This is a genomic window from Mucilaginibacter sp. OK098, assembly GCF_900142915.1.
GTDB lineage: Bacteria > Bacteroidota > Bacteroidia > Sphingobacteriales > Sphingobacteriaceae > Mucilaginibacter.
Genome location: NZ_FRCM01000008.1, coordinates 115343 through 346028 on the forward strand (window position 1 = coordinate 115343; position 230686 = coordinate 346028).

Genomic DNA, 230686 nt, shown 5'->3' on the forward strand with positions numbered 1-230686 from the left:
TACAGCGCCATTCAACGAGAACTTACTGGATAGAATATTAAAAAATTACACCTGGAAACAGGCCGCAGTACAAACATTAAAAGCATATCAATTAGCAGCTATAGCATGAAATTAAGAATAGCAATATTAGGCACCCGGGGAATTCCGAATTATTACGGGGGGTTTGAGCATATCTCGGAGTATGTTTCAGAAGGCCTGGTAAAAAGGGGGCATTCGGTTACAGTTTACAATTCGCATAATCACCCCTATAAAGCGGATAATTGGAACGGGGTGGAGATCAGGCATTGTTATGATCCTGAATACCTGATTGGTACCGCCGGGCAATTTATTTATGACTTAAACTGTTTGCTGGATGCCCGCAAAAGAAAATTTGATGCTATTTTAATAATGGGCTACACCAGCAGCTCGGTTTGGGGTAAGCTGTATCCGGCAAAAAGCACCATTATTACCAATATGGACGGGCTGGAGTGGAAACGTTCAAAGTACTCTCCAAGGGTACAGCAGTTTTTAAAATATGCCGAAAAGCTTGCTGTAAAATACAGCCAGTTCTATGTCTCCGATTCCCTGGTTATTAAATCATACCTGGGCGAAAAATACAACATCAACAGTAAATATATTCCTTATGGGGCTGATCTGTTTTCGGAAGCGGAGCGTGAACAAGTGGACAATGGGGAAGCCCTGAAGGAAGATTACTTTTTGCTGATGGCCCGCATGGAGCCCGAAAACAATATTGAGACCATACTGGAAGGTTTTAATAACAGCAGCTCGCACCGTAAATTCAAAGTTTTGGGCGATACCAGCAACCGGTTTGGCAAGTTCATTACCCATAAATTTAAAAACGATGAGCGCATTGAATTTAAAGGGTCAATTTTTGATACCGGCAAGGTACGCGCATTGCAAAACAACTCGTACCTGTATTTTCATGGGCATAGCGTTGGCGGTACTAACCCATCTTTATTAGAGGCAATGGCCAGTGAAGCTTTGATCGCCGCACATAATAACCCTTTCAATAAATCGGTGCTGCATTCAGATGCCTTTTACTTTTCAAATTCAAAAGAGGTACGGAATATTGTTGAAACGGTTCAAAGAAAAGAAACTGAAAAAACAATGGTTAGCAATAATGTATACAAAATTAAATACCAGTTTAACTGGGAAAAGATAATTGACCAATATGAGCAGTTTATTATAGAATGCCATAATAATTCAAACTATGAGCGAATTGTTTAGGATTGAGGATAGCCTTACTAATAAAATAAGTTATTATCACCTAATGCTGTTAATGGCATCATTGCCGTTTGACATGTTTTATAGTCACCTTATTTTAATAAGCTTTGCCATACATACCCTGATCCATCTCAACAAAAAAACAGTTAAGCCAATCTTCACTTTGCGAACACTGGCTTTACAATCCGTATTTTTTGTAACGCTGATCTGTATTGTTTATACCACAAACACCAACCAGGCTTTTACAGAATTAGGCCGGCGGAGTATCATTTTCCTGATCCCCATATTATTCTGTCTTAATCCGCTCGATATAAAAAAATACAGGCCGCAACTATTACTATCGTTTGCCCTGGTTTGTACCCTAGCTATTATTTACCTGTACGTTGACGCATTTGTTACGATCCGGCATTACCATTTGCCATTTTATGTACTGTTTTCCAAGTTTTTTGCCAATCATAACTTTTCAGAACCGATTAATATGCATGCCACATTTTTTGCTATGCAGGTAGCATTATCGCTGGTTTACCTTTTATCGGTTTTAATAAAGGAGAAGGCGTTTTATAATAGGATTTTTTATTTAACGTGCTGCATGATACTTACTGCGGGGCTTATTCAGCTTAGTTCAAAATCGGTTTGTATTACGCTGCTTCTTATTGTAAATATTGCCATCCCTTATTTTTTATTGCGGGGCGCAAGGCGCCGTAAATTCATTTTGGTTACCGCATCACTATCTGTTTTGTTGATGGCCGGTGTTTCATTGTCAGGCACCTTCAGGGAACGGTACATTACCGAGTTAACAACTGATCTGTCGCCGGCAAAAGTTAATGAAGTTTTAGATTCCCGCCTTACCAGGTGGAATGTTGTTGTTAAGTTGATAGCGAAAAGGCCGTTAACAGGTTATGGAACAGGTTCGGAAATTGGTTTGTTACATGAGAGCTTTTTCAATAACAAATTATATAATTCGTTTTTAAACAATCTTAATTCACATAATCAATATTTGAGCTTTCTTTTAAAATCAGGAATTGTAGGCCTGCTTGTTTATATAGCCACTTTAGTTTTTGGTTTCCGGATCGCCTTTCAACAAAAAGACCTGCTGTTTATGGCGTTTATGGCAGTTATTGCAACGGTTTCACTTTCCGAGAATTTCCTGGATGTTGATAAAGGGATCATTTTCTATGTGTTTTTCTTCCCGTTTTTTATTTTTTCGAATGAACGCACGACTATAAATTATGCACCAATAAAACCGGGATAAATATTTAATAACATTGGCAACCAAACAGTTAATTGCTCCGTCATTATTATAAAGCTACTTTCAATATACAAGTAAATGCAAAATTATTCATACCCGTTAATCAGTAAAAACTTGTCAGTGATTAAAGAAAACATATTAGAGACCCTGGCTTATTTTGACATGTTTGATTATCCTTTATTAAGAGGAGAGATTTATCTTTTTCTTAAAAACAAACAGGAGTATGGAGTTTTTGATGATGCATTGAAATGCCTGCTCGAAGGAGGTATGATTCACCAGTTTGATAGGTTTTATACCTTAAAAAACGATCACCTGCTAGTTGTACGGAGAAACGAAGGGAATAAAAAAGCCGCTGAATTAATTAAAATAGCCGAAAAGGTAGGTAACCTTTTAATCCGTTTTCCCTACGTACGCGGAATAGCTATATCAGGCTCATTATCGAAAAACTTTGCAGATGAAAACTCAGATGTTGATCTTTTTATTATTACTGCCAAAAATAAGCTGTGGATAGCCCGCACCATTATGCATTGCTTTAAAAAATTAACTTTTTTGGTTAATAAAGAGCACTTGTTTTGCATGAACTATTATATTGATGAGCAGCAACTGGAAATAACAGAAAAAAACCTTTACACTGCAATTGAAATAGGCACATTGATACCCTTGCAGGGTGACACCGTGTTTGAACGGTTTTATACTGCAAATGCCTGGACCATGGAATATCTTCCAAATAAAAACATGCGGATAGCTTCGGCAAAGCCTGTTAAGGGTGGATTTTTCAAGAGCTTTTTAGAATGGCTATTTAACAACCGGGCAGGCAATACCATTGATAATATGCTGATGAAAATTACCGGTGGCAGATGGCTAAAAAAAACACAGCAAAAAAAGCTGAACAGTCATGGAATAATTATGGGTATGGATACCGGCAAACATTATGCAAAGCCCGATCCCAGGAATTTTCAAAGCAAGCTATTGGCAAGATATCAGTTTAGGGTTGACAGGATTTTGCGTGCCTATGAAGATAGCCTGGCACATTAAAAAACGGGGTATTGTAGAGACGCGATGCTTCGCGTCTAAAAATATGCATTGCGAACTTGTATTGAGGTAACCTGTCCTACTGCAGACGCGAAGCATCGCGTCTCTACAGGATTATTTCCTTTTTAGCGAGATAATATAATAATCGCCGATGAATTTCCACGGCCAGGAACCTTTTAACTGATCCTCCTTATTTTTCAAAAACCGGTAAACCGAAGGATGCTTTTCTGCGAAGCCTCCGATGTATGATGGCGGTACAATGGTACACAGTCCTTCAATTCCCAACAGACAAAACTGATCTTTTAGCTGATCTATGATAAATGAAGGATTGTAATACCAGCATTTAAAGTAAACACCTTCAATATGGGCTTTGCTCCCATCGCTGCTAAAGAACCTTCTGAATGCTGTACGGAATTTGCCTTTAAATATCAACAGAGTTTCCCACAGGCAAAATTTCGGTAAAATAACAAGAGTTACTATTCCGCCTGGTTTTAGCAGATCATTGAAAGATGTTAGTACTTTATCCAATTCATTTGTACAATTAAGGCCTGCAAAGTTGGAAAAAATCTGATCATAAGGCCCTTTATTTTTTAGCTGACCGAGTTGCGTATAGGAACATATTTCAGTACTTACCTGATCTTCCATACCGGCCAGCGCAACTTTCCTTTTTAGTTCATTTTGCATTCCTACCGATAGATCTGTAGCATGTACCTTGAAGCCTTTTTGTGCAAAAAACAAAGCATCTTCGCCGGTACCGCTGTTTAATTCGAGGATAGAGTTGCCCGGTGATAAAAGTTGTAAAACATGATTGCGAACCCGTTCCCGTTTATATTTAATAATGGTATTGCCAGCGTATAACTCATCGAAGATTACGGATTGTGTGGTAAAAGCCGATTCTGCCTGCTGTTCATTAATATTTGCCTGCATGGTTTCCATTACGCTTCCTCCAGCTTTCTTAGCTTTATCCCTTCAATAAGCGTAGCGGGTGCGTAGTATAAAACAGATGCCGCTTTCCTGATGTTTTTAATATTGACGCTCAGCGGGTTATTGATCAGTTTAACCAGGCTGTTTTTCGCCAGGTGTTTATGATAGTTTTGATGTACGTATTTATGCAGTTGCTTATAATACGATGGCGGAAACGTGTTAGTGAACATCAGGGCCATTTCATCAGAATCTGTCCAGTTTGTTTTTTTCTTCAGATCGGCTTTTACTTTTTCATAAAATGAAGTGCCGGGCAATGGATACGATACCGAAATACCTATTTCAAAAGGCAAAAGCTCATTAATCATATTGATGGTGAGCCGGATATCCTCCTTCAGCTCGCCGGGGTAACCAAACTGAATAAAAAAGGATGGCTTTATACCATGCTCTTTCATCAGGTGGGTAGCTTCGCGGATCTGTTCAACCATAATGCCTTTATCCATGGCATCCAGGATCTTCTGCGAGCCGCTTTCAGCGCCAATCCATACGTTTTCGCAGCCTGAGTCTGCAAGTGCTTTTACCGTACCTTCATCTGCAAGCAGATCAGCCCGTGATTGGATCTTAAACCTGATCTTAATATTTTCCTCATGCAACAGCAATGCTAACGCTTTAACCCAACCGGGTTTTAACCCGAAAATATCATCGCAAAACCAAATGTGATCCATTTGGTAGCGTTCTTTAAGCAGCTTAATCTCAGCAACAACATTTTCCGTGCTGCGGGAATTATAGCGGTTACCATAAATTGGCTTGGCACACCAGTTACATTTAAACGGGCAGCCACGGGTAGTGCTCATGTTAAGCGAGAAATACCCGGCATGTTTCAGCCATGTTTGCCGGTATGTATCTATATTAATCAAATCCCAGGCTGGTAATGGCAGGCTGTCCAAGTCTTTCAAAACCGGGCGTCCCGGAGTTTTAGTAACTTTTCCATCTTTAATGTAGGCCAGTCCTTGTATTGTATCATAATCACTAAGGCCGTTTTCAATATGGTTAGTTAATTCCAATAAAGTATGCTCGGCCTCTCCTATTATTACAAAATCAGCGCCTTCATTTAAATAGCTTTCATAACGGTCGGTTGAGTCGGAGCTTGAAACAATTACCGTGCACCCTTCAGCTTTAGCTATCTTACACATGCTGAAAGCCGCCTCGCGCATGTTAGTAAGACACATTTTGGTGAGGTAATTAAAGCCATCATCATAAATCACAAAAAAATCAGGCTTGCTTTCTGTTAATGCAACTGTAACTTCTACGGGATCACTAACAAACATGGTATCAAAAAGCGAAACCGCGTAATCATTTTCGCGCATCAATGCTGCTGCATATATGGTACCTAATGGCGGATATGGCTGCCCCAAAGCCCATTGCTTAGGGTCAAAGCGTAAAAAGTAAGAATGTGAAAACAAGATACTTTTCATACTATGCAAGTTTTGTAAAAGGCGAAAGATTTAACGAGCATACGCATTTTACGCAGGCTGCATTTTTACTCATGTCCAAATTTCTCCTGAAGTTTATGGCACTTTCACTATTCAGAATATTTTCCAGCGATGAATCCCTGATATTCCCTATCACATCATGAAAAAAGCATGGCCGTACATTGCCGTCTGCTTCAATTACGGTTGATACCCAGGGAGCGTTGCACTTTTTAAACGGAAAGGGATTCAATCCATAAAACGCGGCATAATACTGATAAATGTCCCGGATCTTTTCCTTTGATTCGGCAATAAACCTTGTTTTAAAGTTATCCTCGTTATTGGTTATCCGGGTTATCACCTCCTGCAATTCGGGCAGCTCGCGTTCTGATATTAAGATCTCATCTTGCTTCGGCTCTTCCCAGGCCATTTGCCGGTTAAAGGCATGGCTGCTTACATCCGCAGGCAAAAAGCTCACCTGGTCAATCCCCATCAATTTTGATTCATTAATTATAGCATCCCAGTTCCTGAAATTAAGGCGATGGATCACTGTGCGGGCTGTTATCCTGTAGTTTGGATTGATTGATTTGATGTACTCCACTCCTTCCTTTAGTTTACTGAAAGCGTTGGGAATATTGCGGATAGCATCGTGCAGGGCTTCATCACCATCTAAAGAAACTATCAGGTCATCAACCAATTCTAAGATCTGGCGGGCATTCTTTTTAATGGTAAGCCCGGTTGTAAGCAGGGTGACCTTAATTTTATGCTGTTTCAGTATCTCGCACAACCTAAAGAAATTGACATTAAGCAGCGCCTCCCCTCCGGACATTAACACCTGCTGCGTTCCGAATTTTTTTAAGGCTCCCAGCAAAGCGGTCAGATCTTGCTCTGTTAGCTGTTTCAGGTTTTTGTTATCCTTCCAGATATCGCACATTACACAACGGCAATTGCAAGCGCTGTGCGGCATCAATATAACTATAGGCAATGCAGATATGATACTTGTTTTTAAAGTACGATACCTGTTATATGAACGATATAAGGATTGCCCTACCATATAATTTAGTGTTTTACTACGACCCAATAAAAAGGATCCTTTTTAGTGATCTTATTGATCAGGCGTTTCGGATTAAATAATATTTTATAATTGAACGGCTGCAGGTCATTTATTGAATGATGAAAATAATGAGCTGCCATTTCAGGATAACCTAACATTTCATAATATTCTTCCGTCCGTTTTGCCGCATTTGCAACTTCATTTGGCTTATAAAAATTGGTGTCCATTATATGGATCTCTCCATTTTTATTCAGGCATAAAAACGCACTTTCCAGTATGTTTTTAACAGACGAAAAATATTGAACAGATGCAGCGAACAGGATAATATCAAACTTTTGATCCTTAAACATTTTAGGTTCAAAACCTCCGCAGATAAACTCAAGATTATCCTTTTGAAAAACCCTTTTAGCCTGCATTATTTCCGGCTCATTAATATCAAGCCCGGTTACATTTGAATTTTTAACAGTTAAAAGTTTTGAAGAAAGCCAGCCATTCCCGCAGCCTATTTCTAAAATATTAAGCGGTTTGTTTTTTCCGTTAAGATAATCGATCAGTCTTTGAGCCGACCGCCTCCTGCTCTGCCATTCTTTAAAATGGACGTGATTGGCTTCAATATCAGGTAAAAACATAACCTGCCCGTCTGACAAAACACGTTTCTCTTTATATCTCACATCAATATAAAGATCACCAAAACCTGAACCTTCGGCTTCCTCTTGCTTACTCTCCTTCTTTAATTCAGTTATGTTCACGGTGCTTCAATTAAAATCCCTGAATTTCCGGCTGGCGGTATCTCCAAACTTTTTGCAACAGCTTTATCTCGTACGGATATTTGTAAAGGTTTACCTTATAGCGGAGCCCCGCTACCAGTTGGATCGCCTTTCTCTTGATCAGGTTAAGGCGGATATCGGTAACCGTAGGATACACCCCGTTCAGCACTGTCTCAAAGTTCCTGATCTTGTCTATCATCTCGGGAGTTAGCCATGGTGTAAGCGGGTTTTTCCGAAGGTCAAAACTTTCCCATGCCGGGCTGATCCAGTCTTCCAGCGTTTGCGGGAACCTGAAACCGCTGGCCAATACCTGTTTATACATCTCAGAGCCTTCTGTAGGTACGGGGCTATAGGTATAAATAATGATCTCCGTGCGCGGGTTTACATGCTTAACCTTTTTTATAAAATCAATCTCGAAATCAATCTGGGCCTGCACCTTTTCCTGGGTTGGCGCCGGTGTGCCCAGCACAAACGAGTATTCAGGGATGATATCGAACTTTTTAAGCCGTTCAGCAAATTCAATGATCTGGTTCCCGGTTTGGGTGCCACCTTTATCCATTTGCGCCAGCACCTCATTATTACCGCTTTCCGCGCCAAAGAAGATGATCTTACAGCCTGATTCACGAATAGCAGTTAATGAGGAATCCTTAAACTTACTCATGGTATCTATCCGCGCCATTCCCCACCAGGTCATGTTTTCATCTTTCATCAGCCTTGAAAACTCAACGGCACGTTTTTCTGAAACAAAGAAATTGTTATCATGAAACTCAATAGCATCGGCGCCCCATTTATCTTTTATGTATTTAACATCTTTATAAACAGCCTGTGCCGATTTGCCTTTCCACCGGGCCTCATAAATTGGCACAACCGCACAGAATGAGCAGGTGAACGGGCAGCCTATGCTTGAATGATAGGCAAGTGTTTTTTGGCCCAGGTATGTTTTCCCTAAAAATTTGGTGATAGGATAAAAAGTATTCAGCTTATCGTATGGTAATGGCGGCAACGAGTCCTGGTCTATCAGGTCTTCTTTGGCCGTTTTTGAGATACTGCCATCAGGCGCTTTGTAGATCAGGTTTTTTATAAACTCAAACGGCTGATCATACTCTAAAGCATCAATCAAATTTGGGAAAGCATGATCTCCGGGACCATTAATAATAAAATCAACATAACCAGAATAAAGCACCGAGTTTGGCTGGTTTGACGGAAAATATCCACCCCAGATCATTTTGGTATAGGGAAATTTTTCTTTTATAGCCTTTGCAGCCAAAATTGCCTGCCGTAATTGCGGGCCGGGCATAACCGTAAACCCCAGGTACTTAAATTCACCCGTGTTTAAATACGATTCTATTTTTTTTATGGGATCGGCTTCGCAATTGCCATCAACTATTACCCAATCATATTTTCCATCAACCGATGCGGCAATGTTTAAAATAGAATTTGGGATCCTGTATTTATTTATAGCGCTTTTGGGATTGAACAGTAGTATCTTACTCATGTTATATTCTCACAATATATTTGACAACAGGGCTGATCTCCGTAATACCGGCGGTAGTTATCCCGCCGGTATTTCCTTAACGGAGACGTCAGTTCACACAAAAACCAATTTAACCCCAATTAAACAATTACTCTGTAGTAATTACGCCCTGCTAAAAGCTAAGGTTGCCTGCTTTAATAAATAAAATTGCATAGGGCAACCCTCGTAAATAATTATACGTAATCTTTAGGTATACAACCTTTGGTTTTACATTTAAATTATACCCTGTTTTGATAGCAACATTAAAAAGGTACATTCATAAAAAGATCTTCCCGTCAATTATAAAAGAGCAGGGAGTTGTGGAAGCCTATGACATTTGGGCCGAAAATTACGATGCCCAGCCCGGTAACCTGATGCTTGACCTGGATGAACTGGTTTTTGGTGAATTACTGGGCACCATTGATATACAAAACAAAGAAATTGCCGATATAGGATGCGGTACCGGTCGGCACTGGCCTAAAATTTTAAAGGAAGATGTTGCAGGCTTAACCGGTTTTGATGTTTCGCAGGGAATGCTTCAGAAGTTGAAAGAAAAATTTCAAGGAGCCAATACCCATACCATTACAGATAACGCGTTTTCTGATATCGCTGATCATACTTATGACATCATCCTTTCCACCCTTACCGTTGCCCATATTGAAAATATTGAGGAAGCTTTGCAAGCATGGAGCAGGATCTTAAAAACTTCCGGGGATTTGATCATTACCGATTTTCATCCCAACGCTTTAGCTTCCGGCGGTCAGCGAACTTTCAAACATAATAATGGCCACATTGCTGTGCGCAATTTTGTGCATTCAACCAACGCGATAAGGGAAATACTTTTGAAAAATAATTTTAGGGTGGTTAGTGAAGTTGAAAAGAAAGTTGATGAAAAAGTAAGGCATTATTACCAGGCGCAAAATGCACTGCATGTATACGATAAATTTAAAGGCTTCCCGATAATTTACGGGATCCATTTCAGGAGGGGATAAATGATCCTTGGCAATATAAATATAATTGGCAATAACGAACCTGTAAACATCAGGGTTTGTAATGGAAAGATAGCGGATATTACTCCGGTATCTTCAAAAAACAAAACAGGTCACTTACAGCTAACTTTTGATGATGCCATTACATTTCCGGGACTTATAAACTCTCATGACCATTTGGATTTTAACCTCTTCCCTCAACTTGGCAACAAGAAATATCACAATTATACCGAATGGGGTAAGCATATCCACAAAACCTATAAAGATGAGATAGCCGCCGTTCTGAAAATCCCGGGGCTGTTAAGAGCTGAATGGGGTATATACAAAAACCTGCTTTGCGGTGTTACAACAGTGGTTAATCACGGTGAAAAATCAGGGTTGAAAAACGAGTTGATAACAGTGTTTGAAGAAAGCCAATGTTTGCATTCTGTCCATTTTGAGAAGAACTGGAAAATCAAGCTGAATAATCCCTTAAAGAGAGACCTGCCGGTAAATATTCATGTTGGCGAGGGCGATGACTGGCTGTCATTTAGGGAAATCGATCACCTGATCCAATATAACCTATTAAAAAGGAAGCTTATAGGGGTCCATGGCGTATCCATGTCGGCAATGCAGGCAGAAAAGTTTGAGGCACTGGTTTGGTGCCCTGAATCAAATTATTTTTTGCTGGATAAAACAGCGCCGGTGGATGAGCTTGCTAAGCATACCAAAATATTATTCGGCACAGATTCAACACTAACCGGGAGCTGGGATATTTGGGAGCACCTGAAATTGGCAAGAAAAACCAAATTACTTACCGACGAAGAGTTATATGCAGCCATGAATCAAAATGCGGCAAATACCTGGCAATTAAATACAGGCAGTATTAATGAGGGAAAGGATGCTGACCTTGTAGTTGCAAAACAACCTGCCGGAAAGAAAGGCCTTGATGCCTTTTTTGCACTTACTCCTGCTGATATATTACTGGTAATTCATAAAGGTGAGATTAGGTTGTTTGACCAGGCCATGTTGCCTCAATTACAGCCTATTGAATTGGACAACTACAGTAAAGTTTTTATAACCGGCGCGTGCAAGTATGTAAAAGGAGATCTGCCGGCATTGATAAAAATGATAAAGGCATACCAGCCGGATGTTAATTTCCCCGCAGATATAAATGAGCTTGTACCATTATGACCCTATCTCAAAAAATAAGCTCAAAATTGGCCGGGAAAATCAAATACCTGTTTAGGGATCTATGTCATGGATTAGGGTTTTATAAAAACTTCTACAGATCAGCAAGGGGAAGCAGGATCTTGTTATATCATGGCATTTGCGAGCATGATCATTTAAAATTCAATACCCTTTTCCTTACAAGGAAAACCTTTGAATCGCACCTTAAATTCTATAAAAAACATTTCAATGTACTATCGCTGGATGACTATTATCAACAAAAACTTAGCAATACCAGGTTCAATGTCTGTTTAACATTTGATGACGGTTTTGCTAATAACCATAAATATGTATTGCCACTTTTGGAACAATATGAAATACCTGCTACATTTTTTATTACCGCTATTCAAGTAGCAGGCTATGATATTTTGTGGAATGACTTTTTAAGCATTGCCGGTAAATATGGACCGGCTAAATTCAATTTTAAAGGCGAGGCTTATATAAAAGATCGCTATAACAAATATCTCTCAACTGATAATGGCATAAGTTTAGCCGAAAAATTAAGATTTAGCGGGTTTGATAAAAAAGTGGAGATGATGAAAGCGCTTTACCCTTTAGCACCATTTAAAACTAAAAAACAGGATGAAGATTACTGGCTGCAAATGACAACCCGGCAGATCAGGGAGCTCTCCGCCTCCCCTTTCGTAACTATCGGCGCTCATGGTTATTATCATAATGACCTGGCAAAAATCAACATCCGTGAAACAGCAGAAGAACTGGCCCTTACAAAGCAATATCTAGAAAATATTATTGAGAGGCCTGTAAACAGCTTTGCATTTCCGTATGGGTCATATAACAATGCCGTTATGGAAGCAGCTAAAAAGGCAGGCTATGAAAAGCTGCTTGCAACAGAATTTGTTAGTGCCGAAGATCACGATGATAATGCGATGCGCGAACGCTTAACGGTAAATCCGTTTATATCTGTCAATAATCAAATGTATGCAACTATAACCGGTAGTTATGAATAATAATCATCCAGACGTCCAATACATTGTAGAACGGCTAAATGCTAAAAATTTAACCGATATAGAACGGTTATATGTTGCGGTTTATGGCAAACAGGTGGCTCCCGGCTTTTTTACAAAAAAGTATAACACCGCATTTACAGGCGTTGAATATACAGGCTTCATTGCCTACAATAATCAGCGGCAGCCCATTGCTTTTTATGCGGTTATTCCCTGCTTTATAAAGTACGGTGATCAAATTATCCTTGCTGCACAATCAGCAGATACCATGACACACCCGGATCATCGCATTAAAGGGTTATTTGTTGAACTTTCGCTAACTACTTTTCAGCTATGCCGCGATTTAAATATCCAACTGCTTTTTGGGTTCCCTAATCAAAATTCATTGCCCGGCGCTGTAAATAAATTGAGCTGGCAAATAACAGATACAATGGATTGTTTTATTATCCATACGGGTAACTTTTCATGGAAATGGGTACTGGATAGGTTCTCTGTCCTGAAAATTTTATATGGTCGTTATCAAAAACGCATTTTAAAAAGGTACCTGGCTAAAGAAAACAGAATTGATAATTCAGTATTTAAAGATGACTGCTGTGGCGTATACCGTGATGAGCTTTACTTTAAATATAAAACCTATACCGATACCAAATTCATAAAAATAAATGCTTCAATTTTGTGGGTAAAAATAAGCGACGTACTTTTAATAGGTGATATATCCGTATTACCTGATGATTTTGATGATACGATGTATGAATTAAAAAAGCTTGCCAATAAGCTCGGCATAAAGCAGATTCATTTTCATGCATCGCCCGGTACAACTTTGCATAGTCTATTCGCTATGCGCTTTAATTCAATCCCTTCCTTCCCGGTATTATTTAAAGTTTTGGATTGGGATTTACAGATAGATAAGATTAAATTCACTTCAGCAGATATAGATACCTTTTAATATGGGTTTTATAAACAAACTTTTTTTTGGCAATAAGAAAATAAGCACCTTTAAAATAGCAAGGCTGCACGCAAACGAAATTGAGGAAAAAGTTTATTTAAGAAATGGCATGCACCAGGCGGATATCACCTCGACCAACAGCATGATCTGCCTCGATCCGTTCTGCATGGCAGCGTGGTTAACCACCGGGCAGGCAGCTTTAATCAGCAACCAGCAAGCGCAAATCCATTTTATGAAAGGCAGCCAGTTGAATGCGGCTATCGATGTGTCATTAATTGAAAAGATTGCCACACCCCATGGTGTATTATTTTTATACAAGGTCGGGCGTGTAAAAAACTACCAGCTAAGCACCCTTCACAGGTTAGTGTTGTTCACTTACTTTCTGCGTTCAAAAGCCAATACCTATTACAGTCGCAAGGTTATAAGCGCCATGTATTCCTATCCGCGAAGCATTATCATTGTATCTTATAAAGATGCTGATTACTGCAATATATTCCCAATGGATATTCACGGCTATATAAAGGAAGAAGGAATGTATCTATTAGGTTTAAGAACCACCAATGTTACTCTTGATAAAATTCTTACTGCCAAAAAAGTAGTGGTTTGCAATACCAATGATGTTGATATAAATACGGTTTATGATTTGGGGAAACATTCTAGCAGATCACCCACAACACCTGATCATTTACCATTTAAAACTACGGAAAGTGAGCTTTTCGGATTCCCGGTGCCCGATTTTGTTGGCTCCTATAAAGAAATAGAGATCATCACCAACAAAAAAATGGGCTATCATATGCTGATGGTTGGCAAAGTTTTAAATAAAAAACAGGTAAAAAGTAATCCGTCATCACTTTACCATATTGGTTTTTTACAGTTTCAAAACAGTACTTATAAAAGTATAGATGGGTTATTTTAATTTAAAGTGAAGCATTTATGCTGTATGTATCCATAAGCTATAGTTACTCCCCTGACTTTAACACGCCCGAAAGCTGGTTTAAAAGAACAGCGGGCTACGCTGAGATCTTTGAATGGCTGGCTAAGGAGAATAAGGTAATCAGCGTAAAGCAGATCAATTATGAAGGAGTGGCCTCGCACAATGGCGTTGAATACCAATTTATAAACTTAAACCGGGAAAAAACGCATTTCCCGTTCCGGCTAAACAGGTTTATAAAGGGCTTAAATCCTGATATGGTGATCGTACAAGGATTACATAACCCAATTCAGTTGATCCTCCTCCATTCTATCTTAAATAAAAACACAAAGATCATTGTCCACCATCACGCCGAAAAGCCCCTGCCCGGCATCAAAAAATATGCACAAAAATTAGCCGACCGTTTTGTTGATGCTTATTTGTTCGCCTCGATGGACATGGGATTGGATTGGGTTAAAAAGGGCAACATCTCATCGGCCAAAAAAATTCACGAGGTAATGGAGGTTTCTTCCAATTTCTATCCTGTTGATAAAGCATTGGCAAAGCATAAAACCAACGCATCAGGCAATGCAGTTTTTTTATGGGTAGGCCGGCTAAATGACAATAAAGACCCGCTAAATGTGGTAAGGGCGTTTTTGAAATATGCAAAAAACAATCCTGCCGCACGTTTATACATGATCTATCATACCGATGAATTGCTTGGAGATCTCAACGCCCTGCTTAAAAATTCCCCTGCAGGACATGCAATTATTTTGATCGGAAAGGTACCCCACGATGATTTATTGTATTGGTTTAACAGTGCAGATTTTTTGATCTCAGGCTCACATTATGAGGGCAGTGGCACAGCTGTTTGCGAGGCCATGTCATGCGGTTGTGTGCCTGTTGTAACTGATATCTTCTCATTCAGGATGATCACTGATGATGGTAAATGCGGGCTGTTGTATGAGGCAGGAAATGAAGCTGCTTTATTGAATGTATTGAATCAAATTGGTAAATTAGATTTAGAGGAAAAACGGGAATTATGTTTAAGCTATTTTAGGGAGAAATTGTCATTTTCGGCTATTGCGAAGCAGATTGCTGAGATTGCTGAGGGGTTAAATTAATTAAAACATGTCATTGCGAGCGAAGCGTGGCAACCGCATGCCATGCACAACCGCCAATACAAGTTCTACACCTTTCTGTTCGCTCTGTATAACATGCGATTGCTTCGTACCTCGCAATGACATAGGGGCGAATTAGTTTTATAAAGAATCCGGGAACAATCAATCCACAAACAAGCTAACCATATTCTTGGCAATCTCTTGAATAGTACACATTAAAACCGGCTCATGATCTGTCTTTTTATTTTTAAGGATAGAAAGCAGTTTGGCGTTCATTTCTTCCGCGCTATTTACAACATGATGATGGCGGTAATTTTTATCCATCGGCTTGCAAAACGAAACCACCTGGGCACCAGCATATAAAGCCTCGGATAGTACAGCGCCAAATCCCTCATAGTTTGAGGGGTGTAAAAATATTTTTGACCGCTGCATTAACTTTAATACTTCTTTATGGGGCAGCTCGCCTTTGAATGTAAGGTTATTATCTAAGTTTTTTGACCGCGCTAATGATCTTAACCAATCCAGATCCGGACCCTTACCACAAATAACAGCTTTAATATGCGGGTAAAATTCTTTTAAATAACTTACCGACTCAATAAAAACGTCATACTGTTTTAACGGAATTAATGCCCCTGCACCCAAAATATCAAGATCTCTTCTATGAGTTGCTGTACTAAACTGAGAAGGATCAATTCCCACTGGAATTACCTGGGCTGGCGTTATTCCATAATTTTTCTTTACTTCCCTTACAACAAAATCTGATAACGCAATCAGCTCATCTCCCTTAGGCTTTATCCATTTAAAATACTTGTTATATTTCCTGGCATCCTGGCCCAGCAGCCAGCTATAGTGAGTTAAACCATGTTTTTTTGCAAACCTGCTGCCTACAAATGCACATTCGCCAAACCAAAAGCTTAGTAAGCCTATTATTTGATATTCTTTATGCAGCTTTTTTAGGATCAGCCACGCTTTTTGCCATGTAATAAGGCGAAAGATCCGGCCTTTATCTTTCCCGCCAATAGCAATTACCCTAACACCGTGCCATTCATATTCGGCTGCGAAAAACGGGTATTGAAAAGTTAAAACAACAATATTAAGGCCCGGACAAACCTCTTTTAATGCTTTTACAAAGATCTGCTGGGGAGGCAAGCAAGTGGTATCGGCCTTATCTTTAGGAAAGCCGGGGCTGAGAATCACCAGAGTTTGCCGCTTATGCTTCATCTATCGCTATTATTTTATTACAATAACTCAGGCTGCCTTTATTATGTGTAATGAACAGGATCATTTTACCCTGCCCGGCAAGTACTTGTAATTGTTTAAGGATCTCGTTTTCCGAAACACCGTCCATTTCGCTGAATGGCTCGTCAAGGATCAGCAGGTCAAAATCATGGTATAAGGCCCTTGCCAGCATGATTCGTTGCCGCTGGCCTCCGCTGATATTCTTCCCGTTCTCATTAATGACCTTTTCAAACCCCTCAGGATATTTATCCAATAGCTTATCAACTCCGCTTAAGGCAATCGCTTCCCTTCGCTTGTTGGGGTAATGGTCATATTCAGAAAGTGTAATATTTTTAAGGATAGTATCATTAATAAAAAATGGCTGTTGCTTAACGTAGGAGATTCGGTTACGATAAAGCGCCAGTTCATCAGCATCGCATATTTTTTCATTTATGCTGATGTTGCCGGAATCAGGCGTTAAAAAACCAAGCATCAGGTTAATAATAGTTGTTTTCCCTTTACCTGAATTTCCCGAAATACCAACAAGATCTCCCGGTATTACTTCAAAACTCAGGTCGTTTAAAACCAGATGCTGTTTATATTTAAAGCAGATGTTTTGATAACTTATTGATCTGATGGGTTGAGATGGTTTTTCATCTTTTGCTGGTGATGTTTTGGTGTTATCCGGCAAAAGATCAGTTAAAGTAAACTGGTAAGTTTTTATCTGCCCGGTACAGTTCAATATTTTCACAATACCGGGGATGATCTTATAAGCGGCAGCCATAAAAACGCCAATGGTCAGCATGTTTATAGCAGGTGCATCAGCAGATAATTTATTGATAACCACCAATATTAAAAAACCCAGCACAGCAAAGATCTCTACCAGGCGCGATGGCAGGCTTTGTAAAGTTTGCTGGGTGGCTATATTTTCATTCAGTTGATCCTGGTACCCGGAATAGCGGTCTGTAAAAAAGCCTTCTTTGTGGTAGATATTACTTTCAACATAGCCGGCAAGCGCTTCATGCAAGTGTTGCAGTGTTTTCTCGCTGGTTATTTTTACCTGGCTGCGTACATCTTTTAGTTTTTTACGGATATACCAGCCCAGCAAAACTACCGGCGGCAGCAAAAGCACAAACAGCAATAAAAAGAGCGAAGGATGATAAAACAGGATTGCGCAAATAGTAAAAAAGATCAAAATAATTTGAGATACGATCTGCTGAAAATTGGTAAGGATATAATGACTAAACTCAATCGGTTGCTGGCTAATACGCCTCACCAGCACTGAAGAATCAATTGTTACAAAGCGGCTGTAATCATCCGATAAAAAATTTAACAAATTTCTTTTTGACAGCCTTGATGCTACATTATAAAAAAAATGGTGCTGCGATTTTAGCCCGGTAAAACCAAACCAGTTTTTGATGCTGAAAAGAATAAAAAAGATGCCGATAAGCAATAATGAACCGGGGTTTAATAGTGCCTGTGGCAGGAATAAAATTTTAGCCGGCGCTGCGTTTTTTGTATAAAGGTTTAATACAAACAGCAACATCGCCAAAAAGGCAATATCAAGCATACCAATAACAAGGTCGAAGACAATTAGCTTATATAGCTTTATCTTTTCCCTGCTATTTAAAATAGCTGAAATACCTGATAAAATTTGCTTCAACTGCTTAAGGATGTGCTTTGAGTGATTGGGTTAATTACCTATAATCACAGTACGCGCGGCCAGGCAGATTGGTTGCCTGTACATCCGGAATGTTTATTAGTATAGAAGTTGGAAAAATTGTCATTGCGAGCGAAGCGTGGCAATCGCAAACCATGCATTTACGCTTTGCAGGTAGCACATTGTTATACTGCTCTGTAAAGTTCGCGATTGCTTCGTACCTCGCAATGACAAGGGGATGTATTATAGTATATCTAATTAAAATTCAATAATTTATATTACGCTGCATCTTTTGTTTCCAAAATCCCTTTCCAAAAACCGGCTGCTAAAAGGCCGCCAAGTATTGGAGCAACAATAAACAGCCAAAGCTGGCTAAGCGCTTTACCACCGGCAAACAATGCAGGGCCTAAGCTACGGGCAGGGTTTACAGATGTACCTGTTATAGGAATAACAACAAGGTGGATTAAGGTAAGCGATAAACCTATTGCAAGGCCGGCCATTGCAGGGTTTGCACGTTTTGATGTGGTTCCGTAAATTACAATAAGGAACAGGAACGTAAATACCGTTTCGGCTATGAAAGCTGATTGGGTTGAGTACTTACCAAGGTAAGTTTCGCCCCAGCCGTTTGCACCAAGCGCATATTCACCCATGGAAAAGCCTGGTTTACCTGATAACAATAAATACAAAATCCCGGATGCGCAAACGGCCCCGATACATTGCGAAATTACATAGCCAATACAGTCTTTAAAGCTTAATTTGCCCGCAGCCAGCATTGAAATTGAAATGGCTGGATTAATATGACAACCGGAAATAGGCCCGATTGTATAAGCCATAACAACAACGCTAACCCCAAAAGCCAATGAGATACCCAGTAAACCAATACCTGAAGGGGCAATTCCTTCAGCATTGGCGCCGGCAATAACAGCCGCACCGCATCCAAACAAAACAAGGCAAAATGTACCGACTAATTCGGCTACGTACTTAGTAATTGGTTTAGTTTCCATAATTCATCAAAAGATTTAAGGTTAAATATTCTATTAAATATAGATAACTAATTACCAATTATAAAAATTTGGGGATAAATAAAATATTAAGTGAACAATATGGTAAACTCCGTTTTCTTAGGAGTTACTGTTTTTAATGAGAACTCAAAACCATGATTAACCAGGATCTCCCTTACCAGGGTAAGGCCTATCCCCTGCCCATCTTTTTTTGTACTGAAAAATGGAGAAAAAAGATTTGCAGTTTGCCCGGCGCTGATGCCCGAACCTGTATCAGCTATAACAAGGCTCCTTCTATCCTCCGTTGTAGTAAAAACTATTTCGCCATTAAAATCAATCGCCTCAATAGCATTTTTAACAATGTTAATTAATACCTGCTCCATTTGCTGCTCATCGGCCATAATATTGAAAGGCCCCTCTGTTAGTTGAAATTTAAATTCAATCTCTTTCTCTATGGCTTTAATACCCATTAGCTTAGTAACAGCGTTAACCAACTGGTGCAGATCAACAGGTTGTTTATTTGCAGCAGGAAGCTTTACCAGCTCAGCAAAATTGCGCATAAAGAAATTAAGGTTTTGGTTGCGGTCTACAGCTACCTGCAAAGCGTCTTTAAGCGTATTAAACTGGTGACTTTCCCAAAGCTGGTCGGTTTTCAAAGCAGATTGCATGATGGAGTTAACCGGACCAATCGTATTATTAACCTCATGGGCCATCATCCTGATCACTTTGCCATAAACATTCTTTTCTGCTGCAACAATTTCAGCGGTCAGATCCTCGATCATAATAAAATGCCGGGAAAAACCACGGTCAATAAAATGCGATTTTTGAAGCTTATAGGTATTTATCCCGACAGCTTTAACCATAACCGTTTCGCCCGATCTTAAAAGCTTTATCTGTTCAAATAATGGATGAGCGAGTTTATCAATAGGATAATTGAGCACCTGGTTTGCCGTTGACCCTATAATTTGCAATGCTTTTGGATTGATCTGCTGTACCTTATCGTCAAAGTCTAAAATAACTATCCCGGTCGGCGATGTAAAAATGAGTTTTTCTAAAAAGAAATGCTGTTGTTCCTGCCGGGTACGCTCTGTTCTTAGTTCATCCATCATCTGATTATAAACATCTGTTAACTGATCTATCTCATGCTTGCCGGTTGAGAGGAATTTCACATTAAAATCACGGTCCTTTATTGCATCCACACCCTGCATCAAGGTTTTTAAGGGCTGGATAAGCTGTCTGTATAATTGTATTGCTACAACTATTGAAATAATTACAAATACCTCAGATACAATGAACCAGACTTTGTTGTCATTAAAAATAAAATAAGTAAGCGTAAGCGCTACCAGGTGTATTATAACAACAAATAAAATATACTTAGTCCTCAGCTTCATCGTAAGGGATTTGATATTTATCCAGGCGGCGATACAATGCGCTGCGGGTAAGGCCCAAAGATACAGCTGCTTTTGCAATTTTATTTTTATGATACTCCATTGCCCGTTTTATCATCTCTACCTCTACTTCTTCCAGCGTTAATGTGCCAATACCCGGTAACCGGATATCTCCCTTTTTAACAGGTGAAAGCTCCAGTTGCGAACGAAAATCGTCAATATCCAACTCATCGTTTTTACTCACTAAAATAGTTCGTTCCACTATATTCTTCAACTGCCTTATGTTGCCGGGTAAAGGTAATTGCTGTAACCATTTCATTGCATTGGCGGCTACCGATAGTGATGGACGGCCATAAATTTCCTTTAAATTATCAATAAAGTAATTAACCAGCAATGGAATGTCTTTTGACCTATCGCGCAAAGCGGGCAGATAAATGGTAATTAAGTTTATCCTATATAACAAGTCTTCCCGAAAGGTGGTTCTGCTTACCATTTCGTTCAGGTTCTTATTGGTAGCGCAAACTACCCTCACATCTACAGTTTTGGAGCGGCTGCTGCCCAGCACTTCATAGGTTCTATCCTGTAAAACGCGTAACAGCTTAACCTGGCTGCCGGCGTCAAGGTCGCCTATTTCATCCAAAAATATAGTCCCTTTGTTTGCCATTTCAAACCTGCCGGTACGGTCAAAACGGGCATCGGTAAAGGCGCCGCGCATATGGCCGAACATTTCGCTTTCAAATAACGAGGTGGAGATGCCGCCCAGGTTAACCTTTATAAACGGCTTATTTTTACGTAAGCTATTTTGATGGATAGCCTCGGCGATGAGCTCTTTACCTGTACCACTTTCCCCCATTATCAATATAGACGCATCAGTGCCGGCTACCCTGCCAATGGTTTCTAAAATATTCAGCATTTTAGGATCTTCCCCAATTATGTGCTGAAAGTTATAGGTTTTATCAAGTTCCTTTCGGGTGTGGTGCTCTGTCTTTTTTTCTTTCAGGTCAAGCAGTGTTTTAACCGATTGCAGCAAATGATCATTGCTCCATGGCTTATTGATAAAATCATTTGCGCCCAGCTTCATGCCTTGTACAGCCAGCTCAATACTTGCCCAGCCCGTTATCAATATAATGGGGATGGATGCATTTAACTGCTTTATTTGACCCAAAAGCTGCATCCCCTCCTTACCCGAAGTATCGTTCGAGAAATTAAGATCAAGGATGATCAGTTCCGGCTCGTTCTTCTTTATACTTTTTATAGCCGCAGCCGGCTCAGCACAGTCCGCTGCATCATACCCCTCGTCTTTTAACAACAGGAGCAGTGAAGTTCTTACCGCGATATCATCATCAATTACTAATATCATATTTACATACAAGTATAAGAATAACCGGGATTAAGTGATTAAAGGATTTTGCCGGATGTTTGGGTAGTTCAATATTCTGAACCGGGATTAAACAGATTATGAGATTTTTCAGATTTTGGCTAATGGATACAGCCGATAGTTTTCTTTTACACCTGCAATTCCATTTGATAAAATCCTTTAATCACTTAATCCCGGCTCTTTTTACATCCAACAAAATCCCCTTAATCCCGGTTCAGACTACTCCTCATGCAACGCCACCGCCGGATAAATTGCAGCAGCTTGCTTACCTGGGTATAGTGAACAAACCAGCACCAGCAAATAGATAAATACGATTGATAATGCCATAGCAACCAAATAAACACTTGCCTGCAGATCAAACACATTTAGCAGTGGGAACTGAACTGCAAAAAAAGACCCGACGATTAATGATAATGTTGCCAGGATCATAGATTCGGAAACCAGTTGTGATGATACAGACTGCCCGGTTGCACCTACGGCACGCCTCAGCCCGATCTCGCCCCTCCGTTTATTAATATTATACCACATAACTCCGAACAGCCCCAGCGCCACGTTTATAACCAAAAAGCAGGCAACTATCAGCGTTACAATCATAGGCACCAGGCTAAAAAGATTGGTGCTTTTCCTTTTATTTACCATATGCTCAATCTCCACATTGGAGTTTTTCATATAATTGGCCAGGGTCTTATACAAATGACCCTCAAACGCAGCGTCAGCATTGGGTGTAACCTGGATCATCATCTTACCCAACCCACGATACGAACCTGTATCTGTTCTTATATAAATAGCCTCCTTTGCAGGGAAATAATCGCCTTTTGCTTTAACACCCTGTACTACACCAATTACCTTCATATTGAATTTCTTTTCGTCCTGGCCAACCAGCTTACCTATTGCTTCGTCCTTGCCAAACAATTTCTCCTTCAATTCTTCATTAATTACAACCGACTTGTATTTTGCAGCTGCATCCTCTTTACTAAACCATCGGCCTTCAGATAATTTCAGATTGAAAGCATGCTTGTAATTATCGTCTGCGTTGTAATAGTCAGCATTGGGGTTTAACTTTTTATAATGAACGTCTCCACTCCACCGATTATTCGAAAAGGGAACGTTATCGCTGCAAAAGCTCACTTCTTTTACCTGGGGCATTGTTTTTATGTTTTGCCGTAAGTTTTCGTAAAACATATTAAGCGAGTCGGTATTTTTTGTACTGATGGTATTATTGTAATTAACCATCCAAAGGTTTTGATATTCAAATCCCATAGGCTTTTTATAATTGTCGTAATAAAACACTATCAGTGAAAACACTGCGAATATGATCAGGAACGAGACCAGCATCTCGGACATTAATAAAAAGTTTTGTTTCTTTTTATTCCAGATCAGTTTAAATAAATGCTTGAACATAATATTTTGATTTAAATGATTTGATAATTAATTATTGACCTTTTAAAGCAGTCACCACATTTAGTTTTGACATTCGCCAGGCGGGATAAACTCCCGACAGCAAACCAAAAACCAAACATACCAGCAAACCAATAAACAATACCGTAAAATTGATAGACAGCTCCAGGTTTGGAATAAGGTTTGCACTGTTCAGCACCTGCAAAGCTATGAATGACAGCACCATCCCTATTATTCCGCCCAATAAAGTAAGGATAATATTTTCGACTATAAACTGGTAAACCAATGTTCTTGACGAGGCGCCAAAAGCTTTCCGCACACCTATCTCAGACGAGCGTTCCATAATACGGGTGATATTAATATTCACCAGGTTTAAGGTAGGCAATAACATTAATATGAACGCGAATATGCTGATGGCGGTAATTACAATAAAAGTTCCGGAATGCTTTTCGTCCCCATTATCAACATACGACCTGATATAAGTATCAGCATGGCTAAAAATATGGTCGAACGTCTTTTTGTCTTCCACAGGCAGCCTTTGTATCATTTGCTCATACTCATCATGCATTTTGTCTACATCGTCTTTTGAATTAGCAAGTAGAATACCAAAATAATCACCCTGATATCCTTTATTGCTTTTATATCCCCCATCCTTGGCTACCGTATAGGGAAGATAAATATCACTGTATAACATATAACTGGTAACAGGCACGCTTTTTATTACACCAATAACCCGGTATTTTACATTATCGGCTTCAATGTTCTTGCCTACTACATTCGGAACATCACCGAAATATTCCTTTTTCATATCCTCAGATATAACGGCCACCTTGTCAGCATTTGTTACTTGTTGCTTGTTAAACGCCTTTCCTTCTAAAAAATCATATTCAAGCACATCCCAATATTCAGCATTGGTGTACTTATAATTCACTTCTATTTTCTTATTGTTAACATAAGTATTCGTCCCGCTAAAGCCTGAAGAAATGGCTATTTTAACAGGTGTTTTTAAACTCCCGGCGTAATGTGTTAAAAAATAAAACGACGGCGGCCCTGAAGATGTAGCGTCTTTGCCTACCTGGGAGATCCGTGATACATATAATGAACGGTCGCGTTTTTTATCGGGATAATTATCGCCGACAACCTTATCAATAAATGCGGTTAATACCAGCAATATGGTAAGCGTGAAGCTGATGCCGAACAAGCTGATAAAAGTGAAGAACTTTCTCCTGCGTAATACCGCTATGGCTATTTTAAAATAATTTTTAAACATGGTTTTAATTTTTAAAGCCGATAATTACTGAACCTGCGAGCCATCAAATAAGCGAACCAGGCGATGGGTTTTGTGCGCCATATTTTCATCGTGCGTAACCATCACTATGGTGGTACCATCTTTTTGATTAAGCTGCATCAGGATGTCCATAATTTCGTTGCCCATGGCGCTGTCAAGGTTCCCAGTTGGCTCATCTGCCAAAATAATTTCCGGGCGACCAACTATTGCCCTCGCTATAGCTACACGCTGTTTTTGTCCGCCTGATAATTGGTTTGGGAAATGTTTTACGCGATTGGCAAGTCCGACCTTTTCCAGCGCTTCGGTAGCAAGCCGCTTTCTTTCCTTTGCAGATACAGAAGAACGGTATAGCAGCGGTAATTCCACGTTATCCAGTACCTGCAGATCATTTATCAAATGATAGCTTTGGAAAATAAAGCCCAGCTTCTGGTTGCGGAAATGCGCCAGCTGTTTGTCTGACAGGTGATCTGTTTTTTGATCAGCTATTTTAATAGCCCCTTTTGATGGCAGATCAAGCAGCCCTATAATATTAAGCAGGGTGCTTTTTCCGCAGCCTGACGGCCCCATAATGGATAGGAACTCGCCCTTGGCTATATCCAGGCTAATGCTGTTTAGCGCCAATGTTTCTACTGTATTGGTGCGATATACTTTTTCGATGTTTTGTAGAGATATCATTTGTTTAATTATTGAATTTGTGCTTTTTTATTGTTTGATTGAAGTATAGTTATATTGTTGATTTTTTTATTAGTCGAATGCTTCAAAGATTAGCTTTCGCCTTTTACTCTTCACCTCATTTATAGGTTATTTTTTCGTTTTTTTCAAAATCGTAGAGTGATAAGTAGCGCAATTGGTAATAGGCGCTCCAAAAATCACGGAGTGATTGTACATAATCCCGTTTGGCCTGGTCGTTTTCCTGGAAAGCGATGCTGAGATCGGTTATACTAAGGTCACCCAAAACATACCTTTCCCTTGCTATTTTATATTTTTCTGATGCTATGCTATCCGCTTCAGCTGTGAGGGCCAATTGATCTCTCATCACATTAAATAAAGAAACCTGCGTTACAATTTGTTGCTTAAACGTTTGCTTATCCTGCTCAACCGAATATTCGGTGAATTTTTGGTTTGCTTCTGCTGTTTTTATTTTTGCTTTTGACCGGCCCCAATCCAGCACAGGGATAGAAAATTGCAACTCGATCAATTGCTGATTCTGCGGCGACTTATAAACACCGGGAATATTTTTGGCAGAGTTTGAGGTACCAATATTTGCAGTTAAAGTTGCCGTTAAACCTGTTTGCCCATGAGCTAAGGCAACGTCACGCCTTGCTTCGGCAATACGTCGTATAAACGCTATAGCGTCTGACCGGTTTGAAAACGCTTCGGCCAAAACTTTGTCGGCTGTCACGGTCATCTGGCTTATTGTTTCAGGCACCTGCAATACAATTTTTTGAGCGCTCTCCTGCCCTATGTAACTGCGCAGGTTAAGCGTAGCTATTTCCATATCGCGCTTTGCGGTACCCACAGATTTTTTTGCATTTAGCTGCTCCAGCTGTAATTGCAGGATCTCGTTTTTTGATACTTTACCCAGGTTGAATTTTAAGTTGGCTATCTTCAGGATCTTTTGGGTATTTGTAAGGTTAGCTTCTGCGGTCTCTAAATTTACCTGTGCAAGCAGCAGATCAAAAAAGTAGCCGGTTACTGTTATAGAGATCTGCTCCTGCGCTTCAATATAAGCCTGCCTGCTTTCGTTATATAACAAAGGTTGGATCTTTTTATCCCATTTTAAGCTGTTAAACTGGCCCAGTGGCTGACTAAAGCCTATTGCATACGGAACACCATTATACAAAATGCTATTCCTATCGAAATCATCAAACCGCTGTAATTGGGTTTGGCCATAAATGGTAGCACCGGTTGCTGTAATGCTCTGGCTGAAGTTTAAGGTCAGCGATGAATTATCATAGTGAATTGGCTGGAACAGGATAGTGCCATCCGGCTGTACAACCGGGGTGCTTGTTTTGCTGTAACCGGGCAAATTGCCGTTTAATGATAGCTGAGGCTGATAATTTGACTTAAAGGTACGCCATTGCCAATACTTGGTTTCACGTGTGGTAACGGCCTGCTTTGCCGCAATAGAATTATCTTTCGCCATTGCCACCACGTCCTTTAAAGTTAGCAGGGTTGAATCAACCCCACTGCTGCAAAACGCCTTGAAGCTGATGGTTAAAAGTAATATTGTATATAGAATTCTCATTATTTCTGAACTAAGATTTTTAAGATTCGAGGATGATATAATTTTTTGCGCTTAACTAATCTCTGATTAACTAGCCTCTAATCTCTACCCTCAATTAATAGTGACCTCTTTTGAATTTTTATACTCGCTCATATCCGAATTGATCACCATATCACCCGGTTTTACGCCGTCTTTGATCTCCACAAAATCAAAATTTGTAAGGCCGATGTGCACAGTACGTCTTTCGGCTTTGCCGTTGTTTACTACAAAAATGTCCTGCAATTCAGGCCCTTTGAAAGCAGGGCCGTTTGCTACACGCATAATGTGGTTATGCGTGGCGGTTACCAGGTAAACATCCACCTTCATATTGGGGCGAAGCTGTTTATTATTACGCTCGTCCAGCTGAATATCAAAAGAGATAATGCTATTTTGAATTGATGGGGATACATTAACCACGTGCCCGCGCAGTTGTACTTCATTTATCAAAACAATAACGGGCAGCCCGGCATGCAATTGATCCATTGAATTATCTGAAATACTGCCCTGTACTTTAAAACTTCCCAAATCGGCAATCCGGGCCAGCGATTCGCCTTCCTTTATATTTGCGCCAATATTCCTGTTTACATAGGTTACTACGCCTGCCCGGGTTGCCACAATATTTGCCAGGTTCAGCTTGCGCTGCAAGGCATTTAAATCGCTGCTTAAAATATCGGCTGCAATTTCGGCCTCCTTTATTTCTATCTGCATGGTTTGCTGCTTATTTTTCACCTCGTTTTCAAGTTGCTTCTTTTCCAGTTGGGCAACTTTTAAATTCAACTCGGCTTGCTCAATACCTTCGCGGGTACCGCCACCGGCCTTAAATAAGCGTTTGGCATTTTCAACAGCATCGGCCAGGTTATCAATACGTAATTTTTTGATATCATTGTTCGATTGGATGTCATAGAAACTTTTGCTTAGATCAAGCTTCAGTTTTTTCACTTCATTCTGTTTTGATTCAAGTTGAAATTTCAGCTTCTCGAAATCTGTTTGAGTAGCAGATTTATCGAGCGTGAGGATTGACTGGCCCGCCTTTACCTTGTTACCGGCATCCATAATCACATTCTTTATAGATGCGTTTATCGGGCTGGTCAGGATCTCTTCAAACTCCGGTAAGACCTCGCCGGTGGCATTTAATGTATTTTCAATATTGCCTGTTTCAACTATCGCGGTTGTAATCTCCGATCTTTTTATAGATGATTTTAACGTTGCTCTGATAATCCATATCAAAGCAATAAGCATAGCTATAGCTGCTAATGCAATTGCAATTGTTTTTTTTCTTCTTTGCGAAGTAACTTCCTGTGTAATTTCTGTATCCATTATAGTACCTTGTATAGCATAGTTATTTGCAATAGCCATACCAAAGTTTAAATACTTATAATCAAGTATTTACATAATGTATAATTTCAAAAAGTGATCGATATCGGACAAAAAGTTTGAAAACGGACCGCGAATCGCAGATTTTAAATGATGATTAAACTGATTTAGCTGAGTTTTAAAGCACCATTAAAACCTATTTAGCCGGCAGTTAGGATCAGTGAAATCCGATAATCAGCTTTAATCCGTGATCCCGAAGGAGTCTTTCAATGCCCGCCTGGCTGCGTGATAACCACACATGCCATGCACTCCCCCGCCTGGCGGCGTGGATGATGAGCAGATATAAATTCCTTTTGCAGATGTTTTGTAAGGCGACCATCGCAATACAGGGCGCGTAAATAACTGACCAAGATCTATCACTCCGCCATTGATATCGCCGCCTATATAATTGGGATTATAATGTTCCATTTGGGCCGTATTCATTTTGTGCCTGGCCAGGATGGTATCCTTAAACCCGGGTGCAAAACGCTCTACCTGGTTCTCAATTATGGCCGCCATATCTTTTTTAGATCCATTAGGAACATGGCAATAGGCCCAGGCGGTGTGTTTGCCTTCCGGCGCCCGCGTGGGGTCAAATATACTTGGCTGGGCCAAAAGCACATATGGTTTTTCAGAGTGTTTACCTTGCCAGATCTGCTTTTCGCCATCGGTTATCTCCTCAAATGTATTGCCGATGTGGATTGTACCGGCTTTGTGGCAACCGGCGGCTTTAAACGGAATCTGGGCATCAAGCGCCCAGTCGATCTTAAAAACACCCATTCCATACCTGTAACGTTCCAGCTGCCATTTATATATTGATGAAAAACGATGCCCGGCAATTTTTAGCAATTGGCGTGGTGTTACATCAAACAAAACAGCATGCGCATATGGCAGTTGCTGTAATGAAGTTATCTGAGTGTTTGTTTCTATTTTACCGCCTATCGACAGAAAATATGATGCCAAAGCGTTCGCTATTTGATTTGATCCGCCTTTAGGAATTGGCCAGCCCTTTAAATGGCCGTTAGCCATTAAAACGAGTGCTATTGCCGAAGTTGCTAAATTACTTAAAGGCTGTATAGCGTGTGCTGCCATACCCGCAAATAAACCCCTTGCTTCAGGGGTTTCAAAACGTTTTACCAGATGAGCTGCGGATGTTAAAGCAGGCAATCCAAACCTTGCCATAGCCAGCGGATGTTTTGGATAATGTAACGGGCCTAAAATATCAGGTGCAATTGCAGGCCAGTCTTTTACTACCGGTTTTATTAATTTAACGTAGGCATTCTCGTCTGCTCCTAATAAACCGGCGGTTTCTTCAACAGAGCCTTTTAGGATGGCTGCAGTTCCATTATCAAAGGGATGGGCCGCAGCTACTTCGGGATAAATATATTCAAGGCCATGAGCGCTTAAAGGAAGTGTTTGAAAAAACGGAGATGCTATGGCAAGTGGATGAACAGCCGAGCAGATATCATGCATATAGCCCGACAAGGTAAGCCGCGCCGAACGTAAGCCGCCACCTATGGTTGACTTGCCTTCAATTAATAAAACTGATAATCCTTTTTGCTGCATTAAAATAGCAGCAGCCAAACCATTTGGTCCGGAACCAACTATAACAGCATCATAATCGCGTTTTTCAAGGTGCATTTAAAAGTCAGAGTAAGCAGTTGGGTGCAGGAACAAAATATCAGCCTTAGAAACATTGTTCTGGAACTCCTTTTTGGCCACCAATATTTTCCATTCCGGGTCATTTGAAAAAGTATCCCAATGTTTGTCTCTGTCCGCTTTATTATTAAAGGTGGTCATGTACATTAGGTTTGGCATGTGGCTGCCAGCTAAAACCTCGGCATAAAACACCGCATTAAAGCCAAGCCTCTTAAATAACGCCACTTCGTTGCCGTCGTTAAACATCTTTACCTTGTTAATATTATACTTTTCAGTTGCACTTTCATAACTGCGCAACTCATAAACTCTGTCAGTTTTATTACCTGTGAGCTCCGGAACTGCAGGCGACAGCATCTTAGGGAAAGCACTTAGTAAAATGGTTTCCATCCTGGTATATGGAGCTTCATTATGTGCGGCATCAATGTAATCTTTTCCATCAGTTAAATATTGCTGATCGGTAGCCAGTTGCTTATCGGTCTTTTTTATTTGCTCCCAGTTTTTATAAGGGATCAGAACATAAATACGCTTACCGGAAGTATCAGCCTCTACAGGCTTAAATACACCTACGTTTTTAATGCCTATCCTGTGCAAGGCTGGTAAATAAGCGTTCTGCAAATAATTATCTACCCGATCTGCCTGCGCCTGGGTTTTAATGTGATAAATTTTTAGCTGGTAATAATAGCTTTCTGCTGCACTGGCAGAACTGCTTGTGCAAATACAAGCCAAAAGAGCAAAAACAAATAAATAATGATACAGGAAGGCGTCAGTTGAGCGCATAAAATTTAATTTGGGTGAATTTACCTAATTTTATTATTAGAAAAGGCTCAAATTTAATTAAAGGGATTACAAACCGATAACTGTTAACTGCTAACTATTTACTTAGTATCTGCTTTCCCCATTTTTCCAAAACATCCATAATATCCCCTATTTTCATAGGTTTGCTTAAATAGTCATTCATACCTGCTTTTAGGCAATTTTCCCTGTCTTCGGGCATTGCGTTGGCTGTCATGGCAATAATAACCGGCTGATGTGCCAGGTGATCTCTTATAAAATGTGTAGCTTCCAGTCCGTCCATATCGGGCATCTGAACGTCCATCAACACCATATCGTACTTTTTAACAATTATCGCATTTAATGCTTCATGCCCGTTTGCAACCACATGCGGGTTATAACCCATTTTTGTTAAAATACGCACAGCCAGTTTTTGGTTAATTAAATTATCCTCGGCAATTAAAATTTCCAGGGGATATAATGTGGCAAACTCCTCTGAAAAAGTTGAGACAGCCTGGGGTTTTTTAATTATTTCGCCGGTTGCCTTTAGTTGTTCTGCAATGTGCTTATATAATATGTGGTGCCTTGTAGGTTTTGTTAATATGGCATTAAACAGGTGCGCTTCATTTTTGCTTTGCGCATTACCCATAGAACTTAATAAGATTATAGGTATTTCCGGAAATTTCTTTCTGATTTTTTTTGCCAGCTGCACCCCATCCATATCAGGCATGTTCATGTCGGATATGATGAGATCTATTACTTTTTTTGATGCGAGTACATTCAATGCCTCTGCACCCGATTCAGTTATCACCGGCAAAAATTTCCATTGCTCCAGCTGGCTCTTCAGGATCTCCCTGTTTGTGGCATTATCATCAATAACCAAAATAGCTTTCCCTTCAAGCTCCCTGATATTCAGATACACATAATTACGCTGATCATTAGTACCAGCCTTCGATTTAATAGAAAATGAAAATGTGGTGCCAATCCCAACTTCACTCACAACGTGTATTTCGCCCCCCATCAGGTTAACCAGTTTCTCGCTTATGGCCAAACCCAGGCCTGTGCCGCCATATTTACGCGTTGTACTTGAATCAACCTGTGAAAAAGCTTTGAACAATTTATTTAATTTATCAGCCGGAATGCCTATACCTGTATCGCGGACGCTAAAATGTAATAGCAGTTCATCAGCTTTAATATCATCCATCTTAACACTTACAAACACCTCCCCTTTATTGGTAAATTTCATTGCATTACTCACCAGGTTTATCAGGATCTGCCTGAGCCTTAGCTGATCGGCAATAATTTGTGGTGGTACATTATGATCTATCTGGTAAACCAAATCAATCTGCGACGCTTTTTCGGCGAACAAATCCAATACACTCTCTACACAATCCCGCAGGTCAAAGTCCTGATCTTCCAGCTCCATACTGCCCGATTCGATCTTTGAAAAATCAAGCACATCATTTATAATGGTCAATAATGATTCTCCGCAGGTTTTAATGGTTTCTGCATACTCGTCCTGTTCGGGTGTGAGCGATGTGCTTGACAATAACCCGGCCATGCCAATAACCCCATTCATAGGTGTACGGATCTCGTGGCTCATCATCGCCAGGAAACTACTTTTGGCTTTGTTAGCGTTTTCGGCTTCTTCCCGGGCCTTTTCAGCAGCCTCGCGCGATTCGCGCTCGTCAATTGTCATTTTTGCAAGGCTTTCCGTACGCTCCTGTACTTGCTTTTCGAGAATCTCCTTTTGTTTTTTGATGGATTGAACCCGTAATTTAAACAGGGTATAAATTGCGGCAACAATTAATACCAGTACCAATATTATAAACCACCAGGTTAACCAAAATGGCGGAACAATGGTAATGGTAAGCCCGGAGGTAACCGGCGACCATAGACCTGAACTGTTTTGATATTTTAATTTAAAGGTATAAGTACCGGGCGATAGGTTAGTGTATGAAGCAGTGTTTCTGTTGCCAACATAGTTCCATTCCTTATCAAAACCAGTTAATATGTAGGCATAATTTTTTTTATTTGCCAGGGTAAAATCAAGGGCGGCATATTCCATAGAAATTACCGATTGACTGTACGATAAAGTGATATTTTTTGTATCAGAAATGTCCTGTTTTAAAGGAGATGGGTCATTGCTATTTTTTGCTATAACCAGCGGTTTGTTAAAAACCTGGAATGATGTTATAATGATGGGTGAAAATCCTGCGGGCTTTAAGATCTGTTCAGGAGTAAAGGCGTTAAACCCGTTTATGCCACCAAAATACAATTTGCCTTCTTTACTTTTAAAGGCCGAATGCGATTTAAATTCATCGGCCTGCAAACCGTCCTCAACCGTGTAATTATTAAATTTATTGGTAGCCGGGTCATATTCAGAAAGCCCGTTATTGGTGCCGATCCAGATCTTCCCGTTGTTATCTTCCCGCACAGTATAAATAATATCACTTGGTAAGCCGTCTCTTTTAGTAAAGACTTTAAAATGCCTTGTTTTTGGTTCGAACAAATTAAGCCCCGCCAGCGTACTTAGCCATATGTTCCCTTTATGGTCTTCATAAAGATCTGGTACTGTGTTGTTACTTAAACTGTTGGCATTTTCATCATGCTGGAAGCGGATAAATGTGCCGGTGGCGCGGTCAAGCAAATTTAGCCCCCCATCGAAGGTGCCAATCCACAAGTTGCCTTGCCTATCCTCTAACAATGAATAAACCCGGTCGCTGCTTATGCTTCGCGGATCATTAACATCATATCTAAAGGCTTTAAAAGTATTGCTTTGTTTATCGTATACATCAAGTCCACCATTATAAGTACCTACCCAGGTCTTTTTATCGCGGGTATGGATAAGGGCATAAATATTATTGCCGCTTAAACTTTTGGGATTAGCCGGGTCATTTTTAAAATTTTTGAATACATTGGTTTTAGGATTAAAAACACTTACGCCATCAGCCCATGTGCCAAACCAAAAATCCCCATCGGCATCCTGGTCAACTGTTAATACATAATTACCGCAGATCCCATTTTTACCTAAAGGCTGTTGTTTGTAGTGTTTTACGGTGCCATTTTCCTGGTTAAACATATCCACCCCTCCGCCATCGGTACCTACCCACAGGTTTTTCTTTGCGTCCTCATACAGGTCGAGCACAAAATTATTCGATAAACTATTGGGGGATAAGCTGTGCCTGTAATGCGTAAAGCTTTTTGTACTTCTTTTTAAAAGGTTAATCCCTCCGCTAAACGCGCCTAACCACATATTGTTCAGCCTGTCTCTGCAAATAGTATAAATGCTATTTCCGTCAATACTATTCTTATCAATATCATCGTGTTCAAAATTGGTAAAGCGGTCTTTCCCAATATCAAGGATACTAACTCCTCCATTTTCGGTACCTACCCATAATTTACCGGTTTCGTCCATATTTATAGAATAAACAGCATCGCTTGATAGGCTGTTCAAATCCTTGTTATTATGCTGGTAACGGCGAAATGTTCCCCTTAAAGGATCAAACAGATTAACACCCTGATCATGAGTACCTATCCAGATCCGGTGATCCTTATCTTCAAAAATACAGTTAATGTTATCACTTGATATGGAGTTAGCTGCAACACTATACCTGTACTTAGAGAAAGAATTATTTTTCCGGTTAAACAGGTTTAAGCCACCTGATAATGTTCCAACCCATAAATTATGCCGCGAATCCTCAAATACAGCGCTTACATTATTATCGCTTATGCTGTTTGGATCGGATTCAGAGTGAACAAAATGCCTGAAGGAATTTGTTTTCGGATCAAGGCAATCAAGCCCTCCTTTTTGGGTGGCTATCCATATTTTACCGTACGAATCAAGCGCCAGCTTATTTGTAGCGTTGCTCGAAATGCTGTTAATGTTGTTGTTATTGTGAAGATACCTTACAAAGCGCCCCGTTTTTCGCTCAAACTTATTAAGGCCCGACAGGGTAGCAGCCCAAATGTTTCCGGCATTGTCTTCAATAATATCGGCAATTTGGTTGTTGCTGATCGTATTATCATCCTGGAAGCTGTGATTATATACAATGAATTTATACCCGTCGTACCTGTTTAAACCGTCACGGGTGCCGATCCACATAAAACCCCGGCTATCCTGCATGATACAGATAACATTGATCTGCGATAAACCTTCAGATGTACCTATATGCTCAAACTTAAGGCTCTGATTTTGTGAAAAGCCATTTGCCGTAACAAACAAGAAAAATATTAAAATAAAATATCTTAAAATACCTTTCATAAGCTACTGGTTTTCAAGCAATAACAATTGCGATATAAAAATAAGTAAAACAATGAGATAGAGGTGACTTTACTGTTGGTTTATAATAATTTCCTTATACGTGATTTAGCCGCTATATGTTTAATTATAAGATATAAAAAAACAGGGATGATAAATCAATATAATTTATCATCCCTGTTAATAAAATTTGCGATAAAGGGTATCGCTTCAATAAATTCAGTCCTTATTTAACCCATTGGGTTTCTAAAAGCTTCATAAAGTATCCGCCAACAACGCTGCGTGCCTGGAAACCAACCATCTTTCCATCTTTAGTTTCGTGCCAATCACTAAGCGGAACATGTGAAGGGGTTTCAGTTGCATATTTGTAAACCGGATCAACCAATGCTTTAAAATCCTTTTGATTATCAGCTAATGATGCCGTCCAAAGGATCCAGTCAGATTTTGTGTAAGTTTTGCGACTGTCCAACGGCAAGCCGAACTCATTTTGTTTGGTTAAGTAATAATCAATCTCTTTTTTATAAACCTGTGCGGGGAACAAATGCAAGCCTAATACCTTGTCCCAGATCAAATTATATTTTTGGCTCCAGGTATCTTTCTTCTCAAATACTAACGAATAGTGGTCGCCTGCATCAGCAAGTTTCTGCCACCTGTTTGCCATATCCAGGGCAATTGCTTTGTACTTTTGCGCAACAGCTTTTTGGCCAAGTTTATCGGCAAGGTCTGCATAGGCTCCTAAAGCAACGATTGCCTTTACCGATAAGTTTGCATTGCGTGCCAAATGCCCGGCAAAATCATCAGTACATAATTGATTACCGGGATCAAAACCGTTCTCGCTTAAATAATTTGCCCAAATGCTTAATGTTTTCCAATGCTTTTTGGCAAATGCGGTATTGCCCTGGGCCTTTGCAATAGCAGCGGTGAGAATTATCATGTTTCCTGATTCTTCAACCGGCATATTCTCATCATAAGTTTGCCCGTTTGCCAATGGGTAAGTTCCCAGGTCATGCGCTGCAAAATCATGCTTCCAGTCTTTACCCTCGCAATAAAAGAAGATGCCATTTAACATTCCTTCCAACAAGGTTGGGTTGTAGATGAGGTATAATGGCGCTGACGGATAGGTTACGTCAACCGTATTTATTGATCCATTGCTGAAATTCTCTTTCGATAAAAACAGAACGGTTCCCTGCGGGCTTTTCAGCAGCTGATGTGCTGCAATACTTTGGCGATAGCCTAATACACACAGATCGGCATAGTTTTTACCGCCAGCTTTAAGGGCAGCGCTGTACATGCTTCTATTAAATGCATCACACTTTTGCATTACCGATGTATAATCAGCAGCGGCAGTGGTTAATTCCTTTTCAATAGTTGCCCCGGTTGTTTTCCACCAAGGCTTTAAATTTTGTTTGAAGTATTGAACCGAATACAGGTCATCATACCCAAGTTCAACAAATTTTTCTTTTGCAACAGCACTAATGCTTCCAAAATCAAACACAGTGTTTAAAGCTAACTGGCGCCCTTTTGTTACGGCGCTGCTTGTTGCTGGACCGATAAAGGAATTTACCGCATCACCTTGCGAAGTTATGTATTGAGTTGCACCTACAGCATTTGGAACAGCCACGTACATATAACCCCAGTCGATCCGAAGATCGTCTCCTTTTTTCTGTAAAATGGGTTGCGCAACCGTACCTGCTTTAAGGATAGATAATGATTGCGTAAGATATTTTTGCGTGATTACCGCCTGCGATGGCGTGTTAACTGCAATGGAAGTTGAGGCGCCGAAAAACACCTTTACCTTATGATTTTTGCCATCGTTTGATTTTACTTTATAACTTATGTACGAAACAGGCCTTGAAAAAACATTAAGGTCATTCATTAACAACGGCGAGGTAAACGTAACCTTGAGGTCAATGCCAATGCATTCAAAATTATAGATGGTTTGCGTTGCATTTACCGTAACGTCTTTTTGTTTGGCAAGCAAGATCCCGGTGGCCTTTGCTTTAGGCTCATTAACAAGGCCGGCATCAAGCCATGCGCCCCCGGCTGTATTTGCACAATGAATTGCCAATATGTTTTTACCTTTAACCAGCTTTTCTTTAAACTTCTCCTTTAAAGGGATCATTTTAAAATCACTTGTCCATCCAACTGTATTATATATTTTTTCGCCATTTAAATAAACTTCTACATTGTCATCATGGTAAAGCTTTAAAAACAACCTGTCGATATTCAGGTCTGTAAGTGTAAAAGTTCTCCTTACCCAAATGTCTTTGCTTGTCCACAAGGTTTTAGCCTGCGTTTTATCATCAGTGAACGGGGCTGACCCTGTTTTCCATTTACTGTCATCAAATTTCGCATCCTCCCAATCCTTTGCAGGCTCAGTTTCAGTATACTGGCATTTGTAAGCTACTTCGTCCGAAGCGGGTAAAACTGTTGTATAAGCAGGCACATCTTTTCCAAGAAAACGGTAGATAGTATTATCCACCTTTATCATACCTATTAATGATTGGTCTTTACCCGTCCAGTGTCTTGTCGGATGCGCGTTTAAGCTATCCGTCATTGACCAGATACTGAAATAAGTATTATGCGTAATTAATGGATAAGCCGGGGCCTTTTTTACCTGTGCATTAACTAAATTACAGGCACACGCCAGCAGCAATAATGCTATCGTTAGTTTTTTGTTCATGATGTAGGGATAATATTTACGCCGGCCTCAATAATAACTCATAGCCGATGGTTCACAAATATAAACTATGAACCATCAACTATGAAGTAATTATTATAACTCTCTTACCCAGATGTTGCGGTAGCTTAGGGGCTCGCTTTTGTCGCCATGTGCCTGCAATTTAATAGAAGCAGGGCCATGTTTCTGGTATTCAGGCTTTCCGATGTATAGTGTCGGGCCTTTTAATTCAAAATTATTTTCAACCAGTACACCGTTAAAAAACACGGTTACTCTTGCGGTTGTTTTTACGGTACCGTCTTCATTAAATGTCGGAGCGGTCCAAATTACATCATAGGTTTGCCACTGGCCGGGCATTCTGCCTGGATTAGCCAAAGGAATAGCCTGTTTATAAATACTGCCCGCCATACCGTTAACATAAGTTTTGTTGTTGTATGAATCTAAAACCTGCAGCTCATAACCTGCGTCACCTTTACCTAAAGATGCTAAGAAAATACCGCTATTGCCTCTTGCCTGGCCTGATCCAGTTATGCTTGCAGGAACTTTCCATTCAACATGCAGCTGGTAATTAGTAAATTTTTGTTTGGTTTCAATGTTACCGTATTTTTTATTTACAGTAAGCACATCACCCTTAACATTCCATTTGGCATCTGATTGATCATCAGCCTGTACCCATTTATCAAGGCCTTTACCATCAAACAATATAATGGCATCAGATGGTGCATCCCTGAAAGAGCTTCCGGGTGTTACCACTTTTGGGATTGGTTCCCAAATCTCAGTGTCCTCGGGCTTTGCCTGCTGTGCATTCGCCATAAAAAAGCTTCCGGTTAATACTGCAGTAAATAGAAGTGAATATTTCATTTTATTTTAGTTGATTAAGTTGGATTGAGTTGATTAGGTTGATTAAGTTAGCTGCTGATTAAGTTTGTCATTTTTAAACTTAATCAACCTAATCTAACTTAATCAACCACTTAACTACACGTGTAACGTGTTCTTCACATAAGCCGCGCTTTCAGCAATGCTTACAAAAGGATCAATGTTTATGTAGTTTTCCTGTTCAACAATAAAGTGTTTTAAGCCAGCCAGTTTAGCGTGACTCAATATTGTTTTAAAGTCGATGCTGCCTTTACCTATTTCGGTATTAAGGTCGGTTTGTGTTTTGTCCCTGTCTTTTATATGGCATAAAGCAAACCTGCCCGGGTGCTGTTCAAATAATTTAACAGGATCCTGCCCTGCACGTACCACCCAAAAAATATCCATTTCCATGTGAACCAGCTTTGGATCGGTTTCTTTTAAAATGGTATCGTAAAAAGTAGTGCCGTCAATTGGTTTCCATTCAAAGTTGTGGTTATGATAGCCTAATTGTAAACCGGATTTCTTACATAATTCGGCCGCTTTATTCATTTTTTCTGCGACCGTTTTAAACTGGTCAGCGCTTTTTAAAACTTCACCATTTATTGAAGGAATAATTATGTAGGTCATTCCAGTAATATTGGCCGCTTCAAGATAAGTTTCAAACGCATCTGTTTTATCATGAACCAAATATTCGTTCATATCAAAATGCCCGCTTGGTGTTGTAAGACCGTTTGCTTTTAGCAAGCCGCTGAAAGCTTTGGCATCAAGTCCCCAAAAGCCATTTTGCTTTGAATAGCCAAATGTTTCCACTTCCTTATAACCGGCTGCGGCTACTTTGGCAATCACGCCTTTTACGTCTTTAGGCAGCTGATCGCGTAAGCTGTATAGCTGCAATCCAACAACTTTTGTACCTTTTGCAGATAATAAGTGCGGCGCTATCATCAAGCCTGCGGAAAGCATCCCGGCTTGTGTTAAAAATTTTCTCCTGGTAGTCATAGGTGGTTTTGTTTAGTTATATTTTAGTTCATAGTTGATGGTTCATAGTTCATAGCAGCTGCGGTTATTAGCATTCTTTTTCTTTTTCCACTAATGACAACTGACTAATGCCCAATGACCATCACCTAAACGTCACAAATATGGATAGCCTTCTTCAGTGATGCTATTTTATCCGGGTTTTTAGGAACAAACTCCTGCCCTACATAGCCTTTAAAGCCTGTGGCAACAATTGCTCTCATAACTGCAGGGTAATAAAGCTCCTGGGTGTCGTCAATTTCATGACGGCCGGGAATACCTCCTGTATGAAAATGGGCAATATATTGGTGATGGTCGGTTATATTACGGATGATATCTCCCTCGTCTATCTGCATATGATAAATATCATATAACAGTTTAAAGCTTTCAGAGCTTATTCTTTTTGCCAGTTCAGCGCCCCAGGCAGATTTGTTGCATTGATAGTCTTTATGATCGATCTTGCCGTTAAGCAATTCCATACATAATACAACCTTGTGCTTTTCGGCAAGCGGGAGTAGTTTTTTTAACCCTTCCTCACAATTTTTCCAGCCGGTTTCATCATCCTTGCCCCTGCGGCTGCCGCTAAAGCAGATCAGGTTGGTATACCCGTTTTTAGCTACCAGCGGAATCATATCTGTATATTGTTTTATCAGCCTTTCATGGAACTCAGTATCGCCAAAACCATCAGTCAAATTAATTTCGGCGCCATTGCACATTGGCGAATACATGCCATGTTTTTGAAGTGTGGGCCAATCTTTTGGTCCGCAAAGATCAACGCCGGTTATGCCTATTTCTTTTGATACCACACAAAGCTGATCAAGCGTGAAACCACTATAGCACCATGGCGAAACTGAATGGTTTATATTTCCTTTAAGCTTGTCAGATACTTGTTCCTGCATTTCTTCCTTTTTAAATGATGATAGTATCCCCGTTGCTGTTATAGCAGCGGTTCCGGCAACTATGTTTTTTATTGCCGATCTCCTGTTTTGTGTAAATGTCATATAATTGGTTCAGTTTAAATTTCTGTTTGTGCAGAAGGCTCCTCAATATCCAACCCCGGTTTTGTTTGTATTTGATTTGTATCCCTAAAAAACAAAAGGAATAGTAATAACACACCTGCAGCAATTCCTCCGGGGATTAACCAGATAGTTTGCCAGTTATGTGAAGTTGCAGATGTTTGCCAATGATCAACTATAGGGCCCGACAGGTAGAAACCTATCAGCATGCCAACACCGTAAGTAGCCAATGTAATAAAACCCTGTGCCGCGCTTTTAAAACGGTCGCCGGCCAGGTTATCGGTATAAATCTGACCTGTTACAAAAAAGAAATCGTAACAAACGCCATGGATCACTATCCCTGCAATCAGCATCCAGTAGTTATTTTCAGCGTTACCATAGGCAAAAAACACGTAGCGTAAGGCCCAGGCAAGCATCCCCATAGCCAGCATTTTTTTAACGCCAAGCCTCACAAAAAAGAATGGCATGGCAACCATAAATGCAAATTCAGACACCTGCCCTAATGTTTGGATCCCTGCCGCGCGTTTTACACCTACCTCATTTAAAAACGGATTGGTGAAATTATAATAAAAAGCCAGGGGAATACAAATAGCAACCGAGGCGAGAAAAAATACCAGGTACGATTTATTCTTTAGCAAGCCGATAGAATCAAGGCCTATTATATCGCCAATCGATGTTTTTTGTCCCTTCTTTACCGGGGGAGTATCAGGTAATGTAAAACTCAGTAAACTTAATACTACAGAAGCTATAGCGGCCATTTTAAATGTTAACACTAGCGTTCCGCTTTGCTCCCAGCCTAACCAGCCAATTATTACGCCTGCAACTATCCATCCCAAAGTTCCAAAAACCCTGATCCATGGAAACTCCTTGCTTGGATTTTGCATTTGTTTAAATGATACCGAATTAACCAGTGCAAGGGTTGGCATATAAATCACCATATATGCCAGGATCCCAGGGTAAAAGCCATCAAATGTTGGTACGGTTGTTTCGTACCACAATAAGGCAGCCCCTACCAAATGCAAAACGCCCAAAATTTTCTGAGCCGAAAAGTACTTATCGGCAATAAGCCCAATAATAAACGGAGCAACAATAGCACCTAAAGCCTGTGTTGCATAAGCCCCTGCGTTTTGGGTACCTGTAGCGCTTAAGGTTTTTGTTAAATAAGTACCCATAGTTACAAACCATGCTCCCCAAATAAAAAATTCGAGGAACATCATTGTAGATAGTTTGACTCTGATAGTTGAGGTCATGGTTTATAGCTTAGCAGGTACTTTGTAAATACTTATTTATGAAGCGATAAAATATATTTAACTATTGTTTTAGCGTCACCAACAGAAAGCGCAGCATGCGGAGTCATTGGAATATCGCCCCAATTACCTTTGCCCCCCTTTATCACCTTATCTGCTAAAGTGTTGATGTTATTATCAGTTGGCGGATATTTAGCTGCAATGTCTTTAAAAGCAGGCCCTACCACTTTTGTATCTTCTTTATGGCAGGTATTACAATCAGACGCTGCAATCAGCTTAATAGCAGGTGCGGCCGCGCCTGCGTCACTGGCGCCCGTTTTATTGGCGCTGGTATCAGCATTAGGCTCCTGGGCTTTAGCTGTTTGGTCTGCGGCTTTAGTGCTGTCTGCTCCACCACCTGATTTTGAGCCGCCACTGCAGGCAGATATAACTGCACATATAAATAGTATTGCAAAAACTTTTTTCATTGTTGTTGTTTTGTTTGTTTGATATATGGGGTTTATTAAATTACAATTATAGTATTTTTATTGTTTTTATACTGCTGCTGTTTTTAATGGGGCAGTTTTATTTTTTGATCGCATATAAATTACCAGGCCTGTAAAGGCTACAATTAATACCAGCGGGATAACCAATGTGGTTTGCAAAACTTTAGGGCCGGCCGTTGTATTATCGCCGCCTGCTGCTTTAACAATGTTATCATAATATTTGCCCATCACTATGGTATAAAGTGATACAGCAAACATCCCGGCGCCGCCCATCAGGTTTAAACCAATGGCACCTGTTTTTGGAATATTGGTATTGACAAAACCCAGCATAGTAGGCCAAAAAAAGCATACCCCCATGCCGAATATAATAGCGGCAAAAAATACGGCGTCGCCTGTTAAAGTGCTTAACAGGTAGATCCCCGTAGCGGCAAGTATAGTTGAGATTAATAATAAAACCTGGGGCGAAACCATTTTTAAAACAGGTTTTGCAAATGCCCTGCCCAGCACCATCACCCCTGTATCCAGTGTTAATATTAAAATGGCATTTTGGGTTACGTTTTTCAATAATACATCAATCCATTGCCCGGTAAACAACTCCGTAATGGCTGTTCCAAACATACAGATGAACATAAAAATGAATAATGGGTTCCAAAGCGCCTTGTACATTTCTCCAGTTGATACGCCAGAGGCAACGCGTTCTGTAACAGGAAAATCCAGCTTAGAAAACAGGTAGCCGTAAATTAATGTCGGGAGCAGCATAACGCCTACTTCAATCTTCCAGATCAGCGGGTCTGCTTGTCCTGCGCCCGCAAGCTTGTTGATCAGCAAAACTATGAGCGTACCTATTACTATCCCTCCGGGGAACCATAAGTGAAAATGGTTAAGCTTGGTGGTTTTATTATCGGTATAAAGTGCAGTAACCAATGGATTACACGCAGCTTCTACTGTTCCGTTTGCAAGGCCTATAAGTAAAGTTGAGATGTAAAGTGTCCAAAATCCCTGGGCGAATATGGTGAGTAAGATCCCGGCGAGATGGAAAATAAATGCCATCACCAATAACTTTTTCATGCCTATAGCATCTACTATAAATCCGCCGATCACCACGGCAATTGGAAACCCATAAAAAGCGGTAGCAGTTATAGATGCCAGTTGGGCTTTATCCAGCTGAAAATCAACACCAAGTTTGTTAAGAATACCGGCACGAATGCCAAATGAAAGAGAAGTAACTAACAGCGACAAACAGCTTGCCCTGAACAGTTGCGTACGGTTAATGGATTGCATTTTAATAATTTTAGGTTTAATAGTTTATTAATTGGTTTACCGGGTGAATATATCAATTAAATGCCAAGAGTTTTCCTGTTAAATGCATCGTCAGATCCTGACGCTGCAAAATCATCAAAAGCTTTTTCAGTAACACGTATAATATGGTTCTTAATAAACTCCGCTCCTTCGCGGGCGCCATCTTCCGGATGCTTTAAAGCACATTCCCATTCAAGCACAGCCCAGCCTTTATAGTCATATTGCGTAAGTTTACTAAAAATACCTTTAAAATCAACCTGCCCGTCGCCTAAAGACCGGAAACGGCCTGCACGGTTAATCCAATTCTGATAGCCGCCATAAACGCCCTGCTTCCCTGTTGGGTTAAATTCCGCATCTTTAACATGAAACATTTTTATCCGTTCGTGGTAATTATCAATATATTCCAGGTAATTAAGACACTGCAGTACAAAATGCGACGGATCATATAATAAACAAGCCCGGGCATGGTTATTTACCTTGTCTAAAAACATTTCATAGGTAATGCCATCATGCAAATCTTCACCGGGATGAATTTCATAGCAAAGATCAATACCACAATCCTCGTAAATATTTAAGATGGGTTCCCAGCGTTTGGCCAATTCGGTAAAGGCTGTTTCAACTATGCCGGCTGGTCTTTGCGGCCATGGATATACCATAGGCCAAAGCAATGCGCCGCTAAATGTAACTGATGCATTAAGCCCAAGGTTTTGTGAGGCTTTTGCCGCATATTTTAATTGCTGCACTGCCCACTCCTGCCTTGCCTTAGGATTTTTTCTAAGCTTTTCGGGAGCGAATCCATCAAAAAGATCATCGTAAACCGGGTTCACCGCTACCAACTGTCCTTGCAGGTGGGTTGAAAGCTCGGTAATTTCCAGTCCGTATGACTTGATCTCGCCCTTCAGGTCATCAGCATAAGACTTGCTCTCTGCAGCTTTTTGCAGGTCGATAAAACGTGAATCAAGTGTTGGCATCTGGATACCTTTGTATCCAAGGCTTGCCGCCCATTTACAGATGCCTTCAAGGCTGTTAAATGGCGCCGTATCGCCTATAAATTGTGCTAAAAATATTGCCGGTCCTTTTATTGTAGTCATTGGTAGTTAGTCATTGGTGGAATTGTCATTGGTCATTGTGTCATTGGTCATTGTGTCATTAGTCATTGGTGGGATGTGGGGTGTCATTAGTTCAATGGTTCATTAGTTCATTGGTAAATGACAGATAATATTTAATAAGTGCCACCATTTTCAAATCAATAAATCAACACATCTTCAAATCATTCGCACATCCGCATATCCGAAATCCGCACATCATCCTCAAATAATGTAATCAGTCCACTTCTCGTTGCTGTTGTTTGAGGCTACCACATTTTCAATAAATGCCATGCCCCTTATGCCGTCCTCAATGCCTGGAAAATCCAACCATTCGGGTTTTGGTTCTTCGTTATTTAGCTTTGCCTGTAATGATAATGCAAAGTTGCGATACAGGTTGCCGAATGCCTCAAGGTATCCTTCAGGGTGACCGCCGGGTGTACGCGTGTTATGTACAGCGTAGGTTGATTCCCTGTCGCCATAATTACCACCGGCCCTAATAGTTTGGGCAGGTTTATCAATCCATTTTAAAGTAAGCGTGTTTGGTTCCTGCTGGGCCCATTCAAGGCTGCCATTTTCGCCATAAACACGAATTTTCAATGCATTTTCTTCACCGGCTGCAACTTGCGATGCCGTTAATACACCGGTAGCTTTATCTTCAAAACGCAATAGTATAGCGCCATCATCATCCAACATACGGCCTTCAACCACTACGTTTAATGAAGCATTTAACTGGGTTATTTTCAATCCTGAAATATATTCAGCCAAATGTGCCGCGTGCGTGCCGATATCGCCCATGCAACCGCTTTTTCCCGATTTTTTCGGATCAGTACGCCATGCAGCTTGCGCGTTGCCTTCTCTTTCAGAAAGCTTGCTCAACCAGCCCTGGATATATTCAACATAAATTTTTCGCACTTTACCTAAAGATCCGCCCTTTACTATCTGTTTGGCCTCCTTAACCATTGGGTAGCCCGAATAGGTATGAGTAAGCAATAGCATCAGGCCGGTTTCTTCCAGCTTTTCTCTTAATTGCTTTGCTTCATCTAAAGTAAAGGTTATGGGTTTTTCAATTACCACGTTAAAGCCATTATCAAGCGCCATCATTGCCGGGGCAAAGTGTGCAAAGTTTGGCGTAACAATGGTTACAAAATCCATTCGTTTATCGGCAGGCAGCTTGCTTTCTGCCGTAATCATTTCCTCGTAGTTGGTATAGATCCTGTCTTCGGGTAAAAATAAGATATGCCCGCTTTCAATAGCTGTTTCTTTGTGGATGCTTAAAGCACCGCATACCAGTTCAATTAAGCCGTCCATATTAGCGGCAATCCTGTGAATAGCGCCTATAAATGCGTCTTTACCCCCGCCGATCATCCCCATGCGGAGTTTTCTATGAGCCATGTGTTGTTTTTTGAGTTTATTAAGTTGATTGAGTTAGATTAAGTTGATTAGGTTAGGATAGGCCAATTAAGTTGGATGAGTTGTACGCCATAAAAAAACTAATCAACTCATTCAACCTAATCAACCAATCAACTAACTTATCAGGTTGCCCAGGCTTTATCGCCTTTTTTGTAAGGGACGTTTCCGTCATAGTGTCCCGGTACGGCAATATAGCGTAATGCTTTTGTAGCGCCTATTTCCGAGGTAAAGTAGCCTAGCAAAGTAAGCTCTTTCATCATTCTGAAATAGTGCGGCGCAACTGTCGGGCCTTTAAAGTCCGGATCGTTTCTGTGCTTACTATCTTCCATTTCAGAGTTTGCGTTCTTTTTGGTATATTCTTTCTGTTCTTTATCCAAATCAACCAGCAGATCTGTTTTTTGCTGAGCCGTTAGTGACATGAATTTACTGCTGAATTTCTTCTGACTCGCATCATCCAGCTTTGAAATACCTTCTAAAAACGTTTTTTGATTCTTGGGCCAATAGCAATCCTGTACCATTAGCGCCATAAAATGGCCCACATTGGCAGCTTTTGCACCCGGTGAACTTGTTGTTGTTGGCAAAATGGTATCTGCAACTTCATTTAAGAAAGCAATATTATCTGCAACAAATAAGTCCTCAACTTTTCCGGCGCCTGATTTACATCCCGAAATAAAGAATTCGGCACCTATTACAGCACCGCCCATCAACAGGGCTACTCTTCCTATGGCGTCTCTTCTATTCATTTTAATTATTGAATTAGTGAATGTTTATAATTAGTGAATTAGTGAGTGAATTAGTAATTAATTTGAAAATTAGCTAATTTGAAGATCGTTTGCAATGTTTCATTTTCAAATCTTCAAATCAACTAATTTTCAAATCACTAATTCACCAGTTCAATCCTTTATACTTTAAGATCCCAGCCTTCGCGGTACTGGCGTTTAACGTATTGGTTAACAGCATCAAAATTAGTAACCTTCATGGCATTGTTATCCCAAAGCAGTTTTATCCTTCCGCCCTGAAGCTCATGACCGCGTACAGCAAGGTTCGCCATCAATAAGGCTTCCGTAAGCGGACCAGCCTTATCAAACGATGAGCTTAGCTCCGTTTTGCCATACCCGGCAATACAGCCTTCAACCCATTGTGCATAGTGGCCGTTAGCGCCGCCAGGTACCCGCGCCCATTTTTGAGGGGCTTTTGCATCTTTGGTCAATGCCTTTGGCAATAACGTAGGCGCATCAGAATATGTGCTGGCAAACATCTTTCCTTTTGTACCGATAAACAGGGTGCCATTTCCCGGCTCGCCTCCCCAATCTTCATTTGGCAACAATTCGATAGGTCTTTCTGGCTGAATACCACCGTCCATCCAGTGCAGGGTAACATCACCCTGGGTTTTATCTGTTTTTGGGAAGGTTAATGTGATATGGCTTGATGGCGGGCAGCTTTCAGGGAAATGCCCTTCCTTAAATTCATCAACATAAACACCGCCCACACTAGCCTGCACATCATTGGCGTAGCGAATACCCAATACCCTGAAGGGAGCTTCAACAAGGTGGCAACCCATATCGCCAAGGGCGCCTGTACCGTAATCCCACCAGCCGCGCCAGTTAAATGGCACTAATTTATCAACATAATCCTTTTTAGGCGCAGTTCCAAGCCAAAGGTCCCAATCCAGTTCTTTCGGGATATTTGGTTGTGGTGGCGGCCATGCAATGCCCTGCGGCCAAACAGGGCGGTTTGTCCAGCAATAAACGGTATGCACATCACCTATCAGGCCGGCATCATACCATTCAGACATCAGACGGGTACCATCATTTGATGAGCCCTGGTTGCCCATTTGCGTAACTACCTTATATTTTTTTGCAGCATCTGTTAACATACGGGCTTCCCAAATATCATGGGTTAAGGGCTTTTGCACATAAACGTGCTTGCCTAATGACATTGCATGGTAAGCTATTATTGCGTGGTTATGATCGGGAGTTGAAACAGAAACCGCATCAAAATGCTTTGAATCTTTTTCCAGCAATTCGCGCCAATCCTTATAATATATTGCTTTTGGAAAATCTGACCGTGATTTAGCCGATCTTCTGTCATCCACATCGCACAAAAAAGCAATCTCGGCTTTGCCGCTTTTATAAAAGTTGGCAATATCGCTCTGACCTTTACCGCCGGCGCCTACACTGGCAATCAACAATTTATCACTTGGTGCAGTATAGCCTTTACCGCCCAGCACAAAGCGGGGCACTATCATAAAACTTGCAGCAGCTATAGTACTGGTTTTCAAAAACTCCCTCCTGGTAGGACTTGTTTTTTGTTCAGTCTGTTTTTCTTCAGCCATGGTTTTAGTTTTATTATGTTTTAAATAGGGTTAGATGTTGTTCTTTTTCAATTCTTCAACTGCATGGTTAGCGGCGCGGGCAGTTAATGCCATGTAAGTAAGTGACGGATTTTGACAGGCTGCTGAAGCCATGGCAGCACCATCAGTAACAAACACGTTCTTAGCGTCCCACACCTGGTTCCACTCGTTCAATACCGAAGTTTTAGGATCGCGACCCATGCGGGCGGTTCCCATTTCATGGATGCCCCTGCCTAAAACGCCTTTGCTTGTAAAAGAATGTACATTTTTCACACCTGCAGCTTCCAGCATTTCTTTGGCATCGTTCTCCATATCGATCCGCATTTTGCGTTCATTGTCTTTAACTTCAACGTCAAACGATAAAATGTTCAATCCCCATTTATCCTTCTTAGTTTTATCAAGGGTGATCTTATTTTCATGGTATGGCAATGTTTCGCCGAAACCGCCAATTCCCATGCTCCAGGTACCAGGCTCGGTTAATGCATCTTTAAATGCACCGCCAATATTCATTTCAGCAATATCCCTGCTCCAGTTTTCACGGCCTGCGCCACCCTGGTAACCGAAGCCCCGGATATAATCGCGTTTTTCGCCGTTCAGATTCCTGTAACGCGGAATATAGATACCGTTAGCCCTGCGGCCAAAATAATATTTATCATCATAGCCTTCAACCGTACCTGACGCACCTACACCCAGGTGGTGATCCATTACATTGTGGCCCAATTCGCCGCTGCTGCTGCCCAAACCACCCGGCCAGATATCAGTTGCTGAATTCATCAGGATCCAGGCGCTATTTAAAGCAGATGCATTCACAAAGATGATCTTTGCAAAGTATTCGTAAGTCTGATTTGTTTCCGCATCAAGCACCTCAACTCCTTTTGCTTTTTTGGTATCCTTATCGTACAATATTTTAGTTACGATAGACCATGGGCGAACCGTTAGGTTCTTTGTAGCCATAGCAGCAGGCAAAGTAGCTGATTGGGTGCTGAAGTACGCTCCAAACGGGCAGCCTAACCAGCATTTATTCCGGTATTGGCAATTTGTACGGTTATTATGCGGAAGGGTAATGTTAGCCGTACGGCCTATAACCATAGCACGCTGGTCTTTATAAAAAGCCATTAAACGCTTTGACACATCCTTCTCCACAACGTTCATTTCCATTGGCGGCATAAAATCGCCATCCGGAAGAATAGCCAAATGATCTTTATTACCAGAGATGCCTGCAAATTGTTCAGCATAGCTATACCACGGCGCAATATCTTTATAACGGATAGGCCAGTCGGTGCCGATACCGTCTTTTAAGTTTGCTTCAAAATCAACATCAGCCCAGCGGTATGATTGCCTGCCCCACATTAATGAACGGCCACCAACATGGTACCCTCTGAACCAGTCGAAACGTTTAACTTCGGTATAAGGGCTGTCCTTATCACTCGCCCAGTAATCTAAATTAGTTTCGTTCAAGGGATAATCGCGTTTAAGAACGGGATAATCCTCAATCATTTGTTGCGTACGGCCACCCCTGTGAGGAAATTCCCAGGGATCTTTATTCGCGTTCACGTAATCTTTAATGTGCTCAATGTTCCGGCCACGCTCCAGCATAATGGTTTTTAAGCCCTTTTCGGTCAGCTCTTTGGCAGCCCATCCGCCCGAGATCCCTGAACCAATGACAATGGCGTCATAAGTATTTGCAGACATATATTAATAAATAAAGGTTAAAGAAATTATATAAATCGGTTAATCGTTAAATGTATGAACAAAAAATTGCTGAACAAATTTTCATTGTGTTTTTTTAACACAATAATGGGTTTAAATAATGTATGGGCATTTTTTGAGTCAATTTGTTTAAACTTTTGAGCCATAAACAACCCACTAAATATTCCCTTTTTTAATTTCACCAACAGCATAATCAGCCGCGCGGGCGGTAATAGCCATATAAGTGAGCGATGGGTTTTGGCATGAGGTTGATGTCATGCAGGCGCCATCGGTAACAAAAACATTTTTACAGGCATGAACCTGGTTCCATTTATTAAGGATAGATGTTTTCGGATCATTCCCCATGCGGGCGCCCCCCATTTCATGGATGTCTAATCCTGGTGCCCTATGGTCTGTTGACGGCCGGATATTTTTAAAGCCGGCAGAGGTAAGCATCTCCGTAAGTTGCTCTATAAAATCCTTCTTCATCTTCTCGTCATTATCATCATAATCTACCGAAACATTTAACAACGGCACACCCCAGTCGTCTTTCAGTTTTGCATCAAGACTTACATGATTGGTATCCTTCGGGATGGTTTCTCCCATAAATTGTACGCCAACATACCAGGGGCTAAGGTCACCTTTTACCAGGCCCTCTTTCAGGGTTGCCCCAACACCATCATATTTATGCTGCTGGTACCTGTAGCCGCCAAATGTGCAGGCATAGCCACGAAGAAAATCAGTTTCCTGTTTATAAACATTCCTAAAACGGGGGATATAGCCACTGGTTGGCGAGCGGCCGTCAACCGTCCACTCTTTCAGGCCATCATATTCAGCACCAATATTGGCCGAGTAGTTATGGAACGCAACATATTTACCCAATACACCACTATCATTACCAAAACCATTGGGAAAACGGTTTGATGTGGAGTTTAGCAGCAACAGATTCGTATTTAAGGCCGCGGCATTTACAAAAATTACGCGTGCATAGTATTCAATAGTTTCTTTTGTGTTGGTATCAACAATCCGTACGCCTGTAGCCTTGCCCTTTTTTTCATCGTAGATGATGGATTGCACTACCGAAAATGGCCTCAAGGTCATATTGCCTGACTTTTGTGCCCATGGGATTGTTGAAGCATTACTGCTGAAATAGCCACCGAAGGGACAGCCACGCTGGCAAAGGTCGCGGTTTTGGCACTGGGTTCGCCCCTGGTCAATGTGGATCTGGTTGGGTTTTGATAAATGGGCGCAACGGGCGCTTATTACATACCTGTTTTTATAATTAGCCTTAACATGGTCGCTAAAATATTGCTCCACGTCGTTTAAGGGGAAACCCGGTAAAAATTCGCCATCCGGTAATTCAGGAATTCCATCTTTATTGCCGGCTATGCCAGCAAATTTCTCTACATAGCTATACCATGGCGCTATATCTTTATACCTTATCGGCCAGTCTACCGCATAACCATCCCTGGCCGGGCCTTCAAAATCAAAATCACTCCAGCGCTGGGTTTGCCTTGCCCATAATAACGATTTACCCCCTACTTGGTATCCGCGGATCCAGTCGAACGGTTTTTGCTGTACATATGGATGTTCCTTATCCTTTACAAAAAAGTGAGCCGAATCTTCGCCAAAAGCATAACAACGGCCAACTATTGGGTTGGCTTCCATTACCGCTGCTGGCAACTGACCATGATGCTCAAACTCCCATGGATATTTATTTGTTGTAGGATAATCTTTTATGTGTTTTACATCCCGGCCGCGCTCAAGCACCAAAGTTTTTAAGCCGTTTCCGGTTAATTCCTTAGCAGCCCAGCCCCCGCTTATTCCTGACCCGATGACGATGGCATCAAATGTGCGCTCTTTAACGCTATCAACATTTAAATTGGCCATAGCTATGCAGACTTAAGATTAAGTTTTTTAATCGGGTAATGAACAATGTATCTGCCAGGCACCAGTTCATAAACAATTTGCTTGGTCATGAAGTATTGAGATGTGGTGTAACCAAATATGGTTTGCCTTTTTACGTCCCAATAAAAACCTGTTATAGGATCCGGCTTTACAGGTTTTGCCGCTTTAACCGCATTGGCGCTTTTTTCAATACCTGTAAGGATAATTTCGCGCTGTTTAATATCAAGGTCGCCAAACTGTTTACCGTATTTAGTTTTAACCATGCTGGTAAAAGCTTTTAGCCCGGCAACAAATGCTTGCTGCCTCTTTTTGTCATAACAATCATCAATCATTTTTAAAACAAAAGCAGGCAGGTTTAAATCTTTTGCACCGGGCGTATTTGTTTTTGGGATGATGGTTTCAGCAACATCGGCAATAAGCCTTTGCTGGTCTTCATCAATATTTACATGCTTTAACTGAACATATGAAGTACCGTCATGACTCATGCATGATGGCAGCAATACTGCGCCGCCAATTACCAAAGCCAGATTTTTTATTACGGTACGCCTGTTCATTTATGCTATAATTGGGTGAGCAAAAAAATCATGTATAATTAACATTTATTAATTTAAAATGCAAAATTCATTGGTAAAAATTACCGGTTTTATTATTATTACTATTTATAAAACAAGTTTCTTAATCTCTTATTATATAGACAGGCTTCAAAAGGAGCTGTAAGTTAAAATAATACCACTAAAAACCCCACTTTTTCATGGTTTGTAAGTCAATTTTTACACAATCTACCGGATCTTTCCCCTGGTACGATTCCTGTTCGATAATAAATTGTGAGGTTCCTCCCTTTCTCCTAGCTGCCTTTACAATATCTTTAACCGGCAGTAACCCTTGTCCAAGTATTGTACTTTCATAACCATGCCCCATTTCGCCCTGGTTGGCACTTTTTATTTCATCTTTTACATGCATCAGCTCAAACCTGCCAGGGTATTTATTAATAATTGCAAGGGCATCTCCACCGGGTACGCCATACATATTGCCAATATCCAATTGCTGTAAAACCAGTGATGGATCGGTATTTTTAAGGATAAACTCAAATAAATTACCATCCTCAACCTTTGTGCTAAATTCAAAATCATGATTGTGGTAGCCAAAACTCATTCCGTGCGCTTTACATAACTCACCGCATTTGTTAAACTGTTCCATAAAACGTTTTAACCCATCCAGGTCAGTACGCAGGCTTTCATCCAGCCATGGGCTTATTACATATCTTTGGCCAACCTCTGCAGCATCATCAATGGTATATTTCCATTTATCGGTAAAATCTTTTTTGTCAGTGTCCCAGTCATGTGCAGTCATTACCGTATGGCCGCTTGGCATTTGCATGGAAAGGTCATTTAAGATCTTTTTAAACTCTTTAGCGGTATAGCCATAAAATTTGCGGTTTATATAATTGGCATGCTCAACATGCTTTACTTCGCCTTCGCTCAATTTTTTAAGAGTTCCCATTGGGTCTTTGCCCATTGCATCCCTTACACTATAAAGCTGTACACCAAGCCTGGTTAGTTTTTTAGGTTCGGCCAATAAAGTTTCAGGAAGTAGTGCAGCGCCTGCTACAACAATTGCGCTATTTTTTATAAATGTTCTGCGTGACGGATTCATTTTTTCAGGTTTTAATTAGTTGCGATTGGAAATACAGGAAATAATAAACTGGTATTACTTACAAAGGCTAAGTGCTTGCTGTCAGGCGACCATGATGGGGTATTGATGGTTCCCTGCCCACCGTAAAGATAGGCAATAACTTTTGACGGACCACCACCTACAGGCATTACCCTAAGGTAAACATGCTTATAAAAAGGATGATCGCCGGGAGACACTTCATTTTTCAGGAAGGTAATATACTCTATCCATTTTCCATCAGGCGAAACGTGAGGGAACCAGTTATTATAATCGTCGTTTGTTAGTTGTGTTTGCTCGCTGCCATCAGCCTTCATACGCCAAACCTGCATTAAACCGCTGCGTACAGAGTTAAAGTAAATGTATTTTCCATCAGGCGAGTATTCGGGGCCGTCATCAAGCCCGGGGCTGTTGGTTAACCGTTCTTCGGGGCCACCAGCCGATGGGATACGATAAACGTCATACTCCTTATTCCGTTCTCCGCAAAATACGATGTATTTGCCATCGGGCGACCAGCCGTGCATGTATGACGGACCAATCTCATTCATCCTGCGCGGCTCTCCTCCTTTTGTTGAAACAACCCAACCAATAGAGCTGCCTGTTTTGTCAGCGCTGCTTATGGCCAGCCATTTTCCGTCAAATGACAGCACATGATCATTATTGTTATTTTTTGCCGAACCTGTATTAAATACAGTCGGCATATTTGTTTTCAGGTCGAATTTATAAAGCAATCCTTCGCTGTTATAAAGCAGGTTCCTGCCGTCAGCCATCCAATTGGGCGCCTGCAATGATTTTGGCGACTGGTAAACAATCCGGCTGTTTTGTGTTTCAAGATCAAGTATCTCAATACTGCTTCCTAAATATTGGCGGTAAGGCACCAGGCTGGCCGGTGCGGGTACTACTATTCTTGTATTATTAAATGTAGCCTTTTCGGTAACATTTGTGTTGTGCGAGCAGATGAAGATGCCAACATATACATCATCCCCCAAATCAATATCACTTACTTCTTCCTCAACAAAAAGTTCGCCTTTGTGCGCTACAGACATGATGTATTTATTGCCATGCCTTTCCAGCTGGATAACATCAGCATGTGTAAGCGTTGATTTTTTCTCCTCAGTTTCGCCGCCAACCGTTTTACGAAATTGCAGTGAAGTTAACCCATCGCCATGTACTACCGCATTTACATGTTTTGAATTTGAATCGAGCGATGTACGCACCATCAAGCCAATCTTACGGTGATCTTCAACACCTTTGCCAATAAAAGCGGCATTGGTGCGTAATATAAAATCGCCTTTCATGCGTTTCCAGACAAAATGAAAGCCATCGGCTTTTGCCCAAATATTAGCGCCTGAGCCTGATAAATTGTACACCTGCAGTATTGGATCATAAGTGCCCGTACCTTTATGTTTTACAATCCCAACATCACCCTGCGCTTCAAAAATGCCTAAAGTTGTATTTTGAGCATGTGTTTGCTGGTGAAAAAGAGCAGAAGCAGCTAGGAAAAGAAAAAAATAAAAAATCTTTTTTTTCATTTGAATTTAGGGTTTAACGGTCGGTAATGGGTTTACTAAGTTAAAAATCCATTTGTAAATGATATAATACTTTTTTAACATTAAACCATTTTTAATAAAATCAAACAATATTGTTACAAGCTGCAGCATAAAACAGCAAAAGCCCCTAAAACAGGGGCTTTTGCAATAAAATTAAAGTATTTTTTTGGCTGTATTATTCAACCAGCAGCACACTCTCTTTAGGTACTGCAAATTCGTTTTTATCATCAACAATCACTTTGCAATGATCGGCATAAAATTCCTTCTTCGAATCGCGATAAGAACTAACAGCACCAATAAGACTTAACAATTTAATATAATAAAATGCAAGGTCAACCTGGTACGGTTTAAAGCCTGAACGGGCGCTTTTTGGATACAGGTGGTGGTTGTTATGCCACTCGCCGGCTACAAACCCAGGCCAGATCTGGTTTATTGACATATCGTTGCGATTATAATCTACCCCGTCCCTGCGTTTATCCTCACCCTTGCCATGGCCTTCGTAATTAAATGTACGCACGCCTACAGCCCAAAAACCTGCCGCGCCAAAAACTGCACATGCTAATGCCGGGCCGCCTATTAAATAGAAGGCTGCAAACCAAAAGCTCCAGTTTAATATTATACCTATAATGGTGCGAAGCGGACTAACCAATGTGCCCCACTTTTTATATTGTGTATATGTGTTGGTTGTTACACCGGTATGCTTCATTAAATTAACACACTTGGCATAATTACTTTCGCTCATGTTACGGTTTATCGGCTGATGATTTACATCGGCTAAAAAACAATAAAGAAAGCCACCTTGTGCGTTGTAAGGATCGCCGGGCTGATCAGAAAGCGCATGATGCACGTGGTGCGAAACTGCGTAGATCTCTTCAGGGATTATTTTGAGGGTAAGGTTTTGGGTAAAAAACCGCCAAAAATTGTTGCTGAATTTATAAGCGCCATGGGTACAATAACGGTGGTGCCATATGGTACCGTGTGTACCCATAAATATCATACTGTAAACAAAAGCCACCACGAGCCCTGTTATCGAAAAATATTTAAACAGGAACAGGAATAAAAACGGTGCTAAAAATATGATCATCATCCAGCTAAGAAACGACAGCCAGTTCTTTTTGGATTTAAAAACATTCAGCCTTGAAAAAAATTCTTTTATTATTTGACTGTTGGTAGGTTTTACAAGGTCGCCAAATTTATCCTTCCACCCGTAAGCAGGTGGTTCAAGCACTGTGTTTAAAAAAGCCATTTAAAGGGTTTAATATATAGTTTAATTAGAGTAAGAACACCGAAAAGTAGTTATTATTTCATGAACGCAGGCAATTAAAACACAACCATAACGAATAGTTAATACACAAATCCCCTGGAATTGTCATAATAATGTCTGCAAAAACAGCTCTACGATACTTTAAAGGATGATTTGGAAGATTTAAAAAGTGTTTAAAAGACACGAAAATATCTTCCAAAAAAATAAATTATTTTATGATTATTAAACATAAGCCCGCACCAATGGCAGGTTAAAGTAAAATGTGCTGCCTTTTCCAACCATTGAACTTACCGATAATTTACCGCCGTTAAGCTCAACCAGTTCCTTACATAAAAGCAGGCCTATGCCGGTACCCCTCTCGCCGGAGGTACCGGAAAGTGAAAAATGGGTATTGATAGAAAAGAGTTTTTCAATCTCATCAGCGTCCATTCCTTTGCCGGTATCGGTTACACTAATTATTATTGAGTTATCTTCAAGTTGGGTAGCAAGCGTAATGTTCCCTTTATTACCAGTAAACTTAATGGCATTGCTTACCAGGTTCCTCAAAATAACTTTTATGTGATTTTCATCTGCCAATACAGACTGTCCGGCATAAGCCTTGTTGGTAAAATCAATACTTTTTAATTGCAGATGGTGCATAAAGGTTTGTTCCATCTCAACACCCAGTAAAAATATATCAACGTTTGTTGAGTTTACATTTTTTCCTTTTATCTGGCTCCCGGCCCATTCCGTAAGGTTTGAAAGAGTTAGCTCAGTGCCTTTCATAATAGGGCTTATCTCTTTCATTAATTCGCTCACTTCACCGGCATCAAGGTAGCCATCATTAAACATCTCAATAATGTTGCTCATATTTGCAATAGGCGTGCGCAAATCATGACCAATAACCGCCAGTAATTTATCCTTAAGGTCATTAACCGATTGCAAGTTAGTAGCCTGCATCTCAATCAATTCCTTTTGATTTAAAAGAGCGCTATGCTGGTTTTTTAATTTATTGCTCAGTAATTTCTTTTGTTTATAAAGATAGAAGGTAATAAAAAGCATGGATATTAATACCACCAGGGATGCAGCGAGTATTAAGATCAATTTGGTTTGGGCTTTTATTTTAGCTTTATTTTCCCTGTCGCCAGCCTCCATTAATTTTATATCATTAAGCTTTGAGTTTAGGGCGCTATGATCTTGTATAAGTTTAATGGTTTTTAGTTTAGTTGATGTGCTTATACTATCATCCATAACAGCATATCTTTTTTGATAAGCCAAGGCACTTTTGAAATCATTTTTTAACTCATAGCTATTAACAAGCGCTTTATATCCTTCTACCTCCGCATCAATTATGCCAATGCTATCAGCAAGGGTAATGCCCATTTTAGCGTAGCTAATTGCTGTATCGTATTTATGCAACTCATTGTACAGTAATGCATACTCGGTATATAATTTAGCCCTTAAACGCTTGTTAGATGTTATTTTGCTCATGCTATATGAAATACTATCATATTTAAGTGCAGCAGGGTAATCTTTTTTAAACCTGTAAATACCGCCTAAACGCGCATACAAAACAGCTATATTTCCTTTGTCATTAATCTCCTGGTTTAATTTTAATGAATATTGAGCCGCCTCAACTGCCTTATCATAATTTTTAGTGGCGCAATAAACGTATGATCTTTCACTATACACCTCGGCCAGCAATGCCTTATCTTTCCCTGCCAGGTATAGCGCCTTATCTAAATTAGCTAACGCTTGTTTATAATTGCCCAGATCAGCATAAGTACGACCGAGCGCGTTAAAACAATCGGAAAGATCAAGAGACTTGCCCGCTGGCAAATAGTTGGTTGCAGAGTTAAGGTAAAATAAACTTATTGGATAGTAAGATTGCGACCAATATATAAGCCCGATATTATAAAAACTACGGCCTTTTCCTGTGGCATAATTTGATTCCTGGGAAAGCAAAAGGGCCTTTTCGGCTAATCTGCGTGCTAAATCCGGAGTGTTAAGATAAATATTATAGGCTGTGTTATTTAAATTATCAATGTGCTTGTACAAAGCGGCGGTATCCCTTACGGGAGGATGGTCATGAACAACCCTTTGAGCTACGGATAATTTATATATTAATAACAGGGATAATAATAGTATAAATCGCCTCATTCGCATTTGTACGGTTGAAGCTGTTGAAAAGTTGTAAATATTGGAGGTGCTGTAAAGGTTGTAAGGGTTAGAATTGTAGTAGGTGTTATGTGTAGAGCAATCACAAAATCAACAATTCAAAATTCAATTGGCTGCAACAATTACATGACAATGAGCTTGTAATGCAACATTTATATGACAAGGATATAAATTATTAAACCATAGGCATATCTTCATGGTTGGTAGCTGTTTATAGACATTTCTGATATGAAAAAACCCCTATTTTCGTTTCTTTTTTTATTCCTGCATTACGCCGCAGCTTTTGCCCAGCAATCGCCCAAACCGCCATCACGGGAGGTATTCGGTACTATTGTTGACAGCACGGGCACCGTGCCAGCTGTTAATATTAAGCTTACATCAGCTACTGACAGTGTTACGGTAACCAGTAATCTAAAAGGTGTTTATGATTTCCCGATAGTTATCTCAAAAAACTTTAAAATAACGGTAACCGGAATTGGCTACCAGCCTTTTACCCGCCGTTATGTTATGGATAATGGCACCAAACCTATAAAGCTTGACCCTATTAAGCTAAAAGCGCAAACCAATATGCTTAGTACGGTAACAATAAATGCTGTGATACCGATAGTTATTAAGGAGGATACCATTGAATATAAGGCAAGTGCTTACAAGGTACGGGAAGGATCGCCGGTAGAGGATCTGTTGAAAAAGCTTCCGGGGGTTAGTGTTGATGCCAATGGCAATGTTACCGCGCATGGCAAGCAGGTGTCAAAAGTAAGGGTTGATGGAAAGGATTATTTTACCGGCGATGTACAAACTGCTACCCAGAATTTACCTGCCGATATAGTTGAAACCATCCAGGTTATTGACGACTATGGAGACCAGGCGAATTTAACGGGGATAAAAACCGGGGACCCGGATAAAATTTTAAACATCACCATTCAAAAGGGGAAAAAGAAAGGTCAGTTTGGACAAGGCACCATTGGCGCAGGGAACGAAGGGCGATACCAGGCCAAGCTATCAGCCAATGAATTTAATAACGACCAGCAGATCTCATTGCTTGGCACAGTTAATAATAATAACACCAATGCATTTAACTTAAGCCAGGCAGGTGGCAGCGGCGGAAGATCAGGACGTTCGGGCGGTGGTGGTGGCAGCAGCGGAAGCGGTGTTAGTACAGCTAACGGCATTACAGATAATAAATCATTAGGGCTAAACTACCGCGATGCCTGGGGTAAAAAAATAACCGTTTACGGAAGTTACAGCTTTGCTGATAAAAACACCAATACAACCAGCACATCGCTGCAACAGGATATTTTCCAGTCAGGTTCATTGATAAATAATGATAACACTACCGATCAAAACCACAGCATTAATCATCGTTTTGATTTTAACCTGGAGTATAAGATTGATACTTTAAACTATCTGAAATTCAACCCAAACTTCTCATACGGCACGTCAAATGATAACAATAGCGATATATTCAGTAATATGCGAAACGGGGTAACGGTTAATGGTACGGAGTATTCATTAACCAATTCTTCTGCACCAAGTGGCGGCACTTCCATACTTTACAATCATAAGTTTAAGAAAAAAGGGCGAAATTTTAGTATAAACGCCGGTTATAGCTATACCAAGCACGACCAGGATTTTAATGATAAGTACACAACAGTTCAGGATAGCATTGTAAATCCCTTATACCAGCAAATAAACACCAACAGTAATTCAGATAAATTTAACATTCATCTATCATATCTTGAACCAATAGGCAAAACAACCTATCTTGAAGCTAACTATACCTACAGCTACACAAATACCGATAACAACCGGCACAACTACCGCATTGACCCCAAAACCGGCGTACAAACCTATGTTGACTCGTTAAGTACGCTGTATAATTACCAGTTTATTACCAACCGCTTTGGGTTTAACCTGCGTGGTATAAAGACAAAATATAATTATACGGTGGGCATTTCTGCTCAACCGGCTACCTTAACCGGTGAATCGCAAAATTTCCGTACCTCTACCAATACTTTTAATTTGGTACCTACAGCAAGGTTTGTATATAATTTTCAAAAAAATCATTCATTAACCATTAATTATAGTGGAAACAGCAGCCAGCCAAGCTTTGCGCAGTTGCAGATCCAACCCGACTATTCAAATCCGCAAAATGTGGTTTATGGTAATCCCGATCTGAAACCATCTTTCAGCAACAGTATTAATTTAAGGTATAACCAATTTGACATAGCCAGCGGAAATTCGTTATTCACCAACCTGAGTTTCAATACCATTGAAGATCAAATTGTTGCCAATACTGCGCCGGTAGTTTCAAATACAGCAACCAGTGGCACGGGCGGCACTGTTTCCACAAGTACCAAACAGGAAACCCATTATTTAAACACCAATGGTTATTACTCTATGAACGGTAATTATGCCTTTTCAAAACCATTTGATAATCGCAAATTCACGGCAACTCTTAATGGTGGGGCATCTTACAACAATAACATATCATACATTGAAGATCAGCGTAATCTTGGTAAAAACTGGGTTTTAAACCAGGGCGCAAAGCTGCGGGTTGATATCGACAGCGTAATGGACACTGAAGTAAGCGGCAATTACAGCATCAACAATACCAAATACAGCCTGCCATCTTCTATAAATACAAATGCCAAAACCTGGACAATTGGGCTAGACGGCCGCAACTATTTTTTTTATAACTGGATATTAGGCTATAACCTTACCCAAACCATAAACCAGGGTTTCAGCAGCACGGTAAAGGCTAACCCTACCCTTTTAAGCTCGTATGTTGAATACCAGTTTTTGAAAAAGAACATCGCCTCGTTCCGTTTCCAGGCGTTCGATCTTTTTAACGAAAACACCGGAGTAAGCCGTACAGTAAGCGGCAACCAGATAATTGACGCCCGCACCAACCGGCTTGGACGTTATTTTATGCTAACATTTACCCTGCGTCTGCAAAAATTTGCCGGTGCTCAACCAAAAGGTGGTCGTGGCGGTGGCGGCCGCAGAGGCGGAGATTTTGGCGGTGGTGGTGGCAGACGAGGTAACGGATAGGCTTCTTCATTTTATTTTTTGAATTTGATTGCACATGTTTTATATTGGCTGAAACCAATTAATGTGAAATACTGCTCATTTTTAATTATTAGCCTGTTATACATAAGCAATTGTTTTGCTCAGGATACTGTTGACCGGAAAAACTGGTTAACCAATTCAGTTATTGAACGGTTTAGGGTTCTTAAAACTGATGAAAAAACAAGGGTCGGGGCATATAAGGCATTTTATAAACGCAGAACATTAATAGCCAGGGGCGATTACAATAAAGGTGAAAGAATTGGCATCTGGACCTTTTATGATGATGAAGGAAAATTGAATGAGAAGTTCGATTATGATAAAAACGAATTTCTGTTTGAGGCGCCGATTGATACAGCAACAGAGATCCAGTTTAAGTTTGATGCCAACGTACTACCAACCGACAGGCTTACCAGGCCGCTTAAAATTGGGGGCACTTATTATGGTTTTATCCCTTACATAAATATATTTAAAGTACCATTTGATACCTATGGTGTTAATATGGACTATTTTGATGCCGTTGTTGAATTATTGATAAGCCCCGGTGGAAGGCTGGCAGATTATAAAGTTCATTTATTTTCAAAAGTATACCAGTATACCCAAATTATTAATCTTGCTGTTGGCTTATTTAGCGAAGAAGATAAAAAGTTTGTCCCCGCTACTTTAAACCGGCAACCCGTATTGGCCCGGATATTTATACGATGTTCAGTTAATGATGATGGGAGTTTGGATTTTTATTGATTTATTAGTTCATAGTTGATGGTTCATTGTTCATGGTATGATCATGCCTGAATATCATTGACTTTTAAAAGGAGTATACAACAGCCCTTTCTTTTAATATCCTCGTTTACTACTGAAGCTATCTTTCTATGAACTATCAACTATGAACTATGAACTAAAGGATTCATCACATTTTTCCGGACTTTAATCACATTTATTTCCGGGTGAGCTTTTTGGGTGGTAAGCTTGTACTATGAAACTCAAAAACATAGAAATTGCCCTTGCAACCATTATACTGCTGTTAGCTGTTTATAGTTTACTGGGCTCTGTTAACGGATATTTGGCCGGGCGTTATTCTGACTCAGCTTATGGAAGGGAGCTATTTAAGGCCAAAGGACTACCCTTTAACTTCTTTATCAATTATTTTTTTCCGATCCTGATAAAATATGTTGCTATTTATGCCTCCTTCATCTGGATTGCCTGTTCACTTCCGGATAAATTTATAACACAGCAAAAATGGCAAAAAGCAGTTTTATCAATTATAGCCGGCATAATTGTAATGTGGCTGCTGTTTGTTTTGAGCGATTGTTTAAACAGGCCGTATGATGATTATATTTTACCGGAATCATTATTCCGTGAGTTTGGAGTAGCCGTAGGTATGAGTGGACTGATGCTGTTGTATGAATTTTTTAAACAACTGGCAATATGGTTGTTAAAACTCGATGAGGCTAAAAATTCGTGGAAAAACAATCCACTTATAACAAATGTGATATGGTTTGTTTTAATATGGGGTGTTACACTATTTGGGATTATATTATTGCGGCCATATTGGGGTGTTGGGTTATTTATAGCGCTTATAGCTCCCTGCGCTTTTATAACGTACCTGCTGTGTTTATACTTTTTAATTCCAAAGTATTATCATCAGCCCGAAAAAGGGGCATTTTGGCTGCTTTTGACTCTAATTACATTGGGCATAAACATCCCCTTTAATGGCTTTTATTCAGGAAGAGCAGCTTATAGCGGACTAGACTTCCTAATCCTGTTTCTCTTCATCTGGTTTTTACAGGTTGCCATACTTTTGCCTTTAAGTTTATATCTCTATAAAATAAAAAAAGAGCGCTCAGCCGAACTTACTACCTTAAAAACCGAGCTGGGCACTTCAATTGCGGGTTTACAGTTTCTACGCTCACAAATCAATCCGCATTTTTTGTTTAATGCGCTGAATACGCTTTACGGCACAGCCCTAATGGAAAATGCAGAAAAGACGGGGGAAGGCATTCAAAAGCTTGGCGATATGATGCGCTTTATGCTGCATGAAAACAACCAGGAAAAGATCGCCCTGAGCAGAGAAATCAGTTACCTGCATAATTATATCGATCTGCAAAACCTCCGCATAGCATCCTCACCCAATATCAGCATCGACATGCAGATTGAAGACATAGTTGGATACTATGAGATTGCCCCGATGCTGCTGATCCCTTTTATTGAAAATGCCTATAAGCATGGCATCAGCCTAAAAGCAAAATCATGGATAATTGTAAACCTGTTTAAAAAAGATGATACATTGCACCTGGATGTACATAACAGCATCCATCCGGAGAAAGAAAATGACCCTGAACGCTGTCATTCAGGAACAGGTCTGGAAAATGTAAAACAACGCCTGCAGTTGCTATATCCCCGAAAGCATGAACTGGTTATCAGGCAAAATACCCATGAGTTTTTTATCCATCTATCGCTTACGTTAACATCACAAAAACCACTTTAAACTAAACCCATGAAAAATATTACACTTATGCTTGCCGTTATTTTATTAACGACCTTAAACAGCTTTGCCCAGTTTAAAATAAGCGGAAGGGTTCAAAATCATAAACGGCCCGACTCCCTCGTATTAAACATACCCTTTGTATATGGCTATTACAGCGAGAATGATATAAAGATCCCTATTGATGGGACGGGTAATTTTAATTTCACAGTCCCAGTAAAATCGCAAAAGTTTGCCACCCTGCGTTACAAAAACAAAATGAGCACGCTACTATTAAGTGAAGGTAAATCACTTTCGATACTTATGGACTCAACAGGGATGATCACAAGTTTTGACGGTAACGCCGCCGAAGAAAATAAGATACTTTACCGTGCAGATTTGAATGGCATCCCGTTTTTTTTGCAGGGTGATTATAAAAACAATCCTTATGCACAATTATCGGCTCCTGAATTGCAGGAAAAACTGGTAAAGCCATGGTTTAAAATCAGGGATGAAAACATTGAACGGGTATGGGCGTCAAAATTATCAGTACATGATAAAAAGTTAATTGCAGCCGAAATTACTTACCAGGCTTATGGTGAGCTGAGTTATTTTGCACACGGAGTGATATATACGAACAAGAAATTAGTTAACGAATTTAGCTGGGCTATTTACGATAACTTAAAACCCGATCCGGAGATCTTTCCGGCAGGCCCATGGTATTATTACTATGCCGGGGACTATATTAACTACCTGGATAGTAAAATATTTGCAGATTACGGGCCGGATGATGAACGCAGTAAAGCACCTTTTTTAAATACTTATCATATAAGCCTTGACAGCGCAATGACGCTGGTTAAACAATACGGTAACAGCTATATCCATTGGTTTCTAATTAGGCAATACTTTACAAAAAATGTTGCTGAACAATATCTTGCCCAAAGCATCTGGAAGGAATGTCGGGATAAGGATTTTAGCCGCGTGAAGCCACTTATGCATGATTTCATACTCAATTTCCCTAACAGCCCGAACCTGGATCTTTTGCAGGATAAGGTTAATAAGCTTGAAGTGCTTTACAAACAAAATGAAAGCAATAAGGACATCCATGTTTTTGACGGCTACGATAAGGTAAATTCAATATATGAAGTAGTAAATTCTTTTAAGGGAAAAGTAATATATTTAGATGTTTGGGGAACATGGTGCGGGCCTTGTAAAAAAGAGTTAAGCTATAATCCGCAATTAAAGCAACACTTTAAAGATAAGGACATTGTGTTTGTTTACCTGGATATGGATGAAAACAGCAAGGATGCTGAATGGCGAAAATTTATAAAGATAAATGGCTTAACCGGCATTCATTTAAGGAAAAACAACCCGGAGATCCAACAGTTTTGGGAAGAGTTGCTGCCTGGTAAAAAGGAACGGCTATATCCAAGCTACTTTATTTTCGACAAAACCGGCAAGCTGGTACAGGCCGATACCAAACAACCCAGCGACGGCGCAGTACTTTATACAGAATTAGAAAAATACCTTTAATGATAAAAGCTATTGCTATTGATGATGAACCATTTGCGCTCGAGGTGATCCGTTCGCTGGCTGCCAAGGTGCCTTTTATGCAGGTTGCAGCCTATTTTACCGATGCTTTTGAGGCCATTGATTATTTAGCAAAAGAACCGGTTGACCTGATTTTCCTGGATATTAAGATGCCTGATATATCAGGAATTGAGCTGATGGAAAGCCTTCAGCAAAAACCCCTGGTAATTTTCACCACCGCATATTCCGAACACGCGGTAACCAGCTATGAATTAAATGCTATTGACTATTTATTAAAACCTTTTGCGTTTACACGTTTCCTGAAAGCCTGCAACAAAGCGCATGAGCAGTTATTACTCAAACAGAAAAATACACATGTGGCCGACAGCATTTTTATTAAAGCGGGTTATGAGCAAATAAAAATAGTATTTAATGATCTGCTATACCTGGAAGGAGCAGGCAATTATATGAGTTTTATAATGAGCGATGGGCGCAGGATAATGTCGAGGCTTACCATTGCAGAAGTGGTTTCATTATTACCTGCTGATATTTTTGCAAGGGTACACCGCTCCTACATTGTTAATAAAAATAAAGTGGACAGGATTGAAAGGCACCAGCTGCATATAGAAAAAAATGTGATACCAGTTGGCGGGGCGTTTGATGCGGGCGCATTACTTCGCCCCTAAATTGTACAGGCGCCCCGGCAAACCGGAGCGTCTGTACCTGGTTTTATAAACTCCTTTTTATCCCCATTTCCAATCCACGTAACTCTGCCAGGCCTTTTAACCTGCCAATTGCCGAATATCCCGGGAAGGTGTTATAATTAAAATCATCCAGCAGCTTATGCCCATGATCGGGGCGCATAGGGATGGCTACATCTTCTCTCCCGCTTTCTGAACGCCGTTTTTGTTCCAGGATCACGCTTTTCATAACGGCATACATATCCGAGCTTCCACCTAAATGGTTGGCTTCGTAAAAGCTGCCATCGGCTTCACGCTGTACGTTACGCAGGTGCAGAAAATGGATATGTTTACCTAAGCGGTCAACTATCCCCGGCAGGTCGTTATCTTCCCTTGCACCTAACGAGCCCGTACAAAAAGTGAGGCCATTACTATCAGATGGAGCAGCATTTACAACAAACTCCAGGTCAGCTTCTGTTGATATAACACGCGGCAACCCAAATATCGGGAACGGCGGGTCATCCGGATGGATGCACATTTTTATGCCAAGTTGCTCTGCTTCGGGGATAATTGCCTGCAGAAAATAAGCCAGGTTTTGTTTTAACGTCGTTGCATCAACATCCTTATATTTTTCAAGATGGCCTTTAAATTCATCAATTGTTAAAACTTTATCAGTGCCTGGCAAACCGGCCATAACATTTTTAACCAATGCTTTTTTAGCATCGTTATCAATACTATCCAAATAGTTTTTTGCCGCTTTTTGCTGATCGTCATTAAATTCACCAAATGCAGCTTCACGCTCAAGGATATAAAGATCAAACGCAGCCAGGGCAGGGGCATGAAAGCGTAAAGCCGATGCACCGTTGGGCAGGCGGTAATCAATATCGGTGCGGGTCCAGTCCAGCACCGGCATAAAGTTATAGCAAACGGTTTTAATGTTTGCTTTATACAGGTTTTTAAGCGTGGCTATATATTTTTCAATATATTCATCACGCTGTATGGCGCCTGTTTTTATGCTTTCATGGATGTTTACACTCTCCACAACCGACCAGGTGAGGCCGGCAGCCTGGATAATATTTTTGCGCGTTTCTATCTCGTCTAAACTCCATACTTCACCACTTGGGATTTGGTGAAGTGCATTTACCACTCCAGTTGCGCCTGTTTGACTTATGGTTGTTAGCGTAACGGGATCTGTAGGGCCGTACCAACGAAAGGTTTGTTCTAAATTGCTGAACATTGTTTATAATTATTTGCTATAAAAATAAGATTATCTTTTACTACATAATTAAAAAATGAAGAAGATTTTACTATCTGCGGCCTGTCTTTACAAAAAATCGTGCTAATAAAATTCGCTTACAATATCTAATGCCTTATTCCGGTCTTTTTCTTTTCAAGCGTCATTGGAACGACGTTTGTACGCTTTTTTAAAATACAATGTACCACATGGAAACTATTTATTACATTGACCTGCACATCAAAACTCCTGATGGTTTTGAAACTTATGGCACTTTTTACCTGGGTAGTAACAGGGAAAAGGCAAAGGCTATCTTCAGCCAATTAAAGGGAACCGATGAGGTATCGGAAAAATCAATTTTGCATATGGACTTCACTGAAATGACAAATGGCATTCCGTTACCTATTCAGATTTTGCATTGCACCATCGATGATATCGCTGTTAACAGCCGTATTATCACGAAGGATATCTTTAAGAACCTGGCATTGGAGAACAAATTGAGCCGCTGAAAAATTGACACCGGGACTGAAAAATTTTCATTTGTGGTCTGTCAATTTTTCATTTGTCTACCTGCTATTGCATGGCTATTAAAATTTGGCATATGGCTTGTAAAAACTTAACCGGATAAAGATCCAAGGTTTAATAATTGATTGTTCATTTATTTTTTAGAAACATTTTAAAGGAGAAAAGACCATGACATTGGTTAAATTTAACAACAACAAGAACAACGCATTATTGCCAGGCTTTAGTGACGTTTTTGAATCCATTTTTAATGACACTTTCTTTAATGACCGTATGGTGACCCGTGTGCCCGCAGTCAACATCAGCGAATCGCCGGATCATTTCCATATCGAACTGGCTGCACCCGGCTTGAAAAAGCAGGACTTTAAGATCAGTGTAGATAACAACCAATTGAATATTTCGGTGGAACAGCAAGTGGAGAACAACGACCGCAAGTACAATAAACGCGAATACAGCTACAGCTCTTTCGTTCGTTCGTTCACTCTGCCTGAACTGGCAGACCAGAGCAACATCGAAGCCGCTTATACGGATGGCATTCTGAAGATAGATGTGGCTAAAAAAGAGGAAGCGAAGACCGTGAGCCGCCAGATAGCGTTAAAATAATCAACACTATCTTATATTTATTAGTAAGGGAAGCTGTCGCAAAAGGGACAGCTTCTCTTGTTTTCAGGATAATTTCTCTTAACCCAAGGCCTAAAAGAAAAAGCCAAACAGGATTGCATTTAAGCCTCACACGCAAACCCACTAAAACTAAAAACCGCCTCATATTAGCTATGAGACGGTTTTTTCTATTTTTGAACAGTTCCCAGTTACCAGAACATCGTGTATAAAAACGTAAGAATAACAGCGATTACTATAGCTCCAATTGCAAAGCCTCTGTCTGTTTTAAACATCTTCACATCTACTTCTAAACCGTTTGGACGTAAGCCTTTAGCATTTTCAATCATTGATATGATATACATACCTACGATACATATTATAAAAACAAAGCCCATCCTATCTAAAAAAGGAATTTCAAATACGCCATCGCCATTCAGTTTTGAAAAGCCAAATGGCTGCAAGAAGGAAAGATTAGTCCAGTAGGGCAAAAACTTAAACACTATAGCGAACCCTAAGCCACCAATGGTTGCAAACAATGCAGCGTTTGAAGTTGCCTTTTTCCAGAAGAAACCTAAAATGAACATGGCAAATATACCTGGCGAAACAAAGCCTGTGTACTCCTGTATATACTGGAAGCCCTGTTTTCCTTCACCCATCAGCATATCTCCAATCACAAAAGATAGCAGCACACCTAATACCATTGCAACCACTACAGCTACTTTACCTGTGTTAACCAGGTTCTTCTCCGAGGCTTGTTTATTTATCGCCTTTTTGTATATATCCAATGTAAATATAGTAGCTATACTATTTGCTTTACCTGCTAACGATGCCACAATAGCCGCTGTTAGCGCTGCAAATGAAAGCCCTTTCAGGTAGTTCGGCAGCAAATTAAGAATGGATGGATAAGCTTTGTTAACATCTAAGACGCCTTTTGAACTTAACATTTCCTGGTGAAACATCCCCTTCTGATAAAGCACATAAGCCGCTATCCCCGGCAATACCACGATCACCGGCATAAGCAACTTCAGGAAGGCTGCGAAAAGAATACCTGCCCGGGCTGTTTTAAGATCGGCGCCAAGCGCTCGTTGTGTTATGTATTGATTACAACCCCAATAATTTAAATTGGTGATCCACATACCGCCAATAAGTACCGAAAGGCCCGGCAAATCGAGATAATTTCCATTGTCCTTCTTAAATATCATTTGGAAGTGATCACTGGCATCTGCACGCAGTAACTTAAAACCATTCCACAAACCAGTTGTACCTGATTTTTCGCTTATCAAATGAAGCGCGATATAAGTAGCTGCCAGTCCTCCCAATACAAGGAAAAACACTTGTATAACATCGGTATAGCCAATAACCTTCATGCCTCCCAGTGTGATAACTATTGAAAAAATGGCTAATAACCCGATCACCAATTTAAGGTCTAACCCGGAAATACCTGCTATTGCTACCCCGCCTAAATAAAGGATCGACATAAGGTTCACAACGATGTATAACATTAGCCAGAATATAGCCATGATCATGGCTACAGTGCCGTTATACCGCTGATGAAGAAACTGCGGCATGGTGGCTATTTTGTTTTTAAGGTAAACAGGGATAAAAAAAACAGCTACAATAACCAATGTAGCGGCAGCCATCCACTCATAAGTACTAATAGCCAACCCCATCTTAAAGCCTGAACCGCTCATCCCCACCATCTGCTCGGCCGAGATATTTGAGGCGATCAATGATGCGCCTATCGCCCACCATGTTAACGAACCTTCGGCTAAAAAATAGCCTTTTGAAGTACCATCACTTTTGTTTTTACGCTTGTAGACCCACCAGCCATAAAGGGATACTATTACAAAGTAGACAAGAAATACAGCGTAATCGCCGTAAGAAAGGGTTTTTAGGTTCATTATTTAATTCAATTAGGTTATATGTTGGTTTGACAATTATAAACTATAAATATCTATTTATCAAATTTTCCAGATATTCTTGTCTGCCGCTGCTGGTTTTAGGTTCGCCATTGTCAATTGCATAGGCACGCAAGTCCTCAAGGGAAAGCTTACCATCTTCAAATTCTTTACCTTTCCCGGTATCAAAAGAGGCGTACCTGTCTTTCCTGATCTCCAGGTATTCTGATTTTTGGAGAATATTATCAGCAGTGATCAAAGCCCTTGCAAAAACATCCATGCCACCAATATGCGCATAGAAAAGATCGGCAGGATCGGTTGAGTTACGGCGGATCTTGGCGTCAAAATTTATACCCCCGCCCTGGAAACCGCCTGCTTCCAGTATGATCATCATTATTTCGGTAACCTCGTTAATATCGTTCGGGAACTGGTCGGTATCCCAGCCGTTCTGGCTGTCGCCGCGGTTGGCATCTATCGAACCTAATAAACCAGAATCAGCAGCTACCTGCAATTCATGCTGGAAGGTATGGCCGGCCAATGTGGCGTGGTTAACTTCTAAATTCAGCTTAAAATCATTCAGCAGATCATATTTCTGCAAAAAGCCCAGTACCGTTGCAGCATCATAATCATACTGGTGCTTGGTTGGCTCACACGGTTTTGGCTCGATAAAGAAAGTGCCTTTAAAGCCTTGTTTACGGGCGTAATCTTTAGCGGTATGCAAAAACTTTGCAAAATGCTCCTGCTCGCGCTTCATATCAGTGTTCAGCAAGGTCATGTAGCCCTCTCTCCCACCCCAGAAAACATAATTCTCACCACCAAGGGCTATAGTAGCATCTAATGCAGCTTTTACCTGTGCTGCAGCATGGCTAAGCACATGAAAATCAGGATTGGTGGCAGCGCCATTCATATACCTGCGATTGCTAAACAGGTTTGAAGTTCCCCAAAGCAATTTCACACCGCTTGCTGCTTGTTTTTGTTTGGCATAATCAACCAGTGCCTGTAAACGGCGATCGTTTTCATTCACATCGTTGGTATAATCAACCACGTCAACATCATGAAAGCAATAATAGGTCATCCCCATTTTGGTGATAAATTCAAATGCCGCGTCCATTTTATCTTTTGCCCGTTCAACTGCGTCGGTTTTTTCATTCCATGCGAATACATGCGTAGGCTCGCCAAAAGGATCGGCGCCGTTTCCGACGAATGAGTGCCAGTATGCGCATGCAAAACGTAAATGATCTTTCATCGTTTTACCGGCAACTACCCTGTTTTCATCGTACCAACGGAAAGCCAATGGATTATCTGATTGCAGCCCTTCGTATTTTACCTGGCCTATTCCTTTAAAAAATTCTTTTTCGCCTGTTATAATGCTCATAATTTCACTGATTTTTGTTTGATTTCACTGATTAGATCAGACTTACGAAGTTTTAAAAACTTCGTAAGTCTTCGATGGGTTATTTAGTTTGTTAGTTGTTTCTCCAATAATGCTTTCCATTCCTGGTAAGCGGGTTCAAGTTGTTTTGTTGATGGTTGTACCAATTGTACCGGGTGCATGTGTTCAAATGCCTGTTGGGGCGATGAAAAGATCTGCGCGCCTATGCCTGCGCCCAATGCCGCGCCTACGCTGCCGTCATTCTTATAAAGCTCAACCGGTACGCCGGTTATGTTTACAAAGCTTTCGGTAAATAATTCGCTTAAAAACAGGTTATTTTTACCGGCTCGGATAATAGTTGGATTCATCCCGTTTTCGCGCATTATATCCAATCCGTAACGGAATGAAAAAGCGATACCCTCCTGTACGGCCCTGATCACATGAGCCTGGTTATGAATGTTCAGATCGATATTATGAAAATGAGCGCCAACTATTTTATTGTTCAGCATCCGCTCTGCACCATTACCAAAAGGCAATACACACAAGCCTTCGCTGCCTAAAGGCGCTTCAGTGGCTTTAGCATTCAATTGCAGGTAGCTTTCTGTTGCGCCAAAAGTTTGCTTAAGCCAGCGGTACATGCTACCCACTCCGTTTATACATAGAAGTACACCCAGGCGCTTTTGTTGCTCTGTATAGTTTACATGCGCAAACGTGTTTACCCGCGATTGTTTATCATACCCCAATTGATCAGTTACTCCATATATTACGCCGGAAGTTCCTGCAGTTGCGGCAACTTCACCGGGGTTCAATACATTTAGCGAAAGCGCATTGTTGGGCTGATCGCCTGATTTATAGGTAACCGGGATGCCCGGTTTTAAATTTAGTTTTTGCGCCACTGACGACTGCAGGTTTCCGTGGGATGAAAACACTTCTTTAACCGCTGGAAATAAAGCCTCACTAAAGCCAAAATAATTGACAATATCTTTTGACAGGCTATTGGTTTTGAAATCAAAAAATACCCCTTCGGATAAGGCAGATACAGAGGTAGTGACCTCGCCTGTAAGCTTCATGGCAATAAAATCGCCGGGAAGCATGGCTTTATCTATCTTATTATAAATTTCCGGTTCATTCTTTTTTACCCATGCCAGTTTGGATGCTGTAAAGTTTCCGGGTGAGTTTAACAGGTGCGAAAGGCATTGCTCATGCCCTATAGCATCAAAGGCTTTATCGCCAATTTCAACAGCGCGGCTATCGCACCAGATGATGCTGTTACGCAGAACAGTCTGATCTTTATCAACCAAAACCAAACCATGCATCTGGTAGGCAATGCCTATCGCTGCAATATCTGCAGGGTTATAGGCAGCAGTTTTATTACAAAGCCCGATAGCATGCTGCGTATGCTCCCACCACATATCAGGCGATTGCTCGGCCCAGCCGGGTTGCAATGCTATAATGGGTGATTCCTCATCGGGGTATTGGGCCGATGCCATTACTTTTTGCGATGCGGCATCAACAACAGAAACTTTTACAGAAGACGTACCTATATCAATCCCTAACAATAGCATGATGTATAATGATTAACCCTAAGATTGGATTGTTTATAATTTGTTTAACGCAACGAATTTAAATTTTTTTTTCAATATGCAATCGATTGCAGAAAAATATTTTATCATCTTTACAAATATTTATGAACCGAAAGAAACGTGTTACCATTTATGACATTGCCCAAAAGCTCAATGTTACTGCATCCACAGTTTCAAGAGCCCTTAGCAATAATGGGTATGTAAACGAAACTACGCGGCAGTTAGTATTAAAAATAGCCGCCGAACTTAATTATAAGCGCAATACGCTGGCATCAAATTTAAGGAAGGGTGAAACCAAAACTATTGGTGTGATAGTACCCCGCATTAATCAAAATTTTTTCGCGAATGTTATAGCGGGGATTGAGGATTCCACTTATCAAAAGGATTATAATTTGATCATTTGCCAGTCGGATGAATTGCATGAAAAGGAGATAAAGTGTGTTAATACCTTAATTAACCAGCATGTTGATTGTATTGTGATCTCGGTTTCGGCAGATAGCTATAACTATGATCACTTACAAAATGTGATAGACCAGGGCATCCAACTGATCCAGTTTGACCGTGTAGCCGAAGAATTAGAGACATTAAAGGTTATAAATGATAATGAGCAGGCTTCATTTGAGGCTGTTTGCCATTTAATTGAGCAGGGGTATAAAAAAATAGCATTGCTGGAAGGGCCGCAAAACCTGAACATCTTCCGCCAGCGAAAGAGCGGGTATCTTAAGGCGCTAAGAAAATTCAAGATTAAGGTTAATAATGCCTATGTGGTGGAAAATGCATGGACGAAGGAATTAGGCGCAGCAGCAACAAAAAAACTGCTAAGCCTCCCCGATGCACCGGATGCCATATTTGCTTCAACATCTGATTTTTCGGCCCTGGGGGTATTGGAAGTAGCTAATGACCTGCATATAAAAGTGCCCTCACAGTTAGGCATCTGCGGTTACTCAAACGAAGCTTTTACAGAAATAACGAGTCCGTCAATAACTACTATCGATCAGTTCAGCGTTGATATGGGCAAAGCAATTGCCAATTTATATTTTGATGAGATGGAAAAGGCAGAAGCATCAGTAACGCCTAAAATAATCAGTATTAAACCGAAGCTTATAGTTAGGGGGTCGACGATCAGGAGAGGTTTAGAAGAGAATCAGGAAATCAAGAGCCAGGAATCAAGATAAAAAGAGAAAAGAATCAGGAAAGCAAGAGTCAAGAATCAAGACAAAAAAGAGAATGGGTATTTCTTCATTCCTATTTCTTGACTCTTGATTCCTGACCTCTTGATTCTCTTTCTTATTTAGTGTGCGTGATGACCATCGGCGCCATGCGCGTGGCCATGTGATAATTCTTCGGGGGTTGCCGGGCGTACATTAAGGATGTTTCCTTTAAAGTGAAGTTCCTGCCCTGCCATCGGGTGGTTAAGGTCAACAATAACCGAGTCTTCAGCTATTGAAACAACCATTCCCTGGAAACGGTTACCATTGTTATCCTGTAAAGGAATAACAGTACCAATTTCAGGCACACCGCTTTCTTTAAACATATCCAAAGGTAAATTTGCTACGGCTTCTTCATCGTATTCACCATAAGCATCTTCGGCTGTTAAACGAAAATCATAAGTATCGCCTGTTGAAAGGGCGCTTAAGTTTTCTTCAAATCTTGGCAACATTTGTCCTGCGCCATATAAAAAAGTAAGCGGTTGCTCTTCTGTTGCGCTTTCCTGCAATACTTCAGTTCCATCCTGGTCAACATACAGATCGTAAGTTAATGACACTACGTGTTGTGGGTTAATCTTCATTGTAAATGTGTTTTGGACCGGGATTCAGCAGATTTAACGGATTAAATCAGGATACTTCCGGTTTGACCGGGGTTAACAGATTTAACGGATTAAATTAAGATACTTCCGGTTTATTATGATGTTATTTTATTGATTACTTATTTGACAGGGATTCGGCAGATTTAACGGATTATATCTGATTCTTCCCAGTTTGTTAACTGTGTTTATGTCGTTTATTATTTATTAAAATCTGCCTTACTAATCCTTAAAATCCATTAATCCCGGTTTAGTTAATCCCGGTCAACGCACTCTTTACATCTGTTGCAGGTAGTCCGCAGGTTTTGTCTTTACAAATAAATATTTGTGTAACAGCCCCAAACCTGTTCTGCAGCAAAGGTAAACTTCCTTTTTTACCACCCAACATAATTTTGTTTGGGATGTAATTATTTTCTATTTCCCGGCGTTTGCTCTCAAAATCTTCACCGGTTATTGCAATTTCATAAATGCCGAACACCTCTTCCATTAACAACATAATCCAGTTGGAGTACGAAGAACCATACCTTGCAAGGTGTGGTACAATGTTTCGCAACAATTGCGCCGAAATCTCCTGGTATTGCTCCTTGTCAAATAACAGGCCAAGTTTTTTAAGGTTGCGGGCCATCACAGAGTTTGATGCCGGGATAACCCCATCCATTATTTCAGATTTACGGGCTATCAATTGTTCGTCATCAGCGGCCGTAAAAAAGAAAATGCCTTTTTCTGCATCATAATAATGTTTTATGGCCTGTCCTATTAGCTTTTTGGATAATGTTAGCCATTGTTCATCAAAGGTAACCTCGTATAAAGCAATCAGTCCGTCAATTATATTGGCGTAATCATCAAGAAAAGCAACCTGGTTTTTATCTTCAGCTTTATAGATGCGTGACAACCTGTCAGCATCGTTTATCAGGTTATTTAAAATGAAGCCGGCATTTTTCAGGGCGAGGTCAAGGTATTCAGCTTTATTAAATGCCCGGTAAGCATTGCACAGCCCTTTCAGCATTAAGCCGTTCCATGAGGCCAGGATCTTATTGTCCAATCCCGGCCTTATGCGGTAGCTGCGGGCATTAAATACTTTTTGTTTTGATGATTTTATTTTGTCAAGAAGCTCGTCAACAGATAACCCTAATTTTTTAGCCAGCTCATCATCGCTTTCCTTCCGGAACAATACGTTTGAGCTTTCCTCTTCCCAATTGCCATCTTCGGTTATGTTATAATAAATGCAGAATATTTCGGCATCCTGTTCTAAGATCTCCTCAATTTCGGTTTTTGTAAAAATATAGAATTTGCCTTCCTTGCCATCGCTGTCAGCATCCAGAGCAGAATAAAAGCCATAATCGGGCGACATTAATTCCCTTTGTGAAAACTCAATGATCTCGTTTGTTATCTGCTGATAAAGCGGATCAGGATTCCATACAAATGCCTCTGCATACAAGCTAATTAACTGTGCATTATCATAAAGCATCTTCTCAAAATGCGGCACATGCCACCTGCCATCAACAGAATATCGCGCAAAACCACCGCCAACATGATCATAGATACCACCGAAGGCCATTTTGTGGAGAGTTAGCTTTACAGCCTTAACCACTTCTTCATCCTTCATTAAATGGGCATACCGCATTAAACACTGCCAGTTATTTGGCATCGGAAACTTTGGCGATGAGCCCATGCCACCTTCTGTTTTATCGAAATAGCCCTTCCAGCTTTTGATGATCGGCTCCAGGTCTGCTTTGGTATATTCTTTTTGCTCCTTTACAAAGGGCACTGATTCATATTGCTGGATGCCTTCTGTCAAGCGGGTTGCATAGTCTTCCGCTTCTTCCGGTTTTTGTTTATAAAAATCGGCAAGGTTAAACAGCAAGCTTGTCCATTCGTTTTTACGGAAATAGGTTCCGCCATAAATAGGCCGCTGATCGGGCAGGCAGATGCAATTTAAAGGCCAGCCACCCCTGCCGCTCATTAGTTGGATGGCGCTCATGTAAACCTGGTCAACATCCGGGCGTTCTTCGCGGTCAACCTTTATACAAACAAAATATTGATTCATTACTTCGGCCACGCCTTCATCCTCAAAGCTTTCGTGCTCCATTACATGGCACCAGTGGCAGGCGGAGTAACCAATGCTTACCAGGATCAGCTTGTTTTCGGCTTTGGCTTTTTGTAAAGCTTCTGGTCCCCAGGGGTACCAGTTAACCGGGTTATTGGCATGCTGCAGCAGGTATGGCGAAGTAGAATTTGCAAGATGATTCATAGCTGTTTTATTAGCCTGCTAAATTGCGAATATTAAATGCTCTTAATTTAATATCAATTGGATTTGATAAAAGTTTTACAAAAGGGGAGAAATTAGTAACATATTCTTCGCTCACGCTCAGAATCTTCAACAAACAACACCAACAAAGGTGAAAACTCAATCAACCACTCACTCAATCAACCTAATCAACTTTCTCCCCCTCTGTATCATCCATCTTACAAATTATCAAATTCATAATTTATTTAACTAATTTGGCCCCGAAATTATCAAAATACAAAAATGCGCTTTACAAAACTTACTAATTACCTGGGTGCACTTGGTTTGCTCCTTGTTGCAGGATCAGCATCGGCACAAACCGATTCTATAAAATATAATCACCTGGATGTATTCGGACCTATTACCTGGCCTGTAACCGGCGATGGCACCCGCTCGGCAAGCGGACAGCCCGGCGAACACTACTGGCAAAACCGTGCCGACTACTTAATAAAGGCATCGTTAAACGAAACCCCACAGGATACTACCGTAACCGGCGAAGTAACTATTTCATATACCAACAACAGCCCGGACAATCTCGACCACTTATGGCTGCAGCTTGATCAGAATTTATTTAAACCAGATTCACGCGGTGGCGCTACTACGCCTATCGGCGGCGACAGGTTTGATGTTAAAGGTTTTAGTCGTGGTGGCTATCATATCGAATCGGTATCGATAACTTATAAAGGGCAGACCTATAAAACAACGCCTGTTATTACTGATGCCCGGATGCAGATCAGGCTAAATACGCCTATGGGGCCTAAAGGCGAAAAGATCCAGGTTAAAGTAAACTACAGCTTTTCTATTCCATTTTATGGTGCCGACCGGATGGGCCGCAAAAAATTCAAAGACGGCTACGTTTATGAGATAGCGGAATGGTATCCGCGCATGTGTGTTTATGACGATGTGGAAGGCTGGAACACCCTGCCTTATATGGGATTAGGTGAGTTTTATTGCGAATACGGCGATTTTGATTATTACATAACTGCCCCCGCAAACATGACTGTTGTAGGATCAGGCGATTTGCTGAATGCATCGCAGGTTTTAAGTGACATCCAGCAAAAAAGGCTGGAAGAGATGCGCAAAAGCGATAAAACCGTTATGATAATTAAGCCCGAGGAAGTTGGCCAGGCCGCTACACATCCTTTTAAAGGCTCATTAACCTGGCATTATAAAATGCTGAACACCCGCGATATTGCATGGGCAGCCTCAACCGCTTTTATTTGGGATGGCGCAAAAGTTAACCTGCCGTCGGGTCGCAAATGCATTGCCATGAGCGCTTACCCTGCCGAAAGCGCTGGCGATGATTCATGGGGACGTTCTACCGAATATCTTAAAAACAGCATCGAGATCTATTCAGGCAAATATTTTGAGTATCCATGGACCTCCGCCGTAAACGTATCGGGCGTTGCTTTGGGTATGGAATATCCGGGCGCTATTTTTTGTTTGAGCGATCTGAAAAAAGGCGGACTTTGGGGTGATGTAACGCACGAGATCGGTCACAACTGGTTCCCTATGATAGTTGGTTCAAATGAGCGTAAATATATGTGGATGGATGAAGGCTTTAACACCTTTATAAACCAATACTCTACAGAGAAATTTAATAACGGCGAATATTTTGACAGTAAAGCCAGGCCATCAAACGGCATTGCCCGCTTTATGGCAAGAGCAACAGATCCGTTGATGGCTGCTCCTGAAGCTATGGGGTTGAATGACTACGGTCAGTATTATAATAAAACCTCGTTAGGTTTAGATATATTGCGTAATGTGGTATTAGGTCCTGATCGTTTTGATTATGCCTTTAACGAGTACATTAAGCACTGGGCATTTAAACACCCGCTGCCGTATGATTTTTTCCGCACCATGAATGATGCTTCAGGCGAGGACCTGAACTGGTTCTTCAAGCCGTGGTTCTTTACCACTGATAAGCTTGACCAGGCTATACAATCGGTTACTTATGTAAAAGATAATGCGGCAAACGGCGCTTTAATTACCCTGGTTAACAAAGAAAAAATGGCCATGCCGGTTGATCTGAAGATCACCCAAACCAATGGCAAAACCGAAATCCTGCACCTGCCGGTAAACGTATGGCAACGCGGCGGCGTTTGGAAATTTATTTATCCTTCAACAGTTGCAATTCAATCAATAGAAGTTGATCCTGACAGGCAATTGCCTGATGTTGACAGAAAGAATAATGTTTGGGGAGCAAAGTAATTGATTTCGGAAGTCGGATTTTTTCACTGTTGTTTGTTTTCAGTGGTGTTCAAGAAGGCTTCGCCGTTTCGATTTCGGAATTATTGAGTTGATATTTATTGAAAAGACCCGCTTTGAGAAAGGCGGGTCTTTTTTTGTTTATTGGGACGCAGAACCGCTTTCAATGTAAACATATTATAAACAGCACAATAAGTTTCTGCTTGTAATTTATAATTGAATATTTTTTAATTATCTTCCTCAAACAATTTCGTAGGCATAACGATATCCATGACTAACCCTTACACAATGAAAAACAAATCCTTAAAACCGGCATCGGCATTTACCTGCATTTACAGCCATTTAGAAAATTATTTGCTCCTGTTTAACCAAAGCATAGGGGATTAGTAATTGCCAAAAACCCATCCATATAATCTGATCAATACCCCCAAAAACCATCATTATATGAAAGCTTTTTTAGTAATAGCTACCGCATTTTTAGTATTTACAATAACCTATAAGGCACAATGAAAAACTTCGGGTACCAGCATTATTCTCCTTTCTGCAAATCCTGGTTATAACGTTGGCATAGGAACGGGAGCGCCAAATGTAAAATTGGAAACACAGGCCACTACTGAACAATTGTGCATATCCTATTATGCTAGATAAAAACCACCATTTACCTAATGTGGCCGCCGCTGCCGAAATTAAAAAGAACGGCATTAACCCGGGTGAAATGAATAAGGTGTTGGTGCAAAAGCTGACGCTTTATTTGATAGAGAAGGACAAAAAGGAAAAAGATCAAGCCTCACAACTCAAATTATTAAAAAATCAACTAAATAAACTTAGTCAAAAGTTCAGTTACAAAATAAAACATCTAAATAATGACAAAGCAAAAATTACTATTCTTAATTATTTTCAATTTAGTGAATTTGAAACTTTTTGCGCAAGTACAGCAGCAATCTGATGCAACAAACGTTTTACCTTCACGTCATTTAATCACAGTAGGAAGCCCTTCTCCAACGGCGGCAGGTTTGGGAGTTTATTCTAATTATCCGGTAGCCGATTTTACTGGCACTCCTAAAATTAACATTCCCCTATATGAAATTAATGAAGGGGGGTATAAACTCCCGATATCATTTAGTTATAACGCATCAGGCATTAAGGTTAACGATATAGCCAGCTGGGTAGGGTTAGGATGGAGTTTAAATGCTGGTGGCGTAATTACCCGTAATACTATGGGCGGTGCTGATGATGTTAGTAATGCTTTATTAGGACAAATCCCAAATCCGATCCCAGGTGTAAATTTAGATGCAAATAATGATTTTTACGCTTGGGCCTATTCTGCTGGGCCAGGAGTTAACGGTTTTTTGTATTCTAATTATAAAGGAGGAGTATATGGTAATAATTCAAAGGATAAATCATGGAACACCAATGATAAATCCTGGGCCTTGTCCTATATGCGCTATCAAGGTATAGATACGGAACCTGACGTTTTTCATTTTAATTTTAATGACCATGTTGGAAAATTTGTTTTTGACCAGGGCACAGGCGGTATGTTGAACTTCGCAGGGGCCGGAAATCACAAGGCATTGCTTATTCCTTACCAGGATGTTAAAATAGAATATAGTTTCAGCGGTATAACAAACCCGAGCGTTCCATCGAATGCAGGAAGTTCCTATTGGATAAAATCTTTCACGATCACCGATGAGGATGGTAACAAATATTTTTTCGACCAGCAGGAATACACCTCAACTATCAGTCATTTCTCACCGTTCTTTGATCCGATTACACAGCCGCATGACAGTTATCCGGGCAGTGATTATTTTACCTCATGGTATTTGACAAGGATAACAACAGTATTGGGCAAAACAATTAATTTCACTTATGCTGGTGAGAATTATGTTACCGATTTTCCGATAGGCCTTGAATGCCGCGGCTTCAATATCAGTAATTATGCAACGGAATACACCAACACCATAGGCAGAAATACAGTTTATGGCAAAAGGCTGACAAGTATTGAGGGAGATGATTTTAAAGTTTATTTTGACGCTAACCAATCCCGTCTGGATTTAATAGGGTCAAGCGCTTTAACCGGTATCCGGATCTATTCTAAAGATGCCGCCGGTACCCAAACCATCATTAAACAATTTGCATTAACCTATCATTATTTACAAAGTCTTATAGACCATAATCTCGACTATAATCCAAATGCCCCTACGACCCTAAGCGATCCTGCCGCACACGGCGACCCGAATAAAAGGCTGATGCTGGATCAAATAACCGAATTAGGGTCTGATGGGGTTTTATCAAAAAAACCTTATTTATTCTCTTATAACAATGATATCCCGCTACCCAACCGCTTTTCTGCTCAGGAAGATATATGGGGCAATTTCAATAATAACGGAAGTTATAGTAAAATACCAACCATTTACATATATACTACGGGATTTTCCGGTCGTAAGAGATTTGCTGTTTATAACATCGACAACACCCCGCCAAAGTTTACTATTCCGGGAGCTGACCGTTCTACCAATGCCGCAGCAATAATATCCGGCACGATCAATCAAATTACCTATCCAACGGGCGGAACAACCTCTTTTCAATTTGAACCCAACACTTTTTTTGATGCAGGGGAAAACAGGACAGGAGGTGGGCTCCGACTAAAACAATCTACCACATATGATGGCATAAGCCATGTCAACGATATTATAAAACAATATTCCTATTTGCAAACGGCCAACCCGTCTCTTTCAAGTGGAGCTCTTTTTAATCTTCCGGTTTATGCCTATGCTGAAAACTTCTTCCGTTATTGGCCGGGAACTCCTAACACAGGACCAGGAATAGATTCAGAATTTGATCCAAACAGGATAGATTATTACAACCATAACCTTGTAATAGGAAATGTACCGCAATATTCGATGAGTGGATTTGACGGCGTAAATGTAGGATACTCTGAAATAACTGAAACTGCAAGCGGGAATGGTAAAACGATACGAAAGTATAGCACACCGGGGAGGTATGGAGACACCCAGGATACCGGGAGTGGCTGTGATCCTAATGTGGTTGGTTATTGTGATGGTTTGTTCAGTACACCTTCAGGAGTTATTTCTAAAGTAATCATGAACTGTTATGGTACTTTTAACGTTGACAATACCTATACTCCGGATCTGGACGGTATGGATAATAGTTCTTATACTTTACCACTTGCGCCAAGTTTAAACTATGAATGGAACAGGGGATTGCTAATGTCAGAAGTTCATTACAATCAAAATGGCAATCCGGTAACGGAAGAAAATAACACCTATAATATATATACCCCTCAAAACATTGGACCAGCTTATGTCTATGGCATAAGAAACCGCTTAGTAAGCAATTATCATTTCCAGATATCCTCCTGTAATTACATACAATACGAATGGTTTTATCCGAATTATAATCTATATTCCGAATATCCTACGATAGGCAATATTGCCAAACAATTGTCCGGAAAGACAACAAAAATCTACAACAGCGACAATCCATTGTCCTATGTAATCAAAAACACAACTATCACCTATTCTCCTAATTGTCTTAAACCCAATTTTATTGAAAGTACAAATAGTAAAGGGGAATTAATTGATCGATATATTACATATCCGCTTGATTATAAAAATATTTTTGCAAATGCTGGAAATACAAGTGCCCTGGCCATCTACAATTTACAATCGCAGCATATAGTTAACCCGATTATTGAGGATTATACTACTAAGAAAAATGCAAACGGAACAAATCCTCAGCTCATTGCGGGGTACCTAACCACCTACAAAGCCAATCAACCACTGGCGGATACTATTTTCCGTATTGAGTCTGTAATTCCTATAGCCAACTATTTGCCGGCGGGGATAAGTAATGGTGGAATAACAAAAAATCAAAATTACAAACCCTTTTTATCGTTTGATGCTTATGATCTCCATGGAAACATATTGCAGCAGCATACAATGGGAGGCACTAATCAAGCCTATATTTGGGATTATAATGGCCAGTATCCTATAGCTAAAGTAACCAATGCAGTATCTGCGGATATTGCGTATACCTCGTTCGAGGCTGATGGCAGCGGTGGTTGGAATTTAACAAAGTCGGCAATTTTGGCTGATGCAACTGCTCCGACAGGCACCAAATGTTACGATTTAAGCAGTGCACATATTAACGACAATCATCTAAATTCGGGAAAAACTTATATTATTTCTTATTGGATTAAAAATCAGGTTACAGCACTTGGGTTAACTAATGGCTCGTCTTATCTTACTTCTAACATAGTTGTTAAAGGACAAACGGTAAACGGATGGACTTATTTCAAACACATTATTTCAGGAACAGGTATGGTGCAGTTCGTTGGCAGCTGCCTAATCGATGAATTAAGGCTTTACCCTTCCGATGCTCAAATGGAAACATATACTTATGCTCCCATTACGGGCTTAACCAGTATGACGGATGCCAAGAATCAGACCACTTATTATGAGTATGATAATTTACAGCGTTTGATCAATATAAAAGATAAAGACGGAAACATCATCAAACACACGGATTATCATTACCAGGGCCAGTAAACTTAGTATCAACCACCTATCTTATCAATATGTTTAACATAACTATTAATATAAAAAGCAGGCTGAAGTTTTCGATGGCGGTATTTATGCTGCTTCTTCCGGCTTTGAGCTTAAAGGCACAGTTAGTGGGGCCAACAATGACAGGCACACCTGCAGCAGGTTCTTATTACAATTACAGCAGTATAACGCTGACCGACTTCGGCTTTACGGCCAGCGCGGGAAACAGCCTTCAGCTGTATATAGCCAACCCTGACTGCCAGCTGCTAAGCACGGCAGCGAGTGCCAACCGGAACTATATTCTTACCTCCGTTCCAAGGACGGCAATAACTGATCAGAATAGCCTGGCCGGGCGGGGCACTTGCGACCTAATGCAGACGGTGCAATACATTGATGGCCTGGGCCGCCCCCTGCAAACGATACAGGTAAAAGGCTCCCCATTAGGCAATGATATTGTACAGTCCATTGCATATGACCAATATGGACGTAAAGCACAAAAATACCTGCCCTACGCAGCAACCACAAATGATGGGAGCTTCAAAGCAGATGCATTTACTCCGGGAGCAGGCGTATCAAAATTTTACAACCCAACCGGCAATGGTGTCAGTGGCACACAACAGGTAAACGGCATCGTAGTAAACCCGTTGCCATTTGCACAAACCGGCTTTGAGCCATCTCCATTGAACAGGGTTATTGAACAAGGTGCACCCGGGACGCCGTGGCAAGTAGTTACAGGGGGTACAGGCCATACCGTCAAAATAACATATACCAATAACAATGGAAATTCCTATACGGCCGACCCGGTAAACGGCAGTAAAGCAGCGTTATACAATGTAACTATAAATGCTGCCGATCAGAGCCGTATGTTGGTACCCAACGGCTACTATACCGCAGGAATGCTATATGTAACCATTACTAAAGATGAGAACTGGGTGAGCGGCAGAGCAGGTACCACAGAGGAATATAAGGATGAAGATGGGCGCGCGGTTTTAAAGCGTGTTTATAGCGCTGATTCCGCACAGCCGGTACTAAGCACCTACTACGTATATGACGATTTGGGTAACCTGGCCTTTATACTGCCCCCCGCAGCAAACGGTGACGCAGCAGCAACCATAAGCCAGCCTACACTGGATAATTATTGCTACCAGTACCGCTATGACGGCCGTAACCGGCTGACAGAAAAAAAGATCCCCGGCAAGGGCTGGGAGTTTATGGTGTATAACGCACTCGACCAGATAACCTTTACACAGGATGCTAACCAGCGCAGCCAAAACCCGCAGGTTTGGACTTATATGCAATATGATGCGATGGGCAGAGAGGTCATAACAGGAATTTGGTCATCATTAGGAGCTACAGGAAGTGCTGCCGATCCAAACATTTCCACACCCAGCCGTGTGCTTGAACAATGGCTGGTTAACTGGCAGGCGGGTCAAACAATCCTATGGTTAACCAGGGATAACAGTACAGCAACTGGTTATGCAGCAATCAACCCACAAGGCACCTTATTAACTGTTAACTATTATGATGATTACAACTTCCCTGGTAACCCATATACAAGTTTTACCGGTTCATTAATCCCTCCTACCGGCCTGTTAACCGGCACTAAAACGGCGATATTAAATTCAGACGGCACAATCGGATCAATGTTGTGGGGGGTACATGGTTATGATGGCTTTGGGAGAGAGACATTAACCATAAAACAGCATTACCAGGGTGGGCAGCCAGCGTATAACACCGGCAATTATGACATTACCACTAGCACTTATAATTTTGATAATCAAATTGCCCATACCTCCCGGGCTCATATTGTATCACCTGGCAGCACACCTAAAATTGGTATTGGAACACAATATTATTATGATCACATGGGCAGGCAGACCCAAATATGGAAAGTAGTATGGGACGAATCCCTGACTCAACCAGGCGGTACGTTGATTAGCCAGGCGGATTACAATGAAATAGGACAGTTAAAAACCAAGCACCTTCACAGCGAAAACAGCGGATCAAGCTTTTTGCAGGATGTGCCTTACACTTACAATGAACGCGGCTGGATTAGCGCAGCAGGTGCAAGCAGTAACCTGTTCAGTTTCGGCCTGAGATACAATAGCCCTGATGCAGGTGTAACACCTGAATTTAACGGAAATATTTCCGAGATGTTATATTTAGGAGTACACAGCGGCAGTAAAAGCTTTAATTATACTTATGATCCTTTAAACCGTTTAACGGATGCCGCTTCAACAAGTAACCTGCTAAATGAGCACATTGGTTACAATATGATGGGGAATATCACAGCATTGACCCGAACAGGCGGCAGCCCTGCAGTTTTGGCTTACATCTATTATAATGGCAACCAAAGCAATCAGCTGCAAACCGTAACCAATAACGGGACTGCCTACAAAAGCTATACTTATGATAACAATGGCAATGCCACTTCAGACGGAAATACGGTTAGTAAAACTATCAATTATAATTTACTGAATTTGCCCAGAACAGTAACCAATGGAGCCACACCCCTTGCCTCTTATACCTACGATGCAACAGGCCACAAACTACAGAATACTGGCAGTGACGGAACGTGGGATTATATTGACGGGATAGTGGTTAATAATTTCAGTGGTACTATTACCCAGTTTGTGCAAACCGAAGAAGGTAGAGCGGTGCTCCAGGGCACCACTTATCATTATGAATATAACCTGAAAGATCATCTGGGCAATGTAAGGGCAAGTTTTGATAAAGACCCCACAACCGGGAATGCAAGGGAAATACAGGAAGACGAATATTATTCATTTGGTTTAAGAAAAACAGGTGGCTACGATTTTTCGAATCATAACCGTTTTCTTTATAATGGAAAGGAGGTTCAGACTGATTTAACTAATCAGTACGATTATGGCGCAAGGTTCTATGATCCGGTGGTAGGAAGATGGGCAACAGTTGATCCACATGCAAGTAGTTACGTTTCAATATCTCCGTACAGTTACGTAAGTAGTAATCCAATAACTTCAATTGATCCCGATGGCAGAGACTTAATCGTACTTAATGCTACCTCACATGTATTTGGGGCAGGCCATGCAGCTGTATTAATTGGTAATTCAAAAACTGGATATAAATATTACGCTAAAAATGGTACTACAAAAAATTTCGGAACCCATGGTAAATCTGATGTTAGCCCTGAAAAAGGTGCAAAGGTTTTTAAAACGCTAAAGGATTTTGAAAATAGTCAAGAAAACAAACGTGATGGCCCCTACGATCGAACTTATGAGATTAAAACAGATGAAGCAACGGATAAAAAAATGGAAGCGGCGGCTAAAGAAGCTGTAGAAAGCGATTACAATGTTTTAGATCAGAGCTGTATAGATGTCGCTTCCGATGCACTAAGTGCAGGGAAGTTGGATCCCGGATATGATAAGTCATATAATCCTGAAATGGACATGGACCGAATAACTATGAGTAGAATACCTAATTGGAGATTTGATAGTATAGTTAGAAATAATCCAGGAGGACACCTAAGAGTTTTTGTTGAAGGCGCTCCTAAAAAGGAAAGAAAAGGAACAGTGACAGCAGAACCTCTATCAAAACCTACTTTTTTACCTAATGACCCTCCAAAATAAAATCAATAAAGTTATATGAAACTAAAGAGAGCAAAGCTTATTAGCTTATTAATATTTATGTTATTGTTAAGTGTAACTGGAGGACACTTCTTACCTCCGTTTGGAGTTTTGTTTTCTCCCATTATAATGTCGTTAATGACTTATTTAATTCTATTTACACATAACAGTTTCAAAATACTCGCAAAATCAGTTTTGTCTTACTTATGTATAGGACTTAATGACGTTGGGATCAAACTTTTTGCTGGAGGTGTACATGATTTTGAAGGAATGGGATTTGTACATTTATTACTTTTTATCGGCTTAGCACCATGCCTGGTTATGTTGCTAATGGCTGTTAAAAGTGACGAGCACTCTAACAAGTGGATTAAAGTACTTAGTATTGTTGTATTTATATTATTGATTTACATTCATATTCAATTATTTCAAACATTAGGTATTGTAAAATCCCGCTATATTTAGTTTGCTCCGGTGCTGTCGCAAGTTTGTTGTTTTAAGCCCTCCTACTGCCACAAGGGCTTTTTGAGGCTCCCCTGCCAACAAGCGCAATAGCCTGCAGGACAAATAACCCGCAGGCTATTGCGCCAGGCGCCATGGGAAACAGCGAGTTCACTGATTAAAGGATTAAGGAATGGTAGCATAAAGAATGCAATCATTCTACTGTTAAGTTTGCAAGAGGGAATTGGCTCGATAAAGGTCCTGTATGAGGAACATTTGTTGGTGAAGTATTACAATTAGGCTTCGCAGAGGCTGACTTTGCAAAAGTGAGTGAGATTAGTGAGTTGAGTAGGCTTGAAGAAGCCGCCGCTAAGGGAGTATCGAAGTTTACAGGGTCAATTTTCCGTAAGAATCTAATTAAAGAAACCGGAATAAGCCCAGGCTGCAACCGAACGACTGTGGAAAAGGGCAATTTACAGCTCAATAATATTTTGCATAATGTTTAAGATTTAGCATAATTTTATAAAAATCAATTTAAACCACCATGAAACTTATCGCGTTAATATTAATAGCCCTGGTTGCAATTGAACATATTTATATTTTATGGATAGAGATGTTTGCATGGACAACCAAAGGCCGGAAAACTTTTAAAAGCTTCCCGGCAGAACTATTTGAGCCAACCCGAACGCTTGCCGCTAACCAGGGGCTTTACAATGGCTTTTTGGCGGCAGGCTTAATATGGTCGTTGCTGATTGGTGATCCTGTATGGGCTAAAAATGTGGCGATGTTCTTTTTGGGCTGCGTGATAGTTGCCGGTTTGTATGGAGGATTAACAGCCGGAAAAGCCATCCTGGTTAAACAAATGCTCCCCGCTGCCATAGCTTTGGGTGCGGTGTTGGTTTGGATGTAGATTGATCATCTTGTTTGTATGGGGAGAGATATCCAACCATCCTCCGGCATGGATATGCAGCCGAACGGAGGATGATTGGAAGAATATAAGTATAAAGTTGTTTGTTTGTAGGCCCCCTCCCTCACCGGTAAACAAACAAACAAAACCTTATCCCTTTTTATTGGCTGCTTTTAAAAGCCAGTCTACCTTGCCAAGGGTGATGCCCAGCTTATCAGCAATTTCGCGCAGGGTAAGGCCCTGCAGCCGCAGATTAACCACGTCCTCTATGTGTTCACTTTTTACAGGCGCCTTTAATTTGCGAAGGTGATCAAGCTCATTACCATAGTTTACAAATTCGTATTGCAAAAAATTAAAAGGCTTGCTGATCCGGCACACGCAGATGTTATCATACCCGTAAACCTGCTCAGTATTGCGCTGTTTTATCTGCTTTAAATAACGCAAGCCTTTATCCTGGGTACTCTCGCCAATGGTAAAGGCGCTATCGCAAAAGTTCATCAGCATTTTACTGCCCTGCAGGTCGTTAAGCGTTATTTGCTGGGTTAGGTCGCGCTTTGGGGTATGCGCCAGCACCAGCATCGAAAGATCGTATTTCTTCTTTAAATTCTTTAATTGCTTCATCAGCGGCAGCGCATCCTTGGCCTGCTCGGTTTCGTTGCGCAGGTAGGTAAGGTTATCAACTATAATAACTTTTACTTTGCTTTGCACAATGGCACGTTCAAGGCCGGCAATAAGGTATTCATCAAAGTCTTTAAACCCTTCGGGCACCTCGTTATCCATATTCATCTCGGCCCGGTAAAAATCAGGCTTAAAAATATAATGGTCTTTATAACCGGCAGAATAACGCGCCTCAAACTGCTTATCAGTAAGCTCAAAATCGCAGTATAATACAGGCTGTGGCGCTGCCTCAAGCTCAAAAGGCGGCATACAGTTGCCTGAACTTATACCATTGCCAATTTGTACGGCAAGTATTGATTTGCCCAGGTTACTATCTGCAAAAAGGATACACAGCTCTCCCTGGTACCAAAACTTACCAAAAAGCATTTTGGGAACAGGCCTGCCGCTTGCCAGCCTGAGACAATTATTTATTGATTGCACCTGAATCAGGTCTTTAGGGTCTGATTGTACCGGGTTTAATTGCTCCGGGAAAGGTTCAAGCTGTTCAAAGGTTTTAACGTGGGTTATTTCGCATGCTTGATTGTTTTGTTGTTGATTGTTTTGTTGCATAATTATGTGTGTTTATTATTTTAATTGATGGTGATCTGCTGCTTCACAGATCTTAATACAAGCTACTGCCCCGGAAAATTGAGGGCGCCCGTCATTTGGTAAATACGCCATACACTGCGTTTTTACGGCGACCCGGCAAAATGATATTTTAGAAAACACTCCCCTTTAACCACTTTAACCATAAAGGGCCTGTATCCCCCTTCATCAGGAAGACCTTGTATTATTTTTACACTGTGTTTTGTTTGTTTACCGGGACCAGCCTCTACCTACACACAAACAAGATGTGGTTAAGGTTGCGGCTGTACTGAATCTGCCTGATGTTGTTTGTTTGTTTAGCGGGGATGGGGAGTACCTACAAACAAACAACATACACTGCTCTCAGGAAACTGAACAGTACAAATATACAGATAAATCTTTAATAATAAAGAATATTTTGTAAATAAATTCTAAGCTATACAAAAAGAGCAAACACCCGGAACTATGAAGTATTCCTAACCGCCATAAACAAACAGCATCCAAATTCCGAAATTCATTTCCTCCTTTCGCCTCAAAATCCTAATTTCGCCTTTGCAGAAAAGAGGAACAGAATTTGGATTATTTACAGGGATTAAACCCCGAACAAAGGGCAGCAGTTGAACAGATAAACGGACCGGTAATGATAGTTGCCGGTGCAGGATCGGGCAAAACACGGGTTATTACTTTCCGGGTGGCACACCTGGTCAATAAGGGTGTTGACGCGTTTAACATCCTGGTGCTAACGTTTACCAATAAGGCCGCACGCGAAATGCGCGACCGGATCACCAAAATTGTAGGTCCGGATGCCAAAAATATCTGGATGGGTACCTTTCACTCTGTTTTTGCAAAGCTGCTGCGCATTGAGGCCGAGAAAATTGGCTATCCCAGCAACTTCACCATTTATGATACCGACGACAGCAAGAGCTTGTTAAGGGCCATTATAAAAGAAATGAACCTTGACGATAAGCTGTATAGCGCAAACATTGCGCTTAACCGTATTTCGGCTGCTAAAAATAACCTGGTATCGTGGATGGAATACCAGAAGAACGACCAGATCCAGGCGGATGATATCGCAACCAGGAGGCCTATGTTAGGCCTTATCTATCAAAACTACGCTACCCGCTGCTACCGTGCCGGGGCAATGGATTTTGACGATCTGCTTTACAAAACCAACGAACTGCTTAAACTGCACCCTGAAGTACTGAACAAATACCAGCACAAGTTTAAATACCTGATGGTTGATGAGTACCAGGATACTAACTTTTCGCAGTACCTTATTGTAAAAAAACTGGCCGCGGTTAATGAGAACATTTGCGTGGTTGGTGACGATGCACAAAGTATCTATGCTTTCCGTGGCGCCAATATCCAGAACATCCTGAATTTTGAGAAGGATTACCCGGATCTGAAAATATTTAAGCTGGAGCAAAACTACCGGTCGACCCAAAATATTGTAAATATAGCCAACAGCATTATCGCCAATAATAAGGATCAGCTTAAAAAACGGGTATTCAGCGAAAAAGAAACCGGCGACAAAATTAAAGTGATGCGCGCCTTTAGCGATAACGAAGAAGGCAAGCTGGTTGCTGAGGATATTATGCAGCAACGGAGTACAAAGGGCATGAAATGGCATGACTTTGCCATCCTTTACCGTACCAACGCGCAATCGCGCTCAATGGAAGAGGCGTTGCGTAAGCTGGGCACTCCTTATAAAATATACGGTGGCCTATCTTTTTATCAGCGTAAAGAAATAAAGGATCTGATAGCTTATTTCAGGATCACTTTTAACCCTAACGATGAGGAAGCTATAAAGCGGGTGATCAACTATCCGCGTCGTGGCATTGGCGACACCACCGTCGACCATATTATTGTTAGCGCCGATAAAAACCAGGTCACACCTTTCGAAGTGATCATCAATGCGTCTCAATACCTTGACGGACGAACAGCAGGCAAGGTTAGCATGTTTGCTACCCTGATCCAGAGCTTCCAGGTGATCACTAAGAACCTGTCGGCTTACGAGGCTGCGCTACATATTGCCCAGCATTCGGGTTTGTTGAAGGACCTTTATGAGGATAAATCTGTAGAGGGGCTTAACCGCTATGAAAATATCCAGGAGCTGCTAAACGGGATAAAAGAGTTTTCTGAACGGGAGGATATAGAAGAAAAAGGCCTGGACGTTTTTATGCAGGATATAGCGTTGTTAACCAATGACGATAATGATAAAAATAAGGACGCCGATACGGTTTCGTTAATGACCATCCACTCTTCAAAAGGACTTGAGTTTCCGCACGTGTATGTTGTTGGGTTGGAAGAAAACTTGTTTCCATCGCAAATGTCGCTTAATTCGCGCAGTGATTTGGAGGAGGAACGCCGCTTGTTTTACGTGGCTACCACCCGCGCCGAAACCAAATTAACTATAAGCTACGCAACCAGTCGTTTTAAATTCGGAACGCTGATAAGCTGTGAGCCGAGTCGCTTTCTAGATGAGATTGATGCACAATACCTGGAACTTGATTTTACGGCAAAACCGGTTAGTAGCAATAATCCCTTCTTTGATGATGAACGCAGCGCATGGACCAGCAAAAGCAGCAGTGATACCTTTTCAAAGCCTAAGCCGCCGCCAACAGTAAAAACAACCTCGATATTAGCCAAAGCACACGTGCCTACAGCCGGCTTCGCTCCTTCTGATACCTCGAACCTGCAGGTTGGTATGGAAGTTGAACATGAAAGGTTTGGGTTTGGCAAGGTATTAACCCTGGAAGGGAATAAACCCGATGTGAAAGCAACCATCTTTTTTAAAGAGATAGGCCAAAAACAATTGCTTTTAAAGTTTGCCAAGCTACGAATAGTTAACAATTAAGCAAGTTTTTTCCTATTTCTGTAGAAAACATTCCACACATTTCCCGATAATACATTTATTAATTCTACAGCAAATGCATTTTGCCCATTAATTAACATGGCATAGAGTTTGTCTATACTATTACATCCCTAATGTAATTTAAACTTTTGATTAAACGATTATGACAGACAATCTAAAAAAGAAGACCAACAAATCAGTTGGAAAAAACATCCGCACCATACGCCACCAGCGTGGCTGGAGCCAGGAAGATGTTGCAAACCGTTTAGGGATTTCTATTCCTGCTTTTTCTAAAATTGAAACAGGAGTTACGGATATTAATTTATCACGTTTGGAACAAATTGCAAATATTTACGAAATCAATGTGGTTAACCTGTTAGCATTGGATGCTGAAGATATTGAGCCGCAGGTTTCACATCTGAATATTGCTCAAAAGAAGATCATTGATCGCGAAGCTGAAATTGCAAACCTGCAGCGTAAAGTTATCCTGCTTTATGAAGAATTAAGAAACAGGATCCCTGCGATGGTTTAATTTCCACCCGATTGTTCAATAAATATGACACTATTGTCTAAACATTTGGATATTTGGCACGTATAGATATTTATCTTTTTTAGTAAATCAATTATAATTCCCCTATAATATACTTAAAAACCAATCAGGGCTAATGCGTTGGTTGGTTTTGGAGTAAAAATTGCAACATGGCAGGCGAACAACTTACTAGCTATGCCAAATTATTTATTATCAATTTCAAAGACTGAGGCTTTACAGGATGGAACCATCCACGACCCCAAAAGCAAATTAAAAGTTAAGGTATTTGATCTTTTAAAATCACGGTTCACCCCAAGCTCCGGAGAGAAAATATTTTTTGTAACTGCAGGCGATGAAACGCTGGCATTTGAAACTAAAGGCTACAAAAAGCATCGTGAACTACTAATTCTTCAAATGATAGCATGGTATTGTTTGTACCTGGGGCTAATTGAGGCTCAAATTCATACAAGCTGGCCGTTAGCCATGTAGGTGTGAGGAAGTTGATAGCCGATGGACCATAGTCCATGGTATTTATTGAGCAGAGCGCGCTAACTTACTTTCAACTACAGTCCATGGCCAATGGACTATGGTGTTCATGGGTATTTATTAAGAAAACGCTCCGACCTGCTTTCCACTACAGTCCATGGTCTATCGACTATGGACTATCGACTAAAGACTAGTCTTCACCGGATCGTGTAACATATCGCTCATCTCAATTATTTTATTATCAATTTCACCCACACACTTGTTCATCATTTTGATACACTCGGCCTGATCAACCAGGCCCTCTTTTTCGAGGTTCATTAAGCCCTTAAGCGTAGCTATAGGCCCACGGATTTGGTGTGACAGATAAGAGGAGTATTCGGATAGTTTTTTGTTTTTTACCTGCAGATCCTTTGTTCTTTCATCAATAATTTCTTCCAGGTGATGATTGATCCGGTCGAGGTTATCTTTTTGTCTTGAAACTTCGGCGTTAAGGTTTGTAAGCTGCTCATTAGTTTTTGCTTTACGTTTTACGTTGCTGATTAATAAGCCAACCAATACCATGAGCAAACCTGCAACTATTGCCACCCCCCAAAACTTTACCAGATCATATTTCTGGCGCTCCAATAAAAATTCATTTTCTTTTTGACGCGCCTGCTGCTTAACCTGCTCAAGCTTTACATTTATTTGCGTTTTGGAGTTTTCTTTATATATAACGCTGTCTTTATGATAAATATCTTTCAAAATATAAACAGCGGCTTTATAATTTTTCCTTTTCAGCTCCAGCTGATAGCTGGTAAATATAAAATCTGATTCTATTACATCGTTTTTAATTATCCGGGCACAGGTTAATCCTTCCCGTATTGATCTTTCAGCTTCCTTAAACTTATTTTGAGCGATGTAAATATCGGCAAAGGTAAGATCTATACTTGCAACTGTTATATTTAAATCCAGTTGCTTTGCCTCCCTGTTTGCTTCTAATAGCAGTCGTTCCGCTTTATCATACTGATTGAGGTTATAATACATTACCCCTTTGTTTTGCAAACATTGGATCAGGTTTACGGTATCTTTTAAAGCAGCATAAAGTACATTACTTTTATCATAATAATTTAATGCCTGGGTGAAACTATTTTTCCGATAATAAACGTTACCTATATTTAAATATATTGGGGCGATTAGTTTATTATCAGACAATTTTTTCGCTATTACCAGGGCTTTTTGAAAATACTCTAATGACAGATCGTAATCATTATCCCTGTATAAATTTCCAATGCCATTATATACTTTTCCTTCACTTCGCAGATCTTTGATTTTTTGAAAAAAGTCAAGCGCAACTAAAAAATTATCTATCGATTTTAAAGGCTGATTTAAATAATAATACCCTATCCCCATCACCCTGTACGATTCGCCAATGCCTGGTTTATAATTTAACTTCTGCGCAATCGCCAGTGCTTTTGTGGCGTTCGAAACGGTTTGGTCAGGATTATTCATGCGGTTATCAAAACCCTGTTTATTCAGTTTGATAACCGTATTAGTGTCTTGCGCCATACCCTGCCCGTAACCTTTAATTAAAGTACAAATTGCAAGTAAACAAAACCATATAAGTATGAAGGCTTTTTTCATTAAGACATTATTACGGTTAAAGGTCTGGTAAGGTTATACTAATTTACTATAATTTGATTTATTATCTACGGTATTAATAACTTAATTAATAATTTATTTTGTTTATTGAAAAATATTTATTAAGTTTGAGCCTGATAAATTATTGGAAGACCAATAAGTTAATTTTGACATGTGATTTCTTGATGAACTAAAGTAGGTTTGGTGTATTTTTATGCTTCAACCTTTATCATCGGCATTTCGTTATTCACCGTTAACTTTCTGACAATAAGCAATTTAAATAGTACTATAAAAAAGATAAAGATAATTTACACCTATCTTATTTTTAGTTGAAGTTTTTAAAAAAATAAGGAAATAATGTCCCTTACAGCTTTAGCAGTTAACCTGCAGCTGTTGTTTCACCAGGCACAAAACAGGCTGAAATGAAACTTTAAACGGTATTTAGAAGCACTTATACGCAATACTTTTAAAAAAGATACACAGTAATATTAATTAATTGCAAAACTTAAACTGAATAACTGGTTCAAATATTTTTTATATAAGTAATATCATTTAACACTCAACATGAAAAAAGTACTATTCTGTGCAGTAGTCCTTTTAAGTTCAGCAGCGCTCTCAACCTCTGCTCAAACTTTAAAGGGTAACCCAACTGCAGTAACTTTAGCTGACAAACACACGGTTGGTAGCGGCGATTTGGCTGACAAACATACTGTAGGCAGCGGCGACTTGTATGACAAACATACTGTAGGTAGCGGCGATCTTGCAGACAAACACACTGTAGGCAGTGGCGACTTGTATGACAAACATACTGTAGGTAGCGGCGACCTTGCAGACAAACACACTGTAGGCAGTGGCGACCTTTATGACAAACATACTGTAGGTAGCGGTGACCTTGCAGACAAACACACTGTAGGCAGCGGCGACTTGTATGACAAACATACTGTAGGTAGCGGTGACCTTGCAGATAAACACACTGTAGGTAGCGGCGACCTTGCTGATAATACTGTTGACAGTGCTGATTTAACTGATAAACACACTGTAGGTAGTGGTGACTAAATTTATTACTTGTATGCTCAACTGATTAAAGTTTTCAGTTGAGCATATAAATTTTTTCTAAAAACGAACCTCTCCGGTTCTTTTTTTTTGCCCCCATACGGGGCCTTTATACCATTCTCATTTCTCTGTCTGCATTTCCAGGGCTAACAACTTGATTATTCTTTTCCCGTTTAGCCGGGTTATAATTTTAATTATGCATTATTAAAACCTCGTTAATTCCATGTTTAAAACGTTCTCGTAATTGCCTGTATTTCTCAAAAAACAAACCCTATATTTGCTCCAAATTGATAGTTATGCAGCTTATAAAAGAGTATGTTGAACAGCACAAAGAACGTTTACTGGAAGAATTGTTTGCCCTTCTTCGTTTTCCTTCCGTTAGTGCCGACCCTAAATATAAACCCGAAGTATTAAAAACTGCTGAATTTGTAGCTGATAAATTGCGTGATTCGGGAGCGGATAATGTTGAAATTTGCCAAACTGCCGGATATCCTATTGTATATGGTGAAAAAATAATCGATTCATCAAAACCTACGGTATTGGTATATGGCCACTATGATGTGCAGCCGCCAGATCCGCTGGAACTTTGGAAAACGCCACCATTTGAACCTACCGTTCGCGATGGCAAGATCTATGCCCGCGGTGCTTGTGACGATAAAGGCCAGTTCTATATGCACGTAAAAGCATTTGAATTAATGATGCAAACCAATACCTTACCCTGCAACATCAAATTTATGATTGAAGGCGAAGAGGAAGTAGGCTCATCAAACCTGGGTATATTTGTAAAGCAAAACAAAAACAGGCTAAAGGCTGATGTTGTATTAATTTCAGATACATCCATGATCAGCATGGAGAACCCCTCGCTTGAGACAGGCTTACGTGGCCTATCATACCTTGAAGTTGAAGTAACCGGGCCAAACCGCGATCTGCATTCAGGTGTTTATGGCGGCGCTGTTGCGAATCCCGCAACTATACTGGCCAAAATGATAGCTTCACTGCATGATGAAAACAATCATATCACCATCCCCGGCTTTTATGATAAAGTAATTGAATTGACCAATGCCGAACGAAAGGCATTAAATGATGCGCCATATAACGAGGATGCGTATAAAAAAGACCTGGAAGTTGATGAGCTATGGGGCGAAAAAGGATTCAGCACCCTTGAACGTACCGGCACCCGCCCTACCCTTGAGGTAAACGGCATTTGGGGTGGCTATATTGGCGAAGGCGCTAAAACCGTATTACCGTCAAAGGCATTCGCGAAAATATCAATGAGGCTGGTACCCAACCAGGTATCAGACGAGATCACCCAATTGTTTACAGCTCATTTTGAAAAGATAGCCCCGCATTCAGTAAAAATTAAAGTTACCCCGCATCATGGTGGCGAGCCTGTTGTAACACCAACAGATAGCATAGCTTATAAAGCAGCACAAAAAGCAATAAAGGAATCATTTGGTAAAGATCCTATCCCAACCCGCGGTGGTGGCAGCATCCCTATTGTAGCCCTGTTTGAGGCCGAACTTGGTCTTAAAACCGTATTAATGGGATTTGGTCTTGACAGCGATGCCCTCCACTCCCCTAACGAAAAATACGATATCTTTAATTACTATAAAGGCATTGAAACCATTCCACTGTTTCATAAGTATTTTGCGGAGTTAAGTGGGGAGTAGTCCGAAAGTCGGGAAAGTCCGGAAGTCCGAAAGAAATGAGGGAGACTGCCTAGCTGCTGTCTAAAATACTTTTTTACTTTCGGACTTTACTGACTTTCGGACTTCCGGACTACAAATATTTGCAATTCCACACAAATGCCTTATATTTGCGTTGCTACATTCAGGTAGTGTTCAACTTTAGCCTCTAATTCCTACTCTAACCGGGAAAAATGTCTGTGCTAATTTTAAAAATCTTCGCAAATTAATTAACCGGCTTAAAAACTATGCCTCAAGAATTTGATTATAACTCAACCAGGAATAAGTTAATCCTGTCTGAATATGGCCGCAACGTACAAAATATGGTAAAATATATTGTTGCGCTGCCTACAAAAGAAGAACGTAACCGCTATGCACAGGTTGTGATAGACCTGATGGGGTTTTTAAACCCGCACCTGCGCGATGTTGCCGATTTTAAACATAAACTGTGGGATCACCTGCACATCATCTCTGATTTTCAGATTGATGTAGATTCACCGTATCCCAAACCATCTCCGGAGGCTATCCACCTAAAACCGGAACCATTAAAATATCCTCATCAGCGGATAAAATACAAGCACTATGGTAAAACCATTGAGCTGATGATAGAGAAAGCCAAAAGCATTGAAGATCCCGACCGTAAACGCCATATGACACAGGCGGTTGCTAATTTTATGAAAATGGCCTACGTGCAATGGAACAAAGATTCTGTTACTGACGAAAGTATCTTAAACGACCTTTATAATTTATCAGGCGGCCAGTTAAAACTGGAAGAAAACATTAACCTTAACAGGGTTGAATATCGCGCAAATCCGCATAGCAGCAGCACCAATAATAATAACCGCGGACGTACCAACAACAATCAAAATAACCGCGGACGTACTAATAACAACAATAACCCGCGTAACAACAACAATAATAATCAAAATCGTAACCGTAATAGCGGCGGTCCGAAAAAGTATTAAATTGTTGATGGTTCATAGTTAATGGTTCATAGCAAAAGACTGTGAAACATAGATAATATCTATAGTAATAAATGATTGATCTGCATAAATAACAGAAGTATATATTTGCAGCTGCCATGAACTATGAACCATCAACTATGAACCATTAACAAACTACCTATGAGTAACGCATTTGAAATAATTGGCGGCACACCATTAAAAGGCGAAATAATACCACAGGGTGCAAAGAACGAGGCATTACAAATTCTTTCTGCTGTACTTTTAACAAGTCAAAAAATAACCATCAGTAATATTCCCGATATAAAAGATGTTAACAAGCTGATAGAATTACTGGGGGATATGGGCGTTATTGTTGAACAACTGGCACCCGATACCTATAGTTTTGAAGCAAAAAACATCGATCTGGACTTCTTCCTATCTGATGCTTTTAAAGAAAAAGGCGGTGGCTTGCGTGGCTCGATCATGATTGTAGGCCCGCTTTTGGCACGTTTTGGTAAGGCATCAATTCCCAAACCAGGCGGCGATAAAATTGGCCGCAGGCGTTTGGATACACACTTCCTGGGCTTTGAAAAACTTGGCGCCAGGTTCGATTACGATCCTTCAAACGGATTTTTTAACGTAGATGCCTCCAATTTAAAAGGCACTTATATTTTATTGGATGAAGCATCAGTAACAGGTACGGCCAATATTGTAATGGCTGCAGTGCTTGCAAAAGGTGTTACTACCCTATATAATGCGGCCTGCGAACCTTATTTACAGCAATTATGCAAAATGCTTAACCGCATGGGTGCAAAAATCAGCGGCATAGGTTCTAATCTGCTAACTATTGAAGGTGTTACCGAGCTTGGCGGAACAGAACACCGTTTGCTGCCGGATATGATCGAGATAGGTTCATTTATCGGGCTGGCAGCAATGACAGAGTCTGAGATCACCATCAAGAATGTATGTTATAATGAATTAGGCATGATTCCCGATGTGTTCAGACGCTTGGGCATCAAGCTGGAGCTTAGGGGTGATGATATTTACATCCCTGCTCAAAAACATTATGAAATAGAGACATTTATTGATGGATCTATCATGACCATTGCCGATTCTCCATGGCCGGGCTTTACCCCCGACTTATTAAGTATTTGCCTGGTCGTTGCTATCCAGGCCAAAGGGTCAGTGCTGATCCACCAAAAAATGTTCGAGAGCCGCCTGTTCTTTGTAGATAAGTTACTGGACATGGGCGCACAGATAATTTTATGCGATCCGCACCGTGCAACTGTTATCGGTCTTGATAAACAGGTTCAATTACGCGGCATCTCTATGACTTCTCCTGATATTCGTGCCGGTGTATCCCTGCTTATAGCAGCATTATCGGCTCAAGGCAAATCCACCATTTATAACATTGAGCAAATAGAACGCGGCTATCAGCATATTGATAAGCGCCTGATAGCTTTGGGAGCAAATATTAAGAGGATTTGAGGAAGTCCGAAAGACCGGAAGTCAGTAAAGTCCGAAAGAAAGATTTGCGAAAAAAGTTCTTTCGGACTTCCGGACTTTACCGACTTTCGGACTAAATATCTACCTTTATCACAAAGCCACTTATAAAATATGCCATACCAAAACCGGAGATCAACGTATGCCCCCTTTATACTGATCTTTGTTGCTGTTAAAATTGGGTTAAATTTATTGGCAATAGCACATTTTGGTTTTCACCGGGATGAATTGCTGCACCTTGTTTTAGCCGATCATTTGGATTGGGGCTACAAAGAGGTCCCGCCGTTTATTGCATTGCTGGCAAAAATAAGCGCAGTTGCATTTGGCAATTCGGTTTTTGCAGCCCGTATTTTCCCTACTATCTGCAGCGGGCTCATTATTTGGTTTACCGGTTTAATTACCGTTGAATTTGGCGGACGCAGGTTTGCTATTGCCCTTGCCTGCCTGGCCCTGATATTTTCTCCTGCTTTTGCTGCCAGCGGATACCTTTTTCAGCCTGTGGTTTTTGACCAGCTTTGGTGGGTATTGGCTGTTTGGCTGCTTACCAAATATTGCAATACCCCGGCTGTTAAATATTTGTACCTGCTTGGGGTAGTGGTAGGCCTTGGCTTGCTCACCAAATATACCATGGCATTTTTTACTTTTGCTTTAATTATTGGCCTGGTATTCAGTAAAAATCGCAAGCTGCTGCTAAACAGACATATAATTGGAGCTGCAATGTTAGCCCTGCTTATATTTTTACCTAATTTAATCTGGCAGTTGCAGCATCATTTGCCCGTAATAACCCACATGAAAGCTTTACGGGAGGAGCAGCTGGACTTTATAAAACCATCAGATTTTATTAAGCAGGAACTTTTAGTAAACGGGGTAGCCTTGTTTGTTTGGCTAACAGGTTTTGTATTTCTGCTATTTTCATTCAGGCTCCATAAATTTCAATTCCTGGCTGTTGCGTTTGTTTTAATATTTACTTTTTTGTTGATAATGAACGGCAAAAGCTACTACCTGTTTGGCGCCTACCCCATGTTGTTTGCTGCAGGTGGTTTTGGTTTTGAACGATGGTTAAAAACTTCGGGTTATGCACTGCGCAGTTTGGTAATTGCTCTACTTACCGTTCCAAATTTGTTACTATTTCCGTTGGTACTGCCTGTTTTACCGTTAAACCAAACTTTGGCTATATTTAACTTTGCACACAACAACCTACATTTTTTAAGCTTTGCTACCCGGTGGGAAGACCATAAGCAACACGCTACAACGCAGGATTATGGTGATATGTTCGGCTGGGATGAAATGACTGCCAGTGTAGTTAAAGCCTGGAACAGCCTAACACCTGAGCAACAAAAGCACACTCAGATTTATGCGGATAACTATGGTGAGGCTGGTGCTATCCATCACTTTGGCAAACAATATAATTTACCTGAAGTGATTTCCCTAAACAGTAGCTTTACTTTATGGGCACCTGATAACCTTAACGCCCAGTATATCATTTATGTTGATGATCAGGGCGGCGGAAATATTAAAACGTTTGCTTCACATCTTGAAAGCTATCATAAAGTTGGCGAAGTTAAAAACCCGCTTGCTGTTGAAAAAAGAACTGGCATATTTATCCTGGTACACCCCGGACCTGAATTAAACGAAAGATACAGGAAGGAACTCGCTGAAAAAAGATTGAAATAGGTTGGAATGTGCGGATGTACATATTTGAAAATTGGTTGATTTGAGGATTTGAATAGTTATTTTGTATTTTTGTATATGTTCTTAATTCTGTAAAATTTATGGAGCTTATTTTAAAAACCAATAATGAAAGCAGTATTGCAAAAATCATTGCTTTAGCTAAAAAGTTGAATATTACTATTGAGCAAAGAGGCAAAGTTGTTGAAAGTGAAAAGGAAGAATTAGGTAAACGCATTCTTAATTTCAAAGCAAAGGAAACTTCTTCATTTGGAGATGCGGTAGAATGGCAGCGCAATGAAAGACAGGATCGTAACCTTCCCTTTTCAAAATAGTTATGTTTCTTATAGATAGCAACATCATAATATACTCCTATTCAAATCAATACGAATACTTAAGAAGCTTATTTTTTAAAGAATCGGTTTTTGTTTCTGAGATTACCCGGGTAGAAGTACTTGGATATCATAAATTAACCAATGAAGAAGAAAGCTACTTTCAGGACATATTCAATTTTATTCCTATTATTTCTCCTTCTCCTAAAATTTTCGACACCTCGATAAGTATTAGGAAAGCCTATAACTTAAAATTAGCTGATAGTATTATTGCTGCAACAGCTTTGGTTCATAATCTATCAATATATACGAGGAACATAAGTGACTTTGAAAAGACAGCACCAATAAGTTGTGTTAATCCAATAATTTAAAGTCATTTACCATGCCCATGTGGTATTTAGGTTTAATAAGGTATTTATAAATCTTATCGTAGACGCGATGCTTCGCGTCTTAAATATTCAAATCAATTCCACACATTTATAGCGGTAGACGCAAAGCATTGCGTCTCTACGATCTTTTTGAACAAATAAAAAGGTGTCATGCCAATGCAAAACACCTTTTACCGTTATCCTTTTACCTACTCCTTACCCTGAAATAGCGTTTATAATATCATATTGTGTAATAATCTCTATCTGCCCGTTATCTTCTACCAGTACAGCAATATTATCCTTATTGATCATTGCCGAGATCTTGTCTATCGAAGTATTCAGATCAACGAAGGGGAACGGGCTGGTGGTAATATTTTTTATGGGCTGAGATTTAATAGATGGATTTTCTATCAGCGAGTTTAAGATATCGCTCTCCGTAATCTTGCCTATTACCATTCCTTTTTGAGTTACCGGGATCTGCGAGATGTTGAGCGATTTAATAGTGTTTATAGCCTCCAGTACAGTTTTTTCGCAATCAATGGTAACTATCTGCTGGTTTTCCTTTTTTTGAATGATATCGTGTGCGGTTAGTTTTCCGTCCTTTAAAAATCCGCGGTCGCGCAGCCAGTCATCATTGTACATTTTGCCCAGGTAACGTGTGCCATGGTCTGGGAATATGATCACCACAACATCGCCTTCCTTAAATTTATCCTTCATTTGCAGCACACCGGCAACTGCAGAGCCTGTAGAATTACCTGCAAAAATTCCTTCCTTACGGGCAATTTCACGGGTCATTAAAGCGGCATCTTTATCAGTCACTTTTTCAAAATGATCTATCAGGCTAAAGTCAACGTTTTGCGGTAAAAAGTCCTCACCAATCCCTTCCGTAATATATGGATAGATCTCGTTTTTATCCATAATCCCGGTTTCTTTGTATTTTTTAAATACCGAACCATAAGTATCTATGCCCAACACCTGGATTGCCGGGTTTTTCTCTTTTAAATATTTGGCAATACCTGATATGGTGCCGCCTGTACCCACTCCTGCTACCAGGTGCGTTACCTTACCTTCTGTCTGTTCCCAGATCTCAGGCCCTGTAGATTCATAGTGAGCCTGCGAGTTTGATAAGTTATCGTACTGGTTCGGCTTCCATGAGTTAGGCACCTCGCGCTCCAATCGCGATGAAACAGAATAATAAGAACGTGAATCCTCCGGATCAACATTGGTGGGGCAAACAATTACCTCTGCGCCAAAAGCACGCAGGGCGTCAAATTTCTCTTTTGATTGTTTATCGGTACTGGTAAAAATACATTTATAGCCTTTAATAACAGCCGCAATGGCAAGCCCCATCCCAGTATTGCCTGATGTACCTTCAATAATAGTTCCGCCGGGTTTAAGCAAACCGCTTTTTTCGGCATCTTCAATCATTTTAAGCGCCATCCGGTCCTTAATTGAATTACCGGGATTGGTAGTTTCAATCTTGGCCAAAAACGTTGCCGGGATGTCTTTTGTCACTTTATTTAATCTAACCATCGGCGTATTGCCAACGGTTTCCAATATATTATTGTACCACATAATTTAAAAGTCTACTAATCTGGTATACAAAACCGATTATAGTTCAAAATTAGCTTTCTGTTATGATATATTTCTTAGAAACTATTTAAAAAGAGTAATTAGTTTAACATCCTGTTATTTGTAAGGCAGATCCATTTTCGCTAAAAAAAGTACTTCAGCACTGCTTTTAACCTGAATAATATATTCTTCGGGGATATTAAAAACAGCCTGATGTGCAAGATATTCTCCAAGTTTTTTTCAAATTAATTTGAAAGCTTGTGTAGCTGTTTACAATTTTTTAATAATTCCTTTATCCATGTTTAACACATCAAGATTAGCCTACTTATAATTTACTGGTTGTCAATAGCATACTTCCATATTCATACTTAACATCAAAAGATCATTACCTCAATTTGGGGTTATTCATAACATCAAGTTTATTCTTTGCTAATAGTTATACCGTTGTTTTGACAATTAAATATCAGTTCAATTTAAATACCTCATAATCTATATTTTGATTATGGCGTGTAGATGTGAGTAGTATAATTTTAAAACAGCCTATGTATCATTACTAAATAATAAGTGTTTCTCTAACATTAAATATCAATTCACCTTAACGTATAAACTATGGAAAAAACGTACAACCTGATTTTATGGGCATTTATCAAATTAAAACATAAAGCCTGTTTTTTGCTGTTAATTATGCTGTTTGCAATAAATGCATCAGCACAGCAATCGCGAGTTATCAACGGAGTTATCACTGATGACAAGAATTTGCCGTTACCCGGAGTTGCAGTATCTGCAAAGGCTTCTGGCAAAAGCACATCAAGTGATGTAAATGGAAAATTCTCCATCCAGATCAACGGCAATGACGATGTGATCCGTTTTACCTTTTTAGGATTTGTAACGAAGGAGATGCCTGCCGGTACAAATGATTTTCTGAATGTTAATTTACTGCCCGATGTAAGGCAATTAAAAGATGTAGTGGTAATTGGTTACGGTACATCAAGCCGTAAGGATGTTACAGGCTCCATCACTTCACTAAAGTCCGAAGATTTTAACCTGGGTGTAATAACAACTCCGGCAGAATTACTGCAGGGTAAAGTGGCAGGTTTAAATGTCACAAAAAGCGGTGACCCTAATAAACAGCCGGCTACAATTTTAAGAGGGCCCTCAACCCTGCGTGAAGGCGGTGCACAGGAGCCTTTTTATGTTATTGATGGCGTACCGGGTGCTTCTATTGATCTGCTTGCACCGGATGACATTGAGAGCATTGATGTTTTAAAAGATGCTTCTTCAACCGCTATATATGGTTCAAGGGCTGCGAATGGCGTAATTATAGTTACCACTAAAAGAGCAAAACCCGGACAAACAAGGCTAAACTACAGCGCTTATGTGGCGATGGAAAAAGTATCGAAAAAAATTGATATGCTAAGCGCCGATCAATTACGTAAATACTTAAGTGACAATGGTGTAAAGCCCCTTGCCAAACCTATTGATGATGACGGGTCAAACACTAACTGGCAAAATTTGGTAGAACGGACTGGCTACTCACAAAACCATAATTTATCTTATGGCGGGGCATCTAAAAGCGCAGAGTATGGTGCAAGCGTTAACTATTTTAAAAATAATGGGGTTTTAATAAACACCGGTTTAGAGCGCACCATTTTCAGGGGATATATTAACCAGCGGTTTTTTAATGATAAATTAAAGCTGGGTATCACTTTAACAAACAGCGTTACCAATAGCAACGATATTCCACAAGGGAATAATATGCCTTATGGTATGCCGCAGGGAAATGTATTGTCGGGTATGTTGTTCTATTTACCAACGGTAAGCCCTTTTAACCCTGATGGCAGCTACAAGGAAAACTACACCAGGACAGGAAGCGGGCCATTAAACCCATTATCGCTGGCAAATAATAATAGTATTAAAACCAACGATACTAAAACTTTGATTAATGGCATTGCACAGGTTGATATTTTACCAGGCTTAAGGTTTACACTTACAGGATCAACCCAAAAAGATCAAAATAATATCAACGCCTATGAAAACAGCTTGTCTGGCCTGGCAGTTGGTGCGAATGGAGTAGCCAACCGGAGCGCGTTTTTAAATACCAGCCAGGTATTTGAGTCGTACTTTAATTACGACAAAGATTTTGGCCAGCATACCATTAAGCTATTAGCCGGGTACTCTTATCAGCAGGATAGAACCAATGACGGTTTTGGTTTGCAGACTCAAAATTTTTCAAATGACAATTTAACCTATAATAACTTGTCATTGTCAAATCCATCCTCACTTGCACAAATAATTTTTAATCCTAATGTAATATCAACATTGAGGTTAATATCTTACTATGGCCGTGTTCAATATCAGTTTAGCGATAAGTATTTGTTCCAGGCATCCTTAAGGGATGATGGCTCATCAGCATTTGGTATAAATAAGCGTTATGGATTGTTCCCTGCTGTGTCTGCAGGATGGCGGATCATCAACGAAAAATTCATGGAATCTCTTCCGGTAATCAGTGATCTAAAACTAAGGGCCGGTTACGGGGTATCAGGTAATAGCTTAGGGTTTAACGCATTCTCTGCGTTGTTAATTTATGGAACTCCTCCGGGAAACAGTAAATTCTTATATAATGGCAACATAACCAATGCGCTTGGCCCGGTGAGAAATGATAACCCCAATTTGAAATGGGAAAGCACTGCTACAACCAATATTGGTTTAGACTTTGGTATATTAAAAAACCGGATTACAGGTTCTGTTGATTATTACATCAAAAAAACTTCCGATTTGATCTATGATCAATACCAGGTATCAACCACGCAATATTTTGTGCCTACAATTACCGCAAATGTTGGTAAAATAAAAAACAGCGGTGTTGAATTTGTAATAAACGCGGTGCCGGTAAAAACTTCAGCATTTACCTGGAAAACGTCATTTAATATCTCGCACAATAAAAATGTTGTAGAAACCTTATCTAACACCTTATTTGCAACGCCTTATATCCAAACCGCGCAATTAGGCGGTAAAGGACAATCTGGAAATTACAGCCAGATTGTACAGCCCGGCGATGCTTTGGGAACTTTTTATTTATGGCATTATATGGGTAAAAATGCTTCAGGAGTAAGTACTTATCAAAATGCTGCCGGGCAGGTAATTGCTACCCAGCCTTTAACTACTGATCAAAGAGTAGCTGGGAATGCACAGCCAGACTTTATATATGGCTGGAGCAATAGTTTCTTCTATAAAAACTTCGATCTTAACTTTTTAATCAGAGGTGTTTGGGGCAACAAAATTTTGAATGCAACATTAGCTTCACTTAATAACCCTGCCGATTCCAAAATACAAAACATTCCAAGATTTACCCTTGGCGAATCATTTAATGACATTAATGGCTATTTAATATCTGATCGCTTTTTAGAAAGCGGCTCATATTTACGCCTTGATAATGCAACACTCGGTTATACTATTAAACCAAAAATTCAGGCAATCAAAAGTATCCGCCTGTATTTATCAGCCAATAATGTTTTTGTAATCACCAAATACAAGGGAATTGATCCTGAAGTTAATATCGGCGGTTTAACCCCCGGTATTGATAACCAAAACTATTATCCGCGTACACGTACGTTCATTTTTGGTTTAACCTCATCATTTTAATAAAACTTTAACGCAACAGAGATGAAAAGAATAACAATATATTTAACGGTGATTGCGGCGATAATCACCATAAACTCCTGTAAAAAATTAGATGTACCTGTTGAATCTCAATATGTAAAATCTAACTTCCCGGTAACCCAGGCAGATTATATTGCCTTGTTAGGTACCATGTACTCTAACTTGTCTTCAAATTATGCAGTGCCATACTGGCGCATGCAGGAACTGTCGACTGATGAGGCGATCATCCCGGCAAGGGATGGCAACTATGATGATGGCGGCCAATACAGGCAGCTACATTATCACACCTGGACTTTTGACCATCCTAACGTTATAGGAATATGGCAATGGGGCTTTGGCGGTATCAATAACTGTAACCGCTTAATCAACCTGGTTAAAGCATCCGGATCAAGCACCGCTTTAAAAACATCAGGAATTGCAGAAATTACAGCAATGCGCGACTTGTATTATTTCTTTATGATGGATCTGTATGGTAATGTGCCTATTATCAATACTTTTCCGGTAAATGATCCGCCATCAACTCAATCAAGGGCAAATGTGTTTAAATTTATAGAGACAGATCTATTAAATGTTATCCAGCAACTGCCATCAAAAACAAATAATGCGGCAACTAACACTTTGCAATATGGGCGCCCTACCAAAGAAATGGCATTTGCCCTTTTGGAAAAAATGTACCTGAATGCAGAAGTATATACCGGCACACAACGTTATAATGATGCTGTAGCCATGGCTGATAGCGTTATGAAGAACCAGAATTATAGCCTGGATGCAAAGTACAGGGATATATTTTTACCTAACAACGGGCCACAGATAAAAGAGACTGTATTTGCAATTCCTTATGATCAGCAGATCCCGGGTAACCAGTTTACAAGGTTTGGCTTTTTTTACTATTTAGCGTCATATTATGGCATGAATGTAGGTTTAAGTATAGCCATGAGCACAACACATGAATTTTATAACAGGTTTAATTTACCGGGCGATACGCGTACAAATACCTGGCTGGTTGGGCCGCAGTATGTGCCGGATGGTAATGGCGGCTTTACTTCACAACCTGCTTATTACCCTGGTACTACTACCCAAATAGTTATTACCCCCGACCTGATCCTGGTACCGCCAAAGCCAATGGACGTAGGCAACACCATTGCAAGCCAGTCTGAAGGGATCCGTTCATTGAAATACTATCCTGATCCAACCATTATCCAGGCAACCCGTTTAAATGGCAATGATGTACCTGTGTTCCGTTTAGCCGATGTGATGTTAATGAAAGCCGAGGCTATATTGAGAGGGGCCACAGCCACAACGGTAAATGGACAGCTGCAAACCCCGTTATATTTAGTTAACCAGGTCAGGACACGGGCGGGAGCAGCACCAGCCGCTTCAGTTGATCTGCCATCATTACTTGACGAGCGGGCAAGGGAGCTTTCATGGGAAGGCTGGCGCAGGAATGACCTGATTCGTTTTGGGCAGTTTGAAGTTGATTATCCTTTAGCCAATGATCCGCTTTCAATGAATAAGGATGTAAGCAGAAGGCTTTACCCAATTCCATCAACTGAAATTAAGCTTAATCCTAAATTAACTCAAAACCCGGGCTATTAATTTATTTTTATATGATCAGGTTATTTTTAAGCACACTGGTTATAGTATCCCTGCCGTTTATGGCGGGGATACCTAACGTTGATGATCTGCCTATAAACCACATCCAGGTAATAGGTTCACATAACAGCTATAAGCAATCTATTGATCCTGTTTTATTTAAATTGATCCAGCAAAAGGACTCCGTTGGGTCAAAAAAAATAGATTATAGCCATATCACATTGTCACAGCAATTAGACCTTGGGCTGTTGGATCTGGAAATTGATATTTATGCCGATACCAAAGGCGGTAAATATGCCCATCCGAAAGGCCTTACCTGGGCCCCCGGACAGGAACCTTTTGATAAGGAGGGGGTGATGAATGAACCCGGGTTTAAAGTTTTGCATATCCAGGATATTGATTTCAGAAGCAACTGCTTAACCTTTAAACAATGTTTGCAGGAACTGAAGCAATGGTCTGATAAGCATAAAGATCACGACCTGGTTTTTATTACGATGAATGCGAAAGATGAGCGCATGAAAAAACCGTATTACACTGTTCCGGAAAAATTTACAAGTGCAATTTTTGATCAGTTGGATCAGGCGCTTGTAGAAAACCTGGGCAGGGAAAACCTCATCATTCCGGATGATGTAAGAGGGAAATATAAAACCCTGCAAAGCGCAGTTTTGCACGGTAACTGGCCAAAGGTAAAGCAGGCAAAAGGCAAATTTATATTTGTATTGGATGAGGTGGGGAAAAAAAGAGCGGCTTATATAGCAGGCCATCCATCATTAAAAAAACGGATCCTTTTTACCGATTCAGAACCCGGCACGCCCGAAGCGGCAATACACATTATGAATAACCCTAAAAAGGATCTTTCTAAAATAAAGGCACTGGTTAAAAAAGGGTATATTATCCGTACCCGGGCTGACAGTGATACCGAAGAGGCAAGGGAAAATGACAAATCAACATTTGAAGCGGCAATGGCATCAGATGCGCAGATCATCACTACGGATTACTATCAAAAAAGCACACATTTTAAATCAGACTATGTGGTTAGCTTTGCCGACGGTACCTATTTTCGCCCGAATCCTTTGTTTAAGTAAACGGTAAAAAGCAATAATAAAATGAAAGCCTGTGTTCTTGATTGAGCACAGGCTTTGTAATAACCCAGGATCGTATTAACACGGCAGAAAATTAAAAAATCAAATGCTTAACCGTTAAACCGTTATTTATCAGCTGTTTTAATGATTCAATACCTATGTGCAGGTGTGTTTCAACAAATTGCTCGGTTACAGATGAGTCACTTTCAGCAGTTTTAACCCCCTCCGGGATCATCGGCTGATCAGATACCAGTAATAATGCGCCGGTCGGAATTTTGTTGGCAAAGCCCGTCGTAAATATGGTTGCGGTTTCCATATCAACAGCCATTGCACGTAATTCTTTCAAATATTTTTTAAACTCCTTATCATGCTCCCAAACGCGGCGGTTGGTAGTATAACATGTTCCTGTAAAATAATCACGCCCATAGTCGCGTATGGTGGTTGATATGGCTTTTTGCAGGGCGAATGAAGGAAGGGCGGGCACTTCGGCAGGTAAATAATCATTGGAGGTCCCTTCGCCTCTTATCCCTGCAATAGGTAATATTAGGTCACCCACTTTATTTTTCTTTTTCAAGCCACCGCATTTACCTAAAAATATAACCGCTTTGGGCTTTATGGCAGTAAGCAGGTCCATTATTGTTGCTGCTACTGAACTGCCCATACCAAAGTTTATAATGGTTATTCCATTGGCTGTTACGCTTTGCATAGGTTTATCCATACCTAAAATAGGTGCGTTATCATTCCATAGCGAAAACAGCTGAATATATTTCGAAAAATTGGTGAGAATAATATATTGGCCAAAATCGGCCAATGGGCGACCGGTATAACGTGGCAGCCAGTTAGTAACAATGGCTTCTTTAGTTTTTAAACCTGGAGTTACAGCAGTTTGGATCTCTTTTGCTTTCTTTTCAGTCTGCTGATCTTTTTTAACATCTAATTGTTCGTTCATAATCTTAATATCTACTTTGTTAGTTCCTCTGCAGGGGTCAGGGGCTTTTATACAACAAACCCCGGTATTACCCAGGGCTCATTTGTTTCTTTAAATATAAGAACTGGTTGTATGCTTATTATTAAGCCACTTTTAATTTTTTAAGATCAGCTTTCTCAAATTTTTCGTGTGCATAATCTAATGTTACATTTAAACGTTTGATGTCTTTTTTCGATGGAAACTCAAACATGGCATCTATCATTATTGCTTCACAAATTGAACGCAGACCACGGGCACCAAGTTTAAACTCAACTGCTTTGTCAACAATAAAGTCAAGTACCTCCTCTTCAAATTCAAGTTTTACACCTTCGTATTCAAACAGTTTTTTATACTGTTTAAGTAATGAATTTTTGGGTTCGGTTAAAATATTGTGCAATGCTTCCCGGTCTAACGGATTTAAATAAGTAAGCACCGGTAAACGGCCAATCAGTTCAGGGATCAGGCCAAATGATTTTAAATCCTGCGGGGTAATGTATTTATACAGGTTTTTCAAATCAATTTCATTGTCATCACGTTTCATTTTATAACCAACAGTTTGCGTACGCAACCTGTTAGCTATCTTCCTGTCAATACCATCAAAGGCGCCACCGCAAATAAAAAGGATATTATTGGTGTTAACAGTTATCATTTTCTGGTCGGGGTGCTTACGGCCTCCCTGTGGCGGCACATTAACGTTTGTACCTTCCAGTATCTTCAATAAGGCTTGTTGCACACCCTCGCCTGATACATCACGTGTAATTGAGGCATTATCGCTTTTACGGGCAATTTTATCAACCTCATCAATATAAACAATACCGCGCTCGGCAGTGGCCACATCATAATCGGCAGATTGAAGCAAGCGGGTAAGGATACTTTCTACATCCTCGCCTACATAGCCGGCCTCGGTTAATACAGTAGCATCGCAAATACAAAAAGGAACATTCAGGATCTTGGCAAGTGTTTTTGCAAGTAAGGTTTTACCTGTACCAGTTTCGCCTACCATAATGATGTTTGATTTTTCAATCTCCACATCATCCTTATCAACCCTTTGATTCAAGCGTTTGTAGTGGTTATAAACGGCAACGGCTAAAATCTTCTTTGCGTCGTCCTGGCCAATAACATACTGGTCAAGGTGACTTTTTATTTCAGCAGGCTTCAACATTGCCGGTGTAGTTGGCGATGTTTTTACCTTACGCACTTTAAGCTCTTCAGCCAATATTTCGTTAGCCTGGTTAACGCACTTATCACAGATGTGTGCATCAAGCCCCGCTATCAGCATCAGGGAGTCCTGTTTACCTGCACCACAAAACGAACACCTGATCTCCTTGCTGTTTTTATTCATCTGATTTACTTTTCTTATTCAAATTTAATCAAAAAAGTCCGGAAGTCCGAAAGTCCGGGAAGTCCGAAAGTAAAAATACGCATTTTTCTTGTCTTTCGGACTTTACTGACTTTCGGACTTTCCGACTAAAAAATTATTTTTTAGGATTATTTCCCCTTAAAATTTCATCAACCATACCAAATTCTTTTGCCTCTTCGGCTATCATCCAATGGTCGCGGTCTGATGCATCCCAAACTTTTTCGTAAGGTGCGCCGCTATGATCTGCAATGATCTGGTACAATTCTTTTTTCAGTTTGGTTATCTCGTGATACGTAATTTCTATATCAGATTGTTGCCCCTGTGCACCGCCTGATGGTTGGTGAATCATTACCCTTGCATGTGGCAATGCGGCCCTTTTACCTGCAGCGCCTGCACATAACAGCACAGCTCCCATTGAAGCGGCCATACCTGTACAAATTGTTGCTACATCGTTTGATATAAATTGCATAGTATCATAGATCCCTAAACCGGCATAAACCGAACCACCAGGTGAATTAATATAGATCTGGATATCGCGCTTTGCATCAGCCGATTGAAGGAAAAGCAATTGAGCCTGGATAATGTTTGCAATATTTTCATAAATCGCATCGCCAAGGAAGATGATCCGATCCATCATTAAACGCGAGAATACGTCCATCTGTGCCACGTTAAGCTGGCGTTCCTCAATAATATAAGGCGTCATACCGGTTATCCCGGTTGGCATGCGAGTTGCGTCAACACGCGAAATAAATTTATCTACATAAATACTGTTAATACGGTGGTGCTTAACAGCATATTTCCGGAATTCATTTTTATCAATGTTACTGCTCATGATTTTTTTGTTAAGATGCGGGTTTTAATCGCGATAAATATAGTTGTTACTTAAATACAAATTGTACCAGAAAGTTTGTTAAAAGTAATTTTATTTGGAGAAGTCGGGAAAGTCCGAAAAGACCGGAAGTCCGAAAGTAAAAATCATTAAAAGATTTCCAACTTCGGACTTCCAGGATAGATACTGTATAACGAAACTCGTTAAAACCTTTAATCTTCCAGACCATTCTGTCTTTCCGACTTTCGGACTTTACTGACTTTCGGACTTATTGAGCAAACAGTTTCGCAAATTCAGTATATAAGATTTCTTTCTTATCTAAAGTAGCAACACTCTTTACAAAATCAAATACCTTTAAAGCCTTTACCTCTTCAAAAATTTTGTTTGCATTCTCCCTGTTTTGCAGGTATTGAACGGTGTATTGGCCTAATTGCTCCTCATCAATCCCTTGCGGGCTGTACATTTTGAATTGCTGCTCTAAACGGGCTTTAGCCAAAGCAAAAACCTCATCATAATTTACATCGAGGTTATTTTCTTTGATGATCTTGTTTTCAATCAGCGTCCATTTAAGGTTCTTAGCAAAATCGCCGTAACCACCAGCCAGTTCTTCAGGAGTAAGTTTTTCGTTTGTTGCCGTTAACCAGCGTTTCAAAAACTCGTCAGGCAATTCAAACTGAACCTTGTTTAAACCATATTGATAAATATCATCCTGCAATTTGCGGTCGGCATCCTGCACCATCATGGTTTCAATTTCTTCAGTTATTTTAGCCCTGAACCCCTCTTCAGTAGTTACTGTACCTTCACCAAATAATTTGTCAAAGAACTCCTGGTTCAGATCACTCTCTTCTAAACGGTTAACATTTTTTACAGTTAAGCGAAAGTTTGATTTCAGATCTGCCGCTGTTTCTTCATCAATTTTTAATAAACCTGCAACCTTGGCTGCATCGTTATCAAAAGCTTTTTGAATATCAAGCGTTACCTCATCTCCTTTTTTCAACCCGATCAACGATGCTTTTATGGTTTCATCTTTAACCTGGTCTAAACGTACAGATGCGGTATTGGTAATTCCGTCCTCAAAAACAGAACCATCCGGCGAAAGTTGCACTAAATCTGAATAAAGCACATCTTCATCTGCCGATACGTCAGGATTTGTCATTTTGCCATAGCTGCGGCGGATACTTTTTATCCGCGATGCCAGTGTTTCTTCATCAACCTTAATAATATATTGGGTTAATTTATCCTTTGCTGAAAACTCGATGCTGAATTCAGGGGCCAGGCCAACTTCGTAATTAAATTCAAAGTTATCGGCAAAATCCCAGTTGTATTCTTTTTGATCACCGGCTTTTGGAAGCGGCTGACCTAAAACTTCAAGTTTCTCATCCTCTAAATATTTATTTAAAGTATCAGACAGCATGTTGTTGATCTCATCAACTAAAATACTTTTACCATACATCCTTTTTATATGCGATGCAGGCACCATACCCGGGCGAAATCCTGGTATTTTAGCCTTTTTTGCCTGGTCCTTAATTGCTTTATCAACGCGTGGCTGATAATCTTCGGGATTGATATTGATCTTTACAACTGCATTCAGGTTATCAATCTTTTCCTGTGAAATATTCATTTTTACCGGTATTTAAGCGTAAATTTTAAAAAGCAGGCAAACGGAATATATACTCCGGTAAAAGCTTCTGCTTTTGGAGGGGCAAAAGTATGAAAAAAGTCCGGAAGTCCGAAAAGTGTGTAAGGTGAGGAGAATAAATTTATTTGTGCCGTTAAAATAACTTATAGCCCTGCTAAACACGGCATTAAAAAAAAGCCCGGTGGTAGTAAAGATTTTTTTATCCTCTCCCCCCGGGCTTAATAGTCTGAAAGCTAAGATCAACCTACTTTGGTGATTTTTGATGAGCCTGAGTTATCGTTAACAATTGTAGGGTTACCGCTATAATTAACAACAGACGCGCCTGATGTGTGCAAGGTCATAGTATCGGCTACGCTTACATCGTATTTACCAGCTCCGGAGGTGTGTGTGGTAAAGCTATTTACAGCAAATCCAAGAGCGCTAAGCGTACCGTTTCCGCTGACGCTAATAGTATGTGATGGGGCCGATCCGGTTAAGTTAATAGTGGCCTGGCCGTTAACACTTGTAGTAAGGCCGGTTGCAGTAAGATCAAGCGTAAGGGTTCCGGCGCCTGAAAACTGAAGCGACAGATTTTGTGCGGTAATTGTTCCGCTGGCTGTTATCTGGTCTTTCCCTGCTGCTGAAAGGCCTGATAATGCACCTATGCCAATGCTAATAGATACCGTGCTGGAGCTGCAAATACTTTTTGTAGTAGAAATAACAAGGGTACCGAATTCTACGGTTGTTGTAATGTATTGCAGCAGGTTATCGTCAGCAGTAATTGCTACCAGCATGGAATTATCCTGCGTTAAGATTACAGTGTAATCTCCCTCAAGGTTAACCTGGGTAAAATTACTCATTTGACGTTTGTCGGTTGTCGAGTTTCCTGAACCATCAATACAACCCCACTGACTTTCTGATGTGCCACCGTCGCTTGATGCGCCTGCCGATAATACGGCTAAACAGATACTTTTCATATTTTATGTTTTTTAAGTTTAGTGGCATAAAACTAAAAAAAGCCATCAAAATATGATAGCTTTTAATCAGAATATACGCCAAACTATACCAGCTGGTTTAGTTTTTGTTTTTAAACCGTATTTATTTAATTGAACTGTTTGCCTGAAATTTGATTACTTTATTACTAACAGGCTTAACGGTTTTTAAATAAGCATACATTGCTTTAAGATCAGTTTCGGTAATCCCGCTGTAATCATACCAGGGCATAATGGTTTGATCGTCATCCGGCAATGTCTTGGGCGCTTTTGTCGCATCACTAAAATTTTTAAATCTTTCAACAAAAGCGGGGGTTGTCCAATTGCCTATTCCGGTGTTTTTATCAGGGGTGATATTGGCTGAACGAATAGTATAATTACCTAATCTAAAGTCGCGGCCACCGGCAAATTCCATTCCGGCTACCATCGTGCCCTTGTCATTTTGTGTATGGCAGTCCATACAGGCAGCCGCATTTACAAGGTATGCGCCATATTTAACAGTATCTGCGGGGTTAGGAATAGTGCCTAAGCTTGCTTTCTTAGGAAAAGTATGCATCAAAATATTAAGCGGGAAATTATAGGTTGCCTTTGGATAGCTGGTATTTATAGGTTTTAAGGTGCGCATATAGGCAATAATAGCATATACATCTTCCCGGCTCATTTTTGAGTATGACGGCCACGGCATTAATGGAAATATAGCGGAACCGTCCCTCCGCACCCCAGTGGTAATGGCCCGGAAAAGTTCGCCATCTGTCCAGTCTTTCAAATTATAAGGGGTAATATTGGGCACGTGCACGCTACCCGGAAAATCTACTTTCCCGTCAAAAACCTCCCCTCCTTTTCCAAGGCTACCACCAAGTACCGGTCCTGCAAATCTCGACCAATCACGTTGCGAATGACAATCAGTGCAAAGAGATACGTGATTTGCCAGGTAGTTACCCCGCTCTATCCGTTGCGGGGTTAATTCAACCTTAATATCTTCTGGTGCGCCAACATTTGGAAGGGCTAATGTGATGTATGAAATTGCAATAACAATAACGAGAACAATTGTGACTACTGTATACAGCAGAATCTTTTTAAATTTTTTCATATAAGGATTGGATGATGCGTAAATTTAAAAATAATCCTGTAAAAACAAAGCTGTTAATGCATTACATTAATAATAATCCCAGCCTTAATAAGCAGCATCATTCACCTCGATCATATAACCATCAGGATCTTTTAAATAGATCTGTTTTACTCCATCAGCTCTTACCACAAAAGTGCCGGCACTCCCCTTCTGTCCTTCAAAATAGATATTTTCCTTTTTCAAAAACTGGATGAAATCTGAAAGCGACTGTACACTAAAGGCAATGTGATTATTTTGAGCAATGGTTAGATCCTCTTTTTTCCCTTCAATCAAATGAAGCTGCAGATACCTCCCCATTTTTAGCCACTTAACATGCTGACCCGGGTTGGGGATTTTGGTGGTATCCAGGTGAAACAGCTTCCTGTAAAAAGCAGCGCTTCTATTAACATCAGTTACATATAAAGCTACATGGTTAAATGCAGCATAAGGCTTTTGGGCAAAGCCTGTTCTAATTATAAATAGCAAAGCAAATAATAGTAAAGCTCGTTTCTGCATAGCCAGGGGCGTTTTTAAAGGTGCAATATACTTATTTAACGTAAGTTCGACATAAGCAAACGGTCACCTCCCCCCAAACCCTCCTCCAACCGTGTTGAGGCAAAGCGTAAGTTTGTGTATCCACGCCGCCAAAGCGTTCCATTTTTACACAGAACGGGGTGAAACGCAGTGAAACATGCTGATTATCAATATTTTAAATTCATGTCAAGATATAAGTATCTGATAATCAATAGATACAAAATTGGTGATTTTTAATGAATCGATGTAATTTATTTATAATCAGTGTGTTCCAGTTTTTGAGTTGCCCAAAATCACGTTATTTATGATCTTTAGCTGATTCAGCGAAACAAAAAAGCCATTCCTTTCAGAATGGCCTCCGCTTTGTATTTAAAAATAATCAATTGGCTTTTTGTACTGACGCTCCGTCTGAATTATTGGTATGTACGCTTGACGGATTGCCAAAGTATTTAATAATTGATCCATCACTGGCACGCACATTCAGTGAGTTTAAAATATTTAACTCGCTGTATGAACCATCAGATGCCTTAACAGCGCTGCTGCCGCTTACAAAATCCTTTGCGTAAATTTTGCTACCATCACTTAATTCAATATTGAATGATGAACCCTGCCCTTTTAAATTCAACTCTGAAGCATCACTTGCATGGGTGGTTACCTGTTTAGCGGTAAGATCTAAAGTTATCCTTGAACCGTCTGAAAGTTTTAAATAAAGATCCTGTGCGGTTATTTTACCATCGGCTGTTATTTCGGAAGCGTCTGATGATGCCAGTCCCTCAAGCATCCGAACCGGCACTTTAACTATCATCTCGCCGCTGTTACACATGTTTTTCCGGGTATAAATACGAAGTTTGCCATCGCTTACCGTAGTTTTAATATATTTAAGCAAGTTATCGTCGGCGGTAACATTTATAGTTGTTGAGCTATCCTGCTTTATGATCACCTTAAACGAGTCAGATACCTCCAATCTTTTAAAGTCTCCGACTTTACGGTTTTCGGTGATCTGGTTGCCTGAACCTCTTACACAATGCATCCTGCATGATGTTAAACTGGCAAGGGTAATGCCTGCAACTACTGCTAATATGGTTAAATAGATCTTTTTCATTTTGTTGATGTGTGATTGATTTTTTTGGCCTTTTGCTGTTGGACTACAAATAACTTGTTTAAGTTACACAAAAAGTAAAAAAGCTACCATATGGTGATAGCTTTTAAATATATGCTGTGTATTTATAAGATGAAGATTAAAGATCAGCCAGGTCAAATTCTTTGGCGGCAACTACTTTTAGTGTTTGTTTTTTTGAAGTGTGGGCAGCAACCAGGTCTTTGTGGTTAACGTTTTCTTCGTGGTTGTATTTTAAAGCGTATTCATTTACAGTGCCGCTTAAGTTTGCTTTGGCATCGTCATTAACAGTTACGCTGGCACTGAAGGCATCTAAGTTCAATTTAGCTGAAGCGTTGTTGTGCAGATCAACATCAAATTCAATTTTTGAAATATCACCGAATGATTTTATTTCAGCATTATCAAAGGCAGAGATTGAACGCAGATCATTTGCAGTAACCCAAACCACTAATTTATCTGTTTTGTATGATGAGATCCTTAGTACACCGTTTTTGCTTTGAACCAAAGCGCTTTCGCTGTAGTATTTGTTATAAACCTTTACCTGGTCGGTTGCACCGTCAGAAATGTATAGTTCAACATTTCCGTGTACTTCAATTTTATTAATGGCGCTGATGTCTGTTAAAACTGTATAGCTGTTATCAGCATTTTTTGCAGTGGCTGCATAAGTTGAATTTGTTACTCCTAATGCTACAACGAGCACTGCGAAGATGGTTATGATTTGAGTTTTCATGATGGTTATATTTTGATTGTTAAGTAATTATATTTTCTAATTTTTAAATACATCTATATGACGATTGCACGTAAAGAACGTTACACGAATATGCCCTCTATTAGGTGTGGAGGGCGTTTTGTTCGGTAAATAACGAAAATGTGTCGGTGAAAAAGTGAAGAAAAAAGTTCATAGTTGATGGTTCATTTAGTTTATAGTTGATGGTTCATGGAAAAAGTAAAAGCAATGTTTGCTCTAACCAGCGCAGGGCATTGCCCTGTGCTTACATATTAGACCCTTTTAGGGTCAGGTAAACTTTCAACTCCAAGCCCTGAAGGGGCTATATCCATCAGCGCGGGGCAACGCCCCGCGTTATTTTGCAGTATAAGATTTGCAAGAAACCCCTATCTTGCCATTCATAAATATTAACTATGAAATATGTTTTAGGGGTTGATGTTGGCACAGGCAGTGTAAAGGCTGTGGCTGTAAATTTACAATGCCAGTCATTTGAAGATCACCAGGTATATTACCCTTTCAACTCACCCAAACCCGGTTATCATGAGCAGGATCCCGAACAGATCCGGGCTGCATTTATAGCCAGTATAAAAGGCATCATTGAAAAAGTGGGCAATCCTCCGCTGGCCATTAGCCTTAGCAGCGCCATGCACAGTTTAATCCCTGTTGATGAACATTGCCAGCCCTTAGCACCAATGATAACATGGGCCGATAGCCGCAGCGCCGAAATAGCTAAAAGCTTAAGAGCTACACAAAAAGGCTTATCCATTTATAAAGCTACCGGTACACCACTGCATGCCATGTCGCCTTTGTGCAAGATCATCTGGATCAGGGAAAATGATCCGGAATTATTTAACAGCACATATAAGTTTATCTCCATAAAAGAATACATCTGGCACAAGCTATTTAACGAATTCAAACTCGATCAATCAAATGCTTCCTGCACCGGTTTGTTTAATATTGATCAGCTTAAATGGCATAATGAAGCGCTTGAACTTGCAGGAATAACAGACCGATCTTTATCAAACGTGGTAGCTACAGATCATGTTAAAAAGTATAATGAGCAAGAATTAAATTTTCTCACCCCAAACACCCCATTTATTATTGGCGCCAGCGATGGCTGTTTAGCTAACCTGGGCAGCATGGCGGATAAGCCGGGCATTGCGGCAATTACAATTGGCACAAGCGGTGCTGTCAGGGTGGCCAGCAGCAAGCCCCTGCCCAATGAAAGCTCAATGACCTTTAGCTATATATTAAATAAGGAGACCTATATCTGTGGCGGCCCGATAAACAATGGCGGCATAGCGCTGCAATGGTGGCTAAAAAACATTAAACCTGAACCAGCCGATGGTGATTATGAACAGCTTTTTCAGCAAATAGCAGGTGTACCCGCAGGCAGTAATAGCCTGCTTTTTTTACCCTACTTAACCGGCGAACGTGCCCCCATTTGGGACAGCGAAAGCTGCGGTACTTTTTTTGGCGTTAAACTGCAGCACACCCAGGCACATTTTTCAAGGGCCGTCTTAGAAGGGATCTGTTATGCATTGAAAGATGTTTTAGATGCCGTGCAGCAAAACTCTGTCCCCATTACCCAAATAAATGTGAGCGGCGGCATTGTGCGGTCAGATCTCTGGGTACAAACTTTAGCAGATATCACCGGTAAAAAACTGGTGATTGTGCAAAGCGATGATGCCTCAGCAATTGGGGCCGCCTTTATGGCTTTGAAAAGCATCGGGATAATCAGTGAATACCCTACTTCGAATTTCGGGAGATTAAAAACGTTTGAACCTGAGCCAGCAAACGTTGCCGTTTATGCGCAAAGTTTCGTTATTTATAAACAGCTTTATGCTAATTTGAAGGAAACTATGCATAAGGTTTATGAAATGAATGGTAACTAAAAAAGCCACCTGCATTAAAACAGATGGCTCTCAAAATATATGTTGAACTTTTGCAAAAGTTGAATTATTATAGATCAGTAAGGTCATTATTGATAGCGATTTTGTTTTCGCGGTAGTGAACTGCTGTAAAGTTTTTGCTTTGTACGTTTGAATCTAAGTCCCTGTTAAGGTTTAACTCAGTTGCTGAACCATTTAAATCGGCTTTCGCGTTATCTTTTACGGTAACGTTTGCACTGTAAGCATCTAAGTTTAATTTGGCTGAAGCGTTATCATGCAGGTCAACATCAAACTCAATTTTTGAGATCTTACCAAATGATTTTACTTCGGCATTGTCATAAGCAGAGATTGAACGAAGATCGTTTGCGCTTACCCAAACCACCAATTTTTCAGCTTTGTATGAGGTGATGCGGAGTACGCCATTTTTGCTTTGTACCAAAGCGCTTTCTGAATAATATTTGTTGTAAACTTTCACCTGGTCTGACGATGCGTCAGAAACATATAGCTCAACATTTCCGTGAACTTCTATTTTGTTGATGGCGCTGATATCGGTTAAAACAGTGTAAGTGTTGTTATCGTTTTTTGCAGTGGCTGCGTAAGTTGAATTTGCTATTCCTGACACTAAAACTAAGGCTGAGAATATGGTTAAAATTGCGGTTTTCATGATCTTTATATTTTGATTGTCAATTAATTATATCTTCTAAATTTTAAATACAACTATATGACGATCACAGATTTGAAACGTTACAACAATATGCCCTGTATTAGGTGTGGAGGCGGTTTTGTTCGGTAAATGCGGAAATTTTGTCGGTGAAAATGTGAGGAAAATATTGTGCTATAAATAAGTTACATAGCCGGTAACGCTTTTAATGATAATGTTACCGACATTTATATAAGCATAAGCAATTTAAAGGCGCTATTTCCTAAATAGATCTCTGCAAACTGCTGTGAAAAACATCTTAAACTTTTAGCATATGAAAAAAACACCATCACGATTGCTCACGGTAATTTTACTAACGGCTACATTCATCATGATCTTTGATCCCGTTTTTGCCGCTTTCTTACAAGATAAACGCCCAGCAACAAGACCGAGCAATACGCAACGCCCCCCTGCTAATCGGCCACCCGGTAACGGGCAGCGTCCTCCGGGTAACGGGCAACGTCCCCCGGCCAACAGACCACCAGGTAATGGACAGCGTCCACCAGGTAACGGACAACGTCCGCCCAGTAACAGGCCGCCAGTTAGCAGGCCGCCGACCCACAGGCCACCAACAGGACACAGGCCGGGCCATAGACCGGGCCACAGGCCACCAACTGGACACAGGCCGCCTATTTACAGACCGCAACGCCCCGTATTTATTCATCGCCCGCCACGTTACTCCTACCGCTATCACCCTTACAGGCCTTATAGCTGGGGCCCGTCATGGCATCCGCTGGGCTTCTTTGTGGCAGCACTTGCAACAACCGCAGTAATTATTGCTATAAATAATCAGCAATATCAATATGATAACGGTGTGTATTATCAATCCACAACCGGCGGTTACAAAGTTGTTGCGGCTCCGCTTGGTGCAACTGTTAATGTTTTACCATCCGGCTACAGCGTTATACAACTGGAAGGTGCAAGCTATTATTATTACGGAGGTGATTATTACATTAGGAACAGCGATAGCTACCAGGTAGTGGCTCCGCCTGTTGGAGCTTTTGTAACCAGTTTGCCGGATGGCGCTTCTGAAACCACGGTTAACGGCAATCAATACCTGTATTACAACGGAACTTACTATCAGCCCGTTTCTGCTGACGGACAGAACGGTTATGAAGTAGTGGATATGCAGGAGCAATAATTTCAACAAAAAAAGATTGGTCAACTTTAAAAAGTTGACCAATCTTTTAAAACAAAAAAGCCACCTGCATCAAAACAAGTGGCCCTCAAAATATATGTTGAACTTTTGCAAAAGTCGAATTAAAGATTGGCAAGATCATCGCTGATGGCAACAGGTAAGCCAATTCTGTTGTCTTTAAAATGAGTAGCTGTAAAGTTGCTGCTGTTTATAGTTGCTGAAACATTACGGATTAAGCTATACCTATCTGCTGAACCGCTGATATCAGCTTTTGCATTATCCTTTACAGTAACGTTTGCACTGTAGGCCTCTAAATTTAGTTTGGCTGAAGCATTATCATGCAGGTCAATATCAAACTCAATTTTTGAGATGTTACCAAATGATTTTACTTCGGCATTATCATAAGCAGAGATTGAACGAAGGTCGTTTGCACTAACCCAAACTATCAATTTTTCAGCTTTGTATGAGGTGATGCGGAGTACGCCATTTTTGCTTTGTACCAAGGCGCTTTCTGAATAATATTTGTTGTAAACTTTCACCTGGTCAGACGATGCATCAGAAACATATAGTTCAACATTTCCGTGAACTTCTATTTTATTGATGGCGCTGATATCGGTTAAAACTGTGTAAGTGTTGTTATCGTTTTTTACAGTGGTTGCGTAAGTTGAATTTGCTATTCCTGACACTAAAACTAAGGCTGAGAATATGGTTATGATTGCGGTTTTCATGATCTTTATATTTTGATTGTCAATTAATTATATCTTCTAAATTTTAAATACACCTATATGACGATCACAGATTACAAACGTTACAGCAATATGCCCTGTATTAGGTGTAGAGGCGGTTTTGTTCGGTGAATACGGAAATTTTGTCGGTGAAAATGCGGGAAAAAGTTCATGTTGGTGGTTCATAGATCATGGAGGTGTTTATGATCGATAAAATAAGCTGTAATAAAGCATACACAAAACAAACAAGAGTGTTAAATGTAATTGTATCTGTAAAACTTAGAGACTAAAGCATATGACAAATAAACCTGTCCGTTCCCATACAATACATTTAGGCGACACACGTTTACTCAAATTTTTTACTGATAACCTTGACAAGATCTATTGCGCCAAAAAACATATGGTAGATCGTTTTCCTGAAATTGCTAACGAGGCCCATTTTTCGGATCTGAACCTCGCAATTATGGAAACAGTGGATGATGTAAAAAAACAGATCATCCGCATGGATGAGATCTATCAAATTTTAGGCGCCAAAAATTCTGTAGCAGGTTGTTCCGGGTTGGCAGGAATGATAGAGGAAGCTTTTACAGCAATCAGCGAGCAAAAGGATGATACGGCCCTAAGAGATATGTCAATCCTGTTTTACCTGCAAAATATTGAAAGCGTTGAAGTGGCATCCTTCCAGGTGCTGCAAATGATGGCGGTAAAAATGAAAAATTCTGAAATACTTCAATTACTAAAAGAAAACCTGGATGAGGCTAAGGACGACCGGATGCTCCTGCTGCTGATAACCGCTAAATATGTTGCGAGTTAAGCAAAAATGTATCTATTATTTATAGTCATCAGGAAGCACCAGGCCTTGTTCCCTGCTTTTGCTGAGTGGCGGTAAAAAAATCTCGGCCCTTAGTTTATCTACGTTGCTAATATCTTTTATACTGGTTATTACCCGCGCTTTCTTTTTAGCATCATATTCCCAATAAGTGCCAAATACCTGGCTTTTAAATTTTGTATAATTATACCTGTCAACAATCAGCGCATAATAAATCGGTGGGAAATTACCCTTTAAAACCTGCTGTTTAATAAGCGGCGCAAATAGCGCCATATCCTGTGCGTCATTAATTCCGTCCAAAGGGATATGAAGCATTAAGGTAAATAAACTGGCAACTGCCTCATTTCCTATCTCCTTGTATCCGGGGAACCCTATCTTTTTTACAATTTCTTTTAGTTCATCCGTATTTGCAGAGTCAATTTCACTCCCGGCAGATTCAAATATCTTTAAGTCAATTTTCCTTGCTCCATACAGATCTCTTATCGCCTGGTCTCTTTCCAGCATTTGGAAAACTTCGATCATTTGATCGGGATATTCGATATTTGAATAATAGATCTTTCTTGCTTTTTGGTAGCGCAGATCAAAATTTGTTTTTGCTAAATATCCTTTAATCAGTGTATCACTGTTCAATTGATCAATAGCAACTCCCTTAACAACAGCTTTATAAATATAGTCATCCGTTTTTTTAAGGTTATTAAATTTCAAATAGATAAAGGCTAAATTTCTATCAATAAATCCATCTGTACTATTTAGTTGTTCTGCCTTAATGTATAGAGGTAAGGCCTTTGCAAACTCACCTTTTTGTTTCAGAGAATCTGCTTCCCCGGTTGTTTGATAATAAGCGCGTATTTGCTGAGCATGGCTATTAAATACAAGAGTGATGAAAAACAATAAGGTTAAAATCCGGATCATACTGCTATAAAATAAGGTTGTAATTTACTCCTTAGTTTATAACACTGAATGTATTTAACCTATTTTAACAAACTTGCTTTCAATAACCGGAAGGTTGTTAAACATTTTTTAAAATTGATATAAAACAAAAAAGCTACCTGTTTAAAACAGATAGCTCCCGTAATATATGTTGAACTTTTGCAAAAGTCAGATTTACATATTGATCAATTCATTGTTGATCTCAGCAGCGAATGACACTTTATTTTCGTTATAATGAGCAGCTGTAAAGTTGTTGCTTTTTACATTCGACTCAATATCCCTGTTAAGGTTTAATTCAGTAGCCGAACCTTTTAAATCAGCTTTAGCATTATCTTTTACAGTTACACTTGCACTGTAAGCATCTAAGTTTAACCTTGCTTCAGCATTATCGTGTAAGTCAACGTTAAATTCAATTTTTGAGATCTTACCGAAAGTTTTCACTTCAGCATTGTCATAAGCAGAGATTGAACGAAGGTCATTTGCACTTACCCAAACTACTAATTTTTCATTTTTGTAAGATGTGATCCGCAACACGCCATTTTTGTTTTGAATAAGGGCGCTTTCTGAATAATATTTGTTGTAAACTTTTACCTGGTCAGACGATGCATCAGAAACATAAAGCTCAACATTTCCGTGAACTTCTATTTTGTTGATAGCACTGATGTCATTTAATACGGTGTAGGCATCTATATTAGCAGCAAAGGTTGAGGTTGTTAATCCTAATACAATAACTAACATTGTAATTACGGATAAAATTTTGGTTTTCATTTTTTTATTTATTATTATTGTGACTCTAAATATGTTGTACTCTTCTATTTTTGAAATACAACCATAAGACGGCATCTATTTTAAAACGTTACAGTAAAACTTTACTTAATAGACCAACGCCTTATTTTCGTCTGCAAAAGTGCACTTTTTATCCACGAAATTTCTCATCTTAGTGTAATTATTACACCTACTGAATTCATAGACATTATAGAGCTAATAATAATTTAAATATCTAATTATCAGCCATTTAATAAATATCCAATAACTCCCAACCTGTTTTCAATCACCGATGATCAGTTCTCTGCTTGTAAATTTGATTTTTTTGGCGGCGTAAAATTGGTTGGAGGTCGCAATTTTTTTTGTGCAGTTCTGCTTTTTTTAGAAGTGATCAAACTTACGAAGTTTTGAAAACTTCGTAAGTTTGTTAATATTCATAAGATTTTTGCTTAGGCAAACTCAAAGAAATAATTAAGATGATGGTGATCGCAGTTTTTTTCCGCAGTTCTGCTTTTAAAAGTGGTTAAACTTACGAAGTTTTGAAAACTTCGTAAGTTTTTCGGAGGATGGATGATCTTAAATTGACTTACCCAATCACCAGCTTCTCCCCTGCAAACTTTATCTTACCCGCATCCAGCAATAGCCTTATAGTGTCTATCCGCTCCTTCTCTGTTCCGCTTTTTGCAGCTGTTACAAGCGATGCAAGGTCATGTGGGGAAGTACTTAGCAGCGTAACAAGCTCATTGGTGATATCGTCATAAATTTCTTCAGCGTTTGTTTGTCGCTTTTCGTCAAGACAAACATCACATACACCGCATTTGTCAGCATTAAGCTCATCAAAATAAGTAAGCAGCTGCTGACTGCGGCATTGTTTATGCTCCGCATAAGCAAATACGGCCTCCATTTTTTTGCGGTAAGTGGCCTTGCGCTCCTCGATTACTTTTTTGTTGATGTATAACGCATCGTTATGCTGGCGGGGCTTTAACCAGGTAACCTGTGGCATATCAGTTTGTTGCTGGTAGCTTAATATCTTATATTCATTCAACTGCTTTAAGCCTTCAATTACCTGCTGCGCATTCATACCTGCACGACGCGCCAGATCAAACTCCCTGATGCGGACATAATTGTCGAATGAGCCGCCGTATGAACGCAATATGGTTTTTATAAATGGGTCCCAACCCGGGTTTTGGATCTGGAAATTATACAATTCTTCATTCTGTACGTCAAACTTAAACCGCGACGGCAAAAAAACACTTTCATTAAATGAAAGGTATTCGTCAAGCTCCAAAAACTTAAGCGCATTTATGGTTTTTATGCTATCCAGCTTAAAGCGGCTGCAAAAATCGCCAAGGTCAAGGTCAAGACTGATCCCCTCGCCTGCCTCGTAAGCCAGATGGTAATAATTAGCCAGGTAATGGTAAACCTGCTTAATTTCAGGTATGGTTGGGAAGCTCAGCTCAAATTTCTTTTCCTGCTTTAGCCTGTCGGCATAATTATATAATAATACACCATAGGCTTTTTGTTCGTCCCGCCCCGCCCTTCCGGCTTCCTGGTAATAAGCCTCCAGGCTTTCGGGCAGATCCTTATGGATCACAAACCTTACATCCGGCTTGTCAATCCCCATCCCGAATGCATTGGTAGCCACAATTATCTGGGTGCGGTTGGTTTTCCAGCTTTCCTGCTTTTTTGATCGCAGGCCTGATTCCAATCCGGCGTGATAAAAGTCGGCCTTTATGCCATTATTTGTATAAAACTTTGCTATTTCGGCAGTTTCCTTGCGGGTGCGCACATAAACAATCCCACTACCCTTTACGCCTTTAGCTATATCCAGCAGCTTGCGAAACTTATCTTCTGTATTTTGAACCACATAGCTGATGTTTTTACGCTCAAAACTTTTTTGAAAAACAACCGGGTTCTTAAATAGTAGCTTTTGCTGAATATCTTCCCTTACTTCAGCAGTTGCTGTGGCGGTAAGCGCTAAAACAGGCACATCAGGATGCAGTTCTCTTAAATCTGCAATATGCAGATATGGCGGCCTGAAATCATACCCCCATTGCGAAATACAGTGCGCCTCATCAACGGCTATCAAATTCACCTTCATGTATTTGATCCGCTCGCGTACCAGTTCAGACAACAAACGCTCAGGCGACAGGTACAAAAACTTCACCTCGCCATAAATACAATTATCAAGCGCAATATCAATCTCACGTTTGCCCATGCCTGAAACTATAGACACTGCTTCAATACCTTTAGCCCTTAGGGTTTCAACCTGGTCTTTCATCAAAGCGATCAGCGGGGATACAACAATACAGATCCCCTCCTTTGCCAGCGCCGGCACCTGGAAACATACCGACTTACCGCCACCGGTTGGCAATAACGCAAGTGTGTCACTCCCCAATAAAACAGATTTGATGATCTCCTCCTGCATAGGCCGGAAGCTATCATGATTCCAATACTGTTTTAATATTTCCTGTAGTGTCATGTCGGATTTCGGATGTTCGATTTCGGATTTAAATATGATTTATTAATATTCGAATTTATGGGTTGTAAAGATAATCCCGAATTTGTTTAATAAATCATGCTTATCCTTAAAATCCCATAAATCGTGTAAATTCGCGGCATAATATCCTGCACACATGAAAGCTATTTACACTGCTCTTATATTCTTATCTCTTTCCCTTAGTTTATCAGCCCAAAAATGGAACGTGGAAAACCCTCCCGGCCCATCCAAAAAGGTAACCATAACAACCGATGAAGGCACCTGGATGAACCTGGATGTTAGTCCTGATGGTAAAACAATAGTTTTTGATTTATTGGGTGATATTTACAGCATGCCGGTTACCGGCGGTAAGGCTGCCCTGCTTGCGGGTGGCAAAGCATGGGAGGTTCAGCCCCGCTTTAGTCCGGATGGTAAATCAATCTCCTATACCAGCGATAAAGAAGGCGGCGATAATATCTGGATAATGAATAGCGATGGTGGTGGCAAGCATTTCATTACCAAAGAAAACTTCCGCTTATTAAACAATGCATCATGGACTCCTGACGGGCAATTTTTGGTTGCGCGGAAACATTTTACGGGTACTCGGTCATTGGGCGCAGGCGAAATGTGGCTTTATCATAAAACAGGTGGCGATGGCATTCAGCTTACCAAACGTAAAAATGACCAGCAGGATGCAGGTGAGCCAATAGTTTCGCCGGATGGTAAATTTATTTACTGGAGCGAGGATGTTACCCCCGGCCCGAATTTTGAGTATAATAAAGACCCTAACAAAGGCATTTATGCCATACAAAGATTAAACCGCCAAACAGGTAATATCGAAACGGTAACCGGTGGCGCTGGTGGTGCTTGTCGTCCGCAGATCTCGCCCGATGGTAAGCTACTGGCTTTTGTGAAGCGGGTAAGGTTAAAATCAGTATTGTTTATTCAAAATTTAAATACGGGCGAAGAATGGCCTGTTTATGACGGACTTTCGCATGATCAGCAGGAAACATGGGCGGTATTTGGCGTGTATCCAAATTTCAACTGGACACCAAATAGTAATAACCTTATATTTTATGCAAAAGGAAAGATCTGGAATTTAGATATTACTTCGCTTAACACAACGCAAATTCCTTTTGAGGTTACTTCAACACAATCCATCACCGATGCGCTTCATTTTCAGCAAAAGGTTTTCCAGGATGAATTTCCGGTAAAGATGATCCGCCAGCTAACTACATCTCCTGATGGAAAGGTTGTTGCTTTTAATGCCGCAGGTTATATTTATATTAAAGGCTTGCCCGATGGCAGACCTACAAGAATAACCGCCACTAACGATTTTGAATATGAACCGGCTTTTAGTCCTGATGGCAAATCATTGATTTATGTTAATTGGACCGATGAGCTAAAGGCATCTATAAATAAAATAGACCTTACTACCTGCCAGGTAACCCGCCTTACTGCCGAAAAAGGCTATTACTACTCACCCAAATTTTCGAACAAGGGCGATAAAATAATTTTTAGAAAAGGTGAAGGAAATGGAACATCCGGCTATGCTTTTGGTAAAAACCCGGGCATTTACGTTATGCCTGCCAACGGTGGTACACCAAAAATGATCATTGATAATGGCATTTACCCGCAATATTCTACTGATGATTCCAGGATCTATTATCAAAGTGAAGAAGGCGATAAAAAAGCCTATAAAGCAATGGATACAACCGGGGCCAACCAGCAAACGCTGTATACCTCAAAGTATACCACACAGTTTAACCCAAGCCCTGATGGCAAATGGATGGCGTTTACGGAACTGTTTAACTGTTATATAACACCAATGATCTATACAGGCAGTCCACAGGACCTGTCAGCAGCAAATAAAGCTGTCCCACTTGACAAGCTTACCCGCGATGCAGGTACTTACCTCCATTGGAGCAAAGACAGCCAGAAATTAATGTGGACGCTTGGACCTAAATATTTTGTACGCGATATCCGCAGTGCCTTTCCTTTTATTGACGGTGCCGACAAAACCCCGGCAATAGATACAGCAGGAACCGATATCAACCTAAAACTAAAAACGGATATTCCGAATGGGGTAATTGCGTTTAAAAATGCGCGGATAATTACCATGAAGGGCGATGAAGTAATTGAGCGTGGCACAATCATCATTAATCAAAATAAGATCTCTGCAATCGGCAAATCAACCGAGATCGCTGTACCTGATAGCGCTAAAGTTTATGACATGAGCGGTAAAACCATTATGCCGGGCATTGTAGATGTGCACGGGCATTTGGGAACCAGCCCTGATGGCATCTCGCCGCAGCAGGATTGGCGATACTATGCAAACCTGGCTTTTGGTGTAACTACGGCTCATGACCCATCAAGCAATACGGAGATGGTTTTTAGCCAAAATGAGATGCTAAAGGCCGGCAACATGGTTGGCCCAAGGGTTTACTCAACCGGTACTATATTATATGGAGCTGACGGCGACTTTAAAGCCGTAATAAACAGCCTTGACGATGCGCTTTCAAATATCCGAAGGTTAAAAGCGGTAGGCGCATTCTCGGTAAAAAGCTATAACCAGCCCCGCCGCGAGCAACGCCAACAGGTTATTGAAGCTGCGCGCCAGCTGCAAATGGAGGTTGTGCCCGAAGGTGGCTCAACATTTTTCACCAATATGAATATGATTTTAGACGGGCATACCGGCATTGAGCATAATATACCCGTTTGGCCTGTTTATAAGGATGTAAAAACACTTTGGAATGCCAGCAAAACCGGCTATACGCCTACTCTTATAGTAAGTTATGGAACCCAGTTTGGCGAAAACTTTTGGTATGACCGTACCGAGGTTTGGAAAAACGAACACCTGCTAAGTTTTACGCCACAGGCAATTGTTGATGCCCGCTCAAGGCGCAGAAGTACTGCCGAATATGGCGATTACGGACATATTGAAGTATCAAAATATGTAAAGCAGATTGCAGACGGCGGCACAAAGGTTAATTTAGGCGCACACGGGCAATTACAGGGCCTTGGCGCACACTGGGAGCTATGGATGCTTACTCAAGGTGGTATGACGCCTATTCAGGCTATCAGATGCGCTACAATTAATGGAGCATCCTACCTGGGCATGGATAAAGAGATTGGTTCCTTAGAGTTAGGCAAGCTGGCTGACTTGATCATATTGAATGATAATCCACTGGATGATATCCGTAATAGCGAAAAAATAAAATATGTAATGGTTAACGGCCGCTTATACGATGCTGACTCTATGAATGAAATTGGCAACCGCGAAAAACCAAGACAGCGCTTTTGGTGGCAACTAAACCGTGGCGCCATATCCGATCTGCCAGTTGGTAATACAGAAACGTATTTGTTTACCACGCAGGATGGGGATTGATGTGCGAATTTTGAATGTGCGGATGTGCGAATTTAATGCGGAGTGCGGATTGTTGAATGCGGATTGATTAAGTCCGGAAGATAAAAGCATGGTGATGTCTAACGATAATGTCTGGCATCTTCTCATTTTCTTTCGGACTTTCGGACTACTTCACGAGCCACTCATAAAACCCAGGAAAATCGCCGTTCCATTGTTTTTCGTTGTGGCCGGCACCCTTTATAATTACAACGGGTGAGTTTTGTTCATCTTTTATTTTATTGCGGATAATAGCTGCCATCTTTTGCATATCGGCCACCATGCTGTCACTTTCGGCATTACCGCAAACAAAATAGAACCTTGATTTCGTTGGCAACTTTTGTTGCTGTGCATATTGGTAAATTTCTGGCGCTATCCAAAATGCAGGGGAAAATATGCCTGCGTTACCAAATACGCCAGGGTATTTTAGCGCAGCATACATGGAGATCAGCCCGCCCATTGAGCTGCCAGCAACTGTTGTATTAGCAGGATCTCTTTCGGTGCGATAATGTCCGTCGATATATGGTTTAAGAGTTTTTACCATAAAATCAACATAATCATTGCCCCTGCCCTTTCCATATTTTGAATCATAAGGATCATATTCCGTTATCCGGTAATCACCGCCATGATCAATCCCAACCACAATGCATTCCTTTTGACCGGCAAGCTTGTCGAGTATCTCATCAATACCCCATTCGCCATAGCCCGAAGTGTAGTTATCAAACAGATTTTGCCCATCGTGCATATATATTACCGGGAATTTCTTTTTTGATGATTGATAATCTGCAGGCAAATAGATCCATACCCTTCGTTCCCTCCCCAATTGCGGCATTTCAAATTTTTCACTGATAATATGCACCTGCGGACTTGCGGTATGTGCCTTGGGTTGCGCCGCAAAATTATCCTGCCAGCCTTCAATATTCATTACTATTGCGGTATCATTTAAAATGGTAACACTGCGGTTATCAATAGGTTTGCCAAGCCTGGTGCATTCAACTGTTTGCCAACTGCCGCGGGTTATTTTAAAGTGGTAAATACCTTTTGGCAAATCCTTTAAAAGGCGGTAAGATCCTGAGCCATCCGGGGTCATTTCCCAGGCTTTATCAGCAGCGCTCCAACCGTTAAAATCTCCTGCTAAAAAAAGGTGCTCGTCAGCCCTTTTTAAAGGGCTTAAATTACCTGTTTTAAAGGCTATTTTTTGCTGCCCAAATAACAAAAAACTTTGGCCCAAAAGCAAAAACGCGCAGAAAATATTTTTTTTCTTCATTATTAATTGTAGAGTAAACAGTTATTTTCCGGGAACGTTCCCGGAAATGTATTTCATATTAGTAAAATTGTTAGTTGTGTAATTTTTACACTTAACAAAATTTAAAACTACGTTTTCTCACAAAATTATAGGTAAAAATTTAAATAGTATCAAAGCAAGAACCTCCATTTCAATGTTTCTTTAAGGTTAAATCAACCCCAATAAAACTCATTAAAATTATCTTTTACATAATATTTGCATTTATTACTTCTAAGTGTAAATTAGAAACGTGCTGTTTCAGCAAAAATAACAAACCAATTGTACCCGGCATATAATGCCCTTAATTAATTTAAAAAATAAGAAGTATATGAGAAAAAATTACTCAAAAAAGTATGTACTCCTATGCGCATTTCTGATGATGTCAGTTATTGCATTTGCGCAAACAGGCGGCATAAAAGGTAAGGTGATTGATGAAACCAATCTTGCCCTGCCTGGAGCATCCGTTAGCATTGATGGAACCACTATGGGAGCAACCACCGATGCTAATGGCAATTATAACATTACCGGTTTAAAACCCGGCAATTATTCAATTACTGCCAAATTTTTAGGCTATATAGCTTTTCAAAAAAGCGTTACTGTAGGCAGCAATTCAGTAATTACTGTTGATTTTGCTTTAGAACCGCAAAATACCAACTTAAATGAAGTTGTTGTTATTGGTTACGGTACGCAAAAAAGCAAGGATCTTACCGGTTCAATTGCTACTGTTACTGCAAAAGATTTTAACCAGGGTGCTGTAACTACCCCGGAGCAATTAATCCAGGGCAAAGTTGCTGGCGTATCTATTATATCAAACAGTGGAGCTCCTGGCTCAGGTAGTACTATCCGCATTCGTGGTGGTGCATCAGTGAACGGAAGCAATGCGCCTTTGATTATCCTTGACGGTGTTCCGCTTGCTGAATCAAAGAATCCTGATGGCACAGTAAAAATTTCCGGCATTTCTGATCCGTTAAGCTTAATTAACCCTAACGATATCGAAAGTTTCTCCATATTAAAAGATGCTTCTGCTGCTGCTATTTATGGAAACAGGGCTTCAAATGGTGTAATCATCATAACAACAAAAAAAGGTAAATCGGGCAAACCTGTTATTGATTTCAGTACGCAATTTTCTGTTTCAAAATTAACTAAAGAAGCACCTGTACTTTCGCCATCCCAATACCGTGCTTACATAAATGCAAATGATACTACTTCTGACAAGAGGTATGTTAAATTAATGGGGAATGCCAATACCGACTGGCAGAAAGAAATTTATCAAACCGCAGTAAGCACCGATAACAATTTAAGTGTTTCGGGTACTACCGGTAAGTTACCATACCGTGTTTCTGTTGGGTATACTGATCAGAACGGGATCTTAAAAACAACCTCATTGCAACGGTATACCGGCAATATTAACCTTAGCCCCAGTTTATTTACCGATCACTTAAAGATCAATTTTAACTTAAAGGGCGTAGAAGCAAAACAAAGATTTGCTGATGAAGGTGGCGTTATTGGTTCTGCGGTAAACTTTAATCCAACCGTTCCGGTTACATCAGGCGATGCTGCCTTTGCCCCATATGGCGGCTATTGGCAATGGACTGATCCAAACAATACCCCAAGCGGACTTAAAGGCTTGGCCCCTCGTAACCCTTTAGCTATGTTAGAGCAAAGGAATAACCGAAGCACAGTTTATCGTACAATTGCCAGCCTGGCTATGGATTACAAATTCCATTTTTTTCCCGATCTGCATGCTAACGTAAACTTATCATATGACGGTGCAAAAGGCACAGGGCATGATGTAATACAACCAAATGCAGCAACTAACTATGATATTCTGCAAGATGGTACTTATCACAGCGGCTACAACAGCCAGTATAAATCAACCAATCAAAATAAGCTTTTTGAAGGTTTTTTAAGCTATTTTAAAGATATTAAAAGCATAAAAAGCCATGTGGATGTAATAGCCGGTTATTCATGGCAGGATTTTAAAGATGTTAACTTCAGTTATCTGAACCATTTTAGTGACGGCACAGTTATTAATACTTCGTTATTTAATTATCCATATTTTATTAATGAATACCAGTTAACATCATTATATGGAAGGTTAAACTACAACTACGACCAAAAATATTACTTAACAGCCAGTTTGCGTAGTGATGTTTCAACCAAATTTGCACCAGGCATCCGTACAGGAAATTTCCCTGCGGTAGCTTTGGCCTGGAAAATTAATAACGAGGATTTCCTGAAAGGCAATACAACTGTTTCAACGCTTAAATTACGTTTGGAATATGGCCAGACAGGTAACCAGGAAGGTATTAATGATTATGAGTATCTGTCGCAATATAGCCTGAGCACATCAACAGCTCAATATCAATTTGGCAATAACAAGTATTATCAGCTATACCGTCCAGGTGGTTATTATCCTGGCAGAACTTGGGAAAGAACTAATTCAAGCAATGCAGGCCTTGATTTTGGCTTCCTTAACGACCGCATTACCGGTTCTGTTGATTATTACTACAGAAAAACTAAAAACTTGCTTGTACTTATTGGGCAACCTGCGGGGACCAATTTCAGCAATCAGATTGTTGGTAACGTTGGTGAAATGACCGATCAAGGTGTTGAATTTAACATTACCGGGAAAATAATTGATCAGCAAAGTGTCTCATGGACAGCCGGTTTTAATGTTACTTACAACAAAAACAAAATCACCAATTTAACTACCATACCTAATCCAAATTATCCGGGTATCCAGGTTGGCGGCATTTCTGGCGGTACCGGTAACTTTATCCAAATTGATCAGCCAGGGTACGCCCGTAATACATTTTACGATTATCAGCAGGTTTACGGCGCAAATGGAAAACCTATTGATGGTGTATTTGTGGACCAAAATGGCGATGGTATAATAAATGATAAAGACCGCCTTCATGATCATAGCCCTGATCCTAAAGCATATTTCGGCTTAAACTCTGATTTCAGATATCAAAAATGGAATTTAGGCTTTGTAGCGCGCGCCAGCCTGGGTAACTATGTTTACAATAACGTAGCATCAAATACCGGCGTTCAGCGTAACTTCCTAAATCCTATAGGTATAATCAATAACGGCTCAAGCAGCGTATTAACCAGCGGTTTGACCGGTAATAGCGATAAAGATGTATTATCAGATTACTATGTTCAGAATGCTTCCTTTTTTAGGATGGATAACATACACCTGGGGTATAACTTCGGTAAAGTGTTCAACGGAGCCGGCGATTTAAGGATAAGTGCAAACGTGCAGAATGTATTTATTATCACACAGTATAAAGGCGTTGACCCTGAAATCTCAAACGGCCTGGATAACAATTTTTATCCACGGCCAAGGACGTACGTGTTAGGCTTAAATCTGTCAGTAAAATAATTAGACATTCATTGTTAAAGAAATTAATATGAAAAGGAATTCATTAAAAATTTTATTAGTCACCGCTACTATAGGCGTTGGGTTAATATCGTGCAATAAAAATAAAATTCTTGCACCAAACTACCAGGTAACTTCCGAAAAGGTGTACAGCACCGCACTGGGTTACAAAGAATCATTAGCAAAGGTTTACGGAAGTATGGCTCTTACCGGTAACCAGGGCCCATCCGGACAAGGAGATGTACAAGGGATCGATGAGGGTACATCAGACTTCTTTCGTTTACTTTGGTACGCCCAGGAACTACCTACAGACGAAGCGGTAATTGGATGGGGCGACCCTGGAGTACCCGATTTTCATGCTATGAGCTGGTCATCAGGAAACGTTGTTATGACCGGGTTATATTACAGGTCTATGTACCAGATAACCTTGTGTAATGATTTTATCCGCCAGTCTACCGATGCCGAAATATCAAAACGCGGCTTTTCAGGTGCTGATGCCGATAATATCCGTCATTACAGCGCTGAGGCTCGTTTTTTACGCGCTTACCAGTATTCCGTTATGATGGACCTGTTTGGCAATCCTCCATTCGTAACTGATGCTAATGCAGTTGGTTCAATTATTCCTCCGCAAACAGATCGTAAAACACTTTTTAACTATATTGAAGGCGAGCTAAAAGCTATTGATCCGCTATTAGCTAAACCTAAAGCAAATGAGTATGGCCGCGCAGACGAGGCTGCCGCCTGGGCATTGTTAGCACGGATCTATTTAAATGCTAAAGTATATACAGGAACTGACCGCTATACAGATGCTATTACCTATGCCAAAAAAGTTATAGAAACCGGTGGTTATACGCTTATAGATAAGTATGATAACTTAATGACCGCCGATAACGAAAATAATAGCAATGAATTTATTTTAACAATTAACTATAATGGTGCAAAAACACAGGGCTACGGAGGTACAACCTTTTTAACTCACGCGGCTTGTGGCGGATCCATCCCTACTACTTTATTTGGTGTTGATAGCCAGTGGGCAGGTATCAGAACAACAAGCAGTTTGGTTAGTTTATTCCCGGCAAATACATCGGATGTATTTCCTAATAATGGTAACCCTGATACAAGGGCTGAATTCTGGACAAAGGGACAAAACCTGGCTATTAATGATATAACTTCATTTAATGACGGTTATGCGGTTACTAAATTCAGAAACGTAAATGCAGATGGTTCGGCACCTTCAACAACAGCTTTCTCTGACGTTGATATGCCAATATTCCGTTTAGCTGAACAATATCTTATTTACGCTGAAGCAGTTACAAGAGGCGGCACTGGCGGTGATGCAGCAACGGCTTTAAGCTATATTAATACCTTACGCAAACGTGCTTATTCAGGCAGCACAAGCGGCAATATTACCCAGGGCCAGTTAACTACCGATTTTATTTTGGATGAAAGAGCGCGTGAGTTGTTTTGGGAAGGTTTCCGCCGTACAGATCTTATCCGTTATGGAAAGTTTACAGGCGGTACCTATTTATGGCCATTTAAAGGTGGAGTAAAGAACGGGACCAGTGTGCCTGATTTTCGTAACCTGTACGCAATTCCGGATCAGGACCGTGCGGTTAATCCTAATTTAAAGCAAAACGCCGGTTATTAATACAGGCTCAAATTATTCAGATTATAATACCTGATTTAGGTTAAAATCAATAAAAACATTAAAATGAAAAAAGTATTAACAAAATTTTTAGCATTGAGCAGCATTGGGCTGCTCATGCTATCGGCCTGTAAAAAAGATGGTAGTTTGGTAACTACAAACGGGGGTAAACCAGGAGCCCTAAGCGCGTCAGCAACAACATTAGTATTGGATAAAACAAAACTTACCGATACGTCAAAGGTTATGACTTTTACTTTCACACAACCTGATTTTGGTTATAACGCAGCCGTAACTAATACCTTGCAAATAGATGCCGTGGGTGATAATTGGGCAAAACCCGCCTCGGTAACAATAGGTATTAAAAAGGGCGTACAAGGTTATTCAACTGCTGATTTTAACACATTATTGTTGAAATTAAATTTAGTTGGTGGCGTTACTTCGCAAGTACAGGTACGTGTTCAGCATTCTTTAGGTGCCGGTTCTACACCTATATATTCAAATGTGCTTTCACTTACTGTTACACCGTTCAATTTAACATCTTTCTTATACACTGTGGGCGCATACCAGGGATGGGATATTAGTCACCAGGATAGTTTGCTGTCAGCTACAAGCAATGGTATTTACATTGGTGTATTAAACTTTACTGCCGGCAATAACCAGTTTTTGATAGTGCCGGGTAGAAACAGCTATGATAACAAATATGCAACTAACGATCCTCAAAATGCTACAAGCAGTACAGTAGCGGTTGGCGGACCTAATAACTTATTTGCTCCGGCTACCCCGGGCTTTTATACAGTAACGCTTAACATTAATGCAAAAACCATTTCATTTACACCGTTTACGGCATATTACAGCGTGATAGGTGATGGCGCTAAAGGATGGAGTGACGGTGATGATGTGGATATGAAATCTGCCAATGATGGCACTGGATTATGGACTATTACGCTTCCATTAGTTTCTACAGGTTCAATTAAAGTCAGGAAAAGTCACGCTTGGGCCATTGGTTATGGGATTCCTAAAACTGGGGCAGATGGTAAAACGTTAGCATCTACAGACGACAACAATATTCCTGTACCCACTTCAGGCACCTACAAAATAACTTTCCTGCCAACAGCAGACGATAAGACAGCCGCTTATACTTTAATAAAACAATAAAACAGAGTTGATTGGGATTGATTAAAAGGCCCGCCTGGTTAAAACCAGCGGGCTTTTTTTTGGCCGCTGATTTTTAATGTTTAACTTGATTTCGCCGATTAATGAACCAAATATTAAAAAATGACTAATGACTTAATGACCAATGATATTCCCCGAAACAAAAAATGGTTCACAATTCATTACCATGAACTATGAACCATCAATTATGAACCCAAAAGAACTACCTGTTCTTTATATCAACATACTCCCTGTTAACAGCGCCTACATAGATCTGGCGCGGGCGACCAATAGGCTCTTTGTTTTCCTTCATTTCCTTCCACTGTGCAATCCACCCTGGCATGCGGCCTAATGCGAATAATACGGTAAACATATCAGTAGGAAAACCAAGCGCCCGGTAAATAATACCTGAATAAAAATCAACATTTGGGTACAACTTACGCTCAACAAAGTAAGGGTCTTTCAATGCTACTTCTTCCAGCTTTTTAGCTATCGCAAGCACTTCATCGTCAATGCCCAATTTTTCTAAAATATCGTCGCACGCTTTTTTAATGATCTTTGCACGCGGATCGAAGTTTTTATATACACGGTGACCAAATCCCATTAAACGGAAAGGGTCATTTTTATCCTTTGCTTTTGCTATCCACTTATCGGTATCTCCCCCATCCTCTTTTATCTTTTCAAGCATTTCAATTACAGCCTGGTTTGCTCCGCCATGCAGCGGGCCCCATAATGCAGAGATCCCTGCAGAAACTGATGCATAAATATTTGACTCAGACGATCCTACGATACGTACAGTTGAGGTTGAGCAGTTTTGCTCATGATCTGCGTGTAATATCAGCAGTGTATTCATTGCGCTAACAATTACCGGGTCGATCTCAATTTGTTCTGTACGCTGCCCAAAGGTCATATACAGGAAATTGGTTACATAATCGTATTTATTCTGAGGGTAAATAAGCGGATGCCCCAATGATTTTTTATAGATCCATGAAACAACGGTTGCCATTTTAGCAAGCATTTTAATAATGCTTAAATGAAGCTCTTCTTCTGTTTGTAATGATTTTAATGATTCAGGGTAAAAAGCTGATAAAGCACACACCAATGATGACAGCTGACCCATTGGATGCGCTTTTGACGGAAAACCATCAAAAAACTTTTTCATATCCTCATGTACAAGGGTATGCCTGCTTATTTCGTATTGAAAATTGCTCAATTCCTTTTCAGTGGGCAGCTCACCATGAATAAGCAAATAGGCAACTTCAATAAAACTTGATTTTTCGGCAAGTTCTTCTATCGGATAACCGCGGTATTTTAATATCCCAAGTTCACCATCTAAAAAAGTAATTGCGCTTTTTGTAGCACCTGTGTTTTTGTAGCCGGTATCAAATGTTACGTAACCGGATTGGTCCCTTAATTTTGAGATATCAATAGCTTTTTCACCTTCGGTACCCTCAATTACGGGAAGATCATAAGTTTTATCGCCAATTTTTAATTGTGCTGTCTCCGACATAGGAAAATATTTTATTTGCAACAAATGTAATTAAATCTGCGTATTAATAACCCTTAAGATGATTGACAATTTGTAAAATTTTCATGCCTTATCTTCTTAATTTATGCCATTTTTTTAAAAACACCACCTATAACCGATCTAAAAAAACAATTAGTATGTCCATAAGAAGCAGGCTGCTTTTATTTATACAAAGTGATAATACCATTTACCAATTATTATTAATCGGGCTATTCATTGCAAGCCCTTCGCTTCATTACTTGTGTTTTTATAATTCATTTGATCCTTTGTGGCTGCGTTTAATCAGCAGTACGCTTTGCTTGACAGCACTTGGTTTTTCATTCCATTCCTCAAAATTGCTTAGCGTAGCAAGCCGGTATTTAACCATTATCTCTTTTTTAGTAATTAATAACGGCCTTTTATTAAGTAAAAACGGGTTTGAACATGTTTACCTGTTTAGCTCAATAACCATTTTTATAGCGTTAACCCTGTTTTGCAAAAAAAAGTGGGAATTTGCAGCAATATGCTTTCTTAATTTACTTACCACTGTTATAGCATATATTACTGCTCCAAAGCCATATATATCCATAACGGTACTGGTGCTTTTACTGTTAACATTTACATTTATTGCTTCCGTATCGTTTTTAGTTATGACGGCTTATCAGCTAAGGTTTAAAAAAGCGCTGTGCAATGTTATCGACTTGAATAAAAGCCTGTTGGTTAATGATGAGGAATTGCGCCAGAGCGGTAAAAAACTTGATGCGCTTATTAACTCATTAAACGATGTAATTTTTGAATTTGATGAAAATAAAATTTGTTTGAATACCTGGTTCAGCAGAATTGAAGGACGGGTAATTGACCCAGAAACGTGCATCGGTAAAAAACTGAGCGAGGTTTTAGGCGAGGAAAAGGCTAAAAAGTTTGATGATGCAATGGATTATGTAATAAAGCATCGTGAACCAATTTCAATAACTTATCCTTCTGATTTTGGAACAGGACACTGGTTTGTTGCCAGGCTGGTACCGGTATATGACAGGAGCGGAAATTATACTTCGAGGATCTCTGCATCAGTTAGCGATATATCTGAACAGAAAAAATATGCCGATGCCTTAAAAGAGAATGAAAATTTATTGCTTGAAGCACAATCAATTGCTAAAATAGGGAATTGGTATTTTGACCTTGCAACCAGGGAGACATTTTGGTCTGAAAGCTTATTTAAAATTTTAGAGGTTGAAAGCATACCGGAAAATATAGAAAAGTTTGAATATTATTTAAGCCTTATTCATCCGGATGACCGTGAAGCTGCTTATACTTATTTTACAAATATTCATAAAATTGGCGAAGTTGAATTTGAGCATAAATTAATCACCCCGGGTAGTACGTTAAAGTATATAAAAGTATTAAAGGGCGAGCTCTTAAAAGATAGCGAAGGCAATATAAAACGCATTATTGGTATTTTACAGGATGTTACTGAAACCAAACTATCAGAAAAGAAAATAAAAGTTAGTCAGTCGGAGTTATTAGAAGCCCAGGTTATAGCCAAAATAGGAAACTGGAAATGGGATATCACCTTAAATAAACTAACATGGAGCGACGAGATTAACAACATTTTCGAAATTGATCAAAAATCCACCAACGAAAATAGTTTTATCAAATTATTGGTAAAACACGCCCACCCTAATGACAGGCATATTCTTAAAAAGCATTTAAAAGATATTTCAAACATCGCCAATACATCATACCAATACCGGATAATTACAACAAGCGGAAATGTTAAGTACCTGAGTATTATTGTTGGTAAATTATTACGGCGCGATGATGGTTCTGTCCGTAAAGTTATTGGCACCATACAGGATATAACAGACCGTAAACAGGCTGAAATAGATTACCAGAGAACTGAAAATAAATATAAGCTGGTATTAGAAACCATTAAGCTGCCGGCAATATCTGTTGACAAACATGGCGATCTGATTTTTTGCAATAAGTTTATGTGTCATATACTCGGTTATGATCAAAGCGAAATATTGGGTTTAAACTGGTTAGAAAAATTTTTACCGGAAGATCAGAGAAATGGTTTATCAAAGTGGTTCCTCACTGGTTCTTTTGAGGCTCAATATATCAGCTCAGTAATATGCCGCAATGGCGAGCGGCGTAATATTAGCTGGCAAAATACGGTAAGCTATGATGAAAACGGCGTAATAAAAGAAGTTACCAGTATTGGAGAAGATATAACGCTTAGGCAAAGGGCAACACAAGCTTTAATTTCGGCAAAAGAGCAGGCCGAGAAGTCATCACATTTTAAATCGGAGTTTTTATCCATCATGAGCCACGAGATCAGGACGCCGATGAATGCTGTAATTGGCACTACCAACCTGCTGCTCAGTGAAAACCCCTCGCCCGAACAGCTGGAATACCTAAACATCCTCAAATTCTCGGGCGAAAACCTGTTGGCTATTATTAATGATATTTTAGATTATAATAAAATTGAGGCCGGGAAGCTGGAACTTAACTCATTGCCTTTTAATATTTTAAATCTTGCCCAAAAAATAAAGCAGTCGTTTTATGCCAGGGCGACCGAAAAAGATCTTGAAATTGATCTGTTTGTTGACAATGCCATTCCCGAATATTTAATTGGCGATCAGATAAGGCTTGGCCAGGTGTTAAATAACCTTTTAAGTAATGCCATTAAATTTACCCATAAAGGAAAAGTAAGTATTCTGCTTAATAAGGAAACAATTGATGACAACCAGGTTACGGTTAAATTTACCATTGCCGATACAGGGATTGGTATAGCAGCCGAAAACCTTGCCCTTATATTTGATCCGTTTATGCAGGAGTCGCAAAACCATGAAAATGATTATGGGGGCACAGGCTTGGGGCTTGCTATTACAAAACGTTTAATTGAACTTCACCAAAGTAATATTTCGGCAATGAGCGAGGCCGGAAAAGGAACTCAATTCTCTTTTTCCATTTCGTTTAACATAAGCAAACAAATACAGATTAATGAGTTGTTATCGCCTTCTGCTAACATTAACCTTGAGCGTAGCTTACAGGGAATGCGGATCCTTGTGGTTGATGATAACAAAATGAATTTGATGATAGCGTCAAAATTCCTTAAAAAATGGCAGGTGGAAGTTGACGAAGCCATTAGTGGTGATCTTGCCATTGATATGGTTAAAGACAATAACTATGATCTGATCATAATGGACCTTCAGATGCCCGTAATGGATGGCTTTCAAACAACACGGATAATAAGAAGAACAAACCCTGATATCCCGGTTATAGCTTTAACCGCCGATGCTATGCCCGAAACCCATAATAAGGCCCTGGCCGCCGGAATGTGCGGTTATTTAACCAAACCATTTGTGCCTGATACATTATTTGAAAAGATAGCAGGCTTTTATGCTGCAGTTGAGAGTTAGTTGATGGAAGTAGTTGATTGGGTTGATTAAGTTGGATTAGGTTGATTGAGTTAAAAAAACGCTCAACATTAACCATACACAACCACTCACTTAATAAACCCACCCTTCCTAATCTTTCGGACTTCCGGACTTTACTGACTTTCTGACTTAATTACTCCTTATCGCCTCAACAGGGTCAAGCCGGGCAGCAAAATAAGCCGGAATAATTCCTGATATTATGCCAATGCCGATTGAAAGGCTAACTCCAAAAATTATATTTGAAATATCAAGCACAACCTGTATATCAGCAGCCGCTTTTACTGCTGCGGTGGCCCCAAAAACCATACTTAGTCCAATTATTCCCCCCATTAAACATAAAACTACTGATTCGATCAAAAACTGTAGCAATATGAAGTAATTTTTAGCGCCCAATGATTTTTGGATCCCTATTATGTTGGTACGTTCCTTAACAGAAACAAACATAATATTGGCAATACCAAAGCCTCCAACTAGAATTGAGAAAAGCCCGATAACAAAACCAACCTTTTTCAATACACCAAAAACAATATCCAGTTGGTTGGAGAGTATGGTGGTTTTATTTAGAGCAAAATTATCTTCTATCCCCGGCCCTAAGCGCCGGATGGAACGCATTAAGCCCCTTACTTCGCTTTCAACTTCCAGGTCGCTAATTCCGTTTTTACCGCGCACAACTATCTGGGGGTTGTAGTTTGCATTTTGCACATCAAGAACATTTTTTGCAAAGTTTAAAGGCAGCAGGATCTCTTTATCGTCAGAAATTCCTAAAATATCATTTCCCTCCTTTTTAAAAACGCCTATTACGGTAATATTTCTGCCCATTATTTTCAATTGCTTACCTACTGCCCCGCCATCGGGGAAAAGATCAGTAGCAATATCGTGGCCAATTACGGTAACCGGACTGCCCGCACGCGATTCCATTTCAGTAAAATAACGTCCGTTTTCAAAATCAAAGTTCCATGTTTTATCATGGTCGTGCGATGTAGCGTCAATTTGTGCACCATCAACCGTATTACTTTGATATTTTACAATGCGGTTATCAATACTTATTTCATATGAAATTGCTAAAGCTGTTTGGCTGCGTTTCTGCAGCTCATCGTATTCCCTCAATTTAGGAGTGGGGCGTTGCAGATATTTCCACCATGGTGAGTCTTCATTATTTACCCAGGGCCATTTTTGGATGTAAATACTGTTGCTGCCCAACTTATTTACACTTTTTTGCAGGTTGTTCTTCAAGGTATCAACAGCCGAAAAAACGGAGATGATGGTAAAGATCCCGATAGTAACACCAAGCAATGACAGAAAAGTACGCAGCTTGTTTTGCCTTAACGCATCATAGGCAAATAGAAAGCTTTCTCTGAAAAGTTTTAAAAATATCATAGTATAATGATTATGCAGCTTATAGTATTGATTTCACCTATTACCGGGTGATTTCACTTATTAAAAACTTTGATTACACTAATTATAAAGCGCGATACCAAGGTTTGATAATTTTAGACCATTCAATTGCAATTAAGTTACAATATTTCAAACTATTATTAAAAATTGGTGTAATAATAAACAATCGTTGAAATCATATTTAAAGTAACCGGCATAATCATTTAATATTCAATCAGTGCAATCATTTTACAATCGGTTAAATCAAAAATATTTCCGTACATTTGCGCCCTTGAAAATTCATATCTTTTAGCATGAAATTATCTCAATTTAAATTCAATCTGCCCGAGTCATTAGTTGCCCACACCCCTGCGGGCATTCGCGACGAAGCAAAATTAATGGTTTTACACCGCGATTCAGGCAAAATTGAGCACAAAATATTCAAAGATGTGTTGGATTATTTTGATGATAAGGATGTAATGATCCTTAATAACACAAAAGTATTTCCAGCCCGTATGTACGGTAATAAAGAAAAAACTGGCGCAACCATCGAAGTTTTTTTATTACGCGAATTAAATAAGGAATTAAGGTTATGGGACGTTTTGGTTGATCCCGCCCGTAAGATCCGCGTAGGCAACAAATTATATTTTGGTGATGATGACCTTTTAATTGCCGAGGTAGTTGATAATACAACGTCACGTGGCCGTACCATCCGCTTTTTGTTTGATGGTACAGACGAAGAATTCCGCAGAAATGTGGAGATCTTAGGCGAAACCCCGCTGCCAAAATATATAAAACGTAAAGCAACCAGCGAAGATAAAGAGCGTTACCAAACCATATTTGCAAAACACGAAGGTGCGGTTGCAGCTCCTACAGCAGGTTTACACTTTAGCCGCGAGCTGATGAAACGCCTTGAGCTTAAAGGCATTGAATTTGCAGAAGTTACGCTTCATGTAGGCTTAGGCACATTTCGCCCGGTAGAGGTAGAAGACCTTACCAAGCATAAAATGGATTCTGAGCAGTTTATTATTGAAGAGAAGCAGGCAAATATTGTTAATAAGGCAATTGATCGTAAAAGCCGGATCTGTGCGGTTGGTACAACATCAATGCGCGCTATTGAATCTGCAGTATCTGCAAATAAAACACTGAAATCGGCAAATGACTGGACCAGCAAATTTATTTTCCCGCCGTATGATTTTAGCATTGCCAATTCAATGATCACCAATTTCCACATGCCTGAATCAACATTATTGATGATGGTTAGTGCTTTTGGAGGCTTTGAAAATGTAATGAATGCCTACGAGGTTGCAGTAAAAGAAAAATATCGTTTTTACAGCTATGGCGACGCCATGCTGATCATCTAATTTCGGAAGTCGGAATCGATTTCGGAATTATAGAAAAAAAGGCCTCTTTAAATTTAAAGGGGCTTTTTCATTTTTGCTTATTTAAGATTGATTTATAGCTTTGACTAACGATGGCTTCAGAAAATCCCAAATCTCAAATCTCAAATCTCAAATCTTACGCTATTATTGTTGCCGGAGGTTCCGGAGCCCGCATGCAATCTGCTGTTCCAAAACAGTTTTTATTGTTATGCGGCAGGCCGGTTTTAATGCATACCATTGAAGCTTTCCATCTCTCAGCTGTTAAACCTGCAATAATTATAGTACTTCCTGCTGAATATCACGCTTACTGGGAACAGTTATGCATAACACATAACTTTAAAATACTACATCAATTAGTAACGGGGGGCCAAACACGTTTCCATTCAGTAAAAAACGGGCTCGATATGATTGATGATGTTGATGATGCGCTTATAGCGGTACATGATGCCGTAAGGCCTTTAACCAGCGGCCAAATTATAGAAAAGTCATACCAATATACCATTGAATATGGAAATGCCGTTACAGCCGTTAAAAGCCGCGATTCCGTAAGATTAATGGAAGGCGTTGTTTCTAAAAGTTTAACCCGTGATGATGTTTACCTGGTGCAAACCCCTCAAACGTTCCAATCGGCACAAATAAAAAAGGCTTATCAACAGGTTTACAGCGAAAAATTTACTGATGATGCCAGCGTTGTTGAAGAAACAGGTGTAAAAATTAACCTGATAGATGGAAGCCATCAGAATATAAAGATCACCTTTCCGGAAGATCTTGCTATTGCGGAGATGATTTTGAAGAAGGTTCATAGTTGATAGTTCATGGTAGAAAATACTTATCCGGCTATGAACCATGAACTATCAACTATGAACCAAAAAACTATGCCCTTCTGATAATTCCTAAAAGCAAAGCAATTACAGCGATTACTAAAAGAACGTGAATAAGGCCACCGCCAACCGGGTAAACGAAAAACCCAAAGATCCATCCTATTACCAGGATAACTGCGATTAAATAAAGTAAGCTTCTCATGTTTGTAAAGTTTTAGTTGATAATATTTACACATTAACCAAAACCATTCCAAAAAGGGGCGAGAACAAAAAAACCCTGCTTAGCAAGGTTTTTTGTTGATTACAAGTACTTTAGTATTCGTCTTCGTTAAAAAAGAAGTCATCTTTTGTAGGGTAATCAGGCCATATCTCTTCAATATTTTCGTAAGGCTCACCATCATCCTCCAACGCCTGTAAGTTTTCAATAACCTCAACAGGTGCTCCGGAACGGATAGCATAGTCAATCAATTCATCTTTTGTTGCAGGCCATGGTGCATCTTCTAAGTGCGATGCCAGTTCAAGTGTCCAATACATATTCTCTTATTTATTTTTATTCGGTAAATTTAATTTTTCGCAAAAGTATAATATTTTTTATTTGATTATCAATATTTTTTCTCATTTAATCGCGGTTCATGGTTAATGGTTCATAGTTCATAGTAAAAATGGCAATTAAATGGTTCAGATGCAGCTGCTATGAACTATCAACTATGAACTGTCAACTAATCAACTGCCTATCCGCGGGATCCATTGATTTTCGGGGATCTTATTTTCATTTCCAATTTTCCTGGCTAAGGTAAACAGATAATCGCTTAACCTGTTTAAATAAATATTCACTTTTTCGTCCACTGTACTTTCTTCGGCCAGGTGCACAGTAATTCTTTCCGCCCTGCGGCAAACGCAACGTGCTATGTGGCAATAAGATATTGTACTGCTTCCACCCGGCAAAATAAAATGACGCAGTTCCGGCAATTGTTCATTCATAGCATCCATTTCCTGTTCAAGCAATTCAATGTCAGCAAGGTGAAGATCAGGTATTACCATCCGTGATTTTTCAGGATCAGCAGCCAGTGACGATCCGATAGTAAACAGCCTGTCTTGTATTTGTTTCAAGATCTCTTTATCATGCGGCGTAATATCCTGGTCGCTTATCAGCCCAATGTATGAATTAAGTTCGTCAACAGTTCCATAACTTTCAATCCTGATATGGTGCTTAGCTACCCGCGTACCGCCAATTAACGATGTAAGGCCTTTATCGCCTGTTTTTGTATAGATCTTCATTTTGATTTCGGAGTTCGGCTGTTCGATTTCGAATTTAGGGTTTTGATTTGGAATGTTGCTGTTTTAAACGTAAAACTTTACAAAAGTTCTATAATAGAAACACTACCGGGAATTAAACGTTATATAAATTATATCATCAAATTTGATGTTGATTTTTGAATATCTCCATTTTGATTATAATCTTTGAAAAACAAATCATCGTGAAAAAACCCCTGATCATCATACCCTTCTTTTTAATAGCTATAATAACATTATCAAGCCTTAAATGTGGCAATACAACTGATAAAGCTTCAACAAATAACAATCAGCCCCATAAAACGGCTATAACAAGTTTTTTAAGCGAATCGCAATTTAATGCTTTATTCCCTCAGCGCAATAAGTTCTATACCTATGCAGCATTTGTAAAGGCCTTAAAAGAAATCAGTTTGGTTTCAGTTAAAATAACCAGGCGCGGCGTTTCAATCTATCAATTTATCCGTACAGATAAAAGTACCGGCAAAGCAGACGTTATCCGCCAGGATGAGGACTGGAACGAGGGCTGGGCCAAAAAGAAGCCAGATAGCAGCTATATAATTGACTACGGAAATTTTTGCGTCGAAAAAGATCTGCAAACCAACAAAAAAGAGCTGGCCGCCTTTTTTGCAAATATTGCTCACGAAACCCGTCATGGTGAAAATGGTAAATATAATGATGGCTTAATGTTTATACATGAAAGCAATACATCGTTACCTTATATAGCTGATAATGACACCTACCCTGCTGCACCAGGTAAAAAATACTATGGCCGCGGTCCATTACAGTTAAGCTACAATGGCAATTATGGTTATGCTTCCGATTGTATTTTTGGCGATAAAAAGATCCTGCTGAACAATCCCGACCTGGTTGAAACCGATCCTGTAGTTGCTTTTAAAACGGCTATTTATTTTTGGATGACCCCGCAAACCGCCAAACCATCGGCACATGATGTTATGATAGGCAAATGGCAGCCTAATGCCGCCGATAAAGCTGCAAACCGCACACCCGGCTTTGGTATGACCATTAATATTATAAACGGCGAGGTTGAGTGTAATAAAGGTGAAAACATGTTCAGCATGAATGACAGGATTGGCTTTTACCAATACTTTTTAAAGATCTTTAGCATTACTGATGCAAATTGTGCCTGCTCATGCGGGAGGATGAAAGCGTATTAGCAAAAATACTCCTGGTAACACAAGGCTGCCAGGAGTATCTTTTTAAAAATTACGAATATTGAAATATTAAACCGTTAAAGGCAACTACAAATATTTGTAATTAATTATTCAGCTTGATCATATCCATGGTTAGCTTCTTATCTTTCTTAAAGTAGTTTACCTGCAGTACATGATTAGTTTTGGCCCTAAGTAAACGCGAAAAGGTTGCTTTTTCATTTTTAACAGGGATCTTATCAATAGTTAGCTTACCATTATTGTACTTTATTTGTCCGAAATTTTTAGTTTTTTTGGCGTCGGCATCAAGTCTGTCATAATCAACAAAACTAAAAGTAATGTTAGCATTATCTTCACTTTTTAAAGTGTACATATAATCCATCCAGCCCAATGCATTTGCAACGGTACCTAAAAGATAAGGGGATAAAAGGCCCAGGTAAGAAGGAAATAAAGGAGTGGTGCCCTTAGCTTTAGGTATTTCCTTGGCTTGTAATATATTTCCATCCAAATCATATTCCAAGACCAACATATTTTCTAATTGTAATTTTACAGGACCACTCTCACTGGAACCTAATAATGACATTGCTATCCCACCGGCATCCACAGCCTTTTTAAATTTTTCGGCTATTACCAGGTTTGAGTTTCTATTGGTTCTAACAACATCATGTATATATAGATAATACCCATCTTTTAGCTTATGGTCTTCAATCGGTAAATATTTACCTAATGTTTCCTCAAAAGTTTTAAAATTACTTTTCAAAAGCTTTCCGGTTTTATCAAATTCTAAAAAGGCCATGCCGTCCGGGGCCTTGGTAAATGTTTTTGTAGTTTTATAATTCAATCCTATAACTATAACTTTTCCGTCTTCAAAAATAGCATTAATGGGCACCACATGGTTATCATCAAACTCTGTTGACACATCAAATAACTGATCTCCGGTTTTTGTGTTGTTTGCTAATATCGTATGCTGCGTTTTAGCATTGTACATTCCTTTTTCAACACGGGCTACGGCTGTTAAAATCATTTCATCATTCCCGTTTAAAAATGTCGGTATCATAAATTTCGACTTACCTTCCGGCTGGTATGTTTGCTGCCATGTTTTTTGAGAATTTCCATTAGCATAGCTTACAATAAAAGCATCATTAGGGTCATTAAAAGTATAATCAACAAAGCCATTATTGTTTACAATGTTTATATCGGGATTAACCATTTGCCGATAAATATGATATTTAGAATTACTGTTGGGCTTATAATTAATTTTCAAAATGTTTGATGCTACTTCCTTAGCTTCCTGGTCGTAAACCTTTAATTCGAATGTCCGGTTTTTATCGTCATAAAATTTAAAGCAAAAGTTATTTCCATCGTAACCGCTGCCTACCAATTCCCAATCTTTGGGCCCTGTAATTTCTTTTGTACCCAGGTCATTTAAATTTTCATCCAATAAATTTAGCTTGTAAATGACGTTTTTTTTATCTGCCTTGTCAAATTCATAAAAGCTGAAGTAGCCTTTTACAACATTGTTTTTGGTAATGGCTCCAATGTTACGGACAGTCACATTTTTCACCTCATTAAAGGCTTTTGTAGCGTTTTGTGTAAATCCCTTTAAACTTAAAAGGGCGAAAAAAATAATTAGTAGTTTAAATTTCATAATGGATTAGGGAGTTGGACTTTTGTTAGTTTTTAGAAATTGTGATTAAAAGTTTATTATTTTGATAATAGGTGTTTGTAATGTCATTCAAATTTTCCAGGCTTATGCTATCAAGCAATTTAAGCAGCACGGCATATTCATCATTATCGTTATTTGAAACATACTGACTATTAACCACTTCGTGCAGGTTATGAGCTTTATAATGTTTACCTAAAGATAGCATTGTACTATAGGTTGCTGTTTTTATATAGGCATTTGATGAAAAAATGCTATTATTTTGAATAAGCTGGTATAAATACAGGCCCAGGTTATCCATATCTTTTGAGCATTCAGCCTCATCAAAAAGGGCTACTTTTTTTACCTGTGCTAATTTTTGTTTATTCCCAACCCAAAAGTCGTTGCCTGGTTTAGGCTTATGGTTAAAAAAGAATTCCATAGCAATTTTTCTTTTTGCACAATCAGGATGAGTTTTTAAAGAATCCGTTATTTCTTTTTTTCCTGCCGCCCCGAAACTCATTTTCTTTTCATGCTTTAGCCAGTTTTCATCCAACCCTATTCTCTCCCGCTCAAAAAAAGCATGTATCGTACAGGTAGTTGCTTTGATTTCAGCTGAATCTAAAAGGTTAAAAATTCCGGGTACTGTTTTAGCGCCATAGCTTGTATTACAAAACAAAAGCATACCTAAAGAATCTGCAGCATTTTCCTGGGAGCGGCCATGCTTTCTGCGGTCAAAAACATCGCTTACCAGCAGATTTTCCAATTGCTTTTTAGTATTATATTGTTGTTTTTCTATATGCTTAACCTGTGCCAAAAACTCAGGAGAATTATATTTTTCTAACTGCCTTACCAGTGCGGTGTTTACATGCTTAAGCAAAACATGCCCTAGTTCATGACAAAAAACCATTGCTAACTGGCTTTCATTTTCCATAAGCCCAATCAAACCTAAGTTGCATACAACGGTGCCATCTTCATAACTGTAAGCATTAACGTTTGAGGTACGATCTACAAAAAAGTGAAACCTGTTTTTATCCAATGAATTTTTCTCAAGGATATGATTGAATATTGAAGTTAAATATGGATAGGCTACGGTATCAAACAAAAAACCTTTTTCATTTAACCTTTTTATTAATTCTGTATTTTTTTCATTAATAAATTCTCGATAAGGTTTTTGTATTTTTTTGTTTAAAAGCGCTGTATTTTCTTCGTTGGTCTTTTGCAAAAAACCTGTATATGCATCAATATTTTTATACGCATAATTGTTATTTTGTGCTGACGTATTAAGCCTAAAGCTCAATAGCAATAAAAGGGAAAGAAGGATGTGAAAACAGTTAGGATATTTTGTTAGCATAAGCAATGAAGAACTTATGAATATGTGTATTCTTCATTTGCTAACAAAAATATCTTATTCTTTAAACTTTGCAATAGTTTTAATATTTAAAATTCAATAACCTTTAAATCTCTTCTGATTGATTTGTCGATAGGTGGTAAACTAATAGTGCTGAATGATAATTAAATACCTTTGAAATTCAACGGGTAAATTTTATACTTGTAATAGCGAACAATAGCGACCGGGTTTTAACATTAAACTATAACATATTGAACTACCCCTTTGATACCACCGGACTCTGCTCCGAAGAAATTGACAGGTTTCATGATGCCTACCAGGCCCTCAGAGCAAAATTCCATATAGAATTTACCGGTGAGATTGATTTCCACCTGGAACAATTTGAAGTATTTAAGCACTCTCTTGATGTTAAGGTAAGGGACTCCTATGTAATAAAACATCAAAATAATGATAGCTACGTGCTTTTTGTAGAAAATCAGTTAAGAAATTTGGGCAAAGGCCACATCAGCGGAACTTGCGAGTACCAAACCTGGGCGTTAGCTTATTTAAAGCACGATTTTGGCCGCATATTAATAAGGCGGGAGACCCTTGCCGATAAAATAATTGAGCTGATCCATCCCGTTGAACTTGATTTTGCAGAAGATAAAGCCTTTAGCGATACATTTTATGTATTGATTAATGACCATGAAAAAGCTATTACGGGGATAAATCGCAATTTTCGCAATGTAGTGATGGATGTTCGGGATGATGATTTTGTAATAGAGATAGTGGAGCATACCCTTATTATTGGCAACCACAAACCCGTGTCGCCTGAAAAAGCTATCTATATGGCCGAATTTGTAGCAAGGCTGTGCTCAACCTGCGATTAGCTTTATTAAAATAATTAAAAAATCAGATTATATATTTCTGATATGTTTTATTATTTTAGAACCCGAACCTTACGCTTAATAAAACCCATACCAAACAATGAAAAAATTAACCAGAGAACAACTAAGAAATGTTACAGGCGGTTTACAGGACCCGCCGACAGGATGCTTTTGTTTTACTCCTGAAGAGGGACCCGGAGGTGGATTAGATCCGATTTCTTGTTCCCTTGGCCTTAATCCCGAACTGTATTGCCCTGCCAGCCAGCTTTTAGGATGCTGCTAAGGTAAACCAACACAAGCTTTGTCAGCCTTTAAAAAGTTGACAAAGCTAAATTACTTCGGCAGAATGGTATTAAGATTGGTGTACAACCAGTGGGCTAAATAAATTCTATTTAACGTTGCCTTCTTTGGCAGGCACTTCAACAAATTCTTTTAACACCGGGCTATTTCTGTCAACCTTTTGGATATTGGGATTGGCATAATCGTTTTCTACCAATCCATCACGCATCCGTACAATGCGGTGCGCATGCAGGGCAATATCTTCTTCGTGTGTTACCAGTATAATAGTATTGCCCCTGGCGTGGATATCTTCAACCAGTCCCATTATTTCAATTGATGTTTTGGTATCAAGATTACCGGTAGGCTCATCGGCTAATATAATTGATGGGTTATTGATTAGCGCACGAGCTACGGCTACACGCTGACGCTGGCCGCCTGATAGCTCATTGGGCTTATGATCCATACGATTACCTAAACCTACATTCTCTAAACTCTTCTTTGCGCGGGCCTGCCTGTTTTCTTTATTAATACCGGCATAAACCAGCGGAAGGGCCACATTATCTAAGGCAGTATTACGTGGCAGCAGATTAAACGTTTGAAATACAAAACCTATCTCTGTATTTCTAACTTCGGCCAGCTCATTATCTGTCATGTGACTTACGTCAATGCCATTTAAAATATACTCGCCTTTGGTAGGGGTGTCAAGGCATCCAAGAATATTCATCAGCGTTGATTTGCCCGAACCTGAAGGCCCCATCAATGCAACAAATTCTCCCTTTTTAATAGTCAGCGTAACAGATTTCAGGGCATGAATTATTTCAGTGCCAATAACATATTTACGTCCGATATCTTTAAGGGTGATAAGTGGTTCCATACTTTTTTTTGATTTGACTGTAGTGGGGTATGTTTTGTTACAGGTAGAAGTCAGAAAAGTCGGAAAGTCCGGAAGTCCGAAAGATTATTTGATCATCTTATTACTCAACATTTAATTTTTCGTCTTTCGGACTTCCGGACTTTACTGACTTTCGGTCTTCCCTTCTTACTGACTCTCAGACTTCAAATCTATCACCTTAGCCACTAAAAAATAATCATCGTCATGTTTAGGAGCATTTTGTAAAGCTTCCTGGTGGGTTACCTGCTGCTTAACTATATCCTCTCTTAAAACATTTACTTCATTGGTCATATAAACAAGCGGTTCAATGCCCGAAGTATCAATTTCATTAAGCTTAGCCATAAAATCAAGGATCTTGCTCATATCCTTTATCATTTCCTGCTTTTCGTCGCCACTAAGCTCCAAACGGGCAAGGTGTGCTATTTTATCAACTGTTTCCTGGTCGATGGTCATGCTGTTTGCAATTTTTGTTTAATAATTTCGTGAACCTCATCCCGCAGTGTATCGGCGTCATCTATAGTTAAATGGGCCGTTTCAATAGGTTTGTGTACAAATATATCACAAATGCCCGGCCTGCTGCCATATTTACTCCCTGTATCCCATAAAACTTTCCAGGTATTAGGTGCTGATATGGGGATGATAGGTACTTTTAATTCAATAGCCAAACGGAACGCTCCATTTTTAAATGGGTATAAAGTTGGCGGATAATCATCAGGAATAGTTGCTTCGGGGAAAATAACTACACTCACCCCGTTATTTATTCTTTCGGCTGCGGTTTTAAAAGCCCGGAATGATGACATTTTACTATCCCTGTTCACCGTAATATCTATCGTTCTGAAAAAGAAACCAAGCACCATATTACTCAATAATTCTTCTTTACCAATAAAACAATGATTATTTTTCACAGCCAGGTTAATAGCCGATACATCAAGGTTTGAGGTATGATTGCCACAAATAATATAGGTGCGTTTCCAATCGACCGGCGCTTCATAATCAATATTAAAAAATATGCCCGAAATAAGGGTGCTGCAAAAAATGATGAACCGCCTGAAACCGTTTATATGCTTATACCGCGATTGTCTGCGCGATAGAAAATATAAAACAGGCCAAACCAATAAAAAAAAGAAAGCTACACTATACCTGTAAAAATGGGTGTGGATCCTTTTTAAGATGAGTTTCATGGTCATCAAAAATATAAAAAAGTTGAATATTTAGAGATTAGAGGCCAGAGATTGGAGATTAGTTTTTAAACCCGGCTAATGCGCTTATAAATGATATCATAGATTTCGTCTTTTAATTTATCCACATCATCTTCAGTCAGATGTGCTGTTTCGATAGGTTTATGAACATGAAACTTACATATGCCGGGGCGTGTGCCATATTTTGTTCCATCGTCCCAAAATTTTTTCCAGGTGTTTGAAGAAGATACCGGGATAATAGGAATTTTATGATCAATGGCCAGCTTAAACGGGCCGTTTTTAAACTCATGCAGGGTCGGCGGGTAATCATCACTTATTTTCCCTTCGGGAAAAATAATAAGTGTAATGCCTTCCTGAAGTTTTTCAGCAGCTTTTTTAAAAGCTCTGAATGATGACATTTTACTATCCCGGTTAACCGGGATATCAACCGAACGAAAAAACAACCCGGTTACCAGTCCATCCTTTAATTCTTCCTTGCCCATGAAACTGCAATTACTGTTTACCAGTACGCACATTGCCGAAATATCAAGGTTTGAAGTATGATTGGGGCAAACAATATAGGTTTTGCTCCAATCTATAGGTTGTTCATAATCAAAACGATAAAAAAAGCCGGCAAGCGCCGAACTGAAAATTGCCCAGATGCGCCTGAAACGGTTCATATTTCGGTAACGGCTTGATTTACGAGAAAAATAATAGAATAAAGGCCAGAATAAAAAGTAAGATAAAGCTACACTTAACACATAAATATATACGTGTACTTTCTTTATGATCAATTTCATCGCCATCAAAAATATAAAAATTACTTACTTTCGCGCCATGGAAACTGTTGTTAGTGGTATTCGTTCAACCGGGAACTTACACTTAGGAAATTATTACGGGGCAATACAAAATTTTGTAAAAATGCAGCATGAATATAACTGCTATTTTTTTATTGCCGATTTGCATTCGTTAACTACGCACCCCACCCCTGCCGATCTGCATGGGAATGTAAAGCAGGTGCTGGTTGAATATTTAGCCGCAGGTATTGATCCTGAAAGAGCTACCATTTATATCCAATCTGATGTACCGGAAACCTCTGAATTATATCTTTATTTAAACATGAACGCCTATTTGGGCGAACTGGAACGCGCAACATCATTTAAGGATAAGGTACGTGCTAATCCCGATAATGTAAACGCCGGATTATTGACTTACCCGGTGTTAATGGCTGCCGATATTATTCTCCACAAGGCAACAAAAGTACCTGTTGGTAAAGACCAGGAACAACACCTGGAAATGTCACGTACGTTTGCTAACCGTTTTAACAGGCTTTATAATAAAGATTATTTCCCCGAGCCTTATGCTTTCAACTTTAGTGATAACCTGGTAAAAATCCCGGGACTTGACGGTAAAGGAAAAATGGGTAAGTCAGAAGGTGAAGGAAATGCGGTTTACCTTTCAGATTCGCCGGAAATTATTCGCAAAAAAGTTATGCGGGCAGTTACTGACGGCGGCCCCACAGCTGATAACCAGGAAAAACCTGTAGAGATCCAAAACCTGTTCGATATTATAAAAGTTGTTTCGTCTGCCGATACTTATGAGCATTTTGATAACCTCTATAATACCTGTCAGATCCGCTATGGCGACCTTAAAAAACAGCTTGCCGAAGATATAATTATTGCCACAGCCCCTATCCGCGAGAAGATCAATGATATATCACAGGATGCATCATACCTGCGCCAGGTTGCGCGCCATGGAGCTATAAAAGCACGTGAAAGCGCATCAAAAACCATTAAGGAAGTAAGAGAAATCATAGGCTTTAAGAACTTTTGAGTTGGCTGATAGTTAATGGTTCATAGTTCATGGCTAGAAAAAAAGCAATTCATTGTTGATAGTTCATGGTGCATGCTGTATATTAGTCGGAGTTTCATTTCAGCACAAATAGCAAATGCATATTAAAATTGAGCTTAAAACCATTAACTATCATCTGTTAACCACGAGCTTTCTGCTATGAACTATGAACCATTAACCATGAACTAACATGCACATTGCTATTGTAGGAAACATAGGCGCCGGTAAAACTACCCTTACCGAATTACTGGCAAAAAATTACGGCTGGGATCCGTTGTATGAAGCGGCTGATAACAACCCATACCTGGAAGATTTTTACAGCGACATGAAACGCTGGAGCTTTAATCTGCAGATCTACTTTTTAAATACCCGTTACCGCCAGATCATTGATATTCAGAAAAACGATCATAATATTATCCAGGATCGTACCATTTATGAAGATGCTTATATTTTTGCAGAAAACCTGCATGATATGGGTTTGATGACCACCCGCGATTATGAAAATTATGCGGCTATATTTGATAACATTACTGAGTTTATAAAGCCACCCGATCTGCTTATTTATCTGAAAGCATCCGTACCTACCCTGGTTAACAACATCCAGCGCCGTGGCCGGGAGTATGAATCAGGTATCCGTCTTGATTATTTATCAAAATTGAACGACAAGTATGATAAATGGATAAAGGGTTACAAACTGGGCAAACTACTTATAATTGATAAAGACAACATTGATTTCGCCAACAATACCGAAGATTTAGCAACTATTGTTCAATTGGTGGAGAGGGAGTTGAACGGGTTGTTTTAGATTTGAGAATCGGGATTATTAATTCAATTATGAAAAAATATCATCTCGTCTTAGTAACTCTCTTCCTTCTGATCGAATGTGAATCAGCACCGGCTATCTTCAAACAACAAAATAACTGGCAGCAACTGAATTTAGGGCCGTTTAAAATTTCTGTTCCACAAAATTGGAAATATGAAGATCCCGGAGAACAGGAAGATTCATTTGTTGGACAAATCACTGGACCGCAATTACAATTATCCTTTGATTATAGTGGAATGGGCTATGCTAATCATTTGCTAAAAACAGAAAAAGAGTACCTGGATAGTCGCGGGTGGTGGGATCATCGTCTCACTTTTCCTTATTGGGGAACTGAAACAAAAGTTCATCTTCCGGATCAGTTACAAAAAACTAAATTCCCAAAAGCTAATTACATTGCTGATCTAACTTATAAGGGAAAGACCGTGTATCTACCTATTGAAATTCCAGCTTTCATCAAAGAGAACAACATCCAGGTAGACAGTGATAAAATGTATGTTACAAAAACTATTTGGTCAAAAACTCCGGGAAAAGGCATGACTGGTATTTATATTCATAGCAGATCATCGAGTTTGAATTTTCAAATGAGTGGATCTAATCTGTCAGCAGAAAATCAAAAATTAGCATTATTGGCTTTTAAAACAATTCATCTTAAAAACAAATGAAAATCCTTGGCATCATCCCCGCCCGCTTCGCTTCAACCCGTTTTCCGGGCAAGCCATTAGTGGATATTGCCGGTAAAAGCATGATTCAGAGGGTTTATGAGCAGGCTAAAAAATGTATTCATTTAACAGAAGTTATTGTTGCTACTGACGACACCCGCATTTATGACCATGTATTAAGCTTTGGCGGCGTAGCCATAATGACCTCCGCCGATCATCAAAGCGGTACCGACCGCTGTGCCGAAGTAGCCCTGCAGCACCCGCAATATAATGTAATCATCAATATTCAGGGTGATGAACCTTATATCGACCCGGAACAGATCAGCAAAGTAGCTTCCTGTTTTAACAATGCCGATACACAGCTTGCTACTTTGGTTAAGAAGATCCAGAATGAGCAGGAGTTGTTTAATGTAAATTCGCCAAAGGTGGTTATCAATAAACTATCCGAGGCTGTTTACTTTTCCCGCTCACCGCTCCCCCACATCCGCGGACAGGAGCAGCAAAACTGGCTAAGCCATTTCACCTACTTTAAACATATTGGGATCTACGGTTATCGTGCTGATGTTTTGCAGGAGGTAACTAAGCTCCCGGTATCATCCCTCGAAAAAGCCGAAAGCCTTGAACAATTGCGCTGGATTGAAAATGGCTACCGCATTAAAGTGGCGGAAACTGAACTGGAAACTTATGCGATTGATACGCCTGAGGATTTGGCTAATTTGAAGATGAGTTGATTTGATGATTTGAAAATTCGTTTTGCAAGCATTTGATTTCCACTTTCAAATTTCCAAATCATAAAATTTTCAAATCAATTCTACAACTTCATCCACTATCCCCAATAATTTTCTTACTTTTGTATCCCGTACACAAACAATTTGTTCCGGCCCAAAATCCGGGCCAAACACACACAAATCATGACTAAATATATCTTTGTTACGGGTGGCGTTACCTCATCGTTGGGGAAAGGAATTATCTCTGCTTCTTTAGCCAAACTTCTTCAATCACGCGGTTACCGTGTAACTATTCAAAAATTTGACCCTTATATTAATATCGACCCCGGAACATTAAACCCTTATGAACACGGGGAATGCTATGTTACGGAAGACGGAGCCGAAACTGATCTTGACCTTGGTCATTATGAGCGTTTTTTAAATACCCCAACATCAAAAGCTAACAACATTACTACAGGCCGTATTTATCAAAACGTAATAAATATGGAACGCGAAGGTAAATTTTTGGGTAAAACCGTACAGGTTGTACCACACATTACCGACGAAATAAAAAGAAACTTCCGCATCCTGGGCGAAAGCGGCGATTATGATATCGTAATAACTGAATTAGGCGGTACTGTTGGTGATATTGAATCATTACCATACATTGAGGCTGTACGCCAGTTCAGGTGGGAAGTTGGTTCAGGTAATTCACTGGTGATCCATTTAACGCTAATCCCTTTTCTTGCTGCCGCAGGCGAGTTGAAGACCAAACCTACCCAGCACTCTGTAAAAATGTTGCTTGAATACGGAATCCAGCCTGATATATTGGTTTGCCGTACCGAACATCATTTAAATACCGACATCCGCAAAAAAATAGCATTATTCTGTAATGTTAATATAAACGCTGTAATAGAATCAATTGATGCCCCATCAATTTATGATGTGCCATTGCTGATGCTTAAAGAACAGCTTGACAAAACTGTGCTTACCAAATTAAAGCTACCTCATAAAATTGAACCGGAACTGGTAAACTGGAAAGATTTTTTAGGCCGTTTAAAAAACCCGACATCAGAGGTAAAAATAGGTTTGGTGGGTAAATATGTTGAATTGCCTGATGCTTATAAATCTATAGTTGAGTCGTTTATCCATGCAGGTGCTAAAAATGAATGCAAGGTAAAAGTTGAATACATCCCATCAGAACAATTAACACCCGGGAATGCCGTTGATAAGCTAAAAGGGTTACACGGTGTATTGGTTGCCCCTGGTTTTGGAGAGCGTGGTTTTGAAGGCAAGATTGAGGCTATCCGTTACGTACGTGAAAATAATATTCCGTTTTTCGGGATTTGTCTTGGCATGCAATGTGCCGTTGTTGAATTTGGCCGTAATGTTTTAGGGTTAAAAGATGCCAGCAGTACTGAAATGAATCCTGAAACTCCATACCCTGTAATAAATATGATGGAGGAGCAAAAGAAAGTTGTTAATAAAGGGGGTACCATGCGCCTTGGAGCTTATGCCTGCGATTTGAAAAAAGGCAGCAAAGCCGAGAAGTTTTATGGTAAAACACGTATCAGCGAGCGCCACAGGCATCGTTATGAGTTTAATAATGAGTATTTAAAGGATTATGAAAATGCCGGTTTAGCACCATCTGGCTTTAACCCTGAAAACGACCTGGTTGAAATAGTTGAGCTTAAAAATCACCCGTTTTTTGTTGGCGCGCAATTTCATCCCGAATTAAAATCAACAGTTGCAAATCCGCACCCACTTTTTATTAACTTTGTCGCCGCTTCAATGGCGTATGCACGTAAGCAATAGATATTTGTACGATACTTAGAAATGGATAAAAATACGTTTACAGGATTATTCCTGATCATGATCATAATGGGTGCTTCATTTTTCTTTATGAAGCCATCAGAAGCTGACCTTAAAAAAGAAAGAATCCAGGCACATGCTGATTCTGTTAAAAAAGGCCAGATCAAATCACCTGCAATTACTACTGCAAAATATGTTGATACATCAAAAGCAAAAGTAGCAGCAGTAAATAAAACGGTTGATTCCGCACTTTTAAAAAGCCCTTTTGGCGCAACAACAATTGGCAGCGAAAAATTTGTTACGCTCGAAAATAAAGACATCCGCGTAAAACTTAGCACACAAGGCGGCAAAGTATATTCGGTTGAATTAAAAGAGTTTAAAACCTTCGACAAAAAACCACTCGTTTTATTCGATGGTCCAAAAAATCACTTCGGTTTAACCTTTAGCGCAGGCAATAGCAGCATAAATACTGATAAGCTTTATTTTACACCAACTACCGGCGATCTGCAGGTTGCTGAAAAAGACTCTGGTAGTGTTACCATGCGTTTAAGCTATAGCCCTACGCAATATATTGATTACGTATACTCGCTAAAAGGCACAGGCTATAAACTTGGTTTAACAGTAAAATCAACCGGGTTAGACCAGGTAATTGCTAACAGCAATACAATTAATATTAACTGGGCATCAGGCGCCCGCAAACAGGAAAAAGATATTGAGCAGGAACGCAGGTATTCAACTGTATCCTATAACAATACCGATAACGAAAATGATAACCTGAGCGAAACAAAAGATGATCAGAAAGAGATCAGCGATAAAAAGATCCAGTGGGTATCATTCAAGGCGCATTTTTTCTCAAGCGGATTGATTGCTAAACAAGGCTTTAATAAATCAAACCTGGCTGTAAACACTGATGTTACGGATACAACTAACGTTAAGCAAATGAGTGCCAACCTTGTGCTGGCTAAAAGTGCTGATGGAACGTTCCCTGTAGAATTTTATTTTGGCCCTAACCGGTTTTCAACTTTAAAAGACCAGGGATATGGTTTGGAAAAACAAATTGACCTTGGCTGGGGTCCGTTAAAATACATTAACCGTTTTGCAGTATTACCGGTATTTAACGTGCTGAAAAAGTTTAACTGGAACTATGGCTTAATCATATTAGCCTTAACCATCGTACTTAAGCTGGTTTTATCACCGCTTACTTACAAATCATACCTTTCAATGGCCAAAATGCGGGTTTTAAAGCCCGAGATGGATGAAATTAAAGCAAAAGTTGGCGAGGATAATCCTACACTATTACAGCAGGAATATTTAAAACTTTACAAAAAAGCCGGTGTAAATCCATTAGGCGGATGCTTGCCATTGCTGATCCAGATGCCTATTGTAATTGCCTTTTTCCGCTTTTTCCCAAGCTTATTTGAATTGCGCGGACAAAGCTTTTTATGGATGCATGATTTGTCGACGTACGATTCAATGATCACATTTCATGCTAATATTCCATTTATTGGTAACCACATAAGCCTGATGTGTTTGTTGATGACTATATCAACTCTTATCTATACTTATTTTAATAACCAGATCTCGGGTGCTACAGGGCAAATGAAATATATTGGCTACATCACTCCTATTATGTTCATTGGCTTTTTGAACAGCTACCCGGCAGGTTTAAATTATTATTACTTTTTGGCCAACATGATGACCTTCTTACAGCAATACATTATTCGTTTAATGGTTGATGATAAAAAGATCCATGCACAGATCCAGGAAAATAAAAATAAACCGGTTGATCCTAAAAAGAAAACCGGCGGCTTCCAGGCCCGGATGGAAGAAATGATGCGCCAAAAACAACAGGCCACCATTGCTCCTACAAAGAAGAAGTAAATTAGTTCATGGTTGATGGTTCATAGATCATAGCCAAAATATTTTCATAAAAAGGCCGGAATCATGACATAAGATTTCGGCCTTTTTCGTGTTATCTATATAACGGTTTTACCCTTTTTACCATGAACCATTAACTATTAACAATAAATTTAACTAAATTTATTAGCAAAAACTTATTACATTTACATCCATGTATGCAATTGTTGATATTGAAACTACGGGTGGGCATGCCAGTGCAAATGGTATTACCGAGATAGCTATTTGCATACATAACGGTAAAAAAGTTATTGAACGTTATTCAACTTTGGTTAATCCGCGCAGGGATATTCCTATTTATATAAGTGCATTAACCGGCATAACCAATGAAATGGTGGAGAATGCCCCGCCATTTGAAGACGTAGCACATGATGTTTATCACCTGCTTAACAATAAGATCTTTGTAGCGCATAATGTAAATTTCGATCATTCCTTTGTACGCTATCACTTAGCTGCAGCAGGTTATGACCTTCAATGCAATAAATTATGCACTGTAAGGCTTGGCCGTAAAATAATACCTGGCCTTCCCTCCTACAGCCTTGGTAAGCTATGCCGCCATTTAGGTATTGAGAATGAAAGCAGGCACCGCGCGGCCGGTGATGCCGAGGCTACAGCGCAATTATTCTCTTTGCTATTGCAAAGCGATAAAAGCAACCATATTCCGCAGGCATTAAAGCAAACCTCAAAAGAACAGCGGCTTCCTGCCAATTTACCAAAGCAGGATGTAGAAGCCCTGCCACAATCGCCCGGCGTATATTACTTTCATGATCAGAAAGGAAAAGTTATTTATGTTGGCAAGGCAAAAAATCTAAAAAAAAGAGTTTGCAGTCATTTTACAGGTAATAACCCTGGCCCGCAGCGACAGGAGTTTTTACGTAATATTTTCAATATAACTTTCCAGCAGTGCGGTACCGAACTGGTTGCCTTTGTAATGGAAGCCGTAGAAATAAAACGTTTATGGCCAAAATATAATCGTTCGTTAAAACGGTTTGAACATGCCTATAGCTTATATGCTTTTGAAGACCAGCGCGGCTACATGCGTTTAGCCATAGATAAACACCGTAAAATGACGGGCGCCATTTACAGCTGCAATACCCTGTTTGAGGGTCGCAGCATATTAATGAAGTTGATCGATGCCTTCGGGCTTTGCCCCAAATTGTGCTTTATCCAAAATAACAATTCGGAATGCAGCGGCCCAAATACCGGTAATTGTGCCTGTGAAGGCCATGAATTTGTAACAGATTACAACCAAAGAGTAAGTTTAGCTATTAATGAGTTAAACAAAGCGCTGCCTACATTTGCAATCCGCGATGCCGGGCGAACCGATGATGAGCACAGCTGCCTTTTAATTGAAAAAGGCAAGTTTTACGGAATGGGTTATATTTCTCATTATTTTAATGCGGATACACTTGATCAGCTAAAAAACCACCTTACACCCTACCCGGGGAATGATTATATCAGGAATATGGTGGATAGTTATGCAATAAGATACCCAGATAGGAAGATGGTGTTTGCGGGGTGAGAGAAATATATTTTCAAATTAAATATTAAAAGAATGTTTGTAACTTTGATATTATGACTACGCTTACAGTGAATATCGATAACAAGAAATCTGAAAAGGCAGTTAAAGCTGTTTTAGATGCTTTAGGCTTAAGTTACAATGTAGAACCTACTCCTGTTGATGTGCAGCGTCCACTAAATAAAGCCGAACAACGAGTTTATAACAACATGAAGCGATCTCTGGAGCAAATTAAATTACATCAGGAAGGCAAAATCGAATTGCCTGACGCAAGAGTATTGCTCAATGATCTATAGGGTTAAAACTACTCTGGATTTCGACAAAGAATTCAAAAGGATATCCAAAAAACATAAAGGAATTAAATCTGATCTTGCTAAGTTGATTGATGACTTAGAAGTGAATCCAACGAAGGGTACAGATCTAGGTCAAAATATATATAAGATCAGGATGTCAATTTCCGGAACCAATAAGGGTAAATCCGGTAGTGCCCGAGTTATTACTTGCGTTGTTGTGGTAAAAGAAATTGTATATCTTTCTGAAATATATTTAAAAAATGAATACGATACTGTTGATGCAGATATTGTTATCCAACGTTTGAAAGATAGCGGATTAATCTGAAGAATACGAATCACCGCCAAGACACTGTATATCAAATCACCCCCGCTTTCTCCAACTCCACCTGCATCTCCTGCTGAATTTTCAATGCTTCTGCTCTTGCGGCTTCGGCAAAGTCTTCGCCATTTGAGGCATAAATTATGGAGCGCGATGCGTTGACTATCAATCCGCAATCTTTATTCATTCCATAGTGGCAAACCTCGGCAAGGTTACCGCCCTGCGCACCTACTCCCGGTACCAGTAAAAAGTTATCAGGTGCAAATTTGCGGATGTTGGTAAACTCGGTGCTTTTAGTGGCGCCCACAACGTACATTATCCGGTCGGCATTAGCCCAGGTATTGGCTTTTTGGATCACGGCTTCGTATAATAAGCCGTGCTCCGTTGTTAAATATTGAAAATCCTTGCTGCCTGCTGACGAGGTAAGCGCCAGGATGATCACCCATTTATCTTTATATTCAAGGTATGGCGATACAGCATCATGCCCCATATATGGTGATAAAGTTATCGCATCAAAGCTCATGCCCGCGGCCGATTCATCAAAAAAAGCTTTGGCATACATGCCTGACGTATTGCCCATATCGCCGCGCTTGGCATCAATTATATTCAGACATTCTTTTGGCAGGTATTTCCAGGTTGCTATCAGGCTTTGTAAGCCGCTTACGCCATGCTTTTCATAAAACGCGGCATTAGGTTTGTATGATACGCATAGATCATGAGTTGCATCGATTATCCTTTTGTTAAACTCAAATATCGGGTCGGGATATTCTTTTAAAAACGCCGGGATCTTCTCAACGTCAGTATCAAGCCCTACGCATAAAAATGTTTTTTTTTGTTTGATCTGGTTAATCAGGTACTGGCGGGATATCATGTGCGGTGTTTTATTTTTTTTTGAATGCCCAAAAAAACTAAAATTTAGTTGAAGTGTTAGCCCAATGAAGGATATTTTTTTAAATAGTTTGATAATTTAAATTAATTGAGTAGAATTGCAGTGTTTTCCGTTGAATTTTTCTTGCACTAAAGAAACAATTTAAAACTCCACGTTATTTTATTAATTATTTACATGGGTTTAGATGTTGCATAACTAAGTTGCATAATAAATTTATTTCATATTAAAACATCTCCATTTATATAAATATAAATAGAATTTGCTAAAATACATTTACAGTTAGCTAACGGTACATAGCTTATAATCAAGTAAAAACACCGCGACTCCTTAGTACTATTGAAAATAATTACGACTACAAAAAATATTAAAATCCCTTTGATCTATAATTCATAATATGTTTGATACAAACGAATTGAACGACAAACTCGTTTCTGAGTTACGCGAAATTGCCAAAAACTTAGGTATTGCCGAAGCTGATGAACTTAGAAAAGCTGCGCTTATCACAAAAATTGTGGAACAGGAGCAGCTGATTGAAGCAGCCCGCGCACAGCAGGATACTGTTAACAGCAATTACGCTGCAGTTGAAGCACCTGCACCAGCAGCAGAAGCTGCCGAAAAAACACGAAAAAGAATCCGCACTATAAAAAATAGTAATACACCGCGCGTTGAGGTGCCGTTGGATGATACCAACCTTTTTGATATGCCCGATGACGAAGCCGTTGTTGATGAATCAGAAAATGCTGAGCAGCCCGTAGCAGAAGAAACAAGCGCCGAACAACCAGCAGAAAACGAAGGCGAAGCAAAAAACGAAGAGATGGTAACTGAAGGCCGTCCTCAAAAATTTGAGCGCCGGGTTAACAACCAAACCAGCCAGCAAAAAAGCCAGGAACCTGCTATAAACCTTGATTTTGATAACGTTATTGTAAACGAAGGCGTACTTGAAATTATGCCCGATGGTTATGGTTTTTTGCGTTCATCAGATTATAACTATTTAACATCGCCTGATGATATTTACGTATCACAATCACAGATAAAACTATTTGGCCTTAAAACAGGCGATACTGTACGCGGAAGCATCAGGCCTCCGAAAGAAGGCGAAAAATATTTCCCTTTAGTACGTGTGGAAGCCATTAATGGCCGGATCCCTGCAGAAGTACGCGACCGTGTTCCTTTTGATCACTTGACCCCGTTATTTCCTTCAGAAAAATTAAGCCTGTTTACTGATGCCGGTAACTATTCTACCCGTATTATGGATTTGTTTTCGCCAATTGGTAAAGGACAACGTGGTTTAATTGTGGCGCAACCTAAAACAGGTAAAACCATGCTGTTAAAGGATGTGGCCAACGCTATTGCCAAAAACCATCCGGAGGTTTACCTTATTATATTACTGATTGACGAACGCCCGGAAGAAGTAACAGACATGGCCCGGAGCGTACGCGCCGAAGTTGTATCATCAACATTTGATGAGCCTGCTGAACGCCACGTTAAAATTGCTAACATTGTTTTGGAAAAAGCAAAACGTATGGTTGAATGTGGTCATGATGTGGTTATATTATTAGACTCTATTACACGCCTTGCCCGTGCTTATAATACGGTTGCTCCTGCATCAGGTAAAATATTATCAGGTGGTGTTGATGCAAATGCATTACACAAGCCTAAACGCTTTTTTGGAGCGGCTCGTAATATTGAGGATGGCGGTTCATTAACCATTATCGCTACTGCATTAACAGAAACCGGATCGAAAATGGACGAGGTTATTTTTGAAGAGTTTAAAGGTACCGGTAACATGGAGCTGCAATTGGATCGTAAGTTATCTAACAAACGCATCTTCCCTGCTATCGATATTACTGCTTCAAGTACCCGCCGTGATGATTTACTGCTTGACCGCGAAACATTACAACGGATCTGGATTTTACGTAATCACCTGGCAGACATGAACTCACAAGAATCGATGGAATTTTTACAGGGCCAGATTAAAGGCACAAGAACCAACGAAGAGTTTTTGATTTCTATGAATTCGTAATAAATTAATTTTTATGAAGTTATATTAGCAGAAAGTTAACAGATAACTTCCTGTTTATTTAATAAAATCTTGATACCTTCATAGCGGAATGAAGAATCGTGTAAAAAAACACTTACCAAATGCTATTACCTGTGCAAACCTGTTTAGTGGTTGCATAGGTATAGTTTTAGCATTTAAAGGTGAACTTATAGCTGCCTCTTATGCAATTTTTCTGTCGGCTATTTTTGACTTTTTTGACGGGCTTGCATCACGGGTACTTAAATCATTTTCAGGCATAGGTAAAGACCTTGATTCACTGGCTGATATGGTAAGCTTTGGCGTATTGCCGGCCGTAATAATGTACCAAATATTGCTACAAGCCCGACAGATTGATAACATAAGTCCATATTTAAATTTCATAGCATTCCTGATCCCCGTATTTTCGGCGTTAAGACTTGCTAAATTTAACGTGGATACCCGCCAGGCTGAACATTTTATAGGGTTGCCTACACCGGCAAATGCAATTCTTATCGCTTCTTTCCCGCTAATTCTCGATCATCATAACAGGTACTTTACCCCATCCCTTCAAAATCCATATGTATTATCAGTGCTGATAATTATAATGTGTTCATTATTAGTGATAGAAGTGCCAATGATGTCGTTAAAATTTAAAAACCGCGATTTCAACAAAAATATTTTCCGCTATTTATTATTACTATTTTCGGCAATACTGATACTATTTTTTAAATTTGCAGCGGTTCCGGTAGTTATAGTATTTTATATCATTCTATCGTTTATCCAATTCAAATTTTCAAATGAAGATATCCTGGGCAGGGCACAAAAAGAAGGCTAAATGCTAAGGATATACTCCTATTTAAACAAATACTAATGAAAAAATTCCAGGCTGAAATTGACGTAATGCCAAAAAAAGAAATACTTGACCCACAGGGTAAAGCAGTAACAGGGAGCATGAAAAACCTGGGTTTAGCAGAAATTCAAAACGTTCGCATCGGCAAGCATATTACTTTAGAAATTGATGCTGAAAGTGAAGAAATTGCACATATTAAGGTTGATACCGCCTGCAAAAATTTGTTGGCCAATTTAATTATGGAAAGCTATAGCTTTAGTGTAAAGGCTATTTAAAGAGATTAGTTAATTAGAGGTTAGAGATTAGAGATTAGTTTTAAAACCTAAAAAAGGAATTATCAAGGCATAGAAGAAGTAAGCGCAACAGCTTTTTTCTTACTAATCTCTAATCTCCAGCCTCTAATCTCTATTTACAACCCCGCTGCCCTATCTGCCCTAATTTTTACAAGTCTGTCTAAATTAGGCGTAATAATACTGCGTACCTCGTTAAATTTCGAAACCAGTAACTTCTCGTCGGAGGCACCTTCTTTGGCCATTATTTCAACTTCCTGTATAGTTGCCTGGCTTATAGGCATCCCAAAAAAACCAAGATTAGGCTTTAATTTATGTGCTGCCGAAGCCGCAAGTACCCAGTCTTTATTATCTATAGCAGTAGTAATAGTTTGTAATAACTCAGGGGTTTGCTGCAGAAACATATCGATTGATTCTACGATAAACTCATCACTGCCATCAGCAATCTCAAATAAAAAAGAAAGATCGAGGTCATGTTCGGGAAAAATATGTGACATATAGCGGTTTATATTCTTCAAATTTATAATTTTTTCACAATCAAGCTATCTTTAAGTTCATTTTTGATGAGCAAAATTGATTTATTTATAGCAGGGTGCACTAAATCGGGCGCAATTTCGGCAAGAGGCTCCAACGTAAACCTCCTTTTATGCAGTTCAGGGTGCGGAACATGTAATCCTTCTTCGTTAATAATTTCCGCTCCGTAAAATAATATATCAATATCTATGGTGCGCGAGCCCCATTTTTCTTCACGTCTCCTTCCTAATATAAGCTCAATAGCCAATATTTTTCGGAGAACCTCCCGGGCAGAAATATCTGTTTCTATAACTACAACCTGGTTTAAATAATCAGGCGCATCTGTTTTACCCCATGATTGGGTTTCATATATTGATGAGGCTTTTATAACCGGCGCAATACGCAGCTCAATAAGCTTAATAGCCTCTTGCATAAAGTGCTGCCGGTTGCCCAAATTACTACCAAGTAGTAAAAAAACATTATTCATGTTGTAACAAATATTATAGACAACGCTCTTAACATTATGTGCATTGAATTACTAAGTTTGCATAGATAAAAGATTTATAACATTTAATGAAACAATTTTTCAAATTTGTCTTCGCCAGCATGCTGGGTTTTATTTTAGCAAGTGTTGTAGTGATAATTGCTATTATCGTATTTATTGCAGGTATAGTTGATGCGGGCAATGACAAATCGATCGTGGTTGATGCTAATTCAGTGCTTCAATTAAAATTGAATTATCCAATTACTGAGCGCACGCCTAACAATCCATTGTCAGGACTGAGCTTTTTAGGCATTGACGGGGAAAAATCTATTGGTCTTAATGACATATTGGCCAATATTAAAAAAGCAAAAACCGACTCAAACATTAAGGGCATCTTTCTTGATGAAAGCATCTTATCTGCTGGTGAGGCAACTACCGAAGAGATCCGCAATGCATTGATCGACTTCAAAAAATCGGGTAAATTCATCATTGCCTATTCAGAAATTTATACACAGGGCTTTTATTACCTGGCATCGGTTGCTGATAAGGTATATATTAATCCAAAAGGCATTTTTGATTTTAAGGGCTTCAGCTCTCAGATCACCTTTTTAAAGGGAGCCCTGGATAAATTGGGCATCGAAGCACAAATAATAAAGGTTGGTACTTATAAAAGCGCAGTTGAACCTTACTTTTTAACTAAAATGAGCGATGCAAACCGCTTACAGGTTAACTCCTACCTGGGCTCGTTATATGATCATTTCTTAACCGGCATCAGCGAAAGCCGCAAGATCAATAAAGATTCACTATTTAGTATTGCCAATGGACTAAAGGTGCGCCTACCAGAAGATGCACTTAAATACAAGCTGGTTGATGGCTTAAAATACAAGGATGAAATTTTAGACGAGCTTAAAAAGCGTACGGGTGTTGATGCCAAAGACGATTTAAAAAGTGTTGAACTGAGCGATTATGGCTCAAGCGAAACCTCAACTGATAATAAAAAGGAAACTTCAAAAAATAAAATAGCTATTGTATATGCGTCGGGCGATATTGTTGGTGGTGAAGGTGATGATAATAGTATAGGCTCTGAAAGAATTTCAAAGGCATTGCGAAAAGTAAGGCTGGACAATAAGATAAAGGCCGTTGTTTTCAGGATCAATTCGCCCGGTGGCAGCTCACTTGCCAGTGATGTAATATGGCGCGAGGTAATGCTCACCAAAAAAGTTAAACCTATTATTGTATCCATGGGCGACCTCGCTGCATCAGGCGGTTATTATATTGCATGTGCTGCTGACTCAATTATTGCCGAGCCTAATACCATAACCGGCTCTATAGGCATTTTTGCAGTATTACCTAACATGCAAAAGTTTTTTAACGATAAGTTGGGGATAACTTTTGATGGCGTAAAAACCGGAAAATATGCCGATTTAGGCGATGTTTCCCGGCCTTTAACACCTGAAGAAAAAGCTATTCTGCAAAACCAGGTGAACCAGGGCTATGATTCATTTACTAAAGCTGTAGCTGCAGGCCGGAACAAAACACAGGCATATGTCAATAGCATTGGCCAGGGCCGGGTTTGGACAGGCACACAAGCCGTAAAAATTGGATTGGTTGATCGCTTAGGAAATATTAATGATGCCATTGCATCTGCTGCTAAGAAAGCAAACATTAAAAAATACAACCTGGTAGCCTATCCCGAGCAGAAAAGTTTTTTAAACAAGTTTGGCCTCGGCATGAATGCTGAAATAAAGGCACACATTATGAAGGCGGAACTGGGCGAAAACTTCAAGTACTACCAACAAATAAAAGGAGTTACCCAACTGATGCGCACCCCACAGGCACGTATGCCTTATGATATAGCGATTAATTAGTTTTAAATATATTTTGATTGGAAAGCCGCCTGTATTGGGCGGCTTTCGTATTTTTACACCCTCATTCAAATTATGGAAAACAAACCTATAGCCCGTAAGCTTCGCCTGTTATCGCAACTGATGGAGCTGCATGAGGAAAATCCGTTTAAGATAAAATCAATTGCAAATGCCGCTTTTAAGGTTGATAAGCTGCCCTACCCTGTTGCAGGTAAAACTTTTGCAGAGCTTGAAAAAATTGAGGGTATAGGTAAAAGCACCGCGGGTAAAATTACCGAGTTGCTTGAAAAAGGTACGATGACCGACCTGGATGACCTTCTTGCCAAAACTCCCGAAGGTATTGTTGAAATGATGGGCATAAAGGGTATAGGTCCTAAAAAGATTGCAACAATCTGGAAAGAGCTCGGTATTGAAAACATTGGCGAGCTATTTTACGCATGTAATGAAAACCGTTTGGTTGAAGCCAAAGGTTTTGGACTAAAAACACAGGAAGAGATCCGTAAGGTTATTGAATTTAACATGGCAAGCCATGGTAAATTTCTATATGCGAAGGTTGAACAGGAAGCCAAGGACTTTTTAGAACAACTAAAAAGCATTTTCCCGGATGCGTTAATAGAATTTGCTGGTGAGTTTCGCAGGTTTTGTGAGATCATTAATGTTTTAACTATCGTACTTGGCAGCCGCGATCAGGAAATTGCTTTTAATACCTTGCTGCATTCTGATATCATTAATGGTATAGAAGCCGATAAGGATCATATAAAGGGGCACCTTGAAAACGGGTTGAAAATTGAGATTGTATGTGTAGAAAAACGTTATTTTTATAAAGAGCTGTTCATCCAGACAGGTAATGACGAACACGTTAAGGCCATTCTTGATAAGGCAGCTGATCTTATCGACCAGCCAACAAGTGAAGAACTGATCTATACCAAAGCAGGAATGGTGTTTATCCATCCCGAGTTAAGGGAAGGGACAACTTTTATTGAACGTGCAGTAAAAGATTCACTTCCGCAATTGATTAATCACAATGATCTTAAGGGAACATTACATAACCACAGCACCTGGAGCGACGGGATAAATACTGTTGAAGAAATGGCCCTGTACTGCCGGGATGAATTAAAGCTGGAATATTTGGGCATGTGCGATCATAGCAAAAGCGCATTTTATGCAAAGGGGCTTAGCATTGAACGCGTATTACAACAGCAGGAAGAAATAGATCACCTCAATAAAAAGCTAAACGGCTTCCATATATTTAAAGGCATCGAATCGGATATTTTGTACGATGGTTCTCTTGACTACCCGGATGAGATCCTTAAACGTTTTGATTTTATTGTAGCCTCCGTTCACTCCATCCTTAAAATGGATGAGGAAAAAGCCACTTCACGTTTGATAAAGGCTATCGAAAACCCCTATACTACCATACTTGGCCACCCGACCGGCCGTTTGTTGTTAAGCAGGAACGGCTATCCTATCGATTATAAAAAAGTAATTGACGCCTGCGCTGCAAATAATGTGGTGATAGAAATAAATGCTAACCCGCTCCGCCTGGACCTGGATTGGCGCTGGCACCAATATGCGTTAGATAAAGGTGTTTGGCTTTCCATTAACCCTGATGCGCACCGAAAAGAAGGTTTTTTAGATATGTATTATGGTACATTAGTTGCAAGAAAAGGCGGACTGTATAAAGAAAGATGCTTAAATGCGTTATCATTGCAGGAAATTGAGAAGTTTTTTGATAGAAAAAAACTTCAATGATCAGAGGCTAGAGATTAGAAATCAGTCGGAAAAGTCCGGAAAGTCTGAAAGAAAAAAGGATGGATGCAATAGTACCAATGACCTAATGACAAATGACCAATGACCATATTAGATAAAGTACGATCCATACAGTCATCACAAAAACAGCCTTCAATTTTGGTTATAGGCGACCTAATGATTGACCATTATATTTGGGGCAATGCCACACGCCTATCACCAGAGGCGCCTGTGCCTATAGTAAATGTAAAGAATGAGTCGACAACGCTGGGTGGCGCGGGTAATGTTGTTCAAAACCTGGTGTCACTTGGTGCAAACGTTACCGTTGCCGGGGTGATTGGTGACGATACAATGGGAAATCAGCTAATTGGAATATTAGAGGCTGAGGGTGTTACAACCGATACTATTATTAAGGACAGTTCAAGGCCCACAACAGTTAAAACCCGTGTTTTAGCCGGAAGGCATCAGCTGGTAAGGATTGATAAGGAAGTTACCGATGCAGTTTCCGTTTTAATAGCTAATGAGCTTACTGATAAGCTTGTTGAAATTATCGATAGTGCAGATATCATCATCTTCTCTGATTATAATAAAGGTTTATTTTCACCAGCGCTTACTCAACGACTAATAAAAATCGCCAATGATCATCAAAAAAAGGTAATTATTGACCCTAAAGGGCTGAATTACGAAAAGTATAATGGGGCCTATTTAATAAAACCCAACCGGAAAGAACTGGCCGAAGCAGCTAAAACCGAATCGATAAAAAACATTGCAGAACTACAGGAGGCGGCGAAAACTATTTTTGAACAAACCCAAACCACTTATTTAGTTGTAACCCTTTCGGAAGAAGGGATGGCAATTATCACTGAGCAAACCAGTAAATTACTGCCCGTAAAAGCAAGGGAGGTTTTTGATGTTACCGGTGCCGGTGATACAGTTATAGCTGCTATTGCTTATTTTATAGCATCCGGATTCACTGTTGAGGAAGCTTGCGACCTTGCCAATCATGCCGCAGCAATAGTGGTAAGGCATGTGGGCAGCGCAACTACAACAATTGATGAAATTGTAAAAGACATGACTGAATAGTTTATTAGTTCATTGGTTCAATAGTTCATTGGTATATTTGCGCGTAATACCTTAAATAAATTAAATCCGAAATCTCGAAATCGAAAAAACAAATCCGATATCGAAAATCCGAAATCCGAAATTCAAAACATGGTTATTGAAGAACTAAACGATCATCAGCAGCTTATAAAAAAGGTAATTGAACAACTCCCGGGCGATATTGAAAAAGCCTGCGAAATGATCGTATCTGCAATACAAAATGGCAACAAGGTGTTAACAGCGGGCAATGGTGGCAGTGCCGCTGATGCTCAGCACATTGCAGCCGAATTGAGCGGCCGCTTTGTTAAACACCGTAAAGCTTTGCCCGGTATTGCATTAACAACTGATACATCGGCGTTAACTGCTATAGCTAATGACTACGGCTACGATCATGTTTTTTCAAGACAGATTGAGGCTCTTGCACAACCGGGCGATCTGTTTATCGGTATTTCAACCAGTGGCAACAGCCAGGGGATCTTGAATGCGTTTGAAACCGCCAGGAATTTAGGCTGTAACACATTAGGGCTTTCCGGCTGGAGCGGTGGCAAAATGAACGGTCTGTGTGATTTAAATGTTATTGTACCCTCCGAAGTTACAGCACGCATCCAGGAAATGCACATTTTGATAGGGCATATTCTTTGCAAAGCTGTTGATGATTTATTTTAACCTTACTTACAATAAGACTTACGAAGTTTTGAAACGGCAAAGCCCTCAACGAGGCCTTTAAAAAATAAAAACACCGAGTTAAACTTCTTAAGTCTGAAGATCACTCAATGAGAAACAATTTAGAAAAAGAGTTATTAAATAAGATCCAGCCTTTAGCTGCGCTTAAAACCATGATTACATCATGGCAAAAAGAAGGCAAAAAGGTGGTATTTACCAATGGTGTGTTTGATTTGCTTCATATTGGCCATGTAACTTATTTAGCGAAAGCTGCCGAATTGGGTGATAAACTGATTATTGGGTTAAACGCAGACAGTTCGGTAAAACGGATTAAAGGCGAAAGCCGCCCTATAAATGACCAAAATAGCCGGGCTGCATTGTTGGCTTCCCTGTTTTTTGTTGATGGTGTTGTTATGTTTGATGAAGACACCCCACTTAATTTAATCAGCTATTTATTACCTGATATATTGGTAAAAGGCGCGGATTATACTGTTGAAAATATTGTAGGGGCTAAAGAAGTTATAGCTAATGGCGGCGAAGTAAAAACCATTACTTTTGTTGAGGGGTATTCATCAACCTCAATTATTAAAAAGATAAAAGAAAGAGAACTATAAAATGATAAGCGGGCTTTGTAATAAAGTGTTTTTAAAGGCGATATATGATTATCATTTATATAATGATATAAACACGCATTACGAAAACCCTTATGAAGTGGCTTCATTCGAAAATCTGCTTTACACCAAATGCTGGATAGATACTGCCCAATGGCATATGGAAGATGAGATCCGCAACCCGGTCATTGACCCTGTTGTAGCTTTGAAATGGAAACGCCGCATTGATAAATCAAACCAGGAGCGCACAGACCTGGTTGAGGAAATTGATAACTATTTCCTTAATAAATATAAAGATGTTAAGCCTGTTTATTCGGCTCGTATAAATACCGAAAGCCCCGCATGGGCTATTGACAGGCTATCAATTCTTGCATTGAAGATCTATCATATGCACGAAGAAAGCATCAGGCCAAATGTTAGTGAAGCCGATCTGGATAAGCGCAAAACAAAACTGGCTATCCTTTTACAACAACAAACAGACCTTTCACTGGCAATTGATGAGCTGATTGAGGACATCCAAAATGGCGAAAAGTACATGAAGGTTTATCGCCAGATGAAAATGTACAATGACCCTGAACTGAACCCTGTTTTGTATAATAGCAAAAAGTAGATGCCCGTGTCAAAGCATATATTGGCTGTACGTTTTTCGGCAATGGGCGATGTAGCTATGACAGTTCCCGTTATAAAAGCCTTGCTAAATCAAAACCCCGGACTAACAATCACTTTTGTTTCGAGACCTGAATTTGTTGATTTTTTCAAAGGCATTCCACGGCTTACCTATTTTTCAGCCGATCTGAATGTTGAATACAAAGGGTTTGCAGGAATAATAAAGTTATTCCGGGTACTCAATAAAGCTGCAAAATATGATGCCCTTGCCGACCTGCACGATAATTTACGAACAAAACTATTAAGAAAACTCTTCCGGCTTTCGGGGCTGACTTATGCTTATATTGATAAAGGCAGGGTGGATAAAAAACTATTAACCCGTTTTCCGGATAAAATGCTGAAACCGCTTAGGTTAACAACAGAGCGTTACGCCGATGTATTTGAAAAGATAGGCATCCGGGTAAAGCTTGATCATCAACTGGTAAAAAACCCACAACAGCTTACTGACGAAATACTTGCCTTAACCGGCGAAAAAACAAAGCCCTGGATAGGCATAGCTCCTTTTGCAAAACATAAGGGCAAAATTTATCCATTGGAGCGCACTGAAGAGGTCATTAAATTATTAAATAATAAGGATCTAAATCTATTCCTTTTTGGCGGTTCGCTACTTGAGGAAGAAATCTGCTTGCAATGGCAGCAAAAATATAATACAGTTACCTCATTGGTTAGGCGCATAACAATGGAACAGGAGCTCGCACTGATAAGCAACCTTGATGTGATGATGAGTATGGATTCGGCCGGAATGCACCTGGCATCGTTAGAAGGTATTCCTGTTGTTTCTGTTTGGGGCGCTACACATCATTATGCCGGCTTTTTAGGTTATGGCCAGTCAGAAAGCAATATAGTTGCCGATGATATTGAATGCAGGCCATGTTCAATTTATGGTAACAAACCCTGCTTTCGTAAGGATTATGCTTGTTTATACAATATCCAGCCTGAAACAATTGTTAACAGCCTGAGCAAATTTATAAGTTAAAAAACAGGCCCAATCAATAAAAAGAAACTACATCATTCAAAACAATTTATATAAAAATAACCTTCATTTAAATACCAATTAGTTGTACTTTGTAGTGTTTTTATTTAAATAAAAATCACCCGGATTTAACCGAATTTCATGAGCTAATGATTTGTGAAATTCGTATAATTCGTGATCATTAATTAACATTCCTATGAAAAAGTTATTGCTGGTAAGACACGCAAAAGCGGAAAAAGATACAGGTGCAAAGGATTTTGACAGACCGTTAAAATATATCGGCATGCAGGATGCTGCTTTTATGGCAGACAGAATTAGAGATAAATCTATAATTCCGGAACTGATTATAACCAGTCCCGCTTTAAGAACCAAAACTACTGCCGAAATATTTACTGAACATTTGAGTTTACCACAAGCAGGAACAAAAAAAGCTATATATGAGGCCAGCGAAAAGACCTTATTAAAGATAATTAATGAGTTCCCTGATGAATGTGATTTTATTGGGCTTGTTGGGCATAACCCGGGTATTGCCTACATCCTGCAATATTTAACCGGCGAAACCAGGGAAGTTCATACCAGTACAGTCGCACTAATTGATTTTGAGATAGATAACTGGGCTTCGGCCAGCAAAGGATTAGGTAAGTTGGTTTATTACAGCTCACCTAACGAGAATTAGTCATTGGGCAATTGTCATTAGTCATTTGTAATTAGCTCGTAAGAATTTATCACTAACTTGTATAGCCAAAAATCCAATGACCAATGACCAATGACCAATGACCAATGACCAATGACCAATGACCAATGACCAATGACCAATGACCAATGACCAATGACCAATGACCTTTTAAGAGATACAATAAGTCTTCCCCGGTAGTGATCTTATATACCCCTGCATTTCCATATTCAATAAATTCATAGCCAGCTTACTGGTAGGCATACTGGCTTTTATGGATAGGTCATCAATAGCCAGCGGCCCGTTATTTTCTTTTATAAAATTAAATATAAGGCTTTCGTCTGATGACAGATCAAGCGGCAATACAAATTGCTCAATAATCTTTTTTGAACCATCTCCTTTTTCCCAGCCTAAGCTATAGGCAAGATCGGCAGTACAAGTAAGCAACTGAGCTTTATTGTTGCGGATCAGGAAGTTGCAGCCCTCAGAGTACTCATCCCCCAGCCTTCCGGGAAAAGCGAATACGTCCCTGTTATAGGAGTTTGCAATCTCGGCAGTGATCAATGCGCCACCTTTTACACTGGCTTCTATTACAATTGTAGCATCTGCAATACCGGCTACTATGCGGTTCCGTTGTGGAAAATTCTCCCTGTCGGGTATGGTTCCCGACGGATATTCTGATAACAAGCCTCCGTTTTCCAGCATTTTTTCAGCCGTCGCCCTGTTTTGGCTGGGATACATTCTATCCAATCCATGACCCACCACGCCCACCGTTGGTACATTTTGCTTTAAACATTCTTTATGCACAGCAACATCAATACCCAAAGCAAGCCCGCTTACTACAAGTACATTATGTTGTTGCAGTTCCTCCACCATTTGGCGGCATAACTGTTTACCATATTCGGTAGCGTTACGGGTACCAACAATGCTTACTATATGCTGTGTATTAAAGTCGGCGGTGCCTTTGGCGTACAATAAAACAGGCGAATCGTTACAGTTTTTTAACCGTTTGGGATATCTCGCATCGGTATAAAATATAACCTCTACCCCATTCCTTTGAATAAATTTCAGTTCATCTTCAGCCTTTTTAAGTGCAACTCCAAAATCAAGCTGACTAACCGTTTTCTCCCCTATCCCCGGCACTTTTAGCAGTTTAACAGCCGAAGCACTGAATACCTTTTCAGCATCACCAAAATGTGCCACCAGTGATTTGGCTAAAGTAGGGCCGATATTTTTTACGAAAGTTAAAGCAACACGATGAAGTAGTGACATATTTAAGTTATTAGCGGTTAAATTAACATGGCCGCTTTATCCCTCTAAAATATAAAAATCCTAACAATTTTAGCAAAAAATAAAAAACTACAAAAATAGTTTGCAAACTATAAAAATAGTTCTACCTTTACTTAACTATAAAAATAGTTTGCCATGAACATTAAAGAATTAACGAAAGCCGAAGAGCAGGTAATGCAGATCTTGTGGCAGTTAAAGGAAGCCATTGTAAAAGATATTATTGAAGAAATGCCTGATCCCAAGCCGGCTTATAATACTGTTTCAACAGTTGTAAGGGTGCTGGAAGGTAAAGGATTTATTGACCATAAAGCTTACGGCAACTCGCATGTTTACTTCCCTGCCATCAGCGATGCCGAGTATAAGAAGTTCACCTTTGACAAAATGATGAAGAACTATTTCAGCAATTCATACAAAAGCCTGGTATCATTTATTGTAGATGAAAAAGAACTCGACATAAAAGAACTGGATGAATTATCTTCTTTAATTAATAACCTTAAAAACAAAAAATCATGAGCTGGCTGCATTATCTTTTGGAGGCTAATATCTACCTGGCAGTATTTTACCTGCTATATTTTGTTTTGTTAGATAAAGAAACACATTATAAGTTGAACAGGATCTACTTGTTAACTACCTGCGTTTTATCATACCTGATACCACTGATTCAAATCGGAGCATTGAGATCATATATGTACGGCGGCCAGGTTATAACCATTATTACAAATCCCAATTTTAAGCCGATTGGCACAACGGGGATATTTCATTTTACTTTGCAGGGCAGCCTTTTATATGCTTATATCCTTGGCACTGCCGCTATGCTGATAGTATTTATATTTAAGATCTTCCAGCTGGTAAAGCTAACCCACGCTCAAAAAGATATGCTGGATGACAAGTATAAGTTGGTAACGGTTAAAGATTCAAATACAGCTTTTTCATTTTTTAACTATGTTTTTATAGGTACGAAGGTATCAGGGGCTGATACAATCATCAGGCATGAATTGGTGCACATCAACCAAAAGCATTCATTTGATATTATTTTTTTGGAGCTGATTAAGATTGTTAGCTGGTTTAACCCATTTATATACCTGTTGCAAAGAAGCCTTAAAACAGTGCATGAATATATTGCCGACGAACAAACAGCCGCCTTTGAAAACGATACCCTCGCCTACTCATCCTTCCTGGTAAGCAATGCTTATGGCATAAGCGGCTCATCCATAACGCATTCATTTTTCAATTATAATTTACTAAAAAAAAGGATCATTATGTTAAACCAAAAGCGCTCGGGTAATTTAGCAAGGCTAAAGTACCTGGCAGTAATTCCCGTTTGCGGGGGATTACTCTGTATGTCGACACTGGCATTTTCAAAAACTTATGGATGGGTAAATATTTTACCGGCTAACAATTTGCTTAGTTTGCAAACACCGGTAACCAAAAACCCGGATGTTTTAAAAAGCAAAATTCCTGATACTGTAATGTGGTTAAAGTTAGATACCAGTAAAAAAATTCCGCCACCGCCACCACCAGTACCGCCAAAAAATGCAAAATCAGGTGATATGATCCGGGTGACAGACGTTAAACGTTCACAGGCATCGTCAAAAAACACAAAGTCGCCTGATGTTGTAAGGGTTAAACTTTCAGCCCCGTCAACATTCTCAACGGGTGTAAAGTCGGAGGATCCTGTAGCTATTACTAATATAAAATTGGCTCAGGCATCAGCAACAAGCGATAAAAAAATTAAAATAGCTGACGCACGGGTCAAAACTGAAGGGGCCCAGCAAAAAATACCTCCCCCGCCGCCGCCTACTATGAAACCTTTAAGCCCTTTTGAAGCGTTGAGTAAATATGTGGCTAAATATACAAGGTACCCGACGCGGGCCTTCAAAAATAATCTTACAGGTAGTGTTATTGTTCAGTTTACTGTAACAAATGAAAATAAACTAGCTGATATTTCCATTTTAAAAGGAATTGGCAGCGGTTGCGATGAGGAAGTGAAAAGGGCAGCAACTGCTTTTCCTGGTACAGTTAATGCCACTGTCGGGACCTATAAGCTTGCCGTTACTTATTACCTAAAAGGACTGGAGCCGCCAAAAACAGCCAGTGGTGATCTGTTTGAAAAAGATCCTTCATTCGTAGGAGAAATTATCATTATGGGATATCCTTCGAAATAACTTTTATTCCTCTTTTAATATTGAGGAACAATTGCTAAACGGCGAAAACCGCTTTGGCAATTTGTTATGTTATAATGATTTCACCGATTATTAATTTGATTACACTGATTGCGATTGAATTATCAAACGTCAACGATCCTCTTTAAATGATATTAATATTCGTCAAAACCAGTGCAATCACTCTTAAATCAGAGAAATCACCAAAAAAATCGGTGCAATCCTCTTAAAAAATCAGTGTAATCCCGGTCACCCTTTAATGTAAATCACCTGCTTGGTTTCAAAAAACTCTTCTTCAAAGTAGTCTTTCAAATAATACTGAGTAACCTTTAGGCCTGATTCTTTAATTTCCTGTTCAAGATCTCCTCCCTTTAAGTAAAGAATTCCATTAGGAAGTGTATTTTTTGATTCTTTTTTAAACTTGCCACGGATCCATGGATAAAAATCCTTCAGTTGCGTTACCGCCCGGGATACTATAAAATCAAACTTTTCATCAATCTGTTCGGCGCGCTGATGAGTGGCTTTAACATTTTTTAACCCCAGGGCGCTTGAAACTTCCTGCACCACCTTTATTTTTTTTCCGATAGAATCAACTAAATGAAACTGTGTTTCAGGAAATAATATGGCTAAGGGGATGCCGGGAAAACCTCCGCCAGTACCTACATCAAGCACGTTTTCGCCTGGTAAAAATGATAATATTTTAGCTATGCCCAGGGAGTGTAAAACATGGCGTTCGCCAAGCAGGTCAATATCCTTACGGGATATTACATTGATCTGGTTGTTCCAAAAGGTGTACAGTTCGGGCAGCCTGTTAAAATGCTGTTGCTGTTGCGCAGTAAGATGAGGGAAATATTTAAGCAGATCGTTAGATATCATCCCGGTTAAAGCGATTAATTATATTTCCAAGCAGGTACCTGGCCCTGAATAGCTGGGCTTTAACCGTACCTAAAGGCAAGTCGAGCTGCTGGGCGATTTCTTCGTATGAGAGCTCATCAAAGTAGCGTAACGTAATCAGGTTCCGGTAACGCGGGGGTAAACTCTCTATCAGTAATTTAAGTTCCTGTGTTTGTTGTTTTTTTATAGATGTCTCTTCCGGGTTAAGCACATCAGCCTTAATTTGCAGCTGTTTTTCCTCTCCATCCTCATCCGTCATCCCGTGGATCGACATTGTATTCAATTTTTTTTTCCTGATAAAATCAATACAGTTATTAGTGGCTACACGGAAAAGCCAGGTACTAAAAGCGTAATCGGGCTGATATTTATCAAGTTTTTCAAAGGCTTTAGCAAAGGTTTCAACGGTAAGGTCCATTGCATCCTCTTTGTTATTCACCATTTTTAACACCATAAAATAAATGGAATCCTTATACCTGTGCATCAGATCAGCATAAGCTTTTTGATCACCCTGGCGAGCCCTTACAACAAGGTGAAAATCATTCTTTGCGTTCTCGGTAAAATTCGAATTTATTTCCATTGAGTGGTTTTTATAAATGTTCCAATTAATCCAAAGGTATTTAGATAAATATAATAAACCGCATCAAAAAAGGGCAGGTACCATAACAAATCCTTGCCATCCAATCGCTTAAACAGCTTACTATATATGATCAATTGAAAAATCAACCTAAACATAAACAAACCTAAGGCTAACAGCGGTTCAAAGTTGAAAACTAGGCATAATGTTAATAAAATATAGAACAGAAAGCCGCTTACAGCATCAATGCTCAGCATCCGGCGATGCCTTTTCTTATATAATTTACCAACGCCAAAGTGACGTTTTTTTTGTCGGAACAATGATTTCAATGTGGTTTTAGCATCGGTATACGTAAATGCTTCGGCGTTAATTTCAATAGCCGTGTTATCCACTGTAGCATTTTGATTTACAAAAAGATCATCATCTCCTGATATAACATGCATGTGTGCTGCAAAGCCTTTAGCTCCAAAAAATAACGTTTTGGTATAGGCCAGGTTTCGCCCAATACCCATATAAGCATCGCCATTTACTGCAGACGACAAATAGTTTATTGCCGTTTTTATAGTTTCGAAACGGATAAAGGGGTTAAGAAAATTACGGGTCTTTTTATAAGGAGAGTAACCCAGCACAATTTGGACGGGATTATTAAAACTTGAAGCCATATAAGTTATCCAGTTATCCGAAGCCGGGATGCAATCGGCATCAGTAAATAACAAATGTTCGTTTTTTGCAGCCTTAATACCAAGGGTTAAAGCAAACTTTTTACCGGTTTTAAAGCGGTCATGTTCAGTAATTGTTACAATTTTCAGGCGGGGGTAGGCCTTATTTAACTCCTCCAAAACCTCATCAGATGAATCGTATGAACAGTCATTTATAACAACAACTTCAAAATCGGGGTAGTTTTGCTCTAAAATAGCAGGCAGGTTTTCGCGTAAATTATTAGCCTCATTGCGTGCGCTTATAATTACTGATATGGGTACAGACGCTTCCGGCAGTGTTTCAGAGGGCTTATAGCGGGTTAGCCTGCTTTGATTAGTAACCAAAAAATATAGCTGAATTAAAAAACAAAACTGGAATAAAATGAATAATGCTTCGCGTATGTATGTTTCCAAAACCCTCTTTAAAATAATGGTGCAAAGTTGTTAAAAATTGTTGGAAAGTTGTAAGGTTATAAGGTTGTAATGTTAAATAAATCAAAAGATTCGCTCACATATTCATAACATTTTAACCTTACAACATTCCAGCCTTACAACATAATTAATTTACTAATTTTGCACTCGCAATAATGAAATTTAACTTAACAGCACAAGATCCGCTTTCAAAGGCCCGGGCGGGTGAGATCACTACTGATCACGGCACTATTCAAACACCTATATTTATGCCGGTTGGCACGGCTGGTACTGTAAAAGCAGTACACCAGCGCGAGCTTAAAAACGACATAGAAGCGCAGATAATTCTTGGTAATACTTACCACTTATACTTAAGACCGGGTTTAAATACGCTGGAAAGTGCAGGCGGTCTCCATAAATTTAACGGATGGGAAGGCCCTATATTAACAGATAGCGGCGGCTACCAGGTTTATTCACTAACCGAAGTACGTAAAATAAAAGAAGAAGGTGTTACTTTCCGCTCGCATATTGATGGGTCAAAACATCTTTTTACACCTGAAAATGTAATGGATATTCAGCGCATAATTGGCGCTGATATCATAATGGCCTTTGATGAATGCACACCCTACCCTTGCGAATATAATTATGCCCGGCGATCAATAGAAATGACGCATCGCTGGCTCAAACGCTGCTGCGACCGCTTTGACAGTACAGAACCAAAGTATGGTTACAGTCAAACCTTGTTTCCTATTGTGCAGGGTTCGGTGTATAAAGATCTGCGGGTAAAATCAGCAGAAGTTATAGCTTCATTTGAGCGTGAGGGGAATGCAATTGGCGGTCTTTCTGTTGGTGAACCGGCAGAAGAGATGTATGCCATGACAGAAATTGTTTGTAATATATTACCGGAGCAAAAACCGCGTTATCTAATGGGCGTTGGAACCCCCATTAATATATTGGAAAATATTGCTTTAGGAATTGATATGTTTGATTGTGTAATGCCGACGCGGAATGCCCGAAATGGTATGCTTTTTACAAAAAACGGCATTATTAACATCAAGAATGAGAAGTGGAAAAACGATTTTTCGGCTATTGAGCCGGATAGCGAACTGTTTGCCGATACGGCTTATTCAAAAGCCTATTTGCGCCATTTAATCCATTCGGGTGAGATGTTAGGTGCGCAAATAGCTACATTGCATAACTTGCATTTTTATTTATGGCTGGTTAAAGAGGCCCGTAGAAAAATCATTTCCGGCGAGTTTTATAGCTGGAAAAATGTAATGGTTAACCGTTTAGGACAAAGATTATAAATGAAGGCTATTTTAAACAGGTATTTAAAAACTATTGATTGGTATATTATTAATAAATACCTGGGCACATTTGTATTTACGCTTGGGATTTTTGTGGTGATAACGGTAGTTTTTGATATATCCGAACACCTGGATAATTTCCTTAAAAATCATTCTACTGTACAGGAGATAATATTTAAATATTACGCCGGGTTTATACCTTTTTATATGAACCTGTTATCGCCATTGATCAATTTCCTGGCGGTAATATACTTTACAGCCAAAATGGCCAATCAAACTGAAATAGTGCCGATACTAAGCGGTAAGGCCAGTTTTAATCGATTTTTGAGGCCTTATTTTGTTTGCGCCACGCTTATATTTATTGTATCGCTTTTTGCTAATATCTACCTGATCCCCTTCACCAATAACCTGAAAATCACCTTTGAAAATTCGCACCAATTTAATGGTGACGACCCTACAAAAAGTGAAGTGCACATACAACTAGACAAGCATACTTTTGTTTATGTACAATCATTTGATAATACCATACATACCGGCTACCAGTTTATATTGGAAAAATTTGATGGCGATGTGCTCAGGGAAAAGCTTGTAGCAAATACCATTGTTTACGATTCGCTTAAAAGAGTATGGACGATAAAAAACTATACGATTAAGTATGTTAATGGCCTGAAAGAGAAATATGTGGATAGTGCAGGCAAGTCAAAAGATACTGTTTTAGATATGCGGCCTGTTGATTTTATAGTTTATGACAATGTTTATACGGCAATGTCTACTAAAGATCTGAACAGGAACATTGAAAAAGAAAAGATAAGAGGAACAGGCGCATTAAAAGAAATGCTGTACGAAAAATACAGGCGTTTTGTATACCCTTTATCATCGTATGTACTCACCTTGATAGGCGTATCTATATCATCCCGTAAAGTTAGAGGAGGTATAGGACTGCCCCTCGGAATAGGCATATTTCTCTGTTTTGCCTATATTGTTATTGACCGTTTTGCATTGGTTTTTGCCGTAAAAGGTAGTATGATCCCCTTGATAGCTGTATGTATGCCTAACGGGATATTTGCTTTAGTTGGGTTATATTTACTTTCAAAAGCACCCAAATAATGACCCTGGAAAATAGCCAAACAAGCCTGAATAAAAACTTACTTATTCTTCATTTTACAGTTTTTATATGGGGCTTTACTGGCATACTTGGGGCGCTCATTTCTATATCGGCAGTAAGCCTGGTTTGGTACCGGGTGCTCATTGCATCGGGATCATTATTCCTATATTTTAAGATAAATAAAACAGCGTTAAAGATAAGCGGCAGCACCTTTTTTAAACTGGTGTTTACAGGCGCCCTGGTGGGCGGGCACTGGATTCTTTTCTTTGCTTCAATCAAACTATCAACCGTTCCGGTTACCCTTGTTTGCCTGTCATCCATCACCTTATTCACGGCAATTTTTGAACCGCTGATCAATAAAAAGAAGATCTCAAAACTCGAAATATTAGCGGGCGCATTTATCATAGCCGGGATAATTTTAATTTTTAAATTTGAAACAAAATACACTAAGGGCATAATAGCAGGCCTGGTAAGCGCAGTGTTTGCAAGCCTTTTTTCCATCATAAATTCAAGGCAGGTTAAAAAATATGAAGCGCCGGTAATCGCATTTTATGAGCTGTCCGGCGCTTTTGTCTGGATCACTATTTACCTTTTATTTACCAGTGGCTTTAACCAATCAATGGCCCTTAAAGGCGCAGATATTGGATACCTGTTTATCCTGGGAACCATCTGCACATCCCTTGCATACGTTGCCGGAGTATCTGTAATGCGCGAGCTTTCGGCATTCAGAGTAGCTCTTATTACTAACCTCGAACCCGTATATGGCATCATAATGTCGTTTGTATTTTTTAAGGATACGAACAAAATGAGCCTGGGATTTTGGGTTGGCGCAGTAATAATCCTTTCAACTATCTTCCTGTTTCCGGTTGCACAAAAACAAATAGCAAGGCGAAAAAATCGTTCTTAACGTTGTTAATTGTCTCTTCTAAAAGCTCTCCGCAAGCTTCTTATAACTTCTCAATACAGTATCTGTTTCTCCCTCAATTATTATCACTAATGTAATTTACTTACGGGGTGGGGGATAAAACACCTACGCATTATTTAGCCATTTAAGCCTGCAGAAGCCATTATCTTTTTTCGCCACCACTGGATACCACAATATAGGCTTCACTGCAACAGGGGGCAAATTTAAAAAATAACTAAGTGTATTTACAAAATATAATAAGCAGCCACCTAATCAATGGTAATTAGTCTATAATTTGCATTTTTTTCAATTAAATAAATCATAAATTAAGATTACATTATTTTAATATTTACCTTATAATCTAATACTTATACAGTTTAACAAAATTAAAAGTTTAACAAAAAGATTGTTTTATAAATTCACAAATACTAATACTTTTAGCTAATAATAACAAACAACACAAATTATCATATCAATTAATTAATAACCAATCAATTATATCATATTAAATAAAGGTATAGTTTAAACTAAGGTTCTGGATTGCATTTTTGTACTTAGTGTAACCAAAGATTAAATACAGAATTTTAAAAGTTTTAAGATTTATCGCTCATGTATGCCAAAATAAAAATGCACTGAAAATAAACATGAGTTTTAAGCAAGGAAATTGGCCGGAATTATTTCATAAAATCACCGGAGTAAATTCAATCAAAACAGAAAAGCATGATAAATACTTTTTGAATCCCGGGTGATCGTTTTGCTTTTCAGCTATCGGCCCGGTTAAAACTTTTGATAGCTTTTTAATTGACCCACCCCACCCGGGAAGCATAAAAAATACGACTTGAAAAATCAATGAATTAATGGCCTCTATTTTTGGCGAAGCAATTTTACCTTCTCTAAATTCCTTCACTGAAAATTCAACAGATTTTTATTCCACATTAAAAAACCGGATATTGTATTAAATGTTAAACTAAATCATCATGAGAATAAAAACAATTGTTATCATCGTCATCACCATACTGCTCACCATTGTGCTGATGCAAAATACCGGCCGGGTTAATTTCGATTTTTTGTGGGCCACATTCTGGATGTCGAAATTAGTTATGCTCTTTTTTGTAGCGGCCATATCCTTTGTATTGGGGGTGCTGGTTGGCCGGCCAAAAAGGGTTAAGCGCCTAGGTGGTGACTATACCGACCCAAATTTAGACAAAGGAAATCCCAATACACTAAGCGACGAGGATAAAGAATATATTAATTAGTTATATGAATAAGAGAATAGGATTTATAGGGCTCGGAAACATGGGCATCCCGATGGCAAAAAATCTAATCAGCGCAGGCTATCAATTACAAGTTTATAACCGCACCATTTCAAAAGCTGACGAGCTTGACAGTACTTCTGTAGTAGCATGCAAAACCCCTGCTGAAGCAGCCGATGGTGTGGATATAATTATCACCATGCTGTCGGAAGACGAGATAGTAAAAGAGACAGTTTTGGGAGAGCAGGGGATCCTCAAAACACTGGCAAAAAACGGCCTTCATATTTCCATGAGCACTATCTCTCCCGACACTGCGCAGCTACTTTCAAAGGAGCATAAAAATGCAGGGAGTCGCTACCTTGCCGCGCCGGTATTTGGAAGGCCCGAAGCAGCCGCTGCCAAAAAATTATGGATCTGTATTTCGGGCGATCAGCAGTCGAAAGAAATTGCAAAACCCGTGCTGGAAAATTTGGGCCAGGGTATATTTGATTTTGGCGAAGATGCCGGCGGAGCGAACGTTGTAAAGGTTGCCGGAAACTTTATGATCATGGCCTCATTGGAGATGATGGCCGAGGCTTATACCCTTGCCGAAAAGAACGGACTCGACAGATTAAAGGTCGCTGAGTTTTTCGGCGCTACCCTGTTCAATACACCGCTGTTTCAAAATTATGGAAAGCTTATTGCAGGCAAACAGTACCAGCCGGTAGGCTTCAAATCGAAATTAGGCTATAAGGACGCGCGTATTGCATTTAAACTCTCTCAGCAAGCCGAGAGTCCAATGCCTATCGTTTCGATCGTCCACAATCGCCTATTAAGCGCCGTTGCAAAAGGCTGGGGAGATACCGACTGGGTTGAAGGCGTTGGGCGCGGGGTTAGTGAGGATGCAGGCGTTTAATTTCGGAAGTCGGATGTTCGATTTCCGAAATCAATAAAACACCTGGTTATCCTCTTCCAGTCCACTTAAATCCGGTGTTTTATCAAAGATGCCAAAAACTGAGGCTCCGCTCCCGCTCATGCTGGCGTATAGGGCACCAGCTTCGTACAATGCAGCCTTTACACCTCTTATCTCAGGGTGGTCTTTAAATATAGATGCTTCAAAATCGTTTTTAATATATTTTCTCCATTCGGTAATAGGTTCATAGATCAGATCCATCAACGACTCTTTAACCGGAGCTGGTTTTACCCCGCGATAAGCTTCGGCAGTTGAGATCTGAACCGGCGGCATTACCAGGATTATTTGATATTTTGAAAGGTCAAGTCTTACGGGTTCAAATTCATCTCCTATCTCAAAAGCAAACACGGGTTTGTTCTGGATAAAAAAGGCACAGTCGGCGCCAAGCTTCCGGGCGTAGTTGATCATTTGTGCATCGGTCATCCCCAAATTGAAATTTTGATTTATGAGGCGGATAAAAAAAGCAGCATCTGATGATCCGCCGCCAAGCCCCGCTCCTATTGGAATATGTTTGTGCAAATGAATTTTAACGGGCGGCAGGTCGAAATCTTTTTTTAGCAGGTGATATCCTTTAATGCAAAGGTTATCCTCCATCCTTCCCGGGATCTCCAGGCCGGACGATTCAAAGCTTAATTCGTCGGCAACAACAATTTCCAGGGCATCCTTTATGTTTACCGGGTAAAAAATAGTTTCCAGGTTATGGTAACCATCATCCCGGCGGTTAATTACGTTAAGGCCTATGTTTATTTTTGCGTTGGGAAATGTTATCATTTGTTGGTGTTAGTTGATTGGGTTGATTAAGTTGAACAACGCCCCAGCGGCTGTATCCAATGTCATTAAGTTAAGAGAACGTTGGTTATAACTAACCACATAGCACGTCCAGTAGCCCCACCTAAATCCTCCCCGGTAGGGAGGACTTAAAAAGCGCGAAGCTAAAGTCTCCCCAACCGGTGGAGATTTAGAGGGGGCTACCACACTTTGGGGGAGAATCATATTTGTGTTACCCCTTAAATTATTGACACTGCAGGCTGCGTCCTCACTGTGTGCACCTTTTGCCGCAAAGTTATTATGTTATTTGTGATTAGGAATGATTAACAAACCTGTATTTTTGCACATTCTTAGGATAGCCAAATAAGATTATTTTTATTTGTATTTATTTCTGTTGATTGAAAAGGCGTAGGTGTTGTTGTAAGAACTTAATCAACCTAATCCAACCCAATCAACTTAATCAACTCAAAAAATGAAACAGTATCTCGACCTGATGAGCCATGTTATGGAAACCGGCGCTCAAAAACATGACCGTACCGGAACCGGAACCTTAAGTGTATTTGGTTACCAGATGCGTTTTAACCTTCAGGATGGCTTCCCGATGGTGACCACTAAAAAGCTGCACCTAAAATCTATCATTCATGAGCTGATCTGGTTTTTGAGCGGAGATACCAATATAAAATATTTAAAAGATAACGGCGTGCGCATTTGGGACGAGTGGGCTGATGCTGAAGGCAATCTTGGCCCGGTTTACGGTTACCAATGGCGATCGTGGCCAAAACCGGATGGCGGACACATTGACCAGATAACCCAGGTTGTAAATCAAATTAAAACCAATCCGGATTCACGCCGGATGATGGTGTCGGCATGGAACGTTGCTGATGTTAACCAGATGGCTTTGCCGCCATGCCATAGTCTGTTTCAATTTTATGTAGAGCCCTCCAACCCTCTGAAAGGAGAGAAACGTGGTAAACTATCTTGCCAGCTTTATCAAAGGAGTGCGGATATATTTTTAGGTGTTCCTTTTAACATTGCTTCATATGCTTTGCTTACCATGATGATGGCCCAGGTCTGCGACCTTGACTACGGCGACTTTGTTCACACGTTTGGCGATGCCCACATTTATAACAACCACCTGGAGCAGGCACAGCTGCAATTAAGCCGTGAACCACGCCCCTTGCCAACCATGAAGATCAATCCTGATGTAAAAGATATTTTTCAATTTAAGTTTGAAGATTTTGAACTGGAGAATTATGATCCGTGGCCGCATATTAAGGCGACCGTGGCAGTTTAAAAGAAATCTGCCTGACGGCATTGCGAGGAACGAAGCAAACCCTGCACATGCTAATCATGAAACGAAAAGCTATATGTTGATCAAAAGGCTTTAGCTCATGATTTGCATAAGGTCCATTGATTGTCCTGCGAAGAGATTGCTTCGTTCCTCGCAAGGACGGAATTGTTGAAACATTTATATTAATTTAATTCAATGACGATAACGATAGTAGTAGCCATTTCCGAAAACCACGCCATTGGTAAAGACAATAAATTATTATGGTATCTGCCTAAAGACCTTAAACACTTTAAAGAGATAACCACTGGCGGTACCGTAATAATGGGTCGTAAAACTTATGAGTCGGTAGGCAAACCGCTGCCTAACCGCCGCAACATTATAATTACCCGGCAAGCCATAACTATTGAAGGCTGCGAAGTGGTAAATTCAATTGAAGCTGCCATTGCTCTTTGTAAAACCGAAGAAGAAGTATTTATTGTTGGCGGGGCCGAGATCTATAAACAGGCTATGCACCTCACAGATCGGATCTATCTCACCATCGTTCACAAACAATTTGATGGCGACAGCTTTTTCCCTGAAATTGATTTGCATGAATGGAAAGAAGTTTTCCGCGAGGATCATCAGCCCGATGAGAAAAATTTATTGCCTTACTCATTCATTACCTATGAGCGGGGGTGAAAAGAGGTAAAAGGAGAAAGGTTAAAGGCAAAAGGTCAGAAATATTCCGGTTTTTTATTTAAACGAGAAAAAACTTACAACTTCGCATATATTTATCGATTCTGATAATCAAATAGTTACACAAAAAACCTTTCGCCATTTACCTTTAACCCTTAACCTTCTGAACTGTTTTAAATTAAAAATTTCATGCTTAGGAAATTTTATTAGATTTGCCGTCTTATTTAAAATGCTTATAAACTAATTAATTACATATTTTAATTCACAATGCAAGGTAAAGGGGTTGTTAAATTTTTCGCCATATTGATGGCTGTTGTATGTATATACCAGCTTTCATTTACTTGGGTCGCCCATAAAGTTGAAAATGATGCGCAGGTGTACGCAAAAGGTGATACCGCAAAAGTAACGGCGTACCTGGATTCAATTTCAACACAACCGGTGTATCCGCTTTTAAAGCACAATTTTCAATACGTTAAACAAAGGGAGCTTGCCCTTGGTTTGGACCTTAAGGGTGGTATGAGTGTAACCATGCAGATCTCGTTGAACGAACTGGTAAAAAAATTATCAAATAACAACCAGGATCCGGCATTTAACCAGGCATTGGCTGCAGCTACAGTTGATGGTGTAACCAGTCAACAGGATTACATCACCTTATTTGTTAATGAGTACGAAAAGATCAATCCTAATGGAAAGCTTGCCGCCATCTTTTCAACCAAAGACAACCAGGATCACATTAAGTTTAATGCAAGCAACAGCGAAGTTCAAAGCTACCTGAAAGATCAGGCAAGCGTGGCTGTGCAACAATCATACACCATTTTAAATACCCGTATTGACCAGTTTGGTGTTGCTAATGCCAACATCCAATTACAAAAAGGTAGTGACCGCATCTTAATTGAGCTGCCGGGTGTAAAAGAACCTGAACGTGTTCGTAAACTTTTATCAGGTACGGCAAAACTGGAATTTTATCAAACTTATGATAACAGCCAGGTTTACCCGCTGCTGACTAATATAAACGGTTTAATTGCAGCAAAAATAAAGGCATCTAAAAAAGATACTACAAAAGCAGTAAAAGCAACAGATGCTAAAACAACTGCTGCTGTAAAAGCAGACACCTCTAAAAAGGGAGCTGCTTTATCATTACTGAACAAGGTTCAGAAAAATGCCGGTAAAGATACATCAGCCTTAGGTGCAAAATCACAGTTTGCTGATCAGTACCCGCTGTTCACTGTTTTAAAGCCACAGATGTACCAGGGACAAAACGGACAAGGTGAACTTGCGCGCGGCCCTATTGTTGGCCGTGCTGAAGCGAAAGATACTACACAGGTTAACAAATACCTGCGCAGCCCCGAGGTTAGAACTGTAATACCACAAAGCATGAAATTCCTTTGGTCAGTAAAACCACAGGACAAAACAAAAATATTTGAGCTGTACGCTATAAAATTAGTTGGCGCTGAAAACGGGCCTGTGCTTGCAGGTGATGTGATTAATGATGCCCATAATGATGTTGACCAAAAAGGCAGCCCTGAAGTTGTTATGGTTATGAACTCAGATGGGGCTCAAAAATGGCGTACCGTAACTGCTGAAGCTGCTGCTGATGTAAACAATAAACAATCAATAGCCATTGTGCTGGATGATAACGTTTATTCAGCTCCGGTTGTACAAAACGAAATAGCTGGCGGGATTTCTTCAATTTCAGGGAACTTTACCGTTGAAGAAGCAAAAGATTTAGCCAACGTATTAAAAGCAGGCCGCTTACCTGCTCCGGCACATATTGTTGCTGAAGCTGTGGTTGGCCCGTCATTGGGTCAGGAATCCATCAATGCAGGCTTGCTATCAAGTCTTGTAGGCTTGTTGGTAGTGCTGGTATTCATGATAGCTTATTACAATCGTGCCGGTACAGTAGCTGTTGTGGCGGTTGTAATTAACATCTTCTTTTTAATGGGTGTATTAACCAGCCTTGGGGCTGTGTTAACCATGCCGGGTGTTGCGGGTATAGTGCTCACCTTAGGTATCTCGGTTGATGCTAACGTGTTGATCTATGAACGTGTGCGGGAGGAGTTGGCTTTGGGTAAATCTTTAAGGATTGCCGTTGCCGATGGATTCAAACATGCGTTGTCATCTATTCTCGATTCAAACATAAGTACTTTCTTAACCGGTTTAATCCTGTTTACTTTCGGTACAGGGCCTATCCAGGGTTTTGCAATCACTTTAATGATAGGTATTGCTACTTCACTGTTCTGCTCATTGCTAATATCAAGGCTGATATTTGAATACATGCTTGAAAAAGGTTGGGATATTAAATTCTCAAACCCATGGAGTTCACATACCTTCAAAAATGCTAATTACGCCTTCGTAAAAAACCGTTTCAAATTCTACATATTCTCAAGCGCTTTTATTATTGCCGGTTTTATTTCAATGGGAATACAAGGCTTTAATTATGGCGTTGACTTTGTGGGAGGCCGTACTTATGTAATGAGGTTCGCTACGAAGGACGTAAGTACCGAAACCGTACGTAAAATTGTTGATAAAAATTTAGGTGAAGGTAACGAGGTTAAAACTTTTGGTACCGACATTAGCATTACAACCAAATACCTGCGCGACAAAGATTCACCAACAGCCGATGCTGAAGTACAAACAGCTTTAATAAATGCATTAAATACCAACCCGGCAACGCATGTTACCGCGAAAAGTATAATGAATTATCAAAAAGTTGTTCCCACTATAGCAAACGGTCTTAAAAGGTCTGCCGCTTTAACGGTAATATTTGCCATCATTATTATTTCGGCTTATATATTGATCCGTTTCCGCAAATGGCAGTTTAGTTTGGGTGCGATGTTTGCAACTGCACACGATGCCTTAATGGTATTAGCATTCTTCTCTATATTTAAGGATGTGCTTCCTTTCTCGCTTGATATCGACCAGTCGTTTATTGCGGCGATATTAACGGTAATAGGTTATTCAATTAACGATACAGTTGTAGTATTTGACCGGATCCGGGAGTTCCTTAACCTGCACCATGCAAAAACTGATGATCCGAAAACAGTAATTAACGATGCGATCAATAATACGTTGAGCCGTACCATTATTACCGCTTTAACAGTGGTATTAATATTGCTGGTATTATTCATCTTCGGTGGCGATACTATCCGCGGGTTCTCGTTTGCATTGTTGATCGGTGTGTGTTTCGGTACATACTCGTCAATCTGTGTGGCAACACCGATAATCATCGACTTTGGAAAGAAAGATCTTAGATAAATAAAAAATAATTTATTGAAAGGCTCCAAAGAACATTTGGGGCCTTTTTTGTTTCATATATATTTGTAAACACAACCCTAACATGAATACAAAAGATAAAGCTAAATTTCCGCAGGTAGTAATTGTTGGAGGTGGTTTTGGCGGTCTGCAGGTTGCCACTCACCTTAAAGATAAGCCAGTGGACATATTGATGCTCGACAAGCATAATTATCACACCTTTCAACCTTTGCTGTACCAGGTAGCTACAGGCAGCCTGGAAGCCGGGTCCATAGCCTTCTCGCTGCGCAAAAATTTCGCGGGGCAAAAAAACTTCCGGTTTAACATTGCTGAGGTTTCAAAAATAAACACTGAAAAAAACACCATTGACACTTCAATCGGCGAAATTGCCTATGATTACCTGGTGATTGCAACAGGCTCAACAACCAATTTTTTTGGCAACAAGGATATTGAGCGGTTTGCCATGCCCATGAAGTCTATACCCGAAGCGCTAAACCTTCGTTACCTCATTTTGCAGAATTTAGAAGAGGCGACATTAAAAAGCACTAAGGAAGAAAAAGATCCCCTTTTATCATTTGTGCTGGTTGGTGCAGGTCCTACAGGCGTTGAGCTGGCAGGTGCGCTTGCCGAAATTCGTAATCATATTCTTACCAAAGATTATCCTGAGCTAAAAAAGGAGGATATGAAGGTTTACCTGGTTGATTTTTTGCCCAAAGTGCTTGGCCCCTTCTCAGATGAAGCATCAAAAGGTGCTTATGAGTTTTTAACTGAGATGGGTGTTGAAGTGCTGCTGAATGTAAAAGTTGACAGCTACGATGGCGACGAAATAAAGTTTGAAGGCGGAAAAACCATTCGAACCAAAAATGTGATCTGGTCTGCCGGGGTTATGGGCGAGGTTCCCGAAGGCCTGAATAAAGATCTTATAGTTAGAGGTAACAGAATAAAGGTTGATAATAATTGCAGAGTTGAAGGCACTGAAAATATTTTTGCCATAGGCGATGTAGCCGCAATGATAACGAATGAAACCCCAAAGGGCCATCCCGGAGTAGCCCAGGTTGCCATACAAATGGGAAAATATGTTGCACAAACCATTATTCAAACCCTTAACGGCGAGCCGACAAAACCTTTTAAATATTTTGATAAAGGCTCTTTGGCTACCATTGGTCGTAATAAAGCAGTGGCTGATCTGGGTAAAGTAAAATTCCAGGGATTTTTTGCCTGGCTGGTTTGGATGTTTGTACATTTGATCTCGCTTTTAGGTTTCAGAAATAAGGTAATCGTATTTATAAACTGGGTAGGCAGCTATATTAGCTTTAATGGCGGCAGCAGGCTGATCATCCGCCAGTTTAAAAGAGAGACCTTAGCTGATAAAACCAAACAAGTATCAAAACCAGATTAACTTTGACAAATTCGCCCATAAAAATAACCGAATGTCCCCGTGATGCCATGCAGGGCCTTCATCAATTCATCCCTACCGATCTTAAAGCGGCGTATATTAATCTGCTGTTGCAGGTTGGTTTTGATACCATTGACTTTGGAAGCTTTGTATCACCAAAGGCTATCCCTCAAATGCAGGATACTGCAGCGGTTTTAAGCAGGCTTGATTTAAGCAATACCAAATCAAAGCTGCTTGCTATTATTGCCAATTACCGCGGTGCCGAGGAAGCGGCAAAGCACCCTGAGATAACTTATCTTGGTTTCCCGTTTTCCATTTCTGAAACCTTTCAGCAGCGGAATACGAATTCAGGCATTAATGATTCATTTGATAACGTGAGAAGGATCCATGAGCTATGCGATAAAAATAATAAGCATCTGCTTGTTTATCTGTCCATGGGTTTTGGAAACCCTTATGGGGATGAATGGAATGAAGATATAGTATTGCAATGGGCAGAAAAGCTAATTGACGAAGGCATCCAATATATCGCGCTAGCTGATACTATCGGCATTGCCAGCCCTGAGCAGATTAGTAGCATTTACCCTTTGTTATGCAGCCAATTCCCGGATACAGAATTTGGCATTCACCTGCATTCAACACCTGATACCTGGCAGGAAAAAATTGAAGCAGCCTACAAAAGCGGATGCAGAAGCTTTGACACTACTGTTAAAGGATATGGCGGCTGCCCAATGGCAAAAGACGAGCTTACAGGTAATATCGCTACCGAAAACCTAATTGGATACCTGCAATCGCAAAACGAGCCTATAGAGCTTGATATGGGTAAATTTAGAGAGGCGATGGAATATTCTGGCAGGATATTTATTTAATTTATCCAGTTTTAATATCCGTAAAATAATAATTCAGAAGAGGCAAAAGCCGGATTTCTTAATTAACGTGAGTTTTTGATATAAGGAATAGTGGAACACGATGATTATCAACTACTTATAGCTATTTAATCTTTAATAAAAGACAAATCAACTGATAATCAGTATATTACACTCTGTTCCGGGTGTTCCGCGTGTAAAAATGGAACGCTTTGCCAGCTTGCAGATACACAAACTTGCACTTCGCCTCATCTAAAGCTACAGTTGCAGGCGGTTATTCTAAATCCAAATCGAACATCCGAAATCACCCTCTCACCATTTTAAAATGCCTTATCCCGGCTTCTTCAAACTCCGGTCCGATTTTTTCAAAACCAAACTTTTCATATAAGCTTACGGCCTGGATCTGAGCATGCATATAAATATACGTTGCATCGGCAGGCAAATCGTTTAAAACAGTTTTAACTAATACCTGCCCCACCCCCATTCCCCTGAATTTTTGCAATACGGCAAAGCGTTCCAGCTTATAGCCCTTATCAGTTTTACGCCAGCGGGATGCCCCGGCAGGCTCACCACCTACGGTAGCCAAAAAATGAGTTGATTCATCTTCAAACTCCCATTCCAGTTCGGGAGGGCAATTTTGTTCGTCTACAAATACTTCACGGCGGATGGCAAATACTTTTTCAAGATCGGCAGGGTCACTTACTTTGTTTGCTTTTACTGTTACGGGCATTTTTATATGAGTTTCGTTGCATTAAGCTATTTAGCTTATTTATATTATTCTCTTCGGCTGCATCAATTGAATGGGTGCAGGTCAAATCTCCTTCTTTTTCGGCTAATTTAGCTAATTGCACATAAAATTTATGCAAATGATCCAATTCAAGTTCGGTTAGGTCTTCAATATTTACCATACGATTACTGGTACCCTGGTGCGAAGCAATTAATTCATTCAATTTCAGATGAATTGCCTTTGAATCCTTATTCTGCGATTTCTGGATCAAAAAAACCATTAAAAAGGTAATAATGGTTGTGCCTGTATTTATTATCAACTGCCAGGTATCCGAATATTTAAAGATAGGCCCGGTAACAATCCATAAAACTATAACGCTTGCTGCTATAATGAAAGCGGCAGAACTGCCGGTTGCTATAGTGGCCCAATTGGCAAAACGTTCAAATAAATTTTTCTTTTTAGCCATGATAATTGTTTAGGTACAGAACCAAAAAAAAGCGCCAATGTTTAGAACATTAGCGCTTTTTATAGTAGTTGAATGGGTTGATTAGGTTGGATTGATTTGATTAAGTTCAGATTTTAACCAAATCAACTACTCACCAAATCAACCTGATCAACTTATAATTTGCTATTAACATCGATGCAATTTAAATCGCCAAACGCTTCAGTAAGCCTTTTAACAAAGCTTTCTTCGCCTTTACGCAACCAAACGCGCGGATCGTAATATTTTTTGTTTGGAGAATCCTCGCCGTCAGGACTGCCTATCTGGCTTTGCAGGTATCCTTCTTTTGATTTATAGTAATCTTTTATACCTTCCCAGTATGCCCATTGCATATCGGTATCAATATTCATTTTTATAGCGCCATAAGAGATTGCTTCCCTTATCTCCTCCTGGGTTGAGCCTGAGCCGCCATGGAATACAAAATTGATAGGCTTTTCAGCAGTAAGTCCGAAATGTTTTTTAACATACTCCTGAGAGTTATGTAAAATTACCGGCTGAAGCTTAACATTACCCGGTTTGTAAACACCATGCACGTTACCAAATGCTGCTGCAACAGTAAAACGCGGACTAACCTTTGAAAGCTCCTCATATGAGTAAGCAACATCTTCGGGCTGCGTATATAAACGTGAGCTGTCAACATCAGAGTTGTCAACACCATCTTCTTCACCACCTGTAACACCTAATTCAATTTCAAGCGTCATACCCATTTTTGCCATACGGGCAAGGTATTTGGCAGAGATCTCAATATTTTCATGCAATGACTCTTCAGAAAGATCAAGCATATGCGATGAGAATAATGGTTTCCCTGTTTCAGCAAAAAACTTTTCACCATGATCTAACAAACCGTCAATCCATGGCAAAAATTTCATAGCAGCATGGTCTGTATGTAATATTACAGCTATACCATAGTGCTCAGCCAATAAATGCACATGCTTTGCAGCAGAAACACCGCCAAGAATGCAAGCTTGCAGTTTTGAGTTATCTAATGATTTACCTGCATAAAACTGCGCTCCGCCATTTGATAATTGGATAATTACCGGCGAATTAACAGCTTTTGCAGTTTCCATAACCGCGTTAATGGTATTGGTACCTATTACGTTTACCGCAGGCAAAGCAAACTGGTGCTTTTTTGCTGCTTCAAATAGCTCCTGCACCTGGTCTCCGTGCAAAACGCCCTTATAATTTTTTAATTCCATTTAACTTTTAATTGGGCCCCGAAGTTAAAAAAAAATATGGTCATAGCTAATAGTCAACTTTATAAAGCGAACTTTTTAAATGTTTTTGAATAAACAATTGTTAATTATGTTTATCCTAAAAACCATCATTAAAATCATTGCTAAATTTAAATTTTCACAATAATCAGCGGCAGGTTGAAAAAAAGACTACAGGCCGAACAACCTTGTATTACAGCGCAATTAAACATTTTTATCTCATATCTCTCATCTCACATCTCATATCTCTGTTATAACATCTCATATCTCAAAAAAAATTTCGTTTCTTTGCATTCAATTGAAAGAGTTAGATATAGATATGGCTTGGTTTAAACGTGAGATCAAAGGGATAATTACGACCACTGAGGAAAAGAAGGAAGCCCCCGATGGCATCTGGAACAAATGCCCTGAATGTAAGAAACCTCTTCACTACTCCGAACAGGTTGAAAATCAATATGTTTGTCACTATTGCGGTTATCACCTTCGCATAGGTTCAAAGGAATACTTCTCTATCCTTTTTGATAATAACGAGTTTACAGAACTATTCCCTGACCTGATCTCAGGCGATCCCTTACATTTTGAAGACACCAAAAAATATACCGACAGGCTGAAAGAAACCATGAGCAAAACTGGTTTAAAGGATGCTATCAGAGCGGGAGCGGGTAGCATTGGCGGGCAACCGCTGGTTATCGCCTGTATGGATTTTAACTTTATTGGTGGCTCAATGGGATCTGTAGTAGGCGAGAAAATTGCCCGCTCCATTGATTATTGTATTGCAAATAAAGTCCCTTTCCTGATGATCTCAAAATCAGGCGGTGCGCGGATGATGGAAGCGGCATTTTCATTAATGCAGATGGCTAAAACTTCGGCTAAGCTTGCTTTGCTATCACAAGCTAAAATACCTTATATATCCTTATTAACCGATCCTACTACGGGTGGTGTTACCGCATCATACGCTATGCTGGGCGATATTAATATTGCAGAACCTGGCTCATTAATAGGCTTTGCCGGACCACGCGTTATAAAAGAAACTATAAAAAAGGATCTTCCAAAAGGGTTCCAGACTGCTGAGTTTGTACTGGAACACGGATTTTTGGATTTTATAGTGGACCGCAGGGAAATGAAGGAAAGATTGTCTTCATTTTTAAAGATGATGGTAAATTAAAAGCATTAAATATTCTCATATAAAAAGAGGTTGCCAAAAGCAACCTCTTTTTATTTAAAAGGCTCAGGTCGAATCTTATTTAAAAATTCCTGCATTCAGCGTGGTAGGCCCATCTACCCATCGGCTCATTTTATCCCAGTTGGGTCCTTCAACCCCGGTGTTTTCCCTGCCCATATAATTTCTTAACCTGGGATCGCCTCCTTTATTAATTTCGGCGGCGCTAGCTTTTTCAGCATTTGAAAAGGGCCTTGTAGCATGATTTTTGTCATCTTCCATCTTTTTAAAAAGATCTTTCTCAAAACTTTCCATAACCTATGATTTAATTTATAATTGGAGCTATTAAAATAAAAAAGGCTATCGATACCGATAGCCTTCCGTTTAAATACTGATCTATTATCAGAAAATTATTGTCTTATAAACTTTCGGTACCCGGCTCATGACCAACCATTCTGCCTGTCGTTCGTCCATGATTACTGGGTTTGAAATTAGTTTCAGGATTCCCAACCGAAGGGAATTCCTTTTGATTTGGAGGGGTAACATCTGTTTGCTCGCTGTACGAGGCGTCGTTACCTTCCTGCTGTTGCTCTTGTTCAATTTGGTGCGGATAACCTGATTTTTCTTGTTCAGACGCTCTCTTTTCAGGAATTTCGTTCGGGCGACCCTGGCCGGGACGTTCCTGATTTTTTCCGGAATTTTGATTATTTGAATTCATGGCACTTAAATTTATATTAAATATACCACCAATTTCAAGGTTTTGTTTTATAAATTATAAAAAAAATCCTACTTCAAAGAAATTTGACTATATAAAAGCAAACAACTTAAGCGCTTACCAGGCAAAGCTCACGAACCTTTGCAACTGTAAAATCTACCTCTTCTTTGGTACTGTACTTTGAAAAAGAAAATCTTACTGATGGCCTTGACGAGCTGGCGCCAATAGCTGTCAATACATGCGAGCCAATATCACTACCCGAACTGCATGCGCTGCCGCCTGATGCTGAAATACCGGCTATATCAAGGTTAAACAGTAGCATATCTGCCATATCCATTTCAGGAAACTGCACATTTAATACGGTATATAAACTCTTTGCAGGATCAGTTTCACCATTAAAATTTATACCAGGGATGCTTTCAAGCAACTGATCAATCATATAGGTTTTTAAACCCTGGATATGCTTTTGATGCTGCTCCATTTCGCTGTAGGCTATCTCCAATGCTTTGGCAAGGCCTACTATTCCGTAAATATTTTCGGTACCACCGCGCATGTTGCGCTCCTGCGCACCACCATATATTAAAGGTTTTATTTTTATGCGATGGTTTATATGTAAAAAGCCTACCCCCTTGGGGCCATGCAATTTGTGCCCGGCACAAACCAGGAAATGAGCCTTCAGCTTGCTCAGGTCGTGCTGGTAATGGCCCATTGTTTGCACGGTATCACAATGATAAATAGCATTATATGCCTCGCAAAGATCGCCTACCCGTTCCATATCAGACAGGGTGCCTATCTCGTTATTGGCATGCATTAATGATACAAAGCTGCGTTCGTTATCTTTTAATAGGGTTTCCAGGTGATCATAATCAACACTTCCTTTACTGTCAACATCAACAAAGCTCAACTTTATAACACCTGCCTTTTCAAGCGCTTCCATGGTATGCAGAACAGCGTGGTGCTCTAACCGGCTGGTTATAGCATGCTTAATATTATGATCATTAATACCACATCTTATAGCCATATTATCAGCCTCTGTACCGCTTGAGGTAAAAAAGATCTCGGCAGGTGATGTGTGCAGCAGGTTAGCTATAGTTTTGCGCGATCTTTCAATCAGTGTTCTTGCCTCCCGCCCATGTGAATGAATAGATGAAGGATTGCCGTAAGTGCTCTCCATAACAGTATACATTGTTTTCAGCACTTCAGGATCTAGCGGTGTGGTTGCAGCATTATCAAAATAAACACGCATTTTGTAGTAATTATTGATTGTATGAATTAATGAATTAGCGATTTGTCGCATCGTTAATTCACCACATTTTTTTTTGTTATTTTATTTTCTTCCGGTCTTTCGGACTTTACTGACTTTCGGACTCCTACCCTAACTCAATTTTAAAATCTCTTTTATATCGGCAATTATCTTATTGGCTAAATTATTCGCCACTGTTTCTGAATTACCTTCTGAGTAAATACGAATAATAGGTTCGGTATTTGACTTGCGCAAATGTACCCATTCTTTGTCAAATTCTATTTTCAGGCCATCAATTGTGCTGTATGGCTGTTTATTATATTTTTCTTCAACCTTTAACAGCAATGCATCAATATCCATTTCGGGTGTTAGGGTGATTTTATTTTTTGAGATAAAATAACCGGGATAAGTACTTCTTAAATTAGATACCGATTTACCATATTTTGCCAGGTGGGTTAAAAACAAGGCTATGCCTACTAAAGCGTCCCTGCCGTAATGCAGTTCAGGATAAATCACCCCGCCATTGCCCTCACCACCTATTACAGCATTTACTTCCTTCATTTTTTTAACCACATTCACCTCTCCTACTGCCGCCGCATTGTATTCACCACCGGCGCTTTCGGTAACATCACGCAACGCACGGGTTGATGAAAGATTTGATACCGTATTGCCTTTGGTATGCTTTAAAACATAATCAGCAACGGCAACCAGTGTATACTCCTCGCCAAAAACATTACCATCCTCACAAACAAAGCAAAGACGGTCAACATCAGGATCAACAGCTATACCCAGGTCAGCTCTTTTGTTTACTACCTCTTTTGAAAGCGCAACAAGATTCTCGGGCAATGGCTCGGGGTTATGCGGAAAATTACCATCAGGCACACAATATAGCTCATGAATAGTTTTTACACCCAAAGCTTTTAGCAAAGCAGGCACAAATATGCCACCGGTTGAGTTAACGCAATCAATAACAATTTTAAAATCAGCTTTGGCAATTGCAGCTACATCAACTAAAGGCAGTGCAAGTATTTTATCTATATGTTTTTGTAAATAGTTATCACTATCGTCAACCTTGCCAAGGTCATTTACGTCAGCAAACTTAAAGTCACTATTTTCGGCTATTTCAAGCACCTCCTTACCATCCGCATCGCTAATAAATTCACCATCTGCATTTAACAGTTTCAGTGCATTCCATTGCTTTGGGTTATGGCTCGCGGTTAAAATAATGCCACCTGCAGCTTTTTCATCAGGTACGGCTATCTCAACCGTAGGGGTTGTTGAAAGGCCGAGGTCTATTACATCTATACCCAGCCCCTGCAAGGTGCCAATAACAAGACTGTTTACCATATTGCCGGAGATACGTGCATCGCGCCCAAGCACAATTTTTTTAATTCCGCTTTTATTAACGGCCCAGGTACCGTATGCAGCAGTAAATTTTACAATATCCAAGGGGGTTAAACCCTCGCCAACCGCACCACCTATGGTACCTCTTATTCCCGAAATTGATTTTATTAGTGTCAAAATGTAAATGTTTGTTGTGGCGCAAAAATAAGATATTTAACCGAAGCAATAATAAAAATCGTATTGTTTTAACCCCCGCCTAATTAGTTATATTTACCGCTTTGTTAATTTAAGCTATTAGGAAAGCAATGCCTGATTACCTTTTACAGCTCGACCGGCATTTATTTTATTTCATTAATCACGACCTGGCTAACCCGTTCTTCGACTGGGTAATGCCATGGCTGCGGAATCCTAAATTCTGGATCCCGCTGTACCTGTTTATAATTGGTTTTTGTATTTATAAATTTAAAAAGCAAGGCTTAATAATCATACTACTATTAGCGCTATCAGCAGGGCTTGCAGATTTTACAAGCGCAAGCATTATAAAGCAACTGGTTAAAAGAGACAGACCATGTCGCGACGTAGTTGTTTCAAAAACAGATATTGTCCGCGTAGCATGCGGAACGGGTTATAGCTTTCCATCCACCCATGCAACAGATCATTTTGCAATGGCTTTTTTCCTGATCATGCTGTTTCAAAAAAAATGGAGATGGATCTGGCTTTGGGGAATCCTTTGGGCTGGCACAATCAGCTTTGCACAGGTATATGTAGGCGTACATTTCCCAATTGATGTTTTTTGCGGAGCTATTTATGGGATGTTTGTGGGGTGGATGTTTTCTATCCTGTTTAAGAAGATCCTGCCAGGCTTTTAATTTCGGATGTTTGATTTCGGAATTCTTCTAATTCTTATTCCAAAATCCGAAATCGAACATCCGAAATCCGAAATACACCTACCCTCTTAACTTGTCCAGCAAATCGCTTAACTGGCCGGCCTCTTCTTCAGTTAAATTATTTTGGAGCAGGTCTTTGATTTTAAAATCCTCGTCCATCTTGGCCAGTATTGCAAGGCCCTGATCGCTGATCCTTATATCAACTGCGCGACGGTCCTTTGTATTTGTACAACGGGATACCATGCCTTTTTGAACAAGACGATCCACAATGCGTGAGGCGTCCGACATTTTATCAACCATCCTGTCTTTCAGTAAATTTACAGTAGCCGGTTTTGGATATTGGCCTCTCAAAATTCTTAATATGTTAAATTGTTGCAGCGTTATATTATTTTTTTCGAAAAGATGACGTGATTGGTTATTTACCCAGCTGTAGGTATATGAAATATTAATAACCGCTTTCTGATAGTTGTTTTCAAATTTGCTGCTTTGTATTTCTTCGTCTATCCGCATAAATATTAACTCTCTTAATACAAATATCCTTAATTATTTCTTAACATCCTTAGCCTGTTTGGCTTTTCCATAATCCCAGGGGCAGTTTAGGCATTTATTTTTACAGCAATACCCGCGTTTTAAGTGGTATTCTTTTGTAAAAACCAAATTACCATCTGCATTTATGTAATAATCAATACCTTCTACAAGCATTTCAGTTCAAAATTTTTACAAAAATATGATCCCCAAAATACTTTTTCAAATGCATTCCGTTGCCATGCAGTGTCCATATTTGTACGGGTTTTACATGTTCGATAGCCTGCAAAATATCATTCCAATCTACATGGTCAGATATAAACAGCGTATCCTGCTGGTTTACCTGCAAATTTTTCCACCCCGAAGCAAACAACCTTTTAACACCTGTAGCTCTTATATAACTATCAAAGGTAAAAGGTGGCACAATGTAAACAAACTCCTCCTGGCTTTTCATCAGCTTGCGGCCATATAGCTGGCATTTACCCGGTGCAAATCCCATTTTTTCATAAATGGTGTTAATAGGCATTATGCGGTGATGCACCAATATTTTCTTTTGCGGCGCATGTTCATTTATCATATTTATCAACCTTTGGCTTTTTCCCAAACCATAAGCGCCAAGCAGGACGTTGATTTTTATGTCGTTCAGCTTTTTTATCTCTTCAACCGGGTCCGGGTGTAAAACTGCAGGATCGGCAAAGGTGCTTTCGGTTATCAGTACATCGGCATTTACCCATTCAATAGGCTCACAGGTTGCATCAGGCTGAACTTTATAGTCACCAGTATACAAATATTTCGCCCCTTTATATTCCATTAAAACCTGGGCCGATCCTAACATATGCCCTGCAGGTATAAATGTTATTTCAACGCCCCCAATATTAAACGTTGAATTATAGGCAGCAATATTAAACACCTTACCGGCATTTTTACCGTACCGCAGCTTCATAAAAGCATGTGTGGCTTCGGTACAATAAATGTTTGTATTACCTGGAATAGCGTGGTCTGCATGGGCATGAGAGATCACTGCATTTGCAACAGGCTGCAAAGGATCTAAGTAAAAATCGCCGTATTTACAATAAAGGCCGTTGAGGTTGAAACTTAGAAAATCTTCTATTATATCATTGGTCATTGTGTCATTAGTCATTGGGTTGGCTGGCTTAAATAGGATATAATTTATTTCCTAATACATAAAAGAGAAACAATGACTAATGACCAATGCCTAATGACAAAAGCTCCTGATGCAATTCCAAAACCTGGGGTATTACTAATTGCACATCATCATTTTTAATTGTATAATCGGCTAATGCTGTTTTCTTTTCTTCTGAAAACTGTTTGGAGTTGCGACTTTCAACCTCGGTGCGGCTTAAGCCATCCCTTTGCATTACACGTTTTATCCTTGTTTCAATGGGAGCCTGAACCATTATGGAGTAATCGCACATTTTGTACGAATCGCTTTCAAACAACAGTGCAGCTTCCTTTAAAATATAGGGTACATCTCTAACTTGTTTAACCCATTCATCAAAAGCTCTGAAAGTTGCCGGATGTACCAGCGAATTTAATTTTGCAAGTTGCTCAGCATCGTTAAAAACAATATCCGCTATATGCTTACGGTTTAAAGAGCCATCGTCAAAATAGGAAAGCTTGCCAAAGGCTGATTGAATACCTTTAATAAGGATTTGATCTTTTACCATTACCTCCTTGGCTGCATCATCAGCATAAAAAACAGGGACCCCCAACAGCTCAAACACTTTGCTGACAGTAGTTTTGCCGCTGCCTATATTGCCGGTTAATCCTATTTTGAGCATTACTTTTTTATAATAAAGTCAATATTCTGTGGTTCTATTTTTACTATTTTACTATACGCGGGCGATTTAAAGATCACAACCGGCAATACTTTATAGCCATGCTTTCTCCATAGGTCAAGATCTACCGTTGCTTCAAAAAAGTCTTCATCAGTTTGGGCATACCTGCTTAATGAGGTGGTAAATGTTACTTTAACCTTTTGAGGGAAGATCTTTACATCGTCATAATCATGGTTATTGATCAGCTTAACCGGGATCTCCAGCGTTTTTTCAGTATATTCATCAACAGGCAGCGTTACTTCCACATTTTTAGGAAATACACTCACATTTCCTTCCTTAACCGGCTGAAGCGTTAAACGGGTATTAATAGTTTCACTAATGCTATCCAGCTTTAGCGTGTCAGATTTCCAGGTTAGTATATTATCAATAACATTTGCCGGGCCATTTACAATAACATAGGCAGGGTTAAGTGTAATATTACCCGATTGTGAGAACTGGTGCTTATACATTACCGAGGTTACCAGCTCAATAGGCACCCTTTTTACTTTACGGTTCGAAAAATCAAAATAAAGCGTATCAGGGTTAAAGCTTGTTATTTGCTGATCTATTTCTTTTTTACTATTTACCTGGCTTAACTGCGAGCTAAGCACAACATAGCTTTTGTACTCAAGCGACCGGAGATCAATTGAAATAGAATTCACTTCATTATGCATTTTTGAGAATAGCATTTGCCACCCGCTGCCATTTATAGTGGCATTCACTGTATCAGACTGCAACGAATGGAAGGCGCGTTTTTGAGGCGTGTTCTTAAAATTTAACGCTTCTTTAACGGTATAGCTGTAGGTGTTTGACAATACGGTAAAGATCCAGGCAAGAACGGCCAGTACCAGGCATGTAAAAAATGCCGATGCTCTTCTTCGTTCTGTTGCAGATAATTTTATTATTGCCATTTTTGAAAAAGGTAAAAGGTGAAAGGTTAAGGGTTAAAGGTAAAAATCAAAAGGTGAAAGGTAAGGCTTAAAACCTTTTGCCTTTCACCTTTAACCTTTCACCTCTCTTATTACCCTTAGCCTTTTACCTAAGCCTTAGTAACTACAGCTGGCGTATTCAGCGCCTTTGAAGCTTCTAAAGATATTGCCGTTTTATCGAAACGGATCTTACCGTTGTCAACTTCAACTAAAAAGGTGGTTTCATTAACGTCAATTATTCTGCCGTGGATGCCGGCAGTTGTAACTACCTTATCGCCCTTTTTTAACTCGTTAACATATTTTTTTTGATCTTTTTGTTTTTTTACCTGTGGCCTTATCATAAAGAAGTAAAAAACCACTGCAATTAAACCGAAAGTTATAATTTGCTGAATCCCAAATCCTGAACCAGCTTGTAATAAAATAGTTGCTATCATTTTAAATTTATATAATTTTTTATTTTGTGGTTACCTCACCAATTAAATGAACCCTGTTTTGTGCGGGATTAGTATTGGCTGTAATTGTTATTTGTTTATCCTGCAGCCCCATTTTTGCAGCGCTGTCAAAAGTAACGTGGATAGCGCCGCTTTCACCTGGTTTAACAGGTGTTTTAGGCCATTCAGGCTTGGTACATCCGCAGGTGGCAACAGCATCTGTAATAATTAATGGTGTTTTGCCTGTATTGGTAAATTTAAAATCATAGGTAACCTTATCGCCGGTTTTGATCTTACCAAAATCGTGCGTTTCTTTTTCAAATTTCATTACCGGTGCATTGGCAGCATTAGCCGTGGTGGAATTATCAGCCGTTGTACTACCGGTTTTGTTTGAATTACAGGCAGTCATTAACATTCCTGCCGCTATTAAGCTTAAAAAAAGGTTTTTCATGTAATTATTCAATTAATCCTCTGCCTATTTTCTTTATTTTATTCTGAGTTTTCAGGTCGCCCAAAATCTTGTCTAATATACCGTTTATAAATGAATTACTTTTGGGTGTACTAAACTCCTTAGAGATTTCAAGGTATTCATTAATGGTAACTTTAACCGGGATAGACGTGAAATTAACAAACTCGGCAATAGCCATTTTCATTAATAAAGTATCCATCATTGCAATACGGTCAGGTTCCCAATTTTGAGTTTTACCGGTTATTAACAGCTGGTAATCCGCATCGTGACGAATGCTTTCTTCAAACAAATTAACAATAAACTCCCTGTCTTCTTCCCAATTGCCGGTTACCTCGGCTAATTCATTCAGCCCGGGCTCATCATGTGAAAAGTTTTTAAATGTCTTTGCAATTAATGCCTGTAAAACATCTTTATCCACCGGCCAGTATAAAAACATATCTTCAAAAACCTGCTCGGCAATTGATGATTTTAAGATCACCTTTTTGAAAATGAATTTAATAATGTCTTTATCGGTTTGGATAGTGTCACCCGTCTTTTTCAGGTACTCTTTATAATCCTCGGAATTTTTAAGGATAATAAATAAAGATTTTACCAACTCGGGTTCAAAACTCCATTCTACTTTGTACTTTTTAAGCCCTGCTAAATAATCTTTGTTCTCATGCAGGGAAAGAATAAACCTGTTGCTCAGAATTTTAACATTAGCATTGAGGTCATCAGCCGTAGGTAAATACTTGTTTGCCCTTTCTTCGGCATCATTTGCTGCATAGCTCGTAATTTCTGAAATTAATGACAGCATCCAGATATACATTTCGTATACCTTATCAATTGTTTGCAATAGATATTTTTCATGCTGTTTGATGTCGCCGCTGTTTGATTGGTGATAAGCGTATAACGACTGAAGAACTTTTACCCTTAGGTGTCTGCGGTTTAACATTTTGTAAGAACGATTTTAGCCCACAAAGTTAGTGGGTTATTTGGTATTTTAATAGGTTGATTTCACTTTTTTAATATCAGCAATTCTTTTTTCGGCAATTTTATTAGCGGCATCAGTTGTAGAAATGCTTTCGGCTTTAGAAAGCTTTAAAACATTACGGGTAGCTTCGTAAATATTTTCGGTTAGCTGCATGGTTCTTTTTTTACTAAAGCCCATTAGTTCTGAGTAGCAGTTAATAATTCCTCCTGCATTTATTACATAATCCGGTGCAAATAATATGCCTTTTTCAAGCAGCATTTGCCCGTGAATATTTTCGTCCTCCAACTGGTTATTAGCCGAACCAGCTATAATAGCACACTTAAGCTTATTAATTGTTTGTGTGTTAATGGTTGCACCCAACGCACACGGGGCATAAATATCGGCATCAATATCAAAAATAGTATTGTTTGAAACCGCTTCGGCGCCATATTTTTTGGCTACCTGCCCTAAAAGATCCTCATTAATGTCGCTGGCGTAAACTTTTGCATTTTCATCGCGCAGCAGTTTCACCAGTTTTTCGCCCACATGCCCAATCCCCTGCACGATTACTGATCTGCCGGCTAAGTTATCATTGCCATAAAGCTCTTTTATACAAGCCTTTATTCCCATAAAAACCCCCAGAGCAGTTATTGGAGAAGGGTCGCCGCTACCACCTATGGTTTCAGGCACCCCAGTAACATGCTGGGTTTCCATCCTGATGTATTCCATATCCCGCGGGTTGGTGCCCACATCTTCCGCTGTAATAAATTCGCCGTTAAGGTTTTTTATAAAGCGGCCAAACTTACGCAGCAAAGCCTCTGTTTTATCCTTATGCGAATCGCCTATGATAACTGCTTTACCACCGCCCAGGTTAAGACCTGCAATAGCAGATTTATAAGTCATGCTTTTCGACAGCCTTAATACATCATACAAAGCATCAGCTTCTGATTTATAAGCCCACATACGCGTGCCGCCCAAAGCGGGACCAAGCGTGGTATCATGAATGGCTATTATTGCTTTTAAACCTGTATCGGGATCGCTGCAAAACACAACTTTCTTATGTCCGTAAGCCTCAAGCTGGCTAAATATTGATTCACTGGAGTTTGAATTCGGCATCAGAGGTAACAAGGTAAATAATTCCTTTCGGATTGGACAAAAGTATGTGTTTTTTTTATTGCAGCAAACTTTTGTTTAGACCGAATGTCCGAAAAGTTCGAAAGTCTAAAAGAAATTGGCGGTATTGGAAGTTGGTGTACTAGCTTACACGGCATATTAACTTGAATAATTAATTACATTAACCTACTTTTGAACTTTCCGACTTTCGAACTTTTCGGACTTTCGGACTTTCAACTTTATGAAGGACCTCGCATACCTCAACAAATTTTTCTATAAATACCGCTGGCGACTTATTCCCGGTGTCTTGTTTGTTATAATTTCAAATATTTTTGGGGTGTTACCGGCGCAGGTTATCAGGGTGGCATTTGACCTGGTTACTGAAAACATAGCCCTTTACCGTCTTTTCTCCGGCTTTAACAGGCAGGATGTTATTTACCAGATCTTTGGCTCTAGCCTGCTTTTATTTGGGATCCTGGTGCTGGTGTTAGCTTTATTGCGCGGTTTGTTCCTGTTTTTTATGAGACAAACCATTATCCTGATGTCGCGGCATATTGAGTATGATTTGAAGAACGAGATCTACCATCATTATCAAAAACTGTCCCTCGCTTTTTATCGACGCCACAATACCGGCGACCTTATGAACAGGGTAACCGAAGATGTTAGCCGGGTGCGCATGTACCTTGGGCCGGGTATTATGTATACCATAAATACAGTGGTACTTTTTATAATGGTTATTTACGTTATGCTTACCGTAAATGTAAGGCTTGCCATATTTTCCGTATTGCCCTTACCCATCTTAGCCATAATAATATACTACGTAAATAATACCATCAACTTTAGAAGCGAAAAGATCCAGCAGAGATTATCAGCCCTTTCAAGCTTTGTGCAGGAAAATTTTTCAGGGATCAGGGTTATCAAATCATATGTGCGCGAAGGGCATGTAACCGGCAAGTTTGCTGCTGAGAGTGAAAATTATAAAACACACTCCATGGAACTTGTTAAAGTACAGGCCATGTTTTATCCTTTAATGCTGCTGCTGGTTGGCTTAAGTAACGTTATAACTATGTACATAGGCGGCATTGAAGTAATGAAGGGTAACATTACATCGGGTAATATTGCCGAGTTTATAGTTTACCTTAATATGCTTACTTTCCCGGTTATCTCATTAGGCTGGGTTACTTCGCTTATTCAGCGGGCAGCTGCATCACAAAAACGGATTAATGAATTTTTACAGCAACAGCCGGAGATCATATCGCCGAATGTTGAAAAAATATCTGTAAACGGACATATCGAATTTAATAATGTATCCTTCATTTATCCTGATACCGGCATCCAGGCGCTAAAAAATGTGTCATTTACGGCCAACCCCGGCGAAATGATTGCAATTATTGGTCGCACAGGTTCGGGAAAATCAACTATCGCCAATTTAATTATGCGGATGTATGATACTACCGGTGGCGAGATTTTGGTTGACCGGGTAGCCATAAATAAGCTCAACCTGGAAGGTTACCGGTCGCAAATAGGCTTTGTACCGCAAGAGGTGTTCCTGTTTTCAGATACGATAGCCAATAATATTGCTTTCAGCGCTGATGTTTTAGATATGCATAAAGTATCGCAAGCCGCAAAAGATGCCGCCGTTTATACAAATATCATGGAACTTGAACAAGGTTTTGAAACGCTGATAGGCGAGCGCGGCATAACACTTTCAGGCGGACAAAAGCAACGCGTTTCAATAGCGCGTGCAATAGTTAAACATCCGCAGATCCTGATCTTTGATGATTGCCTGTCGGCTGTTGATACCCGTACAGAGGAAGAAATATTAAATAACCTTGGCCGTAATATGCAGGGCAAAACCAGTATAATTATTGCCCATCGGATCTCGACTATAAAAAATGCCGATAAAATTTTGGTGATGGATAATGGTGAAATTATTGAACAGGGAACCCATGCTTACCTAATGCAGCAAAAAGGCGTTTATTTCGAATTATACGAAAAGCAGCTGCTGGAAGAGGAAGAAAACGTGTAAAAGAGATCAAAAAATAGAATAATTACAACAAAAGTTCATTATTGTTAGAATAAATACTTGTACTTTGAAAAATTATTTATATTTATGCCAACCAAAACTAGTTACGATAAATATATTATGGGAGATTTTGAAAACAGAGAGCGTGAAGAGGTTTATTCAAAGAAGGTAAGAGCAGGGAAGAGGACTTATTTTTTTGACGTAAAGGCAACCCGTTCAAACGATTATTATGTTACTATTACCGAAAGCAAAAAGCGTTTGGAAGATGGCGTCTTTATTAAGCATAAGATCTTTCTTTATAAAGAAGATTTCGAAAAATTTGCTGATGGCTTAAAAGATACTATTGAGTACATAAAAGCAAACCAGGAAGTTGTGGAGAAACGTTACGAATACAGCGAAACCCAGGAAGTTGCTAAAACTGCCGATGAGGATTTTTCTTTCGAGATTTAATTGAACAAACTAAACTAACTAAACTAATATTAACCCCTGCCTAACCAGCAGGGGTTTTTTGTTTAGCTAAAAATTTGTTGTAGCCTATTTACCTAAATGCTAAAGCCAGCCGCTCTGGGAATAAGATTATGTATTAAAGCAGCATGATGTGCCGCTGCCGCAGGATGAAGAATGTCATGCATTATAATTGAGGCAATGCTGAAATAAATTATCAAACCGGTTACGTCAACAAGGGTGGCTACAAACGGTGCAGAAGATGTTGCAGGGTCGGCGCCAAGTTTTTTTAATACCAGCGGCAACATCGAACCTGCTAATGACCCCCAAAGCACAACACCAATTAATGCAAAGCCAACTGTAAATGCAATAAGCAGCCAATGCGGACCGTAAACGGTACTAAACCCGCTCCATATAGTTATCCTAAAAAAGCCAATCACACCCAAAATTACCCCCAGCATTAATCCCGAAAGTAATTCCCGGCGCATAACCCGCCACCAATCGGCAACCGTTACCTCGCCTAACGCCATAGCCTGTATAATTAATGTTGATGCCTGTGAACCACTATTACCGCCGCTTGATATGATCAGCGGTAAGAAGAATGCCAGCGCTACCACTACCCCTATCTCATCACCAAAATAACCCATTGCAGTGGCGGTAAGCATTTCGCCTAAAAACAAAACAATTAGCCAGCCGACACGTTTTTTTACCAGTTTAAATAAATTTATATCAAGGTACGGTTCATCCAGGGCCTCAGTACCTCCTATCTTTTGGATATCCTCGGTATATTCTTCGTTTGCTATCCACAAAATATCATCAACCGTAACTATACCTAATAACACATTAGCATCATCCGTAACCGGCAAAGCCACCCTGTTATTCATTCTGAATATGTTGATAGCCTCCTGCTGCGGATCAGTAGCTTTAAGGGCTATCAGCCTTCCGTCCATTAACTGGCTTATTTTTGTATCAGGATCAACCAATAAAATTTCCCTTATCCGGATATCATCCAGTAAAACACCTTTATCGCCCAACACATATATTACATCAATAGTTTCCGAGTTTTTACCGTATTCGCGAATATGCTTCAGCACCCGCTTAACATCCCAGCTTTTTTTCACTGCAATATAATCAGGCGTCATTAAGCGGCCTATGCTGTCCTCTTCGTACCCAAGCAATTGCAAAGCTTCTTTCCGGTCGCCAGGTGAAAGGTGCTGTATTAGTTTCTGTACAGCATCACCATGCAGCTCGCTAAAAAGTGCGGTACGGTCATCCGGAGGCAGCTCATTTATCAATCCGGCAACCCTTTGCCCCGAAATTTTTTTGATAATACGCTCCTGTGTAGGAAAATCCAGGATGCGGAATACATTTACAGCGCGGTTAAGCGATAATGTTTCAATAAACAAAGGGCCATGTTTAGGAAGTTCATCTATCAGCTCTTCAACTTCTGATATATTTAAGTTGTTCAAATATTCCTGTAACAGCGTATTATCTTCATTTTCCAGTAATGCGCTTATCTGTTCAACCATTTCTTCCATAAAAAATCCTCCGTTTACATATTTAAATCTGCGTGTTTTTTGTATTGCCGCAAAAGTCGTTTATTTTTTCAAATCACGGGCAATTTTTTCTGTTATCTTTGCAGCTTTTTGGGAGTGGTTCATAGTTGATAGTTCATGGTTCATGGCAGCTTCTATGAACTATCAACCATGAACCATGAACTAATTTATAAAAAATGGGACTTCAATGTGGTATAGTGGGTTTGCCGAATGTGGGTAAATCAACACTTTTTAATTGTTTATCAAATGCCAAGGCGCAGGCAGCAAACTTTCCGTTTTGCACCATTGAGCCAAATGTGGGTGTAATAACCGTTCCTGATGAACGCTTAACCAAGCTTACAGAAATAGTTAATCCTAAAAATGTTGTTCCAAATGTTATTGAGATAGTTGATATAGCAGGCCTTGTTAAAGGCGCCAGCAAAGGCGAAGGTTTGGGTAACCAGTTTTTAGCCAACATCCGTTCAACCAATGCCATTATACACGTTTTACGTTGTTTTGATAATGATAATGTGATCCACGTGGATGGTTCTGTTGATCCTATTCGTGATAAGGAGATTATTGATACTGAGCTACAGCTTAAAGATTTGGATTCGATAGAAAAGAAGATCCAGAAAGTTGAAAAAATGGCCAAAACAGGAGGCGACAAAGAGGCTAAAAAAACCTTTGATGTGCTTACTGTTTACAAAAATCATTTGCTGGCAGGTAAATCAGCCCGTACGGCTCCGGTTGCTGAAGAAGACCAGGAATATATTGCCGACATCTGGCTTTTAACCGCCAAACCGGTAATGTACGTTTGTAATGTTGACGAAGCATCGGTTAACACCGGCAATGCTTATGTTGAAAGAGTAAAAGCAGCAGTAAAAGAAGAAAACGCGGAAGTACTGATCATATCGGCACAAATAGAATCGGAAATATCCGAGATGGAAACCTACGAAGAACGCCAGATGTTCCTGGACGATTTGGGACTGACAGAATCAGGCGTAAATAAACTGATCAAAGCAGCATATAAACTGCTTAACCTGGCCACTTATTTTACTGCAGGTGTACAAGAGGTACGGGCATGGACCATCACCAAAGGCTTTACTGCCCCACAGGCCGCAGGTGTTATCCATACCGATTTTGAAAAAGGTTTTATCCGCGCGGAGGTTATAAAATATGAAGATTTTGTAAAATTCAATGGCTCGGAAGCGATTATTAAGGAAAACGGTAAATTAGGCGTTGAAGGCAAAACATATATTGTGCAGGATGGCGACATTATGCATTTCAGGTTTAACGTGTAGAGGAAAGAGACAAGAATCAAGAGACCAGGAGTCAAGAAAAATTGTCTGTATATCAGAATGTAAAAAGCGTCCCGGATCTCATCCCGGGACGCATAATCATCATCAAGTGATGATAACTAACCTAAACTATTATAAGCCCTTGCGTATTCAACGGAGTTTTTGACGGGTAAAAATTAATTTACTATAGGTAGATATAGGGTCCGCCTTTAAAGCCTCCGCTTACTGAATTTCGCCATCAGCTTTCAACTTCGCTGCCGCTTCAATCATCATTACGCCGCTTAGTTGTGTAGTAAGGTCAGTACTGCCTGATGGAAGTATGTTCCAATCGGGACTGATCATCATTGATGGCCTTCCAATACCTTTCAGATAAAGCGTTTGGGCATTTTTTTGCAGAAAATTGGCATATTTAATCTTATCAGCGGCATCCAGATCCGGCAATTCGGCTAACAATGTCAGGTACCTTACTGCAACTCCTTTAAACAGACCGCCGTCGCCCTGCCCTTCACTTTTAAATATACCGTTTGCAGTTAAATTGGGATCTGCAATTGCATTATTTGCTGTAAGAATAGCATCCTGCAGGTAGGCTGGGTCTTTTGTAATGTTATAAAGCTCAACTGCAGAGCCGATAAACAAACCCTGGTTATAAGTAAATATCCAATTATCCACCTGTCCGTCCTGGTTCCGGTTAATTCCATCAAGCACCACGCCCGATGTTGGGTTCACCAATTTGGCTTTCATCCAATTGTAAAGGCTTTTGGCTAAAGCCAGGTCCTCAGGCTTATTTTGCAGTTCATAAAACCGCGCAGCCAAAATTGTCATATTACCGGTTGACGGGATATTTTTATAGTATAACTGTGTCCGTTGCCAGGCAATACCTCCCCCTGTTATGCTGTTTGAACCGCCTTTAATTTCAGCATAAAGAATTTGGGCAACGTTCAAATAATCTGCATCGCTGGTGATGTTATAATCCCTCAGGCTCGCATTAGCCAGCCAACCCATATCGTCATAAAATTCGTTTGGATATGCACCGCCGTTAGCTATTTTAATACCATTTAACAGCGTTTTCATCCGCTGGGTATAAACCCCGCTTTTTGTTCTTAAATAAGCATCAGTTAAAACATCCAGCATGTGTGCATTCGGCCAATAGTTGAAGGTGTTGTTGCCGCTATTATTTTGAATAAAGTAATTCCCATCAGCAGATTTAAACGTACCATAAGTAAAGGTTTGCAGTGTATCAGCAAGTGATGCATAATTATAAACAAACGGTTTTACTGTAGTGGTATCGGTGTTTTTGGGAGGCGGTACCGAATCGTTCTTTTTTGAACAAGACAATAATGCCAACCCAATAAACAACGTTGATATGGTTAGGGTGTAATAATTAATACGTTTGAATTTCATAGTGTAGAATTAAAGATTAATGGGTTACAGCTAATTAGCTGTAACCCATTAAAGCCGTTTATTTTAATGTAATTGTATTGGTATAATTAGGTATACCGGGGCTATAATTAACATTCACATTGGCATTTTTGTTATTGTAACCCGGGTTAACTTTGAAACAAAAATTAAACTGTGAATTATCTACCGGGTACATGTAATAATAAGACGCAGGCGTTGCAGCAGAAGGGTCCTGGTTATCGGAGTTTATACTTCCATACCATTCTACTGATTGATTTCCGGCTGAATCCATTACAGTAAATTTATACTTGTAACGGCTATCCAAACCATATGACTCTTTCGGAATGGTTATAGTGGTGTTATCAATCTCCCACTGGCTGTTACCTATATAAGGTAGTTCAAAATAAACTTTATTATCCGGCGCATTAAAGAATCCAACGGAAACAATCTGCGTGATAGTAGCAGCGGCATTACTAAGGTCAATAGAAATTCTGTAAACATTTTTGCTGCCTGTTACGGTTGTACTGCCACCTGCCACAACAGAGGAATTGTTTTGTACAGAATATACAGCAGGTGTTCCGCTGTTCTTATCAATTAAAGTGTAGCTACCCGGCTGTAAAGAAGTGTAAAGCTCAAAAAGGCCATCACCTGTTTTTTTGAAGGCAATTGCCTGTGTAATATCACTACCCTTCTCTGTAGCCGTTCCTGTAAGATAAAGCGTATTTGGAAGAACAGCAAAGCCGGCAGGCCTGGTTATCTGAATTGTATGAGTTGTTGTACTAACTTTTGCATTGGTTGCTTTAGAAACAATAACAGTCCATTTTAATGTTCCGGTACTTAACGACGCGATGCCTGCCAGTGATGCAACGGTGTTCAAAACCTTTTGTGTTATTGTGGCCTGTGCCTGCACCCCTGAGCCATCAGAAAGCACCTTGTAAACCGGTTTGCTGAAATCGCCATCTGCTTTATCAAAAGCTACCTCATAAAGTACCAGGTCCTGTGTTGTGCTTGCACTCCATTTAAACTGTATACTTGGGCCCGTTGAAGGTGCCAGGGTGAAGCTTGCCGCATTTTCAGGTGCCGCAAGTGCGGTTACCGGGGCTACGTCGGTATTAAGGGCCCTTGTATCCTTTTTACAGGAAGTTATTGCTATAATGGCTAACATAACCACAAAGCTTAATTTTATAAAAGTCTTCATTTTTTCTGTTTTATGGATTATGAATTAATAGCCTGGGTTTTGAGTCAGATTTTTGTCAAGACTAAGATCATTTGCAGGTATTGCCCATAAATAATCCCTGGCCGGGTTAAATTGCCTTTTCTGGGCCCTGATATAACCGTTATCCGTAGTTAGGTCTCCAGAGAACCTGGCGCCATGCGCATAGCCGTTCATCGTAACTTCAGCTATTTTCCATCTTCTGATATCATCTGCTCTTATACCTTCAAAGGCTAATTCTACTCTTCTTTCCCGTCTGATAATAGTGGCCATATCACCGCTGGCAGGATAATTTAACGCACCCGGATCAGTAAAGCCGGCCCTCGCCCGCAAGGCGCCGATAGTTTGGCTCCAAACGGTTGCATTCATTTGCCCCAGGCTGTTTTTTGCTTCAGCATAATCAAGCAAAATTTCGGCATACCTGAATAAATGCAGGTTCAAGCCTGATACATAACTGGCCAATGCATTTGGATCGAAATACTTACGCCAATAGTAGCCTGTTGGCGATGAGCTTTCCCTGTCTCCAACAAACTCGTCGGGACCGTTAGGGTTACTGGAATTATCAGAAGGATCACTTCCGGGTTTTATATAAATGGTTTTACTTGTACCATTTACGCCGCCACCGTTATTCCATTTGTATCCATCATAAACTACGGTGGCAGTAAGCCTCGGATCGCGGTTTACGTATGGGTTGTTTATATCATAACCAGATGCAGGGTCAGTAATTGCTTTTCCGTTTAGCATAATATAATCGTCAACCAATTCCTGTGTTGGCGAATTAGCAATTACGCGGCCACCTACTGATAATGGGGCAAAGTCAAAAAAGTCTGACCAGGTATATGTAGTAGGCACGTATTGTAATGAAAGGATGGTTTCGTTATTGGTTTTGTTTACTACCTTATCGCTAAACAAATCGGTGTAGCTTGAATTTAATGAATAGGTGCCGTTAGTAGCCTGGTCGTTCATCAGCTTTTCGCAAACGGTCACCACATCAGCCATCCGGTCGCCCTGGTATAATAACACTCTTGCTTCCAGCGCCAAAGCGGCGCCTTTGGTGATCCTGCCGTTTTCACTTGCCGGAAGTGCATCTTTTGAGGGCAGGTTAGGTATAGCCGCATCCAGTTCGGCAAGAATAAATTTAACAACATCTGCTTTCGGCGTCCGCGCTATCACTTTTGCCTCATCGGGAGTAATGTTGTTTGTAACCAAAGGCACATCACCATACCATTTTGTTAAGTTAAAATGTGCAAAAGCACGTAAAAAACGTGTTTCGGCTATCATTCTGTTCAATACATCTTTAGATAGCGTGGTATTTTGGCCAACAAAAGTTAAAAACTCATTACACGACTTTATGTCGGAGTAATAATTTGACCAATCTCCAGCAAACTTTCCGGTAGCAGCGGTTGCATTTCCGCCAGATATGATGGCAGGATCTCCGGCGCGTGAATATGCGTTATCAGACAATGCTTCGGCGCTAAAATACAGTCCATCATTATAAATTAAATGGTAGTTATTGTATAATGCGTTGTATACGTTAGCATCAACTTTCCAAAAAGTAGCGTCCGAAAATCTATCAGTGGGAACAATATCCAGTTTTTTACATCCTGCTATTGCGGTAGTTATTAAAACTGCAATGAAGAGCTTTTTTAAAAGGTTCATATTTCTATATTTAAAATGTTTTTATTAAAATGTTAAATCAATCCCTACCCCGTAAAATGCCGATAGCAGGTAACTACGCGGGCTGTTTGAGCTTGAGGTTATAGCCACATTACTGCCAAACTCTGTTGTTTCAGGATCTGCAAACTTTAGCTTGGTAAGCGTGGCCAGGTTTTGCCCAATAAGGGAGATCCTGAACTTTTCGATCCCCAATTTTTTCACAACGCTTTTAGGAAGCGTGTATCCGATATTTACATTTTTTAGCCTTGCATAAGCGGCGTTATACTTAAAAAGATCGGATCCGGTTTGCCAGTTGTTAACGTTTGAAGGACCCGAAGTAGCTAATCTTGGATATTTGGCGTTCGTATTTTCAGGAGTCCAGAAATCAGTTTGATGGTCATAAAGGGTCGCTCCGTACCCTCCCTGGTAAGGTTCAACCAATTCACCTCTCAAAAATTCATCTCTTTTACCAACTCCCTGTACAAATACCATCGCATCAAAGCCAGCTACAGCTATTCTGTAGGTAAACCCAAAAGTGTATCGTGGAAATGGATTGCCCAATTCGGTTTTATCTTTTGCATCAATTACCCCGTCATGGTTTAAATCCTTAAACTTTACGTCGCCGGGGCTAACTGCAAGGCCCGCTATTTTAGGGGAAGCTGCTATATCGGCCTGACTTTGGTATAAGCCATTTGTTTCGTAGCCATAGTATTCAGTTATTGGCTGGCCTACTTTTCTTATCAATGCGTAAACGTCCGGCTGGTTAATTTGCTGTGTTGCCGTTCCGGTTAACTTCAATAACATATTTTGATTGTCGGCTACATTTACGCTAAAGCTTTGCGTAACTTTTTGACCTCTTAAGGTATAGGTCAATTGAGCTTCCCATCCCGCATCTCTAACTTTGGCAACGTTGGCATCCGCAAGCCCGGCGCCAAAAATTGAAGGAACGTCCTGCGGTGTTTGTAAAATATTACGGGTTACTTTATTAAAATAATCAAATGAGCCAGAGAGCTTATTATTGAACAAACTAAAATCAACACCCAGGTTAAAAGTTGCTGCGCTTTCCCATGTCAAATCAGGGTTCGATTGAAAAGTGCCGGCGCCACCCACCAATGTGTTATTAAACCCATAGGCAGCTGTATAATTAAAATAGGTAGTTTCGTATTGAAAGTTGCCAACATTTTGATTGCCCAATATACCATAGGATGCTCTCAGTTTAAGATTGTCAAGGGTATTGCTGAATTGCTTCATAAAATCCTCATCTGTTACCAGCCAACCTGCGGTTACTGACGGAAAGAAACTCGCCCTCTTGCCGGGTGCAAACTTGGATGACGCATCGTTGCGAAACACAAAATCTAAAAAATACTTGCTTTCATAATTGTAATTTACACGGCCAAATACCGACAGCAAGCTGTTGGCATCAATACCAACGCTATTGTTTGAGCCGGTAGGGCTTATCGTAGTACCTGTTGTAGGGGTTCCTAAAGTGGGGTCAGTAAGGCTTTTCGATAAGTTGAATCCTCTTCCGCTATAAGTTTCGCTCGAAACACCAACCGTAGCACTAATTGAATGCTTGCCTATATTCTTATTATAATTTAAATAAAGCTGGGTGTTAAACAGGTTGCTTTTGTAATTTCCATCATTAACAGAAAGGTCATTATTGGCTGATGCTCCCGCGGGTAAAAAGTCAACTACTTTATCATTATAAAAGCTGCCGTTATTATCAAGGGTGCCGCCAAAAACACCGGTTAACTTTAAGTCTTTGGTAATGGTTAAAGTACCGTTCAGGTTCCCAAAAATCTCATCATAATCGGTTTGGTTAAACCCTCCTAATCTTAACATGCCCAATGCATTTTGCTGAGATGATACCGGGTTGGTTAAATAATTACCATTAGCATCCTGCCAGTTAAAATTCGATGGTACGCGATTGGCATCGGCGATAGTAAAACCTTCATTGGCAGCAGTTGTTTTATTCCGGCTTTTGGTATAATTAAGTATTGCGTTAAATTTAAACTTCCCTATTATTGAAGTTTGATTTAAGCGCAAGTTATATTTCTGATACCCATATTTACTGCCTGAGCCGCCATTGCCAACAAAGCTGTTCATTTGGTCCTGGTAGCCGCCTGATATAAAATAAGAATTGGTTTCGCCACCACCTGTTATGTTTAAATTGTGCGACTGCAAAGGCGCATTGTATACCAAATGGTTTAAATCCCAGGTTCCTCTGCCTTCGTTTTGCAATTCCTGGATCTGCTCAGGTGTGTAAGCCGGCGCCAGGCCTGAATTAACCAGGGCCATATTTTTATCATACGCATTTTCTGCGGCGCCTATTTTATGCACCATTATGTCGGGCACCTGTACCCCATAACTACCGTTATAGGCTACAGTAGCTTTTTGGTTCAGCTTTCCGCTTTTGGTTGTGATTAATATTACGCCATTAGCTGCACGCGAACCATAAATAGCAGCCGAACCGGCATCTTTAAGTATAGTAACGTTTGCAATGTCGTTAGGGTTTATTGTATTCAAACTGCCGGTGCTTTGGGTTACAATTCCATCAATTACCACTAATGGATCATTGTTGCCTGTAGTGCCTATCCCTCTTATGTTAACAATGGGGTTGGCACCGGGATCAAGCGAACTTTGCTGAATAATTAAATTTGGCGATTCGCCCTGCAACGCCTGGAAGGTATTTAAAACAGGTTTCCCGCCAATATCTTTTGCGCCAACCGTGTTTACTGCTCCGTTTATGTTCGCCCTGTTTTGCGTACCGTATCCAACTACCACCACCTCGTTAAGCTTCGTACTTTCTTCCTTAAGCTTTATGTTAATTGTTGTATTGTCGGTAACAGGAACTTCCTGCCGAACAAAACCAAGAAAAGAAAATACAAGTGTAGCCCCATTATCAGCTACCGAAATATTGTACTTACCCTTCAAATCAGTGCTAACAGCGTTTTGGGTGTTTCTTTCCCGCACGGTTACACCCGGTAAAGGCGCTCCGGTAGTATCCGTTACCACACCTGTAATTGTTTTTTTAAGCGCCTGTTCAGGTAAAGGCTTCCTGGTAATTAAAATTGTTGTGTTTTCAATGGTATATGAAAGGGGCTGATTTTTAAAGCAGTCGTCCAGCGCATCCTTTAAATTTGTGTTTTTCACATCCAGTGTTATAAGCTTCGATGTTTTTAAATCGTCGGCATTATATAAAAAGTCATAGCTTGTTTGTGCCTGGATCTTTTCAAAAACCTCCTTGATGGTCGCGCCTTTAACCTTGAGAGTGATTTTTTGCGCGTACGTCGCTGCAGACACCTGTAAAAAAGTTGCCGTTAGCAATATAAGGGTTAATTTCATGACGAGCAGTGGTTTATGAATGCAGCAAGGTTGCTTGCTGCAAGTAAAATCAGTAAAAATTTTATACATTTGAATGTTAGATTAGTTAATTGATTGTGTTAAGCTGCAATTGTTTTCATTATCTGACTTTGGCCTTTGGGCTTATAACCAGGGGCGTTCTAGCGCTCCTGGTTAATTTTGCAGATAATTGTTGTTAAGCATATGTTGATCACTTCATAACAATTATCCTCCTTCCTTCAACTGTAAAATGAATTTTGCCTATCTTTTCCAGGTATTGTAGTAATTCTGTTATACTTTTTGAGCGATAAAATGTACCCCCGAATTTCTGATTGCTCACATTCCCCTGGTAACTTACGCTTACGTCATACCAGCGCGACACCTTTTTCATGATCCCGGTAATATCGTCATCATCAAAAATGAAATAACCATTTTTCCAGGCCATGGCATCTTCAATATCCGCGTCAGACACGGCTATGTTGTCCGAGTTATTATTGACGATTGCCTTTTGCCCGGGCCTGAGCAGCGACCGCGCGTTATTTTTGGTTACCTGCACAGCGCCTTCCAGTAGCGTAGTTGTGATCTCATTATCATCGTTGTAAGCCGCTATGTTAAAATGGGTACCCAGTACTTTAACCTGCACATTGTTTATACTTACATAAAATGGCATTTCCTTATTTTTTGCTACTTCAAAATAGGCTTCCCCACTAAGCGATACATGCCGCTCCTTCCCGGTAAATGCCACAGGGTAGCTAATTGATGAGGCTGCGTTTAACCATACCTTTGTACCGTCAGACAAAACAACCTGGTAAGTGCCGCCTCTCGGGGTTGAAAGCGTGTTTATATTATCCTGGTTTGTAGCTGCATCCGTTTTACTTGCAGTACTGTATAAAATCTGCCCGTTATTTGTTTTTAAAACATTGCCAGCTGCCGTCTGCGCCAGTAAACCGTTCGCTGCGTTTTTTAGTACGATTGTTTTACCGCCGGCTAATGTTAAAATAGCCTTGTTACTTCCCGGCACAATTGCTCCTGCCCCCTGATCAGCAGTATATTTTTTTGTTGCTTGATTCGATGTGTTTTTATTGAAGATGATTAAGGCAGCCGTTCCGAAAACCAGCAATGCCGCAGCAATTTGAAACCACCGGCGGCTGTAAAATTTGACAATAACCGGATAGGCTTCTTCAACAACCGGGGATTGAGTAAATCTTGGGTCTGATTTAATCCGGCTTAATACGTCAGCCGATTGCTTGCCCCTAAATTCAGGGCCTTTGTTAAAGTTAATCAGTTCCGTATCAATAACATCAGCAATTTCATCCGGATTGGTATTATTTAAATATTCCAACAGCTCGACACAATCAGCACGGCTTATTGTATCATTAAAATATTGATGCACCAGGCGCTGCAGCTTAGCTTTTTTCATTGTTCAGTATGGTTTATAATAATCCCGGACGGGTGGTTTTGTATATAGAACACCGGAGAATGGCGGAAGGACTAGTTGAAAATAAAAAAAATTAAAACAGGTTTGATTTTTCTCTTTTGGTGGCGCACTATTTCCACGTATGATGGCACATTTACCACCCTGATGCGCCAGAAGCCAGAACGGCCGGATTTGACAAAAATCAATAAACGGCCCGGAAACACCGGTTCGAACTCATCATTCATTCAAGACCGAAATCTTTTGACGAGAAAATGAGTTGGACTACTCGCTTCTTAAGCTTTTTACCGGATTAGCCAGGGCCACTTTAATGATTTGAAAGCTGACGGTAATTAGCGCGATCAAAATGATCACACCAGCGGAAAGTGCAAACACCCACCATTGCAGCGGTGCACGATAGGCAAAACCTTGCAGAAAGCCGTTAGTGGCATACCATGCCAGCGGCATGGCGATCGCGATCGCGATAACGATCAGCACGATAAACTCGCGTGACAAGAGGACAAACAAGGTATTTACACCTGCGCCAAGCACTTTGCGGATACCGATCTCCTTAAACCTTTGTTCGGCGGTGAACATGGCCAGGCCCAATAGGCCGAGGCAGGAAATGAAGATGGCCAGTAAAGCAAAAGTGTCAGCCAACCGATTGATGATCTGGTCATTTTGGTATAAATGCTCATATTCCTGATCGGTAAAATAAATGACCGCTGGGAAGGCTGGGTTAAGTTGTTTGCTTAACCGCTGAATTTCTGCCAGCGCGGTTGGCGTTTTACCCGGTTGCGTCCTGATCAATATCACACCGCCGTGCTGGTTCTCGCCGGCGGCCAGTACCATTGGGCCTAC

188 protein-coding genes (2 of these 188 cut by a window edge) are annotated in these 230686 nt (G+C 39.9%); 86 read left to right on the forward strand and 102 right to left on the reverse strand.

Going from position 1 to position 230686, the window contains the following annotated elements:
- The 4 genes from BUE31_RS24905 to BUE31_RS24920 all read left to right on the forward strand — a co-directional run.
- Positions 1-109: the 3' portion of a glycosyltransferase family 4 protein gene (locus tag BUE31_RS24905; protein ID WP_083620300.1), read on the forward strand. It extends 974 nt beyond the left edge of the window; the window shows 109 of its 1083 coding nt (coding positions 975-1083); the start codon falls outside the window, past its left edge; it ends in the stop codon at positions 107-109.
- Positions 106-1227: a DUF1972 domain-containing protein gene (locus BUE31_RS24910; protein ID WP_073406582.1), complete on the forward strand. Its 1122-nt coding sequence runs from the start codon at positions 106-108 to the stop codon at positions 1225-1227. Before BUE31_RS24905 ends, BUE31_RS24910 begins: the two co-directional genes overlap by 4 nt.
- Positions 1211-2476, forward strand: a complete 1266-nt coding sequence (locus BUE31_RS24915) for an O-antigen ligase family protein (RefSeq protein WP_073406583.1) — start codon at positions 1211-1213, stop codon at positions 2474-2476. The genes BUE31_RS24910 and BUE31_RS24915 overlap by 17 nt, the downstream gene beginning before the upstream one ends.
- 117 nt (positions 2477-2593) lie before the next feature.
- Positions 2594-3508 (forward strand): nucleotidyltransferase domain-containing protein, encoded by a 915-nt coding sequence (locus BUE31_RS24920; RefSeq protein ID WP_234997909.1) that lies wholly within the window; start codon positions 2594-2596, stop codon positions 3506-3508.
- 111 nt (positions 3509-3619) lie between these two features.
- Here BUE31_RS24920 and BUE31_RS24925 read toward each other — a convergent pair whose 3' ends face one another.
- Genes BUE31_RS24925 through BUE31_RS24945 form a run of 5 tightly spaced genes read right to left on the reverse strand, consistent with a single transcriptional unit; the run spans position 3620 to position 9211 of the window.
- Positions 3620-4441, reverse strand: coding sequence for an SAM-dependent methyltransferase (locus BUE31_RS24925; protein ID WP_073406585.1), 822 nt, complete (start codon positions 4439-4441; stop codon positions 3620-3622).
- Complete coding sequence (locus BUE31_RS24930; RefSeq protein ID WP_073406586.1) at positions 4441-5901, reverse strand: B12-binding domain-containing radical SAM protein; 1461 nt, start codon at positions 5899-5901, stop codon at positions 4441-4443. Before BUE31_RS24930 ends, BUE31_RS24925 begins: the two co-directional genes overlap by 1 nt.
- Position 5902: 1 nt before the next feature.
- Positions 5903-6949 carry a radical SAM protein gene (locus tag BUE31_RS24935; RefSeq protein ID WP_083620302.1) on the reverse strand — a complete coding sequence of 349 codons (1047 nt, stop codon included), beginning with the start codon at positions 6947-6949 and terminating at the stop codon, positions 5903-5905.
- 5 nt (positions 6950-6954) lie between these two features.
- Positions 6955-7698, reverse strand: a complete 744-nt coding sequence (locus tag BUE31_RS24940; protein WP_073406587.1) for a class I SAM-dependent methyltransferase — start codon at positions 7696-7698, stop codon at positions 6955-6957.
- Positions 7699-7708: 10 nt separating this feature from the next.
- Complete coding sequence (locus tag BUE31_RS24945; protein ID WP_073406588.1) at positions 7709-9211, reverse strand: B12-binding domain-containing radical SAM protein; 1503 nt, start codon at positions 9209-9211, stop codon at positions 7709-7711.
- A 269-nt stretch (positions 9212-9480) separates the two neighbouring features.
- On the opposite strand from BUE31_RS24945, the gene BUE31_RS24950 reads away from it, so the two are divergent.
- From BUE31_RS24950 to BUE31_RS24975, 6 genes are read left to right on the forward strand one after another with little or no spacing between them, the layout of a single operon-like run.
- On the forward strand, positions 9481-10221 hold the full coding sequence (locus tag BUE31_RS24950; RefSeq protein ID WP_073406589.1) for a class I SAM-dependent methyltransferase: 741 nt from the start codon (positions 9481-9483) through the stop codon (positions 10219-10221).
- Entirely contained in the window at positions 10222-11391 is a 1170-nt protein-coding gene (locus BUE31_RS24955; protein ID WP_073406590.1) for an amidohydrolase family protein, read from the forward strand.
- A complete protein-coding gene (locus BUE31_RS24960) occupies positions 11388-12395 on the forward strand; it encodes a polysaccharide deacetylase family protein (protein ID WP_073406591.1) in 1008 nt (335 codons plus the stop codon). Before BUE31_RS24955 ends, BUE31_RS24960 begins: the two co-directional genes overlap by 4 nt.
- Positions 12388-13338 carry a GNAT family protein gene (locus BUE31_RS24965; RefSeq protein ID WP_073406592.1) on the forward strand — a complete coding sequence of 317 codons (951 nt, stop codon included), beginning with the start codon at positions 12388-12390 and terminating at the stop codon, positions 13336-13338. The genes BUE31_RS24960 and BUE31_RS24965 overlap by 8 nt, the downstream gene beginning before the upstream one ends.
- A 1-nt stretch (position 13339) precedes the next feature.
- Complete coding sequence (locus tag BUE31_RS24970) at positions 13340-14254, forward strand: hypothetical protein (RefSeq protein WP_073406593.1); 915 nt, start codon at positions 13340-13342, stop codon at positions 14252-14254.
- Between the two features lie 17 nt (positions 14255-14271).
- A complete protein-coding gene (locus BUE31_RS24975) occupies positions 14272-15372 on the forward strand; it encodes a glycosyltransferase family 4 protein (RefSeq protein WP_073406594.1) in 1101 nt (366 codons plus the stop codon).
- A 159-nt stretch (positions 15373-15531) separates the two neighbouring features.
- Here the strand turns inward: BUE31_RS24975 and BUE31_RS24980 are convergent, their stop codons facing one another.
- The 31 genes from BUE31_RS24980 to BUE31_RS25135 form a co-directional block, all read right to left on the reverse strand.
- On the reverse strand, positions 15532-16590 hold the full coding sequence (locus BUE31_RS24980) for a glycosyltransferase family 4 protein (protein ID WP_073406595.1): 1059 nt from the start codon (positions 16588-16590) through the stop codon (positions 15532-15534).
- The gene (locus tag BUE31_RS24985) at positions 16580-18250 is read right to left on the reverse strand and encodes an ATP-binding cassette domain-containing protein (protein ID WP_073406596.1); all 1671 of its coding nucleotides are present in this window, start codon (positions 18248-18250) and stop codon (positions 16580-16582) included. The genes BUE31_RS24980 and BUE31_RS24985 overlap by 11 nt, the downstream gene beginning before the upstream one ends.
- A gap of 275 nt (positions 18251-18525) precedes the next feature.
- Entirely contained in the window at positions 18526-19251 is a 726-nt protein-coding gene (gene aqpZ, locus BUE31_RS24990; protein ID WP_073406597.1) for an aquaporin Z, read from the reverse strand.
- An 86-nt stretch (positions 19252-19337) separates the two neighbouring features.
- Positions 19338-20639, reverse strand: a complete 1302-nt coding sequence (locus tag BUE31_RS24995) for a sensor histidine kinase (protein ID WP_073406598.1) — start codon at positions 20637-20639, stop codon at positions 19338-19340.
- On the reverse strand, positions 20623-21996 hold the full coding sequence (locus BUE31_RS25000) for a sigma-54-dependent transcriptional regulator (protein WP_073406773.1): 1374 nt from the start codon (positions 21994-21996) through the stop codon (positions 20623-20625). The genes BUE31_RS24995 and BUE31_RS25000 overlap by 17 nt, the downstream gene beginning before the upstream one ends.
- Positions 21997-22233: 237 nt before the next feature.
- Positions 22234-23415, reverse strand: a complete 1182-nt coding sequence (locus BUE31_RS25005) for an ABC transporter permease (RefSeq protein WP_073406599.1) — start codon at positions 23413-23415, stop codon at positions 22234-22236.
- Positions 23416-23446: 31 nt separating this feature from the next.
- On the reverse strand, positions 23447-24682 hold the full coding sequence (locus BUE31_RS25010; RefSeq protein ID WP_073406600.1) for an ABC transporter permease: 1236 nt from the start codon (positions 24680-24682) through the stop codon (positions 23447-23449).
- Between the two features lie 24 nt (positions 24683-24706).
- Complete coding sequence (locus tag BUE31_RS25015; protein ID WP_073406601.1) at positions 24707-25375, reverse strand: ABC transporter ATP-binding protein; 669 nt, start codon at positions 25373-25375, stop codon at positions 24707-24709.
- 115 nt (positions 25376-25490) lie between these two features.
- Positions 25491-26948, reverse strand: a complete 1458-nt coding sequence (locus BUE31_RS25020; protein ID WP_073406602.1) for a TolC family protein — start codon at positions 26946-26948, stop codon at positions 25491-25493.
- Positions 26949-27038: 90 nt separating this feature from the next.
- Positions 27039-28322 carry an efflux RND transporter periplasmic adaptor subunit gene (locus tag BUE31_RS25025; protein WP_234997904.1) on the reverse strand — a complete coding sequence of 428 codons (1284 nt, stop codon included), beginning with the start codon at positions 28320-28322 and terminating at the stop codon, positions 27039-27041.
- 198 nt (positions 28323-28520) lie between these two features.
- Positions 28521-29960 (reverse strand): phytoene desaturase family protein, encoded by a 1440-nt coding sequence (locus BUE31_RS25030; protein WP_073406603.1) that lies wholly within the window; start codon positions 29958-29960, stop codon positions 28521-28523.
- Positions 29961-30755: an NIPSNAP family protein gene (locus BUE31_RS25035; protein ID WP_073406604.1), complete on the reverse strand. Its 795-nt coding sequence runs from the start codon at positions 30753-30755 to the stop codon at positions 29961-29963.
- 94 nt (positions 30756-30849) lie between these two features.
- Positions 30850-35013, reverse strand: a complete 4164-nt coding sequence (locus tag BUE31_RS25040; RefSeq protein ID WP_083620305.1) for a hybrid sensor histidine kinase/response regulator — start codon at positions 35011-35013, stop codon at positions 30850-30852.
- A gap of 223 nt (positions 35014-35236) precedes the next feature.
- Complete coding sequence (locus BUE31_RS25045) at positions 35237-37693, reverse strand: glutaminase family protein (protein ID WP_073406605.1); 2457 nt, start codon at positions 37691-37693, stop codon at positions 35237-35239.
- A gap of 93 nt (positions 37694-37786) precedes the next feature.
- Complete coding sequence (locus tag BUE31_RS25050; RefSeq protein ID WP_073406606.1) at positions 37787-38551, reverse strand: 3-keto-disaccharide hydrolase; 765 nt, start codon at positions 38549-38551, stop codon at positions 37787-37789.
- Between the two features lie 114 nt (positions 38552-38665).
- Positions 38666-39541, reverse strand: a complete 876-nt coding sequence (locus BUE31_RS25055) for a sugar phosphate isomerase/epimerase family protein (protein WP_073406607.1) — start codon at positions 39539-39541, stop codon at positions 38666-38668.
- Between the two features lie 125 nt (positions 39542-39666).
- Complete coding sequence (locus BUE31_RS25060; RefSeq protein ID WP_073406608.1) at positions 39667-40557, reverse strand: hydroxypyruvate isomerase family protein; 891 nt, start codon at positions 40555-40557, stop codon at positions 39667-39669.
- A gap of 14 nt (positions 40558-40571) precedes the next feature.
- The gene (locus tag BUE31_RS25065) at positions 40572-41822 is read right to left on the reverse strand and encodes a nucleoside permease (protein ID WP_073406609.1); all 1251 of its coding nucleotides are present in this window, start codon (positions 41820-41822) and stop codon (positions 40572-40574) included.
- A gap of 32 nt (positions 41823-41854) precedes the next feature.
- Entirely contained in the window at positions 41855-42286 is a 432-nt protein-coding gene (locus tag BUE31_RS25070; RefSeq protein WP_073406610.1) for a c-type cytochrome, read from the reverse strand.
- Positions 42287-42352: 66 nt separating this feature from the next.
- Positions 42353-43585 carry an MFS transporter gene (locus tag BUE31_RS25075; RefSeq protein WP_073406611.1) on the reverse strand — a complete coding sequence of 411 codons (1233 nt, stop codon included), beginning with the start codon at positions 43583-43585 and terminating at the stop codon, positions 42353-42355.
- 56 nt (positions 43586-43641) lie between these two features.
- On the reverse strand, positions 43642-44694 hold the full coding sequence (locus tag BUE31_RS25080; RefSeq protein WP_073406612.1) for a sugar phosphate isomerase/epimerase family protein: 1053 nt from the start codon (positions 44692-44694) through the stop codon (positions 43642-43644).
- A gap of 219 nt (positions 44695-44913) precedes the next feature.
- A complete protein-coding gene (locus tag BUE31_RS25085) occupies positions 44914-46083 on the reverse strand; it encodes a Gfo/Idh/MocA family protein (protein ID WP_200801985.1) in 1170 nt (389 codons plus the stop codon).
- 140 nt (positions 46084-46223) lie between these two features.
- Positions 46224-46844 carry a gluconate 2-dehydrogenase subunit 3 family protein gene (locus BUE31_RS25090; protein ID WP_073406614.1) on the reverse strand — a complete coding sequence of 207 codons (621 nt, stop codon included), beginning with the start codon at positions 46842-46844 and terminating at the stop codon, positions 46224-46226.
- A 158-nt stretch (positions 46845-47002) separates the two neighbouring features.
- Positions 47003-48436, reverse strand: coding sequence for a Gfo/Idh/MocA family protein (locus tag BUE31_RS25095; protein ID WP_073406615.1), 1434 nt, complete (start codon positions 48434-48436; stop codon positions 47003-47005).
- Positions 48437-48466: 30 nt separating this feature from the next.
- Positions 48467-50146, reverse strand: coding sequence for a GMC oxidoreductase (locus BUE31_RS25100; RefSeq protein WP_073406616.1), 1680 nt, complete (start codon positions 50144-50146; stop codon positions 48467-48469).
- Positions 50147-50320: 174 nt separating this feature from the next.
- On the reverse strand, positions 50321-52033 hold the full coding sequence (locus tag BUE31_RS25110; protein ID WP_073406618.1) for a GMC oxidoreductase: 1713 nt from the start codon (positions 52031-52033) through the stop codon (positions 50321-50323).
- 2 nt (positions 52034-52035) lie between these two features.
- Entirely contained in the window at positions 52036-52605 is a 570-nt protein-coding gene (locus tag BUE31_RS25115) for a gluconate 2-dehydrogenase subunit 3 family protein (protein ID WP_073406619.1), read from the reverse strand.
- Between the two features lie 178 nt (positions 52606-52783).
- Positions 52784-53704 (reverse strand): sugar phosphate isomerase/epimerase family protein, encoded by a 921-nt coding sequence (locus BUE31_RS25120; protein WP_073406620.1) that lies wholly within the window; start codon positions 53702-53704, stop codon positions 52784-52786.
- 11 nt (positions 53705-53715) lie between these two features.
- Positions 53716-55251: a TolB family protein gene (locus tag BUE31_RS25125; RefSeq protein WP_073406621.1), complete on the reverse strand. Its 1536-nt coding sequence runs from the start codon at positions 55249-55251 to the stop codon at positions 53716-53718.
- 193 nt (positions 55252-55444) lie between these two features.
- Positions 55445-56515 (reverse strand): fatty acid desaturase, encoded by a 1071-nt coding sequence (locus BUE31_RS25130; RefSeq protein WP_073406622.1) that lies wholly within the window; start codon positions 56513-56515, stop codon positions 55445-55447.
- Positions 56516-56755: 240 nt separating this feature from the next.
- Positions 56756-58672, reverse strand: a complete 1917-nt coding sequence (locus BUE31_RS25135; protein ID WP_073406623.1) for a tetratricopeptide repeat-containing sensor histidine kinase — start codon at positions 58670-58672, stop codon at positions 56756-56758.
- Positions 58673-58918: 246 nt separating this feature from the next.
- Here BUE31_RS25135 and BUE31_RS25140 point away from each other — a divergent pair, with 246 nt between their 5' ends.
- The 5 genes from BUE31_RS25140 to BUE31_RS25160 all read left to right on the forward strand — a co-directional run bounded on the left by BUE31_RS25140 (position 58919) and on the right by BUE31_RS25160 (position 66433).
- Positions 58919-61741 (forward strand): TonB-dependent receptor domain-containing protein, encoded by a 2823-nt coding sequence (locus BUE31_RS25140; RefSeq protein WP_073406624.1) that lies wholly within the window; start codon positions 58919-58921, stop codon positions 61739-61741.
- Between the two features lie 63 nt (positions 61742-61804).
- The gene (locus tag BUE31_RS25145; protein ID WP_143167254.1) at positions 61805-62497 is read left to right on the forward strand and encodes a toxin-antitoxin system YwqK family antitoxin; all 693 of its coding nucleotides are present in this window, start codon (positions 61805-61807) and stop codon (positions 62495-62497) included.
- A 232-nt stretch (positions 62498-62729) separates the two neighbouring features.
- Entirely contained in the window at positions 62730-64241 is a 1512-nt protein-coding gene (locus BUE31_RS25150; RefSeq protein WP_073406626.1) for a sensor histidine kinase, read from the forward strand.
- Between the two features lie 9 nt (positions 64242-64250).
- Positions 64251-65750, forward strand: a complete 1500-nt coding sequence (locus BUE31_RS25155) for a TlpA family protein disulfide reductase (RefSeq protein WP_073406627.1) — start codon at positions 64251-64253, stop codon at positions 65748-65750.
- Positions 65750-66433, forward strand: coding sequence for a LytR/AlgR family response regulator transcription factor (locus tag BUE31_RS25160; RefSeq protein ID WP_200801986.1), 684 nt, complete (start codon positions 65750-65752; stop codon positions 66431-66433). Before BUE31_RS25155 ends, BUE31_RS25160 begins: the two co-directional genes overlap by 1 nt.
- A gap of 43 nt (positions 66434-66476) precedes the next feature.
- Here the strand turns inward: BUE31_RS25160 and uxuA are convergent, their stop codons facing one another.
- A complete protein-coding gene (uxuA, locus tag BUE31_RS25165; RefSeq protein ID WP_073406628.1) occupies positions 66477-67664 on the reverse strand; it encodes a mannonate dehydratase in 1188 nt (395 codons plus the stop codon).
- Between the two features lie 206 nt (positions 67665-67870).
- Here uxuA and BUE31_RS25170 point away from each other — a divergent pair, with 206 nt between their 5' ends.
- Both BUE31_RS25170 and BUE31_RS25175 read left to right on the forward strand, forming a co-directional pair.
- Positions 67871-68170 (forward strand): hypothetical protein, encoded by a 300-nt coding sequence (locus BUE31_RS25170; protein ID WP_143167255.1) that lies wholly within the window; start codon positions 67871-67873, stop codon positions 68168-68170.
- A 184-nt stretch (positions 68171-68354) separates the two neighbouring features.
- Positions 68355-68786: an Hsp20/alpha crystallin family protein gene (locus BUE31_RS25175; RefSeq protein ID WP_073406630.1), complete on the forward strand. Its 432-nt coding sequence runs from the start codon at positions 68355-68357 to the stop codon at positions 68784-68786.
- A gap of 206 nt (positions 68787-68992) precedes the next feature.
- On the opposite strand, the gene BUE31_RS25180 is transcribed toward BUE31_RS25175, so the two are convergent.
- The 3 genes from BUE31_RS25180 to BUE31_RS25190 all read right to left on the reverse strand — a co-directional run bounded on the left by BUE31_RS25180 (position 68993) and on the right by BUE31_RS25190 (position 73618).
- Complete coding sequence (locus BUE31_RS25180) at positions 68993-70684, reverse strand: sodium:solute symporter family transporter (RefSeq protein ID WP_073406631.1); 1692 nt, start codon at positions 70682-70684, stop codon at positions 68993-68995.
- A 43-nt stretch (positions 70685-70727) separates the two neighbouring features.
- On the reverse strand, positions 70728-72056 hold the full coding sequence (xylA, locus tag BUE31_RS25185) for a xylose isomerase (protein WP_073406632.1): 1329 nt from the start codon (positions 72054-72056) through the stop codon (positions 70728-70730).
- 83 nt (positions 72057-72139) lie between these two features.
- The gene (locus tag BUE31_RS25190; RefSeq protein ID WP_073406633.1) at positions 72140-73618 is read right to left on the reverse strand and encodes a xylulokinase; all 1479 of its coding nucleotides are present in this window, start codon (positions 73616-73618) and stop codon (positions 72140-72142) included.
- 122 nt (positions 73619-73740) lie between these two features.
- Here BUE31_RS25190 and BUE31_RS25195 point away from each other — a divergent pair, with 122 nt between their 5' ends.
- Positions 73741-74811 carry a LacI family DNA-binding transcriptional regulator gene (locus BUE31_RS25195; protein WP_073406634.1) on the forward strand — a complete coding sequence of 357 codons (1071 nt, stop codon included), beginning with the start codon at positions 73741-73743 and terminating at the stop codon, positions 74809-74811.
- 116 nt (positions 74812-74927) lie between these two features.
- On the opposite strand, the gene BUE31_RS25200 is transcribed toward BUE31_RS25195, so the two are convergent.
- Both BUE31_RS25200 and BUE31_RS25205 read right to left on the reverse strand, forming a co-directional pair.
- Entirely contained in the window at positions 74928-75425 is a 498-nt protein-coding gene (locus BUE31_RS25200; protein WP_073406635.1) for an FKBP-type peptidyl-prolyl cis-trans isomerase, read from the reverse strand.
- A gap of 265 nt (positions 75426-75690) precedes the next feature.
- Positions 75691-77691: a thioredoxin domain-containing protein gene (locus BUE31_RS25205; RefSeq protein ID WP_073406636.1), complete on the reverse strand. Its 2001-nt coding sequence runs from the start codon at positions 77689-77691 to the stop codon at positions 75691-75693.
- A 279-nt stretch (positions 77692-77970) separates the two neighbouring features.
- Between BUE31_RS25205 and BUE31_RS25210 the strand changes: the two genes are divergently transcribed.
- The 5 genes from BUE31_RS25210 (at position 77971) to BUE31_RS25235 (ending at position 89453) form a co-directional block, all read left to right on the forward strand.
- On the forward strand, positions 77971-79938 hold the full coding sequence (locus BUE31_RS25210) for a M1 family metallopeptidase (protein WP_073406637.1): 1968 nt from the start codon (positions 77971-77973) through the stop codon (positions 79936-79938).
- Positions 79939-80798: 860 nt separating this feature from the next.
- Positions 80799-84503 (forward strand): hypothetical protein, encoded by a 3705-nt coding sequence (locus BUE31_RS25220; RefSeq protein WP_143167256.1) that lies wholly within the window; start codon positions 80799-80801, stop codon positions 84501-84503.
- A gap of 29 nt (positions 84504-84532) precedes the next feature.
- Positions 84533-88108 carry a DUF6443 domain-containing protein gene (locus tag BUE31_RS25225; RefSeq protein ID WP_073406640.1) on the forward strand — a complete coding sequence of 1192 codons (3576 nt, stop codon included), beginning with the start codon at positions 84533-84535 and terminating at the stop codon, positions 88106-88108.
- 15 nt (positions 88109-88123) lie between these two features.
- Positions 88124-88567 carry a hypothetical protein gene (locus BUE31_RS25230; protein ID WP_073406641.1) on the forward strand — a complete coding sequence of 148 codons (444 nt, stop codon included), beginning with the start codon at positions 88124-88126 and terminating at the stop codon, positions 88565-88567.
- A 520-nt stretch (positions 88568-89087) separates the two neighbouring features.
- Positions 89088-89453 carry a DUF1304 domain-containing protein gene (locus tag BUE31_RS25235; RefSeq protein ID WP_073406642.1) on the forward strand — a complete coding sequence of 122 codons (366 nt, stop codon included), beginning with the start codon at positions 89088-89090 and terminating at the stop codon, positions 89451-89453.
- Positions 89454-89600: 147 nt separating this feature from the next.
- Here the strand turns inward: BUE31_RS25235 and BUE31_RS25240 are convergent, their stop codons facing one another.
- On the reverse strand, positions 89601-90677 hold the full coding sequence (locus tag BUE31_RS25240; protein WP_083620310.1) for an AAA family ATPase: 1077 nt from the start codon (positions 90675-90677) through the stop codon (positions 89601-89603).
- 589 nt (positions 90678-91266) lie between these two features.
- Here BUE31_RS25240 and BUE31_RS25245 point away from each other — a divergent pair.
- The 3 genes from BUE31_RS25245 to BUE31_RS25255 all read left to right on the forward strand — a co-directional run bounded on the left by BUE31_RS25245 (position 91267) and on the right by BUE31_RS25255 (position 94564).
- Entirely contained in the window at positions 91267-93549 is a 2283-nt protein-coding gene (locus BUE31_RS25245) for an ATP-dependent helicase (protein WP_073406643.1), read from the forward strand.
- Between the two features lie 160 nt (positions 93550-93709).
- Positions 93710-94078, forward strand: a complete 369-nt coding sequence (locus BUE31_RS25250) for a helix-turn-helix domain-containing protein (protein WP_073406644.1) — start codon at positions 93710-93712, stop codon at positions 94076-94078.
- A gap of 192 nt (positions 94079-94270) precedes the next feature.
- Entirely contained in the window at positions 94271-94564 is a 294-nt protein-coding gene (locus tag BUE31_RS25255) for a hypothetical protein (protein WP_073406645.1), read from the forward strand.
- Between the two features lie 180 nt (positions 94565-94744).
- Here the strand turns inward: BUE31_RS25255 and BUE31_RS25260 are convergent, their stop codons facing one another.
- Positions 94745-96181, reverse strand: coding sequence for a tetratricopeptide repeat protein (locus BUE31_RS25260; protein WP_073406646.1), 1437 nt, complete (start codon positions 96179-96181; stop codon positions 94745-94747).
- A gap of 561 nt (positions 96182-96742) precedes the next feature.
- On the opposite strand from BUE31_RS25260, the gene BUE31_RS25265 reads away from it, so the two are divergent.
- The 7 genes from BUE31_RS25265 (at position 96743) to BUE31_RS31735 (ending at position 103734) form a co-directional block, all read left to right on the forward strand.
- The gene (locus BUE31_RS25265; RefSeq protein ID WP_073406647.1) at positions 96743-97234 is read left to right on the forward strand and encodes a hypothetical protein; all 492 of its coding nucleotides are present in this window, start codon (positions 96743-96745) and stop codon (positions 97232-97234) included.
- 293 nt (positions 97235-97527) lie between these two features.
- Positions 97528-98901 carry a dipeptidase gene (locus BUE31_RS25270; protein ID WP_073406648.1) on the forward strand — a complete coding sequence of 458 codons (1374 nt, stop codon included), beginning with the start codon at positions 97528-97530 and terminating at the stop codon, positions 98899-98901.
- A 263-nt stretch (positions 98902-99164) separates the two neighbouring features.
- Positions 99165-99881 carry a DUF4290 domain-containing protein gene (locus BUE31_RS25275; RefSeq protein WP_073406649.1) on the forward strand — a complete coding sequence of 239 codons (717 nt, stop codon included), beginning with the start codon at positions 99165-99167 and terminating at the stop codon, positions 99879-99881.
- Positions 99882-100040: 159 nt separating this feature from the next.
- Entirely contained in the window at positions 100041-101348 is a 1308-nt protein-coding gene (gene murA, locus BUE31_RS25280) for a UDP-N-acetylglucosamine 1-carboxyvinyltransferase (protein WP_073406650.1), read from the forward strand.
- 129 nt (positions 101349-101477) lie between these two features.
- The gene (locus BUE31_RS25285) at positions 101478-103037 is read left to right on the forward strand and encodes a glycosyltransferase family 39 protein (protein ID WP_073406651.1); all 1560 of its coding nucleotides are present in this window, start codon (positions 101478-101480) and stop codon (positions 103035-103037) included.
- A gap of 98 nt (positions 103038-103135) precedes the next feature.
- Positions 103136-103366 carry a hypothetical protein gene (locus BUE31_RS25290; protein WP_073406652.1) on the forward strand — a complete coding sequence of 77 codons (231 nt, stop codon included), beginning with the start codon at positions 103136-103138 and terminating at the stop codon, positions 103364-103366.
- A 2-nt stretch (positions 103367-103368) separates the two neighbouring features.
- Complete coding sequence (locus BUE31_RS31735) at positions 103369-103734, forward strand: type II toxin-antitoxin system VapC family toxin (RefSeq protein ID WP_073406653.1); 366 nt, start codon at positions 103369-103371, stop codon at positions 103732-103734.
- Between the two features lie 213 nt (positions 103735-103947).
- Here the strand turns inward: BUE31_RS31735 and BUE31_RS25300 are convergent, their stop codons facing one another.
- Positions 103948-105306 carry a pyridoxal-phosphate dependent enzyme gene (locus BUE31_RS25300; RefSeq protein ID WP_073406654.1) on the reverse strand — a complete coding sequence of 453 codons (1359 nt, stop codon included), beginning with the start codon at positions 105304-105306 and terminating at the stop codon, positions 103948-103950.
- A gap of 606 nt (positions 105307-105912) precedes the next feature.
- Here BUE31_RS25300 and BUE31_RS25305 point away from each other — a divergent pair.
- From BUE31_RS25305 to BUE31_RS25315, 3 genes are read left to right on the forward strand one after another with little or no spacing between them, the layout of a single operon-like run.
- On the forward strand, positions 105913-108945 hold the full coding sequence (locus BUE31_RS25305) for a SusC/RagA family TonB-linked outer membrane protein (RefSeq protein ID WP_073406655.1): 3033 nt from the start codon (positions 105913-105915) through the stop codon (positions 108943-108945).
- 21 nt (positions 108946-108966) lie between these two features.
- Positions 108967-110559: a RagB/SusD family nutrient uptake outer membrane protein gene (locus tag BUE31_RS25310; RefSeq protein WP_073406656.1), complete on the forward strand. Its 1593-nt coding sequence runs from the start codon at positions 108967-108969 to the stop codon at positions 110557-110559.
- Between the two features lie 11 nt (positions 110560-110570).
- Positions 110571-111641: a phosphatidylinositol-specific phospholipase C1-like protein gene (locus BUE31_RS25315; RefSeq protein ID WP_073406657.1), complete on the forward strand. Its 1071-nt coding sequence runs from the start codon at positions 110571-110573 to the stop codon at positions 111639-111641.
- A gap of 91 nt (positions 111642-111732) precedes the next feature.
- Here BUE31_RS25315 and BUE31_RS25320 read toward each other — a convergent pair whose 3' ends face one another.
- The 9 genes from BUE31_RS25320 to BUE31_RS25360 form a co-directional block, all read right to left on the reverse strand.
- Positions 111733-112587: an AMP nucleosidase gene (locus tag BUE31_RS25320; protein ID WP_073406658.1), complete on the reverse strand. Its 855-nt coding sequence runs from the start codon at positions 112585-112587 to the stop codon at positions 111733-111735.
- A 121-nt stretch (positions 112588-112708) separates the two neighbouring features.
- Entirely contained in the window at positions 112709-113947 is a 1239-nt protein-coding gene (clpX, locus tag BUE31_RS25325; RefSeq protein WP_073406659.1) for an ATP-dependent Clp protease ATP-binding subunit ClpX, read from the reverse strand.
- A gap of 133 nt (positions 113948-114080) precedes the next feature.
- On the reverse strand, positions 114081-114797 hold the full coding sequence (locus BUE31_RS25330) for an ATP-dependent Clp protease proteolytic subunit (protein WP_073406660.1): 717 nt from the start codon (positions 114795-114797) through the stop codon (positions 114081-114083).
- 265 nt (positions 114798-115062) lie between these two features.
- Positions 115063-116415 carry a trigger factor gene (gene tig, locus BUE31_RS25335; protein ID WP_073406661.1) on the reverse strand — a complete coding sequence of 451 codons (1353 nt, stop codon included), beginning with the start codon at positions 116413-116415 and terminating at the stop codon, positions 115063-115065.
- Between the two features lie 257 nt (positions 116416-116672).
- Entirely contained in the window at positions 116673-117389 is a 717-nt protein-coding gene (locus BUE31_RS25340) for a head GIN domain-containing protein (RefSeq protein WP_073406662.1), read from the reverse strand.
- 121 nt (positions 117390-117510) lie between these two features.
- Positions 117511-118494: a c-type cytochrome gene (locus BUE31_RS25345; protein ID WP_073406663.1), complete on the reverse strand. Its 984-nt coding sequence runs from the start codon at positions 118492-118494 to the stop codon at positions 117511-117513.
- 84 nt (positions 118495-118578) lie between these two features.
- Positions 118579-119028, reverse strand: a complete 450-nt coding sequence (locus tag BUE31_RS25350; protein ID WP_073406664.1) for a VOC family protein — start codon at positions 119026-119028, stop codon at positions 118579-118581.
- Between the two features lie 397 nt (positions 119029-119425).
- Positions 119426-120148 (reverse strand): head GIN domain-containing protein, encoded by a 723-nt coding sequence (locus BUE31_RS25355; RefSeq protein ID WP_073406665.1) that lies wholly within the window; start codon positions 120146-120148, stop codon positions 119426-119428.
- Positions 120149-120284: 136 nt separating this feature from the next.
- Positions 120285-120893 carry a GIN domain-containing protein gene (locus BUE31_RS25360; RefSeq protein ID WP_073406666.1) on the reverse strand — a complete coding sequence of 203 codons (609 nt, stop codon included), beginning with the start codon at positions 120891-120893 and terminating at the stop codon, positions 120285-120287.
- A gap of 410 nt (positions 120894-121303) precedes the next feature.
- On the opposite strand from BUE31_RS25360, the gene BUE31_RS25365 reads away from it, so the two are divergent.
- Positions 121304-122785 (forward strand): gluconokinase, encoded by a 1482-nt coding sequence (locus tag BUE31_RS25365; protein WP_073406667.1) that lies wholly within the window; start codon positions 121304-121306, stop codon positions 122783-122785.
- Positions 122786-122852: 67 nt separating this feature from the next.
- On the opposite strand, the gene BUE31_RS25370 is transcribed toward BUE31_RS25365, so the two are convergent.
- The gene (locus tag BUE31_RS25370) at positions 122853-123446 is read right to left on the reverse strand and encodes a GIN domain-containing protein (RefSeq protein ID WP_073406668.1); all 594 of its coding nucleotides are present in this window, start codon (positions 123444-123446) and stop codon (positions 122853-122855) included.
- Between the two features lie 310 nt (positions 123447-123756).
- Between BUE31_RS25370 and BUE31_RS25375 the strand changes: the two genes are divergently transcribed.
- Positions 123757-124623: a DUF6515 family protein gene (locus BUE31_RS25375; protein WP_143167257.1), complete on the forward strand. Its 867-nt coding sequence runs from the start codon at positions 123757-123759 to the stop codon at positions 124621-124623.
- 119 nt (positions 124624-124742) lie between these two features.
- Here the strand turns inward: BUE31_RS25375 and BUE31_RS25380 are convergent, their stop codons facing one another.
- Positions 124743-125348, reverse strand: a complete 606-nt coding sequence (locus BUE31_RS25380) for a GIN domain-containing protein (protein ID WP_073406670.1) — start codon at positions 125346-125348, stop codon at positions 124743-124745.
- 292 nt (positions 125349-125640) lie between these two features.
- Here BUE31_RS25380 and BUE31_RS25385 point away from each other — a divergent pair, with 292 nt between their 5' ends.
- Positions 125641-126159 carry a DUF892 family protein gene (locus BUE31_RS25385; protein ID WP_073406671.1) on the forward strand — a complete coding sequence of 173 codons (519 nt, stop codon included), beginning with the start codon at positions 125641-125643 and terminating at the stop codon, positions 126157-126159.
- A 15-nt stretch (positions 126160-126174) separates the two neighbouring features.
- Here the strand turns inward: BUE31_RS25385 and BUE31_RS25390 are convergent, their stop codons facing one another.
- From BUE31_RS25390 to BUE31_RS25400, 3 genes are all read right to left on the reverse strand, one after another.
- Positions 126175-127086 (reverse strand): DUF6624 domain-containing protein, encoded by a 912-nt coding sequence (locus BUE31_RS25390; RefSeq protein ID WP_073406672.1) that lies wholly within the window; start codon positions 127084-127086, stop codon positions 126175-126177.
- Positions 127087-127278: 192 nt separating this feature from the next.
- Positions 127279-127872: a GIN domain-containing protein gene (locus BUE31_RS25395; protein ID WP_073406673.1), complete on the reverse strand. Its 594-nt coding sequence runs from the start codon at positions 127870-127872 to the stop codon at positions 127279-127281.
- 583 nt (positions 127873-128455) lie between these two features.
- Complete coding sequence (locus BUE31_RS25400; RefSeq protein ID WP_073406674.1) at positions 128456-130351, reverse strand: RecQ family ATP-dependent DNA helicase; 1896 nt, start codon at positions 130349-130351, stop codon at positions 128456-128458.
- A gap of 154 nt (positions 130352-130505) precedes the next feature.
- On the opposite strand from BUE31_RS25400, the gene BUE31_RS25405 reads away from it, so the two are divergent.
- Positions 130506-133736, forward strand: a complete 3231-nt coding sequence (locus BUE31_RS25405; protein ID WP_073406675.1) for an amidohydrolase family protein — start codon at positions 130506-130508, stop codon at positions 133734-133736.
- Between the two features lie 145 nt (positions 133737-133881).
- Here BUE31_RS25405 and BUE31_RS25410 read toward each other — a convergent pair whose 3' ends face one another.
- Positions 133882-135018, reverse strand: coding sequence for an alpha/beta hydrolase-fold protein (locus BUE31_RS25410; RefSeq protein WP_073406676.1), 1137 nt, complete (start codon positions 135016-135018; stop codon positions 133882-133884).
- A 346-nt stretch (positions 135019-135364) separates the two neighbouring features.
- On the opposite strand from BUE31_RS25410, the gene BUE31_RS25415 reads away from it, so the two are divergent.
- The 3 genes from BUE31_RS25415 (at position 135365) to BUE31_RS25425 (ending at position 141221) form a co-directional block, all read left to right on the forward strand.
- Positions 135365-138424 carry a SusC/RagA family TonB-linked outer membrane protein gene (locus BUE31_RS25415; protein ID WP_073406778.1) on the forward strand — a complete coding sequence of 1020 codons (3060 nt, stop codon included), beginning with the start codon at positions 135365-135367 and terminating at the stop codon, positions 138422-138424.
- A 28-nt stretch (positions 138425-138452) separates the two neighbouring features.
- Positions 138453-140069 (forward strand): RagB/SusD family nutrient uptake outer membrane protein, encoded by a 1617-nt coding sequence (locus tag BUE31_RS25420; RefSeq protein ID WP_073406677.1) that lies wholly within the window; start codon positions 138453-138455, stop codon positions 140067-140069.
- A gap of 63 nt (positions 140070-140132) precedes the next feature.
- Positions 140133-141221, forward strand: a complete 1089-nt coding sequence (locus BUE31_RS25425) for a SusE domain-containing protein (RefSeq protein WP_073406678.1) — start codon at positions 140133-140135, stop codon at positions 141219-141221.
- A 220-nt stretch (positions 141222-141441) separates the two neighbouring features.
- Here the strand turns inward: BUE31_RS25425 and BUE31_RS25430 are convergent, their stop codons facing one another.
- Positions 141442-142728 carry a citrate synthase gene (locus BUE31_RS25430; RefSeq protein ID WP_073406679.1) on the reverse strand — a complete coding sequence of 429 codons (1287 nt, stop codon included), beginning with the start codon at positions 142726-142728 and terminating at the stop codon, positions 141442-141444.
- A gap of 155 nt (positions 142729-142883) precedes the next feature.
- Between BUE31_RS25430 and BUE31_RS25435 the strand changes: the two genes are divergently transcribed.
- Positions 142884-146147 carry a PAS domain-containing hybrid sensor histidine kinase/response regulator gene (locus tag BUE31_RS25435; RefSeq protein WP_159440744.1) on the forward strand — a complete coding sequence of 1088 codons (3264 nt, stop codon included), beginning with the start codon at positions 142884-142886 and terminating at the stop codon, positions 146145-146147.
- A 147-nt stretch (positions 146148-146294) separates the two neighbouring features.
- Here BUE31_RS25435 and BUE31_RS25440 read toward each other — a convergent pair whose 3' ends face one another.
- Positions 146295-147542, reverse strand: coding sequence for an ABC transporter permease (locus BUE31_RS25440; protein WP_073406681.1), 1248 nt, complete (start codon positions 147540-147542; stop codon positions 146295-146297).
- 311 nt (positions 147543-147853) lie between these two features.
- On the opposite strand from BUE31_RS25440, the gene queA reads away from it, so the two are divergent.
- Positions 147854-148903, forward strand: coding sequence for a tRNA preQ1(34) S-adenosylmethionine ribosyltransferase-isomerase QueA (queA, locus tag BUE31_RS25445; RefSeq protein ID WP_073406682.1), 1050 nt, complete (start codon positions 147854-147856; stop codon positions 148901-148903).
- 110 nt (positions 148904-149013) lie between these two features.
- A complete protein-coding gene (locus tag BUE31_RS25450; protein WP_073406683.1) occupies positions 149014-149730 on the forward strand; it encodes a 2-C-methyl-D-erythritol 4-phosphate cytidylyltransferase in 717 nt (238 codons plus the stop codon).
- 64 nt (positions 149731-149794) lie between these two features.
- On the opposite strand, the gene BUE31_RS30820 is transcribed toward BUE31_RS25450, so the two are convergent.
- The 3 genes from BUE31_RS30820 to BUE31_RS25460 all read right to left on the reverse strand — a co-directional run bounded on the left by BUE31_RS30820 (position 149795) and on the right by BUE31_RS25460 (position 151020).
- Positions 149795-149944, reverse strand: a complete 150-nt coding sequence (locus BUE31_RS30820; RefSeq protein WP_143167258.1) for a lmo0937 family membrane protein — start codon at positions 149942-149944, stop codon at positions 149795-149797.
- 110 nt (positions 149945-150054) lie between these two features.
- A complete protein-coding gene (locus BUE31_RS25455; protein WP_002996718.1) occupies positions 150055-150276 on the reverse strand; it encodes a DUF2795 domain-containing protein in 222 nt (73 codons plus the stop codon).
- Positions 150277-150465: 189 nt separating this feature from the next.
- Complete coding sequence (locus BUE31_RS25460) at positions 150466-151020, reverse strand: cob(I)yrinic acid a,c-diamide adenosyltransferase (protein WP_073406684.1); 555 nt, start codon at positions 151018-151020, stop codon at positions 150466-150468.
- Positions 151021-151220: 200 nt separating this feature from the next.
- Between BUE31_RS25460 and BUE31_RS25465 the strand changes: the two genes are divergently transcribed.
- Entirely contained in the window at positions 151221-152210 is a 990-nt protein-coding gene (locus tag BUE31_RS25465) for a chitinase (RefSeq protein WP_159440745.1), read from the forward strand.
- 100 nt (positions 152211-152310) lie between these two features.
- On the opposite strand, the gene BUE31_RS25470 is transcribed toward BUE31_RS25465, so the two are convergent.
- The gene (locus BUE31_RS25470; protein WP_073406686.1) at positions 152311-153852 is read right to left on the reverse strand and encodes a DUF6770 family protein; all 1542 of its coding nucleotides are present in this window, start codon (positions 153850-153852) and stop codon (positions 152311-152313) included.
- A 25-nt stretch (positions 153853-153877) separates the two neighbouring features.
- Entirely contained in the window at positions 153878-155146 is a 1269-nt protein-coding gene (locus BUE31_RS25475) for a M48 family metallopeptidase (RefSeq protein WP_073406687.1), read from the reverse strand.
- Positions 155147-155448: 302 nt separating this feature from the next.
- On the opposite strand from BUE31_RS25475, the gene BUE31_RS25480 reads away from it, so the two are divergent.
- Together BUE31_RS25480 and BUE31_RS30825 are read left to right on the forward strand one after the other, a co-directional pair.
- Positions 155449-156066 (forward strand): hypothetical protein, encoded by a 618-nt coding sequence (locus BUE31_RS25480; RefSeq protein WP_073406688.1) that lies wholly within the window; start codon positions 155449-155451, stop codon positions 156064-156066.
- A 97-nt stretch (positions 156067-156163) separates the two neighbouring features.
- The gene (locus tag BUE31_RS30825) at positions 156164-156346 is read left to right on the forward strand and encodes a hypothetical protein (RefSeq protein ID WP_143167259.1); all 183 of its coding nucleotides are present in this window, start codon (positions 156164-156166) and stop codon (positions 156344-156346) included.
- A 105-nt stretch (positions 156347-156451) separates the two neighbouring features.
- Here BUE31_RS30825 and BUE31_RS25485 read toward each other — a convergent pair whose 3' ends face one another.
- From BUE31_RS25485 to BUE31_RS25500, 4 genes are all read right to left on the reverse strand, one after another.
- Entirely contained in the window at positions 156452-157216 is a 765-nt protein-coding gene (locus BUE31_RS25485; protein ID WP_073406689.1) for an ABC transporter ATP-binding protein, read from the reverse strand.
- A 165-nt stretch (positions 157217-157381) separates the two neighbouring features.
- A complete protein-coding gene (gatC, locus tag BUE31_RS25490; RefSeq protein ID WP_073406690.1) occupies positions 157382-157687 on the reverse strand; it encodes an Asp-tRNA(Asn)/Glu-tRNA(Gln) amidotransferase subunit GatC in 306 nt (101 codons plus the stop codon).
- Positions 157684-158415 carry a lysophospholipid acyltransferase family protein gene (locus BUE31_RS25495; protein WP_073406779.1) on the reverse strand — a complete coding sequence of 244 codons (732 nt, stop codon included), beginning with the start codon at positions 158413-158415 and terminating at the stop codon, positions 157684-157686. The genes gatC and BUE31_RS25495 overlap by 4 nt, the downstream gene beginning before the upstream one ends.
- Positions 158416-158480: 65 nt before the next feature.
- Positions 158481-159212 carry a lysophospholipid acyltransferase family protein gene (locus BUE31_RS25500; RefSeq protein WP_073406691.1) on the reverse strand — a complete coding sequence of 244 codons (732 nt, stop codon included), beginning with the start codon at positions 159210-159212 and terminating at the stop codon, positions 158481-158483.
- Between the two features lie 37 nt (positions 159213-159249).
- On the opposite strand from BUE31_RS25500, the gene trpS reads away from it, so the two are divergent.
- The 9 genes from trpS to BUE31_RS25545 all read left to right on the forward strand — a co-directional run bounded on the left by trpS (position 159250) and on the right by BUE31_RS25545 (position 168318).
- Positions 159250-160245, forward strand: a complete 996-nt coding sequence (gene trpS, locus BUE31_RS25505) for a tryptophan--tRNA ligase (protein WP_073406692.1) — start codon at positions 159250-159252, stop codon at positions 160243-160245.
- A gap of 208 nt (positions 160246-160453) precedes the next feature.
- Positions 160454-161068, forward strand: coding sequence for a deoxynucleoside kinase (locus BUE31_RS25510; RefSeq protein WP_073406693.1), 615 nt, complete (start codon positions 160454-160456; stop codon positions 161066-161068).
- A gap of 29 nt (positions 161069-161097) precedes the next feature.
- Positions 161098-161748: a hypothetical protein gene (locus BUE31_RS25515; RefSeq protein ID WP_073406694.1), complete on the forward strand. Its 651-nt coding sequence runs from the start codon at positions 161098-161100 to the stop codon at positions 161746-161748.
- Positions 161745-162476 carry a 3-deoxy-manno-octulosonate cytidylyltransferase gene (kdsB, locus tag BUE31_RS25520; protein WP_073406695.1) on the forward strand — a complete coding sequence of 244 codons (732 nt, stop codon included), beginning with the start codon at positions 161745-161747 and terminating at the stop codon, positions 162474-162476. The genes BUE31_RS25515 and kdsB overlap by 4 nt, the downstream gene beginning before the upstream one ends.
- 180 nt (positions 162477-162656) lie before the next feature.
- Positions 162657-164267, forward strand: coding sequence for a CTP synthase (locus tag BUE31_RS25525; protein ID WP_073406696.1), 1611 nt, complete (start codon positions 162657-162659; stop codon positions 164265-164267).
- A gap of 21 nt (positions 164268-164288) precedes the next feature.
- Complete coding sequence (gene yidC, locus BUE31_RS25530; protein ID WP_073406697.1) at positions 164289-166145, forward strand: membrane protein insertase YidC; 1857 nt, start codon at positions 164289-164291, stop codon at positions 166143-166145.
- 190 nt (positions 166146-166335) lie between these two features.
- Positions 166336-167703 carry an exonuclease domain-containing protein gene (locus BUE31_RS25535; protein ID WP_073406698.1) on the forward strand — a complete coding sequence of 456 codons (1368 nt, stop codon included), beginning with the start codon at positions 166336-166338 and terminating at the stop codon, positions 167701-167703.
- A gap of 53 nt (positions 167704-167756) precedes the next feature.
- Entirely contained in the window at positions 167757-167996 is a 240-nt protein-coding gene (locus tag BUE31_RS25540) for a hypothetical protein (RefSeq protein WP_073406699.1), read from the forward strand.
- Positions 167986-168318, forward strand: a complete 333-nt coding sequence (locus BUE31_RS25545) for a type II toxin-antitoxin system RelE/ParE family toxin (protein ID WP_073406700.1) — start codon at positions 167986-167988, stop codon at positions 168316-168318. Before BUE31_RS25540 ends, BUE31_RS25545 begins: the two co-directional genes overlap by 11 nt.
- A 31-nt stretch (positions 168319-168349) precedes the next feature.
- Here BUE31_RS25545 and pyrF read toward each other — a convergent pair whose 3' ends face one another.
- Complete coding sequence (gene pyrF / locus BUE31_RS25550) at positions 168350-169180, reverse strand: orotidine-5'-phosphate decarboxylase (protein ID WP_073406780.1); 831 nt, start codon at positions 169178-169180, stop codon at positions 168350-168352.
- Between the two features lie 415 nt (positions 169181-169595).
- Here pyrF and rho point away from each other — a divergent pair, with 415 nt between their 5' ends.
- The 3 genes from rho (at position 169596) to purS (ending at position 172346) form a co-directional block, all read left to right on the forward strand.
- Positions 169596-171224 carry a transcription termination factor Rho gene (rho, locus tag BUE31_RS25555; RefSeq protein ID WP_073406701.1) on the forward strand — a complete coding sequence of 543 codons (1629 nt, stop codon included), beginning with the start codon at positions 169596-169598 and terminating at the stop codon, positions 171222-171224.
- Positions 171225-171312: 88 nt separating this feature from the next.
- Complete coding sequence (pssA, locus tag BUE31_RS25560; RefSeq protein ID WP_073406702.1) at positions 171313-172056, forward strand: CDP-diacylglycerol--serine O-phosphatidyltransferase; 744 nt, start codon at positions 171313-171315, stop codon at positions 172054-172056.
- Between the two features lie 35 nt (positions 172057-172091).
- On the forward strand, positions 172092-172346 hold the full coding sequence (gene purS / locus BUE31_RS25565) for a phosphoribosylformylglycinamidine synthase subunit PurS (RefSeq protein WP_073406703.1): 255 nt from the start codon (positions 172092-172094) through the stop codon (positions 172344-172346).
- A gap of 134 nt (positions 172347-172480) precedes the next feature.
- Here the strand turns inward: purS and BUE31_RS25570 are convergent, their stop codons facing one another.
- Both BUE31_RS25570 and folK read right to left on the reverse strand, forming a co-directional pair.
- Complete coding sequence (locus BUE31_RS25570) at positions 172481-172858, reverse strand: Hpt domain-containing protein (RefSeq protein ID WP_073406704.1); 378 nt, start codon at positions 172856-172858, stop codon at positions 172481-172483.
- A gap of 23 nt (positions 172859-172881) precedes the next feature.
- A complete protein-coding gene (gene folK, locus BUE31_RS25575; protein ID WP_073406705.1) occupies positions 172882-173361 on the reverse strand; it encodes a 2-amino-4-hydroxy-6-hydroxymethyldihydropteridine diphosphokinase in 480 nt (159 codons plus the stop codon).
- Positions 173362-173447: 86 nt separating this feature from the next.
- On the opposite strand from folK, the gene sppA reads away from it, so the two are divergent.
- The 8 genes from sppA (at position 173448) to BUE31_RS25615 (ending at position 181662) form a co-directional block, all read left to right on the forward strand.
- Positions 173448-175226 carry a signal peptide peptidase SppA gene (gene sppA, locus BUE31_RS25580; protein ID WP_073406706.1) on the forward strand — a complete coding sequence of 593 codons (1779 nt, stop codon included), beginning with the start codon at positions 173448-173450 and terminating at the stop codon, positions 175224-175226.
- A gap of 72 nt (positions 175227-175298) precedes the next feature.
- On the forward strand, positions 175299-176975 hold the full coding sequence (locus tag BUE31_RS25585) for a DNA polymerase/3'-5' exonuclease PolX (protein WP_073406707.1): 1677 nt from the start codon (positions 175299-175301) through the stop codon (positions 176973-176975).
- Positions 176976-177074: 99 nt separating this feature from the next.
- Positions 177075-178055, forward strand: coding sequence for a D-glycero-beta-D-manno-heptose-7-phosphate kinase (gene rfaE1 / locus BUE31_RS25590; RefSeq protein WP_073406708.1), 981 nt, complete (start codon positions 177075-177077; stop codon positions 178053-178055).
- Positions 178056-178184: 129 nt separating this feature from the next.
- Positions 178185-178739 carry a D-sedoheptulose 7-phosphate isomerase gene (locus BUE31_RS25595; RefSeq protein ID WP_073406709.1) on the forward strand — a complete coding sequence of 185 codons (555 nt, stop codon included), beginning with the start codon at positions 178185-178187 and terminating at the stop codon, positions 178737-178739.
- A gap of 107 nt (positions 178740-178846) precedes the next feature.
- Complete coding sequence (rfaE2, locus tag BUE31_RS25600; protein ID WP_073406710.1) at positions 178847-179350, forward strand: D-glycero-beta-D-manno-heptose 1-phosphate adenylyltransferase; 504 nt, start codon at positions 178847-178849, stop codon at positions 179348-179350.
- A 1-nt stretch (position 179351) separates the two neighbouring features.
- The gene (locus tag BUE31_RS25605; protein ID WP_073406711.1) at positions 179352-179957 is read left to right on the forward strand and encodes a DUF4254 domain-containing protein; all 606 of its coding nucleotides are present in this window, start codon (positions 179352-179354) and stop codon (positions 179955-179957) included.
- Positions 179958-179963: 6 nt separating this feature from the next.
- The gene (locus BUE31_RS25610; protein WP_234997905.1) at positions 179964-180989 is read left to right on the forward strand and encodes a glycosyltransferase family 9 protein; all 1026 of its coding nucleotides are present in this window, start codon (positions 179964-179966) and stop codon (positions 180987-180989) included.
- 193 nt (positions 180990-181182) lie between these two features.
- Positions 181183-181662, forward strand: a complete 480-nt coding sequence (locus BUE31_RS25615) for a SixA phosphatase family protein (RefSeq protein WP_073406713.1) — start codon at positions 181183-181185, stop codon at positions 181660-181662.
- Between the two features lie 168 nt (positions 181663-181830).
- On the opposite strand, the gene dprA is transcribed toward BUE31_RS25615, so the two are convergent.
- The gene (gene dprA / locus BUE31_RS25620; protein WP_073406714.1) at positions 181831-182931 is read right to left on the reverse strand and encodes a DNA-processing protein DprA; all 1101 of its coding nucleotides are present in this window, start codon (positions 182929-182931) and stop codon (positions 181831-181833) included.
- Between the two features lie 153 nt (positions 182932-183084).
- Here dprA and BUE31_RS25625 point away from each other — a divergent pair, with 153 nt between their 5' ends.
- Both BUE31_RS25625 and BUE31_RS25630 read left to right on the forward strand, forming a co-directional pair.
- Complete coding sequence (locus tag BUE31_RS25625; RefSeq protein ID WP_073406715.1) at positions 183085-183462, forward strand: BlaI/MecI/CopY family transcriptional regulator; 378 nt, start codon at positions 183085-183087, stop codon at positions 183460-183462.
- On the forward strand, positions 183459-185114 hold the full coding sequence (locus BUE31_RS25630) for a TonB family protein (protein WP_073406716.1): 1656 nt from the start codon (positions 183459-183461) through the stop codon (positions 185112-185114). The genes BUE31_RS25625 and BUE31_RS25630 overlap by 4 nt, the downstream gene beginning before the upstream one ends.
- A gap of 246 nt (positions 185115-185360) precedes the next feature.
- Here BUE31_RS25630 and rsmG read toward each other — a convergent pair whose 3' ends face one another.
- Genes rsmG through BUE31_RS25645 form a run of 3 tightly spaced genes read right to left on the reverse strand, consistent with a single transcriptional unit; the run spans position 185361 to position 187691 of the window.
- A complete protein-coding gene (gene rsmG, locus BUE31_RS25635) occupies positions 185361-185987 on the reverse strand; it encodes a 16S rRNA (guanine(527)-N(7))-methyltransferase RsmG (RefSeq protein ID WP_073406717.1) in 627 nt (208 codons plus the stop codon).
- The gene (locus tag BUE31_RS25640) at positions 185977-186582 is read right to left on the reverse strand and encodes an RNA polymerase sigma factor (protein WP_073406718.1); all 606 of its coding nucleotides are present in this window, start codon (positions 186580-186582) and stop codon (positions 185977-185979) included. Before BUE31_RS25640 ends, rsmG begins: the two co-directional genes overlap by 11 nt.
- Complete coding sequence (locus BUE31_RS25645) at positions 186573-187691, reverse strand: glycosyltransferase (protein ID WP_073406719.1); 1119 nt, start codon at positions 187689-187691, stop codon at positions 186573-186575. Before BUE31_RS25645 ends, BUE31_RS25640 begins: the two co-directional genes overlap by 10 nt.
- Positions 187692-187864: 173 nt before the next feature.
- Between BUE31_RS25645 and tgt the strand changes: the two genes are divergently transcribed.
- The 5 genes from tgt (at position 187865) to BUE31_RS25675 (ending at position 193152) form a co-directional block, all read left to right on the forward strand.
- Positions 187865-188995, forward strand: coding sequence for a tRNA guanosine(34) transglycosylase Tgt (gene tgt, locus BUE31_RS25650; RefSeq protein ID WP_073406720.1), 1131 nt, complete (start codon positions 187865-187867; stop codon positions 188993-188995).
- Positions 188996-190102 carry an LptF/LptG family permease gene (locus BUE31_RS25655; RefSeq protein ID WP_073406721.1) on the forward strand — a complete coding sequence of 369 codons (1107 nt, stop codon included), beginning with the start codon at positions 188996-188998 and terminating at the stop codon, positions 190100-190102.
- The gene (locus tag BUE31_RS25660; protein ID WP_073406722.1) at positions 190102-191007 is read left to right on the forward strand and encodes a DMT family transporter; all 906 of its coding nucleotides are present in this window, start codon (positions 190102-190104) and stop codon (positions 191005-191007) included. Before BUE31_RS25655 ends, BUE31_RS25660 begins: the two co-directional genes overlap by 1 nt.
- A gap of 974 nt (positions 191008-191981) precedes the next feature.
- The gene (locus BUE31_RS25670) at positions 191982-192260 is read left to right on the forward strand and encodes a LapA family protein (RefSeq protein WP_073406724.1); all 279 of its coding nucleotides are present in this window, start codon (positions 191982-191984) and stop codon (positions 192258-192260) included.
- Between the two features lie 4 nt (positions 192261-192264).
- Entirely contained in the window at positions 192265-193152 is an 888-nt protein-coding gene (locus tag BUE31_RS25675; RefSeq protein ID WP_073406725.1) for an NAD(P)-dependent oxidoreductase, read from the forward strand.
- A gap of 30 nt (positions 193153-193182) precedes the next feature.
- Here BUE31_RS25675 and ispE read toward each other — a convergent pair whose 3' ends face one another.
- A complete protein-coding gene (ispE, locus tag BUE31_RS25680) occupies positions 193183-193980 on the reverse strand; it encodes a 4-(cytidine 5'-diphospho)-2-C-methyl-D-erythritol kinase (RefSeq protein ID WP_073406726.1) in 798 nt (265 codons plus the stop codon).
- Positions 193981-194449: 469 nt separating this feature from the next.
- Between ispE and BUE31_RS25685 the strand changes: the two genes are divergently transcribed.
- The 5 genes from BUE31_RS25685 to BUE31_RS25705 all read left to right on the forward strand — a co-directional run bounded on the left by BUE31_RS25685 (position 194450) and on the right by BUE31_RS25705 (position 201457).
- Positions 194450-195271, forward strand: a complete 822-nt coding sequence (locus tag BUE31_RS25685) for a thymidylate synthase (RefSeq protein WP_073406727.1) — start codon at positions 194450-194452, stop codon at positions 195269-195271.
- 192 nt (positions 195272-195463) lie between these two features.
- Positions 195464-195946 carry a dihydrofolate reductase gene (locus BUE31_RS25690; protein ID WP_073406728.1) on the forward strand — a complete coding sequence of 161 codons (483 nt, stop codon included), beginning with the start codon at positions 195464-195466 and terminating at the stop codon, positions 195944-195946.
- Between the two features lie 264 nt (positions 195947-196210).
- The gene (gene secDF, locus BUE31_RS25695) at positions 196211-199198 is read left to right on the forward strand and encodes a protein translocase subunit SecDF (protein ID WP_073406729.1); all 2988 of its coding nucleotides are present in this window, start codon (positions 196211-196213) and stop codon (positions 199196-199198) included.
- A gap of 82 nt (positions 199199-199280) precedes the next feature.
- The gene (locus tag BUE31_RS25700; protein ID WP_073406730.1) at positions 199281-200594 is read left to right on the forward strand and encodes an NAD(P)/FAD-dependent oxidoreductase; all 1314 of its coding nucleotides are present in this window, start codon (positions 199281-199283) and stop codon (positions 200592-200594) included.
- A gap of 2 nt (positions 200595-200596) precedes the next feature.
- Positions 200597-201457, forward strand: a complete 861-nt coding sequence (locus tag BUE31_RS25705) for a hydroxymethylglutaryl-CoA lyase (protein ID WP_234997906.1) — start codon at positions 200597-200599, stop codon at positions 201455-201457.
- 301 nt (positions 201458-201758) lie between these two features.
- Here the strand turns inward: BUE31_RS25705 and BUE31_RS25710 are convergent, their stop codons facing one another.
- The 3 genes from BUE31_RS25710 to fbaA all read right to left on the reverse strand — a co-directional run bounded on the left by BUE31_RS25710 (position 201759) and on the right by fbaA (position 203879).
- The gene (locus BUE31_RS25710) at positions 201759-202184 is read right to left on the reverse strand and encodes a GNAT family N-acetyltransferase (protein ID WP_073406731.1); all 426 of its coding nucleotides are present in this window, start codon (positions 202182-202184) and stop codon (positions 201759-201761) included.
- A complete protein-coding gene (locus BUE31_RS25715) occupies positions 202150-202647 on the reverse strand; it encodes a low affinity iron permease family protein (protein ID WP_073406732.1) in 498 nt (165 codons plus the stop codon). The genes BUE31_RS25710 and BUE31_RS25715 overlap by 35 nt, the downstream gene beginning before the upstream one ends.
- A gap of 152 nt (positions 202648-202799) precedes the next feature.
- Positions 202800-203879 carry a class II fructose-bisphosphate aldolase gene (gene fbaA / locus BUE31_RS25720; protein WP_073406733.1) on the reverse strand — a complete coding sequence of 360 codons (1080 nt, stop codon included), beginning with the start codon at positions 203877-203879 and terminating at the stop codon, positions 202800-202802.
- A gap of 334 nt (positions 203880-204213) precedes the next feature.
- Between fbaA and accD the strand changes: the two genes are divergently transcribed.
- Positions 204214-205059 (forward strand): acetyl-CoA carboxylase, carboxyltransferase subunit beta, encoded by an 846-nt coding sequence (accD, locus tag BUE31_RS25725; RefSeq protein WP_073406734.1) that lies wholly within the window; start codon positions 204214-204216, stop codon positions 205057-205059.
- A 75-nt stretch (positions 205060-205134) separates the two neighbouring features.
- Here accD and BUE31_RS25730 read toward each other — a convergent pair whose 3' ends face one another.
- The 4 genes from BUE31_RS25730 to glmM form a co-directional block, all read right to left on the reverse strand.
- Positions 205135-205368: a hypothetical protein gene (locus BUE31_RS25730; RefSeq protein ID WP_073406735.1), complete on the reverse strand. Its 234-nt coding sequence runs from the start codon at positions 205366-205368 to the stop codon at positions 205135-205137.
- 103 nt (positions 205369-205471) lie between these two features.
- Positions 205472-205771, reverse strand: a complete 300-nt coding sequence (locus tag BUE31_RS25735) for a hypothetical protein (RefSeq protein ID WP_073406736.1) — start codon at positions 205769-205771, stop codon at positions 205472-205474.
- A gap of 106 nt (positions 205772-205877) precedes the next feature.
- Positions 205878-207014 (reverse strand): cysteine desulfurase family protein, encoded by a 1137-nt coding sequence (locus BUE31_RS25740; RefSeq protein ID WP_073406737.1) that lies wholly within the window; start codon positions 207012-207014, stop codon positions 205878-205880.
- A gap of 129 nt (positions 207015-207143) precedes the next feature.
- Positions 207144-208532, reverse strand: coding sequence for a phosphoglucosamine mutase (glmM, locus tag BUE31_RS25745; RefSeq protein ID WP_073406738.1), 1389 nt, complete (start codon positions 208530-208532; stop codon positions 207144-207146).
- Positions 208533-208660: 128 nt separating this feature from the next.
- Between glmM and BUE31_RS25750 the strand changes: the two genes are divergently transcribed.
- The gene (locus tag BUE31_RS25750; protein ID WP_073406739.1) at positions 208661-209224 is read left to right on the forward strand and encodes a phosphatase PAP2 family protein; all 564 of its coding nucleotides are present in this window, start codon (positions 208661-208663) and stop codon (positions 209222-209224) included.
- A gap of 78 nt (positions 209225-209302) precedes the next feature.
- Here BUE31_RS25750 and BUE31_RS25755 read toward each other — a convergent pair whose 3' ends face one another.
- The 9 genes from BUE31_RS25755 to BUE31_RS25790 all read right to left on the reverse strand — a co-directional run bounded on the left by BUE31_RS25755 (position 209303) and on the right by BUE31_RS25790 (position 215502).
- Entirely contained in the window at positions 209303-209752 is a 450-nt protein-coding gene (locus BUE31_RS25755) for a MarR family winged helix-turn-helix transcriptional regulator (protein WP_073406740.1), read from the reverse strand.
- A 33-nt stretch (positions 209753-209785) separates the two neighbouring features.
- Positions 209786-209944: a DUF5522 domain-containing protein gene (locus BUE31_RS31190; RefSeq protein WP_159440746.1), complete on the reverse strand. Its 159-nt coding sequence runs from the start codon at positions 209942-209944 to the stop codon at positions 209786-209788.
- Between the two features lies 1 nt (position 209945).
- Entirely contained in the window at positions 209946-210908 is a 963-nt protein-coding gene (locus BUE31_RS25760; protein ID WP_234997907.1) for an MBL fold metallo-hydrolase, read from the reverse strand.
- 61 nt (positions 210909-210969) lie between these two features.
- Positions 210970-211569: a dephospho-CoA kinase gene (gene coaE / locus BUE31_RS25765; protein ID WP_073406742.1), complete on the reverse strand. Its 600-nt coding sequence runs from the start codon at positions 211567-211569 to the stop codon at positions 210970-210972.
- Positions 211569-212516, reverse strand: coding sequence for a YbbR-like domain-containing protein (locus tag BUE31_RS25770; protein WP_073406743.1), 948 nt, complete (start codon positions 212514-212516; stop codon positions 211569-211571). The genes coaE and BUE31_RS25770 overlap by 1 nt, the downstream gene beginning before the upstream one ends.
- Before the next feature lie 128 nt (positions 212517-212644).
- Entirely contained in the window at positions 212645-212968 is a 324-nt protein-coding gene (gene yajC, locus BUE31_RS25775; protein WP_073406744.1) for a preprotein translocase subunit YajC, read from the reverse strand.
- 19 nt (positions 212969-212987) lie between these two features.
- Positions 212988-213416, reverse strand: a complete 429-nt coding sequence (locus tag BUE31_RS25780; protein ID WP_073406745.1) for a DUF1573 domain-containing protein — start codon at positions 213414-213416, stop codon at positions 212988-212990.
- A 4-nt stretch (positions 213417-213420) separates the two neighbouring features.
- Positions 213421-214368, reverse strand: a complete 948-nt coding sequence (gene nusB / locus BUE31_RS25785; RefSeq protein ID WP_073406746.1) for a transcription antitermination factor NusB — start codon at positions 214366-214368, stop codon at positions 213421-213423.
- A gap of 48 nt (positions 214369-214416) precedes the next feature.
- Positions 214417-215502 (reverse strand): Glu/Leu/Phe/Val family dehydrogenase, encoded by a 1086-nt coding sequence (locus BUE31_RS25790; RefSeq protein WP_073406747.1) that lies wholly within the window; start codon positions 215500-215502, stop codon positions 214417-214419.
- A 238-nt stretch (positions 215503-215740) separates the two neighbouring features.
- Between BUE31_RS25790 and BUE31_RS25795 the strand changes: the two genes are divergently transcribed.
- The gene (locus tag BUE31_RS25795; RefSeq protein WP_073406748.1) at positions 215741-217528 is read left to right on the forward strand and encodes an ABC transporter ATP-binding protein; all 1788 of its coding nucleotides are present in this window, start codon (positions 215741-215743) and stop codon (positions 217526-217528) included.
- Positions 217529-217645: 117 nt separating this feature from the next.
- Positions 217646-217975 (forward strand): DUF3276 family protein, encoded by a 330-nt coding sequence (locus tag BUE31_RS25800; protein WP_073406782.1) that lies wholly within the window; start codon positions 217646-217648, stop codon positions 217973-217975.
- A gap of 92 nt (positions 217976-218067) precedes the next feature.
- Here the strand turns inward: BUE31_RS25800 and mgtE are convergent, their stop codons facing one another.
- Positions 218068-219507: a magnesium transporter gene (mgtE, locus tag BUE31_RS25805; protein ID WP_083620320.1), complete on the reverse strand. Its 1440-nt coding sequence runs from the start codon at positions 219505-219507 to the stop codon at positions 218068-218070.
- Between the two features lie 194 nt (positions 219508-219701).
- On the opposite strand from mgtE, the gene ychF reads away from it, so the two are divergent.
- A complete protein-coding gene (gene ychF / locus BUE31_RS25810) occupies positions 219702-220805 on the forward strand; it encodes a redox-regulated ATPase YchF (protein WP_073406749.1) in 1104 nt (367 codons plus the stop codon).
- A 219-nt stretch (positions 220806-221024) separates the two neighbouring features.
- Here the strand turns inward: ychF and BUE31_RS25815 are convergent, their stop codons facing one another.
- The 6 genes from BUE31_RS25815 to BUE31_RS25840 all read right to left on the reverse strand — a co-directional run.
- The gene (locus tag BUE31_RS25815; RefSeq protein WP_073406750.1) at positions 221025-222203 is read right to left on the reverse strand and encodes a glycoside hydrolase family 76 protein; all 1179 of its coding nucleotides are present in this window, start codon (positions 222201-222203) and stop codon (positions 221025-221027) included.
- Positions 222204-222261: 58 nt separating this feature from the next.
- Complete coding sequence (locus tag BUE31_RS25820; protein ID WP_073406751.1) at positions 222262-223398, reverse strand: SusE domain-containing protein; 1137 nt, start codon at positions 223396-223398, stop codon at positions 222262-222264.
- 24 nt (positions 223399-223422) lie between these two features.
- Positions 223423-225072, reverse strand: a complete 1650-nt coding sequence (locus BUE31_RS25825; RefSeq protein ID WP_073406752.1) for a RagB/SusD family nutrient uptake outer membrane protein — start codon at positions 225070-225072, stop codon at positions 223423-223425.
- Positions 225073-225096: 24 nt separating this feature from the next.
- A complete protein-coding gene (locus BUE31_RS25830) occupies positions 225097-228414 on the reverse strand; it encodes a TonB-dependent receptor (protein WP_073406753.1) in 3318 nt (1105 codons plus the stop codon).
- Positions 228415-228622: 208 nt separating this feature from the next.
- On the reverse strand, positions 228623-229831 hold the full coding sequence (locus BUE31_RS25835) for a FecR family protein (protein ID WP_073406754.1): 1209 nt from the start codon (positions 229829-229831) through the stop codon (positions 228623-228625).
- A gap of 279 nt (positions 229832-230110) precedes the next feature.
- Positions 230111-230686, reverse strand: the final stretch of a protein-coding gene (locus tag BUE31_RS25840) for an ABC transporter permease (RefSeq protein WP_083620325.1). Its footprint extends 2814 nt past the window's final position; only the last 576 of its 3390 coding nucleotides appear in the window; the start codon falls outside the window, past its right edge — the gene reads right to left on this strand; its stop codon occupies positions 230111-230113.

Excerpts from the sequence above, each read along its gene's own strand:
- BUE31_RS24910 (WP_073406582.1), top strand. The coding sequence starts at position 106 with ATGAAATTAAGAATAGCAATATTAGGCACCCGGGGAATTCCGAATTAT.
- BUE31_RS24915 (WP_073406583.1), top strand. The coding sequence starts at position 1,211 with ATGAGCGAATTGTTTAGGATTGAGGATAGCCTTACTAATAAAATAAGT.
- BUE31_RS24925 (WP_073406585.1), bottom strand. The coding sequence starts at position 4,441 with ATGGAAACCATGCAGGCAAATATTAATGAACAGCAGGCAGAATCGGCT.
- BUE31_RS24930 (WP_073406586.1), bottom strand. The coding sequence starts at position 5,901 with ATGAAAAGTATCTTGTTTTCACATTCTTACTTTTTACGCTTTGACCCT.
- BUE31_RS24935 (WP_083620302.1), bottom strand. The coding sequence starts at position 6,949 with ATGGTAGGGCAATCCTTATATCGTTCATATAACAGGTATCGTACTTTA.
- BUE31_RS24945 (WP_073406588.1), bottom strand. The coding sequence starts at position 9,211 with ATGAGTAAGATACTACTGTTCAATCCCAAAAGCGCTATAAATAAATAC.
- BUE31_RS24955 (WP_073406590.1), top strand. The coding sequence starts at position 10,222 with ATGATCCTTGGCAATATAAATATAATTGGCAATAACGAACCTGTAAAC.
- BUE31_RS24960 (WP_073406591.1), top strand. The coding sequence starts at position 11,388 with ATGACCCTATCTCAAAAAATAAGCTCAAAATTGGCCGGGAAAATCAAA.
- BUE31_RS24965 (WP_073406592.1), top strand. The coding sequence starts at position 12,388 with ATGAATAATAATCATCCAGACGTCCAATACATTGTAGAACGGCTAAAT.
- BUE31_RS24970 (WP_073406593.1), top strand. The coding sequence starts at position 13,340 with ATGGGTTTTATAAACAAACTTTTTTTTGGCAATAAGAAAATAAGCACC.
- BUE31_RS24975 (WP_073406594.1), top strand. The coding sequence starts at position 14,272 with ATGCTGTATGTATCCATAAGCTATAGTTACTCCCCTGACTTTAACACG.
- BUE31_RS24980 (WP_073406595.1), bottom strand. The coding sequence starts at position 16,590 with ATGAAGCATAAGCGGCAAACTCTGGTGATTCTCAGCCCCGGCTTTCCT.
- aqpZ (WP_073406597.1), bottom strand. The coding sequence starts at position 19,251 with ATGGAAACTAAACCAATTACTAAGTACGTAGCCGAATTAGTCGGTACA.
- BUE31_RS24995 (WP_073406598.1), bottom strand. The coding sequence starts at position 20,639 with ATGAAGCTGAGGACTAAGTATATTTTATTTGTTGTTATAATACACCTG.
- BUE31_RS25000 (WP_073406773.1), bottom strand. The coding sequence starts at position 21,996 with ATGATATTAGTAATTGATGATGATATCGCGGTAAGAACTTCACTGCTC.
- BUE31_RS25005 (WP_073406599.1), bottom strand. The coding sequence starts at position 23,415 with ATGTTCAAGCATTTATTTAAACTGATCTGGAATAAAAAGAAACAAAAC.
- BUE31_RS25010 (WP_073406600.1), bottom strand. The coding sequence starts at position 24,682 with ATGTTTAAAAATTATTTTAAAATAGCCATAGCGGTATTACGCAGGAGA.
- BUE31_RS25015 (WP_073406601.1), bottom strand. The coding sequence starts at position 25,375 with ATGATATCTCTACAAAACATCGAAAAAGTATATCGCACCAATACAGTA.
- BUE31_RS25020 (WP_073406602.1), bottom strand. The coding sequence starts at position 26,948 with ATGAGAATTCTATATACAATATTACTTTTAACCATCAGCTTCAAGGCG.
- BUE31_RS25025 (WP_234997904.1), bottom strand. The coding sequence starts at position 28,322 with ATGGCTATTGCAAATAACTATGCTATACAAGGTACTATAATGGATACA.
- BUE31_RS25030 (WP_073406603.1), bottom strand. The coding sequence starts at position 29,960 with ATGCACCTTGAAAAACGCGATTATGATGCTGTTATAGTTGGTTCCGGA.
- BUE31_RS25035 (WP_073406604.1), bottom strand. The coding sequence starts at position 30,755 with ATGCGCTCAACTGACGCCTTCCTGTATCATTATTTATTTGTTTTTGCT.
- BUE31_RS25040 (WP_083620305.1), bottom strand. The coding sequence starts at position 35,013 with ATGAAAGGTATTTTAAGATATTTTATTTTAATATTTTTCTTGTTTGTT.
- BUE31_RS25045 (WP_073406605.1), bottom strand. The coding sequence starts at position 37,693 with ATGAACAAAAAACTAACGATAGCATTATTGCTGCTGGCGTGTGCCTGT.
- BUE31_RS25050 (WP_073406606.1), bottom strand. The coding sequence starts at position 38,551 with ATGAAATATTCACTTCTATTTACTGCAGTATTAACCGGAAGCTTTTTT.
- BUE31_RS25055 (WP_073406607.1), bottom strand. The coding sequence starts at position 39,541 with ATGACTACCAGGAGAAAATTTTTAACACAAGCCGGGATGCTTTCCGCA.
- BUE31_RS25060 (WP_073406608.1), bottom strand. The coding sequence starts at position 40,557 with ATGACATTTACACAAAACAGGAGATCGGCAATAAAAAACATAGTTGCC.
- BUE31_RS25065 (WP_073406609.1), bottom strand. The coding sequence starts at position 41,822 with ATGACCTCAACTATCAGAGTCAAACTATCTACAATGATGTTCCTCGAA.
- BUE31_RS25070 (WP_073406610.1), bottom strand. The coding sequence starts at position 42,286 with ATGAAAAAAGTTTTTGCAATACTATTTATATGTGCAGTTATATCTGCC.
- BUE31_RS25075 (WP_073406611.1), bottom strand. The coding sequence starts at position 43,585 with ATGCAATCCATTAACCGTACGCAACTGTTCAGGGCAAGCTGTTTGTCG.
- BUE31_RS25080 (WP_073406612.1), bottom strand. The coding sequence starts at position 44,694 with ATGACTACAATAAAAGGACCGGCAATATTTTTAGCACAATTTATAGGC.
- BUE31_RS25085 (WP_200801985.1), bottom strand. The coding sequence starts at position 46,083 with ATGGCTCATAGAAAACTCCGCATGGGGATGATCGGCGGGGGTAAAGAC.
- BUE31_RS25090 (WP_073406614.1), bottom strand. The coding sequence starts at position 46,844 with ATGAATAGAAGAGACGCCATAGGAAGAGTAGCCCTGTTGATGGGCGGT.
- BUE31_RS25095 (WP_073406615.1), bottom strand. The coding sequence starts at position 48,436 with ATGGCTGAAGAAAAACAGACTGAACAAAAAACAAGTCCTACCAGGAGG.
- BUE31_RS25100 (WP_073406616.1), bottom strand. The coding sequence starts at position 50,146 with ATGTCTGCAAATACTTATGACGCCATTGTCATTGGTTCAGGGATCTCG.
- BUE31_RS25110 (WP_073406618.1), bottom strand. The coding sequence starts at position 52,033 with ATGGCCAATTTAAATGTTGATAGCGTTAAAGAGCGCACATTTGATGCC.
- BUE31_RS25115 (WP_073406619.1), bottom strand. The coding sequence starts at position 52,605 with ATGAACAGGCGTACCGTAATAAAAAATCTGGCTTTGGTAATTGGCGGC.
- BUE31_RS25120 (WP_073406620.1), bottom strand. The coding sequence starts at position 53,704 with ATGAATCCGTCACGCAGAACATTTATAAAAAATAGCGCAATTGTTGTA.
- BUE31_RS25125 (WP_073406621.1), bottom strand. The coding sequence starts at position 55,251 with ATGAAAAAAAAGATTTTTTATTTTTTTCTTTTCCTAGCTGCTTCTGCT.
- BUE31_RS25130 (WP_073406622.1), bottom strand. The coding sequence starts at position 56,515 with ATGGCTTTTTTAAACACAGTGCTTGAACCACCTGCTTACGGGTGGAAG.
- BUE31_RS25135 (WP_073406623.1), bottom strand. The coding sequence starts at position 58,672 with ATGAGGCGATTTATACTATTATTATCCCTGTTATTAATATATAAATTA.
- BUE31_RS25140 (WP_073406624.1), top strand. The coding sequence starts at position 58,919 with ATGAAAAAACCCCTATTTTCGTTTCTTTTTTTATTCCTGCATTACGCC.
- BUE31_RS25150 (WP_073406626.1), top strand. The coding sequence starts at position 62,730 with ATGAAACTCAAAAACATAGAAATTGCCCTTGCAACCATTATACTGCTG.
- BUE31_RS25155 (WP_073406627.1), top strand. The coding sequence starts at position 64,251 with ATGAAAAATATTACACTTATGCTTGCCGTTATTTTATTAACGACCTTA.
- BUE31_RS25160 (WP_200801986.1), top strand. The coding sequence starts at position 65,750 with ATGATAAAAGCTATTGCTATTGATGATGAACCATTTGCGCTCGAGGTG.
- uxuA (WP_073406628.1), bottom strand. The coding sequence starts at position 67,664 with ATGTTCAGCAATTTAGAACAAACCTTTCGTTGGTACGGCCCTACAGAT.
- BUE31_RS25170 (WP_143167255.1), top strand. The coding sequence starts at position 67,871 with ATGGAAACTATTTATTACATTGACCTGCACATCAAAACTCCTGATGGT.
- BUE31_RS25175 (WP_073406630.1), top strand. The coding sequence starts at position 68,355 with ATGACATTGGTTAAATTTAACAACAACAAGAACAACGCATTATTGCCA.
- BUE31_RS25180 (WP_073406631.1), bottom strand. The coding sequence starts at position 70,684 with ATGAACCTAAAAACCCTTTCTTACGGCGATTACGCTGTATTTCTTGTC.
- xylA (WP_073406632.1), bottom strand. The coding sequence starts at position 72,056 with ATGAGCATTATAACAGGCGAAAAAGAATTTTTTAAAGGAATAGGCCAG.
- BUE31_RS25190 (WP_073406633.1), bottom strand. The coding sequence starts at position 73,618 with ATGCTATTGTTAGGGATTGATATAGGTACGTCTTCTGTAAAAGTTTCT.
- BUE31_RS25195 (WP_073406634.1), top strand. The coding sequence starts at position 73,741 with ATGAACCGAAAGAAACGTGTTACCATTTATGACATTGCCCAAAAGCTC.
- BUE31_RS25200 (WP_073406635.1), bottom strand. The coding sequence starts at position 75,425 with ATGAAGATTAACCCACAACACGTAGTGTCATTAACTTACGATCTGTAT.
- BUE31_RS25205 (WP_073406636.1), bottom strand. The coding sequence starts at position 77,691 with ATGAATCATCTTGCAAATTCTACTTCGCCATACCTGCTGCAGCATGCC.
- BUE31_RS25210 (WP_073406637.1), top strand. The coding sequence starts at position 77,971 with ATGCGCTTTACAAAACTTACTAATTACCTGGGTGCACTTGGTTTGCTC.
- BUE31_RS25220 (WP_143167256.1), top strand. The coding sequence starts at position 80,799 with ATGACAAAGCAAAAATTACTATTCTTAATTATTTTCAATTTAGTGAAT.
- BUE31_RS25225 (WP_073406640.1), top strand. The coding sequence starts at position 84,533 with ATGTTTAACATAACTATTAATATAAAAAGCAGGCTGAAGTTTTCGATG.
- BUE31_RS25230 (WP_073406641.1), top strand. The coding sequence starts at position 88,124 with ATGAAACTAAAGAGAGCAAAGCTTATTAGCTTATTAATATTTATGTTA.
- BUE31_RS25235 (WP_073406642.1), top strand. The coding sequence starts at position 89,088 with ATGAAACTTATCGCGTTAATATTAATAGCCCTGGTTGCAATTGAACAT.
- BUE31_RS25240 (WP_083620310.1), bottom strand. The coding sequence starts at position 90,677 with ATGCAACAAAACAATCAACAACAAAACAATCAAGCATGCGAAATAACC.
- BUE31_RS25250 (WP_073406644.1), top strand. The coding sequence starts at position 93,710 with ATGACAGACAATCTAAAAAAGAAGACCAACAAATCAGTTGGAAAAAAC.
- BUE31_RS25255 (WP_073406645.1), top strand. The coding sequence starts at position 94,271 with ATGCCAAATTATTTATTATCAATTTCAAAGACTGAGGCTTTACAGGAT.
- BUE31_RS25260 (WP_073406646.1), bottom strand. The coding sequence starts at position 96,181 with ATGAAAAAAGCCTTCATACTTATATGGTTTTGTTTACTTGCAATTTGT.
- BUE31_RS25265 (WP_073406647.1), top strand. The coding sequence starts at position 96,743 with ATGAAAAAAGTACTATTCTGTGCAGTAGTCCTTTTAAGTTCAGCAGCG.
- BUE31_RS25270 (WP_073406648.1), top strand. The coding sequence starts at position 97,528 with ATGCAGCTTATAAAAGAGTATGTTGAACAGCACAAAGAACGTTTACTG.
- BUE31_RS25275 (WP_073406649.1), top strand. The coding sequence starts at position 99,165 with ATGCCTCAAGAATTTGATTATAACTCAACCAGGAATAAGTTAATCCTG.
- murA (WP_073406650.1), top strand. The coding sequence starts at position 100,041 with ATGAGTAACGCATTTGAAATAATTGGCGGCACACCATTAAAAGGCGAA.
- BUE31_RS25285 (WP_073406651.1), top strand. The coding sequence starts at position 101,478 with ATGCCATACCAAAACCGGAGATCAACGTATGCCCCCTTTATACTGATC.
- BUE31_RS25290 (WP_073406652.1), top strand. The coding sequence starts at position 103,136 with ATGGAGCTTATTTTAAAAACCAATAATGAAAGCAGTATTGCAAAAATC.
- BUE31_RS31735 (WP_073406653.1), top strand. The coding sequence starts at position 103,369 with ATGTTTCTTATAGATAGCAACATCATAATATACTCCTATTCAAATCAA.
- BUE31_RS25300 (WP_073406654.1), bottom strand. The coding sequence starts at position 105,306 with ATGTGGTACAATAATATATTGGAAACCGTTGGCAATACGCCGATGGTT.
- BUE31_RS25305 (WP_073406655.1), top strand. The coding sequence starts at position 105,913 with ATGGAAAAAACGTACAACCTGATTTTATGGGCATTTATCAAATTAAAA.
- BUE31_RS25310 (WP_073406656.1), top strand. The coding sequence starts at position 108,967 with ATGAAAAGAATAACAATATATTTAACGGTGATTGCGGCGATAATCACC.
- BUE31_RS25315 (WP_073406657.1), top strand. The coding sequence starts at position 110,571 with ATGATCAGGTTATTTTTAAGCACACTGGTTATAGTATCCCTGCCGTTT.
- BUE31_RS25320 (WP_073406658.1), bottom strand. The coding sequence starts at position 112,587 with ATGAACGAACAATTAGATGTTAAAAAAGATCAGCAGACTGAAAAGAAA.
- clpX (WP_073406659.1), bottom strand. The coding sequence starts at position 113,947 with ATGAATAAAAACAGCAAGGAGATCAGGTGTTCGTTTTGTGGTGCAGGT.
- BUE31_RS25330 (WP_073406660.1), bottom strand. The coding sequence starts at position 114,797 with ATGAGCAGTAACATTGATAAAAATGAATTCCGGAAATATGCTGTTAAG.
- tig (WP_073406661.1), bottom strand. The coding sequence starts at position 116,415 with ATGAATATTTCACAGGAAAAGATTGATAACCTGAATGCAGTTGTAAAG.
- BUE31_RS25340 (WP_073406662.1), bottom strand. The coding sequence starts at position 117,389 with ATGAAAAGTATCTGTTTAGCCGTATTATCGGCAGGCGCATCAAGCGAC.
- BUE31_RS25345 (WP_073406663.1), bottom strand. The coding sequence starts at position 118,494 with ATGAAAAAATTTAAAAAGATTCTGCTGTATACAGTAGTCACAATTGTT.
- BUE31_RS25350 (WP_073406664.1), bottom strand. The coding sequence starts at position 119,028 with ATGCAGAAACGAGCTTTACTATTATTTGCTTTGCTATTTATAATTAGA.
- BUE31_RS25355 (WP_073406665.1), bottom strand. The coding sequence starts at position 120,148 with ATGAAAAAGATCTATTTAACCATATTAGCAGTAGTTGCAGGCATTACC.
- BUE31_RS25360 (WP_073406666.1), bottom strand. The coding sequence starts at position 120,893 with ATGAAAACTCAAATCATAACCATCTTCGCAGTGCTCGTTGTAGCATTA.
- BUE31_RS25365 (WP_073406667.1), top strand. The coding sequence starts at position 121,304 with ATGAAATATGTTTTAGGGGTTGATGTTGGCACAGGCAGTGTAAAGGCT.
- BUE31_RS25370 (WP_073406668.1), bottom strand. The coding sequence starts at position 123,446 with ATGAAAACCGCAATTTTAACCATATTCTCAGCCTTAGTTTTAGTGTCA.
- BUE31_RS25375 (WP_143167257.1), top strand. The coding sequence starts at position 123,757 with ATGAAAAAAACACCATCACGATTGCTCACGGTAATTTTACTAACGGCT.
- BUE31_RS25380 (WP_073406670.1), bottom strand. The coding sequence starts at position 125,348 with ATGAAAACCGCAATCATAACCATATTCTCAGCCTTAGTTTTAGTGTCA.
- BUE31_RS25385 (WP_073406671.1), top strand. The coding sequence starts at position 125,641 with ATGACAAATAAACCTGTCCGTTCCCATACAATACATTTAGGCGACACA.
- BUE31_RS25390 (WP_073406672.1), bottom strand. The coding sequence starts at position 127,086 with ATGATCCGGATTTTAACCTTATTGTTTTTCATCACTCTTGTATTTAAT.
- BUE31_RS25395 (WP_073406673.1), bottom strand. The coding sequence starts at position 127,872 with ATGAAAACCAAAATTTTATCCGTAATTACAATGTTAGTTATTGTATTA.
- BUE31_RS25400 (WP_073406674.1), bottom strand. The coding sequence starts at position 130,351 with ATGACACTACAGGAAATATTAAAACAGTATTGGAATCATGATAGCTTC.
- BUE31_RS25405 (WP_073406675.1), top strand. The coding sequence starts at position 130,506 with ATGAAAGCTATTTACACTGCTCTTATATTCTTATCTCTTTCCCTTAGT.
- BUE31_RS25410 (WP_073406676.1), bottom strand. The coding sequence starts at position 135,018 with ATGAAGAAAAAAAATATTTTCTGCGCGTTTTTGCTTTTGGGCCAAAGT.
- BUE31_RS25415 (WP_073406778.1), top strand. The coding sequence starts at position 135,365 with ATGAGAAAAAATTACTCAAAAAAGTATGTACTCCTATGCGCATTTCTG.
- BUE31_RS25420 (WP_073406677.1), top strand. The coding sequence starts at position 138,453 with ATGAAAAGGAATTCATTAAAAATTTTATTAGTCACCGCTACTATAGGC.
- BUE31_RS25425 (WP_073406678.1), top strand. The coding sequence starts at position 140,133 with ATGAAAAAAGTATTAACAAAATTTTTAGCATTGAGCAGCATTGGGCTG.
- BUE31_RS25430 (WP_073406679.1), bottom strand. The coding sequence starts at position 142,728 with ATGTCGGAGACAGCACAATTAAAAATTGGCGATAAAACTTATGATCTT.
- BUE31_RS25435 (WP_159440744.1), top strand. The coding sequence starts at position 142,884 with ATGTCCATAAGAAGCAGGCTGCTTTTATTTATACAAAGTGATAATACC.
- BUE31_RS25440 (WP_073406681.1), bottom strand. The coding sequence starts at position 147,542 with ATGATATTTTTAAAACTTTTCAGAGAAAGCTTTCTATTTGCCTATGAT.
- queA (WP_073406682.1), top strand. The coding sequence starts at position 147,854 with ATGAAATTATCTCAATTTAAATTCAATCTGCCCGAGTCATTAGTTGCC.
- BUE31_RS25450 (WP_073406683.1), top strand. The coding sequence starts at position 149,014 with ATGGCTTCAGAAAATCCCAAATCTCAAATCTCAAATCTCAAATCTTAC.
- BUE31_RS30820 (WP_143167258.1), bottom strand. The coding sequence starts at position 149,944 with ATGAGAAGCTTACTTTATTTAATCGCAGTTATCCTGGTAATAGGATGG.
- BUE31_RS25455 (WP_002996718.1), bottom strand. The coding sequence starts at position 150,276 with ATGTATTGGACACTTGAACTGGCATCGCACTTAGAAGATGCACCATGG.
- BUE31_RS25460 (WP_073406684.1), bottom strand. The coding sequence starts at position 151,020 with ATGAAGATCTATACAAAAACAGGCGATAAAGGCCTTACATCGTTAATT.
- BUE31_RS25470 (WP_073406686.1), bottom strand. The coding sequence starts at position 153,852 with ATGAAATTTAAACTACTAATTATTTTTTTCGCCCTTTTAAGTTTAAAG.
- BUE31_RS30825 (WP_143167259.1), top strand. The coding sequence starts at position 156,164 with ATGAAAAAATTAACCAGAGAACAACTAAGAAATGTTACAGGCGGTTTA.
- BUE31_RS25485 (WP_073406689.1), bottom strand. The coding sequence starts at position 157,216 with ATGGAACCACTTATCACCCTTAAAGATATCGGACGTAAATATGTTATT.
- gatC (WP_073406690.1), bottom strand. The coding sequence starts at position 157,687 with ATGACCATCGACCAGGAAACAGTTGATAAAATAGCACACCTTGCCCGT.
- BUE31_RS25495 (WP_073406779.1), bottom strand. The coding sequence starts at position 158,415 with ATGAAACTCATCTTAAAAAGGATCCACACCCATTTTTACAGGTATAGT.
- BUE31_RS25500 (WP_073406691.1), bottom strand. The coding sequence starts at position 159,212 with ATGAAATTGATCATAAAGAAAGTACACGTATATATTTATGTGTTAAGT.
- trpS (WP_073406692.1), top strand. The coding sequence starts at position 159,250 with ATGGAAACTGTTGTTAGTGGTATTCGTTCAACCGGGAACTTACACTTA.
- BUE31_RS25510 (WP_073406693.1), top strand. The coding sequence starts at position 160,454 with ATGCACATTGCTATTGTAGGAAACATAGGCGCCGGTAAAACTACCCTT.
- BUE31_RS25515 (WP_073406694.1), top strand. The coding sequence starts at position 161,098 with ATGAAAAAATATCATCTCGTCTTAGTAACTCTCTTCCTTCTGATCGAA.
- kdsB (WP_073406695.1), top strand. The coding sequence starts at position 161,745 with ATGAAAATCCTTGGCATCATCCCCGCCCGCTTCGCTTCAACCCGTTTT.
- BUE31_RS25525 (WP_073406696.1), top strand. The coding sequence starts at position 162,657 with ATGACTAAATATATCTTTGTTACGGGTGGCGTTACCTCATCGTTGGGG.
- yidC (WP_073406697.1), top strand. The coding sequence starts at position 164,289 with ATGGATAAAAATACGTTTACAGGATTATTCCTGATCATGATCATAATG.
- BUE31_RS25535 (WP_073406698.1), top strand. The coding sequence starts at position 166,336 with ATGTATGCAATTGTTGATATTGAAACTACGGGTGGGCATGCCAGTGCA.
- BUE31_RS25540 (WP_073406699.1), top strand. The coding sequence starts at position 167,757 with ATGACTACGCTTACAGTGAATATCGATAACAAGAAATCTGAAAAGGCA.
- BUE31_RS25545 (WP_073406700.1), top strand. The coding sequence starts at position 167,986 with ATGATCTATAGGGTTAAAACTACTCTGGATTTCGACAAAGAATTCAAA.
- rho (WP_073406701.1), top strand. The coding sequence starts at position 169,596 with ATGTTTGATACAAACGAATTGAACGACAAACTCGTTTCTGAGTTACGC.
- pssA (WP_073406702.1), top strand. The coding sequence starts at position 171,313 with ATGAAGAATCGTGTAAAAAAACACTTACCAAATGCTATTACCTGTGCA.
- purS (WP_073406703.1), top strand. The coding sequence starts at position 172,092 with ATGAAAAAATTCCAGGCTGAAATTGACGTAATGCCAAAAAAAGAAATA.
- BUE31_RS25570 (WP_073406704.1), bottom strand. The coding sequence starts at position 172,858 with ATGTCACATATTTTTCCCGAACATGACCTCGATCTTTCTTTTTTATTT.
- folK (WP_073406705.1), bottom strand. The coding sequence starts at position 173,361 with ATGAATAATGTTTTTTTACTACTTGGTAGTAATTTGGGCAACCGGCAG.
- sppA (WP_073406706.1), top strand. The coding sequence starts at position 173,448 with ATGAAACAATTTTTCAAATTTGTCTTCGCCAGCATGCTGGGTTTTATT.
- BUE31_RS25585 (WP_073406707.1), top strand. The coding sequence starts at position 175,299 with ATGGAAAACAAACCTATAGCCCGTAAGCTTCGCCTGTTATCGCAACTG.
- rfaE1 (WP_073406708.1), top strand. The coding sequence starts at position 177,075 with ATGACCATATTAGATAAAGTACGATCCATACAGTCATCACAAAAACAG.
- BUE31_RS25595 (WP_073406709.1), top strand. The coding sequence starts at position 178,185 with ATGGTTATTGAAGAACTAAACGATCATCAGCAGCTTATAAAAAAGGTA.
- rfaE2 (WP_073406710.1), top strand. The coding sequence starts at position 178,847 with ATGAGAAACAATTTAGAAAAAGAGTTATTAAATAAGATCCAGCCTTTA.
- BUE31_RS25605 (WP_073406711.1), top strand. The coding sequence starts at position 179,352 with ATGATAAGCGGGCTTTGTAATAAAGTGTTTTTAAAGGCGATATATGAT.
- BUE31_RS25615 (WP_073406713.1), top strand. The coding sequence starts at position 181,183 with ATGAAAAAGTTATTGCTGGTAAGACACGCAAAAGCGGAAAAAGATACA.
- dprA (WP_073406714.1), bottom strand. The coding sequence starts at position 182,931 with ATGTCACTACTTCATCGTGTTGCTTTAACTTTCGTAAAAAATATCGGC.
- BUE31_RS25625 (WP_073406715.1), top strand. The coding sequence starts at position 183,085 with ATGAACATTAAAGAATTAACGAAAGCCGAAGAGCAGGTAATGCAGATC.
- BUE31_RS25630 (WP_073406716.1), top strand. The coding sequence starts at position 183,459 with ATGAGCTGGCTGCATTATCTTTTGGAGGCTAATATCTACCTGGCAGTA.
- rsmG (WP_073406717.1), bottom strand. The coding sequence starts at position 185,987 with ATGATATCTAACGATCTGCTTAAATATTTCCCTCATCTTACTGCGCAA.
- BUE31_RS25640 (WP_073406718.1), bottom strand. The coding sequence starts at position 186,582 with ATGGAAATAAATTCGAATTTTACCGAGAACGCAAAGAATGATTTTCAC.
- tgt (WP_073406720.1), top strand. The coding sequence starts at position 187,865 with ATGAAATTTAACTTAACAGCACAAGATCCGCTTTCAAAGGCCCGGGCG.
- BUE31_RS25655 (WP_073406721.1), top strand. The coding sequence starts at position 188,996 with ATGAAGGCTATTTTAAACAGGTATTTAAAAACTATTGATTGGTATATT.
- BUE31_RS25660 (WP_073406722.1), top strand. The coding sequence starts at position 190,102 with ATGACCCTGGAAAATAGCCAAACAAGCCTGAATAAAAACTTACTTATT.
- BUE31_RS25670 (WP_073406724.1), top strand. The coding sequence starts at position 191,982 with ATGAGAATAAAAACAATTGTTATCATCGTCATCACCATACTGCTCACC.
- BUE31_RS25675 (WP_073406725.1), top strand. The coding sequence starts at position 192,265 with ATGAATAAGAGAATAGGATTTATAGGGCTCGGAAACATGGGCATCCCG.
- ispE (WP_073406726.1), bottom strand. The coding sequence starts at position 193,980 with ATGATAACATTTCCCAACGCAAAAATAAACATAGGCCTTAACGTAATT.
- BUE31_RS25685 (WP_073406727.1), top strand. The coding sequence starts at position 194,450 with ATGAAACAGTATCTCGACCTGATGAGCCATGTTATGGAAACCGGCGCT.
- BUE31_RS25690 (WP_073406728.1), top strand. The coding sequence starts at position 195,464 with ATGACGATAACGATAGTAGTAGCCATTTCCGAAAACCACGCCATTGGT.
- secDF (WP_073406729.1), top strand. The coding sequence starts at position 196,211 with ATGCAAGGTAAAGGGGTTGTTAAATTTTTCGCCATATTGATGGCTGTT.
- BUE31_RS25700 (WP_073406730.1), top strand. The coding sequence starts at position 199,281 with ATGAATACAAAAGATAAAGCTAAATTTCCGCAGGTAGTAATTGTTGGA.
- BUE31_RS25710 (WP_073406731.1), bottom strand. The coding sequence starts at position 202,184 with ATGCCCGTAACAGTAAAAGCAAACAAAGTAAGTGACCCTGCCGATCTT.
- BUE31_RS25715 (WP_073406732.1), bottom strand. The coding sequence starts at position 202,647 with ATGGCTAAAAAGAAAAATTTATTTGAACGTTTTGCCAATTGGGCCACT.
- fbaA (WP_073406733.1), bottom strand. The coding sequence starts at position 203,879 with ATGGAATTAAAAAATTATAAGGGCGTTTTGCACGGAGACCAGGTGCAG.
- accD (WP_073406734.1), top strand. The coding sequence starts at position 204,214 with ATGGCTTGGTTTAAACGTGAGATCAAAGGGATAATTACGACCACTGAG.
- BUE31_RS25730 (WP_073406735.1), bottom strand. The coding sequence starts at position 205,368 with ATGGAAAGTTTTGAGAAAGATCTTTTTAAAAAGATGGAAGATGACAAA.
- BUE31_RS25735 (WP_073406736.1), bottom strand. The coding sequence starts at position 205,771 with ATGAATTCAAATAATCAAAATTCCGGAAAAAATCAGGAACGTCCCGGC.
- BUE31_RS25740 (WP_073406737.1), bottom strand. The coding sequence starts at position 207,014 with ATGCGTGTTTATTTTGATAATGCTGCAACCACACCGCTAGATCCTGAA.
- BUE31_RS25750 (WP_073406739.1), top strand. The coding sequence starts at position 208,661 with ATGCCTGATTACCTTTTACAGCTCGACCGGCATTTATTTTATTTCATT.
- BUE31_RS25755 (WP_073406740.1), bottom strand. The coding sequence starts at position 209,752 with ATGCGGATAGACGAAGAAATACAAAGCAGCAAATTTGAAAACAACTAT.
- BUE31_RS31190 (WP_159440746.1), bottom strand. The coding sequence starts at position 209,944 with ATGCTTGTAGAAGGTATTGATTATTACATAAATGCAGATGGTAATTTG.
- BUE31_RS25760 (WP_234997907.1), bottom strand. The coding sequence starts at position 210,908 with ATGACTAATGACACAATGACCAATGATATAATAGAAGATTTTCTAAGT.
- coaE (WP_073406742.1), bottom strand. The coding sequence starts at position 211,569 with ATGCTCAAAATAGGATTAACCGGCAATATAGGCAGCGGCAAAACTACT.
- BUE31_RS25770 (WP_073406743.1), bottom strand. The coding sequence starts at position 212,516 with ATGGCAATAATAAAATTATCTGCAACAGAACGAAGAAGAGCATCGGCA.
- yajC (WP_073406744.1), bottom strand. The coding sequence starts at position 212,968 with ATGATAGCAACTATTTTATTACAAGCTGGTTCAGGATTTGGGATTCAG.
- BUE31_RS25780 (WP_073406745.1), bottom strand. The coding sequence starts at position 213,416 with ATGAAAAACCTTTTTTTAAGCTTAATAGCGGCAGGAATGTTAATGACT.
- nusB (WP_073406746.1), bottom strand. The coding sequence starts at position 214,368 with ATGTTAAACCGCAGACACCTAAGGGTAAAAGTTCTTCAGTCGTTATAC.
- BUE31_RS25790 (WP_073406747.1), bottom strand. The coding sequence starts at position 215,502 with ATGCCGAATTCAAACTCCAGTGAATCAATATTTAGCCAGCTTGAGGCT.
- BUE31_RS25795 (WP_073406748.1), top strand. The coding sequence starts at position 215,741 with ATGAAGGACCTCGCATACCTCAACAAATTTTTCTATAAATACCGCTGG.
- BUE31_RS25800 (WP_073406782.1), top strand. The coding sequence starts at position 217,646 with ATGGGAGATTTTGAAAACAGAGAGCGTGAAGAGGTTTATTCAAAGAAG.
- mgtE (WP_083620320.1), bottom strand. The coding sequence starts at position 219,507 with ATGGAAGAAATGGTTGAACAGATAAGCGCATTACTGGAAAATGAAGAT.
- ychF (WP_073406749.1), top strand. The coding sequence starts at position 219,702 with ATGGGACTTCAATGTGGTATAGTGGGTTTGCCGAATGTGGGTAAATCA.
- BUE31_RS25815 (WP_073406750.1), bottom strand. The coding sequence starts at position 222,203 with ATGAAATTCAAACGTATTAATTATTACACCCTAACCATATCAACGTTG.
- BUE31_RS25820 (WP_073406751.1), bottom strand. The coding sequence starts at position 223,398 with ATGAAGACTTTTATAAAATTAAGCTTTGTGGTTATGTTAGCCATTATA.
- BUE31_RS25825 (WP_073406752.1), bottom strand. The coding sequence starts at position 225,072 with ATGAACCTTTTAAAAAAGCTCTTCATTGCAGTTTTAATAACTACCGCA.
- BUE31_RS25830 (WP_073406753.1), bottom strand. The coding sequence starts at position 228,414 with ATGAAATTAACCCTTATATTGCTAACGGCAACTTTTTTACAGGTGTCT.
- BUE31_RS25835 (WP_073406754.1), bottom strand. The coding sequence starts at position 229,831 with ATGAAAAAAGCTAAGCTGCAGCGCCTGGTGCATCAATATTTTAATGAT.